Genomic DNA, 230,686 nt, shown 5'->3' with positions numbered 1-230,686 from the left:
TGACCCCGGCGCTCGTCCTCCCGGCGAAGCTGAACGTGCCGGGTATCGAGCCGCTGTGCCACGTGTTGAAGCCGCTCCCGCTCTTACGCACCCACCAGCCTCCGCCGTACCACGATCCGCTGCTCGTCGTCCCGGTCTCGGGCACGGCCAGCAGCCGGTTGATCGAGGTACCGTTGAGCACCGGCCCCGCCTTGTCGAAGATCATATCGAACTTCACCACGTCGACGGCGGAAGCCAGCCAGCCGCCGGTCGAGTCGTAGTTAGGCAGGTTGAACCCGCCGTAGGGATACGGCACCACCGCACCTGACGCGTCGACCACACTCTTGGCCGTATAGCGCGAGTGGTAGTCGACCTCGGTGGGCGCGGCCTGGCTCTTCAGGCTCTTACCAATGCGCATGCGGGTGATGCGCACCGGGGCGAAAAGCTTCTGCTTGACGTAGGACTCGTAGCTCATGCCGGAGACCTTCTCGATGATGCGCCCCAGCAGCAGGTAGCCGTAGTTGCTGTAGACCATCTTGGACCCCGGCGTGAAATCCAGCCGCCGAGCCGTCATATAACGCATGATCTGCGCATGGCCGATGGGCAGCGCCACCCCCAGCGACGACGCGATCGCGTGGTCGATCCAGAGGGGGTCCTTCGACACCCCCAAGTCCCAACCGCCCAGGTGCTGCATCAACCGCAGCACCGTCACCTGCTTCAACCGCGCATCCGCCGAAGCCGACAGCCCCAGCAGCGTCGTCACCGGAGCCGACAGCGAAAGCCTGCCCTCCTGCACCAACCGCATGATCGCCGCCGCCGTCACATGCTTGCTCAGACTCGCGATCCGGAACAGCGACGTCGGCTCCACCACCGCCTGCTGTTTCCCGTCCGCCCCCGTGGTGTAGGTGCCGTAGCTCCTCACCATGAGGATCTTGCCCTTACGCGCCACCGCGAGCTGCGCACCGCCGATCGAGCGTTCCCTCATGAACGTCCGCATCATGGTGTCGAAACCCTTGAGACCGGCCGGCACGGTCCCTCTCGACACCGGCATCGCCCTCGTGCCCGCGGGTGCCGGGCGATCCGCTAACGCTAACGCCGGAACGACCCCGGCCCCCACCTGCAGAACACGCCGACGTGTAATCCCCGTCTGACCGAACACCACAGCAACCCCCGTTGCCTCAAACGACACATGGAGTTACGTATCTTAGGGATCGCCGCGCTTCTGTGGGTATTTCCTGACTTCACCAACTTCGCCGGAGCCCCGAACCCCCTCGCCATGAGGCCCCCGGCTGTGGTCCGCGTGGCAGGCGGCGCACCGGCGGTGTGGAGGTCTCAGACCGGGTCACCCAAGGCCGAGGTGCAGCGGTGCCCTCGCAAGTGCTACCGCAGTTGTCGCTGGTGCTGCGCAGCAGACCGGCCACAGGCTGCGCGGCCTCGACCACACGCACGTCGAGGATGAACTCCTCTTCGAGCGCCCCAATGCCCGCTTGGCGTTGAGCCGTTGCCATGTGGATCACTCCTTCTCGATGAGGTAGTGCACAACGCCCTGACCTGCCGCCGCATGTGCGGAGGACCAGAGATGACGACCCGAACATGCCGTTTGGACACCACGCGTCCTTCCGGCAGGTGTTCATCGGCGGTGCTGGCCGGGTAGGCGGTGATACGCGGCCCCGGCCCTTCGCGATGGTCGCGGTTCCACACGCGAACCTCTTCAGCCAGTCATGCGAAGGCCTTGGCGTTCCACGCGGGTGCGATAGCGTGTGGCTGCTCGCAACATATCGCCGCAGCGGGGAGCACGGGTGTGGTCGAACCAGCCGAGACCTTTCGACCTCATGTGGGTGTGCACCTGACCCTCATCCAGGACGGCAAGGTTCTGCTGCTGTTGCGCGCGAACACCGGGTTCGCCGATGGTTCCTGGTCGGTGCCAGGTGGATGCGTTGACGCCGGCGAAACCCTCCCTGAGGGCGCGGCCCGCGAGGCTCGCGAAGAACTCGGCGCGTGGCAAGGGCCCATCCAACGGCCGTGTCTTCAGAGGAGATCTGTCTGACCAGGGTGGCAGCAGAGAGTCGATCAGGTCCGCTGAGTTCGCTGCCGTCACGCGGGGAGCGCACGAAGCTTGGGGCCGAGATGCCTAAGCCCCGTGCGCTCCTTTGTGGTCAGAAGTATTGCGGGGTGAGGTCGGTGGTGGGCCAGGTGGTTATCGAGCTCGCGGCCTGGCCGAGTGCGGCGTCGATCGCGCCGAAATCGGGGGCTGCGCCTTCCTGGCGGCGGTTGAAGATGGCGCAGTAGCTGATGCCGTTGTGGAGGCGGGCGATGAAGCTGTAGGTGCCGGGCATCGAGCCGTCGTGCCACGTGTTGCGGCCGGAGCCTTGGGGGCGGATGAACCAGCCTCCGCCATACCACCAGCCGCCGCTGGTGACGCCGGTTTCGGGGACGGCGAAGATGCGGTTGAGGGAGGTCTGGTCGAGGACGGGGCCGGGAGCGTCGAAGACGGTGGCGAATTTGATGAGGTCGACGGCTGAGCCGAGCCAGCCGCCGTTGGCGTCCTGGTTGGGCATGTTGAAGCCGCCGTAGGGGTACGGCACGACCGCGCCGGAGGCGTTGGCGACGCTGGTGTTGGTGTAGGTCGAGTCGTATTCGACTTCGGTGGCGGCGGCCTCGGTTTTGAGGCTGCGACCGAGCCGCATGCGGGAGACGCTGACGGGGGTCAGGAGGTTCTGCTGGACGTAAGCCTCGTAGCTGAGGCCGGAGACCTGCTCGATGATGCGCCCCAGCAGCATGTAGCCGTAGTTGCTGTAGACCATTTTCGACCCGGGGGTGAAGTCGAGGGGACGGTCGGTCGTGTAGCTGATGATGTCGGCGTGGTCGATGGGCAGGGGCACTCCAAGGTTCGCGGCGATGGTGTGGTCGTACCACAGGGGGTCGTAGGTGAGGTCTCTGTCCCAGCCGCCGAGGTGATGCATGAGGCGCATTACGGTGACCTGCGCGAGCCTGGGGTCTGCGGGGGTGGAGAGGCCGAGTGCGGTGGTGACGGGGGTATGAAGGTCGAGGTGGCCGTCTTGGACCAGGCGCATGACGGCTGCGGCGGTGATGTGCTTTCCCGCGCTCGCGATGCGGAACAGCGAGGTCGGCTGGACGAGGGTGGAAACGGCATAGGAGCCGTATCCGCGTGCGAGGAGGATTGTGCCGTGGCGCGCGACGGCGAGCTGTGCGCATCCGATGTTGCGTGGGGCGATGTAGTTTTTCATCGCGTCGTCGAATGCCTGGAGTTCGGGTGGCACGGTTCCGGTGACGGGTGGGGTTGACTGCGCCTGCGCGGGACGCACCCCGAGGGCCAGAGCGGGAATGGCTCCCACTCCTACTTGGAGCAGTCGACGGCGTGTAAGGCCGGGCGTACCGATTGCCACGAGCGCCCCCTAAAAGACTAATGGCGGAAGATCTGCATCTTACGGATCTTCCGCCCGACTACGCCGACTCTCGCGGGCGGGCTCTGATCGATTGGGACCTGTACCTGCCCGAAGACCCCTGGATCGCCGACGGGGAGCGGTGCGCGGCGGCGGAGATCCACTCCGGGGCGGGGTTCCGCACCAAGCCGCAACTGCTTCAGGCGATGATCGAACGCGCGATCGCCGCCGGTGTGCCGTTCGCGTGGGTCACCGCCGATGAGGCCTACGGCGATAACGGGCCATTGCTCCGTTTCTTGGAACAAACAGCTCGGCTACGCAAGGGGTTCGGACTACGCGGCCCTGCCGGACGGTGCCCACCGCATGCTCGGGCAAGGGCCACCGGCATGCCGGCAGCCTTCAGGCACTGTCGGCACCCGGCGGGCTCCCCTGTGGGTCGCCGACGTCGAGCCGGGCTCGGTCCACGACCTGGCGGGCATCTGCGTGCACACACCGATAAAGCAACCCGTGGGAAACCAGCCCCTCAGCCCGGACAACCGCACTTACAACCAATTCCTGCGCGGCCTGCGCAGTCTCGGCGAACGCGGGTTCTCCCTGCTCAAAGGCCATTGGAGGATCTTTCAGCACATCACGGCGAGTCCAAGCGCAATCGGCGACATCGCCGGCGCGGCTCTGGGCCTGACCCCATTTCGAGACAGCCGGCTACCAGAAACTCGCCGAGATCACCTCACTGTATCAATTCCATCCTGGGGGTACCGGTCCCTGTAGCACCGTAATGATTTGTTGGCGGATGCGATGAATGTTCACTCCTAGGCTCGTCAAGATATGTACTGCAGCGCTTTGACCTTCTCGGAGGAGGCCAAGTAGGAGGTGTTCGGTACCGACATAGCGGTGGCTAAGTTCGAATGCCTCGCGGCGTGATAGATGTAGTACATGCCTGGCGCTAGGCGTAAACATGATAACGCCTGTTGGCAAGCATTCGCCGTAGTCGATCTGCTGCTCCAATTGATTGGAGACGTCCTGCGACTGTACACCTAATGTGGCAAGTGCATGCAGAGCAACGCCTGCGTTCAATTGAGTCATACCCAGTAAAATATGCTCCGCAGAGGCGGAGTTATGGCGATGTGCCGCCGCCTCTTCTTTCGCTAGGCTGAGAACCTGGGTTGCGCGCTCGGTGAGTAGGCGCTCCAAGGGCTGGCGCAGGACTTTCTTTCTCCGCATGATGCAGCTCCCTGCAGACAGTACTCGACTGCTATCTGAATAGTAAGCCACTACACTTCATATGCGTATAATTCATATGAGGCCGAGCTGGTTTGGGCGCCGACGATATGCGCCGAAGAGGCATTGACGTGGGTAATTCCTGCGAGGCATTTCCGCATTGACCTAACCGACCACGGCGACGCCTCGATGGTCTGCCCATCGCATGGCCGCCTCGGACATCTCGACCAGCCACTCCGCACCGGGCCTGCGGTCGGCGGCACGCCGGTACATGCGCGCTGTGGCGACCGCGAATGCATCGACCGCTTTGCGGTCTGCCTTCTCCCAGGACGCGCAGCCGGCCGCCCATGATTCGGCCGATCGCGCGTTGTGCCCGGCGGCCACCAACTGCACAACGAGACAGGCCGGGTCGATCCACGCCGCCCCTCGGGTCGGCCACGACCAATCCACTGCCCACGCGTCCCGCCTTCCGATCAGCAGGTTGCCGGGATTGATATCGGTGTAAAGCAGCGCCCGCCCCTGGAACAGAGCGGCGGCCCCCAGGTCGGCGAAGCGGTCCCAGCGGGTCTCCGGCCAGCCCTCGACAACCTCAGGCAGGGGCAGGGCGCCAATCCGGTTGAGGATGCCGACGACCGCAGGCAGGTCCGGTGAGTCCGGTGCGAAGTCCGCCGGCCGCCCCTCAACGGCCTCGAACCCCAGCGCGATCCATGCGTTGTCCTCGACCTGCCACCGCACAGCCGGAGATAGAGGCACGGCGAATGGGTTGATCAGCGCCTCCCGGATCAGGGAGTCACGGCGCCCACCGGGCCGGTTCGGCACCGCCTTGACGAAAAACTGCCCCTTGTCGCACTCGACCAGGACCGTGGTTGCCGAGTTGTAGCCGCCAGCGGCGGGCCGCACATCGGTCACGTCCCCGGTGTGCGGGCGGATCAGCTCCATGAACTCCGGCACGCGAACGTCGTCCACAGGTCCCTCTCTTTACCTTCTGGGGCTGCATCCGCTGCCGGGGAAACCCGGACTGCACTCGTCGTCGTCGCCGTCCGACTCGTCCTCATCCGGCCCGCACGCGACCTGGATCGCCGAGTTTGCGCGGGCCATCTCGGCGCTGTGCAGGATATCGGCCAGCGAGGTGTCGCGGACGTCACCCACACGCATCCAGGTCGAGAACACGCACGGGGACACCTTGCCGTCCGGGCCGACCGAAGCCGCACCGGTACCGCATCGGCCGCACAGACGGGCGGCATCCGGGGACTGGCCCCCAGCAGCTCGCCCGAAGGGCCGCACCCGGCTGACATGGACGGCGGTTACACCAAGGGCCTCCATCTCCCGCCGCGCACTGCCTGTGCGCTGCCCCTCATGGACCGCCACGATTGCAACCCGAAGGACGATCCCAAGCTTTACGGCCTTGCCGATGTTCGCAAGCGTCCTCGCATGGCTGCGGCGACCTGTGATCGCGTCATGCTCGGCGGCATCGTCGGAGTAATAGGAGGTGGCGACGGAGACCCCGTCGCGTTGGAACAGCTCCCACCAGCCTGCGGCGACGTGGACCAGGTTGCTGAAGATCTCAGTCTGAAGCCCGAGGTCGAGCGCGTGGCTGACCAGTTCGGCGGCATCCGGGTGCATGGTCACCTCGCCTCCGATGAATCGGACCTCACCGACGCCGGAGGCCTTGGCCTGATCCAGGACACTGATCCAGTTCTGTCGGCTCATCGTGCCGTGGGTGCCCTCAGCCTTTGAATCGTTCAGGCAGTGGACGCAGTTGAGCTGGCACTTTCGGGTCAGGTCCACCCACAGGAGGCGCAGGGCGGTGTGTTCGGCCGGTTCGAGAACTGCGGTCACGACAACCTCCATTGAGCGGTTCTGTCCGGAAAGGACGTTGAGGGGCAGGGCCCGGCACCACGAGCAGCACACTAGTAATCGAGCTTCACTTCTGATCCAGAACTCGTCAAGGCCTCTAGTCAGGAGGTAGTCCAGCTATGGGCGAAGCAGATGTTCTGGAGACGTCGACGCTGTCGATGATGCGTACCCGCTGGGGGGTGACAAGGGGCGCACGGGATGGCACACATCGGAAGCGCTGTCGGCGACGACACTTCCAGTCGCAAAGCCCGGGCCTCCTACCCGAGGTCGAACTCGCCCTTCTTCACTCCGCCCACAAACGCTTTCCACTCGTCGGGGGAGAAAACCAGGACCGCTCCGCCGGGATTCTTGCTGTCACGGACAGCGACAACGCCGGAGATATTGCGGGCCACCTCGACACAGTTGCCACCGTTGTCTCCGCTGCGCGAGCTCTTCTGCCACTGGGCGCCAGAGAGATCCATATTCATCAGCTTCCGCCCTTCCATCGGCCCCGCGCTTCCTTGATCATCTTGACAGTCTCGCCTGGTCGGAGCGCCTCTGCCCGGATTTTGTCATACCTGGCCCAGATCTGCGAGACAAAGTCATGATCCGCAGATACTTCACCCTTTCCCGCAGAGTCCACAGAAACCGTTGTCGGCGAGTCCGGAATCTCGGCAATCACGAAGTTCGATACAAGACCGGCTGTGCATGGCGCATCGTGAGGCACGACCTGTACGTGAATGGTCGGACGTTCCACCAGGGAGAGGAGTTGTTGCATCTGGTCATGCATGACAGCACGCCCACCGACCGGCCTGCGCAGCACCCATTCGTCGATGAGCACCCACAGTGTGGGAGGCTTTTCACCGTCAAGGATGACCTGGCGTCTCAGTCTGGCGCTGACACCGTCCTCGACCTCTTTCGGAGACGAGCCCGCCAGGCCGTTCCTGAAGACGGCGCGAGCGTAGGGCTCGGTCTGCAGCAGGCCGGGGACGAGTAGCGGATCCCAGCTTCGCAGTATTCGTGAGTAGGGCTCGACCTCCTCAACCCACCGGATATACCAACTCGGGCCAGACGGAGCCGTGAGGCTGCGGCACAGGCGTTCGAGAAGACCCCCGGTCTTCAGCAGAGTGTCGCATCGAGGCGCGAGGTCGATCCTCAGACTCCGGCTTCCCGACTCGACATGGCTGATCAGGGACGGAGAAACTCCCAGGTGCCTGCCCAGCCGGGCTTGGGAAAGACCTGCCGCTTTTCGGGCGCGTGCCAGCTCTCGACCGATGCGCTGCTCAGGAGTCAAGCGCTTCCCCTCGCCGTCACCTGGCATTTCCAGCCCCTTACCTGCATTCGCGGGGCGGGAAGGTCACGGTGACGCTGGACCTGAACCGCGAGCGCGGCCGGGTGAGGCTGGATGTGATCGACCACGGCCCCACGGTGACCCTGGTGGTCGGCGACGGCGACATCGAGAGCGAGGGCGGCAGGGGACTGCTGCTGGTGGACAGGCTGTCGGACCGGTGGGGCTGGAACCGGCTTGAGCACGGCACGGGGGTGTGATTCGAGCTCGCCGGCGGAGCCGGGTGCGCGAGGCGGGCGGTGGGCGATGAGCGCGGGTGAGGGGAGGACGCTCACTGCGGACGCCGGGGCGGCCCCGGTGTTCAAGGACAGCAAGGGAAAGGCGTTCATCCCTCCGACCGGCATGGACGATCCCCGGCTGCTTCTCGCCGCCTACCGTCTCATGCCCGACGGGATGGTGTGGCGGCGGCTGTTCCCCAGTCGGGCGGACCAGGCGCGGCAGGCGCGGGAGCTGGTGCGCCCGCGACACGGTCCGGGCGGCCATCAACCTCCTCCGGGACAGTCGGCTTGTCCACACGCTGCCGAGGAGAGGGACGTTCGTCGCCGACTGACCCGGCAGGCACGAAGTCAGGCGGGCGGATGCTTGTGCAGGTGCTCTCGGAGGGCCTCTAGGCCTTCGTCGAAGCTGATCAGGGGGCTGTAGCCGAGGTCGCGGCGGGCGGCGGCGATGGTGAACCAGTGGGCGGTGGTGAATTGTTCGACGAGGAAACGGTTGAAGGGCGGGGCCGCGTGGGGGCCGCGGAGGCGGTAGGCGGCCTCGACGGCGGGGGCGAGGAGCCGGGCGAGGGAGACGGGTATGTGGCGGACGGTGGGCCGGACGCCTGCCGCTCCGAGCAGGTGTTTGATGGTCTCGCCGATGGGGCGCGGTTCGCCCTGGGTGATGAAGTAGGCCCGCCCGGCGATGGCGGAGCCGGGTTCGAGGCGTTCCAGGGCGAGCAGGTGGGCGTGGGCGGCGTTGTCGATGTAGACGTTGTCGATGAGCCAGGTTCCCGCGCCGAGCATGTTGAGGCGTCCGCCTTTGGCCATGGCGAGGAGGGCGGGGATGAAGTGGGGGTCGCCGGGTCCCCAGATGATGTGGGGGCGGAGGGCGACGGTGGCGAGGTCGTCGCCGTCGGCGGCGAGGACGAGCCGTTCGGCCTGGGCTTTGGTCTTGGGGTAGGCGGCGGTCCACCGGGTGGCGTAGGGGGCGGTCTCGTCGGCGCCCTCCAGGTGGCCGCCGTCGTGGACGACGGCGGGGCTTGAGGTGTGCACGAGGCGCGTTATGCCGGCGGCGCGGCAGGCGGCGAGGACGTTGAGGGTGCCGAGCACGTTGACGTCGTGGTATTCCGCGGCCGGGCCGTACGCTCCGGCTCTGCCGGCGCAGTGGACGACGGCGTCGTGGCCGCGTACGGCGGCGGTGACGTGGTCGCGGTTTCTGATGTCGCCGACCCGCTGGTCGACGTCCCAGGTGTCGAGCACGGCGTAATGCCGCCGGTTGACGGTGCTGACCTGGTGTCCGGCTTCGGCGAGCAGCCTGGTGACGGCCTGGCCGAGGAAGCCTCCGCCTCCGGTGACCAGCACTTTCATAGGGACTCCCGGTGGGTGGACAGGACGGGGACGGGGCGGGAGGAGCGTCGGGCGCGCAGGAAGCGCCCGGTTCGCCGGGCGGTGCCGTACCCGGGGGTGAATTCGCCGTCGCGGTAGACGAGTTCGCCGCCGACGAAGACGGCGGGCACGGCGGCGTCGTTGCGGTTGACCATGCGCCGCAGTCCGCCGAATTCCTCCATGGGCGCTTCGCGGTAGGCGGCGAGGGAGTCGTCGAGCCCGGCGGGGTCGACGATGAGGAGGTCGGCGCGGTCGCCTTCGCGGAGTTTGCCGGCGGCGAGGCCGAACCAGTCGGCCAGTTCGCCGGTGACGCGGTGGACGGCTCTCTCCATGCTGAGGAACGGCCTGCCGGCGAGGTGGGCGTCGTAGGCGCGTTTGATGAACCGCAGCGAGGCGTTGTAGAAGGCCATGTTGCGCAGGTGGGCGCCGGAGTCGGCGAAGCCCATGTGGACGCCGGGGTCGGCGGCGAGCATGTCCAGGACGGCGGGGCGGTGGTTGGCGATGGTGGTGCGCCATCGGATGGCGGTGCCGTACTCGACGATGAGGTCGAGGAAGGCGTCGACGGGGTGGACGCGCCGCCGGTCGGCGATGTGGCCGAAGGTCTGCCCGACGAGGGAGGGGTCGGGGCACTCGACGATCTCGGCGTCGTGGAGGTCGCGGTGCCAGCCTTTGGGCGGCAGGCGCCTGCGGTATTCGCGTTTGAACCAGCGGCGGTATTCGTCTTTCGACAGTAGCCGCACCCGGTCGGCCTGGTCCCTGAGGTGGAGTGCGGCGGCGGTGGCTCCGAACTCTTCGAAGATGACGAGTTCGATGCCGTCGGAGTAGACCTCGAACGGCACGGGCAGGTGCTGCCAGCGCAGGTCGCTGCCGAGCAGCCGGTTGGACAGCGTGGCGGCGCGGCCGATGGCCTTGGCCAGGGGCGGCGCGGATTTGGGGTCGATGGCGGTGAGCAGGGTGGTTTTGAGGGCCCGCCGCGTTCCCAGGCCGGCGCTGGCGAGGAAGAACAGCGCCATGTTGAGCGGCATGGCGGTGTTGGGGGCGCTCTGCAGGATGGCTCCCCTTCGTCTGAGCACGTGGTTCAGCACGCGGTATTCGCGCCAGGGCGCGAAGGTCGAGGGGAGCCTGGCGGAGCGGAAGCGTTCGCCGTCGAGGCGGGAGAAGGGGCTGGTCATGGTGGACAGGCCGAGGAGTCCGTGGTCGAGCGCGTCGGCGAGGAGCGCCGCCATGCGGCGGAGTTCGGCGTCGGTGGGGGCCTCCGTGGTGCTGACGGCCCGGCCGAGGCCCATGACGTGGGCGCGGAGGTCGGAGTGGCCGAGGAAGGCCGCGATGTTGGGCCCGAGGGCCCGGCTGCCCAGTTCGCTGACGTATTCCCTGGCGCCGGTCCACCCGCGGTGCTTCTCCAGTGCGGCGAGCACGTTCGCGTACGGCAGCGCCTCCACTCTGCTGAACAGGTCGGCGCAGTCCTCCGGCCCGGAGTAGACCGTGGACAGGGAGCAGTTGCCCATGACGACGGTGGTCACTCCGTGCCGGACGGACTCCGGCAGTCCGGGGTTGAGCAGGATCTCGGCGTCGTAGTGGGTGTGGATGTCGATGAAGCCGGGCAGCACCCACCGGTCCGACGCGTCGAGCACGGTCGGGCAGCCCTCCTCGGGCAGGGGAGCCGCCGAGACCGTCGCGACGCGGCCGTCTCGGATGCCCACATTGCGTACGGCCGAGGCGGCACCTGTGCCGTCGAACCAGCGGCCGTTCCGGATGATCACGTCGAGCACGGTACGTCTCTCCTTGGCTCGGGTTCGGGTTCGGGTTCGGGTTCGTCGAAAACCGGTCAGGGCTGTCGAAGAACCGATCAGGTCTTGGGGGTGCCGCCCCTGCCGAGCACGTTGTTGACGAGGAAGCGGCGGGCGGGCCGCAGCCGTACGGGCAGCGGGCGGAAGGTGAAGCGGTGGAGGGTGAGCCATCCTTCGGTGAACGCCTGGACGGCGGTGCCCATGCAGCGTTCGAAGGCCATGGCCTTCTTCCTGCCGATGAGTTCGGCGGCGTGTTCGCGGTCGTCGCGCAGGCGGTCCACCCACATCTGCGCGGTGCGCGCGTAGTGGTCGCGGTCGTTGCGGAGTTCCAGCACGTCGAACAGGCCGTCGCAGGCGTGCATGATCTCGGTGGCGAACGGCGGGTTACACTCGGGGTAGATGCTGGTGGCGAGGTACAGGTCGCTGAGGATCTGGATGTTGAGGGGGAACCTGTGCCCCCAGGTGATCGTCTGGACGGTCATCCTGCCGTCGGGCCGCAGCATGCGGTGGCACCGTTCGAAGAAGGTGCGGTAGCTGCGGATCTTGCTGCGTCCCGACAGTCCGGGCCGGGCGAAGTGCTCCATCGCCTCGACCGAGATGATCGCGTCGTACGGCGTGCGCGGCCGGTGGTCGACGTAGTTCTCCAGACGCACCTCGCACCGGGGCAGGTCCTGCTTGTGCAGGTAGTCGACGCCGGCCTCGCTGAGGGTGATGCCGACGGCCTCGGCGACCTGGTATTTCTCGACGAGGGTGCGCAGTTCGTAGCCGTAGCCGCAGCCGACGTCGAGCACGCGGGAGCCGGGCCGGACGTTCGCCTGCTCGATGAGGTAGGCGGTCTTCCTGGCCTGGGCGGCTTCGAGCGTGTCGTCGCCGTCCTCCCACATGGCGGCGGCGTAGTTCAGGTCGGGCCCCTGCCATATGCGGAAGAAGTCATCGGACACGTCGTAGTGCCGCTGGGCGGCGGCCTGCGACACGCCCTTGTAGCCCGCCGTCGCACGGGTTTTAGACATGCGTGGTCCTTTCCTCGGCTGGGATGCTCTCTGTCTCCCGCGCCCAGTTCGCGGCGGGCAGCAGACGGTTCAGGAAGTCGGGGATCCACCAGTTGGCTCTCTTGGCGATGCCCATGGCCGCCGGCACGAGCAGCATGCGCACGATGGTCGCGTCGATGACGACCGCGACGGCGAGCCCGAAGGCGAACTGCTTGAGTTCGAGGACGTCGGCGAGGAGCAGACTGCCGAAGACGGCGGCCATGATCGCCGCCGCGGCCGTGATCTGGCGGGCGGTGTGGCTGAGGGCGACGACGACGGCGCGGTCGTTGTCGCCGCTCCGTTCGTACTCTTCCTGGATACGGCTCACGAGGAACACCTCGTAGTCCATGGACAGCCCGAACAGCAGCGCGAACAGCGCCACGGGGAGATACGCCTGCAGTGTGCCCACGCTGGTAAAGCCGAGCAGCCAGTCGCCGTGGGAGAACTGGAACACGAAGACGGTCAGCCCCAGGGCGGCGGTGGTGGCGAGGATGTTGAGCACGACCGCCTTGAGCGGGATCAGCACGCTGCGGAAGACCAGCAGGAGGTAGACGAACGACAGCCCGAGCACGATCGCGATGACGAGCGGCAGCTTGGACGACGTCTCGTCGGACAGGTCGACGTATTGCGCGGTGAGCCCTCCGACGTGGACCTCGGCCCCGGTGCCGCGGAAGGCGTCCGGGGCGTGCTGGTCGCGCAGGTCGCGCACGAGGGCGCTGGCTTCGGGCGAGTCGACGGCCTGGTTGAGGATGATGCTGAGATAGGTGCACCGCCCGCCCCTGTCGAGGTCGACGATGCGGTTCAGCTCCCGCCTCGCCTCCGGTACGGCGGCGGCCCGGCGCAGGTGCGCCTCGGTGTGGCCGCCGAAGGCGCGGTCGAGCTCGGAGGTCACCGAGGTGACCGACTCCACGTGGGGGTGCCTTGCGAGCGTCGCGGTGAGGCTCGCCACCCTGTCGAGTTCGGGGGCGGCGATCGGGCGTGGTTTGCACGTGGTGACCTGCACCGGGCCGACGGCGCCGGCAGTGAACGACTGGGTGACGATCTGCTGGCCTTTGCCGGACCTGGTCTCGCTCAGCGCGGCGAGACCCCAGTCGATGCCCAGTTTGATGGAGGTGAGGGGCAGGGAGGCCAGGATGAGCAGGGCGAGCGCCGGCAGGCCGGTCAGCACGGGATGGCGCAGGACGAAGGCCGCCCACCTGCCCCAGAGGCCCACCGCGGCGGTGCCGTTCCCCGAGATGTCGGGGGGCCGCATGCGCCGGGGCAGCGCGCCGAAGTTCACCCGGTCGCCGAGCACGGCGAGCATCGCCGGCAGCAGCACCAGGGAGGTCAGCAGGCAGCAGGCCACGACGAGGCTGGTGGCGAGGGCGATCTCCATGAAGATGTGGCCGTTGATGACCAGCATCGAGCCGAGCGCCACGATCACGATCAGACCCGAGGTGATCACGGTCCGGCCCGAGGTGCGCAGGGCGAGGCCGATCGAGGTGTCGATGGCCTCCCGGCTCGCCCTCTTCCCGAACGGTGTGCGGGCGGCGAGCTCCTCGCGGAACCGGCTGACGACGAACAGCGCGTAGTCGATGCCGACGCCAATGCCGATGACGGTCGCCACCACCGTGACGAACCGGTCGAGATGCAGCGGGAAGGCCAGTGGCACCAGCAGCGCCGAACACAGCAGCACGGAGCTGAGGGCGACGAGGATGGGCAGCAGGGCCGCGGCGAGGGCGCCGAGGGCGAACAGCAGCACGACCAGGGCGAGCGGAATGCCGATGTTCTCGGCGGTCCGCTGGTCGCGCAGCTCGATGTCGGACAGATCGTTGGTGAGCGGCGACGGGCCCGTGAGGTACGCCTCGACCCCGGTGCCGGCGCTCTGGCGTTCGATGCGGTCCTGGAGGCGGGCGGCGACGAAGGCGCGCTGGGCCTCCGTGCCGCGCATCCCCAGGACGGCGAGGGCCACCCGGCGGTCGGCCGAGATCTGTTCGCCCCGGCCGTCGGCGTAGGGGCTTTCGACCTCGGTGACGCCCGAGCCGTTCTTGACGGTCTCGATGATCCGCTCGACGACTCTGCGGTATTCGGGTGAGGCCACGGTGTGGGTCGCCGAGCGGAAGACGACCACGTCCTGCTCGGCGCCGAGATCCCAGAAATGTTCGGTCAGCAGGCTCTGTGTCTTCGCCGACTCGGAGTTCCTGACGGTGTAGTCGGGGGCGCCGAGCCGCGACTCAAGGACGGGATACAGGATCCCGGCCACTGCCAGAACAGCCGCCCACAGCGCCAGGACCAGGTAGCGGCGTCGCGCCACCACCTGGCCCCAGCGTCCGAGGAGTGAAATAGAAGGTGGATGCTTCAACGAGGGTCAACTCTCTCCGGCGGCTCCGAGCTCGATCACACCGCTCAGCGGCATGGCCTGCTGCGACAGCAGCCGCCTGGTCTCCTGATATCGCTTCTTTCCGCTGGTCGTCCGGGGGATGACCCGTTTGCGGGCGAACAGCAGTTCGTCCAGGGGCACCTCCAGCGCGCGCAGCGCGGCGGCCTGCTCCGCGCTCACGCCCGCCTCTCCCCGGTGGTTCTCCACGAGCACGGCGACGGCGCCTGTGGGATCGTGGATGTCCCGCTCGAAGACGAGGGTCTCGTGGGCGGGATGGCCGAGAACCGCCGCGACGCGGTCCTCCAAGAGCGAGGCGAGGTAGTTCTGCCCGTTGCGGATGATCACGTTCTTGGTCCGCTCCAGGATGAACAGCTCACCGCGGTGGACGAAGCCGAGGTCCCCCGTCCGGTAACGCCCCTCCTCGAACGGCGCCGGCTCGCCCGTCGCGCCGTCCAGATAGCCCAGGCACACGCTGGGCCCGTGTAACTCGACCTCCCCGAGCACACCCTCCCCGTGTACGGCGGAGCCGTCCGACACGAGCCGCATCCCGATCCCCGACAGCGGACCGCCGCACGAGAACACCGCCACCCCCCGCTCCGGCGCGGGCGCGCCCGGCCCGGCGCGCCCCTCCCCGAGCAGGCGCACGGGCGAACCCGGCGAGGTGGACGCCGGGTCCACCAGGGCGTAGCGCGGCACGCTTCCCGGGGCCGCCATGGTGGTGGCGAGCGTCGACTCGGCCATGCCGTAGCTGCATGTCAGGGCGTCGTCGCGCAAGCCGTACTTGCCGAACCTGTCGTGGAAGCCCTGCACGGTGGCGAACCTGATGGGCTCGGCGCCGATGACGGCGCTGCGCAGGGACGACAGGTCGCAGCCGGCCAGGTCGCGTTCGGCGACCATGCGGGCGCTGTAGTCGTAGCCGAAGTTCGGCGCGGCGGTGATAGTGCACCGGAAGCGGCTGATGGCGTCGAGCCAGCGGAACGGCCGCATGACGAACTCCGACGGCTTCATGAGCGACAGCGGCCAGCCGTGGAAGAAGCTCAGCAGCACCGTGCCGACCAGCCCCATGTCGTGGTACAGCGGCAGCCACGTGGCCATCCGGTCGTCGCGGCCGGCGCCGAGGGCGGACCGCAGGGCCGTCAGGTTGGCGCAGGCGTTCGCGTGGGAGATCGCGACCACCTTCGCGTCGCCGGTCGACGCGCTGGTCATCTGGTAGAAGGCGACGTCGCCGCCGCCAGCGTCGCCGGGGGGCGGTGCCTCGGCGAGGGCGCCGTAGGCGTCGGGGGCGGCGGGCAGCGGCAGGACCGGCGCGTCCGGCAGGTCGAGATCCAGGGCCAGGAGCGCCTCCTCGACCGCGAGCACGCAGCGCCCGGGGAACCGGGCGGCCACCTGCCGCACCCGGTCCACCAGCGGCCCCGGGCCGCCCGCGGCCTTCAACCCGGGCAGCACGACCGGCCGGTCGCCCGCCCACAGCGCGGCGAAGAAGGCGAGCAGGGTGGGCATGGGGTCGTTCGCGATGATGATCAACGTGCGCGGGCGGCCGTCCGGGTCGCGGGGGACGCGCCGACCGAGCCAGGCGCTCATGTGGAGGAATCTCCGGTAGGAGATCACCACGTCGGGGGCGCCGAAACCGAGGAAGCGCACACCGGCGCGGGGGCCGGCCCCGGTCGCGGCGGCGTGGAAGGCGGCGGGCAGGCTCTGCGGGCCGGACGCGCTCACGCCGCCGCCGCGGTCTTGCGTTCGACGAGCTCGACCAGGGCCAGCGCGGAATCCGCCAGCATCACCTCAGTGTCGTTGATCGTGATGCCGTAGTCGTCTTCGAGCCGGGCGGCGACCTGGAGGACGGTGAGGGAGGTGACCCCGTGGTCCTTGAGCGGAGCGCCGTCCAGGGTGATGGCCGAGCCGTCGAGCTTGTCGTCGATCGCGCAGGCGGTCTCGACGATGGTGGCGAGGATCCGTTTCCTGTCCATGCTTCTTCCCCCAGTCAGGTTTTGAACGTGAATCTGGCCAGCGCCGTCGTCACCCCGGACGAGGCCATCAGCACCATCACCCCGTCGCCGTCCGCGAGGTCCCCGCTCGCCAGCGCGTCGGACATGGCCAGCGGGACGGAGGCCGAGACGGTGTTGCCGTACTTGTGGTGGGTGAAGCGGTAGCGCCCCGGGTCGATACCGCAGGAGTCCACGACGTAGCGGCTGGCCGCGTCGCTGGCCGAATGGCCGAAGACGATGTCGGGTTCGAACTTCTCGAACTCCGGTCTCTCCCGGTAGTGGTCGATGAGTTTGCGCGTGCCGAACTCCATGAGGCGCAGGCCGTACGACACGAACCGCATGGGCTCCCAGTCGTGTACGGCGGCGCGTTCGCGGCCCGCGTATCCCTCGAAGGTGGCCAGCGGCACGAAACACAGGTCCCACTTGCCGCCGAAGCTGCGGAAATCCGCGGCGAAATCATCGAAGCCGTCGCCTCCGGCGGAGACGATGGTGACGGTCGCCGCCTCCCCCACGGTGACCGTCGGGTGCCAGTGCGCGAACTCCTCCAGCGATCTCAGTTCGTAGCGGTAGCTGTCGCGGCCGGCGCATTCGGCGTTGAGGATCATGACGTTGCGGTAGTGCCCGTGCGCGACGGACATGTGGGCGAGTTGAAGCGCGCGCAGCCAGCTCGCGCAGGCGTCCATCACGTCGAACGAGGTCGCCCGGTGGAGCCCGAGCCGCTCCTGGTGCATGGCCGCGGTGGCGGGTTCGACGACCCCGCGGGCCACCCCCGCGTAGATCAGCAGGTCGATGTCCCCGGGGTCCAGGCCCGCCGACGCCAGGGCCCTCTCCCCCGCGTCGGCGGCGAGTTCCACCGCCGTCTCGCCCTCGTCGCGCACATAGCGCACGGTGGTGCCGGAGGAGGTGAAGCAGTCGCGGGTGAGCCGTTCGAGCCCGCCCAGCTCCTCGCGCGTGAGGTGCCGGGCGCTGGCCCGCAGCAGGTTGTCGATCACCTCATCGTTGGTGACCGGTCTGGACGGCAGACGATGCTCGATCGCTCGGAATCTCATATCAGTTCCTCAGGAGGTGAAGAAACCACTGGAGGCCATTTCGGCGACGCTGTTCCGGAAAGCCTGGGAAATGCATTTGAGGTCGGCGTCGGAATGAGCGTCGCTGAGCATCATCGTGTGGAGTTCCGGCATGTGGACCCCGTGTGCCCTCATGTAATAGGCGAGTGCGATGTTCGCCTCGATGCGTGTGCCTGCGAGCCGGTCGCGCACCAGCCTGGGAACCGCGTGGTCGAAGGTGATCGAGAATATCGAGTCACGTCCTTTGACCACGCACGGCACGCCCAGGTCGGCGGTGTGCGTCCTGAGTTCGTCGATCAGCCACGCGGTTTTGCGGCGTAGTCCGTCATAGATCTGGGGATTGTCGCGGAGGTGGGTGAGTACGGCGGTGCCCGCCGCCGCGGTGACCGAGTTCCCGCTCATCGTGCCGCCGACAAAAGCCCTGGTGTCGATGTCCAGGAACGGATCGCCGGTGGTCCTGGCGGTATCGACGACCTCCGCCCGCCCGACCACCGCCCCGCAGGGCAGACCACCTCCGATGATCTTGCCCAGGCAGGTGAGGTCGGGTTCGACACCCGCCAGATGCCGCACTCCCCCGTAGTGGACGCGAAAACCCGTCACGACCTCGTCGTGGACGACGAGGATTCCCTTTTCCGCGCACACCTCATGGAGCCGGCTGAGGAAATCGGCGTCGAAATCGGCCAGGGCCGCCGGCATCGGCTCCACGATGACGCAGGCGAGAGTGGACGCGTTGTCGAGCAGCCGGTCGAATGAGGCGCGTTCGCCGTACTGAAGGAGAAGGGTGTCGTCGACGACGGCGTCGTGGAAACCGGCGGAATTCGCGACCGGCTCGGGCGCCAGGCGGTCGCCGCGGTAACGGAACCACGAGCTGACCATGCCCTGGTCGGAGAATCCGTGGAAATGCCCTTCGAACTTGGCGACGCGCTGCCGCCCGGTGTGGGCGCGGGCGATGCGCAGCGCCATCTGCACGGCCTCGGTGCCGGAGTTGGACAGCACGACCTTGGCCCCGGGGCCGAACGCCTCGGCGATCAGCCTCGCCAGCGACAGCTCGCTCGGGCTGCCGATCGCGTTGACCGCGCCGTCCGTCACGGCCCCGCGCACCGCCTCCACCACGTCGGGGTGGGCATAGCCCAGGATGTGCGGGCCGTATCCGAGGGACAGGTCGATGTAGTCGTTTCCGTCGACGTCGCGGACCTTCGAGCCCGACGCCTGCGCCACGATCAGCGGGAAGGCACTCGGCATGGCGAAACGGTCGAGGTGCGTGGGCGCCACCAGGTAGCCGGCGGCCTCCCGCCGGGCGGCACGGGAGCCGGGCATGCGGGCGCCCAGTTCGCGTTCGAAGCGCTCACGCAGGTCGTCGCCGAGATACGGGGAGAAGCGGTCGGTGAAGCGCCGCGCGTTGCGCCAGATGTCGATGCCGGGGTCCACCATGGTCAGGTAGCCCTCGCCGGTGAGGAGCGACAGGGCGAGCAGGGTGAACCTGGTCGACATGCGGGTGCCGTACCGGTGCATCAGCCTGATGGTGTCGGTCAGGAAGCCCATCGTGGACCAGTTCGCCGACACCTCCTGGAAATGGCGCTGGAGGACGGCCGTGAAATCCCGCTCGTAGTCGGCGCGGCGGGCCGCCACCCGTTCGGGGTGCACGACGAAGGTGCGGGTGAAGCGCTCGGTGGCGAGGTCCCACTGGTGGCGTATGCACGCGTAGTAGAAGGCCGACAGCCCCCAGCGGTCCTCCTCGGTGAGCCGCCCGACCAGCCCGAAGTCGACCAGGATGATCTGGCCGTCGTCGCCGACCATGATGTTGCCCGGGTGGGGGTCGACGTGGAACAGCCCGTGGAAGTAGACCATGCAGTAGAAGACGTCCTGGAGCCTGGCCGCCAGGTCGGTCCGCGGGAAGGCGACCTGCTCCACGTTCTCGCCCCGGGTCGCCTCGACGTATTCCATGACGAGGACGTCGCGCGTGGACAGCTCTTCGTAGACCCGCGGCACCCGCAGGAACGGATGGTTGCGGAAGTTGCGCGCCACCTCGCTCTGCCGACTCGCCTCCTTGTGCATGTCGCACTGCTCCAGCAGGGCCGGCCGCAGCTCCTCCACGTGCCCGGGAAGCTCGTACTTCCGCAGCGGCGGCACCAGCGCGTGTACGGCTACCGCCAGCCGTGCCAGCACCCAGGACGCGGCGGCGAGCCGTTCCTGGACTCCGTCTTTCACGACCTTGACGGCGAGCCGCTCACCCTCGTGGGAGACGGCCGAGTGGATCTGCGCGACCGAGCCGACCGCGAACGGGACGCGGTCGAAATCGGCGAACACCTCCGTGACGGGCGCGGGGAGGCCCCTGCGCAGGACCGTCTCCAGCGCGGCGGGCCCCATCGGGGGCAGGTCCGAGAAGAAGTGGCGGAACTCCTCAGACGCCTGACCGGGCAGGATGCCGGACTGGGTGCCGAGCACCTGCCCGGCCTTGACATACATCGGCCCCATGCGCAGCAGGTAGCGGCGCAGCACGCCGGACAGCCGCGCGCGCCGGTCACCTCGGCCTCCCGCCGCGTAGACGGCGGCGTAGAAGGAGGTCCACCCGATGATGCGCACGCCCTCCCAGGCGGCCCGGCACGCCAGACGCACGCCGTAGAACATCACGCTCCCGTTCTGATCTGAACAAAGGAATGCGTTTTCCACGCGTTGACCGCTCCCCTCCGCGTCTCCACGGAGTCGTCTCCACGGAGTCGTCTCCACGGAGACGCGGGGGAGAAACGGTTTCGGCGCCTACAGGGAAATCCACGCCTTCGCCCCAGGGCGAGAAGCTCCGGGGGCGAAGGCGTGGATCACTCTGCTTTCAGTGGATCACTTGCTTTCAACCGCCGATTACTCGAAGTCGATCCCCGAGATGTCGAGCGAGGAGGACGAGGAGGAGGAGCTGCAGCCCTCTTCGACGCCGATGCTCTCCAGGCTGGCGACCTTCTCATCGACGATGGCGAATGTGACGTCCATGTCCACTCCTTTCGTGACTTGCGTTCCACCCCCATGAAGGGAAATCAGGGGGCCGTCCCACGAGCGGGGGACCCGAAAGCCCCTCCGGCCCCGGGGACTCACCGCCCCGGCTTCCCATGCCCCAGGTGAAATCGCGAGGACAACGATGCGAGAGTAGATTGGGCCGCATTTCGCCGACGACACGGATAACCGTAGTAAATCCTGGGAATTACTCAACGGCCGAGGCAGATGAGCGTTTTGTTCGGCCAAAGGCCAGGAGCACCACGGCCATCACCAGCGCGAAACCGGCCCCTGTCGCCGCAGCCCCGCCGAATCCGAAGGCGTCCATCGTCGCGCCCGCCGCGAGGGGCGCCACGGCGAGCCCCCCGGTGTAGGCCAGCGTGTAGAGCGCGTAGACCGCGCCGTAGTTGGGCGGCCTGCGCTGCTCGGCGAGGTCGGCCATGAGGGTCAGTGTGGGCGTGAGCACCAGGGACGCGCCCACGGTGACGACCGCGAGAGCGACCGTCGGCAGCACCACCCCGTCGAGCCGCGGCAGGACGAACAGGGCGCCGGCCGCGAGCACGCATCCGGCGAAGGCCATCGCACTGGCCGGGATGAAGCGCAGCGCGGATCCGGCGAGCCACGGCACCATCGAGGCGACCAGGGCCGCCACGCCGAACACCAGGCCCACCGCGCCCGGCCCCGCGTCCGCGGTGCTGAACAGGTGGAGCGGGAGGATCGGCTCCAGGAAGGCGATCAGAGCCGCGCCCACTATAGTGAGTGTGCCGACCAGCACCAGACCGCGCCTGTCGCGCAGCGGCACCCGCTCCTCCGGCGCGGCGACCGCGTGCTCCTTGGGGATGAACCTCCAGCGCACCAGGCCGTCGACCGCGGCCAGCACGAAGGCCAGGATGAAGGGGGCGCGCGGGTCGAACCAGTCGGTGAGCAGCCCGCCCACGGGCGGGCCCAGCAGGGTGCCGACGCCGAAGCACGACAGGGCGATGCCCATGGCCTTGCCCCGCTCGGCGGGCTCGTGGGTGGTCGCGATCAGGGCCAGCGCCGCGGTCCAGCCGAGGCCGGCGGACGCGCCCTGCAGGGCCCTGGCCGCGATCAGCAGGCCGGGATCCCGGAGGAACGCGAACAGTAGTGTCGAGGCCGCCAGGCCGAGCATGCCGATGATCATGGGCGCCCGGTTCCCCCGGCGGTCGATCCAGGCCCCGGCCAGCGGGGTGACCAGCACCAGCGCACCGGCGTAGACGGCGAACATCACGCCGACCCCCAGCGGCTGGGTGCCGTGTTCCACGGCGATCTTCGGTAGCACGGGGACGGCGATGCCGTAGACCATCGCGTCCGTCGCGAGCGCCACGCACGCAACAGTGAGCGCCAGACTCCGGGTATCCGTGCGTTGCTTGCTTCCCATAGTAGATTTATCTACCATAGTGAATATGAAGAAGCAACAAGCCCCCTCACGGCCGACCCGCGCCATGGGCGACCGCATGCGGGAGGCCCGCGAGACGCTCGACCTCTCCCTGCAGGCCGCGGCCGAGCGGGCGGACATATCTCCCGGCTACCTGTTCAAGCTGGAAAGCGGCTATGTCGGCACACCGTCACCGCGGATCCTGCACCGCCTCGCCGGTGTGCTCGATGTCGGCTACTGGGAGCTCATGAGCCTGGCCGACTATGTGGTGCCCGAGGGTGAGGAGCACCAACGCCGCCCGGAGGCCACTCCGCCCGCGCAGTCGAACCGTTCGCCGGACCGTTCGCCGGACCGTTCACTAGAGAGAGTGATCTATCTTCTGGAGGAAGTGGTGAGCGAGCTGCGGAGAATGCGCTCGCCCTGAGCCGCCCCACTCCCCCACCTCCAGTTCTCGGTCTGTTTCGCAGTCTGTGCAGTCTGTGCGGGAATCGGCGAGCCGGGCCGATCCCGCCTCAGGCGAGCCCCAGGGCCGTGGCGCGCTCCACGACCTCCAGACGGCTGCGCGCGCTGAACTTCGAGAGCAGATGCCGCATGTGGTATTCGACGGTGTTCACCGTCACATGCATGACATCGGCGATCTCCTTGTTTCTGAGCCCCTTTCTCAGAAGCTCCAGCACCTCTCTCTCACGTCTGGTGAGATGCGGCGCGGGGCCGGCGACCCGGTCGCACAGCATCCTGGAGAAGACGTGATCCATCACGTTGATGTCGAGCGTCTGGGCCGCCTTGATCGCCGCGATGGCCCTCGGCACGTCGATCGTGTGCTCCAGGTAGACGCGACACCCCCGCTTCAGCCAGCGTTCGCAGCGGCGCCAGTCGTGGCGCGGCCCGAGCAGGACCAGCCCCACGTCCTCGCGCATCGCCTTGGCCGCCATCACCACCCGCTGGATGTCGCTGTCGTCGTAGTCGTAGCCGACCATGATCCAGTTGGCCCTGCTGCAGTGGACCGCGGCGGCCAAGTCGCCCAGCCCGCGACAGCGGTGGATCATCACGTCGGCGTCATCGACGACCTGATCGGTTTGCATTGCCCGCCAGTGGCCGAGCACGACAACGCGATACTCCTTCATCTCGTAGATCGATTCCTCGTGCGAACGGTGCCCGAACCGCAGACCTCCCCGCGATAAGCCGGAGGCAGGTGTGGTTCCAGCAAGAATCCCTATCATTGCGCCGGACCTCTTTTTCAATGTCCAGGACCAGGTGACACCGTGCTCAGCGAGGCACCACGCCGGTTTCGGCGCTGCCCCCGCAGTGCCGACTCACAACCCCTTGGAGCGGTCCTTCTGTGATGCCGATAGCGTTCACGACATACGAAAGCCGCTTATAGGTGAAGGGACGATGAACTTCATGCGTCTGAACGCATCCACCCTTCTCCCCGTCAACGCCATGAGCCGTATCTCGCCCTCATTACTATCACATGGACATCAACCTCCGCTTTCCGGGCACTCGGGGCATTAATCATGATTTCGACCACGCCGATATCTCTCGCAACTATCACACCTACCCAATAATTCGGACATCGGACCCCAGAAATCGCGATGCGGCCTCCACGACCTGGGCGGCATGGACGCGCTCCAACCGTTCCGGATAATCGAGTATCCGACCTGCGGAAATACCGGCGATCTCGTAGCCGCACATCCGCTCGGTGAATCCACGCGCCGATTGCACGGCCTGCATCTGCCGAATGATCAGGCGTTCTTTGGCGGAATCCACCATCGCCGCAGTAGGTCCCGCGGAAGCGAGCCACTCCAGCGTCTCCTCGACGCGCTCGGTGACCACTTCCAGCGCATCGGCGCGGCATGCGCCATAGATCAGGCCATAGCCCCCCTCGGCGAACTCTCTGCTGAAGGCCGCCAGCGAATACGTGAGGGCGTCCTCATGGCGAAGCCGGCGATCAAGCTCGCCTTCCCGCCCACCCAGCACGGCCCAAGCGATGTGCAGCGCGAATTTCTCCTCATCTCCCAGGGCCACCCCTTTCGCGCCCACCAGATAGTGCCCTCGTGACGACGGGCCTGCCGCCGTCGAATCCGGTCCCTCGACGATGGGACCGGCCAGGGACGAGACGGAAGGTCCCTCCGAAAGCAGAGCGGAGGGCGGGACGGAAACCCCCTCCGAGGACAGGGCGGAACCCCCCTCGGAGGGCGGGACGGAAGGCCGGGTGGCGATGGCCGCGGAGAGCGCGGCGGCGCACTCGGCCGCCGTCCGCCCGTCCGCCGCCGACATCGCGAGCACCGGAGGGGCCGCCGCCAACTCCCCCATCGCGCGGAGGAGATCGCCGGTGCCGCAGGCACGCAGATAAGCGATCCGCTCGGCATGGCCGACGCCGTACCGGTGCCCGCCGAACAGGGCGGCGCGTATGCGGTCGGACCAGCGGCCCTCGTCCCTCTCGGCACGTTCCAGCGCCGTACGGCGTGCCCGGGTGACGGCGTCACCGGCGGGCAGGGCGGTGGGCAGGGCGGTGGGCGAGAACCAGTACGGCAGGCCGTGGACGTCCGCCCACCGCGCTCTGACCGCCTCCACCGTGACGCCGGCGAAATCCACCGCCGCGACCGGCGACACCGCCACCTCGGCTCCGGCCCGCATGGCGGCCTCGGCCACCGTGGCCGCCCAGAGGTCGGCCACCAGAGGCGCGGCCAGGACCGTCGACCGGCTGAGGCCGCGCAGCGGCACGACCAGGGTGGCGGCCACCACGGCCGTGGGCAGGTCCTCCGGGTCCAACGCCGCGACCACGACCCCGCTGGGAGCGCGTTCCCTGCTCATCATCCCGAAACCCCTCATCCCGAAACCCCCGATGGCGCCCCTGAAGCCCCCGAAACCCGCGATAGCTCCCCCGTCGCCCCCGACGCCCCCGAGGGCGCCGTCGCCGTCGCCGGCTCCGCCAGGCGCTCCGACCACGCCCCGATCAGGCGGGCGAGCGCCGACGTGTCGGGCGGTGCCGTACTCTGCTCCGGGAACGCGCCGAGGGCGGCGCTCACCGCGACGTCGTCCCTGCGCCGCAGCTCCGGGATCACGACCCGGGACCGCAGCCATTCCAGGCCGTCACCGGCGAGCAGCCTGTCCCGGGCGGCGAGACAGGCGGCGGTGACGGCCCGGTGGGCCGCCCGGGCGTCCCGCGCCCTCACCATCACCCACGTGCACACGTGGCCGCGCAGGTCGAGCCGGTGGACCTCAAGGCCGGTGGCCGCCCGTACGGCACGGCACGCCGCCGCGTGGTGCTCCCCCGCCTCCGCGGTCTCCTCGGCGAACGCAAAGCCCACCCACTCCCCCGCCTCGGACGCGCACACACCGCCCGGCGCCGGGGCGGGGAGCCCCTCGCCGACCGGGTTTCCGCACGAGACGGCGTCACCGCACGAGACGGCGTCACCGCACGAGACGGCGTCACCGCACGAGACGGCGTCACCGCACGAGACGGCGTCACCGCGCGCGGGGATGTCCAGACCGTCGCCAGCGACGGTGAGGTGAGCCAGATCGGGGCGGTAGCGGCGGGCGTGGAACTCGCTGACCTCGCCCGGGGTAAGGGCGGCCAGGGCCGAGGGGTCCCCGAGCACGGGATGAGCGTACGGCGTGCCGTGCCAGAGCGCGGCGAACAGCGCCTGCTGGAGCCGCCACGCCACGCTGCTCTCCCGGTGGGCGCGTTCTTCGGAGACGGCCGCCAGCTCGGCCGCGAGCACCGCTTCGCTTACGGCCAGGGGCTCGAAGGCCAGGGTGAGCACGTTGAGCGCCTCGGCGACGTCGCGCGGCCGTACAACGACCGTGTAAGCGGTGTGCTCCTTGCCGGTGGCGGCCCCCACCAAGGCTCCTCCGCCGCCCCCGCCGCCGACCCTGCCGCCGACCCTGCCGCCGCCCATCGCGCACCTGACGACGAGGTGTTCGAGCAGGTGCGCCATCCCACGCTCGGCGGGGCTCTCGTCCGCGCTCCCGACGCGCACGCACAGCCGCAGCGCGGCCAGTCGCGCACCTGGGTGCCGGACCCGGCGCACCTGCAACCCGGGAGGCGTCATCGTGGCCGGATGACGATGAGGGACTGGGCCAGGAACCGCTCCTGGTCGTCGACGGCGATGACCACCCACTCCCCCGGCGCGAGTCCGGCGTTGGCGTCGAGGGGGATGACCCGGTGGACCTCCGGTTCCTCCGGGGTGCAGACGAACTCCGTGCGGTCGATGATCCCGGTCGCCTGCAGGGCGATGACGATCTTCTCGGGTTCCTTCAGGTCGGAAAGACCCACGGTGAAACGCAGCATCTTGCGTCCGTCGTCGCTCTGGATCTCGTGCAGCTCCGCGCGGCCGAGGGTGAGGGGGGACACGTACTGCGAGGTGAACGGGTAGGCGCGGACCTTGCCCTCGTGGTTGAACACCACGGACTCCACGGCGAGCAGCCGTTCCTCCGCGTCGTAGACGGAGGCGTGGCAGTAGTCCCGGTCGGTGCCGTCGAGAAGGACCAGCACCTCCGACGTCGCGGACGGGTTCTCCGGGGTGATCCGGTGCACGCTGATGCGCGTCTCCTCCCTGTCGACGAAGACGAGCCGGTGCGTCACGGCGGCGGCGGAGTCGAGGCCGTCGATGTGACTGCTGAAGCGCAGTTTGACGCCCGTGCCGCAGGGCTCGGCGTCGATCGTGCAGCGCACGGGCCGGGTCCGGGCGGGCAGCAGGGAGCTGACGATGTGCTTGGCGAACGCCTCAGAGATCAGCGCGGTGTCGTCGAAATCTTCTTTGCGGACCATGGAGACGGCGTGGTGGACGGTGAAGCTGGGAGCCATCGGATCTCCAAGCAGTCGGGGAAGCAGTCGGGGAAGCGATCAGGGGAGCGGGTGCGGAAAGGGATTGTTGGGGACGGTGTCGTGTCCGAGGCCGGCGGCGACGGTGTGCAGGCGAGGGGTGCCGAGCATGCGGTAGCGATGCATACCCGACAGGTGCTGGAGGCCGGGGACCAGCACCCGCACGACGCGCACGCCGAGCTGCATCACATCGGGCGTCGTGACGTCCACGACGTAGACCGGGTATCCGGCGGCGTCGAGCTCCCGCACGAGGCCGTCGAGGTCGTCGAGGTCGTCGAGGTCGACGGGTTTCCCGGGGTCCTCGGGCCGGACGCGTTCGGACCGCCAGCGCTCCGGCTCCCCCGAAGGGTGCACCAGGTAGCCGGCGGCCTCCCGCAGGTGCGGATGCCTGGTGTAGAGGATGGCGTGCTTGTTGAACTCGTCCACGGTGTCGAAGTCCCCGCCCATGTCCCAGTCCTGGTATTGGCGGAGCAGCCGGCGCACATAGGTCAGGCCTTGGGTGGCTTCGAGGAACGCCTTCTCCAAGGCGGCCGTCGCCGTGACCCTGCAAGCGCTGCCGAAGGACATGACGTGGTCGCCGCCGCCGCGGTGGTCGATGACCGCGGCGACCACCACCGGGCTGTGCTCCAGCGACAGGTCGTAGAAGCGCACCCGGCAGTTTCCCGCCTTCCGCAGGTGGTAGGCGACCTCGGAGGACTCCTCGATCCGCTCCTGTGGCACCGGCCTGGGCGGCAGGCGATGCAGCCACGAGACGGCCAGGGCGTCCCGTTCGAGCACTTCGAGCAGCCCGCTCAGGACCGCCGCCCGGAAAGTCGGCGCGGCGGCGAGACCGGTGGAGATCGACGGGCCGATGACGGCCTCGCCGCGCGTCCGCCGGTAGTGCATGTACACCTGGGAGGCCGGCACCCACACCTGGGCTCCGTCGCTCCACCGCACGGCGCGGGTCCACCGTACGGGAGTGTCCGGGGTGAACGCCGTGAAGGCGAACCCTTCCGAGCGGTACTGCTCATCGCTGAACAGGCCGAACGCGTCCGGCGGCACCGCCTCCTCGGCCAGGTCCGCCCAGGTGGACAGGACGAGGTCCTCCTTGCGGTAGAGGGCCGCCGCGTAGCGTTCCAGGGACTCGCCGATGGTCGCGTTGACCGCGTCCTTCTTGCCGAACGCCGCACCGCCGTTCTTCGTCACCCTCATGGGCTGCTTGATCAGCGACAGGTCGGCCGAGGTGCTGCCGCTCAGGTAGATGGGCGGCCCGCTGTCGGCCTTGCGCACGCTCGCCGCGTGCACGATGCCGACCCGCTCGTCCTCGGCGTCCTTCAACTCGGCGATCGGCTCGCACGGGCGCTGGCTCGCCCGGCACACGCCGCAGGTGGGCACAGGGAACAGGTGCCGTCCGGCGGCCTTGCGGTAGTCCTCCTCCAGCCAGTCCAGCCGGTCCGCCGCGTCGCCCGCGGGGTCGGCCGCCCAGCCGGCCAACCGCTCCCCCACCACGCCGCTCAGCCCCGCCGCCGCCCACGCCGGCATCTCGTGAGGTACGGCACGGGCCTGCGTCTCCGCGAGGAAGTCGGTGTAGGAGCGGAACGTCTGCCCTTGGGGCAGGTTGGAGAAGACGCGGGTCCGCAGGCACTCGTAGCACGGGCCGACCCGGTCGGGGGTCCACAGCGGCCCGGCGAACGCGGTGCCCTTCCGCACCACGCCGAAGAACAGGCACGGCCTGCCGTTCTCGACGAACAGCCGGTTGACCCGGTTGGCCCAGGGGTCGAACAGCGAGGCCGTCGCCACCGCGGCGAGCGCGGCCGGCGACTCGACCAGGTCTTCGACCCGGTCGGGTTCGCCCACGTAGTGCGCGCTGACGGCCTCGGTGCGTTCCAGCGCCTTCACCAGGTGCCGGGCCAGGTGCTCGTCCCCGCACACCGCGACCCGCGCCGGCGGCGGGACCCCGGGAGCGGGGGCGGGCGTGTCGACGAGCAGCCCCTGGGAGCCGAGTCCCGCGAGCAGCTCGCGCGCGTCGGTCTCGGGCATGGCGCAGGCCAGCTCGGCGAGCAGCTCGCGCCCTCGCAGGGAGCCGTCGAGCCTGGGCAGCACGATGTCCTGGAGCACGCGCAGTCGGGTGCCGCGCAGCCGTACGACCGAGTCGGGCGTCTCCATGAAGCCGTTCTCGTCATCCACCACGTGGATGCGCACGCCGGGCGCCAGCCGTACGATCCCTTCCTCCGTGATCACGGCCTCTCCTTCGCCCTGCCGAGCAGAGTCAGATAGAGCACGGCGTCGTCGACGCCGTCCACGCCGACGAGCCGATTGAAGTAGTCGTCGGCGAAGGCCACCATCGGATGGGCCACCAGCCCCGACGCGTTGGCGGTGAGCACCACGCTGTGGGCGAGGTGCCCGCAGTCCAGCAGCACGGTGCGATAGCCGCGTTCCCAGTACTTCCACTGGTTGCGGCGGAACGACGCCACATACAGCACAATGGCGGCGGCCTGCCCCACCCTCGCCGCGTAACCGGAGTGGGCGAGCACGTCCTCAAGGTCGTAGTCCGTGGTCACCAGTTGGAGTTCCATACGCGACGGGTGGAAGTAGTACAGGCCTGGTTCGACCCCGTCGACACGGGTGACCAGGACGAACAGGTCGATCGGGTAAAGCCCGCCGGCCGAGGGCGTCGCCCGCAGGGGCACGGTGCTCGTGGGGCCGAGCCGCCCCGACCCGGTGGTGCCGTACGCCATGCGCAGCACACCGGCGAGTTCGGGCAGGCCGAGGGGCGTCGCCCCGATGGGCGCCCACGATCTTCTGCGGCTCACCGTCTCCTCCAGCGGCGCGAGCACGGGCCGTTCGAGGTCGGCGAGCCCGTAGACGCGCCGGGCGTGGGGGAAGTCGCGGTGCGCCCGCGCGAGGAGGCCCTGCACGGGGGCACCGGCCCGCGCGAGGTCCACTTTCGGCAGCGTGCCGTACCCGGCGCGGAGCTTCGAGTTCTCGTGGAAGGCACGCGACACCTCCACCCGGTCGCGCTCACAGGGCAGCGAAAGCTGGGCCGGGGCTACTGTGCCGCCGTGTCCCGGGCGCGGCGCGTCCCACAGCCCGGGCCCGCCGGGCAGCTGCTCGGCGGGCGGCGGCTCGGCGGAGATCTTGGCCCGCACCAGTACGGCCCCCGCCTCCTCGGCCAACCTCTGGGTACTCACCGGCATCGCGTGGCGTCGCAGCACGTCCCGCAGGTGGCCGATGCCGCCGGTGCGCTCCGATCCGTCGTCCAGCTCGGCCAGGCGCACCTGGTCCTTCTCCGCGAACTCCGCGAAGTCCGCGCCGGTCGGCCGCCCCGCCTCCAGCACGTGGCCGCGCAGCACGCCGTACACGGCCTTGTCCACGGCCCGGGTCACACTGAGGTCGCACGCCAGAACCCTGACCTCGGACGGCGATCCGGCCAGCCTCAGGACCGCCCCCACGCATGGGACGCCGGCCACCGGCTCCAGCAGGTGGCAGGCCAGCTCGCCGCCGATGTCGCGCGGGCTGCGCCACGGGTGCCGCACCGCGCTCTCCCAGCCCACGATGCGCCGGCCCTCGTCGCCGCCGCTTCCCGCCCGCACCCGCGCCAGCAGGTCGTACACCGCCGCGGCGGTGGCCTCGGCCTCGCAGGATCCCGCGCCCACGGTCTCCCACACCGACCCGCCGACGCCGCGCGCCTCAAGCCTGAGCGCCGCGGCGCCCGCGAGCAGGCGCCACAGCGCCGCCGCCCGGTCCGCGCCCGCCGCCACATCCAGCACCTCGACGGGGGCACCCGTCAGGTCGAGCCGCTCCCCCGCCGCCTCCTCCCGCAGCAGCGCCAGACACCACCCGTTCAGGTAGAGCGGCAGCGGCATGTCCCGTACGGCGAAGCCGAGCCCGGCCACCAGCTCCGCGGCGGCCTCCGCCCCGCTCACAACGCCGCCCACGTCAACGTGACGGGCGCCTCCTCGGCGCAGTCCCGGCAGTACGGGTCCCGCCACGCCCGCCGCGAAACCTGCTCGCACCGCGCTGCGTCCAGTGTCGTGACCCGCCCCCACGGATGCTCCCCGCCCATCGGCACGAAAGCCCGCAGAACCGTATAGGCGATCAATCCGCCCGCCCACGCCGCACACGCCGGTTGGTAGGTCAGCCAGCTCGACGGTACGGCTCCCGCCTCCGCCCGGCCTTCGGCCGCCGGGACCGCGCAGCAATAGCACGCGGATTCGCCGGGCATGGTCCACGGGCCGATGCGAATTCTGTCCGGGGTGAAAAGCACCGGCAGCCATGAGCGTTTCTGCGCGCAGAATCGGCGGTTGGCGAAAGTGAGCATGTCCTCGTCGGCCGCGGCCACGATCGTGAGCCCTGTCCGCCGGGCGTCGCCGCTTTCCCCGGGGGCGAACACGCCGAGGTCGGCCTGTCCGTGGTCGACAGCGGACAGCCCCTGCGCCGCGAGTGCCGACGTCCACGCCGCCGTCACCTCGGGCGGGCCCACCACCTGCACCCGCCTGGCCTTGACCGCGGCGAACATCTCGTCGGCACGGTCGGTCCTGCGGCTGATAAAGGTGAAGAGGCGGAGATCGGCGTCGCTGCCGACGGTGCCCGGCGTCGGGCACAGGAGCAGCCGCAGGGACATGAGCTGGTTCAGAAACGGCCGCAGAGCGACGATCTCCTTCTCGGAGATCTGCTCATGCAGCGGAACACTCCGGCGCAGCTTGGGCAGCGTCTCGGTAAGAACTCTGGACAATGCGCGGGTCCGGTCTCCGGGGACGGTGACGACATATCTGTGCGGGCCCGCGCACAGTTCCAGCTTGTCTTCCGCGATCGTCCTGAATTCCAGATCAGTGGCACCAACGAAAATCGGTGATGATGTATTTGTTTCAGCCACGTTCAGGACGATAGTCAGCGCGTCTCGACCGGACGACACCGAAAACACTAGTCCGGACCTAGGGTAATCGGTAGGTCGCGGGCGGCCCGCCGGCCGCCCGGCCGCTGAGCCGGGCTTTCAGACCGCATTTACCCGACGAATTCCAACCTCATACTGAACCGCTAAAGCCCGGCGGCTCCCCGGTTCAGCACTTCTCCAGGGCCGCGGCGAAGTCCGCCCACAGGTCCTCAATGTGCTCGATGCCGGTCGAGACGCGTATGGTGCCCGCGGCGACGCCGATACGGCGGAGCTCCTCGTCCGAGCCGAAGGCCCACACCCGGCGGTACACGTCGTCGTCGGCGAACACGGCGATCCCGCCCGTGGCCGGGAACAGACCAACTGCCCAGCTGGCCTGTTCCCGGATCTTTCAGGGTTAGACGTCGGTGATGCGGAGGCCCGCATGGGCCTTGTAGCGCCGGTTGATCGAGATCAGGTTCGCGGTCAGCGCCTCCACCTGGTGGGCGTTGCGCAGGCGACCGCCGTACACCCCCCGCGCACCCGGAATCCGGGCCGCGAGCGCCCGCACGATGTCGGTCGCCTCCCGGTCGTCACCGAGCACCAGCACGTCCAGCTCGATCCTGTCCACCCCGGGGTCGAGGAGCAGCACCGCCGACACGTGGTGGAAGGCCGCCACGACCCTGCTCTCACCGAGTACGGCAGCGGCCTGCTGAGCCGCGCTCCCCTCCTCGACCGGCAAGGCGTAGGCGCCCTGCTTGTCGAAGCCGAGAGGGTTCACACAGTCGACCACGATCTTGCCCGCGAGATCGCCCGCGAGCGACTCCAGCGTCGCCTTGTGCCCATCCCACGGCACCGCGACGATCACCACGTCGGCGTCCCTCGCCACCTGGGCGTTCTCCCCGCCGCGCACGGTCGGCGCCAAGGAGGCCGCGGCCTCCTGCGCCCTGCCGACGCTGCGGGAGCCGATCAGCACCTCATGCCCGGCCAACGCGAACCGCCGGGCGAGCCCCTTGCCCTGGTCACCGGTGCCGCCGAGGATTCCGATCGACAGGCCGCTGACGTCTGGAAGATCAGGCTGCGTCATCGCACAGTACTCCTACTGGATAAGGCGAGGCTCACTGTGCCCCGATGATGCCAGGTCGTCGTTCTAAGGACAGTACCGGGGGTACTGAGGCACGATAGATCACATGGACGCGGCGTCGGTGGATTTCCTGCGTGAGGTACTTGAATCGACTGGTCTGGTGGAACGCACCCGAGAACTCGGACTCGCCCTGCGCACCACACGCTCCCCCGGCGGACTCCTCGTGGTCGGCACACCCGACGACGAACCCTGGCATCTCACCGCCCACCTGACCGACGAGGCCCGCATGTCGGGCCTCCAGCAGCTCGTCCCCACCCTGGTGCGCTGGTCTCCTCCGCCGGACGCCCCCGCCCACCTGCGTGTCGGACTGACCCGAATCGAAGAGGCCAGACGGGGCGAGACCCTGTTCGTGGTGGCCGAGGCCAAGGCGCCCGAGCCGCTGCTCGAACGGCTCGACGACGCCCGGCGCACCGGCACCACGATCCTCGCGCTCGACGGGGGCGACCCCGAGCTGACCGGGCTCGCCCACGACTCGCTGGTCCTGCCGCCGGACGGCCTGCTGTCCTTCGACGGCGCCCAGCACCTCGTCAGCAGCGCCGCCGGCGAACTGCCGGGCCGCCACGGCCTGCGCGACCGCCTCGCGCGCCTCCTCGACCTCGTCAGCGGGCCGCGCGTCGCGGACTGAGGCCCGGCCCCCTCGCGCCGTGCCGTACGGCCACCGCCACGAACCCCCGGCGGCCCACATGGGCGCGGCTCACGTAGGCGCGGGCCCCGGGGGCGAGGGAGGTGACGGCGGAGGCGACGGCGGTGGCGGCGTCAGCGGCGGGCCGGGGCTCTGCGGGACGGCGATCGCGTGGGTCACCACCGGCGCGCCCTCGGCGAACGACCACGCCTGGTCCTGCCACGCCTGATCGGCCGCCGTCATGCGCACATTGTGCTGCGCCATGTGCTCCGACCACGACCTGACCTGGAACACCTCGATATACCTGCTCGGGTCGGCCCCGTCGACGAACAGGCCCCACGCATACGCGCCCGTGCGCCGCCGCGACTTCTCCACGTGGCGCATCGCCGCCATGAACTCCGGACCGTTGCCCTCCGGCACCCGGTATTCCAACGTCACCAGCACCGGCCGGTCCGTCGGCGGCTCCAGCACCAGATGCGGCTGAGGCCACGCGGTCGACACCGTCCGGTCGTACTCGTGCCCCGGCAGCGGCCACCGCTGCACCGACAGCGCGCCCACCAGCAGGAGTACGGCGGAGCCCGCCAGCGCGAGCGGCACACCCCACGCATCGGCCGCCAGCCCCCACAGCGGCGCGGAGACGGCCGAACCGCCCTGGAAGACGACCAGGTAGACCGCGAGCCCACGCGAGCGCACCCACGACGGCAGCAGCATCTGCAGCGCCGCGTTGAGCGTTGAGAGCACGGCTATCCAGGCCATGCCGTACAGAAGAAGCCCCACCATGACCAGGACCGGTTGCCTGACCGCGGCCGTCACCAGCACCCCCGCGGCGGCGGCCACGCCGCCGGCCGCCAGCAGGCCGCTGCGGCCGATCCACCCCCGCGCCTTCGGCAGGGTGAACGCTCCCACCACCGCGCCGACGCCGATCGCGCCGAGCAGGACGCCGTAGCCGTTCGCCCCCATCCCCAGATACCGCCCGGCGACGATCGGCAGCAGCGCCATCAGCGCCGTCGCCGCGGGGATGAACAGCACGACCCGCAGCAGAATGCGGATGACGCCCGGGGCATGCCGTACATATCTGGTCCCGGCGTGGAAAGCGGCGATGGCCCGCTCCCGCTCGGACTCGTCCGGCCGCTCGTCGGCGGGCCGATCCCACCGGACCAGCGCCAGCGTCACGGCGAGGAACGACAGCGCGTTGAGCGCGAACACCCAGCCCGGCCCCGCCCACGCCACCAGCAGCCCGCCCACCGCCGGGCCGATCGCGCGGGCGGAGTTCATGTTGACGCCGCCGAGCGCCGCCGCCGAGGACAGCTGGTCTCGCGGCACCAGCTCGGGCTGGATCGCCTGCCAGGCCGGGCCCATGACGGCGCTGCCGCAGCCGATCAGGAACGTCAGCGCCAGCAGCAGCGGCGGGTTCATCAGCCCGGCCAGCGTGAGCCCCGCCAGCACCGTCGCCACCACCAGCAGGGCCACCTGCGTCGCGATCAGCAGTCTTCTGCGGTCCGAAAGGTCGGCGAGCACCCCCGCGGGCAGCGCCAGCAGCATGACCGGCAGCATCGTCGCCGTCTGCACCAGCGACAGCACCGTCGGCCCCGCGTCGACGAGCAGCCACTGCGCGCCGACCATCTGCATCCAACTGCCGAGGTTCGAGACGAGCTGGGCGATCCACAGCGCCCGGAAGACCGGCAGCTTCAACGGCGCCCAGGCGGACTCGTGGACGGCCATCAGGCGGGACTCCCATCCGGACGCACTCGCACCATCTCCGGCATGCTCTCGCCCGCGACAGCAGCCGACACGGCCGTGATCGTGTTCACGCTATCACCGGGCCGCGCGCCGCCCCGGCCACGCCCCGCGCCCTCACATGCGGCGTCCCACCTGCTCGGCCACGCCGTCGGCGGCGGCCCGCAGCGCGTCGATCACCACCGCCTGCACCGGGTCGGGCTCCCCCGAGCGCGTACGGCTGACGCGCGTCACCGCGGCGAGCCGCCTCGCCCCCACCCCGGTGATCCCGGTGACCGTCACCTCGCCCGGCGGGACATGCAGCAAGGCGAGCGTCGGCACGATCGCCACCCCGTGGCCCGCCGACACCAGGTCCAGTACGGCGGGGAACTCCTCGATGACGTGAACCCTCCGGGGGGTGAAGCCGTGTGCCGCCGCCAGCCGTTCCAGCGCCTGACCGCACGCCTGGTCCGGCAGCCCCGCCACCCACGGCGCCGCCGCCAGCGCCGCCACGTCGCGCGGCGGGTCCGGCCGGTCCGGAGGTGTGACGATGCGGTATTCGTCGAGGTACAGCGGGTGTGTCGTCATGCTCTGCTGAGGGATGACGGGTCGGCTCATGTCCTGCTCGGTGAGCATCACGTCCACCCCGCCGAGCCGCAGCTCGCGCTGCGCCGCCGTGCCGTACAGCTCCCGGATGGACGGGACGATCTTCGGGTGGCGCTCGGCGAGGATCCGCAGCGCCGGCACCAGGAGATGGCGGATCACCGTGGGGAACGCCGCGATCGTCACCGGCCCGGCCAGGCGCTCGGTGAACCCCGTCAGCTCCTGTTTCGCCTCCGCCAGCTCCGCCTCCACCCGCTCGGCGTAGCCGGCGAGCACCCGGCCCGCCGGGGTGAGCGACACCCGGCGCTGCGACCGGTCGATCAGCGCCAGCCCCACCTCGCGCTCAAGCTGGGCGAGCTGCTGGGACACCGCCGACGCCGTCAGGTGCAGCGCCTCGGCCGCGCGCATCACCCCGCCCCGGCGCGCGACCTCATGGAGCACACGCAGTCGCCGGGGGTCGATATCCATGTAGCAGAGCTTACTAAGACCTTCAGAGATCCTTAATTGTGCTCAAGTGATGTGATTCTGAATCATGGGATCTATGCATTTGTCCCACCTGGAAGCCCGAGGCCGATGAACCTGCTGATCAACATCGTCGGATGGGGCGGCGCGGCCCTCATGCTCACCGCCTACGGGCTGGTGTCCGCGTCCAAACTGCCCGGCGACGGCCTCACCTACCAGACAATGAACCTCGTCGGTGCCATCGCCCTGATGATCAATACCGCTTACCTGTCGGCCTGGCCGTCCGCCATCCTCAACCTCGTCTGGATGGGCATCGGCATCGCCACCGTCAGCAGACTCGTCGGCGCACGCAAGAGACCGGAGCACATTTGAGCAGGCATCTGGTGGAGCTGAGCCACCCCATCGTCGAAGGCATGACCACCTACCCCGGCATCCCCGGGCCCGTCCTCAGCGTGCACCTCAGCCGCGAGGAGTCCCGCGAGCACTACGCCCCCGGCACCGAGTTCCACATCGGCACGATCACCCTCGCCGCCAACACCGGCACCTACCTCGACAGCCCCTACCACCGCTACCCCGACGGGGCCGACCTGTCCGGCCTGCCCCTGGAACGCCTCGCCGACCTCCCCGGACTCGTCGTCCGGGCGGGGGACTCCCCCGTCGTCGACCTCGGCCACATCGAGGGACGGGATGTCCGAGGCCGTGCCGTACTCCTCCACACCGGATGGGACCGCCACTTCGGAACCGACCGGTACTTCAGCGGGCACCCCTACCTCGCCCCCGACGCCGCCACCTGGCTCGTCGACCACGGCGCGGCGCTCGTCGGCATCGACTCCCTCAACATCGACGCCACCCCGCCCATGGGCGACCGCCCCGCCCACAGCGTCCTCCTCGCCGCGGGCATCCCGATCGTCGAACACCTCACCGGCCTCGGCGCTCTCCCCGAGACCGGCTTCCGCTTCCACGCCGCCCCGCCCCTCATCACCGGCCTCGGCACCTTCCCCGTCCGGGCCTACGCCGTCGTAGCCCCCTGACCAATGAGGGCCCCGCAAGGTGGCCCTCTCAGTCGCCCATTCGGCGGGCCGTACGGCAGGAGCCCGCCGTCAGTCGCGCGTCAGTCGTCGTCGTTCCAGTCCCGGTCGGCCTTCTCCCACTCGCGGTTGCGCTCAGCGGACCGCTTGAGGGCCCCGCGGGCCTCGTCCGCGGAGGTGTAGGGACCCATACGGTCCTTATTGGGGCAGCCTTTCTCGGGCTCGACCCGCATGTGCTTGAGACAGAACCACCATTCATCAGTCATATCGGGAATCTTGCCCAGTGACCCACGCAACTAGACTGGCGACATGACGACACTGCTCCAGCCCGGGCGGATCTCGCCCATGCGCAAGGTTCCCAGCCGCATCGAGCGGCCGGAGTACGTCGGGAAGAAAACGCCGCGCACAGGCGAGTCCGACGTCAAGAGCCCTGAGATCATCGAGCGCATGCGGGTGGCCGGGCGCATCGCCGCGCAGGCGCTGGTGGAGGTCGCCAAGCACATCGCCCCGGGCGTCACGACCGACGAACTCGACCGGATCGGGCACGAGTTCCTGATCGACCACGGGGCCTACCCGAGCACACTCGGCTACCGGGGTTACCCGAAGTCGCTGTGCACCTCGATCAACGAGGTCATCTGCCACGGCATCCCCGATGACACGGTGCTCCGCGACGGCGACATCGTGAACGTGGACATCACCGCCTACATCGGCGGCGTGCACGGCGACACGGACGCGACATACCTGGTCGGCGAGGTGGACGAGGAGTCGCGCCTGCTGGTGGACCGCACCCGGGAGGCGCTCGACCGGGCCATCAAGGCGGTGGCCCCGGGGCGGCAGCTCAACGTGGTGGGCCGGGTGATCGAGGCGTACGCGAAGCGCTTCGGCTACGGCGTGGTGCGCGACTTCACCGGCCACGGGATCGGGACGACGTTCCACTCCGGTCTGATGGTGCCGCACTACGACGACCCGTCGTTGTCGGTGCTGCTGGTGCCGGGCATGACGTTCACGATCGAGCCGATGCTGACGCTCGGCACGATCGACTACGAGATCTGGCCGGACAAGTGGACCGCCGTGACCAAGGACCGCAAGCGCACGGCCCAGTTCGAACACACCATCCTGGTCACCGAGACCGGCAGCGAGACCCTGACCCTTCCCTAGCTGAAGGCGACGAGGGCCGAGCGGCGGTCAGCGGCGGGGGGCGGAGGCGCTGATGGTGGTGCCTTCGCCGGGCACGCTGTTGACGGTGAGGGAGCCGCCGAGGTCGGTGAAGCGGCGCCTCATGCCGAGAACGCCGGGGCCCGGGAGGGTGGCGTCGAAGCCGATGCCGTTGTCGCTGATGGTGAGGCGCAGACCGCGGTCGCCGTAGGTCACGGCGACGGAGACGATGAGGGCGTGGCTGTGCCGTTCGACGTTGGCGAGGGCCTCGTCGAAGACGGCGAGCACGGCGTCGGCGAGGGGCGACGGCACGGGGCGGTCGGGCAGCGCCCAGGTCTCGACGCTGATCCCCGTGCTGCCCGACCACTCGGTCAGTCGGTCGTCCAGAGCCTCGGCGAGGCTCGCGTCCCAGCGCATGCGTATGTCCTCGAACACATCCCGGCCTTCCAGGTGCCCTTGTGTGGGCGCGTGCCGCTCCGCGATCGCAGGCGGGGACCCGGACGCTGTGAGAACGTCTCGGGAGGCGTGCGATGGGAGGTCCGCGCCCGATGTTCCCCTTGTTCCAGGCTAGCGATGTGTTTGCCGAGGCGGCTGGAGGATGCGAGAACCTATCCCAGCAGCGAATGCTCCCTTGACCAGATATTTGCTAAACGGGGCATTTAGTCCTTGGCCTGCTGTTTGTTCAACCGGTTGAGGTAATCGTTGTAGGCGTCGAGCTCGGCGTCCCCCGTGCCGCCGGTGCGGGCGGCGGCCGCGTCGGCGCGGCGGTCGGCCCGGCGGGCCTTGCGCTCGTCGTCCTGCCACCACTGGATGGCGAGGGCGATCAGCACGATCAGCGTGGGGATCTCGCCGAAGCCCCAGGCGATGGCCCCGCCGGCCTGCTGGTCGACGATGGAGGAGTCACCCCAGGTGCGGCCGAGCTGGTCATACCAGTCCGGGGCGAGGGCGGTGCCCATCGACATCAGGGCGATGCCGAAGAAGGCGTGGAACGGCATGGTGACGAACAGGACGAGCAGCCTGCCGATGTAGGGAAGCTTGTAAGGCGCCGGGTCGATGCCGATGACCACCCAGAAGAACAGGCAGCCGCTGGCCAGGAAGTGGATCGTCATGGCGATGTGCCCGAGATGCTCTTCCATGGCGGCGGCGAACAGCGGTGTGAAGTACAGGGCGTAGGTCGAGACGATGAAGATCGCGGTCGCGACGAGCGGGTGGCCGAGGAACTTGACCACCCGGCTGTGCAGGATGACCGTGAGCCATTCGCGCGGGCCCCGGTCACCGCGCCTTTTGGCGGGTTTGAGCGACCGCAGGGCCAGAGTGACGGGCCCGCCGAGCACGAGGAAGATCGGCACGAGCATCGACAGGGTCATGTGCTCGACCATGTGCACGCTGAACAGCACCTGGGCGTAGCGCGCCACGCCGCTCTGGGTGGCCAGCACGAGGATGCCCACGCCCGTGAACCACGCGAGGATGCGTCCGAGCGGCCAGGTGTCCCCTCTACGGCGCAACCTGATCACGCCTGCGGCGTACAGGCCGCCGAGAAGGGCGGCGACGAGCGCGAAGAACAGGTCGAACCGCCACAGGGTGGCGAGGCTCGCCAGCGTCATCGGCGGAGGCATCGGGTAGCCGAGCAGCTCGAAGGCCCGGTCGGGCGGGAGGGACACCGGTGGCGGCTCGGTGCGCGCGAGGGCCACGGCCAGGCCGACGGCCGCCAGCATGATCATGACCTCGCCGACGGCGAGACGCAGGAACCCTCCGGGTCGCCCCTGCTCGACCATGGGAACCGTGCGTTTGCGGTGCCACCAGCCGATCGCGCCGAGCCCGGCGAAGAGTACGGCTTTCGCCACCATGAGCAGGCCGTACGACGACGTGAAGACATCACCGATCGACGTCAACCGGGCCAGCGCCGCGAACAGCCCGGACAGCCCGAGGGCGATGAAGCACCACAGCGCCATGTCCGAGAACCGCGCGACGGCGGCCTCGATCTGCGGCTGCTTCCGCATCACGTGAACGGTGAGTACGGCAAGGCCGCCCACCCACAGCGCCATCGAGATCACGTGGATGGCGACGCTGCTGGTGGCGAGGTCGTGGTTCGGCGAGGAACTGGTGTGGCCGGTGAGGGCGGGCGGCAGCAGAGTGACGAGGCCGAGCAGCAGCAGGCCGCCCGACGCGCCCGCGGTGATGGCTCCGCGCGAGAACAGCGCGATCGCCACGGCGAACAGGACCACCAGGGTCAGACCGACGCCTCGGGAGTCCTGGCTCGCGTAGCTCGTGAGCTCGTTGCCGCCGAAGATCTCGACCACCGGCATGCCGAGCGTCTCCGACAGGGAGAAGACCATGGTCGAGGCCGCCGCGCCGGCCCAGATCAGCGCCGCCCAGGACGCCGCCTGCACGTAGCGGAGGGCGGTCTTGCCGAGAAGGCCCTTGTCCCCGGGGAGGAACGCGGTCGCGGTCAGCAGGAGTCCGACCGTGACCAGGCCCGCGGTGTCCATCGCCAGTTTGGACAGCGGCAGCGCCCACCGCGTGAGGGCGCCTTCGTCGGGCAGCCCGGGGATGATGCGCGGGAACGCGGCCCCTCCGGCGATCATGGCGATCACCAGGGCCAGGACGGCCGCCACCGCTCCCGCGAGCGCGAAACGCGCGGCTCTCGTCACTTCTTCTTGTTCCGCATGCTGAACAGCAGACCGATGCCGATGCCCGCGAGGCCGCCCACGACGATCCACGACCATGCGGGGATGCCCCCGGTGTCGCCGTCGGCCGCGGCGGGCGACGGCGCGACCGAGGCCGCCGGGGTCTCCGGCGCCGGCGCGGCCACCGCGGACTCGGAGGCCTGCGGCGTGGCGGCGGCCTCCGGGGCGGCGGCGGCCGGGCCGGGCTCGCCCTTCACCTTGAACGGGATCTCACCCTCGATGGGGTGACCGTCGGAGGAGACCACGCGGAAGGCGATCGTGTAGTCGCCGGGCGGCAGCGCGCCGTTGAGCCCCTGCACCACCGTGTCGCCGTCGGCCTTGGGCTTCCCCTGCTGGTATGCGGTGCCGTCGGCGGCGCGTACGATGACGACCTGGTGCGACGTCGTCGCGGTGAACTCAAGCGTGACCTTCTCCACACCCGACACCACGGAATCCTTGGCGGGATCGCTGCTCTTGAGCCGATCGTGGGCGAGCGCGGGCTGGGCGAGGGCCGCGACGAGGAGGAAGGCGGCGAGAAGCGCGGCGGCGAACGCGCGCGGGGAAGTCTTCATGGCTCTCCCAGGCTACCGACGTCAACACGCGGTCCTGACTTCGCTGCCGCCGTCCTTACGGTTCGGATCCCCCGCCCGTCCGAGCGGATCTTCCGAGCCCCTCCCGCGCTTCGATCTTCCAGCGGTTCGATCTTCCAGCGCTTCGGCCTTCCAGCGGTTCGGCCTTCCGTCCGGCGAGGCCGCGAACCGGCCGGCGACACCCGCGAAGGTGCCGCCGAACCGGCATGCGATGCCGTACGGCTAGAGCCCCGCGCAGGCCAGCGCCCGCCGGTAGGCGTCGACGCTGCCCTCATGATCGCCGAACGACTCCATGGTCTCCGCCGCGGCATACCACGTCTGGGCCGTCCTGCGGGACAGCGGAAGCTGCGTCAGCAGATCCCGCACCCCGCGCAGCTCGCCCGCCGCCTCGTCGCCCCGGCCCAGCGCGCTGTAGGCCCGGCCGAGCAGCAGGTGCGAGTCGGCCCCGAGGCTGCGATTCGCCTCGGTCAGCATGTGCTGCGCCGACTTCGCGTAGTCCGCCGCCCGGTCCGCCTGCCCGAGCCGCAGCTCCACCGAGGCCAGCTCAAGGGCGCACCGGGCCCGGTCGACCGTGCTGGCCGACGTCTGCGCCAGCTCGCGCTCGGCGCGAAGCATCAGACCGCGCACATCCTCCACGTTCTGCGAGGGGATGCGGGCCTGGAGCGAGGCGAAGGCGAGGCGCATCCGCGCGAGGTTGCGCGGCTCGCCGTTCTCGGACTGTACGGCAAGAGCCCGCTCGGCCAGCGCCAGCGAGTCCTCGGCCCGTCCCACGGCCTCGGCCACCAGGGCGGAGTTCCAGCTCGCCGCCACGACGGCCCGCGGGCTGCCCAGGGTCTCGGCGGCGGAGAGCAGCTCGGCGGAGAACTGCCGGGCGCGCAGCAGATCGCCGCGGGCGAGGTAGACCGACAGCAGGGTGGCGCCGAGCTCGACCAGTTCGTCGGTCCACGAGGGGCGCACCGCCCCGGTGAGGATGCGCTCACCCACCTCGACCGCCGCGGCCAGATCGCCCCGGTCTCGGTGGCAGCGGGAGAGGGCGATGGCCACGCCCACGTGGCGCTCCGGCGGCAGGTCGTCGGCCCGGAGCCGCTCCAGCACCGCGATGGACCCGGCCTGGTCGCCGCACGCCTCGATCGCAAGGGCCAGACCGTATTCCGCGTCCTGGCGGAGCCTCGCCAGCCCGGCGAGCGCCCCGCCGGAAAGGAGCTCGGCGAACCTGTTGCGGGCCTCGACGACCTCGCCGTTCTCCAGCGCGAGCCGGGCATAACCGAGGCCGAGCTCGATCTCCTGCATCTGCTCCGCGGTGACGCCGTTCACCAGGTAGGTGAGGGAGCAGTCGAGTTTCTGCGCGAGCAGTTCGAGAACCGCGGGGGTGGGGGTCCGCTTGCCGCTTTCGATGAGCGAGACATAACTGTCCGACAGTTCGGGGTGGGCTAGTTGGGCCTGGGAGAGCCCACGCTGGCGGCGGATCGCCTTGATTCGCTGGCCCACAAGTTCTTGACCGGTCACCGGCACCCCTCGAAGATGTAGTCCGACAATCGATCCAGCGATGGGAGTTCCCAATGCGCCGACGTCTTGCCCTGTCTGCACTGGCCTTCTTGTTCGCGGCCTCTGTGACCGCAGGAAGCAATGCTACGACCGTGGGAGCCGGTTCGTCTCCCTTTAAGAAGCTCGACATCATCGCGTGCTGCTGATTCTCGCCCCGCGCGAGAATACGACCGACTCGGTTATCGCCGACGCCTGGTTCCGGTCCGCCGAATACCGCTCGCTCGGCGGACGCGATACGGGACCCCGTCACAACAGGCAGGCATTCGTTCGGCCCACGTGTTCCACGACCGCGCCACGGTCGGGGTGGGCGTAGAGCGGACTGCGCAAGGTCAGACCGGCGCACATGCCGGCACCGAGCAGCAGCGGTGAAACGAGCCGCGTGCGGATCGGTCGGCGCACCTGCAAAGGCGCCGCCGAACCCGTAGCGCGCTCGTCGACTCTCCCATCGGTCACCACCCCGTCGTTTCGCGCCTCGTCGAGGCGCCAGTCGTGACCGACACCCTCTGTATCCCTCTGGGGTGGCAGACGTCTTCGTGAGCCTCGTCCCCTTGACGGACGCCAAAGCTCACGCGCGCCCGCCGCCGGCGCCGCCGCTTTCCCGGCGGCGACCGGCGGCGCGGCCCGTGCCGCTTCTGCCCCCCACCCACGGGGCGCCGCGCGCCGTAACGTTAGGGCCGTGCGTTAGGTCCGTGCGTTAGGGGTTCGTCAGCGTGACTCGGACGGCTCGCAGACCACGCCGTCGCCGTCGACGTCCCTGTAGAACTGGTATTCGGGGTGGACGCCCTTGTGATACGGCCCGTACCCGGCGGCGATCGCCTCCTTGCACGACCCGAACCGTTTGTCGGGCGCACGCCCGCGGCCGGCCCCCCGCGTGGTGGGCACGGTTCGGGGAGTCCTCGCCCCGGGGGTGCTCCCCGTACCGGTGCCGCCTCCCGCGCCATCGGCCGTACCGGTGCCGGTTCCCGCTCCTGAAGGCGAGTTCGACTGACCGGGCGCGGGTTGCCCGGGCGCGGGCTGGTCAGGCGCGGGTTGCCCGGGCGCAGGCTGACCAGGCGCAGGCTGACCAGGCGCAGGCTGACCAGACGCAGGCTGACCAGGCGCGGGTTGCCCGGGCGCAGGCTGACCCGGGGCGGCCGGTTGCTGTCCGGCCGGCGCGGGCTCGCCTTTCAGCTTGGCGACCAGGGCGTCGGCCTGCTCCTTGGTGAAGGAGCCGTCGATGGTCAGGCTGTCCTCGGTGATCGCCTGGGTGACCTTGGGCGCGGAGATGACCTTCTGGGCGACGACGATCACGATCTGCTGGTCCATCGTGTCCCGGGTCAGGTCGGCGAGCCGACTGCGGGAGGTGGGGCCGACCGCGATCCGGACCGCGTAGGTGCCGTCCTTTTCGGCCACTGCCTCGATGCGGTGAACGGCGGTGACGTCCACCCCCTTTTCGATCAGATAGCAGTTCTGGCCCGCCTCGTCGAGTACGGCCTGCGCCCCCGGGCAGGGTGCGCGCTGCACGGCGGTCACGGGGGCGAAGTGGATGGGGAGCGCGAGAGGGGCAGGCGGTCTCCCCCCGAGCGGCAGATCGGGGTTGCGCGTCATGAGGACCGCGATGGTGCCGAGAACTCCGGCGCTCACGACGACGAGAACCAGAGCGACGATCAGGATGACCGTGGTGGCCCGGCTGGCGCGGGGCACAGAGGGCTCTGAGGGCGCAGGGGGCACAGAGGACTCGCGGCCCGGCTGTCCCTGCTGCCCGGCTCCGGCGGCTCCAGCGGCTTCCCCGGCTCCTTTGGCCGGGCCGCCGCCCTTCTCAGCCCGCTTCCCCGCCCGCTTCCCCGCCCGCTCGTCCGTGCGTTCGGCTCGTCTTCCACGTTTCGCAGGCGTGCTCCCCTCGGCGACCGTTGAGGCGGCCTTGCCGGGAAGTGGCCCCGGCGACTCGGCCGGACCGGAATTCTTCTCCATCTCGTGACCCCAATATCACCGACGTCGCTCGCGCGAGCTTACCGAGGGCGTGGGACGGCCCGGGAGAACATCCACCGGCACCCCCCATCGCATCCGGTCGGGAAGCGGATCGCTCAAGCCGACCACATAAGAAAGGCCCGGTAAAGACCTTGTCGGGTCCGACCGGCCGCCGACCGTGCACACCAAATCGTCAGGAACGCTCTCCGATCTCTTACAGATTGCCCATAGCGTGCCGCCGCGGCGCGGCCAACAGTGGAGACGAGCCTTTTTCTCCGTCCGGTGCCCCCATACCGAGCCGCACCAGCGTCGCGCCTCGCGTCTCGGAGCAGCATAAAGAGCCGCCCGCGTTCACAAGGCGAAGAAGCCGTGAAGAACCCGCCACTGTGACGATCGCCATTCCGCCGACGCGGCTTCGGCAGGATGGAGGCACTGGAGAAGCGGCCTGATGCTCAAGCTCAAGGAGGAGCCGTGAGAATCGGAGTGCCCCGAGAAGTCAAAACCCATGAATACCGGGTGGCCCTCACACCCGCCGGCGCCCACGAGCTGGTCCGCCTCGGCCATCATGTCGTGGTCGAGCACGGAGCCGGTGCCGGATCGGCCATCCCCGACTCCTATTTCGAGGCGGCGGGCGCGGAAATCCTTCCCACCGCGGACGACGTCTGGGCCGAGGCCGACCTGATCCTCAAGGTCAAGGAGCCGGTGCCCGAGGAATACCACCGGATGCGCAAGGGCCAGGTCCTCTTCACCTACCTCCATTTGGCGGCTTCCGGCGACTGCACCCACGCCATGCTCCAGTCCGGCATCACCGGCATCGCCTATGAGACAGTGCAGTCGCCCTCTGGAGCGCTCCCCCTGCTGGCCCCCATGTCGGAGGTCGCGGGGCGGTTGGCCCCCCAGGTCGGGGCCTACCACCTGATGCGCCAGGGCGGAGGCCGAGGCGTGCTGATGGGCGGCGTGTCCGGAGTCCACGCGGCCAAGACCGTGGTGATCGGGGCGGGCGTGTCGGGCATGAACGCCGCGGCGATCGCTCTGGGCATGCAGGCCGAAGTGCTGCTTCTCGACAGGAACATCGACCGGTTGCGCCAGGCCGACCTCATCTACCAGGGGCACTGCCAGACCATCGCCTCCAACGCGCTGGAGATCGAGCTGGCGGTTCTCCAAGCCGATCTCGTCATCGGCGCGGTGCTGGTGCCGGGGGCAAGAGCCCCCAAGCTGGTGAGCAACGAGCTGGTGTCCCGGATGAAACCGGGGTCGGTGCTGGTCGACATCTCGATCGACCAGGGCGGCTGCTTCGAAGACTCGCGTCCGACCACGCACGCCGACCCGACCTATCAGGTGCACGACTCGCTCTTCTACTGCGTGGCCAATATGCCCGGTGCCGTACCTCACACCTCGACCTACGCGCTGACCAACGTCACGCTCCCCTATGTGATCGCGATCGCCGGTCGCGGATGGCGGGAGGCGTTGGGCGAGGATCCCTCGCTGGCGCTGGGACTTAACACCCATGAGGGACATTTGACGAACGAGGCCGTGGCCGAGGCACATGGCCTGACGGCGACGGCCGTGGCACGCATCTTGCGGGATTGACCGACCGCGCCCGCCGTACGCGCGAAACAGGGGCAGGACGTCGTCCTGCCCCTGTCACCCAGCCGCTGTCTCACAGACCCTGGCGGGTCCTCTCGGGTCGTCGCCGGTCAGGAGACGGGCGTGCCCACACCCTGCGAGCAGAGCGCACCCGGCTCAGGCGTGTCCGGCCCGTTCTTGTACTTCGCGATGAACCTCGGCAGGCGCGCGTCGTCGGCGCCATCAAGCTTGAGCTGGTTGCCCCACGTCGATGCCACCACCTTGGCCGGGAGGCCCTCGTAGGGGCTGAGCAGCATGTAGTCGCCCTGCGCCTTCACAATGCCGCGCAGTTTATCCACCTCGGCGGCCGGCAGGTTCGGCTGGTAGGTGATCCACACCGCACCGTGCTCAAGTGAATGCACGGCGTTCTCGTTGCCGATGGGCTTGTCGTAGATACCGCAGTTCTGCCACTCGCCTGGCGGACGGTGCGGGCCGCCGACCGGCGGGTTCTCCTTATAAGTGACCTTTTCGGAGGTGTGGTCGGCTCCGAGGTACTTGAACTTCTGCACCGCGTCCAGAGAGGAAGCGGAGCGTTCGACGACGAGGTAGTACCCCACAAGTCCGACCACGACGGCGATGACGAGACCGCCGACTCCCCACATGAGGAGGGCGCCCCGGCGGTCCTTGCGCTTTTGCTCGGCCCGCAGCCGGGCGAGCTGCTCACGCCTCGCCTGGGTCTTCTCCTTCGTCATCATTCCTCCATCAGCGCCGCAATCTCGGCTAACCCTATGCCCTCCCCCCCTATGCCGAGAATAAGGAACTGAAGCCGCACTCTGTCCCCGAGCATGACGATCACGGGTACTCTGGACCAACGATGGAAACCCCCGTTACAGGCGCACGAACCACATTTCGCCGCCTGACACCGGCACTCATCTTCGCTGCCGTGGCAGTCGCCTTCGCCGTCCTTTGGATCACCGGCAGGGTCGGCGCCCCGTCCGATTCGTCGGCCGAGGCGGGCTTCGCACGCGACATGGCGACCCACCATGCGCAGGCGGTGGAAATGTCGTTCACCGTACGCGACGCCACCACGGCCGAAGACGTCAGAGACCTCGCCGGCGACATCCTCACAGGTCAGGCGACCCAGCGCGGCATGTTCATGGGCTGGCTCCAGCAGTGGGGGCTCGATCAGGGCTCGATCCAACCCCGTATGGCGTGGATGGCCGGACACGGCCACGGGCAGCAGACCACCTCACCGGGCACCGCCGAGGCCTCCGGGCAGACGTTGATGCCCGGCATGCTCTCCGACGCGGATATGAAGCGGCTGGCGGACGCCAAAGCCAAGGACGCGGAGATCCTCTATCTGCAGCTCATGATCCGCCACCATGAGGGCGGCGTCGAGATGGCCGAAGCGGCCCTCAAACTCTCCGACGACACCCAGGTCACCGGCACGGCCCGCCACATCGTCAACAGTCAGACCGGCGAAATCAAGCTGATGACTGACATGTTGGCGAAACGCGGGGCGCAACCCCTGCCGACCGGCTCCTGAACCAGGTGAGAACGCGTCCGGTTTGGCCCGTTGGACAGGTGAGCGGCAGCATGGGAGAAGCAGCCTGACCAGAGGGGGAAACCGTGAACGACTCGCCGGAGAGCCGGCTTGAGCTGAGCATCTCCGCGGAAGTAGAAGCTGGGCAATACGCGAACTTCGCTTCTGTGTGGCATACCGAGGATGGGTTCGTTCTGGACTTCGCGGTGATCACCCGCCCGCCGCAACTCGCCAGCGACCCGGCGTCGGGCCAGAACTTCGTCAGCGTGCCCACCCGCATCGTCAGCCGCATCCGGCTCCCCCCCAACCAGGTGTTCGAACTGATGAAAGCGCTGGAACAGCAGCTCACCGCCTACGAGAAAGAGACCGGCCGCAAGGTCTGACCCCTTTCCCACGCCATGCCGTACGGCACCGCCCCCCGCGCGCGACGAGCCCGGCCATCCGGCCGGGCTCTTCCCTTATCGACTTCCTTATCGACGCCTACCTCACTCCTCCCCCGGCGGCCGGAAGAACACCCGATCGTCGAGGTAGCAGTCACACTGTCCACACCCTGGAAGCATCGCGCCCTCCCACGTCACGGTCATGGCTACGACCGTACGCCGCCCCTTCATCCCCTTTCCTCCCCCATATGGCCAGACTCACGTTCACTCTCCACCCGCCGCCTGTGTCGGGGCTGTGTCGGGGACCGTCCGACCGCCCGCGACGGGCATCCGCACGGCGACTTCGTCCGCGCTCTCTCCGTCCGCCTCACACCGGTCGCGTCGAGAATGCGGTAGAGAAGGGAACTTGTCCGCCCCCAAGGTCACGGTGAGGATGGTCGGCCCGCCGACAGGGCTGTTCAGCGTGAACAACCCGTCGTGCGCCTCGACCCGCCGGCGGATGCCGACGAGCCCGGAGCCGCTCTCGTTCGCCCCGCCCCGTCCGTCGTCCACCACCCGAAGCCACAGCCGGTCGTCCATGTGGCGGACGCTGACGACGGCGTACCGGGCCCGGCTGTGCTTGGCGATGTTGGCGAGCGCCTCGGCCACCACGAAGTAGGCGGTGGCCTCGACGGAGGCGGCGGCCCTGGCCGGAGGGCCGGCGTCTACGGTGCAGGGCACCGGGCAGGCCGCGGCCAGGTCGGCGAGCGCGTCGGCGAGGCTTTTGTCGGTCAGGACGGGCGGCAGGATGGCGCGCACCACGTCCCGGAGCTCACCGAGCGCCTGCTCGGCAGTGGTCTGTGCCCGTTCAAGTGACGCCATGGCGGTGGCCGGATCGCGCTCCAGCGCCCGCAGCGCCGCCTCGACCAGCATGTCGACGGCGACGAGCCGGTTCTGCGTCCCATCGTGCAGTGACCGCTCGATCCGGCGCAGTTCGGCGACGTGCGCGTCGAGTGCGGCAGCGCGGGTCGCGGTGAGCTGCGCTACGCGCAGGCTCAGGTCGACGTCGGGACCGGGCCGCAGGAGACGCCGGCCGAACCATGCCTGCAGCCGGGCCATGCGGGGTGTGAGGATCATGGTGAGTGCGATCTCGATCGGGACCAGCCCGGCGACAGCGACCGCACTGGGGAAGTCCTTGACCTCCCACATCCCGTAGGTCGCGGACGTGGCCTCCTCCGGAGGCAACAGCCACCACCACAACGCGAAGGTCGCGTCCTGGAGCACGTGAACCGGGAGGGTGAGGGCGAGCAGGCCCAGGAGAAGGCCGACGGATGCGTGCACGACCGCCCAGGCCAGCTCGCGCCACACCGTCGTATCGGCGAGGGCGGCGCGCAGCGCGGTCGGCGGCGGGGGCGCGGCGATGATCTCCTGTGTGCCCCAGCGTGAGAGCCGGGTCCGCTCCCGGTTGGCCACCGCGCGTAGCCCGCGCAGCGCGACCGGCACCAGCGACAACCCCGCACCGATCAGGCACGCCAGGGCGGTGACGGTCATCGAGAGGAGCGCGACCAGCGCCAGGATTCCCGTGCCCATGCCGCTGACGAGGTGTTCGAGCGCGTCCAGAGTGACACGGCCACGGGCGAACAAGTCCCACCGTCCCGGCCGCCACCGCAGGCGCGGCTGCCGCAGGGTCCGGCTCTCACCGACCGCCATGGAACGTACCTCCTCGGCCACTCACAAGCCGTTCGATGATCAGCACCGGAGGTACAGCAGGCTATGGCCGACCTATCACCGTGTCGGAGTTATTGTCATAAGGGACATTTCAAGCCCATGCCAGAGGCCATCGCCGTGCGCGGCCGGGCCGTACCGCTGACCAGGCGCGGTGGCGGAGAAGCTCAGGTTTCCTCTGTGATCAGAGGAATCACGCCGCCGGCGTCACGGCCCGCAGGGCAGGCTCACGGTCAGAACGGTGGGTCCGCCACGAGGGCTGTCCAGGGCGAACGTCCCGACGTGCGCTTCGACTCGGCTGCGGATACCGCGAAGCCCGGAGCCGTTGTGTTCGTCCGCCCCGCCCCGGCCATCGTCGACGATCTGGACATGAAGCCGGTCACCGACGCAGCGGACCTTGATGGCGATGTGCCGCGCATGGCCGTGCTTGGCGATATTGGTGAGTGCCTCGGCCACCAGGAAGTACACGGCGGCCTCGACGGACGCGGCAGCCTTGGCCGGAATATCCGCATCCATGGTGCAGGGCACCGGGCTGGTCGCGGCAAGGCCGCTCAGCGCGTCGGCGAGGCTCAGGTCGCTCAGTACGGGCGGCAGGATGCTTCGTACGACTTTCCGAAGCTCGGCGTGCGCCTGCTCGACGGCGTACTGTGCCCGCATGAGGGGCTCCCTGACGGTGGAAGGATCGCGTTCCAGCGCACGACGGGCCGCCCCGAGCAGCATGTTGACCGCGACGAGCCGATTCTGCGTCCCGTCGTGCAGCGACCGCTCGATCCGCCGCAACTCGGTGGCGTGCGCGTCGAGGGCCGCGGCTCGGATCGCGGTCGGGTCCGCCGCCCGCAAGGCCAGATCCACGTCGATGTCGGGGCCGATGCCGGGGTCTGGGTCGTGGCGCAGCAGCCGCAGCCCGGGCCACGCCTGCAGTCGTGCCAGGACGGGTGCGATGATCACGGTGATGGCGATCCACACCAAGATCAGCAGGGTGATGCCGAGAGCGCTGGGCACGTCCTCCATGGCCCACAGTCCCAAGGCCTTGGTCGCGGCCTCTTCCTCCAGCAGCCACCACCCCAGCGAGAAAGCGGCGCTGGTCAGGGCCTCAACGGGCAGCACGAGGGCGAGCGCTCCGAGCAGGGCCGTGGACCCGGCGTGGATCACCAGCCAGCCCAGCTCGCGGCGGACCGCGCGGTCGGCGACCGCGTCGCGCAGCCGGGACGGGGTCGTGCCCGGGCCGACGAGCCCCGGGCCCCAGCGCGAGAGCCGGGCGCGTTCGCGGTCGGCGACCGCCCGCAGCTCGCGCAGTGCGGCGGGTACCAGCAGCAGGCCTACGCCTATCAGGCACAGCAGCGCGGTGGCGGCCAGCAGCAGAAGCGCGATCATGGCGACGATCCCCGTACCGCACCCGCCGACGAGGCGTTCGAGCGCGTCAAGCGTGGCGCGGCCACGGGCGTAGACGTCCGAGCGCACGGCCGGGCGCCGACGGGTCCCGCGATCGTCGACCGCCATACACACTCCACGACTGAGAACCGGACGCCCCACGGTTGGAGCATGCGGCGCGCAACGGTATAGCAGGCTATATCTCGACTTGATCTTTTATCAGGGAATCGTATGAGGTTGAGAGGGTCGGCTGGGTTTCGTAGCCCGCCACGCGCGGGTCAGAGGGCGGGGAGGACATTGCGGGTTAACAGGCCGTGAAAGGCCACACGGTCAATCGCCTTTCACCACGGGAGCCCGGTCGACAAGTGAGACCTTCACAAGCGCGTTGGAGGTCAGGACACTTCCCACCGGTGCTTCGGCGAGCCTGGCGTCAACGACGGTCCTCCGGTTGCCGAGGAAACCGTAGGTCTTGCTGTCGAAGATGTACTCCTCGCGGACGCCGAGCCACGGATCGACCCTCGCCGCCGCGATGCCGGTGCGGCCCGCCGCGTCGACGGCCTTCCCAACGCCGACCACTCCGGGGATGGCCGCCGCCGCGCGGAACAGCGCGGCCCGCTGCGCCGCGGGAAGATAGGCACCGGCGAGCAGGCCACCGACCCGGTTCCAGGCTTCGAGGTCGGCTTCGGGGCCGGGCTTCAAACCCGTGTAGAGGTGCTGATACATCTTCGCGGGATCGGTGGGGAGGCGGCTCACGTAGGCGTAGTCGGTGCGCAGATACTCGGCCCTTTGATCGAAGTCGGCCGCCTTCTCAGGTCCGGTCCGCACGCCGACCCCTTCCCAGGCCCCTGGCGGGATGGGCCAGCCCGGGTACGGCCGGGGCTTCAAGGTCACTCCCTCACTGAACCCGTGAGTCGAGTCGCCTTCGAAAGGCATCCACACCTTGCTCCGCCCACGCACCAGGTAGCGGTGGTGGCCGTCGGCGTCGTTCGCTTCGACGGGCTCCATGGTCTGTGATTCGAAAACCAGGTATTGGCCGGGCCTAGGGCGCAACTCCGGGAACTCGTCCGCCTTCTCGGCGGCTCGGGTGAGGGTCTTCTCCGCGTTCATGGGCATGGTGTGGATGACCGCGGCGGGCTTCTGCTCGGCGTCGAGCAGGAACACCACGCCGCCTGCGGTCAGCGCGGCGGCGGCCAGACCGGCGGCGAGGCCGACGCGCAGGTGGACGGCGAAGCGGCGACGCGGGCGACCGTTCCCCTCGGGAAGGGGCGCCTCGGCCGCGATGGCCGACAGCAACCGCTCCTCCTGGCCGCGCAGAGCGTCCGAGTCGGGACGCGGAACCTCCTCGCGGAACCGCTCAAGCCTGATCATCTCACTCATGGACGGGCTCCTCTCCTACGGTGGCCATCGGATTGATCTCGCCGAGTTCCCGGCGGAGTTTGCGGCGGGCACGGTTGACGCGCGAACGTACGGTGCCGAGGCGCACGCCCAGCGCCTCCGCGACCTCGGGATAGCTCAGCCCCGCCCACGCCACCAGCAGCAGCGCGTCGCGGTGCCCCGCGGGAAGCGCCGCGAGCGCGCCGGCGAGGCGGCGGCGGGCGGCCTCGGCGCTGAGCCGTTCGTCGCTGCGTTCGGTGAACGGCTCGGTCACGGGGTCGACGCCCGTACGCTCGACGGCACGCAGGTGCCGCACCTCGGTGCGCACGTGCCGGCTCATCAGGTGGGTGGCGATGCCGTACAGCCATGGCCGGGCGTTGGGCCGCGCCGCGTCGTAGCCGCCACGCTGCCGGAACGCCGCGAGGAACGTCTCGGCCACGACATCGTCGGCCGCGTCCTGCCCCAGTTTGCGGGTGACGTAGCGGGTGAGGTCGGGGGCGTGGCGCCGGAAGAGCTCGGCGAATGCCTCCGGATCGCGCTTTGACCGTGCGATGACGGACGCATCATCGGCTCCGCTCATAATGTGGCCTCTCGGCTTCGAATCATCACACCTGTTGTTGCCACGTCGGCGGCGAGCGGTTCCCACGTTCGGGAAACTTCGGGAAAGAAAAAGGGCGGCCCGCCGTGGAAGGCGGGCCGCCCTGGCGCAGGCCGGGGTCAGCCGACGGCCATCTCCTCGGCGACGGCGGCGGCGAAGGCGTCGACGTCGGCCTCGGTGGTGTCGAAGGCGCACATCCAGCGCACCTCGCCGGTGGCCTCGTTCCACGTGTAGAACCGGAACCGCTTCTGCAGCCGGGCGGTGACCCCCTTGGGGAGTACGGCGAAGACCGCGTTGGCCTGGACCGGCCGGGGGATCTCGACGCCGGGGACGGCGCGGACGCGCTCGGCGAGCAGCGCTGCCATGCGGTTGGCCTGGCGGGCGTTGCGCAGCCACAGGTCGCCGCCGAGGAGGGCTTCGAACTGGGCGGAGACGAACCTCATCTTGGAGGACAGCTGCATGGAGGTCTTGCGGATGTACTCGACGCCGCGGACGGCGGTGGGGTTGAGGGCGACGACGGCTTCGCCGTACAGCAGGCCGGCCTTGGTGCCGCCGAAGGACAGCACGTCGACGCCGGCGTCGGTGGTGAGGGCGGCGAGGGGGACGCCGAGGGCGGCGGCGGCGTTGGTGATGCGCGCGCCGTCCATGTGGACGAGGAGGCCCAGGTCGTGGGCGTGGGCGCAGAGGGCGGCGACCTCGTCGACGGTGTAGAGCGTTCCAAGCTCGGTGGTGTTGGAGATCGACACCACCCGGGGCTGGGCCCGGTGCGGGTCGCCGAAGCCCCACGCCTGGCGGTCGATCAGGTCGGGGGTGAGCTTGCCGTCGGGGGTGGCGACGGTGTGGAGCTTGAGGCCTCCCGTGACCTCGGGGGCGCCGCCCTCGTCCACGTTGATGTGGGCGGTCTCCGGGCAGATCACCGCCTCCCAGGACGCGCACATGGAGCGCAGGGACACGACGTTGGCGCCGGTGCCGTTGAACACCGGCCACACCTGGGCGGACGGCCCGAAGTGCCGCGCGAAGATCTCGCGCAGCGCCTCGGTGTAGACGTCGTCGCCGTAGGCGACCTGGTGCCCCTCGTTGGCGAGGACGATCGCCTCAAGGATCTCCGGGTGGACTCCCGCGTAGTTGTCGCTGGCGAAGCCTTTGAGCGCGGGGTCGTGCCGGCGGAGGGCGTCGGTCACTGGGTGAGGTCCAATCTCTGTCCGTTGATGTCGTCGGCGGGCCGGTTGAACAGGCTCGCATACGCTTCTGCCAGCGTATGCACGTCGGTGAAGCCGGCGAACTTCGCCTCGGGCTTCTCGGCGCGCATCGCCTCGTGCACCAGGGCTTTGACGACCAGGATGGCGGCGGCCGAGCCGCTGCCCTTGAGGGCGTCGGCGAAGGACAGGGTCCAGGCCTCGGCGGCGGCCTTGGCCGCGCCGTACGCCGCGTTGCCCTGCGTGGGCGACTCCGCGGCCTTGGCGGAGACGATGGCGAAACGCCCGCTGCCGGAGGCCCGCAGGGCGGGCTCGAAGGCCAGGGTGACGTGCTGGAGGGTGCGGATCAGCAGGTCGGACAGGAGTCTCCAGTCGTCGAGGGAGGTCTCGGCGAAGGTCTTGGACCCGCGCCAACCGCCGACGACGTGGAAGACGCCGTCGACCCTGCCGTGTTCCGCCTGGATTCCGACGGCGAGATCGCGTACGGCCTCCTGGTCGAGCAGGTCGACGACCCGCCCGCCGGGGATGGGCCGGTTGTCCAGGGCGATCACCGTGTCGCCGCGCTTGGTGAAGTGCTCCACGGCCGCCTGGCCCGCCGGGCCGCCCGCTCCCGCAACAACGATGATCATGCGCGAATCCCCTTCGTCGAGTCGATCACGTCGGTGAGCTTACGACGGAGCGCCTCGAAGAACATGCTCAGGGGGAACTCGTCGGGCAGGACGGCGTCCACGACGGCCTTCGGGAAGCCTTCCACGGGAAGCGCCCCGATGCCCTGCCTCCACACGGACGCGGGGTGCGGCTCGACGTAAGCGGCGACCAGCTCGTGGGCAGCGAGCCAGTGGGCCAGCTTGGAACGGTCGATGCCGTCGCGGTAGAGCTTCTCGACCTCGGCACGCAGGTCGGCGACGCCGCCGGCGAGCCGCGACCAGTCGACCGACAGCCGGTTGTCGGTCCAGCGGACGATGTCGACCTTGTGCAGGTAGGCGAAGAGCAGCTGACCACCGAGGCCGTCGTAGTTGCGCACCCGGTCACCCGTGATCGGGAAGCGGAACATCCGATCGAACAGCACCGCGATCTGCACATAGCGCGCGTGCGGCACGCCTTCGGCCTCCAGCTTCACCGCTTCGCCGAACGCCGTCAGGTCGCAGCGCAGCTCCTCCAGCGAGTACAGCCAGTACGGCATGCGCTGCTTGATCATGAACGGGTCGAAGGGCAGGTCGCCGTGGCTGTGGGTGCGGTCGTGGATCAGATCCCACAGGACGAAGGTGTCCTGGGCGAGCTCCTGGCTCGCGAGCAGGCGCGCCGCATCCGGCGGCAGGTCGAGCTTGAGCGTGTCGGCCGCGGCCCGGCTCACGGCGCGGAAACGCGCGGCCTCGCGGTCGGCGAAGATCCCGCCCCAGGAGAACCTGGCCGGGGTCTGCCGTACGGCGACCGTCTCGGGGAAGAGCACGGCGGAGTTGGTGTCGTAGCCGGCGGTGAAGTCCTCGAAGGCGATCGGCACGAACATCGGGTTGTCGTAGCGGGAACGTTCCAGCTCGGCCAGCCAGTCCGGCCAGATCACCCGGATCCACACCGCCTCGATGTGGCGGTCGGGGTTGCCGTTCTGCGTGTACATCGGGAAGACGACCAGGTGCTCCAGGCCGTCCTCCCGCCGCTCGTCGGGGTGGAACGCGTTGAGGGAGTCCAGGAAGTCGGGCACGCCGAGGCCCTGCTCGACCCACTTGCTGAGGTCCGCGATCACGGCCGCGTGGTAGTCGGCGTCCTGCGGGAAGTACGGCGCCAGCCGTACGAGGTGTTCCACGATCGCGGAGATCAGACCGACCGCGCGGTCGCGGTCGCCGATGATGGAGCCGTCCTTGGCCTGCAGCGGGCGCAGCTCCTCGACCACGCTCTTCAGGCTCGCGAACAGGTCGCGCGCCTCCGGGGCGCGCTCCGCGCCGCCCGCGCCGGCCTGCGGCAGGCGGGCCGCCCAGGTGACGACGTTGCCCCACAGGCGCCGGTGGTCGAGATCGTCGAGGGAGTCATCGCCGAACAGGTCGGAGTCGGCGAAGACGACGACCCTGCCGAGGCCGTGCCGTACGGCGACCGCCAGCGGCCGGCCCGCCGGGTCGGCGGTGGGCGAGGTGGAGAACAGCACCGATGCGCCGTCCGGCGCGGTGAGGGTGCCGGCGCGGTAGAAGCAGGCGCGGGCGGCCCCCGTCAGGACGCCCTCGTCTTCCCCAGGCACGCCGAGCACCCACGTCGCCACCTCGCGGTAGGCGTTGCGCGGGTCCTGCACCGTGGTGTGCTCGACGCCGATGCCGAAGCGGGCGAGGAGCTCATCCAGGTTGCTGCCGTACTTCTCCTGCTCACACTCGGCGAGCACGATCAGCCCGCCGCCGTCGGCTACGTAGGACTCGATCGCGTCGAGCTCCTCCACGGGGAAGACGGGGCTGCCGAAACCGGTGGTGCGCTCCCACCGCTCGGCCGAGGGATGCGCGACGACGAACACGTCGTGGCCGTGCAGCACCGCCGGCGTGATCGGGCCCTCCACGTGCGCCGTGGCGGTGTGCCCCAGCCCGCGCAGCAGCCCGGCCGCCCGCGCGTAGCTGTTGTCGTCGGGGTGCGCCGGGTTCATCGTCTCGGCGAGCTCCCGCCGGATGGTCCACGACTCGCTGTGGGCCTCGTCAAACAGGACCCTCGGAAATGCCCGCACGAAAGATCTCCCGTCTCCAGTGTGGATTACAGGAAAATATTCACATATGACCAGGCTGTACGGCAACACGTAGCACCAGGCAGGCTCTCGGCCACGCAAAGAACCCGCCACCACGGGGGTGACGGGCTAGCGTTGAGAACGCTCTAGGAGGATCGCCGCGCGATCAGGACGGCCGGATCGAACTCCATCTCGAACGGGGCGAAGAACTTGGCCGGCTCACCCGCCTTGTGGGTCTGGGTGCGCACGTAGTCGCCCTCGACCAGTTCGTAGACGTGGATGCTCGGCCCCTCAGAAGGCTCGACGCGCCAGTAGACCGGGATGCCCGCGTCGGCGTAGGCGATGCGCTTCCAACAGCGGTCCTGGCTCCGGGTGTGGGGGCCCACCACTTCCACGATCAGGTGTATGTCACTCGGGTCGAACATCAACTCGGTGCGGACGACGGCCTCCGCTGCGACCAGCACCACATCCGGGATGAAGAACTCGTCCTCGTCGACCTTGAGGTTCACCCTCCCCAGCGGTTCCAGCCCCGCAGGCGCCACCGCGTCCAGCACCTGCTGCAGGCGGAAGAGCACAACTTGGTGCCGGGGTGTCGGAGAGGGACTCACCACGAGGCATCCGTTGGAGAGCTCGTAGCGGTTCCCGTCATCAGGGAACCTGAGGAGGTCGGCAACGGTGAAGGGCGCCCTGCCGGGAAGCGGTGTCCGTCTCATTGGCAGCCCCGCCGGAGCCTCGCAGGCGGCGGTCGCCGGGTTGCTCGTCGCCTTCGCCGTCACCCGACCAGTGTCCGCATTCGCCTTCTCGTCCGCGCGGCACTTCCCGGGAAAGACCACACTACGTGTCCGGCTGAGTACGGATTGCCCAGGCGTGGGCGCCGTGCCGTACGGCGGTGTGGACAGCGCGGGCGAGGCGGGCGCCCCAGGGAGAGCGGGGGCCACCGAAGAGTTCTTCGGGGCCGCCGGCGGGGGCGGCGACGCAGACGGCGTCGGAGGCCGTGCCGGTGCAGGGGAAGCCGGCTTCGAGCAGGGCCTGGGTCTTGGCCTCGGTGACGGTCATGACGGCGTTGACGAGGGCGGCGTCGGTCATGGCGACGGGGACGGCGGCGACGATGTTGATGGTGCCGGGCGTGGAAGCGGTGCCGGGCGTGGAAGCGGCGGGGGCGAGCCGCATGGGGGCGAGTTCGGGGTCGGGACGGCCTTCAGGCGCGGCGGCCCAGGTGGGCACGCGCAGGCCCACGGTGGCGACAGCGTGGACGCCGCCGTCCTCGCCGGTGGCGTAGCGCGCGACGGAGGCGGCGGTCAGCATACCGACGCCCGGGGGTTCGCCGGCGGGCCCGGCCCCCAGGCCGGCGGCCAGTTCGTGGAGGTGGTCGACGGGGTCCATACGGCTGTAGCCGCCGACGACCTGGGCGTTGAGCACCCATTCCCGGGGGCCGATCCCGCCCCCCAGCATGGCCGACGAGATCATGCGCCATCCGGGCCCGAACCGCCAGAAGAGCGAGGCCAGGCGGGCGCCGTCCTCGGTGCGGTGGCTGAGGCTCAGGTCGAGGGGGACGTCCTTCACCGGTCTCCTCCGGAGGGGCGGAGCAGTGTGACGACGGGCCTGCCGCCGCCGTCGGTGGTGACGGCGACGCGGGCGTGGAAATGGGTGCCGATGTGGGCCTCTGTCAGCACCTCGGCGGGAGTGCCGGAGGCGACGGCGCGGCCGGCCGACAGCAGGAGCATGGCGTCGGCGTAGCTCGCGGCGACGGTGAGGTCGTGCAGGGTGGTGACGACGGTGAGGCCGTCGGCGAGGCGGAGCCGGTCGACGAGTTCGAGCACCTGCTGCTGGTGGCCGAGGTCGAGCGCGGTGGTGGGCTCGTCGAGCAGCAGCACGCGCGCCCGCTGGACGAGGGCTCGCGCGAGGACGACGCGCTGCCGCTCCCCGCCGGAGAGGCGGCCGAGGGAGCGGCCCGCGAACGACGCGAGGTCCAGCCGTTCCAGCACCGACCCGGTGATGTCCCGGTCTCGCCTGCTCTCCCGCCCGAGGTACGGGATGTACGGCGTGCGCCCCAGCAGCGTGTAGTCGAACACGCTCATCTCGGCCGGGAGGGCGGGGTTCTGCGGAGCGTAGGCCATGAGGCGGGCGCGGCGGCGCGGCTGCATGTGCCGTACGGCGGTGCCGCCGACGGCGATCTCGCCGTCGTGGGGCAGGAGGCCGGCGAGGGCTCTGAGCAGGGTGGATTTGCCTGCGCCGTTGGGGCCGACGACGGCGAGCCATCTGCCGGCGGGCACGGCGAGGTCGACGCCGGTGAGGACGGGGGCGCGGTCAAGGGCGACGGAGAGGTCCTTGGCGGTGAGGTTCGCGGCAGTGAGGTCTGCGGCGGTGAGGTTCGCGGCGGTGAGGTCTGCGGCAGTGAGGTTCGCGGCGGTGAGGTCTGTGGGGGTGAGGGGGCTCATGTCTCGCTTCTCCGGGTGAGGCGCAGCACCACGATGAAGAACGGTGCCCCGACGAACGCGGTGACGACCCCGATGGGGAGTTCGGCGGGGGCCATGACGGTGCGGGCGGCGAGGTCGGCCAGCACGAGGAAGGCCCCTCCGCCGATGAGGGACAAGGGCAGGACCGAACGGTAGGACCCGCCGGCCAGCCGCCGTACGACGTGCGGCACGACGATGCCCACGAACCCGATGAGCCCGCTGACCGCCACCGCCGAGGCGGTGGCGAGAGAGGCGGCGAAAAGTACGGCGAAGCGCACCCGGACGGCGTTGACGCCGAGGCTGACGGCTTCGTCGTCGCCGACGGCGAGCACGTCGAGCAGCCTGCCGTACGCGAGCAGGAACCCCATGGACACCGCCGCATAAGGGGCGATCAGCAGGACCTGGCTCCAGCCTCCGCCGACGTCGCCGAGGATCCAGCCGTAGATGCGGCGCAGTTCCTCGACCTCAAGCTGCTGCAGGAAGGTCTGGACCGCCGCGAGGAACGAGGAGACCGCGACCCCGGCGAGCACCAGAGGCGCGATGCCGCCGGCGCGGCCCGCCACGCTGCCGAGCAGGTAGGCGAGCAGGACTCCGCCGACGGCCCCGGCGAAAGCGGCGACGGGGATGGCGATGGCGTCGGCGTCGCCCGCGAGAACGATGACCGCGGTGGCGCCGAGCCCTGCCCCCGCCGCGGCGCCGAGGAGGTAGGGGTCGGCCAGCGGGTTGCGGAACACCCCTTGGTATCCCGCGCCCGCGGCGGCGAGCAGGCCGCCGACGAGGGCGGCGAGCACGACTCTCGGAAGCCGGAGCTCCAGCAGGAGCCCCTGTTCGACGGGGGTCAGCCCGGAGTCGGCGGTGACGAGGGGCAGCTTGTCGGCGAGTTCGGCGAGTATCGCCCCGACGGGGATGCCCGCCGCACCGCTGAGCAGCGCGGCGAGCATGCTGACGGCGAGGATGACGAGGGAGAGCAGCAGCGGGATCGGCCGCAAGCCGGTGCGCCGCCGCCCCGCCTCCTTGATCGTGCTCAGCTGCCGGCCTTCGCCCCGGCCTTGTCGGCGTTCTTGTCGAGCGCCGCTTCGCGCGCCGCCGCGAGCGTCTTGGCGAGGTCGACGATGCGCGGGCCCCAGCGTGAGGCGATGTCGTCGTCGAGCGCGATGACGCTGTCGTTCTTCACGGCCGTGAGGTCACCCCAGCCCGGCCGCTTGGCGACGGTCTCGGCGGACTGGCCGCAGCACTTGACGTCGGCCAGGAAGATCAGGTCGGGGTCGGCGTCCGCGATGAACTCGGCGGACAGTTTGGGGTAGCCGCCGGAGGCGTCAGGCGCCTTGTCGGCGATGTTCTCCAGGCCGAACAGGGTGTAGATCTGGCCGATAAAGGTGTTGGAGGTCGTGGAGAAGAGGGACTTGTCGACCTCGTGGTAGAAGGTCAGCTTCTTCGTGCTCGCGGGGGCCGCAGCGGCAAGCCGTTCGATCTCGCCCTTGACGTCGGCGGCGAGCTTCCCCGCGGCGGCGGTGTTGCCGGTGGCGGCGCCGAGGTCGGTGATCTGGTCGTAGGCGTCGTCGAGTTTCAGCGCCGAGCCCTCCAGCAGCACCGGCACCTTGACCTTGGTCAGCTCCGCGACGATGTTGTCCATGTCATCGGAGAGCACCACGAGGTCGGGGCGCTGGGCGATGATCGCCTCGGCGTTGGGTTTGAAGCCCGACAGGTCGGTCTTCGGTGCCTGCGGCGGGTGGTTCGACTGGTCGTCGACCGCCACGACCTGCGGTCCGGCGCCGATGGCGAACAGGGTTTCGGTCGCCGTCGGCGACAGCGACACGACGCGTTCCGGCCTCTTGGGGATGGTGACGGCGCCGTTGCCTGCCGACACGGTGACGGGGAAGGTCCCTGCGGAGGCCGTCGGAGAGGGGGAGGCGGCACGGGCGCCGGTATCACCGTCGGCACCGCAGCCGGTGAGGAGGAGAGCGCCGAACAGCACACCGGCGAAGGCTTTGCGTAGAGGTCTCACGCGTGTCCTTTCTGTGCATGGGGGGTCGGGAACCGAGAGACCACTGACGGACCACCCTTTTCCACGAGGGATGAAGCGCCGCGCGGCGAACGGTCGACCTGGCTTCGGCCCCTACGGGGCCGTCACAGTTGCGGGACAGCGCCGGATTCACACCGGACTTCGCGCGCACGCCGCGCACACCCTGAGACGGTACCAATCAGCCTCAAGCGCGCACGGTCAGGGTCCGGAATGCGGCGGGCGGCACGGGGCATGATGCGGGGCATGGATGAGTTGATATTGCTTCGTCACGGTGAGACCGAGTGGAGCCGCGCGGGGCGGCACACGGGCCGCACCGACGTCCCTCTCACCGAACGAGGTGAGGAGGAGGCATTGGGCCTCGCTCCCCTGCTCAAGCGTCGCGATCTGGCCCTCGTCGTGGTGAGTCCGGCGCTTCGCGCACGCCGTACGGCGGAGCTGGCCGGGTTGACCGACTACGAGACCACGCCGGACCTGTGGGAATGGGATTACGGCGGCTACGAGGGCCGGACCACCCCGGAGATCCGCGAGGCGCGGCCGGGCTGGTATCTGTGGCGTGACGGCGTGCCCCCCGGGGACGCCGACCATCCGGGGGAAAGCGTCGAGGAGGTCGGCCGCCGCGTCGAACGGGTCGTCGCCCGGGTCAAAGGCGCGGCGGGCGACGTCGTCCTGGTCGCCCACGGCCATGTGCTGCGTGTGCTCACGGCCCGCTGGCTGGGGTTGCCGGCCGCCGACGGGCGGCTGTTCAGCCTCTACACCGGGACGTACAGCGTGCTCGGTTTCGAGCACGAGGAACAGGTGATCCGCCGCTGGAACGCCCCGGTCTAGCCCGGCTCCGGCTCCGCTCGGCTCCCGTTCAGCCCCGGTCCCGCTCCCGTTCGGCCCCGCTGCGGCCCCGGTCTACCGGGGGGCGGGCCTCAGGGTGATCTCGGTGACGTGGGCGTCGGGCGGTGCCATGATCGCCTGGCGCACCGCGCCCGCGACCGAATCGGCGTGCAGATAGAGGTCGGGCTTGTAGCCTCCGCCTTCCTGAGCGCGGATGGTGCGCTGCATGGGGGTGTCGACACGGCCGGGGTAGACGCTTGTCACGCGCACACCGTGCTCGTCCTCCTCCAGGCGGAGCGCGTCGGCGAAGGCGCGCAAGGCGAACTTGCTCGCGGCATACGCCGCCCACTCGGGGTTGGCGCGCAGCCCCGCACCCGAGTTGATCAGCACGACGTGCCCCTGGGCGGCGCGCAGCGCGGGGAGCAGAAGCCGGGTGAGCTCGGCCACGGCCACGACGTTGACCTCGTAGGTCTCGCGCCAGACGGAGGCGGCCAGGCCCTCGATCGCGCCGAGTCTGGCGATGCCCGCGCTGTGCACGAGCACGTCGAGGCGGTCGATGCCGGCGACGTCGCGCGCGCCGACCTCGGTCAGCTCGACCGGCCAGGGACGCGCCCCGGGCAGTTCGACGCCGAGGGCCGACAGGGCATCGGCGTCACGTCCGCCGAGGATCAGATCGTGCGTCGGCGCGAGTGCGCGCGCGATGGCCTCGCCCACGCCACTGGACGCTCCGGTGATCAACGCTAGGGGTCGCCCGTTCATGGGCCACCACACTAGTGGTGGGAAGGACGGGACCGGCGCAGGTCAGGCGCGGGTCGGACGCAGGTCGGACGTGGGTCAGGCCGCAGGCGCGCACGCCGGTTGGGGGCCTCGGCCGGTGAGCCACTCCAGGACCCGCCGGTGGCCGGTTCGGGCGTCCTCGTAGCCGACCCAGCGCCAGTAGCGGGGGTGGTCGCGGACCCCTGTCACCCACGTACGGTAGGTAACGCCGTTTTCGTGTGCCACGCCGTACGTGCGGATCACCACGCGGCCGCCCGGCGCGAGCAGCACGTCGTCCGCGACGGGATAGAGCATCATCTGGTCGAGCACGGTCATGGCGGTTGCCCCCTCACACAGATTCGGTGACGGATCCGACTCTGCACGAGCACGGGACCTGCCTGGTTACGCGCGCGGCCCGTACCTGTTAAGGCAGGTCGCCGCCGGTAAAAACAGTGTTACACGAACCAGGCGCTGCTTTCTCCGCATATCGCGTACTTGGGCCCCCAGGCGCCGGTACGGCTGCGCCACGCCGTGAAGCGGGCCCCGGGGGCATCCGGCGCACCGCCGTACCACGGGTGCGCCGGATGGTGACACGGCTAGACGAGCAGGCCGTCGAACTCGCCGTCCTTGACGCCAAGGACCAGCGCCCGCATCTCATCGCGGGTGTAGATCAGCGCGGGACCGTTCGGAAACCGAGAGTTCCGTACGGCGACGCCGCCGTCAGGCAGTTCGGCGAGTTCGACGCAGTTGCCCTGTGAGTTGCTGCGCCTGCTCTTACGCCACGCCACGTTGGTGAGTTCGTTGGCGGGCATGCCGTTATAGGTGTGCTCCATCTAAGTTCTCTCTGAGAAGTCCGCCGATGAGCTCCGCTGTGCCTCCTGGCGTGGTGCTTTCCACACATAGCTGTTCCATCGCCGTGAGATATGGATCAACATCCTCACGTTTATCCAGGTAGAGGGCACCCCAGAGCTGCTCGACATAAACGACGTCCGATAAATCGGACTCAGGAAACCGCAAAATGCTGAACGCGCCCCCCTCCGCGGCATGCATACCGAATCGGAAGGGCATCACCTGGATGGTGATGTTGGGGAGGGTCGCGACCTCCAGCAAGTGCTCCAACTGCTCGCGCACGATCTCTCGCCCTCCAATGGGACGGCGCAGTGCCGCCTCATCGATGACCGCCCACAATCGGGGACCGTCCTTGCGGGTGAAACGTTCCTGACGCTGCATGCGCATATGCACGCGGCGCTCGACCTCTTCACTGGGCGAGTCGGGATATCCGAGCCGGAAAACCGTCCGCGCATAGGCGGCGGTCTGCAGCAGGCCCGGGATGAACTGCACCTCGTAGGTGCGGATCATCTGGGCGGCCTCCTCAAGCCCCACATAGGTGGTGAACCATGAGGGGAGGAAGTCACCGAATTTGTGCCACCACCCGGGGGTGTTGGCCTCCCTGACCATCTCCAGCAGGCCACGACGTTCGGCGTCGTCGTGCACTCCGTAGAGCGTGAGCAGATCTTCGACATCACGCGTCTTGAAACCGACCCGTCCCAGCTCCATGCGGCTGATCTTGGACTCCGAGGCCCGGATGTGAAATCCAGCCACCTCACGGGTGAGTCCTCTATCCTCACGCAGACGGCGCAGACTGGCGCCGAGCATGATGCGCCGAACTGTGGAACCTGTCCCAGGCGGATCCATGGACACGTGCTGCTCCTTGGTCGTTGACTGATCGACAGTCTGTCATTCCGCGCCTAGAAATACCTCGCGCGGACAAGATCCCCTTTCGTCTAAGTTTGCCCCGATGGGGGGTAACCGTAGCGCCTGCATGAAGCGAATGCACGTGCATCCGCCCTTGCACCTGCACGCGAGTTTGCATCATCATGATCTAGTGCACTCTGCCTGTAGCACCACCCCCCTCGCCCGCGGTCCCAAACCCCACGCGCACGCCCACCCCTCGCCGACGCGCTCCCACACGCGACGAGGCGCGCACGACTGGTGGCCGCCCGCCGGCTGGTGGCCCGACCCGGCCCGCGATCTGCTCGGCACCGCGTCACACGTGTCCAGCGCGACATTCGTCCTACCTCCGCAGGCCGACGCCGTACACTCCTCCCGCAACGTCACGACCACCACCCTCGCCGGCTGGGGCATGGCGGAGCTGGCGGAAAGCATGGAGCTGGTCGTCTCCGAACTATCGACCAACGCCCTCCGGCACGGCCTCAACCACGACCCCGGCGACGGGCGCGCACCAAGCCGCCCCGCACACCGCACAAGCCCGGCGGCCGACACGGCCCCCTGCATCCGCCTGTCCCTCGTACGGCGCGGCCCCCTCGTCACCTGCGCCCTCATCGACCCCGGCCCCGGCTCCCCCGTGATGCGCTTCCCCGACGAACTCTCCCCCGGCGGCCTCGGACTCCACATCGTCGAGTCGCTCAGCCTCCGGTGGGGTTGGTCCCCGCTCACGCCATACGGCAAGATCGTGTGGGCCGTGCTCGCCGCTTAAGGCGACCGGTTTCACATGCTTTCTTCCAGGGGCGCCGCCTTTCCCCTCCCGGGCGCCCGGGCGGGCCCTTCCGGTCGTCCCTCCCCCCGGACACCGCGCGGGGCCCGCCCCCTTTGGTCGCTCAGACCACACGCACATCAGCTGATCACAGGCGTACCTCGCGGCGGCGCAAAGCGTTCCGCCTTTTGGCGAAGGTCTCCAACCAGGCGGTGTGATCTGCATTACGGTGGATGCTCACGGCTCACGGCTCACGGCGAGTGCCGCGCAACCCCTTGAGAGAGCTGAGATGGACGATCATCTGCTCGGCTGGCTGAACACACTCGACGAGGAGAGGCTCGCCCGCGTCCTCGCCCACCGACCCGACGCCCTCGCGCCTCCGTGGCCGCGGCGCATGAACACGTTGGCGCAGCGGCTCGGAAACGGCTTCGCCGTGTCGCGGGCGATGTTCGCGCTGCCGCTGCCGTGTCTGGAGATCGTCGAGGCGCGGCTCGTGGTGGGCGATCGGGCGACCCCGGCCGACCTTGCCGAGTTCCTCGGCACCGATGCGGAGCAGGTGTCCCGCTGGCTGGATGTGCTCTACGATCACGCGCTCGCCTGGCCGGACGACGAGGGGCGCGTCCGGCTCGCCGACGGCATGGCCCGTTCGTGGCCGACGCCCTGCGGGCTCGGGGAGCCGCTGTCGCGCTACCTCGATTCGTGGACGATGAGCGCCGACGCGCTCAAGCAGCTGGCGCTGCGGCTCGGACTGTCGCCTCGGGGGCCGAAACGGATGGCGGTGGCGCGGGTCGCCGCGGCGCTGGCCGACCCCGAGAGGGTGGCGAGGCTGCTCGACCACGGCCCCGAGGGCACGACGACGCTGGCGCGGCGTTTCGCCTGGGAGGGTCCCGCGCGTGAGGTGGAGGGCGGGCTTTTCGTCACGCCCGGCACCCCGGAGAAGTGGGCCGCCGACCACGGGCTGCTGTTCCGGCCGAGCTGGGACGTGGCGGAGATGCCGCGGGAGGTGGCTCTCGCCGTACGCGGGGCCGGTTACCGCGCGCCGTTCACGCCGGCCGCGCCCGAGGTGGCGGCGATTCCCGTCGACCCGGAGACGGTCGACCATCTGATGACGCTCGCCGCGCCGCACGCCGTCGAACGCGCCGCGGCGCTGCTGGACAATACGGCGAAGTCACCGCTGCCGCTGCTGAAGACCGGCGGGGTCGGGGTGCGTGAAATACGGAGGGTGGCCCGGGAGACCGGGTGCGACGAGGACGAGAGCCGGGTGTCGCTGGAGATCTGCGCCGTCGCGAGGCTGCTGGCCTTCGACCAGGAGGCCGGCGGGCTCGTCCCCACCGAGCGGTTCGACCGGTGGCGTCTGTCGGACGCCGCGACCAGGCTGCGGGTGCTGCTCGCCGCGTGGTGGCGCATGTCCCGCTCGTCGCTGCGCCGCGTCGACGGGCGCTACGTCACGGTGCTCGGCGACGACCCCGACGGCGCGACGCTCGCCCGGGCGCGCCACGCGCTGTTCGACGTGCTCGCCACACTCCCGGTCGGTACGGCTGTCGCCGACCGCGCGTCGCTCGTCCACTCCACCCGCTGGCGGGCGCCGCTGCTCGACCACGCGCTGCTGGCCGACTGCGCCCCGGCCGTGATGGAGGAGGCGCGGCTGCTCGGCCTGATCGCCCAGGACACGCTCACCGACCTCGGCCGCGCCCTCGCCGGCCTCGGCGAGCAGGCGGGCGACGAGCAGGACGAGTCGGTGCCCGACGTCGAACTCGACCCCGCGCTCGTCGAATGCTCGTCGCGGGCGCTGGCGAGCGTGCGCCGGAGCGCGCTGTTCGGGGCCGACCTCACCGCCGTCGTCACCGGGCCGCCCGCCCCCGAACTCGCCGAACTCCTCGACCGGGTGGCCGATCGCGAGTCGCGCGGCTCGGCCTCGGTGTGGCGTTTCTCCCACGCGAGCGTGCGCCGCGCCCTCGACGCCGGGCACACGGCCGAAGACCTGCTGTCCGACCTGTCGGAGGTCGGCACGGTGCCGCAGCCGCTCGACTACCTCGTGCGCGACGTGGCGCGGCGGCACGGCGAGGTCACGGTCACGAGCGTCGCGTGCATCGTGCAGGCCGCCGACCCGGTGCTGCTCGCCGAGATCGCCGCTCACCGGCGCCTCGCCGGGCTCGGCCTGCGCCTGCTGGCCCCCACCGTGCTCGCGAGCGCCGCCCCGGCCGACCGCACCCTGGCCGCTCTCCGTGAGAACGGCTACGCGCCGATGCCCGTCGAGGACACCGGGCAGATCCAGATCCGCCGGGCGCAGGTGGAGGCGCGGCGCGGCGGCACGCTGATCCTGCTGCCCGGCGGGCAGGTCGCCGAGCTTCCGGCTCCGCCGTACTCGATGGTCGAGCCGACGCCGGACCCGCGCGAACACGCGCGCCGCCTCGTCACCGCCCGCGACGGCGAGGCCCGCCCCACCGGGCGCACGTGGGCCGTCATCGGCCGCATGGCCACCCGGCTGCCCACCGCGCAGCAGTCTCTGCTCGGTTTCGTCGTCGACCGCGGTGTGCGCGCCGCCATCACGCTGGCCGACGGTGTCACCGCCACCGTCAGCCACGGCGAACTCACCGGCGCCGTGCTCGACGCGTGGTGCGAGGAGGCGGGCGACTACCTCGAATTCCCCCTGGCCGAGATCGTCGAGGTCCGCGGCTCCCCCGCCTGAGGGCCGCCTCGGGCGTCAGCCGGGAGTGACGTTCGCGGTCAGGTGGGCGGCCCACAGGTCGGCGAGGGACGTCGACAGGTCCAGGGACGGCTTCCAGCCGAGCGTATGGGCGGCGGCGGTCACGTCGGCGCACTGCCAGGTGACGGCTGCCGACTTGGCGTCGGGTTCGCCGTCGGCCACGACGCGGGTGTCGGGGGCCGCGATCGCGACCAGGCTCTCCACCAGGTCGCGTACGGCTGTCGCCCGGCCGCTGCCGATGTTGAGCACGGGGGGCAGTCCGCCGCGGACGGTGGCGGCGGCCACGACGGCGTCGGCCACGTCGCGGACGTCGACGAAGTCGCGGGAGTGGTGGAGTCCGGCGATGCGAACGTCGCCGCCTTCGCTCAGCCTGGCGACCAGCCGTCCGGCGAGGGTGCCGAGCGTGGCGCCGGGGCCGACGGGGTTGAAGACGCGCAGCGACACGGCGTCCATGCCGTCGCCCGCGGCGGCTCTGACCAGCTCGGTGCCCGCCAGCTTGGTCATGCCGTAGTGGCTGACCGGGTGGCATTCCACGGTCTCGTCGATGGGGAGCCCCTCGGGCACGGCGCCGTATTCGGCGGCGGAGCCGAGGTGCACGACGCGGGAGCGGGGCGCGGCTCTGGCGACAGCGGTCAGGAGGCGTCCCACGGCCACGACGTTGGCCTGGGTCATGGTCAGCGGGTCGCCCGTGGTCGCGCCGACGCAGTTGACGATGGCGGCGGGGGCCGTCTCGTAGAGCAGGTCGGTCAGCTGGCGCTGGCCCGCCGACGAGAGGTCCATGGTACGGCTCATCGTCTCCCGTGACACCACGACGACCTCGGCATCCCGGATCGCCGTCAGGCCGGCGCGCACGTGTTCACCGATGAACCCCGTGCCCCCGAAGAGCAGGTACCGCGACATCCCTATCCCCTTTGGCATCTGGATAATCCGCGTGCGGGTCCCGGCTCCCTACCCGCGGGTAAACTCCGAGAAATCTTCGCGAACACCGGGGAAATATACAGCGCCCCTGTCGATGACGTGTCGACTGTGACGGAATTGACAGGCCGCATTGCCGCGATCAGAAACGCCCACCTGGACTACCGGTCAGTAAGCCCTCCGCATTTCCCTGCCCTCTACCCGTCCCCCCATCCGGGCCCCACCTAGCCCGGACCAAACACCGCGAACCCATCCTAAGACGTGGCTCACACCACCACCAAAATGACCAAAAAGAATATTTCGTTAGCCCGAATGCATAGCCCAGCGAGACCCGAGAACGCCATGCGAGGACGGCAGCGGACGCTGCACGGATACGGCACGGACGCTGCACGGACGCTGCACGGACGCTGCACGGACGCGGCATCACCGCGGCACCGACGCGGCGCGCGGGGTGCCGGGGAGCGCTTCAGGGCAGCTTCAGAGCGGCTTCAAAACGTTTTCACAACGTCTTGAGAACGCTTCCCGAGCATGTTTCAGAGCACGCGTGACACCGGAACGGCGTCAGAGATAGAGCCCCGTGCCGTGGTCGGTGTGGGTCGTCGCGATCGCGTGCAGATCCCGCTCGCGCATGACGAGATAGATCTGCCCCTGCACGTCGACCTCGTATTGCTCCTCGGGGTTGAACAGCACCTTGTCGCCGACTTTGACGCTGCGCGCGCTGGCGCCGACCCCGCAGACCTCACCCCACACCAGGCGGTTGGCCAGCTTGACCGTCGCCGGGATGACGATGCCCGCCGTGCTGCGCCGCTCCTCGGTATCCTGCTCCGCACGGACCATGACGCGGTCATGCAGCATCTGGATCTCGAACTTCACGTCTGCCACATGGGCAGTCTAGGTCGAAACCAAGAGATGTTCGGCCCGCGGGAGGGCATCAGGGCCCATCCCGCGGGGACGAACCCACCTATTTGCGGGTAAAGCTCAGGTAGACCTTGTCCGTGCGGTAGGCGGAGGAGGAGATCTCGGCGAGCACCCGCACCGTCCTGCCCCGCAGGTCGCCGACCACCGCCTGGTAGCCGCCGTCCTTCGGCACCACGGCGATCACGTGGGACTCGTCCCACCAGCCCCAGAGCGATTCGGCCTTGGTGGGCACCCGGTTCTTGATCTGCCCGGTGGCGCGGTCGATCACGCACACCTTCTCCGCGTATCGGATCGGGCACCACGTCGTGAGCAGCCGACCCGACGGCGACAGCGCCTCTTCGCCGCCCGCGGGCGGCCCCACCTTGGCGATGTGGCGGACGACCCGCCCGTCGCCGGCGCGGTGGAAGCGCACGCCGTCCTTGTGCTCGACGATCAGATGCGTGCTGTCGGCGGCCCACCGGAACGTCCCCGCCGGGTCCACATCGGGCACGGGGATGTAGCGGCTGACACGGGCGGCGACGTCGACCACCGCGTAGCCCACGGTGCGCCACTTGCCGCCGGACTTCCGCTCGGCGGTCAAGGCGATCTTGCTTCCATCGCGCGACCAGAAGGCATAGGACGCGGTCAGCGGTTTGCGCACCGTGTTGATCATCATGCTCTTGCCGGTGCCACGTTCGAGGAGCACGAGCGTGTCGAATCCGGCGGAGGTGTAAGACGTCGACACCCCGGCCGCGCGCCCACCTCCCGGCGACACGGTGTATTCGGAGTAGTTGGCCTTCCTGGCGAAGGAGTCCCGGCTTCTGTCCCGGAGATATGTCCTGTTCCGCGAAAGGTTGTAGGACGTCACATGCAGACGGTCCGCGGAGTTCTCGAACAGCGTCACTCCGGTGCCGGGAAGGCTGATCTCCACCGGCTCGGCGGAGACCGCCGAAGCCGCCGGAACGGCTGGGGCGATGGCCAAGGCCGCGGCGAAAGAGACGACGCCGGCGGCCACGCGTGCGCGGAGGGAAAAGATCACCATGGAAGCCTAAAGCGAACCGGCCCGGTCACGGAGCGCTATAGCGGATCGGCATATAGATCATGGCTCACACTCCCCGCGGCGCCCGGCACGCCGGCCGGGCGCCTACAGGAACAGCCCCGGTTCGAGCGGCTGCGGGTTCGCCGCCCGGCTGAGGAAGGCGGCCACCGCGGGCGGGTCGACGGGGTCGGTGAACGGCGGGAGCCCGGGCAGGTCGCGCAGGACCGGCGGGTCGACCAGCAGCCTCGGCCCGTCGCCGTCCGCGAGCACCCGGGCGAGCAGGAGGTCCCCGGCCCGTACGGCATGAGCCAGTCCGCGCTTCCTCAGCCGCACCGGCCCCCCGCCGCCGGCGGGCGCGCCGTCCGGCGAGGCGCCCGGGGCGGGCGGGGCGCCGAGAAGGGCCCGCAGCAGCACCGTGCCGTGGGCCTGGTCGACCTCGGCCACCTCCCACAGGCGCAGCGGCTCCGGCAGCCACGACTCCACCAGCGCGGCCTCGTCGGCCTTCAGCAGTCCGCGGTATTCGGCCAGGAAGTCGGCGGCCATGCCGTACTCGAACACGGCCGTCTCGGCGAGGAAGGTCGCCGAGGCGGCGGGACCCGGCGCCACGGCGGCCTCGACGGCGGCCCGGTTGGCGGGCGCGGAGCCGTACTCGAGGATGAGCAGGTGGAGCAGCGGTGCCCGCCGCGGCAGGCCGTGCGCCTCGGCGGCCTGGTGGCACGCCTTGTATTTGCGGCCCGAGCCGCACGGGCAGGGCTGGTTGCGGGATGTCTGCCCGGCGGGGGCGCTCAGCAGGGGACGCAGGGCGGGCCTCAGCCCCTCGTCGGACTGCACGCCGCCGCGCCGCAGCAGATCGTCGGCCTTGGCGTAGTCGCCCCGGCAGGCGGCGTAGAACCCCGCGTCGCGCAGGGCGGAGGCGAGCCCGGGGGCGAGTTCGAGCACATGCTCGACGAGCGTGGCGGCCTCGGTGGGCTCACCGGCCTGCCGTGCGGCGAGGAAGGCGACGGCGGCCTCCTGTCGGGCGTCAGCCGCGGCCCGGAGAAGGGCTGCGAGCATGTCGGCGGGGAGCGGGCGGCGTGCGACGTCGTCGGCGAGGTGGCCGATCACGGCGTCGGAGACCGCGATGTGGCGCAGGGTGCCCGTGAGGTCGCTGTCGGGAGAGAGGATGGACAGGGCGTGGCGCACTTTGACGAGCCTGATGACGTCGTCCTCGCTCAGGCCCTGCACGTCGGCGGCGCGTTCGGGGGCTCCGCGCATGTGCGCGTGCCCGTCTCCGAGCACGAGCCCGCCTTCGGGGAGGAGCTCCGTCAGCGGCGGGTGCGGGAGGTCGAACGTGCCGGGGTAGTTGTGCAGGATGTCGGCGATCACGCCGTCGAGCGGCGCGACGGGCCGCACGCCGGGGTCGGTGTCGCGGAAGTGGGCGTAGACGGCGACGGCCAGCATCGCCTGGCCCACGCTCTCCTCGACGACCCTCGCCATCGCGCCGGGGCGGGCCGTCGCGCCGCCGGGGCGCAGCGGCGCCACCTCGAAGAGCCCGTGGGAGAGCCTGAGCCCGAGGACGTCGCCGTCGGAGAAGCCCGACAGCCAGCCGTCCGGGCCGCGCAGGCCGCCCCGGACGTCGGCCGTGAGCATGCCGCCGACGGCGAGCGGCCAGCCGCTCCCCACCGCGAAGCGCAGCCACAGCGAGAGGTCGTCGGCCCCGTCGAGCCTGTTCTCCGCGATCTCCCGCGCCGTGACCTGGTGGGTGAGGACCGCACCCTCGGCGAGATGGCGCAGGTGGACCCATCCGTCCTCGGTCTCGTGGAACAGCGGGCTGTCGGCCAGCTCGCCCTCCACGCTCTCGGCGTCGATGCCGAGTTCCTTGGCGAGGTCTTCCACCATCAGCGCGCCCGGCTGGTCGAAGGCGGCGAGAAGGTGCCCCCACCAGGGAGGCGGCATGGGCTGGTCTGCGTTCACCAATCCATTCTTACGGCATCGCCACCCGGTTGGCCGCGGCAGCGGCGACGGCACGCCGCAGGATTGTCGTGGAGCCTCCCGGAGTGCGCTATCCCCAATTGTGGGGAAGGCAGGGGAATGGGGGTGATGCGAGCATACGTAGGAGAATTCACGCGCCTAGTCCGACATATCAAGCTCTCTTGCCCACTTAAGGACGATGGCGCGCGGGCGAAGGTCACAATCAGGATGGAGGGCGACGTACTTCCGCTTGATCGACTCCATGTGGTCGGAGACCGTGTCGGTACTGATGTGGAGTACCTCCCCGATCCGGCGGGCGCTGAGGTCATCGCGGGCGATCAGCCGTACGATCTGCAGCTCGCGGGGGGACAGCCGGTACTTCCTCCGCCGCCGGCAGGCCGCCGTGAAGATCAGCCGCAGCCTGTCGAGGTAGGCGTCGCGGGTGAGACCGAGCGCGGCGACGGCCTCCTCCGAGGTCTTCCCGTCCGCGATCGTGCGGAGCAGCAGCCGCTCGGGCCGGCCGATCTCGTCCGCGTCGAGCGGTCTTCGCCCGGCGTCGGCCAGCAGGAAGCCCGCCAGCAGCGGCGACAGATAGCAGCCGTCGGCGAGTACGGCGGCGACCGCGCGAGCGTAGTCCTCGACCTCCTGGTTCTTGTTGATGAACCCGCAGGCGCCCGCCCCGACAGCGTCGAGCACCGCCTCGGTCTTGGCGACCCCGGAGGCCGACAGCACCCGGTATTCGCGGCGGATGAGGTATTCGACCGCCGCCGTGCCCGACCTGCCGTTGGGCAGGGAGTGGTCGCAGATGACGAGGTCGACTTCCTGCCCCGGGTCGAGCCGCTCCACGTTGGCGACGACGGCGGCGATCGTGTGGCCGGCCCGGGTGAGCTCGCGCATGAGCCAATCCCTGGCCAGGGGGTGGTCGTCCACGATGGCTATGCGGCCGTTCACGTGTCCGCACCCGCCGCGCCCGCCGCGCCGTCCCCGATGCCGCCGATGCCGCCGATGTCACGGACAGGCCGGGGCTCCCAGTGCAGAGTCACCGAGGTGCCCTCGCCGGGGGACGCGGTGATGAAGCATTCACCGCCGAGGGCGCGCACCTCCGCGTAGACGCCGGTGAACCCGAGCCCGGGCGCGACTTGCTCGGGGTCGAAGCCGTACCCGTCGTCGATGACGGTGATGTCCAGCCAGTCGGGGCCGGAGTCGGCCTGGACCTCCACGAGGACGGCCGGGCCGGCGTGGCGGCGGGCGTTGTTGAGGGCCTCGCCGACCGCTGTGGCGAACACCTCGGCGATCTCCGGCGGCGGATCGGCGGCGAGGAGAAAGCGTGTCCTGACGGTGAGGCCGAGCGCGGCGACGCCCTCCACGGCGTCCTTCAGCGTGGCCTCGAACGTGGGCGGCGGTCCGTGCCTGCGGTCGCCGAGGAACGCCCTGCCCAGGATCGCCGCCTTGCGTGCAGCTTTGGAGACGTTCTCACCGAGCTCGCCCCCTTGGGCGACACGTTCGATGATGGGCAGGAGCTTGTTGTGGATGGCACGTTCCGCCAGCATTTTCTGGCTGCGTTCGGCGCGGGCGGTGGCGATGTCGGCCTGGCGCGCGAGGTTCAGCATTTCGCGGCCGATGAGAAACGCCACGAGATACCACATGACAAATCCCAGCAGGTCAGAACCAAGCTTCTGCCCGTAGTCCGGATACAGCGAGATGACCCAGGTTGCCATCAGACCCGCGACCGCGAGGACCGGCGCCATGCTGCGCCGCGCGCTGAATCCCAGCACCGCCGACGTCACCAGGCTGTACGGCACCAGCGGCGTCATGAGCAGATTCCTCGCGAGGTCGGGGGCGGCGCGCGAACCGACCAGCATGAACACGACGGCCACGGCCACGTCGCTCCAGACGAGCACCGGGTCGCTCGGGGTCTTCACCCGCCGCGACCACCAGACGAACCACGCCGAGTGCAGGCTGGCGGCGATCGCCACCGCGAGGGCGAGCCAGGGGAGCGCCAGCCTGTTCCAACTGATCAACGGGACATAGACGAAACCCGCCGTTCCGGCCCGCACGAACGCGAGCATGCGCACCATGCGCAGCTCGGTTGCGGCCACGACGCCGCCGGACCCCACGGCGGGGTCACTCGCGAGCCATGACGGGGCGAGCGACCACCGGCTCAACACGCCTCCCTCTGAAGAAGCCGCAGGTCGGCTTCCCAGACGGGATTATCACAGCGCTTCCCTTGACTCAAGAGAAATCTATTGAATCGGGATACGTCGGTTATAGAGCTGGAAGTTCATGCCCTTGATGTGTGTTTTGGGGTGTCAAATCACGGTGTATCACACACATCGCAGTTATCCCTTGGGTGACCCCCTATCCCACGATCTGCTTGAGGGTCGCGATGTACTTGTCCGCCTGCTCCGACGTCAGCTCCGGCGAAAGACGGACGACAACGGTGCCCCACGAGAACACGTATTCCTTGCCCGTTATCTTGGCCACCTTCAAGAGCCGGTCGAGACGGGCACCCGCGGCGTCCTCGTTGGGGAAGACCTCCACATGTCCCCCCGCCACCACGTCACCCTGCTTCGACCCGAGCGCCTTCCGCGCAGCGCGCTCATCCGCGAAAGCCACCTTGCTCTCGTAACCACCGGACTGCCCCAGCAGCTTCTCGGGGTCGGTCTCAGCCGTGAAGGTGACCGTCGCCGTGGCCGGCAGCCCCTTCTTGGAGAACCCCTCCACGACGGCGGCGCCGTCGAGCGAGTCGGCTCCACAGGCCACCAAGCCGAACACCGCACCCACGGCGACCACAGCGACCACGGCCGAGCGCAGACCTCTCACGGGGGCTCCCATCCTTTTCTCTATTCCGGCCCGGGACACCCGGCAGGCTTGTCCGACGGCCTTTCCACGGCCTTTCTACGAATCGGCACGTTCCACCTGCACCGGCCCCATGCCGACACTGATGGCCCGCAGCCTAGCGGCAACCCCGCACGGTCTCCGGCCGGATAACGAGAAACAATTCCCTGGACTGCGGAAGTGGCCCTCCACCTCAAGAACGAGGGCTGCCGGCGTTCATCTGGAATTCCCCGACATAACCGCAGGCGAGAGCCACCGAACCCCTCCCCTGCCTGGGGGTTCGGCCGTAGGAACACCGAATCGCCGCAGCCCAGAAGGCATGCCCGGCGGTGTTGCGGGGTGTCGGCCACCGGGCGCCGGAGCCTGCGCCGAAAACCCCGCGGACGTCTTGCCCAACGGGAAACCACCATCTAATGTCAAGCGCACGATGGTTAAAAAAAGGAAGTCCGAAACAGTCATTGAGTTTCTGGGCACCCTCGAACCAGGACAGGTTCGTCAAGGGGTTGTGACCTCCATCGAGCGGTTCGGCGTGTTCGTGGACCTCGGCGGCGCCGACGGCCTGGTGAACGCGGCCGAGCTGACATGGCGCCATTTCGACGACTGGTCGGAAATCGTCGAAGTCGGCCAGGAAGTCGTCGTCATGGTCCTCGACGTCGACCTCGACCGTGAACGGTTGTCCCTGTCGCTGAAAGCTCTGCAGGCCGACCCGTTGGTGGAGATCGCGCGCACCCGTCTCGGCGATGTCGTGACCGGGCCCGTCACGAGGGTCGTTCCGTTCGGCGCCTTCGTGGCGGTGGCGGAAGGCGTCGAGGGGTTGATACACGTCTCCCATTTCCCCATGGGACGGCTGCCCGCCGAAGGCCGGAGCCTCACGTTCCGCATCCGCGAGATCAATCTCATCCACCGACGCGTCAGACTCGACCTCGTCCAGGTGAACGGCCAGAGGCACTGACCGGGCGCCGCCGCCCGGCCGTCAGCGGCCGGAACCCGGTGTGGGGACGTGCAAAGGCGGAAGATCCGGCGCGGTGGGGGTGGAAAAAGCGTCCGACAGCATCACCGACACCGTGTACAGGTGCCAGAAGGCGTCCATCCGCGACTCCGAGAGCCGCGCCACGCCGACCGCGATGCTCGACGCCGAGCGCCTCCGCGACCCGCCCGGCGAGCACCACGTCAGGGTCGTTGTCGTGCCCCGAGGTCGCCGCCACGAAGAGGATGCCGGCTTTGTTCAGCAGCGCGGCGAGCAGACGGCTGTCGCGGCCTCCGGTGAGCGACAGCCGTACCGGCTGGCCCCGCCACCCGGCCACCGCCCGAGCACAGCATCGGCAACCCGTGCCCCTCCGACTCATTGGACCAGGACAACAACGCCCTATCCCCCGCCGCCGACCGCTACTCCCCCGCCGTCACTCTCGGCCGACACCGGAAACGCCCGCCCGATCGCCTCCCGCGCCGCCTCGAACACCACCCCCCGCACCGGCACCCCTGCCCGCTTCGCCGCGACCACCAGATGAACGCGCAACCCGACCCCCCGCAAACCGATCCACCCGGCACATGACCCCAACCCCCGAGGTCTGGACGACAGGTGCCCCTTCAATGGCTGACACCCTTACTCTCCCGATGCCGCCATTTGCCTTCACGGGCTCGGCCGCCCGTCGGCACTCCTGCTGCCCCCAGGCCCAGAGCAGGAGATGCCACCACCTGCGAACTCGTCACGCCCACGGGCCGGTCGCCGCGAAGCCGTGGCCGCGGATCTGAAGGATCTTGTGGAAATCCCGCTGCCGACGGGAGAGCCCGTGGACCAGCATGACCTGGCGGGCGCCGACCTCGTCGGCGATCTCCAGCAGGCCTCGTTTGTCGGCGTGAGCGGACAGCCGCATCATGTCGATGCGCGCGTTAAGCGGGATGTTCCGTTCGATGCCGTGATCGTTCACGGTCAGGTGGGATGCCTGCTCTTTGACCAGGCGCAGGAGTTTCGCGCCCGCCGACTCCTCGTCCTGGTATCCCGACAGGAAGAGAGCGCTGTGCGGCTCCGGCAGGATTTCCGCCGCCCACTGGATCACCGGGCCTCCCGTGAGCATGCCGGATGTGGTGATCACCACCCCGGAGGTGAACGGCATCGGCTTGCGCATGTCCTGAGCGCGACTGACGTTTCCGCCGAAGATGCGTAGAGGTGACGGGTGCTGTGCGGTGATCCGCTCGAATGACGAGGCGATCGTGGCGGCCATGCCGTCGACCAGCACGGGGATGTGCGGCAGGTGCGTACGCATGATGAGGGCCAGTTCCTGGGCACGGCCCAGGGCGAAGGCCGGGATGAGCACTCTCCCGCCGCCCGCGTAGACCTCCTCCACCGCTCGGACCAGGTCGTTGACCCGTGTCTCCCTCGGGGCGTGGTCTTCGGCGCAGCAGGTGGACTCCATCACGAGGAGATCGGCCTCTCGGGCCGAGCGCGGGATGGCGTAGCCGTCCACGGTCTCCTGACGGAATCCCGAAATGTCGCCCGTCACAACGATCCGCTGACTGCCCGCACGGACCACCACGCCGGCAGCGCCGAGAATGTGGCCGGCGGGGAACAGCTCCACCGTGACATCGCCGATCAGGCACTCCACACCGTAGGGAAGTTCCTCGCACCGACGCGCGGCGGCCTCGACCGAGCCGCGCCGGTAGAGCGCTTCGCCGTACGAACCCCACTGGCGGTGGAGGCGTTCCCGCTCGCCCATGAGCTTCGCCGAGTCTGTCCACATCTGCGGCATCAGCAGCGCGGTCTCCGACGTGGCGATGACGCGTAACTCCGGATAGCGGTCGACCAGCGCAGGGACGTATCCGCAGTGATCGGTATGCGCGTGTGTCACCACCACGGCATGTATCGGTCCGGACAGCGCCTCGTCGATATCACGCGGAGGGAGTGCCGGGTCTCCGGGCCGCAGTCCCGCGTCGACGAGAAGACGGGTCCCGCCCGCCTCGACAAGCAGGCAGGAACCACCGATCTCACTGGCACCGCCCAGCGGGTGAACGCGCAGGCGCCGCTCCTGGACGACCGTCACCCGGGGCCGGGTGGGCCTGGGCGTGATGAGCGTCTGAAGCGCGGTGAGGAAACGCTCGGGGTCGATGCCGGCGGCATGTGCGGCGAGTGCGGCCAAAGGCGCGGGCCGGTCCTGCTGGCCGTGATTGCGCGGGTCCCTTGTCTCCGGACCCTCGTCGTGTTCCTGCGACGGCTGCTGGAGCAGTCCGAGCAGATTGGCGGCCAGGACCCGCGGATCGCGGAGCCGGTCCTGGAGTGCCGAGACCTGCGTGTCGAGCTCATCGACCCGCTTTTCCAACTCCGTGACCGCGTGGCGCGCGGTCTCCAGTGCCGCGGCGGCGTGCTGGTGGCGGCCTTTGGCCGTCTCCAGCCTGCTCTGCAGCTCGTGGACCTTGTTCTGGTACCGCTTGCGCAGAGTGTGCTGCGCGAGGCGCTCCCTGTCGAGTTGCTCGGCAAGCCGCAGGGCCGCACGAACGGTGGCATCGTCGGTTGAGAGGATCAGCGTGGCCAGGGCCTCCACATCCGACCGGTTTCGGGGTGTATGCAGGCGTTCCCGGATCCTGTCGCGCAGCGCGGGGAGCGTGGCCACCGCATCCAGGATCATCTGGCGCCGGTCCGAGACGAACCGGTCCCTGTCGTGCTCCTCCCCCGCCAGCGCCGGACGAGAGAGGAACACCTCCGCCGCTGCCTGGAGGATCGGGAGGAGCGGGTCAGTCATCGGCGAGCGGGCCCATCATCTGGGTGGCCTTCATGAGCACGGGCTCCGGCTGGAGTCTTCCGTCGCTCCGCACGCGCAGCGCCCCGAGGATCCGCAGCACTTCCACCAGGTCGGAGGTCGAGGTGTAGCCCTCCTCGTGGAGTCCGCTCTGCGACAGCGGGTGCGTTTCATCACCCGCGGCGGCCAGGTTCAACCACTCGGCAAGCCCCTCCGGCGTGTCGGATTCGTCGGTCTCGACCAGCGTGCGCCACGCCGTACGGATCACCGTGTCAGTGAGCACCCCGGTCGAGCGGACGAATTCCTCCGGCGCTTGGTCCACGTGCGCCTGGCACGCCTCAAGCGCGTGATCCCGGTCGGCGTTGCCGCCTCTGAGCGCGTGGATCACCTTGCTGATCAGCAGCGGCCACCCACCGGTGATGCGCAGCAGGGCCTCCTGGCTTGGTTCGTCCTGGAACCCGAGCTCCTCCTCGTGCATCCACTGCCGGACGGCCGCCTTGTTGAACGGCTGCAGCTCGATCAGTTCCGCCGTGCTGGTCCAATCTCCGACCTCTCCGGCATCCACGCGCCGACCGGTGGCGAGCCACTCGGACGCATGCTGGGGAGAGGCGATCAGCGTGACCGATAGCGTGCCCTTGGTCTGCATGGAGATGGCCTTCGCGGCGGCCCTGGCCATCATGGTGGCCTTCTTGTACGGCTGCCCGGCCAGGTCGATGATCAGGACATCGTGCTTGGAGCTCTGAACCGCCCGTTGCACCGCGCCTTCCATGGTGAGGCCGCCCGCGCCGACCCGGAGTGTCTGCGCCTGCTTGTGCTGCTCGGCCGCGTCTTCCAGAGCGGTGGCGACCCGATCGATCTGCAGAGCATACGAGCCGGCGACCAGATGCAGCGCGTTGCGCGGGCTGAGAAGCCGCGTGACCTGGCTGCCGGTGAGCGGGGAGCGTTCACCGTGGGTCTTGTAGGCGTAACGATAGGACTGGGCGTCGAAAGAGTCGGGTAGTTCGAAGGAGTCCGCCTGGTCCAGCATGGTCTGAACCTCCTCGGCCCCACCTAGAAGGTTGAGGATGTGGGGCGTGCGCAGGCGGTAGCGCTCACCGTCGGCCGCCAGCACTCCGAGGTTCACACACTCGTCGAGCAGGCTGCGGAAACCGTCGCTTGTGGAGTCGCCGAACCCCCGGGGCCACCACTCCTGGCATTCGCTGCGCAACTCTTTGGCCGTCAGGGTGACATCGGTTCCCATGTCGAGTGCGTGGAAGGCCACCGTGTAGGCGATGACCTTGTAACGCTTGTCCAGGTTCAGGGTCCACTCGAACCGGTCGCGGAACCCGCGGGCCAGCTTGTTGTCGCGCCACACGGCGTCCACGTCTTGGCGCGTGATCTCATAGGGAAGCTTCGCATGCGGCGTGGAGATCCTGCGCAGGCGCGTGAGCAGCGCCGCGGCGAACAACTGGATGAGGGCCGGCGCGTTGTTCGCCTCCGCGATGACCCGGGAGGCCACACGGGCGGGGAACCGGAACCCCAGCGCGGCCAAGGGCTCGGTGAGCAGGTCGTAGGCGTCCTGAGGGTCGAGCGGGCCTACGGCGATCGGCGTGCCCAGGTGGGCCAGCGGCTGGTTGGACAGGCTTTCGAACCGTACGGTCTGGTGCAGGCCGGCGAAGACGACCTTGACGCGATTGTTCGTCTCATTCATGAGGTTGCGCATGGTGATGACGTTGGCGAATGCCTCGTCCCGTGCGTCACGGTTGAGGAATTCGTCGGCCTCGTCGAGCAGGATCAGGAGCTGGCGAGCCGGGTCTCCGTCGATCCAGTCCCGGACCTCGCGGCAGATGTCCGCCGGATCCGATAGGGAGACCACGCTCGTAGGCAGCACACCCGCCTCGACAAGCCTCCCCGCCAGCATCGGCCACAACGCTGTGACCTTGGCGACTTTGCCGATGTTCTGAATGATCTCCGAGATCACCGTGCGGTGGGAATCCGTCTCCCGGACCTTCCGCTCGGCCTTGCGCAGCAATGCGGACTTGCCGAGCTGCCGCCCGCCGTACACGAACGACGACCCGGTGGGGCTGGTGACCTCGCGCAACTGGTCCTGCCGCCCGTAGAACATCTCCTCGGGGACCTCGCCGATCGGCGTATACGGGTTCGCCGCGGTGAACGGCGCCAGCAGCCTCTGCGTCGTCACCCAGTTGGCGTCCGGCACGCAGGCCAAGTACGTGATCGCGGCGTCGTCGAGCACCGCCGCGACCGGTGTCGGCCGTCTGCGGGCGAGCGCGGCCAGCTGGCGGCGCTGCTCGGCGGACAGCACTCCGAAGTAGAAGACGATGACGGTCTGGTCCTCCGGCTGGTCTTTCAGCCACTCCATGACCTGCTGCGGACCGGGCGGCTTCCACACCAGCAGCAACCGGAGCCGGTCACCCGCCGGGCTCATGCGGGAACCGAAGGCGGGCAGGATGGAGTCGCCGATTCTCTGCACCTGGTTCAGCGCGATCCACTGGCGCATCTGTTCGGGGTTGGCGGGCTCCTGGACCCCCTCCAGTCCGATCATTTGCAGGACCGCGGTGAGAGCACTCTTGAGATTCCCCGCGGCCTTCGGCCCCTGCGCCATGCTCTTCCAGTTGCGCAGACCATGCGAGGCCACCCCCCGACGGCCGCGCGGGATCTCGGAAACCGACAGCCCCGCCCCGAGCAGTAGCTCTCTGAGTGCGGGATCCGACACCTCGTTTCCGGTGTGGAGGGCGTCCTTCAGCTTCTGCAGCCACTCGTCGCCTTCGCGTCCGCGCTGACCTCCCTTCCACACGGCCGACATGTCTTCGAAAGCCTGGGGGAAGGCGGGAAAGAACCGTTCCAGGTGATCGACGGTGTCGGAGAGTTCCGGGAGTTCCTTGCCCGCCTTCGCCTGGGCCATGAATTCACGTGCTGTGGTCAGATCGCCGGCCTCGATATAGACCTTGATCCGCTCCTGGACGGCGGCGACGTTCGCATTCTCGGCGCTCAACGTGGTCAGCAGACCAAGCTCCGACGTCATTTCACCGTCGCGAACCTTCAGAGCCTCCCTCTCCAATCCCGCCAGACCATCCGCGATGACATCGAAATCATCCCGGTCGTCGCTGTCGAGCGCCTGGAGCCGGGTGACGAAGCGGGTGGCCATGACCTCCGGCAGCACGCCGTCCCTGCGCCATTCGGCGATGCGGTCATGGAGGTCTTCGACGCGGTCGCTGCGCTCGTGCCTGGCCGCGTCCACCAGTTTGTCGCGGCGGAGCCGCAGGTCCGAGGCCAGCGCGGAATCCTCATACGTCAGCACGGAGAGCAGAGCCCGAGTGCCTTCATGGTCCCCCAGTACGGCCCTCGCTTCGAAGGCGTCCCGCCAGTTCCTGCCGTCCGGCCTGCACAGCGGAGCCAGGTCGTCCAGCGAGGGCTTCACTGCGGGGATGAGAGTGTCGACCGTGAGCCGGACCACCGAAGACAGCAGAAGGTCGCCGTTGAGCACATGTGCGCTAGGCGACTCCGCCCGCTGCGGCCGTCCGCCCTCCAGGAGACGCAGCGTGTCGCCGATCAAAGCCGCCGCGGACGCGGCGGCTGCCGCGACGAGCGGATCGGTGGAGCCGGCCAGCCTCGCGAGCTCGTCATCGCTCCGGCGCCGATTCTGGTTGACGGTCGCACGCAGGTCGGTCAGATGTCTGACCACCCACGCGACGCCTGAGTCATCGACACGGGACGATTCCAGCTCGCGAACGGCCGACACCCACGCGGCGACGACATCCAGCGTCTTGTCGATCTTCGCGATCAACCTCGCCCTGGCCCCGGAGTGGATCCGGCTGCCTCCCCGCCTGGACGCACGTGCCTTGGCCTCCTCGTCGACCAGGCGGTCGATCACGCTCCCCGCCCGAAGTCTGTCCAGCTCCTGCCGTACGTCGTGGACGCGGGAGCCGTCGTCGGCGGCGGCAACGGCCAACAGCCGGCCCGGACCGGAGGAGTCGTTCTGCAGCAGGTTCTTCCACACATCGGTCGCCGGCGCGTATTTGATCGTCTGTGCGGGGCCTTCGCTGAGGACCCTGGAGGCGGCCTCCGACGCCTCGCGGCGCCTGTTCTCCGCCTTCGACGTGTCGTACATCCGGCCGGACAACCCAGGCATCAGATAGGCCCCCGCCTTGGCCAGTTTGCCGAAGCCGTCCCCGTACGCCGCCAATCCGGGATACGAAGAGAAGAACGGCGACAGCTCATCGAGCAATTGGGCCGCCTCAGACGTCGGGTGGACCAAGCACGCACGCAGCGCGGCCGCCCAGGCCAGTAGCTGCCCGGCCGTGTCGTCGCCCAGTGCCCTCATCGACAGGCCGGTGGCCGATTCCGCGAACGCCGCCGACAGCCGACCGGCGAATTCGCTCATCTCAGCGGCGATGGCCGCGCATCTCCGGGCGTTCACTTCGGCGGCCGAACCGCCGGCGGCGTCGCGCACCCAGGCCGCGAGCCCGAAGCGGCTGCTCCGAAGGGCGAAAGCCTCGGCTTCAAGAGCTCCCACAGTGTCGCCGCCGGTGTCGCCGCCGGTGTCGGTGGCAGTGTCGCCAGCGGTGTCGGGGGAAGATTCGGGAGCCGGCGGGGAGACCGGGACCGGGTCGTCTTCTTCGTCTTCCGGAAGGCCCCTTACCACAGGGGTGGGCTCTTCCGGGCGAGCGTGCTTCGCCGTCGGCGGCTCTTCAACGGCCGGTGCTGTGTTCTGCCCCTGCGTGGGCTGCGGGTGCAGTCTCCGCTCGATGAAAGAGTCAAGGTCTGCCAGCCCGTCGTCCAGCTTCGGGGAAGGCGCCGGCTCTGGTGGCCTGTTCACCGACGAGGAGGGCTCGACGGGGTCGTCGGCTGGGGCAGGAACGGTTACCGCGGCCATCGTGGGTTCAGCCGTACTCGGCTCGCGCACCGGCACCGGCACATCTTCGCCATCGATCACGATCAGCCGCCGATGCGCGGCGGTCGCCAACGGCAGCCACCTCTGCGGTGCCAGTTCGCGGAAGCGCTGCTCGGCCTCGTAAATCTGCAGGAAACCATCGGGATCGTCGGCCAATTCGATGAGATCCGCCAACGGTTCCAAGGAGGGTGACTCGGTGAGCGCGGCTTCACGGACTTCCTGGAGAAGCGCTTCAATGAAGGCAGGTCCGCTGATGCGCGCCAACGACCGGATCTTCCGGCGCCGGGAGTCGGCGAAGTCAAGCCGGTCGATAGCCCGCTGGAAGGCATCCACCGTCACGGCCGTCACCGTCACCGTATCCACAGCCACGGCATCCACAGCCACCGCATCCACAACCACGGTGTCCACTGCCACGTCGGAAATCGACTGCCGAGATTCCAGCCGGCCCCGCAGATCGTCGAAATCCCGGATTCCACACAACACGGTTTCGACATCCTGGTCGAGTGGTCGCTCACCGTCTTTCAGCGCCTGCCGGATGCGTCCGGCCGCCTCCGCCGCCGCCGGCAGCGTCGCACGTAACCGGTCGAGGTCCTCGCGCAGTTTCTCGATGGAAAGACGGCCGGTGCCGGTATCGGCTCCGCCGGCGTTCACCGCGGGTTCGTCATTCACGATGTCGTCGTCCGGTGCGGAAGGGGGCGACAATACGGCATCGCGCAACTCCTGCAGCGTGACCGGCAGCTCGGGAAGGCCCGGATACAGGTCGCGCAGTTCCCTCCAGCCCTCCCGCACAGCCGCTCCGGCCTCCGGGCCCATGCGTTCCGCGGACCCGACGAGCAGGGCGAGCGCCAGCGGAGAAAGAGCCAGGTCATGCTGGTAGATGTCGGCCAGTATGAGGTCGATGAAAGCCTCGTCGACATGAGCGGTGGCCACCAGCAACTGCGCCAGGAGATGCGTTCGAGGCAGCATGCCGGGGGCCTTGTCGCGGTGGAACAGCTTGATGCACTCTTCCGTGGACAGCCCATCGTGGTTTTCGAAGGCGGGCTTGAAGTACGAGCTCAGCGCGCAGATGAGCGAGGCCCTGCGCTTGCTGTCGTTCCCTTTGAGCACCCGTGCCAGTGCGGTCGCCGCTGAGCCGCTCACGGAGCGCGGGTTGGAAAGCCCGATATGACTCCAGATCACCTTGCGCAGCTCAGAGGGATATGTACGGACCGTAATGAGGTCGGCATCGGTCATTCTGGATATCGCATCCGATACGATCAGGGCCGCCTTCTGGAACGAGCCGAGACTGCGGACACGCCCCAGCGGCCCAGAACGCCCAGATTCACCCTTTTCCACGCGACGATGCGCCATTTGTCCACCCAGCCTTTCGCTCGCTGCCGCAGACAATAAGCCCCGAAAGCCTTGACTTCAGGGAAACACCCAATTGTTATCTACCTTCCAGCCTATTACCTGGAACGACGATGGACAATTAGCAATGAACGACCACACACGCATCAGAAGTGCCTTACAAACCCGCCCGGGGCAACCCATCCCCCTCCGGCGCGCCGACCGTCCTCAACGCCCCCGATAGGGCCGTCGTTTTCCAACGCGCCAGATCGATAAGGTACGCCGATGTGAAACGGCGTGGACGTGGATTAGAGACGTCCGCAATCGATGTCCTGGCGGTGACCCTCCCCGACAGAGAGCGCGTCCAGCCAGGAGTGACGGCCATCAGAGCCGCGGCCGACGCGACGACGACGCCCACCGACGGCGCGACCTGCGGCCAGGACGAGCCCGGCAGGCTGCCCAGCAGCCAGAACAGCACCGACTGCGTCGCATTCAGGTCGTCGGTGAAGAACACCAGGAAACTCGACACCGAGGGGAGACGCCGACACCTCGGCGTCGTCTTCCTGAGGCGGCGATACGATCCGGGTCACGCCAGGATCCGCAGTGGATGTTCGAGCAGCCCGGCGAGGGTGGCGAGGAACTGCGCGGCCAGGGCGCCATCGATGATCCGATGGTCGGCGTTGATCGTGTATCGCTCGAAGCGCTGCGCCGCCTGGGGCTCGATGGCGACGTGGCATCGAGTTGAGGTGCGGCCCCACCTCACGCGGCGAAGGCGGCCGTCGCGTTGATCCCACGGGCGTCCCGCGATGCATGAGTGAACCGAATGGTCTGCCAATGGTCTGCCATGACCTTGAAATCGGACGACTCGGCCATGGACGACCTGCTCGACGATCAAGGGATCGCCTGGTCTAACAGGGTAGGGCGGGTGGGACTTGAACCCACGACCGACGGATTATGAGTCCGCTGCTCTGACCGGCTGAGCTACCGCCCCTGGGGGTGTGCCTGGGCCACGGCTGTGTCACCGTGCATGACGGGAGCATAGTCGCCGTGAGGCGTGTCCCGCGCGTAGACGACAGGATAGATCACTTGAACGTGGCAGCCGACAGCCCGGCGGGTGCCGGGCGTGGATGGGCGCCGCCGCCCCGATGAAGGGCGGCGGCGCCGGGATGGGCTGGCCGTGGGGGGCTTACGGCCGGTTGATGCCCAGGGTGTAGGTGCCGGAGCCGCTGTAGGCGTGGACGCGGTAGCGGTATGTGCCGGGTGCGCCGTTGTAGCTGATGGTCTCGTCAGGGTTGGGGCTGTTGCTGGTGGCGACGGTGGTCCAAGTGTTGCCGTTGAGCCTCTGGAGGTAGAGGTCGAAGTCGACGCCGGCGGGACCGTCGAGGCAGGCGGCGTGGGTGCCGGAGACGGTGGTGGTATAGGAGCCGCCGGTCGGCTGGTAGACGTTCTGGTTGGCCGTCAGGGAGCCGTTGTACTGGTTCTGGTAGTTCGCGCAGCCCTGGGGCGGCGGGTTGCCGGTGTTGGTCACCAGGGTGAGGCCGTACACGCTGAGGATCTCGTTGACCGGCTGGAAGTAGGTGGTGCCGCCGACGGAGCAGTTGCCGGATCCGCCGGAGGTGACGCCCTGAGCCTGGTTGCCAGAGATGTAGGAGCCGCCGGAGTCGCCGCCTTCGGCGCAGGCGCTGGTGCGGGTGACGCCGGTGATGGTGCCTTCGGGGTAGGTCACGCTGGTGTTGCGCTGCTGGATGGTGCCGCAGCGCCACTGGGTGGTCGATCCGGACCGGCAGACGGAGGCGCCTTCGATCTGCTCCTGCGATCCGGCGACGGCGATCTCTCCGGCGCTGTAGCCGTTCACGACGCCGCGCGGGGTCCACTGCGAGTTGACGGAGACCCAGGCGTAGTCGTTGCCGGGGAAGGACGACCCTTCGAAGGTGCCCTGGGCGACCCGGTTGAAGCCTTGGGTGGTGTTGCCGACGTCGCCGCAGTGGCCGGCGGTCACGAAGCCGGGCGTGCTGCCGCGGGTGACGGAGAAGCCGACGGAGCAGCGGTAGGGGCCGATGTAGTAGGCGTCCCCGCCTCGGACGTCGTTGTACGCCTTCGGCTGCTCGTCGGACTTCACGACGCGTACGGCTGACGTGTCGACGCCGCTCGCCGCGACGAACGCGTCGCCCGCGGCGGTGTCTTGGGCGAGGACGACGACGCTGTTGCTCTGGACGTCGACGTACCACACGGGCGCCTCGACGCTGGCGTGTTCGGCCGCGGCGTCGAGACCTTCCTTGACCTTGGTGAGGTCGCGGAGGCTCCGCTGGACGACCTTGGCCTGCGCACCGGCCTTGGTGATGGTGGCGGTGTCGGCGGGGTCGACGGTGGCCACGACGAGGGTGCCGGTCTTGCCGGTCAGCCATGATCCGGCGAAGTCGCCTTTGATCTTCTTGCGGAGCGTGGGCTCGGTACGGCTTGCGCGTCCTTCGTTGAGCAGTCGCGTGGCGGCCTGCTCGGCGTTGAGGCCGAGGTCGCGCTGCATGGCGCTGATCACGCCGGGTGGGGGCTTGGCCGCGGCCGCCTGGGCGAGGGAGTCCGCCTGGGCGGCCGGGTCGGCCGGTGCGGCGGCGGCGGGGGTGGCCGCCAGGGCGAGGGCGGCGATCGCGGTGGTGATTCCCGCAACCATGGCGCGTCTGCGGAGCATGCTGTCTCCTCGCTATCGGGGGGTGCCGTCACCGTAACGGCGGCCCCCCGACGCGCGGAGCTATCATTTCGCCCCTATCGTCGCGTTATGGTGCTGTCCCAAATTCAGGATTACGGACAAGCCAATCCAGGTACCGGGGACTTCGCTGTACCGCGTCGTGGTGGGCGGCCTTGGCGTGTTCGGCGATCAGAGGAGCAGCGAGCGCTGCGCGCCCCTCCGGGTGGTAACCGAGGAGGTGGCGCCAGTGCAGCGGCGCTCCCACGAGCGGCAGCATGACGAGGCCGGGTGTGAGGGCGAAGGGCGCCTGGCAGAGTACGGCGGCGCGCCCGACCTGGGCGAGGTGAACACATGTCGCGACATCCGTCTCGTAGATGGTCTGCGGTGTGAAACCGGCCCGGGCGCAGGCCGCGGCGAAGCAGTCGGCGAAGCAGCCGTCCCCCGGTGTGAGGGCCCACTGCTCGTCCGCCAACTCCGACAGATCCACTTCCTTTCTCTCGGCCAGCGGATGCTCCTCCCCGAGCAGGACGAACACCGGGTCCACCGCGACGTTCATCCAGTTCACCGGGTCCCCCGCCGGCGGTCTGCTGTCGCCGCACGAGCCGACGAGCACGAAGTCGAGCCTGCCCGTGGCGACCATGGAGGTGAGGTCGACCGCGGACCATGACGTGTGGGTGCGCACCGGGGTGGCGGGGTGTGTATTGGCCAGGCGGTCGACGACGCCGCCCAGGATCGGGCCGTTGGTGGCCCCGAGTCTGTAGCTCGGCATGTCACCGACGGTGTTGGCGAATCGTACGGCTTCCTCCTGGAGTTCCCGCGCCGCGGGCAGCAGCACCCGCGCGCGGGTCAGGACAAGTTCTCCCAAAGGTGTGGGCCGCGCCCCGTTGCGGTCCCGTTCGAACAAGGAGCCCCCGAGTGTGCGCTCGATGCGCTTGAGCTGAGCGGTCAGCGCCGGTTGCGCAAGTCCGAGCAGGGTCGCCGCCTTACTGACGCTTCCGGCGTCGGCGACCGCGCTCACGATCTTGAGGTGGCGGAACTCCAGATCCATAAATGGACCGTAGGGTTCGCGTTGAGAGAGCCGCAATCCACTTGAGTCAGGAAATATAACGAGTACGGTTAGATCGTTCCTAGGTGCGGGTTTGGTCAACATCGATTGACCGCTTTGGGTCATCTGGGCATTAGAGTCGACCGTGTGCCGCAGACCAATGAGTTGACCGTCGGCGAACTCGCCGCCCGCAGCGGCGTGGCCGTGTCAGCCTTGCACTTCTACGAGGCCAAAGGCCTGATCAGCAGCCGCCGTACGGCGGGCAACCAGCGCCGCTACGCCCGGGACACCCTGCGCCGCGTCGCCTTCATCCGCGTGTCCCAGCGGGTGGGCATCCCCCTCAAAGCCATCGAAGCGGCCCTGGCCACCTTGCCCGAGGGCCGTACGCCCACCCGCAAAGACTGGGCCGTCCTCTCCGCCTCCTGGCGCACCGAGCTCGACGAACGCATCGACCAACTGCTCAGACTCCGCGACGACCTGGAAGACTGCATCGGCTGCGGCTGCCTCTCCCTCAGCCGCTGCGCCCTCGCCAACCCGCAGGACGTCTTGTCCACCGAAGGCCCCGGCCCCCGCCGCATCCTCACCCCCGCCGCCCGCGAATCCTCCTCCTGCCGCGGCGACTGCGACGCCTGACGAACGCGGGAACAAGGGAGCACGATAGGGCCTTCGCCATGGCCCTATCGTTCAAGGTGAACGGCAGGACCACGGACGGGAGCCGACGATGTACATCGCCGAGATCAAGATCTCGGGCGTACGCGGCTTTTACGGCGGACGCAGTGTGGATCTCCAGCTGACCCGACCGGAGGGCACCCAGGCCGGCTGGACAGTTCTCGCCGGTCGCAACGGGTCAGGCAAAAGCACGCTCCTCCGCGCCGCCGCATTGGCGGCGGCAGGGCCTTCCGTCGCCCGGAGCCTGGTGCCCGCGTTCGACGGCTGGCTCTCCCACGGCAGACAGCAAGGTTTCGTCGAAGCGGCCGTCGTGCCGGACAGGAAGTGGGACGAGTTCACCGGCCGCGGCCGCGTGTCGAAGGACAAGGCGTTCCCCGCTCGTCTGACGTGGACTCGCGAGCGTTTTGAAGACTCGGGAAGACACGCCCCTCATCCGAGCCTGCACAGTGAAGGGACCACCGCCGCCCGGGGCCCCTGGGCGGACAATCCGCAGGGGTGGTTCTTCGCGGGATACGGACCGTTCAGAAGATTGGTGGGCGGCTCCAGCGATGCCCAGCGCCTCATGCTGGCCGGCGGGCCCGTATCCCGCCTGGCCGGCCTGTTCCACGAGGACGCCTCCCTCGCCGAAAGCGTCACGTGGCTGATAGATCTGCACCTTCGGCGACTCGAAGGGAGGCCGGGAGCCGCCGAACTCCTGAGCTTCGTCATCGACCTTCTCAACGACGGCCTGCTTCCTGACGGTTTCCAGATCGAATGCGTTGACCGCGACGGCCTATGGGTCACTCGTGACGGGCAGACGATTTCCCTTCGCGAGATGAGCGACGGCTACCGCACCGTGACAGCTCTCGTCCTGGATCTGGTCCGGCAGCTCAACGAGACCTACACCTCCGTCTTCGGAGACTGGCCCACCGAAGGCAAGGCCCGGGTCTTCGCCCCGGGTGTGGTTCTGATCGATGAGATCGACGCTCATCTCCACGTGAGCTGGCAGAAGAAGATCGGAGGATGGCTCAAGGAGCACTTCCCCGCCATCCAGTTCATCGTGAGCTCCCACAGTCCTTATATCTGCCAGAGCGCCGATCCGGGCGGCCTGATCAGGCTGCCCGGCGTCGATGAGGAAACCCCACCCCGCGTCGTCGACGAGGACCTTTACGAGAGGGTCGTGTACGGAAGCGGTGACGACGCCTTGCTCAGCGATCTGTTCGGCGTGGATTCTCCGTACTCCGACCGCGCGGAAGATCTCCGCCGCCGACTCACGCGCCTAGAGCGCGCCGTCCTTCGAGGCCAGGCGACCGCCGAAGAACTGGCGGATTACAAGGGACTCCGTGACAAGCTCACAAGCTCCCTCTCCGCGCGGGTTGACGAAGTGACGGCGCGGATCGCCGATATCCCGTGATCCGCCTCAGCCGACCCGTGCTCCCCGAAGGACTTGGCCGACGACTCGGTGTCCACACCGACAGACTCCGCACCGCCCTGAGTGGATGTCCTGCGGACGGAACCGCCAAGGCACGTACCTCGTGGAAATCCGCGAAATCCACTCGCAAGGAACTGACCGGCGTTCTCTCCGGCATGGCCGCAGGCATCAGCCGCTGTATGTACTGCGGCGACAACCTCGGCACAGACATCGACCACTTCGAACCTCTCATAGAGGTTCCCCTCCGACTGGCCTAACCACCTGCTGGCAGGTTCGCACTGCAACAGCAACCACAAGCGAGAGCGGTTTCCTCGGGACCCGAACGGCCTTCCGCTGCTCATCGACCCCTCGGCCGAGGATCCCTACGATCACCTTGAACTTGTTCTGAGCACCGGGATCTACGAGCATCTCACCGCGAGAGGTGAGTGCACCATCGCGGTGTTCGGCCTCAACCGTTCGACCCTTGTACGCGGGCGGGCCCTTGCCTTTGTTCGCACGGTTTCCGTGCTCCGGGACTGGCGTCGTCTCGTGGAGTCCGGTGACGCCGCCCAAGCCGGAGAAGTCGCCCTAGCCCTCGCCGAACAGCCTTTCACGGACGTGCTTTCCGCCATGCGGCGCTACCGTGATCTTCCCAACGCGAGCGTGATCATGCGCGGTGCAGAGGTCGTCGAGGCCTTGGCCGACCCTCGGCTCGGATCCGGGTCGCGGACCAGGGTCACTGGGCGGAGGTGAGCCAGGCCAGGGGGTTGGTGTGGGTGATGGCGCGGACGGCGGCGTCGTCGGCGCCGGCGCGGCGGAGTGCGGGGAGGAGGTCGCGCAGGCAGTGGCCGTAGCCGGGGCCGTCGTATTTGCGGAGCTGGGCCACTCGGGAGAGGCCGGTGCTGACGAGCAGGCGGTCGGTGTGGCCTTCGTCCATGAGGGTGCAGGCGATGCGTACGGCGTGGTCCAGGGGAAGGTCGAGCGTGTTGAGGGTGATGTAGGCGCCGGTTCCGGCGATCTTGCGGAGGACGGCGGGGTCGGGGCCGGTCACGGCGACCGCGATGCGCCGGCCGGGGAGGTCTTCGCCGAGGAGGATTTCGAGGACGGTGAAGCCGCCGCCGCCACATGCGGAGACGGGCAGGCCGGTGGTGCGGGAGGCACGGGCCGCGGCGATGAGGGCGCGTTCTTCGGCGGGGGTGGGTTCGGCGCCCCAGGTGCCGACTTTGCCGATGACACCAGGGATGACGTTGGTGCCGTCGAGGCCGGAGAAGATCTCCGTGAGAAGGTGGTCGGTCAGGGCTCCGATGTCGGAGGTCTTGCACATCTCGCCGGTGAACGGCTCGGTGAACAGGCCGGTGGCGGCGACGACGGCGACGTGGGAGGCCGCGGCGACGCGGGTGAGGGAGATGGCGTCGCGTCCCATGCCGAGGCAGGTCTGTTCGACGACCAGGCCGAGGTTCTGGGTGTCGCGGAGCGTGCGGAGCTCGTCGGTGACGGCCTGTTCTTCGTCGAGCCACCGCGCGGGGTCGGACTCGACGCGCACTCCCCAGCGGAGGTCGACCCGCAGGTGCTCGTGCGGGAGGACGGTGCCGTTGATCCCGGAGGCGGGGACGGGACCGGCGACCGTGCGGATAAGGGGCTCACGCATGAACGGACATTAGCCGAGAATTACTGTGAAAGTGACACTAGAGCTTAAAATTTTGCCTTGTTAATACGCTGTGTCACCTTGCCGAGCCGGAATCGATGGCGTACGCAAAGACACCCCCGACGCCTTCGGTCGAGCGTCGATCGCGGCCCGGCCGCCTATCCTGGAAACCACATCGACAGCCAGGGGGACGCTTGTGTCCATTTCCAAGGGCGCACACGGCCCGGGGCGCCGCGACGAGGTCAGCGGCCGAAACACGCAGAGCGACGACGGCGCCGCCCTTGACGCGGGGAGCACCGCCGAGAGTGCGGACGGCGTGAGCCCGCCGGGCGAGCGCCCCGGCCAGAAGCCCGATCGCGAGCCCGCGCGGCAGGGCGTGACGTTCACGACCGGAGACGTCAAGGATCTCAAACACGAGGGCGTGCGGCGCACCGGCCTGCACGGGTGGCTCGACGGCATCCGCGCCACCCGCACGGGGCGGCTCACGCTCAAGATCGCGATCGGCACGATCGGCGCGATCCTCGTGATCGGCGGCCTGATCCTCGTCCCCTTCCCGGGTCCCGGGTGGCTGATCGTCTTCGCCGGGCTCGCCGTGCTGGCGACCGAGTTCCACTGGGCGCACAAGCTGCTCGACTTCGGCAAGAGGACCCTCGCCGCCTGGACGGAATGGCTCAAGCGGCAGGGCTGGGCGGTGCGCATCCTCGTGGTCGGGGTGACCCTGCTGGCGATGGGCGTCATCATCTGGACCGCGATCAAGCTAAGCACCGGCATCGACCTGCTGGTCGAGGGACGCAAGCTGCTGTTCGATTAGCGGGGCCCGAGCCGGAAATCAGCCGGGGATCAACTGGGGAAGGGCGCCCCGGTGACGACCGCGGCGATGCGGGTGCCCGGGCTGAAACGCCCCTCCCGCACCATGGCGAAGATCCCGGCCAGCATCTTGGCGACGTAGATCCGCTCGACCGGCACGCCGTGGCGCGCCTCGAAGTCCGCGGCGAACCCCTCAAGCTCGGCGGGACATCGGGCATACCCCCCGAAGTGGTAGTCGAGCTCGATCGTCCAGTCGTCCTTCACGCGGCCGATCGCCTCCCGCTGCAGGCGGGCCACCTCGTCCCGCAGGAAGGCGCCCCCCTTGAGTACGGCGAAGCCGACCGCGCGCCGCGCTCCCGTCAACCCGGCGGAGATGCCCGCGAGCGTGCCCCCGGTGCCGACGGGACAGCAGATGACGTCGGCCAGGTCGCCGATCTCCTCGGCGATCGCGGCGCAGCCGACGACGGCGGCGGCGTTGCCGGCGCCTTCGGGAAGCAGGTGGAAGGGCCCCCAGCGGGCCCGGAGGGCGTCGATCACCGGCTGGGTGTGCTTGAGGCGATACGTCGTCCGATCGAGATATGTCAGCCGCATCCCGCACGCCACGGCGTGAGCCAGGGTGGGGTTCAGCGGACGGTGCTCCTCCCCGCGGATCACGCCGATCGTCTCGAACCCCAGCAGGTGCCCCGCGGAGGCGACGGCGCGGATCAGGTTGGAGTGCGCCCCGCCGAAGGCCAGGACGCGTTCGTGCCCCAGGTTGCCGCTGAGCTTGCGCCACTTGTTGCCGGTCACCTGGGCGTGGATGAGGTCGTCCCGCTTCAGGAGCAGCCTCACGCCCGGAAGACGCCGGTCCTCGATCTCCATCAGGGGTGACGGCAGTCGGGGTTCCACTCCGGCAGGCTAACCTACCTGCGACCCAAGGAGTTCCGATGAGCATTGGCGAGGTCTTCCTCGCGACCTACGGTCGCGCCCACGAGCTGGCGTGGCGTGCCCCGGGCCGGGCCAACCTGATCGGCGAGCACACCGACCACAGCGGCGGCCTGGCGTTGCCGTTCGCGCTGCCCTGGGGCGTCACCGTGGCCGCGGCGCGCAACGCCGTCGGCACGGTGCGGCTGCGTTCGCTGCAGCGGGACGTCCCGACCGGCCCGCGCACACTGCGGGCCGACGACCAGGGCAGCGGCTGGGAGCGCTACGTCACGGGGGTGTTCTGGGCGCTGCGCGCGGCGGGCCACGAGGTGGGCGGAGCCGATCTGCTGATCGACGGCGATGTGCCCGCGGGCGCCGGGCTGGGGTCCAGCGCGGCCCTGGAGGTGGCCGTGGCGTGCGCCCTCAACGAGCTGTACGGCTTGGGCCTGGCCGATCGCGACCTGGTCGAGGTGGCCCGCGCCGCCGAGAACGAGGTGGCCGGGGTGCCGTGCGGGATGCTCGACCAGGCGGCCTCGACGCTCTGCCGCGAGGGCCACGCCCTGTTCCTCGACTGCGCGAGCGGCGGGGGCAGAAACGTTCCGCTGCGCCCCTCCGACCACGGCCTCACCCTGCTGATCATCGACACGGGGGTCCGCCGCGAGCTGAGCGACGGCCGTTACGCGCGGCGCAGGGCCGAGTGCGAGGACGCCGCCCGGCTGCTCGGCGTGGAGTCGCTGCGCGAGGTGGAGGACCTGGCGGGGTCTCTGGCGACGTTGAACGCGACCCTGGCGGCCCGCGTGCGCCACGTGGTGACGGAGAACCACCGGGTGGAGGCCGCTGTGGGCCTGCTGCGGGCGGGCGCGGTGGCCGATCTGGGGGCGCTGCTGAACGCCACGCACCTGTCGCTGCGCGACCAGTTCGAGGTGTCCTGCCCGGAGCTGGATGCCGCAGTGGAGGCCGCGGTCCGGGGCGGGGCGCGCGGGGCCCGCATGCTGGGCGGCGGCTTCGGCGGGTCGGCCTTGGCGCTGGTTCCGGACGACCGGGTGGCGACCGTACGGCAGGCCGTCGGCGCCGCGTTCGACGAACGCGGGTGGGGCACGCCGCGTTTCCTTCCGGCGGTGCCCTCGGCGGGCGCCCGCAAGGTGGACTAGCAGGGCGTGGAGTGAGCACGTGGTGCCCGCCCCACACGGAGGGCGGGCACCACGGCGGGATGCTCGGCCGGATCGCCTCCTCGCACCACCTCCTTTCTCCTCTCTTCGCGGCCGTCTCCTTGAGGGAGCCGGGGCGGTGCCCCCTCAAGGAGACGGGTTCATCTCGGGGAGAGCACGGGGGGCGCCGCGGCCAGCAGGGCCTCGGTGCGCCGGTGCCGGGGCAGGAAGAAAACGTCGTCCACGTCCCCCTCCTCGACGACGCGACCGCCGTCCATGACGAGCACGCGGTCGCTGACGTGGTGGACGACCCCCAGATCGTGGGAGATGAACATCAGCGCGGTCCCGTCGGCCGCCTGCGTCTCGGCGAGCAGGTCGAGGATCTCCGCCTTGCCCGAGGTGGGAAGCGCCGCCACCGGGTCATCGCAGACGATGAGGTCGGGTCGCGGTGCCAGGGCGCGGGCCACGGCGACGCGCTGCCGTTCACCTCGCGACAGCGCGCGCGGGCGCAGGCCCGCGACGGAGGCCGGCAGGCCGACACGGTCGAGCAGGTCGGCGACCCGCGCCCGCCGCGCGTAGCCGGGCAGCGCGCTCAAGGACTCACCGATGAGGCGTTCGACGGTGTGCCGGGGGCCTACGGATTCGAGAGGCTCCTGCGGGATCAACTGGATCATGGAGCGCCACGGCCGCCTGCTCCGCTCAGGCAGCCATGACCACGGCCTGCCGTGCAGATAGACCTCGCCGGCCGCGGGCCGCGTGCGGGCGGCCAGCAGCCTGCCGAGGGTCGACTTGCCCGCCCCCGACTCCCCGATGACGCCGAGCGTCTCCCCCCTGTGGATCCGGAAGGAGACGTCGGTCACGATCTCACCGGCCCTGCCGCGCGCGGTGAGGTGGACGGCGTCCACGACGACCGACCGGATGTCGATCCTCCGCGGAGGCAGCGCCGGGCGGAGCGCGACCCCGTCCCGGGTGACGGCGGCGAGGCGGGTGCCGCGTGACGCGCCGGACGCCGTGGCGGCGAGCAGCCTCCGCGTGCGGGGGTGGCGCGGGTCCGCGGTGACCGTCTGGGCCGGGCCCTCCTCCACGATGACGCCGTCGTGCATGACCAGCACCCGGTCGGCGACGGAGGCGAGCGCGGCGAGGTCGTGGCCGGTGACGAGCACCGCCGTCCCCGCGTCGCGGCGTTCGGCGAGCAGGCGCAGATGGCGGGTGCGGGCGACGGGGTCGAGGGTGGACAGGGGGTCGTCCAGAACGATCAACTCGGGGTGGGTGTCCAGCGCGGTGGCGATCTCGTCGCCGATCGCGCGCGGCCTGCCGTACGCCATGGGCGCGTCCGCCGTCACCAGACCGGTCAGCCGCTCGCGCAACCGCCGGAAATCGCGGGTGCGGAACGCGCGGGCGTCATGGCCGCCGATCTGAAGGCGGGAGGCGCGCACCGAGGCGCCGGCGCCGGCCAGTCCGACCAGGGAGCGCAGGGCGACGCTCTTTCCCGCACCCGACTCCCCCACGATGGCCACGCACTCGCCGCGGGACACGGTGAACGAGATCCCGCGCACGACCTCCGCCCGGCGAAACGCCACCCGCAGGTCGCGTACCCGGATGAGCGGCGGCGCCGCGGCGGACCCGCGTTCCCGCGGGTCCTCCTCGCTGCGGGGGACGGCCACCGGTTGCTCCCCTCTGGTGAATGTCCGGCTGTACGGCGAGCGCCGGGCGTGGCCACCCGGCGGCGGCCAGCCTCCGCCGCCGGGTGGCCGCCATCTGGACCGCACCGACCGCCTCGCGGACCTCACCATCCGCTAAGGACGATCACTGGGGTTCCCGTGCCCCGGCGGCCGTGCGTCGATCCAGACGTTCTGCGCTTCCCGATGCGCTAACCCATTTAAAAAGTAGGAAATACATGAATCTCTGTCAAGAGTACGCCCACACCTGAACAAAGAAGCTTCCGCCGTACCTCCGCGACAGCGGTACGGCGGAAGCCCTCTTCGTCACTTCACGCGATCAGCCGAGCCCAGCCGATCAGGAGCCGATCAGCCCAGCCGATCAGTTCACGAGCCGCCCGAGCCCCCGCTCGACCGCCTCCGGGTGCTGCACGAACGCCGGGGAGAGCTCCGCCTCGTCGTAGTAGCGGTGGAAGACCGGCGTGGCCGAGCCCGACATGGGTGGCACGATCCACGTCCAGTCCGCGGGGCAGACCCGCCCGGCCTTCTCCTCGCGCTCCACATGCTGGAGGAACCGACGCGACTCGGTGTGGTGGTCGCTAATGGTCACTCCCGCGGCCTCGAACGAGTGCAGCACTGCCACGTTCAACTCGACCAGGGCGTGATCGCGCCAGAGGGTCCGCTCGTGGCCGGTGTCCAGGCCGAGCCGTACGGCGACCGCCTCCAGCAGGTTGTACCGATCGGCGTCGCCCAGGTTGCGCGCCCCGATCTCGGTGCCCATGTACCACCCGTTGAACGGCGCGGCCGGGTAGCAGATCCCGCCGATCTCCAGGCACATGTTGGAGATCGCGGGTATGGCGTGCCAGCGCAGTCCGAACTCGGCGAACCACGGGTACGACGGGTGGACGAGGTCCACCTCCACCACGGCGTCCTCGGGCACCTCGAACATCTTCGGCGTGCCCTGCCCGGCGGAGATCACCAACGGGAGCACGTCGAAGGGCGTGCCCGCTCCCCCGCGCCACCCCCAACGGCGCACCATTTCCGTGAAATCCACGTATCGGGGGTCGCCGAGCACGGACCCGTCGGCCTCCCGGTAGCCCGCGTAGCGGATGAGCTGCTCATTCCATATCTTCGGTCCGGGCCTTCCCGGGCGGTCCGGCGCGAACACCGTGATCGTCGGCCGGATCCGCCCGCTCTGCTCGGCCTCGCGCAGGTGGCCGACGCACTCGTCCGCGACCTGCTCGGCCGTCTCCACATGGCGCCGGTCTCGCACCCGCATGGAACGCCAGTAGAGCCGGCCGATGCACCGTGCACTGTTGCGCCAGGCGACGCGGGCCCCGAAGGTCAACTCCTCGGAGGTATGGGTGTACGTCCCCGTCATGGATATCTCGGACATGACCTCCCGCAGCCGGTGCTCCACAGGACCGGCCGACGGATTCTCCGCGTGGAAGAGCCGGATGAACTCCTCGGCGGCCCCCTCGTCGGCGGCGAACTCCCGGGGAGGGGGGAAAGGGGCTTGCGCAGTACGCGGAGGATAGGAGTTGATCACCGGAAGTTGGGCACCATCGACTGACTCCAGCGCCTGGCGCTGGGACCTTCTCCAGGTCAGCACGTGTTAACCGCCACACTCTGCTCACGGGTGCCTTCGCCGTTCCGGGCGGCTCCGGTGCCCTTGGTGCAGTGGCCCTTCCCCACTGCAATCACGAATGGTCCGCGGCGCCTACGCCCCGCGGTTACCGGCAGTGAGCACGGCGATGCGGGACGCAGCAAGGATCATTTTCTGCGATTGACCGTGATTTGTCCCCCGATCTCGCACATGTCCTTGGAACTCGAAGGAGTCACGCCCGCGAGGCGACCTCGAGGGCGGGGACGGGCACCGGCGATCGCCGGGAACGGGAAGGAGAACCACAACGAAGAAGCCCCAGAAGGCTGGCCTTCTGGGGCTCAGTCGATGGCTCCCGCGATAGGACTCGAACCTATAACCTGCCGGTTAACAGCCGGACGCTCTGCCGATTGAGCTACGCGGGATCGACCTCGCGCCGTGAGCTCCAGGACCTTTCGGGCCTGTCCCTCCGGCGCGGAACTAGATTAGCGCACTCTGAGGGGTGCGTGTCGCATGCAATGGTGTGGGGTAGGTCGAAAACAAGCGGCCTACCCTACGTACGGGAGCGCGGGCGGAGCGACGGCCCCCCGGAGAAGCAAGGCGGAGGTGCAACGATGCGTTACCGGATCACGTTCGCGGCAGGCTTGGCGGTGGGTTACGTGCTGGGCAGCAAGGCGGGCCGCGAGCGCTACGAGCAGATCAAACGCACCGCGCAGCGCGTGGCGGACAACCCCTCCGTGCAGGAGGCCGCCGGACTGGTCGGGGCACAGGCGTCGCGCGTCGCGAGCCTCGCCAAGGCCAAGGTGGGCGACGCCGCGGGCCGACTGCCGTTCCTGCGTCAGGAGGAATACGAGAAGGACACCGGCACCGGCTGGCCCTACGAGGAGCAGGAGCCGACCAGGCACACGCCGACGCACCACTGAGAAGCCGCAACGCGCGCCTGCCGCGTCCCCCCAGTACCCCCTGTCCTCCGGGTCCTCCGGGTCCCCTCTTGCGTCCCCGGGTCACCCGCGTCCCCGTGTCACACGCCCATCGTGCGGCGCATGCCTTCCAGTGCCTGCTCGGCCAGCGCGCGCAGCCCGGGATCGTCGGGATCCATGCCGGGGTCGAAGGCGAACTCCCAGAGCAGTTCGCTCGTCCCCGGCCGGCGCCGGGCCACGATGCGCACCCCGCCGCCGCGCTCCTCCAAGGTGACGTATTTGCTCACCACGATGGAATGCATCACACGTTCGCGCACGACCTCGGGGAGTCGTCCCGGCTCCGCCGCCGGCACGCGGTGCGACGCCCCGCGCGTGGGCACGATGGTCAGCCCCTCCTCGTCCCAGGACGCCTTGTCGACCAGGTGCCACGGCAGGCGGGTGCCGTCGGGGAGGAACAGCGCCTGGTCGGTCGCCACCACATAGCCGTCCTCCCCCGACCGCGCGTGGGTCAGGACGCGTTCGCCCGGTTCGGTGGCGAGTGCCGTACGAACCGAGGCGGGCAGGCGCTGGGAACGAAACGAGAACCTCATGCCGGACACGCTATCCGCCCCGTGTCACCGGCACCGTCCGGCTCCCCCGTCCAGCACGCCGCCGTCGGCCAGCAGGTCCAGCGTCAGCGCCGCCGACCACGAGAAGTCCCGGCATCCCCGGCCGCTGCCGTCGAACGGGTCGTAGCACTCCCGGAATCCCGCCTGGCGCACCAGCCGCAGCGTGTCCGCGGCGAGCCCCTCCGCGAGGTCCCACAGGCCGTGTACGGCACAGGCCCGGCACAGCAGCCAGTTCATGTTGATCCACGACGGGCCGCGCCAGTAGCGCGCCCGGTCGAACTGCTCGGCGCGGACGTCGCAGCTCGGCACCGGATAGCCCGAGGCTCCCATGAAGCGCGCCGACGACAGCGTGCGCACCATGTCCTCCACGCGGTCGCCGGGCATGCCCGGGTCGAGCAGCGGCCCGAACCCGCCCACGGTGGCGAGGCGGAGCAGTCGTCCGGTGCGGAGGTCCCTGGCGTGGAAGCCGCCGTCCCACAGCCGGTCGAGCAGGGCCCGGCGGATGCGGGCGGCACGCTCCGCGTGGGGGCGGGAGTCGGCTCCGGCGACGGGGGCGAGCTCGGCGAGCGCCTCGCAGGCCGCCAGCCACATGCCGTTGAACATCGGGTCCTCGACCGCGAACGGGTGCTCCTGCCCGAGGTATTCCGGCCGGTAGCCCGAGTCGCGATAGCGCGTCGCCAGCCACACGAAATGGTCGGTGTAGCCGGCGGGGCCGGCGCCGTTCGGCGGCGCCCCGGGGAGGGCGGCCAGCGGCCGGTCCCAGGCGGGGCTGTCCTCCATGCCCGACTCCCAGGGGTGGACGATCGCCGCGAGCCCCGACCCGCCGAGGTCGCGGGTCGCGGCGAGGTAGTCGTGGTGGGCGGCGAGCCGGGGATAGGCCTCGCGCACGAACCCGACCGCCCGGTCGCCGTGGTGGCGCCAGATCCACCAGGCCGCGAGCGCGTGGAGCGGCGGGGCCGTCAGCCCTGAGGTGGGGAGGTCGGCCGGGGCGTCCTCGTGGTCCTGCGACCGCCAGACCGCGGGCCCGGGGAAGTACGCCTCCGCTGTGCGGAAGATCATATGGGGCACCATGCCGTCGCGCCACTGTCCGGCGAGGGCTCCCCGCAGCTCCGCCATGGCCCGCGACGGGTGCGATCGGGCCAGACCGATCGCCACGAAGGCGGAGTCCCAGCTCCACTGGTGCGGGTAGAGCCCGGGCGCCGGCATCGTCGCGCGGCCGGTCCAGTTGGCGTCGAGCACGGACAGCGCCTCGCGTGCCAGCGCGTCGTCGTCGACCGCAGGCCGGGACTCCATTGGTTCAGTGTCCACCCACCGGACGGTCCGGTCCATCGCATTACGGAACCCAGGCGCAAATTAAATGCCGATATTTACGGACATTGACCATGGCTCGTATCCCGGCGTAAGGTCGCGTTGATCAATGGATCATCTGCTCCGGGGAATCTCGGCGAGCGGCGCACGGGGACACGATTGCGCGCTGCCGAAACCGGCTCCGGATGAGTCCTGATGTTTCATGGCCGCACCTCCTGACCTCGTGCGGCTTCTTTCCACGGGCGGGGCACCCGTTGGACTTCGCCTCGCCTTGAGTCACTCAGCTCGGTCGAACACCAAGGGCCGCGGCGGCCTTCGCCGTGCCCGCATTCACCGAAGGGGACGCATGAAACGCACAGCAGGTCTCACGGCTTTAGCCCTGGCCTTCTCGGTCGGCGGCCTCAGCACCCAGGCCGCCGCACAGACCGGCCCGGCGAGCCCCGCTCCGAAGCCCTCCGCCAACCACCGTTCCGGGACGGTCACCCTCATCACCGGTGACAAGGTCACGCTGAGGTATGACCAGGCGGGCAAGCCGGTGGCGCGGATCGAACCGGCGGGGAACCGCGCAGTGCAGTTCTCCACGGTCCTGCACAAGGGCGCCCTCACGGTGATCCCTTCCGACGCCGAACCGCTGATCGCGAGCGGTCTGCTGGACAAGCGGCTGTTCGACGTCACCCAACTGCTGGCCTTCGGGTACGGCGACGCCGAACGAGGCGACATCCCCGTCATCACCGAATCCGCCAAGGGCGCGACTCCCACGCTCAAAGCGGCTCAGCAGGCCGAACCGATCCCCGCCCTCGGCTTCACCAGCTCGCGAGTACCGAAGAACAAGGCCGCCGAACTCTGGAAAGACCTCGCCGGGACCGGTGCGCAGGCGAAAACCATGGCGGGCGGCGTCGAAAAACTCTGGCTCGACGGCAAACGCCAGTTCAACCTCGACAAGAGCGTCGAACAGATCAAAGCCACCACCGCCTGGACCCAGGGACTCACCGGCAAAGGCATCACCGTCGCCGTCCTGGACAGCGGCTACGACGCCAACCACCCCGACCTGAAAGGCGTCGTCACCCAGGCACGCAACTTCTCCGACCAGACCACCGACACCCGCGACAACATCGGCCACGGCACCCACGTCGCCACCACCATCGCAGGATCAGGAGCCGCCTCCACCGGCAAATACAAAGGCGTCGCCCCCGACGCCAAACTCGCCATCGGAAAAATCGGCGACTTCTTCATCACCGACTCCGCCATCCTCGCCGGACTCGACTGGGCCGCCAACCACGTCAAAGCCAAAGTTGTCAACATGAGCTTCGGCGGCCCCGACACCCCCGACATCGACCCCATCGAACAAGCCGTCAACACCCTCAGCACCACCACCGGCACCCTGTTCGTCGTCGCAGCCGGCAACAGCGGCCCCCAGAGCATCGGCTCACCCGGCAGCGCCGACGAAGCCCTCACCGTCGGCGCCGTCGACAAGAACAACACCCTGGCCGGCTTCTCCAGCACCGGCCCCCGCGACCACGACAAGGGCCTCAAACCCGACGTCACCGCCCCCGGCGTCGGCATCACCGCCGCCGCAGCCGAAGGCACCGCCACCAGCCCCTACACAGCCATGAGCGGCACCTCCATGGCCACCCCCCACGTCGTCGGCGCAGCCGCCATCCTCGCCCAGCGCCACCCCACCTGGACCGGCAGGCAACTCAAAGCCGCCCTCACCGGCAGCGCCGTCAAACAAGGCACCAACACCCCCTTCGAACAAGGCGCAGGACGCATCGACGTCTCCCGCGCCATCACGCAAAGCGTCACCGCGGACCCCGGCACCCTCTCCGCCGAACTCCCCTGGCCCCACAGCGACACCCAGCAGACCACCAAAACCCTCACCTACACCAACCACGGCACCGCACCCGCCACCCTCGACCTCGCCGTCGAGAACAGCGGCGGAGCACTCCCCGCCGGACTCATCACCCTGTCCACCCCACAGGTCCAAGTGCCCGCGGGCGGAACCGCACCCGTCACCGTGACCATCGCCGCCAAGGGCGCCGCCACCGGCGCCTACAGCGCCGTCATCACCGCCACCGCCGGCGACACCACCGTCCGCACCCCCATCGGCGCACACATCGCACCCGAAACACACGAAGTGACCGTCAAGGTCATCGGCCGTGACGGGCAGGCCCCCGCCGAAAGGGTGTCGGCCTATGCCTACAACGTTGCCTCGGGCAAGTTCACCGACATTCCGGTAACCGCGGGAACGGGCACGGTGCGCCTGCCCCTCGGCGACTGGTTCGTCCGTGCCCTCATTCCTTCTCAGCAGGCGAGTACACTGGCTCACGCCCCCTTGAAGGTGGCGGCGGGCGCGGAACCGGTGGTGCTGGACGCGCGGCAGGGCAACCCCATCCGTTTCAGCCTCGACCGGCCCGACGCGACTCCCGACCAGGTGCTCTCGCAGATCGTGGTGCATCGGCAGGGACAGGCCTCGTTCGAGTTCGGGAACGTCGTGTTCGACGCCGACCCCAACGCGTCGGGCTACGTGATCCCCTCCCGCCTCCCCGGCGTGGACTACCTGGCCTCCACCGTCTGGCACAAGCAAGGTGCGCCGATCAGCCCCTACCGCTACGACCTGGCCCTGCACCACACAGGCGGCCTTCCCGACAATCCGGCCTACCACGGCAAGACAGCCGCCCTCGTGAAGGTCACGTCCAAGTACCACGCGCCCGGGGTCGCCGGCGAAGCCCAACTCCTCGTCGGGGCCGCCCCCGGTGACGGGGCGATGCTGTTCGGCGGCACGCGCGTTTCGCTACCGAGCACCCTGACGCAGTACCGGACCCCCTCACGTGCCCTCACGTGGTACTCCAGGGTGATCCACGGCAATGAATACGAGGTGTTCGACAGCGGGACGGTCCTCAAGGGGCGGACTCACCGCGAAACCTGGGGTGCCGCCGTGGCCGGCCCCGCGGCCGACCGGTACGGCAGCATGCGATACCAGAATGAGATGTGGGTGTCGGCCTCGTCCCTGTTCACCGACCCGGTGGCCGGCCGTACCAGCTTCGATTTGAAGACGAGCGGCACCATCAGCCTCTCCCTGGACGGCCGGGAACTCGGCAGGCAGGACTTCCCCCACTGCGAGGGTCCCGCCCCCTGCGAGCTGGCCGTCACCGTGCCCGAGTCCGCAGGCACGTACACCGCCACCGCGACGGTCAAACGCGACGTCCCCCGCACCGCCCTGTCCACCGCGGTCGAAAGCACCTGGACCTTCCCCTCGGCCCGCACGGCGGACTTCACAACGCTGCCCCTCCTTTCGGTCCGCTACGCCCCCAAGGGCCTGAACAACTTCAACCAGGCCAAGGCCGGCACCGCCGTACGCATCCCCCTCCAGGTCGAAACCCCCGCAGGCACCCCCAAGCCCAACGTCCAGGCCATCACCGTCGAGGCCTCCACCGACGACGGCACCACCTGGACCAAGGTCGAACTCCACCGCACCCACAAGGGCTGGAAAGTCCACATCCCCGCCACCCTCACCGGCAACTTCGTCTCCCTGCGCGCCACCGTCGACGCAGGAGACACCAAGGTCACCCAGACCATCAAACGGGCCTACGCCCTGATCCCGTAAGACCCGTAAGACCCGTGAGAACGGAAACGCCGCCCCCGGCCCGCCTGGCCGGGGGCGGCAGGCCCGTCAGTCCCGCCGGGTGAAGCGGAGTCCAACGGCCCGGGGATCCTTCACGGTGATGTCCGGCCCGCTGTGTTCAAGGACAAGAAGTCCCGACACATAGAACCCTTCGCCCGTCGGCGTCAGCTCCTCCGGCTCACGCCAGCCGCGGCGCAGCCGTACACCGCGCTCGTCGACCGTGATCCTGTAGACCGCGTCCAACTCGTCGCTGTAGTACGTGCCCGCCAATCCCGGGTCCGGTACGGCGGAGCCCTCGACCTGCCTCAGCGTGGCGTCGAGCATGTGGTGGACCTCCACGTGCAACGACCCGTCGGCCCGCACGGTCAGCGCCGCGTCCAGCCCGAAGCCGCCTATCCCGAACCGCTGCTGCCCGTCCTTGGGGCTCCCGGCCGGCTCCAGCGGAAGCACGTCGCCGAGCAGCCGGACGCCCGGCCCCTCGTCGGACACCAGCAGTTCGAGGAATGTCGTGCCTTCGGCGTCGCGATACCAGCCGACCTTGTCGGCGAGGTCCGGCGCCTCGGGCCGCTCCGCACGGCCGCCCGCCCCGCCGGAACCCGGCCCCGACAGGCCCAGCACACGCTCGGCCACGCCGTGCGCCACCGCGTTCGGATCGGTGGACGGGCAGTTCGCCAGCACGATCACCGTGAGCCGGTCGTCGGGGAACCGGAGGAACTGCGAACGGAACCCGCCCCACGACCCGCCGTGGTGCACCGTACGGCGACCGCCCCGCTCGTCGAGCATCAACCCGTAGGCGTAGCCCAGTTCGGTGCCGTCATTGAGCCGACCCCTGACCAGCAGCCGCCGGATCAGGTCGTCGCCGTCCGGCAGTGTGCTCCCGTAGAACTGCCGGTCCCACAGCGCCAGGTCGCCCACCGTCGTCTGTACGGCACCGTCCCCGACGACGTCGATCCACGGATTGTCGACGACCATTCCGCCGTCCGGCCCCGGCGTGTAGCCCGTGGCCCGGCGGTGAACGACCTCGCGGTAGTCGTCCCGAGCGAACGTGGAGTCCATCCCGAGCGGCCCGAAGATACGCGCGTGCAGGAACTCCCGGAAGGTGACCCCGCTCACCAGCCTGACCAGGCGGGCCATCAGCAGGTAGCCGGAGTTGCTGTAGCTGAAACGGCTGCCCGGCTCGAAGTCCAGGCCGCGCTGCCTGGCCAGCAGCTCGACCACCTCGTCCTCGGGGGACAGGTTCTCGATGTAGCGCCCGGCCATGCCCGCCAGCGCGATGTAGTCGCGGACGCCGCTCGTGTGGTGCACCAACTGCCCGACCGTGATCTTCGGGTAGTGCCTCGCGAGCTCCGGCATGTAGTCGCGGATGTCGTCGCCCGCCGACAGCTTGCCGTCCTGCTCAAGCAGCGCGATGCCCGCCGCCGTGAACTGCTTGCTGGTCGAGGCGATGTCGAACCGCGTCTCCGGCGTGATCGGCACGCCGAACTCCAGACTGGCCAGGCCGTACCCCTCGGCGAACACCACCTCGCCGTCCCTGATCACCGCGATCGCGAACCCGGGCCCGTCCGGCTTGATGTACGGCGCGCATACGTCCTTGACGATGCTCCCGATGCTCCCGCTGCTCCCCATGCTGTCAGCACTCATGAGGCCACTCTCGCCAGCTCCCCGGTGCCTGGCATTGGCCGCCCGGCTCAAACCGGCCGCCGAACTGTGGCCTGCGGAACAACCGCTGGAGAGGCGCCTGGGACTCTCAGTCGAGATAGTCCTTCAGCATTTGCGCTCGGGTGGGGTGGCGGAGTTTGGCGAGGGTCTTGGATTCGATCTGGCGGATGCGTTCGCGGGTGACGCCGAACTCGCGGCCGACCTCCTCCAAGGTGCGGGGGTGGCCGTCGGACAGGCCGAAGCGGAGCTGGATGATGCGCTGCTCGCGTTCGGAGAGGGTGGCGAGGATGTCGTCGAGCTGGTCTTGGAGCATGATGAACGCCGCTGCCTCCATGGGGACGACGGCGTCGGCGTCCTCGATGAAGTCACCGAGGTCGGAGTCCTCCTCGCCGATGGGCGACTGGAGGGAGACAGGCTCCTGTGCGATGCGCTGGATCTCGACCACCCGGTCCACCGGGAGGTCCATTTCGAGGGCGATCTCCTCAGGCACGGGTTCGCGCCCGAGATCCTGGTGCAACTGGCGCTGGACGCGCACGAGTTTGTTGATGGTCTCGACCATGTGGACGGGAATTCTTATCGTGCGCGCCTGATCGGCTATAGCCCGGGTGATGGCCTGGCGAATCCACCAGGTGGCGTACGTCGAGAACTTGTAGCCTTTGGTGTAGTCGAATTTCTCGACCGCTCTGATCAGACCGAGGTTGCCTTCCTGGATGAGATCGAGGAAGAGCATTCCCCGGCCCACATATCGCTTGGCGATGGAGACGACGAGCCTCAGGTTCGCCTCGATGAGGCGCTGCTTCGCCTGGTTGCCCTCCCAGACGAGTTCGTGGAGTTCGGGCAGGGTCAGACGCGCGACATCGCTGGTCAACTTGTCCTCGGCGAACAGGCCGGCCTCGATGGACTTGGCGAGCTCGACCTCCTCCTCGGCGGTGAGCAGCGGCACCCGCCCGATCTCTCTGAGGTAGATGCGGACCAGGTCGCTCGTCGGGGCCCGCTTGCCGAGGTCCTCGTCGTCGGTTCTGCCGGACTCGTCGTCGCCCACGGGCTCCAGCACTTCGACTCCGTGCTCGGCCAGCATCCGCACCACGCGTTCGAGCGCGTCCGTCGGGAGTTCCGACCGGTCGAGCGCGGCGGCCACGTCATCGACGGTGACGCTTCCTCGCTCTCTTCCCCTCGCGACGAGATCGGCCACCTGATCAACCGACGGTGGTCCGCTTGGCAGCACCGATGCACCCACAAAACATAGTCTGCTGGATTGGGTGCTGAAAATGGCAGACCTATTTTTGTCACCGAAGGTAAGGCGGCAACCATTACCGAATTGAGATCTATATAGGGTTTGGTCGAAGGATGATCAGGAAAGGTAAAGCGAATTAACCGGTCAACTTCCCGCTGCCCGGTCACGAAGCGTGCGCCGCTGCTGTTCGAGCGCCACAAGCTCCCCGAACAACCGGTTGTAGTCTTGCTGCTGCTCAACCGGGTTGAGTCGCTGCATCCGCCCCTTGACCTGCGCGATCGCCCGATCGACCGAGATCGCCTCCAGCGCGGCGAGCATCGCCGCCGCGTATCTCTCCTCGCTGTCCGACTCGGCGCGCAGGGCTTCGACGGCGAACCGCGTCACCGTCGAGCGGAGGATGTCGTCGGTCGCGGCCTCGATGAGCCGCTCCGTCCACTCCCTGCCGCCGTGACCCGCCGCCCCCATACCCCCGGCCGCCAGGACGAGGCCGTAGAAGGCCGCGTGCTCGGGACGGCTGAAACTCTCGTCGCCCAGGGCGTCGAAGCCCGGCCCGAGCAGCGCCGGCCGCTGCACGGCCAGCTTGAGCACCTCGACCTCGACCCGGACGTGCGGGCTCTCGGGCTCCTGCGGGCGCTCCTGCTGCCTGCCTCTACCGGAGCCGGGCGGGCCGGCGGCGGTGCGCCGAGCGACCTCCGCGACCCTCTCGATCACGAACTGCTCGTCGAGAATGCCGAGCCAGCGGTCCAGGTCGACGGCGTACATCCTGCGGAGAGCGCTGTCCTTGATGCCGGCCACGATCGGGGCCGCGGCGTCGAGCGCGGCGAGCCGCCCCTCGTTGGCCCGCAGGTCATAGCGGTTGATCACGCTGCGGATGGCGAAGGCGAACAGCGGCTCGCGACCGGCCACGAGATCGCGCACCGCCGCGTCCCCCTCCTTGACCCGCAGGTCGCAGGGGTCGAGACCGTCGGGCTGCACGGCGACGAAGGTCTGCGTCACGAACTTCTGGTCGTCGGCGAACGCGCGCAGCGCGGCCTTCTGACCTGCGGAGTCGCCGTCGAAGGTGAAGATGACCTCACCGCGGAACTCCGCCTGGTCGAGCATGAAACGACGGAGGATCTTGATGTGCTCCTCGCCGAACGAGGTGCCGCAGGTCGCCACGGCGGTCGGCACCCCGGCGAGGTGGCAGGCCATCACGTCGGTGTATCCCTCGACGATCACCGCCTGGGAACGCTTGGAGATCTCACGCTTCGCCAGATCAATGCCGTAAAGAACCGAGCTCTTCTTATAAATAGGACTTTCAGGAGTGTTCAAGTATTTTGGGCCGTCGTCGGTCTCAAGCAGCTTTCGCGCTCCGAATCCGATGACGTCTCCGGTCGCATCGCGAATCGGCCAGATCAGCCGCCCTCGGAAGCGATCGATCGGACCGCGGCGCCCCTCCTTGGCCAGCCCGCCCTTCACCAGCTCGGCGGTCGTGAAGCCGCGCCCCAGCAGATGGCGCGCCAGCGCCTCCCACTCGTTGGGCCCGTAGCCCACCCCGAAACGCTCGGCGTCGGCCCGCTCGAACCCCCGCTCGGCGAGGAAGCGCCTGCCCGGCGCCGCATCCGGCGCGGCGAGGCGCTCGGCGTAGAACTCGGCGGCGACCCGGTGGGCCTCGATCAGCCTGGCCCGCTCCCCCTGCTCGCGCTTCGGCACATAGCCGCCCTGCTCATAGCGGAGCTGGATGCCCGCCCTGACCGCGAGGCGTTCGACCGCCTCGCCGAAGGTCAGGTGCTCGATCATCTCGATGAACTTGATGACGTCGCCGCCCACGGCGCAGCCGAAACAGTAGAACAGCCCTCGATCAGGCGTCACATTGAACGAGGGGCCCTTCTCCTCATGGAAGGGGCACAACCCCTTCAGGTTGCCTCCGCCCGCGTTGCGCAACTGCACGTGCTCGCCCACCACGTCAGCGATCGGAGAGCGCTCACGCACGAGCGCGATGTCCTCATCACGGATCCGCCCTGCCACGTCGAGAGTCTACGGCGAGCCACCGACACTTCGCGCCCCCGCCTGGAGTGGGCTCCGCCGTACGGCACATGGCATCCTAGGTCGGACTTTCCCGAACATGCCATGACGGATGTGGGGGTCGGTTACAAATGTAGGCGAATATCCCGTTCAGACGACACACACAGGTGGGGATCATGCGATCGGGCCCTCTCTTGCGACTGGCGGCCATCAGTGGGGCGGCCGTGATGACGGGGGCGTGCGCCGGAGCGCCGGAAAGCCCGCCGACGCTGAAGGCCGCGCCCGTCAACGCGGTCTCGACGCCTTCGCCCGTCGTCACCGCCACGATCCCCGAGAAGCCTCCTTCGGGCGACAGCCCCGCCGTACCCAGGCCCATGGCGGACGAACCAGTACGGGTGCCCCCGCCGAAGGTGTCCAAGTACACATATACGTTTCCGGTCAAGGGCTGCCGCACGACCTATGCCCGCGAGCTACTGATGGTGGCGAAGAGCACGATCTGGGCGGATCGCGGATGCGCGTTCGTCTCGCCGGTCGACGGCGTGGTCGACGAGGTCCAGACCGTGAACCGCTGGAGCTCCTCCACCGACCGCGGACCGGACCGCGAGGGGCTCTTCGTGACCGTCATCGGCGCGGACGGCGTGCGCTACCTCGGCGGACACCTGGAGTCCGTGGCGCCGGGCATCCGGCCCGGCACCAAGGTGAAGGCAGGCCGGCAGCTCGGCCGCATCGGCAACTCGGGCAATGCGCAGTCCACGGCGAGCAACCTCTACTTCGCGATCTCCTGGAAGACCTCGCCGCACTACTGGTGGATACGGCGGGGCATGGTGAAACCCTGGGACTACCTGGACGCCTGGCGCTCGGGCAACCCCACGCTGTCGCCCCGGGAGGAGACCATGGCGCTGCGCAAGAGCGTCGGGGCCACGCTGCCGTGCTCGACGCTGTGCGGAAGGCAGCAGCAGCCGCCCGCCCCGACCCCGCCGAAGAAGAAGAGCAAGAAGCGCACCCCCGCGACGCCGCTGCCGCTGGACCTCGGCGCCGCCTCCCACGGCAGGCACTGACCTCAAGTCGGCTCACGCCGTACGGCGACACGCCCCGGACGCGGTCTCCCACCACGCGTCCGGGGCCGCCGCCGGCCCGAGCCCGGGACCGGGGCGTGCTGTGTCAGCGCTGTGTCAGCCCGCCAGGCCGTCGAGAGGACGGGACGGGTCGGCCAGCGCGTCGGGGTCGACCGGCCGGCCGGACCGGATGAGCGCCTGGATCGGCCCGGTCACATCCCAGATGTTGACGTTCATCCCGGCGAGGACATGGTTGTCACGCAGCCAGAAGGCGATGAACGACAGCTCCTCCACCGACCCCCGATAGACGACACGGTCATATCCCTGGATGTCCCCAGAGAACTCCATGCCGAGTTCGAACTGGTCGGTGTAGAAGTACGGCACGCGGTCATAGACGACCTCCTGCCCGAGCATCGCCCGGGCCGCGGCGGGGCCGCCGTTGAGCGCGTTGGCCCAGTGCTCGACCCGGATGTGGCGTCCGAGAAGCGGATTGAACGCCTCGGCCACGTCGCCCGCCGCGTAGACGTGCGGGTCTGAGGAGCGCAGGGAGGCGTCCACCACGATGCCGTCGTTGACGTCGAGCCCGGCCTCGACGGCGAGGCCGACGTTGGGGGCGGCGCCGATGCCCACGACCACGAGGTCGGCGGGGAGCCGCTCGCCTTCGGCCGTCACGACCTCGCGCACACGGTCGCCGCCGCCGATCTCGGCCACGCCGGTGCCGAAACGGAACTCGACGCCGTTCCGGCGGTGGACGCCCGCGTAGACCTCACCGAGCTCGCGCCCGAGGACACGGTGGAGCGGGGTGGGTTCGGGCTCGACGACCGTCACCTCGCACCCGGCGGCGCGAGCCGCCGCGGCGGTCTCCAGACCGATCCACCCCGCCCCGGCGATCACGACTCTGCCGCCCTTGGCGAACGCCTCGCGCAGCGCCTCGCTGTCGGGGATGGTGCGCAGGGTGCGCACGCCGGCGAGGTCGGCTCCGGGCACCTTCAGAGCCCGCGGCGTGGCCCCGGTGGCGATCAGCGCCTTGTCGTAGGCCACGGTCCCGCCACCGTCCAGCTCGACAACGCGGCGGTCGCGGTCGAGCGCCACGGCGGTCGCCCCCTGCCGGAGGTCCACCGAGTGCTCGGCATACCACTCGGGCGTGTGGACGAACACCTTCTCGCGCTCGGACCTGCCCTGCAGGTAGCCCTTGGACAGCGGCGGGCGCTCATAGGGGCGCTCGCTCTCCGCCCCGAGGAGCACGACGTCGCCGTCGAACCCTTCGTCTCTCAGCGTCTGCGCCGCCTTGGCTCCCGCAAGCCCGGCACCGATGATCACAAAGGTCGTCACGCGTTTGGCCTCTCTGCCGTCAATGAATCCGTTCCGGCGAACCGAGCCGGCCCGCCGGGCCGGGACACCCGCAGTATTTCGCGGTCACTGGGCGCAAGCGCGCCACTACCGCCGAACAATTCCCCGGAAAACGCGCGGCAGGTGAGGTCAGCGTGATCTGCGGGACAGGTGACGGTGCCAGGCGACGGCGGACGTGTCGGTCAAGGAGGCGATCTGGTCGATGACGACCCTGGTCCTCGCCGCGTCGCCGCCGGCCTGCTCGAACGCCGGGCGGAACGCGGGTTCGAGGGTGCCCGGCGCGCCGCGGGTGATGAGCGCGCCGAGCTCGGCGATGAGGTCGCGCTGCCTCGCCTGGTTGGCGTGATGCTCGTCGCGCGACATCACATAATGCGCGATGACGCCTTTGAGAAGGGCGCATTCGAGCCGGGTCGTCCTCGGCACGACGAGATCGGCGGACCTGCGGTCGGGGCGCGAGCCGTACGCCTCCCGGGTGGCGGTCTCGGCGGCGCGGCAGAAGCGGCCGATGAGGGTGCTGGTGAGCCCTTTGAGCCCGGCGACGTCGGCGAGGCCGCCGTCGAAGTGCCGCGGCCAGAGGGGTTCGGCGACGAAGCGGTCGAGGAGTTCGGCGAGCTCGGCCGGGTCGGCGTCGAGGCAGTCCCACTCGATGGCGCGTTTGACGATCTCGCGGCGCTGGCCGCGGTCGCGCAGGGCGTCGAGCGTGACGTGGCCGGAGTGCAGGGCGTCTTCGAGGTCGTGCACGGAGTAGGCGACGTCGTCGGCCCAGTCCATGATCTGGGCTTCGAAGGAGACCCTGCCGGGGGCGGTGCCCTCCCGGATCCACGTGAAGACCGGCGCGTCGTCAGGGTAGACGCCGTATTTCGGCCCGGCGTGAGCCGGCCTCGCCTGGCGGGTCCACGGGTATTTCAGTGCCGCGTTGAGCGAGGCCCGGGTGAGGTTGAGCCCCGCGCCCCGCCCGTCCTCGTGCAGCACCTTGGCCTCAAGCCGGGTGAGCAGCCGCAGGCTCTGAGCGTTGCCCTCGAAACCGCCGCAGCCTCCGGCGAGGGCGTCGAGCGCCACCTCGCCGTTGTGCCCGAACGGCGGATGCCCGAGATCGTGGGCGAGGCAGGCGGTCTCGACCAGGTCGGGGTCGACGCCGAGCGTCTCGCCCATCTCCCTGCCGACCTGCGCGCACTCCAGCGAGTGGGTCAGCCTGGTGCGGGGGATGTGCTGGCCGAGATCGTAGGTCTCGCCCGGCCCCACCACCTGGGTCTTGGCCGCGAGCCTGCGCAGAGCGGCACTGTGGAGCACCCTGGCGCGGTCGCGCTCGAAGGAGCCGCGCTCGGGATTGCCGGGTGGTTCAGGCACCCAGCGGGCTTGGTCATGCTGGTCGTAGTGCGCCATAAGAGCAGTGAGCATAGTCGCTCGACGGCAGCGGGGTACGGCATGCGCCTGCCGTACCCTGCTGCCGTGGTCACTCCGGTGTCACCGCGTGTCGGAGCCGTCCGAGGTCAGGGCCGCGCGGCCGGCCTCAAGGCGGGCCACGGGGATGCGGAACGGCGAGCAGGACACGTAGTCGAGCCCGGCCTCGTGGCAGAAGTGGACCGACTCGGGGTCGCCGCCGTGCTCGCCGCAGATGCCGAGCTTGAGGTCGGGCCTGGTCTTCCTGCCCTCCTCCACGGCGATGCGTACGAGGCGGCCGACACCGTCGCGGTCAAGGCTCTCGAACGGCGAAACCCCGAAGATACCGAGGTCCAGGTACTGCGAGAAGAAGGAGGCCTCGACGTCGTCGCGGGAGAAGCCCCACGTCATCTGGGTCAGGTCGTTGGTGCCGAACGAGAAGAACTGCGCGGCCTCGGCGATCTGCCCGGCGGTGAGCGCGGCGCGCGGCACCTCGATCATGGTGCCGATGAGCGCGTCGACCCCGATCTCGGCGAGGATGCCCTCGGCCTCCTCGCGGACGAGCTCCAGCTCCTGCACCGCGCCGACGAGCGGGATCATGATCTCGGCCCGGGCGTCGCCGCCCGCCTCGGCGCGTGCCCGCGCCGCCTCGGCGATGGCACGCACCTGCATGGCGAACAGGCCGGGCACGACCAGCCCGAGCCGCACACCGCGCAGACCGAGCATGGGGTTCTGCTCGTGCAGCCGCTTGACGCACTCCAGCAGAGTGCGGTCCTTGGCGGTGGCGGCGTCGCCGGCCAGGGCGACCTTGACCGACAGTTCGGTCAGGTCGGGCAGGAACTCGTGGAGCGGCGGGTCGATGAGCCGGATCGTGACGGGCAGGCCGTCCATCGCCTCGAAGATCTCGGCGTAGTCGGCGCGCTGCAGCGGTTCGAGCTTGGAGAGCGCGGCCTCGCGCTCCTCGTCGCCGGTCGCCAGGATAAGGTCCTCGACGAGCTGCCTGCGGTCCCCGAGGAACATGTGCTCCGTACGGCACAGCCCGATGCCCTCGGCCCCGAACCTGCGTGCCCTGGCCGCGTCCTCGGCGTTGTCGGCGTTGGCGCGTACGGCGAGGCGGCGGGAGGCGTCGGCGTGGACCATGAGGCGGTGCACGGCCCGTACGAGCTCGTCGTCGAGGTCGCCCTCGCCCTCGAAGTACTCGACCACCGGCGAGGGCACCACGGGCACCTCGCCAAGGTAGACCGCGCCGCTCGACCCGTCGATGGAGATGACGTCGCCCTCTTCGACCACGACGCCGCCGGGGGCGGTGAAGCGGCGCTCCTTGGTGGACACCTCAAGCTCCTCGGCGCCGCAGACACAGGTCTTGCCCATGCCGCGGGCGACGACGGCCGCGTGGGAGGTCTTGCCGCCGCGCGAGGTCAGCACGCCCCTGGCCGCGATCATGCCGCCCAGGTCGTCGGGGTTGGTCTCGCGCCGCACGAGGATGACAGCCTCGCCGCGGGCGGCGAGCTCCTCGGCGCGGTCGGAGGAGAACACCGCGCGCCCGACGGCGGCCCCGGGCGAGGCGTTCATGCCCTTGGTGATGAGCGTGGCGTCGGTGGCCTTGTCGAACCTGGGGAACATGAGCTGGGCGAGCTGGTCGCCGCTGACGCGGGTGACCGCCTCGTCGAGGTTGATGAGGCCCTGGTCGACGAGCTGGGTGGCGATGCGGAAGGCGGCGGCGGCCGTACGCTTGCCGACGCGAGTCTGGAGCATCCAGAGCTTGCCGCGCTCGATGGTGAATTCGATGTCGCAGAGGTCGCGGTAGTGGTTCTCCAGCTTCTCCATGATCTGCATGAGCTCGTCGTAGGACGCCTTGTCGATGCGTTCGAGCTCCTGGAGCGGCATGGTGTTGCGGATGCCGGCGACGACGTCCTCGCCCTGGGCGTTCTGCAGGTAGTCGCCGTAGACGCCCTGCTGGCCGCTGCCGGGGTCCCTGGTGAAGGCGACGCCGGTGCCGGACTCCATGCCGAGGTTGCCGAAGACCATGGCGACGATGTTGACGGCGGTGCCGAGGTCGGCGGGGATGCGCTCCTGGCGCCGGTAGAGCACGGCCCTCGGAGCGTTCCACGAGTGGAAGACGGCGAGTACGGCGAGGCGCATCTGCTCGCGCGGGTCGCTCGGGAACTCCTGCCCGGTCTGCTCGCGCACGATGTCCTTGAAGGTGCCGACGAGGGTGCGGAAGTCGGCGGCGGTGAGGTCGAGGTCGCCCTTGGCGCCGCACTCGGCCTTCAGCTCGTCCAGCGCCTCCTCGAAGTGCTCGCCGTCGATGCCGAGCACGGTCTTGCCGAACATCTGGATGAGGCGGCGGTAGGAGTCCCAGGCGAAGCGGTCGTTGCCGCCGGCCTGCTTGGCGAGACCCTGCACGGATTCGTCGTTGAGGCCGATGTTGAGAACGGTCTCCATCATGCCGGGCATGGAGAACTTGGCGCCGGACCGCACGCTGACGAGCAGCGGGTCGTCGCTCTGGCCAAGGCTGCGCCCCATCGCGTGCTCAAGGTCGCGGAGGTGCTGGTCGATCTCGTCCTCAAGTCCGGATGGGAACGCTCCCGCGGTGAGGTAGTGGCGGCACGCCTCGGTCGTGATCGTGAAGCCGGGAGGGACGGGGAGTCCGAGATTGGTCATCTCGGCGAGGTTGGCTCCCTTGCCTCCGAGCAGGTCCTTGAGATCTCTGTTGCCCTCGGTGAAGCCGTAAACAAATTTGGGCACGACAGCTCCTTCATGACCTCTAACGTGCAATCTGCCTCTCTTGCGGACTCTACAGATAGAAATCGGGAAGAAACGTCACCCTATGGCGCATGCGACATCTGTGCAGGTAGATACCCCAAGACAGGTCTAATCCAATTCAAGATCCGGCAAATTTCCGATCTCCTGTACTGGTATATACCAATTGGTGTAAACCAGTCCTCCAACCCATTTCCGCCATTCCCCGGCGTCCTCGAAACGCGAAAAGGGCCCGCGCCGGGCGTGGCGCGGGCCCCTCCGAAGCCGGGTCCGATCGGAGTCTCCGTCGTTACGGTCGTCCCAGTGTTTCGGTCAGTCTCAGTCGTTTCGGTCAGTCTCAGTCGTTGAGGTGCGACCGGAGGTAGGACTCGACCTGGTCGAGCGAGATCCGCTCCTGAGACATCGTGTCGCGCTCGCGCACCGTCACGGCGTGGTCGGTGAGGGAGTCGAAGTCGATCGTGACGCAGAACGGCGTGCCGATCTCGTCCTGGCGGCGGTAGCGGCGGCCGATCGCCCCCGCGTCGTCGAACTCGACATTCCACCGGCGGCGGAGCTGCGTGGCGAGGTCACGCGCCTTGGGCGACAGGTCGGCGTTGCGCGACAGCGGCAGCACCGCCACCTTGACCGGGGCGAGCCTGTGGTCGAGGCGCATCACCTTGCGGGTCTCCATGACGCCCTTGGCGTTGGGCGCCTCGTCCTCGGCATAGGCGTCGATCATGAAGGTCAGCGTGCATCGATCCACGCCGGCCGCGGGCTCGATGACGTAAGGCACGTAGCGCTCGCCGCTGTCCTGCTCGAAGAAGGACAGGTCCGCACCGGAGTGCTTGGAGTGCGTCGTCAGGTCGAAGTCGGTGCGGTTGGCGATGCCCTCGAGCTCGCCCCACTCCGACCCGGTGAAGTTGAAGCGGTACTCGATGTCGACGGTGCGCTTGCTGTAGTGCGACAGCTTCTCCTGCGGGTGCTCGTAGAGCCGGAGGTTGTCGCGGGTGATGCCCAGATCGACATACCACCCCAGGCGCTGGTCGATCCAGTATTGGTGCCACTCCTCATCCGTGCCGGGCTTGACGAAGAACTCCATCTCCATCTGCTCGAACTCGCGGGTGCGGAAGATGAAGTTGCCCGGAGTGATCTCGTTGCGGAACGACTTGCCGACCTGGCCGATGCCGAACGGGATCTTCCTGCGGGAGGACTGCTGGACGTTGAGATAGTTGATGAAGATGCCCTGCGCGGTCTCGGGCCGCAGGTAGGCGAGGCCCGACTCGTCCTCCACGGGGCCGAGGAAGGTCTTGAGCAGGCCGTTGAACATCTTGGGCTCGGTGAAGACGCCCTTGTTGCCGCAGTTGGGGCAGGTCAGGTCGGCCAGCCCGTGCTCGGGAGCCTTGCCGTGCTTCTCCTCGTATGCCTCGACGAGGTGGTCGGCGCGGTAGCGCTTGTGACACGACTGGCACTCGGTCAGCGGGTCCACGAACTCCTGGACGTGGCCGCTCGCCTCCCACACCTCGCGGGCGAGGATCACACACGAGTCGAGGCCGACGACGTCCTCACGGGCCTGGACGACGGCCTTCCACCACTCCCGCTTGACGTTGTTCTTCAGCTCGACACCGAGGGGCCCGTAGTCCCAGGAAGCCCGCAGCCCTCCGTAGATCTCGCTCGACGGGTAGACAAGACCGCGGCGCTTGGCGAGGCTGACAATGGTCTCCATGACGTCGTTGCGACGTGCCATGTGTGGAACTCCGTCCGGCTGGGTGTCGGCGTTGGTGACAAGAGAGATCGAGTGGGGGCTTCACCTGCTCGATTTCACCCAAGCTTAGGGGACGCACCGTCCCGCTCGCTCCGATAACAGGGCTCGAAGGCGCTCGGCTCGTTGATCATGAGCGTCATGAGTGGATACATCACCAGTCGTGCGGCCGACAGGGCGCGGCGGTAGAACCCCGCCCCCTCCCATTCGGTCACCAGCACCCACAACTCCTCCTCGTCGACCGAACGGGAGAGCTGGCCGGTCAGGAACCCCGGCTGGGCGGCGAACGTGTCCAGGATCTCGCGCGCCTGCCCCGCGAACTCCTCGCTCTGCGGGCCGGGCACGGAATAGCGGATGACTGCGAGCATCCGACCAGCATGGCACCCCCGAGGCCCGCCCCGGACGCCGAGGCCGCCTTCACGACGCGGACGCCGCTCTCCGCCGCACCCCAACCGGCAGGGTCAACCCGCGGGTCCCCCAGCGGCTGTTCTTCGACGCAGAACAACGGCCGACCAGTGTCTCCGCACACGCACAGCGCCCGCACAGCACACACGGCCGAAACCGCGAGCCCGTACGGCTTCCGCCATCGGGGACGGCGGAGCACACCCGTCAGTCCACTTGGAAGACCGGCCTGTCGATCTCACACAGTGAGCCGCGCTGAAAGTAAAGCCGGTCGGCCTCAAGCCAATGCGTGTCGTCGTCTGCGGGGGAAGGGATTCTCATGAGCGGAAGATCAAGCCTTCTCCGCCGACCCTGCGGGCCCACCCACTGAGTCGTAGGGATTCCAAGCGTCCTCGTCGGTATCGCCCTCGAACAGATCGTTGTCCTCTTCCACCGCCAGCGCCACGTTGACCCCGTCAACGACGGGGTCAACATCTGGAACCTGGACGATCGCACGGTGAAGCAGGTCCAGACGACGCCTGGTCATCAACTCAACAGGCGTCACTCCGCCGATGGGTGTGTTCAGCCACACCTTCGCCGCCGGAAGCCCCAGCTTTCGCACCAAGTCGGTTATCAGGGTGTGCAGATAGTTGAGCTGGCCGTGACGGAGGTCGCTGATCGCATGTCCGCTGATCCATCGAGAGTATTGCTCGCGGCTCACGCCAAGCGTCTCTCCCAGGACGCGAGCACCAAGACCTGTGCATTCACGCAACTCTCGGGCGAGCCGGGAGTGGACCTGCTCCACGGGCCGCGTGCTGTCTGAGCGCTCAGACCGAATCTCCTCCGGTTGGGCACCCCCCCGCGAGATCTCCTCGATCTCAAACACATGCCCCACCGAGGCCAGCCGCAAATTCGCGAGCTGCCCCAGAACCCGTGCCCACCTCGTGAGCGCGGCCGTGTCGCCCGCGGGGTGGAGGGTGATGCTCCGCAAGACATCCAGGATGCGCGCCAGGTCTTCAGGGTTGGCCGCCTCAGCACTTCCCCGGACAACGAGGGTGATGTCTTGACCGGCAGGCTCCCCCGTGCCTGTGCCGCTGAGCAGGCCGGTTGAGAACCGCTGCGCGAAACGATCGATGTCGTAGCCGGTGCCCGTCATGAGTGATGCACCGGGGTCGAACGATTCTCCAGACACCGTGCCTCCCAGTCAGTCGGGCCTCAACCGCCGTCACCCGTGGTCAACTGCTTCCGATGTGCTTCTGGAACACACCAGCAAAAGCAGCGATAACCGACGTCGTTCAACCGGTCGAAGTAACTCATGGTATCCGACATGGAGAATCCGACAGGCGCACTGTCGACGGAGTCGATGTCAATGAAAAAACCTACTCGACCATGAGACTGCTCATCGGCAAGCCCATAGCGGAGGAGCAACTGGGCCGTACCGTCCGTGGCCACGACCTGGCTGATCATCGTATCCACGCCCTGCTTCCACGCGGGTTCGGACGCAGGCCCCAGGAGCTCAGGTCTAATGCGATCCGTAAGCATCCCGTTCGCGTCGGATGCAACGTGGTTTACATAGCGAAGCCCGATCCGTTCACGGATGCGCAACTTCGTGATACTGCCCACGGCGGCCAGCGCCGCTTCGAGGCGCTCCCTTAGTACAGTCCACGATGAATATGCGTTCGTCTCCAATGTCACATGTTCAGAGCCCATGACCACTGACCATGATTGCTCTAGGTCGGTGAGGCGGAACTGTGGATGTGTCACTGTCGACACCCCGCCGGCAGAGGTCATGGTGAAAACCTGCTGCTGCTCGGTCAGCATGCGTGGATAGTCGTCGACAAGAACCTCATGGACACGTGCTGCCCCCTGATGCGTGCCAAGAGCGCTCTGACTCTCAAAGCGGACCTGGGCAATGACCTGCCGAAGAGGAGCCCGACGCAAGACCATGACCTCTGCAGCAGGGAGGAAATCAAACATCAGACACTCTCCAAAGAGGACTCACATCACAGGCTACATCACACTACCGAGGTCCCACCCAGGACCAGCGGGCAGGATCGGCAAAGACGTACCTCGAGATTCACATGAGGAGTGCTCGCCTCAATCGGATGCCGCTCCACGAGCGAGTATCCGTCTCAGGGCATCGATCAGCCCTTACGGCTCCTACCACCGTAAGGGCCGTCTTGGAGGTGGAGGCGTCAGTCGGCCAGGGCCGTACGGAGGGCCGCCACGGCGGCGGTCTCGGCCTCGTGGATCGCGGCCAGCCCCCTGCCGAGCGCAGCGCAGTGCTCCTCTTGGTCGAACGGCGGCGGCGCGGCGTCGGCGGCGCCGCGCAGCCGCCACAGCTCCGCCGCGGCGTCCAGGTCGATGGCGCCCTCGGTGAGTACGGCAAGGCGCACCGAAGCGGTCAACTCGCGCATGCGCGCGTAGTCCGGTATGTCCGCCGGGAAGGCGGCGTCGGCGAGCTCGCCCCACATATCGTGAATCTCACGGAAACCCGCTGCCAACCGCTCCAGCCTGGGCCGATCGAGCAGCGCCGCCGCCTCGGCAAGGCCGTCGGCGAACAGGTCGCGCAGGTCGCCGCCGTCCATGCCGTCGGGCCCCGCGGCCTCCCAGATCGACAGCAGCGCCCCCGCGAGCCCCCGGCCTCCCGCGAAGACCTTCGGCCAGCCCTTGGCGTTCCGCCGGTCGCCCGTCATCCTCGCCCACTTGCGCCAGGCGGGCAGGGCGAACGAGTCCGAGGACCCCGACAGGTGCTCCGCGCAGTCCCGCAACCCGTCGAGCACGGCGGCGGCCAGGCGTTCCTCCCCGATGGGGACGGGTTCGAGAACATGCGAGATGTTCTTGTAGGAGCCGACGCGGGCGCGGGCCGCGTCCATCCGCTCCTGCGGCACGTGGACGGGCACAAGACCCCGGTCGTCGACGAACACCCCGCTCGCGTCGCGCCGGTAGGCGACGACCGGATGCCCGCCGTGGCCGTCGAGATGCGCGGGAAGGCCCCAATATCCGATCTGGTAGCGGTCGGGCAGCACCACGCACGGGTGCCCGCCGTCCAGCTCGGCCGCGAGCACCGCCGCCGCCGACTTCGCCCCTCCGGTGCGGTGGGTGCGGCTCGGGACGCCGAGCCTGCCCAGCGCCTTGTCGAGGAACGAGTCGTGATACTGCCATCGGTTGCGGAAGCCGAGGACCAGATGCCGGCTGTCGTGCTCTTTGAACTCCCACAGGATGTAACCCGCCCCAATGCCCCCGCCCGCCAGGAACACGGCCGCCTCACTCACCTGAACCCCCGCGTTCACCAGGACCGAGGTGACCGAGGCGCTGTGGGAGTGGCGCCCGCCCAGGAAGCGCCAGCCGTGGTCGGCGAGGAGCTCGGCCGCAGAACCGCGGGCGGTCCCGGCCGTCTCGGAGACCGTCTCGGAGACCGTCTCGGAGGGCTCGGGGCGCGGGTCGTGGAGGGCCTCGGGATGCCGGACGAAATGCCGGAGGGCCACGGTGTAGCTCTCACCGGTCTTCGCCATGCGCTGCCTGACGCGGGCCTTGAACTGCTTTCTGCTGGTCATCACGGTGTGCTCCATCGCGGCGCGCACGGGGCAGCGGCCCACGCCCGCGGATCCGGCCGCCGCTCAATGGTCTTTCGCGCGTGACCCAACCGCGCTCTCAAGGCACATGTGTCCCCTTTGCCGTCCTGGACGGCGGGCAGCGTGGGTGCCCGCTGAAGACGGTTCGGCGCGAGAGCTCGCCACGGCCAAGTGTAGGTACGGCACCCGCCCCGCGCCACCAGCCCCCGCGCCATCAGCCCCCGCGCCACCCGCCGCGCGCACCCTGCCGCGCGCCACCTGCCGCGCGCGACCGCGTCCCCTGCCCCCGCGGGCGTGCCCGGCTTCGCCGTACGGGCCGACTCCCGCGGGCCCCGCGTCCTCGTGGCCGATCGGCCTTCGCGCGGCTAGGCTCAGCCCGTGGCCAGCAACGCGAAGCCAGGTGACAGCGGCGGAGCCGGTCGGCACCCGATGGCCAGGCGGCCGTCGGGCCGGCCGGGAGGGCGAGGGCGACCGGGCGCGGGCGGGCCCCGCCCGCGGCAGCGCCCCCTGCCCCGAGGCGAGCACTTCTTCACGCCGGGGGCCACCGGCCTTCGCGCGGCCGTCGAGAGACGGAGCGCCGCCCCTCTGGTCTTCCTGTTCCAGCTTCCCCGCTGGATCCTGCCCGTGGCCCTGGTCGCGCTCCTCCTGGTCGGCTTCGCCGTACCGTCCTTGTGGGGCGGCCTGGCGGTCCTTCCGGTGCTCTTGTTCGTGGGGTGGCTGGCCTATCTGTCCTGGCCGTCGCTGCGCCTCTGGGGAAGATTGATGAGGGTCGTGCTGTTGACGTTCCTGGTTCTGGTGGTCGCTGACCGTTTTGTTGCCTTTACCAGACTCCTTGGATGGTTTTGACAACCATTTTCAATCTGCCCATACTTAACTGTATGAAGTTCCACCCTCTCCGCACAGCCGGCCTGGTGACCGGTGCCGCACTGCTGACCGTCACCGGCGCCGCCTGCGGCGCGGGTTCGACCGGCAACGCCGCGAGCGGCGGCAAGCCGGAAATCCTCGCGGCCTTCTATCCGCTTCAGTGGCTGACCGAGCGGGTCGGCGGCACGGCCGCCCAGGTCACGGGGCTCACGAACCCCGGCGTCGAACCCCACGACGTGGAGCTGACACCGAAGCAGATCGCCGCGCTCACCGAGGCCAGGCTCACGGTCTACGTCAAGGGCATCCAGCCCGCCGTGGACGAGGCGGTGGAGCAGCACGCGAACGGCCGGGGGTTCGACGCGACCACCGCCGTCACCACGCTCCCGGCGACCTCCGGCGAGGTGGAGCCGCACGGGGACGACGCCCACCCCGAGGAAGGGCACTCCGAAGGCGACGGGCACGACCACTCCGCGGACGGCGAGCAGGGCCACGACCCGCACATCTGGCTCGACCCCAGCCGCCTCGCCACGGTCGCGGTCAAACTCGGCGACAAGCTCGCCGAGGTCGACCCTGCGGGCGCGCAGGGCTACCGCGAGCGGGCCGGCGCGGCCGCCAAGGAGCTGACCACACTGGACCAGGAGTTCACCAAGGGCCTCGCCACCTGCGGCAAGCGCACCATCGTCACCGCGCACGCGGCCTTCGCCTACCTCGCCGACCGCTACAAGTTCGAGCAGGTCGGCATCAGCGGCATCGACCCGGACTCCGAGCCCTCCCCCGCCCGCCTCGCCCAGGTGGCCGAGGTCGCCAAGCGCGAGAAGATCAACACCATCTTCACCGAGGCCCTCGTCAGCCCCAAGGTCGCCGACGTGCTCGCCCGCGAGGTCGGCGCCAAGACGGGCGTGCTCGATCCCGTGGAGAGCAAACCCGCTTCGGGCGACTATCTTTCAGCGATGCGGCAGAACCTCGCCGCTCTCCGCACCGCCATGGAGTGCACATGAAGTCTGAGACCGCGTTCGCGATGACCGGCGGCCACGTCGTCCTCGACGGGCGGCCGGTTCTGCGCGGCGTGGACGTGACGATCGCTCAGGGCGAGGTCGTCGCGATTCTCGGCACCAACGGATCGGGCAAGTCCACGCTCATCCGTGCGCTCCTCGGCCTGCTTCCCCTGTCCGCCGGCAGCACGCTGATCTACGGCGCGCCGCCGTCCCGGTTCCGCGAGTGGTGGCGCGTCGGATACGTGCCGCAGCGGCTCCAGGTCGGAGGCGGCGTGCCCGCCACGGTCAAGGAGGTCGTGTCGTCGGGGCGGGTGGCGCGCAGGCGGCGGCTGAGCCGCACGAGCTCGGCCGACCGGGTGGCGATCGACGCCGCCCTTTCGGCCGTCGGGATGAGCCACCGGGCGGGCGACCCCGTGAGCACCCTGTCGGGCGGGCAGCAGCAGCGGGTGCTCATCGCGCGGGCCCTCGCGGGCGAACCCGACCTGTTCGTCATGGACGAGCCCACCGCCGGCGTCGACGCCGAAAGCCAGCACGCCCTCGCCGGCACGCTCGCCGCGCAGGCGGCCCTGGGCAAGACGATCGTACTGGTGACCCACGAACTCGGCGCGGTGGAGTCGATCATCACCCGCAGCATCGTCGTCAAGAACGGCGTCATCGTCCACGACGGCGACTTGAGCGTACGGCCGGGCGGACGCCACGAATACGCGGGGGCCGACCTCGACAGGTCCGGCCTCGACCACGCCGGGCTCGGCGGCATCGGCCTCGGCACCGGCCCCCTCGGAACAGGGACCTGATGGAGCTCCTCAACTACGACTTCATGCAGCGGGCCATGATCGCCGCGCTGCTCGTCGGCCTGACCGCCCCCGCGGTCGGCACGTTCATCGTTCAGCGCCGACTGGCGCTGCTCGGCGACGGCATCGGCCATGTCGCCCTCACCGGCGTCGCGCTCGGCTTCCTCACCGGCACCACCCCCGTGGTCACCGCGGTGATCGTGTCGGTGCTCGGCGCGGTGGCCATCGAACTCGTCAGGGCCAGGGGGCGCACCAGCGGCGACGTCGCCCTCGCGCTGCTGTTCTACGGCGGCATCGCCGGCGGCGTCATGCTCATCGGCCTGTCGCCCGGCGGAAGCAACGCCACCCTCATGTCCGCGCTGTTCGGTTCGATCAGCAGCGTGACGGAGGAGGATGTGTGGATCACGGCGGCGCTGGCGGTCGCCGTTCTCGGCGTGGTCGTCTACTTCGGCCGCGAGCTCTTCCTGCTCTGCCAGGACGAGGACGTCGCGCGCACCAGCGGGCTGCCCGTGCGGTTCCTCAGCCTGCTGATCGCCGTCACCGCGGCGGTGACCGTGGTGATCGCCATGCGCGTGGTCGGTCTGCTGATGGTGAGCGCCTTGATGGTGGTGCCGGTGGCCACGAGCCAGCAGCTTTCCCGCAGTTTTCTCGCCACCATGCTGCTCGCCATGGGGTTCGGCGTGGTCGCCACCGTGGGCGGCCTGAGTTCGGCGTTCTACGCGGGGGTCGCGCCCGGGGCCACGATCGTCCTTCTGTCCCTCGCCGGGTTCGTGTTGGCCCTCGGGATCGGTAGATTCGTACGGCGAAGCCGAGCCCAGGAGTCCACCCCATGAGCAACCGCCGTGAGGCCGTCTACGACATCCTCCGCCACAGCGGAAGTTTCCGCAGCGCCCAGGATATTTACGCTGAGATGCGGGCGGAGGGCGCGAAGATCGGCTTGACCACCGTTTACCGTGCCCTGCAGGCACTCGCCGACGCCGGGCATGTCGACGTGCTGCGCACCGACGAAGGCGAGGCCGCCTACCGCGCCTGCGCGAGCAGCCAGCACCACCACCACCTCGTCTGCCGCCGTTGCGGCCGCACCATCGAGGTCGCCGGTCCCACCGTCGAACGCTGGGCCGAGGCCGTCGGCGCCGAGCACGGGTTCACCGACATCACGCACACCGTCGAGGTCTTCGGCACCTGCCCCGCCTGCGCGGCCACGTCCCGCTGAGCCCGGCGCGAGCCGTACGCCGGGCCGGGCGCCGCTGCCGCGGCCCCCGGCCCGCCGCCGGTGGCGGCGGCCGTGTAATGCCGGACGAGCTGATCCAGTCCGAAGCACGCCGCGGCGCCCCAGGCGGCCACTAGACTCCTAAAGCGGCATCGGCGTCGGCCTTCGCCGCTCAGGCCACGCCACTTGCAGCATCGGCCCCAGCGCGCATCCGCGTCGGAACGACGCGGATGTGTCCGGGGCCTCCTCCGCTTGGCGGACCGGCGGCGCCGAGGTCGCGATGACCGGCGTCCCCGCCTCGGAGACCGGCACGGTGCACAACGATCACGGGACCCACCGGGACACCCGTGGGAAGATACGCGTCCGAATGCTCAAACCAGGTCGCATCAGGAGGCAACATGCCATTCGGTCATGACATGGTGCACTCGCTCGGCACCGTCGTGGATCTGCTCAACACCTCCGCGGAAAGCGGCGGTGAGGAGACCCTGCGCGACCTGACCGACCTCGCCGAGTTCATACGGCACCGCCAGATCAGCGGCATCGACCACCTGGACACCGACGAACTCCGCCAGATCCGCACCTTGCGCGATGACTTCCACCAGATCCTCACGGCCCCCGACCAGCCCACCGCCGTCGTGCTTCTCAACGCGCTGCTGAGCGAGACCCGCATCACCCCGAGACTCACCGAGCACGACGGGCACCCACTCCACGTCCACTACTTCGCCCCCGGCAGCTCCCTCGCCGAGCACCTGGCCGCCGACTGCGGCGTCGCCCTCGCCCAACTCCTCATCACCGGCGAACGCGAACGCCTCCGCACCTGCTCCGCGCCCGGCTGCTCCCGCGTCTTCTTCGACGAGTCCCGCAACCGCTCCCGCGTCTACTGCGACAGCCGTACATGCGGCAACCGCATGCACGTCGCCGCCTACCGCGCCCGCCGCCGCGCCTGACCCCTCAGGCCCTCCGGGCTCACATCGCGGGCTTGCGCCGGCGGTGGCTCCGGGCCCACAGCAGCCCCGCCCCCGCGACGGTGACAAGTGCCGCGACGGCGAGGGCCAGTGCCGTGGGCGAATGGGTGTACGGCACCGCCCCGTGGGGCCGGCGTCAGACCTTGAGCTCATTCGGGATGGCTCCGCCGTACCGCCTGTCGCGTTTGGCGTAGAGCTCGCAGGCCTCCCAGAAGTCGCGCCTGTCGAAGTCCGGCCAGAGGCGGTCGAGGAAGACCATCTCTGCATAGGCCGACTGCCACAGGAGGAAGTTCGAGATGCGCTGCTCGCCGGAGGAGCGGACGAAGAGGTCGACGTCGGGGATCTCGGGCTCGTCTAGGTAGCGGGAGAAGAGCTTTTCGTTGACCTTGCCGGGCTTCACGCGCCCCGCGGCGATGTCGTCGGCGAGTTTGAGGGCGGCGTCGACGATCTCCGAACGTCCGCCGTAGTTGACGCAGAACTGGAGGGTCAGCCCCCGGTTGTGCTTGGTCATCTCCTCGGCGTCTTGGAGCTCGGAGATGACGCTCTTCCACAGCCGTCCCGGCCGCCCTGCCCAGCGGACCCGCACTCCCATGGCGTGCAGCTCGTCGCGGCGGCGCCGGATGACGTCGCGGTTGAATCCCATGAGGAAGCGCACTTCGTCAGGCGAGCGCTTCCAGTTCTCGGTGGAGAACGCGTAGGCGGAGAGGTACGGCACGCCGAGCTCGATGGCGCCCTCTATGACATCGAAGAGCGAAGACTCGCCCATCTTGTGGCCTTCGACACGCGGCAGGCCGCGGGACTTGGCCCACCTGCCGTTGCCGTCCATCACGATCGCCACGTGGCGCGGAATCAGATCACGCGGGATGGGGGGCGGTGTCGCTCCCGACGGATGCGGTGACGGGGGACGGACGTTCACCTTGAACCTGCTCCCTTTCGACATGTTTGAGGGACCGGATGCCGTGCTCCAGGTGCCACTGGAGGTAGGCGGCCACAAGGCCGCTGCACTCGGAACGGTGACGTGACTCCGAAGCGTCGGCCGTCGGCCAGTCGCCGCGCATGAGCGCGGTCATCAGTGCGATGGTCTCACCCGCTGGGACCGCGGCGCCCGGCGGCCGACAGGCCCCGCAGACCACGCCGCCCTCCACGATCGCGAACGCGCGTACGGCAGGAGCCCGACATTTAGCGCACGCCTCCAAGGCCGGGGCGTAGCCCGCGACGGCGAGAGAGCGCAGGAAGTAGGCGTCGAGCACAAGGCGTGCCTCGTGGCCCCTCTCCACGAGCGTGCGGAGGCCCCCGACCAGCAGCAGGAACTGCCGCAGCGCGGGCTCCTTCTCCGCGACCGTGAGCCGGTCGGCGGTCTCCAGCATGGCGCTGCCCGCGGTGTAGCGGGGGTAGTCGGCGACGAGGCTCTCGCCGTACGGCCTGATGGTCTCGGCCTGCGTGATCACATCGAGGGTGCGACCGGTGTGGAACTGCACGTCGACGTGGGTGAAGGGTTCGAGCCTCGCGCCGAACTTGGAGGTCGTGCGACGCACCCCTTTCGCCACCCCGCGCACCTTGCCAGTGCGTTTGGTGAGGATGGTGATGATGCGATCGGCCTCACCCAGCTTGTGGGTGCGAAGGACGATGCCCTCGTCCCGGTACAGACTCACTCGACCATTTTAGGGATGCTGGTCGCAGAAGAATCACAGGTAAAGCCGCAGTGCTCTTGCTTGACCGTAAGCTCATTAGACTTTGGACCTCTGGCGACCTCTGCCGCGCCACTGGTTTACCCGCCCCCTCATACGCCCCGAAACGCCTCGAAAGGGTGACATGACCCGCGTGGTCCTGCTGGGCTCATCGCCCGGCCCCCACTCATCCCCCACCGGCATCAAGCTGGCTTCGCTGCCCGGCTCGCCCACGGTGACCGAGCGCCTCCACAGCCAGCTCGCGTCGCTGGACCCGGACCCGATCACGATCACGCGCTCCGCCGCGGGCCACCCCGGCACCGTGGTCCAGACCCGTGATCTCGCCGGTGACCTCCGCGCCGTGGCCGACGCCGTGGAGCACAGCACTGAGAACCTTTTCATCATTCCCACCAACGCGCTGATCCACGACGAGCTGATCTACCAGATCAGCAAGTCCAAGCGCGGAGCGCAGGCCCTCATCGTGAAGATGCCGCGCCCCGACGAGGACAGCGTCGAGGAGGTGCCGGACCACATCCCGATCGGGGAGGCCGAGCCGGAGATCGGCGAGCAGGTCCTGGAGTCGCTGAAGGTGCGCGCCCGCGCCGGACGCTCCCGCATCGTGTCGGTCGGCACCGCGTCCCACAGGGTGACCCGCCCCAACGCCGTGCTGCTCGGCCCGCTGCACCTGCACCAGAAGCACGCCGTGACCCTCGCCGAGGTGGCGCGGGAGATGGCCGACATGGCCCACCTCTTCGGCCCCGACGACGACCTCGTGCAGCTTCTGGTCTTCGGGCTCGTACGGCGCGGCGTGTCCGTCGGCGTGCGCGGCCGGCGCGACCTGTTCTACGCCCGGCTCCACTCGCAGTCGGAGGCCGACGAGGCGGTCACCGCCATGCTGGAGATCAATGAGGACCGCGCCCGGCTCAACAACGCGGTCAAGGGCGCCGACGGCTTCTTCACGACCTACTTCGTGAGCACCTACTCACGCTTCATCGCCCGGTGGGCGGCGAGACGCGGCCTGACACCCAACCAGGTCACCCTGATCTCCATCGCGCTCGGCGTGGCGGCGGCCGTCTGCTTCGCGACCGGCACGCGGGGCGGCGCGATCGCCGGTGCGATCCTGATCTACTTCGCCTTCGTCTTCGACTGCGTGGACGGCCAGGTCGCCCGCTACGCCCGCAAGTTCGGCGTGCTCGGGGCCTGGTTGGACGCGACGTTCGACCGGTTCAAGGAATACGTGGTCATGGCGGGGCTGGCCGTGGGGTCCGTCGTCGCCGGCTACGGCGACGTGTGGACGCTCGCGCTCATCGCCCTCGGCGTGCAGTCCATCCGTCACCTGCTCGACTTCTCCTTCGGCGCGGCGAACCGCCGCAAGCCGCCGTCCCCCCTGCCGACGCTGCCCCTGACGGCGGAGTCCGACACGCCGCTGCGCCGGGCCCTTGAGGACCGCAGAGCGACCCGCAACACCGGCATCCGCGCGTTCCTGAAGATGTGGACGAAGGCCGGCCGCTTCCGCCTGGTCCACTGGGCCCGCAAGATGATCGTCTTCCCGATCGGCGAGCGCTTCGCCGCCATCGCGATCACCTCGGCCTTCTTCGAGCCCAGGGTGACCTTCCTCACGCTGGTGATCTGGGGTGGCATCGCGGCCGTCTACTCCCTGACGGGCCGGCTCATGAGGTCGCTCGCGTGAGAGCCGCTCGTCAGGCGCCGTGCCGTACATCACGCGTGTTCCTTTGCATATTTCATGACATGGTGGGCATTGCACCCGCCTTGCAGGTCTCCCACTCGCTCTCCGGTCGCCCCCAGAGGTCGTACGCATGATCACTCAGCCCCAGGCCGTCTCCGGTCAGATCCCCGACCCGGCCGAGGAGCGCCTACGCATCCAGACCGCGCGCCTGGTCGCCTACCGCGACGACGGCCCGCTGGCCACGCTGCTCAACGGCGCGCTGGGACGGGGACTCCCCCCGGTGCCCGCCACCATGGCGGCCCTCCTGGCGATCGTCGCGGTGGCCGTCGGCGGCCTGCTCGAACCCGGACCCACCCTGCTCATCCCCGTGCTGATCATGGTGGTGCTGGTGCTGCCCACAGCGCCGCGCAGCCACCTCGGCCGCTTCGACTGGCTGACGCCGCCGCTGATCAGGGCCACGGAGTTCACTGTCATCCTGCTCGTGGGCCTGACCGCGGACGCCCCCAAGTGGCTCCTGTTCGTGCTGATCTACGTGGTGGGCTACCACACGTACGACACGGTCTACCGGACCAGACAGAGCATCTGGCCGCCCGCGTGGGTGTTCCATGCCGGCCTCGGGTGGGAGGTACGGCTGCTCGTGATCGGCGTGGGCGCCGCACTCGACATGCTGACCCCCGTGCTGGTCGTGCTCACCGCCTACCTGTTGGTCCTGTTCGCCGTAGAAAGCGTGACAAGCTGGGTCCGGCTGGACAAGGCGTCGGCCCAGGCCGCCGCCGACCAGGACCTGGAGCAGTCGCCCGAGGAGGCCCTGGAGCAGGCCACGGGCGAGGCCGAGAGGGCCTGACGTACGGCACCGCCGTACACACCCATCGCTCGCACACGGCAGCCGAACACGGCAGCCTTATGCGGCAGTCGTACACCGTGGCACACGGTCGTCGCGAGGGGCCGCGCCTTGGGACGCGGCCCCTCAGCCCTTTTCAGCGCGGATGGCTGTATACAGGTCACCGTGGAGCTCGACCGGTTGGACCGTGACATCATCGGGGCACTCATCGCGGATGCCCGCACGACATATGCAGTGATTGGGCAACAGGTGGGTCTGTCGGCGTCCGCCGTGAAACGGCGGGTCGACCGGCTCCGGGAAGCCGGAGCGATCACCGGGTTCACCGCCCGGGTCGAACCCGCGGCCCTCGGATGGACCACTGAGGCATATGTCGAGCTGTACTGCCGGGGCAAAACCTCACCGGTCGAGATCGGTCGGGCCGTGGCGCGGCACCCAGAGATCGTCTCCGCCTGCACGGTCACCGGCGAGGCCGACGCCCTGCTCCACATCAGGGCGACCGACATGCGCCATGTGGAGCAGGTCATCGAGCGCATCGCCTCGGAGGCGTTCGTGGTGCGTACGAAGAGTTCTATCGTGCTTTCGCGCCTGCTCGACACCCCCCTCGTGATGGAGCGCAACGGATCACCGCGGATCGCCTGAAACACGCAACCGATCGACGGAGATACGCAATACCGCACTCTTGGCCTGCGGAAACATGGTTCTTAGGCTTCTGCTGTCCCCCCAATGACCCTGCTTCTTTTCGCATGGAGTGACACGTGACGCAGCAGAGGCACTACCTGATGTGCCGGCCCGAGTACTTCGCGGTGGAATACGCGATCAACCCCTGGATGGACCCCGGGGCCGGCGCCGACCGTGACCTCGCGGTCAGCCAGTGGGAGAGCCTCAAGACCGCCTACGAGCAGCTCGGCCACAAGGTGAGCCTGATCGACCCGATCGAGGGGCTGCCCGACATGGTGTTCGCCGCGAACGGCGCCCTCGTCGTGGGCGGGCGCGTGTACGGGGCCAAGTTCGCCCACAAGGAGCGCGCCGCCGAAGGCCCGGCGTACCTCGCGTGGTTCGAGGCCAACGGCTACCAGAAGCGCATGGCACCCACGTTCACCAACGAGGGCGAAGGCGATTTCCTCACCCTGGACGACTTCATCCTCGCCGGCACCGGGTTCCGCACCGACCCGACCGCCCACGCCGAGGCCCAGGAGTTCCTCGGCCGCCCGGTCATCACGCTCAAGCTGACCGACCCGCGCTTCTACCACCTCGACACCGCGCTGTTCCCCCTCGACGGGCGGAATATCGCCTACTACCCGGGAGCGTTCTCCCAAGGGAGCCAGGAGGTCCTGCGGCACCTGTTCCCCGACGCGGTGATCGCCACCGTGCAGGACGCCGAGGTGCTGGGCCTGAACGCGGTGAGCGACGGGACCAACGTGGTGGTCTCGGCACAGGCGGCCGACCTGTCGCTGGAGCTGAAGCGGAGGGGTTACGAGGTCGTTCCGGTGGATCTGTCCGAACTGCTCAAGGCCGGTGGCGGACCGAAGTGCTGCACCCTGGAGATCCGTGAATAATCCCCAGGTGGCTCCCAGCATGGGGCCATTCGGGCACGACACGACAGCGAATGGGGAACACGAGAGATGAGCACGACCGACAAGCTGATCGAACTCAGTGAGCGCCGCAGCGCCCACAACTATCACCCGCTTCCGGTCGTGATCCGAACAGCCCGCGGCGCCTGGGTCACCGACGTCGAGGGCAAGCGTTATCTCGACTGCCTCGCCGGATACTCCTCCCTGAACTTCGGCCACGGCAACGAGGAGATCCTCGCCGCGGCCAGGGAGCAGCTCGACCGGCTCACCCTCACCAGCCGGGCGTTCTTCCACGACCAGTTCGCCGAGTTCTGCGCGGGTCTTGCAGATCTCACCGGGAAAGACATGATCCTTCCCATGAACACGGGCGCCGAGGCAGTCGAGACCGCGATCAAGGTCGCCCGTAAGTGGGGCTACGAGGTCAAGGGGGTCGCACCCGACCAGGCCAACATCATCGTGATGGAGGACAACTTCCACGGGCGCACCACCACGATCATCAGCTTCTCCACCGACCCGGTCGCCCACGACAACTTCGGCCCCTACACGCCGGGCTTCCGTGTCGTGAAGTACGGCTCGGCCGACGCCATCGCACAGGCCATCGACGAGAACACCGTCGCCGTCCTCTTGGAGCCCATCCAGGGTGAGGCAGGCGTACTGCTGCCGCCGGACGGCTACCTGCGCCAGGTGCGGCAGCTGTGCAGCGAGCGCAACGTGCTGTTCATCGCCGACGAGATCCAATCCGGCCTCGGCCGGACCGGTGAAACCTTCGCCACCGACCACGAAGGCGTCGTCCCGGACATGTACATCCTGGGCAAGGCCCTCGGCGGCGGCGTCGTCCCCGTGTCGGCCGTCGCCGCCGACACCGACGTGCTCGGCGTCATCCAGCCCGGCCAGCACGGCTCCACATTCGGCGGCAACCCGCTCGCCTGCGCCGTCGGCAGCGCCGTCGTCAAGATGCTCGGCACCGGCGAATACCAGGCGCGGGCCAAGAGCCTCGGCGAAACGCTGCGCCGGCGGCTCACCGAACTCGTCGGCCACGGCGTCATCGCCGTACGCTGCCGCGGCCTGTGGGCCGGCATCGACATCGACCCGTCGATCGCCAACGGCCGCCAGGTCTGCGAGGCGCTCATGAGACGAGGTGTCCTCGCCAAGGACACCCACGGCTCCACGATCCGCCTCGCACCGCCGATCGTCATCAGCGAGGACGACCTCAACTGGGCCGTCGACCAGCTCGCCGAGGCCCTGCGGGAACTGTCCGCCTGACCCGACTCCTCCCGTTCACCCCAGGGTGTACGGCACAGCCCACCCAGGCTTGTGCCGTACACCCTTTTCCATGGGCACGCGACCACGCAGACGACTTCCGGAACTGACCGGCCATGAGATTGACCACTGAACTCCTCCTGCCCTGTGGCGCGATCGGCCCGGTGCTCTTCGTGGCCGTGTACTTCGTCGCCGGGGCAGCCCGTCCCGGCTCCCCCTAGCAGTCGGATCTTCAGGCTGAAAAGCGGCGACGGCCGGGCCAATGATCACGATGTCTCCCTCCCTCAGTGCCGCCCGGTGCGGTCGTGTTCGGCGGGCAGACCGCACAGTTCGGCCGCCGTGCGCCAGAGCTCGTTCTCGCGGTCGCGGTCGAAGGACTCGGCGGAAGAGTCGACCCTCGTGCTGCGGCTGATGTAGGTGCCGCTCTCGCCGGGGCGCGAGCCGCCGGCCGCGCGGGCGAGCCAGGTTCCGGCCGCCGACGGGGAGTGCGCGAGCGGGGTCAGAGCCAAGCCGCGCAGAACGGTGCGCGACAGGAGCCGGGCCACCGGGCCCGCGTCCCTCAAGAGGCCGGTGTCGGGCACGAAACCGGGAGCGAACGTATACACGTCCGTCCCGGTGGGCAGCCGCCGGGCCAATTCGTGGACCAGGTAGATGACCGCGAGCTTGCTGGTGGAGTAGGCCGTCCGGCCGACGGCGGTCGTCCGTGCCGCGTCGTCGTAGCGGGGGGCTGCGAGCAGGCGGGGGTCTTCCCAGTGCGGCGCGGGTATCACCCTGTTGTGGCGGCGGTCCCCGAAGTGCGTGTCGCTGCCGGTCAGCACGATCCGCGCGGGAGCGGTGAACTGGTCCCACAGCAGGCGCACGAGCAGGTAGTTCGCCAGGACGTTCACCGCGAAGGTCAGCTCGATGCCGTCGGCACTGACGTGGGTGCGACTGACCATCTGCAGCCCCGCGTTGCCGACGAAGCCGCGCAGTGGAGGCAGCGCGCCCGACTGCAGACTCTCCACGACCTCCCCGGCCGCCGCCCTGATCGAGGCCAGGGAAGCGAGGTCGCATGGGATCGCGGAGACGTTGGCATTCCCCGTGGCCCGGGCCAGTTCCGCGACCAGCTCATGTCCCCCCGCGCCGCGCACCATCAGCACGAGGTGCAGCTCTGGACGACTGTTCAGGATCTTCTCGGCCGCGATCCGGCCGATGCCCCTGCTCGCCCCGGTCATCAGCAGACTCCCTGTCGATCGCATCTCACACCTCTGACACTCGAAACCATGTGGTACTCAGTACCATAAGGGACCTAGTTCATAAACGCTACAATGGCGGGATGGACCAGGAAGCCCCGCTGCGCGAGCGGAAAAGACGGCGCGCGCAGGAAGCGATCATCGACGCGGCGTTCACCCTGTTCACCGAGCGCGGCTTCGCCGATGTGACGGTGGCGGAGATCGCGGATCGCGCCGAGGTGGGACGCACCACGTTCTTCCGCTACTTCAGAGACAAGCAGGAAGTGGTTTTCGCGAGGGAACAGCACCTCATAGAACAGCTGCGCGCCCTCGGCGCCGAACGCTCCGAACGCCCGCAGAAGGCGCCCACGTTCCGCGAGGCATTGGACCATACGCGTCGCGCCGTGGAGACGATAATCGCCGCAGTGACCGCCGACCTGGACCGGTACCGGTTACACGAGCGGCTCATCGCTGACAACGCGGAGCTGTACGACCGCAAGGAGCGCAAGCTGACACGCCTGACCGAGGTGGTAAGCGATGCGTTGCAGGCACAGGGCACGCCGCCGCTGGAGGCGGCGCTTGCGGCCCATATGGGCCTGGCCTGTTATCGCGCTGCCCGGGCCGCGGCAGGCCCGGACCCGGACAAGCTCAAGCCCGCGATCGACGCGGCATTCGATCTTCTTCTTCACAAGACCTGACGGACCTCCGGGACCTCGACTTCGGCCCCCTCCCCCCGCACGACAGCCACCATGACCTAGATCCCCTTTCTCCTTCCGGCTGGTGCCCTTCACTTCCCCAAGGCCACTCGATGCAGGGCCACAAGGCCGCTCGACTCCCCTTCCCCCGGCCCCTCCCACGTCACCACGGGTCGTCCCCGCAGATCGATCACGGCCACCGAGTTGTGGAACCACGGCCCATGGTCGATCCTCCACCGGTACGGCGGGCGCGGCACACGGGCGAGCCGCGCGAGCGACCAACCACCGACCGTGGCGAGACCGAATCCCGCCACGATGTTCGCCAGGCGCAGCACCCGGCCGAGGGGGTTGCGAATCGGCGAGCAGACGAGCTGGTAGACCGAGCCTGCCCGGAGCCGCGCCAGATAGGAGTAGTGGACATCGCCCGACAGCAGGAGCACTCTGGTGCCGCAGCGGGCGAGCATCCGGGTCAGTTCGTCGAAGGAGCGGCGGAATCCCGCCCAGTGCTCCAGGTCGAACGCCTGTCTGAACCTCTCCGACAACCGGGCCGCGGCCGCACCCCACGCGCCATCGCATAGCGCCTCGTTCCAGCTCTCGACGTGGTGGATGCCCTCGGGCAGCAGCACGGGGATCGAGGAGCCGATCAGCAGGTTCTCCATCGACCTGGCTCCGGCGACCTGCTCGGCGAACCATTCCCACTCCCCCGCGTCGACCATGCGCCGGTCGCCGGGTGTCAGGCTGCGGGCCGCCCGCGTGTCCAGCATGATCAACCGATGAGGTCCGAGGTCTCTGGCGTAGCTCCACCGCATGGACGATGGCTCTTCGTCGGCCCGCTTGGCGAATTCGTCGAGCAGAGCCGCCCCGTCCCCGGGCTCGGCCGTGAGTGCCGCATAAAGCTGGTCCTTCGCACGTTCGGCGGGAGCGAGGTTGCCGAGGTGCTGATAGATCCAGTACGCGCCGAGCCCGGCCACCACTCGGCGCGGCCACCAGGGCACCTTGGCCATCTCAGCGCGCCAGGTGGCGGAGGTGTTCCAATCGTCCCGCAGGTCGTGATCGTCGAAGATCATGGAGCTGGGCACGGTCGACAGAAACCAGCGAACGTCCGGATCAGTCCACGCCTGCCGATAGATCTCCGCATACTCCTCGAAGTCGGCGACCTCGTCCACCGGTTCCTCGCCAGGCCGTCGGCGCGACCGGATGAACTCCAGCACACCCGCCGTCGGCTCGTCGGCATACACCTGGTCGCCGAGCAGCAGAAGCAGATCCGGCCATTCCTCGACAGGCTGGTCCGCCATGCGCCTGCCGTAGGCCCGCAGCATGTCGATGCCGTGCGTCGCCGTGTGCGCCTCGTCGTGCGGCACGCTCGTACGGCATGAGCCGAACACCACCCGCCGCGGCCCCGCCTCCGGCATCGTGCGGATCACACCGGCCCGCCCGCCCGGCGGCGGCCACACCTCCTGCCCGTTCAGCGTCACCGTGTACGGCACCGCCCCCGCCGGCAGATCATGCAGATCGACCACGGCATAGTGATGGCCGTGCACAGTGAACGTCTCGGCCTCACCGCGCGTCCCGCCCGCATGCACATCGACGCGGGACGGCTCACTGGTCTCCACCCAGATCGACGCGCTGGCCGAGTCCACGTAGCGCAGCATCGGCCCTACAACCAGCTCAGACATCCGACACCCCATATCCATCCCATGCGCGCCCCAACCTGGGTCACGCCCGCGTCAACACCCTGATCACACCACGGTCCAGCAGGCCACCAACCGGTTTGCCGAAACGTCACTCTGGGTAACCGCCACCGTGGCCATTGTGATCAAGGGGGGCGTGTGTACAGGGCAATAGCAGTGACGACAGCCATGGCCTCCCTGATCGCAGCGAATCCTGCTCGGGCAACAGTCCCCCCGCAGACAATCGCCGACTTGAAGACAACATCCATCCCGACCCCCGACCCTTTCAGCCCGGCCGCTCATACGGCCACGCATGCCGGCCCTGACCACCCAGTGCTTCTCCCTACCGAGTTCGGTGGCGCCGTGAGGCACACCGTCACCGGCGACGAACGTTCGAACCTCTTCGAGATCTCCGCCCGCCTCGCCAAACACACCGATGCCCCCCAGGTGCCCACCGGCCCGGCTACGCTCTCCCTCCCCAAAGTGATCGGGCACCCCAACGCCCAGAACTCCGTTCTCCAACCACCCCACGGTCCAGAGCGGGCCACGGACTCCATCGGGGCGACACCCCCCCGAATGATCGGGAACCCGAACGCTCAGAATCCCGACATCCAACCACCCAATGCTCCAGAGCCCGCCGCGAACCCCATCGGGACGGCAACGCCCCCCATCGCCCCTACCAGCGTCGCCCGCGTAGCGGCCCACTCCTCTCCCGGGTTTGGGGCCTCAAGCCCAGCCACCCCCGCCGTCGCGTTCCGGCTCGATCCGTCGGCCTCCGCCCTACGAACGATCCCCTCTGCCAAAGTGCTCACCCCCGGTGGTGACCGCTACGGCTACGCCCCTGTTTCCCGTCCCTACACCCGCGCCGGCGCACAGCGCCTGACAGGGCTGCTCGTCAGCCATGACCCCACAACGGGTGAAGATCTCACCTGCGGAGCCGCCGTCATTCGATCTCGACGCAAGAACCTTGTCGCCACCGCCGCCCACTGCGTCTTCGCCAACCGAGACAATCAGCGGCATTGGCTCAAGCGCGTTGCCTTCATCCCCGCTTACAACAGCGCCGGTGACGGCACAGCCCCGCTGGGCATCTGGCCCGCCGTCCGCCTCTGGGTCCCCAAACGCTGGCGCACCCAGCCGTACTCCTTCGGACTCCTCCCGTATGACATCGCAGTTGTCGAAGTAGGCAAGGAGGGCAAACTTCTCGAAGAGGTCACAGGCCCCGGCCTCATACCTCGCACAAAACAGCGCTGGAAGGGCACCGCCGAAGTCGATATCTACGGCTACCCTGCCGACCTCCACTACTCCGGCGGCGACATGTACCGCTGCCATGCTCAAGCAACCAACTCCGGCACCCCCAGCGAAGGTCTCCTACTCACCACCAACTGCCAAATCGTCAACGGCGGCAGCGGCGGCCCCGTCGTCACCAGCAGCACCCTGGTAGGTATCGCTTCATCCTCTGGGCCCTACCGCGACCCTGTGGGGTTCTCCCTCATCACGACAACCGCCCACACCCCCTTTCGCAGCCTCCTCGCCTTGGCCGAACGCGCCGCTCCCACTCGCCGCCCCAACCGCTGACCATCCCCGCCAAGTGTGGAATCCAGCCGCCAACCCCGCGCCCGCGAACCTCGGCTGTCCACGCCGAACCCGAACCGCCCAGGAGTCATGCGCCCACGAGCCTCCACACGCCCCGGCCGTACAGCCTCAGCCCACTGAGCCATGCACTGGAACAGCTCCCACGGCTCTTCGAGGGCCGGGCGCGGAAGGAACGCATCGACAGGCCATCTAACGATTTACTCTCGAATCAGCAAGGACGGCTGTCACATTTCCCAAAAGGGGAACCTTACGCCCCATCTCCACAAGCCCCGCATGCAGTAATCCCTACGGGAAGCCGAGCCCGCCAGGACCACTCAGACTCATCCATGCCTCGCGACTTCTCTGAAGATATCCTCGCAAACCTTATGCGTGATCAATGCATCCTCGGCGTCCAGCAGACGCCCTTCCCGGATCTCGTTAATGAAGGCTCGACACGCGCCCTCGACACCCCGTTGCCTGGCCACCGAGGTCCAGTCCCCTCGGCGTGCCACCTTTTCCGAACCAGAATAATCAACGACTTCTGCGAGGTTTACCACTCGGCGCTTCAGACCGCCACCCGAAACCTCACAACTCTCTTCCGAGAGCCCACTATTTCGATTCATCATTCCGACGGCAACAAATCCGTCACCGGAGAGCTCGAGCACAAGGTGTTCAACGAGCCCGCCAGCTATTCTAGCGTGAATTCTCTGCCCGACGACCTGCCCGGGAGCCAGGAAGCGCAGGGTATCGACAACGTGGATAAAGTCATCGAATATCACCCGACGCGCACTGTCCGGATGCCTCTCACGATTCTTCTGCATCAAGATAAGGGGACGCGGCAGATCCTGCAACCCCGCGTATCCGGGAGCATATCTCCGATTGAATCCGACCATCAGGCTTAATCCGGCCGCCTGCGCACGCCGCACCAATCGCTCGGCGTCCCGAAAGTTATCGGCAAGCGGTTTATCTACATAAACATGCACACCAGCCGACAGAAGCTTCTCCACGATCTGCACGTGAGCCTCCGTCGCCGCGTGGACGAAGGCCGCGCGAATCCCCGATTGCACGACGTCGTCCACCGAGGTGTATCGCCCTCCGATGCGGTAGGCGTCTCCAAGGCGATCCAACGTCGCCCTGTCCCGTGTACACAGTCGGATGTCCAATCCAGGCGTGGCAGCCAGAACAGGGAGGTATGCCTTCGATGCGATGTCGCCAAGCCCGATAAGGGCCAGTGCCAGTTCACTCATACCGTGAGCGTACGTCTAAACGCCCAGGTGGCACTTTCCAGATGCCCGCATGAAGGAACCCCAGAAGTGGCCGTCTCCCCCATCTCTATCAAAGGGGTCTGATCGACCCCTCCGAGCGGGTGCTGCTACTCAAGAACGACGAGCGGGAAGAGTGGGAACTACCTGGTGGGAGACTCGAACGAAGCGAGACGCCCGAAGCCCCACGGCCGTGCGCGGGCTCGCAGAAGGAACCGGCTGGAAGGTCTCAGGTGGCCCACTCCTGGACACGTGGTGTACGAGGCCAACCCCGACAGACACGTGTTTATCGTGACGTACGGGTGTTCCCTGCTGGAGTCCCCCACGAACCCCGGCTCAGCGTCGAGCACACGGGGTCGGCCTGTTCAGCGAGGAGTAGGTGCCGGGCCTGGTCATGCCCGAGGGCTCCAAGAAGTCCATTGCCCCCTGGTATGAGAGGCGGCGACAGATGTGAGGGCCGCGGCCTGAGCCGCGGCCCTCACATCGTCAGTGCCCAGGCTGACGGCTTGCCCGGTTGACCGCCGAGATGATGGCCTTCAGCGAAGCGGTCGTGGTGTTGGCGTCGATGCCGACACCCCACAGCGTCTGCCCCTGTACATCGCATTCCACGTAGGAAGCGGCCTTCGCGTCGCTACCGGCGCTCAAAGCGTGCTCGGTGTAGTCGAGGACCCGCACCTGGATGCCGAGACGGCTGAGAGCATCGCAGAACGCCGAGATCGGCCCGGTGCCCACACCGGCGATCGCGCGGATCTCACCGTCCACCCGGATATCGGCGTTGATCTGATCGCGCTCGTCGACGGTGGATTCGCTGCGGTGCGCCAGCAGACCGAGACGCCCCCACGGGCTGGACGGATTGGGGAGATATTCGTCGGTGAACACATCCCACATCTCCGCCGCGGTCACCTCGCCCCCCTGTTCGTCCGTGCGGGCCTGGACGACACGTGAGAACTCGATCTGCAGGCGGCGCGGCAGATCGAGGCTGTGGTCGGCCTTCATGATGTAGGCGACGCCGCCCTTGCCGGACTGACTGTTGACCCGGATGACCGCCTCGTACGTGCGCCCAACGTCCTTCGGGTCGATGGGGAGGTAAGGCACCTCCCACGTGAAGTCATCGACAACGCGCCCGGCCGCAGCAGCATCGATGGCGAGGTGCTCGAAGCCCTTCTTGATCGCGTCCTGGTGGGATCCCGAGAACGCCGTATAAACGAGCTCGCCGCCGTAAGGGTGGCGCGGATGCACCGGCAATTGGTTGCAGTATTCGACAACCCTGCGAATCTCGTCGATCTCACTGAAGTCGATCTCTGGGTCAACGCCCTGCGAGAAAAGGTTCATGCCCAGCGTGACCAGGCATACGTTGCCCGTGCGCTCGCCGTTGCCGAACAGGCAGCCCTCGATGCGGTCTGCACCGGCCATATAGCCGAGCTCCGCGGCCGCCACCGCCGACCCCCGGTCGTTGTGCGGGTGCAGCGACAACACCACCGAGTCGCGGTAGGCGAGGTTTCGGTGCATCCACTCGATCTGGTCCGCGTAGACGTTGGGGGTGGACATCTCCACTGTCGCCGGGAGGTTGACAATGACCTTCCGGTCCGGGGTCGGCTGCCAGACGTCGTTGACGGCGTTGCACACCTCGACCGCGTATTCCAGCTCAGTGCCGGTGAAGGACTCCGGGGAATACTGGAAATAGATCTCCGTGTCCCCCATGTCGTCGGCGAGCTTCTTACACAGCTTCGCCCCCTCCACCGCGATCGCCGTGATGCCCTCGCGGTCCTGACCGAACACCACTCGCCGCTGCAGCGTCGAGGTGGAGTTGTAGAGATGGACGATCACTTGGGCCGCCCCGCGCACCGCCTCAAACGTCCGCTCGATCAGCTCGGGCCTGGCCTGAGTCAGAACCTGGATCACCACGTCGCTGGGGATGCGCCCCTCTTCGATGATCTGCCGTACGAAGTCATAATCAGTCTGCGACGCCGCAGGGAAACCGACTTCGATCTCCTTGTATCCCATGGAAACCAGGAGCTCGAACATCTTCAGCTTGCGGTCCGAGTCCATAGGGTCGATCAGCGCTTGATTACCGTCTCTCAGGTCCACCGCACACCATCGGGGCGCCTTCGCGATCACCTGGTCCGGCCACGTGCGGTCAGGCAGAGAGACAGGCGTAAAGGGGCGATAGCGGTGGAACGGCATCGGGCTGGGCTGCTGAGATTTGCCGGTAAACGTCTTGCTCATGAGATCTTGCTGCTCCTCGTCGGTTCCGAACCAGCGGCCGACGCGCATGACTCGCTCCGCGGCGAGGGAGCCGGCCTAGAGGCCCCCGCCGCGGCAGCTAAGGAGCAGCACACGCAGCATGCCAAGCACACTAGCAGACGCTCCCGAATGCATGAGACCACTCCGTTCACACTGTGAGATCACGAACGCTGTGCCGTACGACGGGGCCCACCCCCGGGTGATGGCTCCCCGTATCTCAACTCTGGTCCGCGGGATCCAGGCACGAGTGGACGACGGCAGCATTCAACGAGTAGAGGAAGACCTCGTCACCACGCCTGTGCACAATCTCCAGTGCCCGACTGCAGCGACAGCCCTGTCTCGGCGGACGCCCTACATCTCAAGACGAATCCACGGCCGTAAGACGAATCCATGGCCGTCAGGCAGCGTCAAGCACGGACGGACTCCTGGCTGCCGCCTTCGGGCAAACTCTCGCCGCCGGACAGATCACGGAGGACACCACCGTGGGACAGGCCGGTGCGGGCAATGCGGCCATCGCGGGAGCACACTTCGCCCGCCCACTCGGATTGCACTTCCTCGCGGTGGCGCCAGCCAGAACATGGCAGGCAGACCTTAGACGCAACTTTAGCGTTTCCCACTCACCGTCGATCACAGCGTAGAAATCCACTGATGTCAGCCGCGTGAGAGATTTATCAGTTCAAGCAGGTAGGCGACTTGGTCAGCTATCGCTGTTCGAGCCGCGCCGAGGTAAACACGAGGATCAACCTTGGCCGGCCTCTGTCTGATGTTCTCCGTTAACGCCTCGGTGAATACCTTGTTCAGATGGGTGGCAATATTAATCTTGGTCATCCCATGGCGTACCGCACTTTCCAGTCCTTCGTCTGGAACCCCGGACGACCCGTGCAGCACCAGAGGGACCTGCAGGGCGGCACGAAGTCGTGCGATGAGTTCGAAGTCGAGAGCGGCGTCGCGTGTGAGCATCGCGTGAGAGGAGCCGACAGCCACAGCGAGGGCGTCGACGCCGGTTGCCGCGACGTAAACCAACGCCTCCTCCGGATCGGTGCGTGCACCTGGTGCGTGAACGCCGTCCTTGCCTCGGACCTCACCAAGCTCAGCCTCCACAAACACCCCCTGACCCCGCGCTCGGGCCGCCACCTCGGCGGTCAGGGTCACGTTTTCCTCGTACGGCAGGGCGGAGGCGTCGAACATCACCGATCCGAACCCCAATGCCACCGATTCGTCCACCAGATCAGGATTCGTCGCGTGATCCAAATGAACGGCGACAGGTATGCGCGCCCTCTTGGCGATCTCCAAGGTTGCCGTGGCGATCGGAGACAATGCCCCGTGGTAGGCAACGGTGTTCTCGCTGATTTGAACGATCACTGGAAGTTGCGCCTTCTCAGCACCTGCGACAATGCCCTCCGCATGTTCGATCTGGATCACGTTGAAGGCACCCACCCCACGCCCCGCCTTCCAGGCTGCGGTGAGGAGATCACCCGTCGGTATCAGCGCCATAGCGCCAGCCTCCTTTCTTCAGTTCCAGTTCCTGGCATGTTGTCCTTCTGTGAAGATCCCGGCCATCAGCAAGCTCAGTCGCCCGTCCGGGTATCGACGACGTCCCCATCGCCCTGTATCAGCTTCATTTCGTTTCGAGGACCTCGTTCTGCCTGCGGGGGAAACTCCTCCAGGCGCATCTCGCGCCGAGTCGGTCGGGTGCCCCGGGAGGATGCTTATTCGTCCTTGCCCAGGGGGTGAGTTGGCGTCGGCGTGACAACGACCTGAGCGAGGTTGGCGCGATAGACCGCCGGGTCGACCTCTCCTGCGAGCGGTGCATGCACGGCGGCTGCCGATAATGCGGCGGCATGGGTCAGCATGTGCGGCCAGTTCCATGAGGACAGGTCGACCACCTGGCCTGCAGGGCTGCTGTGGTCCCAGACCCGTGCCAGGCCGAGAGCCAGCGCTGCGGCCACCGCGTCGCCGGCGCCGGTCGGGTTCCCAGACGGAACGTGCGGCGGGACGGCATGCCATTGGCCGCGTGGAGTGTCGGCCCACAATCCACGGGGTCCGTCGGAGGCGATGACAACGCCGGCCCCGGCGGTGCGGAGCTGAAAAGCAGCCGTTTGAAGCCAGCCGTTCTCGTTTCGATCAGCTAGATCTCTCTTTCGTTTAACTCCACTCTTTTCTTCCGTTTCGCTCCTATCGAGGGCAAGAACGCTTGGCCCTACCACGGAAGCGAGCTCTGCGGCGTTGGGTTTCACCAGGTCAGGACGCTCTTTCAGAGCTCTGCGCAGGGCCTCGCCACCCGCATCGACCACCACTGGAACCCCGAATCCGCGCGCAAGGCGCACGAGCACCGCGTAAGCGCCAGACGGGACCCCTGGTGGAAGACTGCCTGACAGCACAAGAACTGTTGCCCGAGGCATCAGTGCGCGCACCCGGTCACGCATCTCCCCCCACTCGTGCTCGTTGATCACGGGACCTGGTTCACTGAGTGACGTCACCGTTCCGTTCGCTGGGTCGACGAGTGCGAGGGTGCGTCGGGTCTCGCCCCGAGTCGTCACCAGATCGTGGGCAATCCCTCGGCGGCGAAGCATCTCTGTGAACAGTTCTCCCTGGTGTCCCCCCGCGAATGCCAGCACGGTCACCTCAGGCGCGTCGATGCCGTCCGCCAGCAGAGAATTGATAACGCCGGCGACGTTCACTCCTTTGCCACCCGGCCGCATGGCAACGGCACGCACCCTGTTCGTGGCATCGACGGCGAGACCGGGGACTGTGTAGGTGACATCGAGTGCGGGATTGAGCGTGACCGTGATAATCACCCTTACCTCCTCTCCGATAAACGCTTAAGTCAGCTCGACGGCGATGTTCCTGCTCGTCAACGTGCGGCGAACTCCTGAACGCCTTGTCCGCCAAGACCAACGCACTGCATCTCAGTTTTTGCATTGTGGATGGCAACGGACGGCGACGCCGTACGCCTTGCAGACGAGCAGGCCCGGCTCGGCTTCCCGCGTGGACGAGAAACGAGGCAAGAAGCCGCATGCCTATTGAGCTCCTTCCGAGGGGCCATGAGCGAAGGGATGCTTACGACGGGACTATCGGATATCAAGCCGCTCATATGCGGGGGATGACACCCACAGCATCTCTCTCGTAGAGAACCATTCCTGTGCCTGTGAAATCCCAACCGCGGAACCATGGCTGTGCGAGCATGTGTGAACGGTAAGTCCGTGTGTAGTTCACTGCTGTGTCCCCGACGGGGTATGGGACCTCATTCGACAATGACGGATCTGGACAGGTGTGCCGGTGTGTCGCAGTCGAGACCGCGAGCGCGAGCATGGGCGATGGCGAACTGATGCACTCGAACGAGTTCAGCCTGGGCGTCGGTGGAAGCGACACGTAAAGCCGCGCCGGTAGCTTCAACCGCCTCTATGACAGCGGGAGGAAGGGGAGCGAACGACCAGATGAGGCTGCGGGGTCCGGCACAGGCGATCGGGCCGTGAAGATATTCAAGCGCGGCATAGGACTCCGTCCATAGTCGGGCTGACTCCCGGCACTTGAGAGCCGCCTCACCTGCGAGCCCCAAGGTCCAACCGGTGCCGAGGAAGACCACATGGTCGTGGTCGGCGGGATCGGCGACCACGGGCTCCGCGAGAGCCGCACGCGCGGCGTCGGGCAGCCTCCCGACATCGTCGCCGACCGAGGCTCGAAGCAGCGTCAGCGCGGAGGTGGCGAACCTCGTCTGCACGACGGAACGCTCGTCGGCGAAGTCAAGAAGCACATGGCGATCCGTGGCGTTGGTGAGCGGTGAACCAGGGGTGCCCGTGATCGCGACTCTCTCCAAGCCGCCGACCAGACCGCCGGCTAGGCGGACCATGTCCGTGGTGGTGCCGGACCTGGACAGCATCACGGCCACGTCATAGGGGCCTCCATCGTGGAGATCTGATGGAAGAAGTTCTGTGGCGATTGCCGCGTGCGTGTGCCCCTGGCCGAGACTCTGCCTGAGGCGGGCATAGGAGTCGGCGATGTAGAAGGACGTGCCGCAGCCAAGCGCCAGCACACGTGTGCCCGGCTTGGGCATGAGCCCCATCACGTCCTGAGTCAGACCCAAGACTCTCTCCCAGACCTCTGGCTGACTTCTCACCTCTTTCTCGGTCTCGCGGCCAAGACCCCCCGAGGACGAATCTTCGCTGGATGGGTTCGCGACGGAGCCAGATGTGTGCGCCATGTGGTTCGACCTCCCGAGAACGCTCGATCAGAATCAATCAAAAACTCTCAGAACTTTCAGATCCGACCATAGAACGGCGGCACACCTCTGTCAATCCATGGCACAGACGCACACGAATGGGACAAATAGCAACAAACACGCTTTGACGAATGACAGAACTTGATGTTTTCTGAGTGCCCACGGAGATGAGATCCTCGTAGCCTTGGAGACAGGAGGGACGGCGTCCGATGCTGAGCGAGAAGCGCAGAAGCACACTGCTAAGCCATGTGCGTACCAACGGATCGGTCAGCGTTGACGATCTCGCCGACCTGCTCGGAGTGAGCGTCTCGACAGTTCGCCGGGATCTTGACGAGATGGATGAGCGTGGCCTCCTGCGCCGAGTGCACGGTGGCGCGATCGCACTGCCGAACGCCGAATCCTCCGAGGTCTCGCTCGTTGAACGGGCCATCCGCAACCTCAGTGAGAAGAGCCGGATCGCCGCCCGCGCGGTAGACCAGATCAAGCCTCACAGCACAGTGCTGCTCACCGGGGGGTCGACGTGCGCCCAAATGGTGCCTCATCTGGGACGGGTGCGAGACCTCACGGTGGTCACCAACTCCGTGGCGATCGCGCACGCGATCGGCACCTCCGGCGATCAGGTACAGGTGTTGGTGCTCGGCGGCCTGATGCGCAACACCGAGCTGTCACTGCTTGGACATCTGACCACTCAAGCGCTGGCCGATATCCACATCGACACCGCGTTCTTCAGCGCCTTCGGGCTAGACCCTGAGTACGGCATGCTCGGCGCCCACCTCGCGGAGGCCGAGACAGATCGCAACATGATCACGGTGGCCCGCGATCTCGTCGTGCTCGCCGACCACACCAAGTTCAGTCAGAGCAGTGCAGTTCGCATCGCGCCGGTGTCCCGCATCGGCACAGTGATCACGGACGACGCGACCTCAGATGGTGCGGTCAACCGATTGCGCGCCCAAGACGTCACTGTGATCATCGCCTGACCCGCTATGACGGTCGACCTCCTGCGAGATCTTGCCCGCTCCCCGACAACCACCCCCAAGCCCCAGCGGGCCAGGAAGCCCGACCAGTCCACCCAGGCCTCCCCCAGGGAACGCCCGAGAGCCGCAGTTCGGCGGATATGGTCGAACTAGCGACTGAGCCACAGGAGGCATCATGCGCGACCACGAGATTCTGGGCCGGATCAGTGACCTCGTCGCAGAAGAGCGCGAACTACGGCGTCGGCTCGCTCTGGGCGAAGTGACCTCGGAGGAAGAGAACCAGCGCATCAGATCTTTGGAGATGGCGCTCGACCAATGCTGGGACCTGCTACGGCAGCGTCGTGCCCAGCGCGAGTTCGGCGAAGATCCCGATTACGTGAATCCCCGTCCTGCGGACGAGATCGAGACTTACCAGCAATGAGAGGGCGAGGGGCCCACACTCGGCCACCAGGATTCCCACCTCCACAACTGCACTCGAGCCCGGCTCTGTAGGCTCCGGTGCCCCTCCACCCCCACAGCGACGATCGTGCCCTACGAGCGCTTCCAGCCCAGCAGGTCACGGTAGCCGTGGACGGTGGCCGGGAGCTCCCGGTCGGCCAGGTGCTGTCCGACCGTGTCGATCACCTGCGGTGTGGGTCAGGCCGCGAGTGTCGACTCGCCGGTGATCTGCGGGCTGTCGTGCGTCATGTCCGTCGTCGCGAGTCCGTTCCGGGGGCGGCAGCGCCGGTCAGGGGGTGGGCGGACGAGACCATGGCGGGGCTTCTGGACCGAGCTCCTATGAGGTCGCGAGCGCCTGTCCGGCCGCGTGCGTGGTGACACCCGGATTCCCCCGTCGCCTGAAGGCGACGGTCCCCTCGGGAGAATCTGATGGGGCAGGCCCACCTGCGGTGTCACCACGGACATCATCACTGTCAGTCGTAGAAGCCCAGGCGGCGGAGTTGTTTGGGGTCTCGCTGCCAGTCCTTGGCGACCTTGATGCGCAGGTCTAGGTAGACACGGGTGCCGAGGAGGGCTTCGATCTGGTGGCGGGCCCGGGTGCCGACTTCGCGAAGCCGTTCGCCCTTGCGGCCGATCACGATGGCTTTCTGGGATGGCCGTTCGACGTACATGAAGGCGTAGATGTCGAGGAGGTCGTCCCGCCCTTCGCGCAGGCCCATCTCCTCGACGACGACGGCGATGGAGTGCGGGAGCTCATCGCGTACGCCCTCTAGGGTGGCCTCTCTGATGAGTTCGGCGACGAGGACCTGTTCGGGCTCGTCTGTGAGTTCGCCGCCTTCGTAGAGCGGGGGGCTTTCGGGGAGCCGGTCGATGAGGAGGTCGGAGAGGATGCCGAGCTGGTCGCCGGATTTCGCGGAGACGGGAATGATCTCCGCGAAGGTGCCCAGGTTGGAGACGGCGAGGAGCTGTTCGGCGACTCGCTCGCGCCCGACGAGGTCGCACTTGGTGACGATCGCCAGGATGGGGGTGCGTTTGACAGCGGCGAGTTTGTCGGCGATGAACCGGTCGCCCTTGCCGATGGGTTCGTCGGCGGGGATGCAGAACCCGATGGCGTCGACTTCGCTCAGGGTGGACAGGACGAGGCTGTCCAGGCGCTCGCCGAGCAGAGTGCGGGGGCGGTGGAGGCCGGGGGTGTCGACGATCACCAGTTGGGCGTCGGGCCGATGGACGATGCCGCGGATCGCTCTGCGTGTGGTCTGGGGCTTGGACGAGGTGATGGCGACCTTGGTGCCCACGAGCGCGTTCATCAGCGTGGACTTGCCGACGTTGGGTCGGCCCACGAAGCAGGCGAAGCCTGCCTTGAATTCGTCGCTCATCGGCTCTGCCGTATGGTTCCGTCGGGGCCGGCGGTGATCAGGACCGGGGTGCCGAGGTCGGCGACAACGGCGCGGTCGGCGTCGCCGGGCTCGTCGGCGTCGGTGACCAGGGCCGCCGCTTCGAGTGATCGCGCTCCGCTCGACACCGCCATCGCCACCGCGACCTGGAGCGCCGTCAGCGTCAGCGAGGGCAGCGCCACGTCGGTCGCGACATAGGTGCGGCCGGTCTCGTCGCGCACGGCGGCGCCTTGAGCCGTGCCGTTGCGCGCTCTGGCCGACCGGGCCAGCACAATGATCTTATTGTCCTCGGGGTCGAGAGTCGTGTCAGTCACCCGACAAGGCTACTCAAAGCGCGGGTCAGGCCGATGCCACGCGGTCGGCCACGGCTCTGGCGAGCAGATGGGTGCGCGTGGGGTCGAGATCGGCGAACCCGGTGTGGATCACGCAGATCAGGGTCTCCCCGATGCGTACGAAGACGAGGTGGAGGCTGTACGGATATCCGTTGAGCCGTCCGGTCACCTTCGCGGTCAGCGCCTTGTGGCCGACGTCGGCAATGGAGAGCTCCCGCATCGTGAGTTTGGTGCTGTTGCCCGGATTCTTGGCGGTCAGCAGCTTCTGCGGCTTGGCCAGGCACCGGGCGAGAGCCGTACTCAGGTGGTCGAGGTGCCGTTGGGCGCCTCCAGGTGAGTAGCCGGCGAGGGCGACTCCGGCGACTTCGCCGACACCGTTGCCGGCGTAGGCCGCTTTGGCCTGGGCACGGAGGGAGCCGCTCGGCGGGCGGCCGGCGGCGGCGTCGAGTACGGCCCGGCAGTCGCGGCCGCGTGCCCGGAACGGGGAGATCCATCCGTCCAACGGCCTCGGCGAGAACCCGTCGGGGAGCCCACGTTGATCGTTGAGGACTCCTTGCATGCGGGTGAGTTCGGCGTGGTCCCGCACCTCAGGGGGGCGCTCTGTGCGTTTCGACCCGCACCCGCCGAGGGCTGCGGCGATCAGTCCGAGCGCCACCAGTATGGCGGCGACCACCCAGAACACCCGCATCCCCCGCGTCATGCCTTCTCCCGTTGTTCCCCGGTCACCCCGACGCTGATGTTCCCGCCGAGTAACTAGAACAATCTCCGAGAGTCCCCAATAGACGCTTAAGGGTGCTCTCACCGGCATATGCCAGGCAAGAGCACCCTTTAACGAGCGGCGTCCACGGCCGGCTAGCTGGCCGGGACGCGCTCACCCCCCGGAAAGCCCTTGCGCCGAACCCCTCCGAGCGGTCGGGCTTTCCCGTGTGGCCCCTGCAGCACCAGGCGCCACGAGAAAACTATGGCTCGCCCCGCTTGCAGATGACTTGTAGGGGACTTGCATAGAATCCGTAGCTTTGCCCGGAAAGGCTGCTATCGCCGTCCCGCTAGGCCGTCACAAAGTCCTGCTCGGACGGCAGCAGCCTCCTGACCAGCACCGTCCCGATGCGATTGCGGCGACCGGCGAGGCTTTCCGCGGTCAACCGCAACCCCTCGACCTCGACCTCGGACCCGGCGATCGGCACCCGGCCGAGTGCATGGGCGAGCAGCCCGCCGACGGTCTCGACCTCGTCGACCGCGATCTGAACGCTGAACAACTCGGCCAGTTCATCCACCGGAAGGCGGGCGGTCACCCTGACCGAACCGTCCTCCAAGGCTTCGACTCTGGGAAGTTCCTGGTCGTATTCGTCGGCGATCTCACCGACGATCTCCTCAAGCACGTCCTCGATCGTGACCAGGCCGGCCGTACCGCCGTATTCGTCGATGACGATGGCCAGATGGCTCTGACGGGCCTGCATCTCACGCATGAGTTCGTCGATCGGCTTGCTCTCCGGCACGTAGGTCGCCGGGCGCATCACGGCGTCCACCTTGACGCTGTGTCCGTTGTCCCCGGCCTCGTGCACGTGGCGCACGACGTCCTTGAGGTAGACGATGCCGATGACGTCGTCCTCGTTCTCGCCGACCACGGGAATGCGGGAGAACCCGCTGCGCAGGGCGAGGGACAGGGCCTGGTTGAGGGTCTTGCCGCGCTCGATGAACAACATGTCGGTGCGCGGCACCATGACCTCGCGCACCAAGGTGTCACCGAGCTCGAAGACCGAGTGGATCATCTCCCGCTCGTCGGGTTCGATGACCCTGCGCTCCTCCGCCAGGTCGACCAGGTCGCGCAGTTCGGCCTCAGAGGTGAACGGCCCGTCCCGGAAGCCCTTGCCGGGCGTCACCGCGTTGCCGAGAAGGATCAGGAGCTTGGGCAGCGGGCCGAAGATCCGGGTCAGACCGTAGACCACGGGCGCGGCGGCCAGGGCGATCGGCTCGGCGTGCTGGCGCCCCAGCGTGCGCGGGGACACTCCGACGATCACGTAGCTGACCACGATCATGACGGCCGCGGCGACGGCGTACGCCCAGCCCTGGTCTCCCAGAACGTCAATGAAGATCAATGTGGCTATCACCGTGGAGACGAGCTCGCAGCTCAACCTGAGCAGCAGGAGCAGGTTAAGGTAGCGCGGCGGGTCGGCCACGATGGCTCGCAGCCGTTCCGCGCCCCTGCGCCCCTCTCGCGTGAACTCGTCCGCGCGCACCCGTGAGATGCGCGTAAGAGCCGTCTCCGCGCTTGCGATCAGGCCGCCGACCACGACGAGTACGACGACCGTCACCAACCACCCGTTCGCGGCGTTCACCGCTGGGTGCGCACCTCCCGCCACGCCGTGAGAAGTTCGGCCTGCAAGCCGAACATCTCCTTGTGTTCCTCGGGCTCGGCGTGGTCGTAGCCCAGCAGGTGGAGGATGCCGTGCGTGCACAGCAGCTCCAACTCATCCTGGGCGGAGTGCCCGGCCTCGACGGCCTGCTTGGCCGCGACCTGCGGGCACAGCACCACGTCACCGAGGAGCGCCGGATCGGCGGGCCCCTCGTTGCCCTGCCGAGCGCCGGTCTGGCCCGGCCTCAGCTCGTCCATGGGAAAGGCCAGCACGTCCGTCGGACCTGGCTCTCCCATCCACTGCTCGTGCAATCCGGCCATCACATCCTCGTCCACGACAAGGATGGACAGCTCGGCCAGCGGGTTGACCTTCATGTGATCGAGCACATGCCCCGCCAGGGCCACGAGCGCCGTCTCGTCGACCTCGACACCGGACTCGTTGGCGACTTCGATGCTCATCGGCCTATCTCCTGCCCCGCTGCTTGATCTGCTTGGGCTCGACCAGCGTGGCGTCATATCGACCGTAGGCGTCGACGATGTCGCTGACAAGCCGGTGCCTGACCACGTCCGCGCTGCTCAGGCGGCAGAAGTAGATGTCCGGGATGCCGTCCAGGATCTCCTGCACGACCTTGAGCCCGCTCTGTGTTCCTCCGGGCAGGTCGATCTGGGTGACGTCGCCCGTCACCACGATCTTGGAGTTGAATCCGAGCCTGGTGAGGAACATCTTCATCTGCTCGGGCGAGGTGTTCTGGGCCTCGTCCAAGATGATGAAGGCGTCGTTGAGCGTACGGCCGCGCATGTAGGCCAGCGGGGCGACCTCGATCGTGCCCGCCGCCATCAGCCTGGGGATGGAGTCGGGGTCGACCATGTCGTGCAGCGCGTCGTACAGCGGGCGCAGATACGGGTCGATCTTCTCGTAGAGCGTGCCCGGCAGGAAGCCCAGCCGCTCCCCCGCCTCGACCGCGGGCCGGGTCAGGATGATGCGGTTGACCTCTTTGGCCTGCAGGGCCTTCACGGCCTTCGCCATGGCCAGGTAGGTCTTGCCCGTGCCGGCGGGTCCGATGCCGAAGACGACCGTGTGCTTGTCGATCGAGTCGACATAGCGCTTCTGGTTGACCGTCTTCGGGCGGATCGTGCGTCCGCGCGAGGACAGGATGTCGAGGGAGAGCACCTCGGCGGGGCGCCCTGCGGACATGCGCAGCATCGCGATGCTGCGCTCGACGGCATCCGTGGTGAGCTGCGTTCCGCCGCGCAGCAGCTCGACCAGCTCCTCGAAGAGGCGCACGACCGCGCCGCTCTCCTCGGGACTGCCGGTGACTGTGATCTCATTGCCCCGGACATGGATGTCGGCGCGGAACGCGCCTTCGATGACCCGCAGCAGCTCGTCTCCTGAGCCCAGCAGGCCGACCATGAGCTGGTCGTCCGGGATCACCACCTTCGCCTGGGTCCGGGTTGGACCGCTCGGTGGCGACTTACGGGAATCGTTTGGCTCGGACATGGGCAGGCCGACGGCCTGATCGCCTCCCGGATAGATACAACAGGACTGTCCACATGCTATCCGTGTCGGCCGTGGTCCGCTCCGCCCCGTGACCGGCCTCTCCGCCCTCGTGGCCAGGCCGTACGGCGGGAGCCCGGCCCCGGGCCGTACGGCGGGAGCCCGCCCTCGGCGGGCCGCGGGCCCCCGGTCAGCCGGGCGGCCAGGTGAGGCCGCGCCCGCCGAGCAGGTGGCCGTGCACGTGGAACACGGTCTGGCCGGCCCCCGGGCCGGTGTTGAACACGAGCCGGTAGCCGGTGTCGGCGATGCCTTCGGCGACGGCGATGGCGTGCGCGGTCTTGAAGACCTCGTCGGCGAGGCCGTCGTCGGCGAGGGCGAGTTCGGCCGCGTTGGCGAAGTGTCCCTTGGGGATCACCAGCACGTGGGTGGGGGCCTGCGGATTGATGTCGCGGAAAGCGAGCGTGCGCTCCGACTCTTGGACGATCTCCGCCGGGATCTCACCCTTGACAATCTTGCAGAACAAGCAGTCGATCACCAGGGCACTTTACCGGCTCCTGCCGTTGCCAATCGGTAACCCGGGCTCGGGTGCGCGGAAAGATCCCCGCAGATAGGGTGTGTGTGCCACACTTCAGTGAAATTCAGAACAACTCAGGGTCGGGCGAGGCCACCTGGCGAGGACACGACTGGGTCATGCCCCCTAATGAACCGGAAGAGCGTAAACCCTCTGGGAAGGCCGCGCGTCCCACTGATGTGACCACCGAGACCCTCGTGGCCGATAGGTCGCTCGGGGCGGTGCCTGTGGGATGGGACGCCGACACGGCCGTGACCGCGCTCTACAGCGCGCACTACCGGTCGCTCGTGCGTCTCGCCGTACTCCTGGTCCGCGACATCGCGACCGCGGAGGAGGTCGTCCAAGACGCGTTCGTGGCCATCCACGGCGCGTGGCGGCGACTTCGGGACCCCGACAAGGCGCTCGCCTACCTGCGGCAGTCGGTCGTCAACCGATCCCGGTCCGTGCTACGCCATCGCGCGGTCGTAGAGAAATACGCGCCCAAGGGTCTGCCCGACGCACCCAGCGCGGAATACGGCGCCATTGGCGAGCTGGAGCGAGGCGCGGTAATCGAAGCGCTGAGAAATCTTCCGACGCGCCAGCGCGAAGCACTCGTTCTGCGCTATTACGGTGATCTGTCGGAAGCAGAGATCGCTCACGCCATGGGCATCAGCAAGGGTGCGGTGAAGAGCCACACCGCCCGTGGCATGGCCGCCTTACGCAACGTCCTGGAGCAGTCGTCATGACCCAAGCCCCCGACGAGCACGGCGATTTCCTCCGCCGTGTCCTCCGCGCGGAGGCGGACACGGTTGTGCCCTCCCCCGACGCCCTGGAGATCATCCGTACGCGCATCGAGCGGCGCGGCATCCGGGGCCTGTTCTGGTGGCGCGCCGGTGCGTCGATCGCCGGGGCGGTGCTCGTGGCGGCGGCCGTCGTCATGGTCGTCCCGAGCCTGCGGCAGCAGGTGACGCAGGAGGACCGGCAGATCACCGAGGTCAAGCACGGCAGCAGGGAGCCGGAGGCCTCGGGCACGTCCCGTCCGGTCCCCCCGGGGACACCGCCGCCACCGCCCCAGCACGATCCGGCGGCTGTGGTGCCGCCGCCACCGGCGCGGCCCCCGGCCGCGACGCCGTCCGGCACGCCGTCGTCCCGCCAGACGAGCCAGACGAGCCCGACTCCCCGCAAGCCCTCGTCGTGCCCGTCGCAGCCCAATGAGGCGGACGCCGCCGGAAGGTGCCCCACGATCAAACCCAGCCCGTCGCCGTCGCCGAAGCCCTCGGCCACCGACAGCGAGGCGCCCTGCGCGGCCGAGGAGTGCCCGCCGACCGAGCCTGAGCCCACGACACCGGACCTGAGCACGCCGCCCGGCTGAGGGAGGTCTACCAGCGGCCGGTGCGCGTCTGCAGCACGGCCACCGCCGCGACGCCCGCGGTCGACGTGCGCAGCACGGTGGGCCCGAGAAGCGAGGGTACGGCTCCCGCCTCCCTGAACCTGTCGAGCTCGTCGTCGCTGACTCCGCCCTCCGGGCCGACCACGACCACCACGTCCCCGCTGTCGGGCAGCTCAAGCCCGGACAGCGGCACGGCGGCCTCCTCGTGTAGGACGACGGCACGCGCCGCGCCGGCCAGCATCGCCGCCACGTCGGCCGTGGTGGCCTGTTCCGCGACCTCCGGCATCCAGAAGCCGCGGGACTGCTTGGCGGCCTCCCTGGCAGCCGACCTCCACCGGGCGAGCCCCTTCGCCGCCCGATCGCCCTGCCACTTGGCGACGCACCGGGACGCCGCCCACGGCACGATCACGTCGACTCCGGCCTCGGTCATCATCTCGACGGCGAGTTCGCCCCGGTCGCCCTTCGGCAGCCCCTGGACCACGATCAGGCGCGGCTGCGGCGCGGGCACCTCGTAGCGGCGCAGCACCTCCACCGTGAGGGAGTCCTTGGCGACCGCGCCCACCGTGCATTCGGCGACAGCGCCCCGACCGTCGGTGAGGTCGAGGCGCTCCCCCACCCGGAGCCGCCGCACGGCGGCGGCGTGGCGTCCTTCGGGGCCGCCCAGCACGAAGGAGTTCTTGGCGAACTCGTCGCGCCCGGCCAGGAAGACCGGAGCGGTCATCGGCCGTTGAAGGCGTCGCGCAGCCTGGAGAAGAAGCCCTGCTGGCCGGGGGCGAACTTGCCGGGCGGGCGCTCCTCACCCCGCAGCTTGGCGAGCTCGCGCAGGAGCTCCTCCTGCGGCGGGTCGAGCTTGGCGGGGGTCTCGACGTTGACGTGGATCAGCAGGTCGCCCCGGCCGTTCTCGTTGAGGCGCTGCACGCCCCTGCCGTACAGCGGGATGACCTGGCCGGACTGCGTGGCGGGCCGTACGTCGATCTCCTCGTTGCCGTCGAGTGTCTCCACCGTGAGGATGGTGCCGAGCGCCGCGGCCGTCATCGGGATCTGGACGGTGCAGTGCAGGTCGTCACCGCGCCGTTCGAAGATCTCGTGCGGCTTCTCGGCGATCTCCAGGAACAGGTCGCCGGGCGGGCCGCCGCCGGGGCCGACCTCGCCCTCGCCGGCGAGCTGGATGTGCGTGCCGTCCTCCACGCCGGCCGGGATGCGCACCTTGATCGTGCGGCGGGTGCGCACGCGCCCGTCGCCCGAGCACTCCTGGCAGGGGTGACGGATGATCGTGCCGTAGCCGCCGCACTGGGGGCAGGGCCGCGACGTCATGACGTTGCCGAGGAACGAGCGGGTCACCTGGGAGACCTCGCCGCGACCGTGGCAGATGTCACAGGTGTCGGGGTGGGTGCCCGGGGCGCCGCCGGATCCGTGGCAGACCTCGCACAGCACGGCCGTGTCGACGACCAGCTCGCGGGTCGCGCCGAACGCCGACTCCTTGAGGTCGAGTTCGACCCGGATGGTGGCGTTGCGCCCACGCCGGGCACGCGACCTCGGGCCGCGGGTGGCCCCGGCGGAGCCGAAGAAGGCGTCCATGATGTCGCTGAACGGGAAGCCCGCGCCGAATCCGCCCGCGGCGGCGGCGGCGCCGCCGAAGGGGTCGCCTCCGAGGTCGTACATCTGGCGCTTGTTCGGATCGGACAGGACCTCGTAGGCCTGCGTGATCTCCTTGAAGCGCTCCTGCGTCTCGGGATCGGGATTCACATCCGGATGCAGCTCACGGGCCAGACGGCGATAAGCCTTCTTGATCTCTTCCGGAGTCGCGTCACGGCGCACCCCGAGGGTGCCGTAGTAATCGCTCTTAGCCACCTATAGCCCTCTTATGAAGCAGCCAGGATCTGGCTGACGTAGCGTGCCACTGCCCGCACCGCTCCCATCGTGACCGGATAGTCCATGCGCGTCGGCCCGAGAACGCCGAGGCGCGCGAGGGGTTTGTCGCCTGACCCGTATCCCGCGGCCACGATGGACGTGCCCTGCAGGTAAGGGTTCTCCGAGCCGATCCGCACGGTGATGGCAGCCATGTCCGAGGCGTCTCCCAGCAGGCGCATCAGGACCACCTGCTCCTCAAGCGCCTCCAGGACATCACGCAGACCGACCGTGAAATCGGGCGCCGCCAGGTTGGCGGCCCCGGCAAAGACAATCTTCTCATCATGTCTGTCGACGAGCGTCTCCAGCAAGACGGACAGAATGGTAGCCGCGGCCGGGCGGTCCTCCTCGGGGAGGCGCTCGGGCAGGTCCGCGACCATCTCGGGCACCCGGTTGAGGCCGCAACCGTCGAGGGCGGCGTTCAGCACGGCCCGGATGTGCGCCACACGGGCCTCGTCGACCACGTGCGGCAGCTCGATGACCCGCTGGTCCACCCGTCCGGTGTTGGTGATGAGCACCAGCATCACGCGGTGCTCGGAGAGCGGAACGATCTCGACGTGACGCACCGTCGAGCTGCTCATGGTGGGATATTGCACGACCGCGACCTGTCGGGTGAGCTGGGCGAGCAGCCGCACCGTGCGCATGACCACGTCGTCGAGGTCGACCGCACCCGCCAGGAACGTCTCGATCGCGCGGCGCTCGGCGCCCGACATCGGCTTGATCTGCGACAGCTTGTCAACGAACAGCCGATATCCCTTGTCGGTCGGCACACGCCCCGCACTGGTGTGCGGTTGCGTGATGTAACCCTGTTCCTCTAGCACGGCCATGTCGTTTCGGATGGTCGCGGGCGACACACCGAGATTGTGGCGGTCGACCAATGCCTTCGAACCCACCGGCTCGCCGGCGGAGACGTAGTCCTCGACAATGGCCCTGAGCACGGCCAGCTTGCGGTCGTCGACCAACGTGCTCACCTCCTTGCCTCGCGCCACACCGGGAAACGCGCTGCCTGGCACTCGGTGTTCCCGAGTGCCAAGTGTACGGCTCTCGCCCGCGGCGTGCGATAACACGTCGCTGAGTGGCCCCACTCAAGGGTGTGTCAGTCGCGCCGCTACCCGAGGGCGACGCCAAGGCGTCAGACTGCCGGACATGACAGACAGGAATGAGCCCGCGGACGAAGACACCACACGGGTGTCGCGGCCGGCTCCTCCAAGCCGACCCTACGACCCGGTGGGGCAAGCCCCCGCCTCGCCCTCCCCGTTCGTCTCTCCGTCCTCTTCGCCGTCCTCTTCTCCGTCTTCCTCTCCTTCAGCCTCAACAGGCCCGCCGCCCTCGGCGCCCTCTCAGGGGCCGTTCCCCGGCCCCGGGCCGCAGGGCGGCCATCCTCAAGGCCCTCCCATGGGTCCGCCGACCGGCCCACCGACCGGCCCGCCGACCGGCCCGCCGATGGGCCCGCCGTACGGCCCGCCGCCGCAGGGCGGCCACCCGTTCGGGGCTCCGCCGGGGCCGGGCTTCGCGGGCGGGCCGCCGCACGGCGGCGGCTTCGGGGCTCCGCCGTACGGCATGCCGGGTTACGGGCCGGGCTATGGCGGGCCTGTGCCGTACGACCGCAAGCTGATCCGGCCGAAGCGGCGCTGGATCGCGGTGGGCTGGATCTTCTTCCTGGTGACCGTGGTGGTCGGCCTGGTCACGTTCGCCTCCCGCGTTGAGACCGACTTCAGCGACATTCTGCCGACGACGCAGTTCCAGTCCGGGGAGACGCGCACGGTGACGCTGGATCCCGACCGGGGGCCGGCGATCTATGTGAGCGGCCCGCAGGGCGCCAGGTTCGACTGCGACATCAGCGGGGGGCCCGGGCCGGAGAAGCCGGCGCTGTTCAAGCCGACCGTGCCGCAGGCGTATCCCGACTGGGAGCTCGTCCTGGAGATCGGGGTGAAGCAGCCCGGGGACTACCAGATCAACTGCCGGTCGGACCAGGCCGCGAGCACGGTCTTCGGTGTGGGACGCACCATCACGACCCCGGGGGCGACCCAGAGCCTGGTGGAGGGCGGGCTGCTGCTGATCGGCCTTCCCAGCTTGGGGTTCATCGCGGCGGTCATCGTCACCATCGTCATCCTCGTACGGCGCAGCTTGTTCAAGAAGAGGCTGGCGGCAGGCTGGCATCCGGGTGGTTGATCGCTGCTTTTGCTAGCGTGCCGGGATATGTACGGGCGAGATGTCCTGTCAGGCGATTGGCGGCGGCCTAAGAAGGTCGCGATTCCCGAGGTTGCCGCCGACCCCGGCCTGGTGGTGGAAGACGCGGACGGCGGTTTCTGCGGCGCGGTGGTCGCCTGCGACAAGGAGGCCGTCACGTTGGAGGACCGCTTCGGGCGGCGGCGGCTGTTTCCCCTCGTACCCGCGGGTTTCCTGCTTGAGGGGAAGGCCGTGACTCTGGTGCGTCCCGCCGCGGTCCCGAAGGCCGCGGCGCGGCGCAGCGCCTCGGGGTCGATCGCCGTCCAGGGGCTACGTGCCCGTGTGGCCAAGGAGAGCCGCATTTATGTGGAAGGCGTGCACGATGCGGCCTTGGTGGAGAAGATCTGGGGTCACGACCTCCGCGTCGAGGGCGTGGTCGTGGAATACCTCGCGGGTGTGGACGATCTACCCGACGTCGTCGCCGAGTTCGAACCGGGCCCCGGTCGCAGGCTGGGTGTGCTGGTCGATCACCTGGTGCCCGGCTCCAAGGAGAGCCGTCTCGCCGCGCAGGTGGCGGCCTCCCCTCATGTGCTGATCGTCGGACATCCCTTCGTGGACATCTGGCAGGCCGTGAAGCCGTCCGTTCTGGGCTTTCCCGAATGGCCACACGTGCATAAAGGGATTCCCTGGAAGGAAGGGGTGATCCGGGCCCTCGGCTGGGGGATAGACCCAGCAGATGCCTGGCGTCGCATCCTCGGCTCGGTCTCGACCTACGCCGACCTGGAACCGACGCTTCTGGGCAGGGTCGAAGAGCTGATCGACTTCGTGACCGCCGGGGACGCCGGGGACATGGAGCGATAGCCCGCCACACAGGGGGACATCATGAGCCACTATCCACGGGAAGCCGGCAGCCCGCCTCCGCTTGGGGACTATCCGCGCGCCGCCCATCCTCCGCCGCCCAAAGCGGGGCGATACTCCGGCTACGGCCCTGCATACGGCTATGGAACGCCGGGGTACGGCATGCCGGTCGAACGCTACGCGCCGGGGCGTTATGGGCCCAGGCCCCGCAGCGACGACTCCACGATGGCGGTGTTGGCGCACCTCAGCGGCCTCGCCAACCTGATCCTGTGGCCGTTCGGCTTTGTCGGGGCACTCATCATCTACGTCACCAAGCGGGAGCACGCGCCCTATGCCAGAGACCAGGCCGCCGAATCCCTGAATTTCTGGATCACCATGTCGGTGCTCATCGTGGCGTCGATGTTCTTCGCCGTCACCATGCTTCTGATGGCCCTGTCGTGGACCCCATTCCTCCTCCCAGTGGTCCTCTGGATCTACGCGCTGGTGGTCGGCATCGTCGGTGCCGTGTCGGCGAGCAAGGGGCAGAATTTCCGCTACCCTCTCACCCTCCGCCTGGTCAGGTGAGTTCCTCCGCCGGAGGCCGCACTCCCGGAGGCCGCACTCCCGGAGGCCGCACTCCCGGAGGCCGCACTCCCGGAGGCCGCACTTTCGAAAGGCCGCGCCGCCGCAGGGGCGGCGCGGTGTCTTGCGCGATCGGCGGATCAGGTCAGGTCCCGGATCACGGCATCGGCCAGCAGTCGGCCCCGCAAGGTCAGCACTGCCAGGCCCTCGCCGTACGGCACGGGCTCCAGCAGCCCTTCCGCGAGCGCCCGGTCGGCCTCCGCGGGCCTGGCGACCTCCGCGAGCGGGAAACCCGAGGACAGCCGTAGTTCGAGCATGAGCCGCTCGATGGCGCGGTCGTCGGCGGACAGAACCTCCCTGGCGTGGGCCGGCGACGCCCCCTCGGCGAGACGTGCGGCGTAGGCCGCGGGATGTTTCACATTCCACCAACGGGTGCCGCCGACGTGACTGTGGGCACCTGGGCCGGCCCCCCACCAGTCGCCCCCGTGCCAGTAGAGCAGGTTGTGGCGGCAGCGCGCCTGCTCGCCCGTCGCCCAGTTGGAGATCTCGTACCAGGAGAAACCCGCCTTCTCCAGCAGTTCCTCGGCCATGAGGTAGCGGTCGGCCGCCACGTCGTCGTCGGGCATGGGCAGCTCGCCCCGGCGGATGCGGCTGGCGAGGCGGGTGCCCTCCTCCACGATCAGTGAATAGGCCGACACGTGGTCCGGCCCCGCTTCGACCGCCGTCTCCAGGGATGACCGCCAGTCGTCATCCGACTCCCCCGGCGTGCCGTAGATCAGATCCAGGTTGACGTGCCGAAACCCCGCGCGGCGGGCCTCGGCCACCGCCGCGACGGCCCTTCCGGGCGTGTGCTGCCGGTCGAGCAGCGCGAGCACGTGCGAGCGGGCGCTCTGCATGCCGAAGCTCATCCTGGTGAACCCGCCCTCCGCCAGCGCGGCGAGGTACGCCTCGTCGACGGACTCGGGGTTGGCCTCCGTGGTGACCTCGGCGCCGGGGGCCAGGCCGAACTCGGTGTCGATCACCTTGAGGATCGCGGCCAGGTCCGCTGCCGGGAGCAGAGTTGGGGTGCCTCCACCGAAGAACACCGTGTCGACCGGGAGGTCGGCGTCGCCGAGAACGCGCCGCGCCAGCCGTACCTCCCGCGCCACAGTGCTCGCGTAGTCGCGGTGGGAGGCGCCCGGTCCCAGCTCGGAGGCGGTGTAGGTGTTGAAGTCGCAGTAGCCGCAGCGGGTCACGCAGAACGGCACGTGGACATAGAAGCCGAAGGGACGCGCGCCGAGCGCCTCGGTCGCTTCTGCGGGCAGGGCGCCTGATGGGGGCACGGGGTCACCGTCGGGGAGTCTGGATGGCACGTATCAAGTCTGCACCTTTGCGGTGGATGCCATTGACGGGCCGATCACACCGCTCTACGATCCGGGGAAACTTAAAGGAAACTTTCCTATAAGTTAACTGCATTCGTGTGGTTTGGAGAGGCCCGTGAAGAGAGTTCTCCTGGCCGTTGCTCTCATGGTGGGATTAGTCGCGTCCGCGGCTCCCGCCCAGGCCCAGACATTCGACCGCGACGATGACGAGCGTTTCCGAAGAGTCGCCTACTTCATCAACTGGGGCGTCTACGGACGCAACTTCAATGTGAAGAACATGGACACCTCCGGTGCCGCCGCGAAGCTCACGCACATCAACTACGCCTTCAGCTTCGTCGACCAGGCCGGCAAGTGCTATGCGACCGACCCCTGGGCCGACTGGCAGCGGCCCATCCCAGCGGAGCTGTCCGTCGACGGCGTCGCCGACGGCGACACCGGGCTCCGGGGCAACCTCAACCAGCTCAAAAAGCTCAAGGCCAAGCATCCCGGCCTGAAGACCCTCATCTCCCTCGGCGGCTGGACCGGCTCCAAGTACTTCTCCGACGCGGTGCTCACCGCCGAGAGCCGCGCCGCCCTCGCCTCCTCCTGCATCGACCTGTGGATCAAGGGCAACGTCGACGGCCTTCCCCCCGGCGCCGCCGCGGGCGTCTTCGACGGCATCGACCTCGACTGGGAATGGCCCGGCTCCGACGGTGAGGTCGGCAACATCATCCGTCCCGAGGACAAGCGGAACTTCACGCTGTTCGTCGCCGAACTGCGCCGCCAGCTCGACGCCATCGACGACGACCTGCTGATCAGCGCCTACCTGCCGGCCGCGGCGGCCAAGATCGACGCGGGCTTCGAGGTACGCAAGGTCTTCTCACTGATGGACTACGCCACCATCCAGGGATACGACCTGCACGTCTCGGGTGAACGGCGAACCGGGCACAACGGCAACCTCTACACCGACCCCCGCGATCCCAACCCCATCCGCTACAGCGTCGACCAGACCGTCCGCGACTATCTGCGGCGCGGCGCCCCCGCCGAGAAGATCGTGGTCGGCATTCCGGCCTACGGCCAGGGCTGGACCGGCCTGTCCGGCGGCGGCGACGGCCTCTACAACACCGCCACCGAGCCCGCCCCCGCCACCTGGAGTCCCGGTAGCGACGACTACAAGAACCTCATCAAGCTGCCCGGCAAGCGCTTCCGCGACCACCGCACCGGCGCCCACTGGCTCTATGACGGCAGGGTGTTCTGGTCCTACGACGACGCGTCCACCGTACGGCAGAAGGCCCACTACATCAGGGACCGGAAGCTCGGCGGATACATGATGTGGTCGATCGATCAGGACGATGACCAGGCCACCCTCACCTCGACGCTTTACCGCGTCTTGAGGTAATCGACCGGGGCGGGAAGGTGGGTGTACTGGGTCGATACCCAGCTTTCCGCTCCGGCCACGGGCCCCTCCTGCCGGGGCCATGAGAAAAGCGGGGCCGGCCTCATCGGGGAAGCCGGCCCCGCTTCGTCATGCGGGCGTGCTGAGATCTTCTGGGCTTTCGGCATCACGGCGTCAGGACTCTTTGGGCAACCCGATCCCACCTGGAGGCGTGTCCGGGAAAGGCAAGAAGCTTGCGCAGGAGGTCTTTGTCCCCGTGATAGGCGAGGAAGGACTCCCGGATCGTCACACTGTCTGAAGGGACGGACAGGACCTTGATCTCGTCGCCCACGCCGAGGTCGCCCTCATCTACCACCTTGAAATACGCCCCCGTACGCCTCGCCTGCGTGAACCGCTTGACCCACGCCCGCTCGTCGAGCCAGTTGCGGAAGACGGCACACGGCACGCGCGGCCCGGTCGCCTCAAGGACCACAGAGCCGACACGCCAACACTCACCTAGCGTGACCGCGTTGAGGTCGACGCCGGAGGTGGTGAGGTTCTCCCCGAATCTTCCGTCGCGCAGCTCACGATCGAGCTCGCGCTCCCACCAGTCGTAATCCTCACGAGCGTAGGCATAGACCGCTTGATCGGGCGAGCCGTGTCTCTTCTGATCCGCCCGTTCGTCGCCCTCAAGGCCGTTCTCGCCCACGCAGACCCGGCCGAGCACCGCGGTCTTGTCGATGGCCGTCCGCTTGAGCTCGCCCGCCCAGTCCGCGTCGACCGCCTTCCCCACGTTCACGGAGCGTATATACATACCGACGACGCTAGCCCACCCATGACCGGTTTCACGCGCCGATATCCACCTTCCGACCAGAGTTCGACCAGGGCCGGGGCCGCCTCCGTGTACGGCACAGGCCCGCACCCCGGCCGCTCACCGATCTGGCGGAGCGGGCGGAGCCGGGCCTGTGCCGTACAGGGCGTTGAAGGGCGGTGCGGGGCTACTTCTTGGGCTTGTCGACGCTGGAGGTCTCGGTGGACAGCGCCGCCACGAACGCCTCCTGCGGCACCTCGACCCGACCGACCATCTTCATGCGCTTCTTGCCCTCCTTCTGCTTCTCCAGCAGCTTGCGCTTACGGCTGATGTCGCCGCCGTAGCACTTGGCGAGCACGTCCTTGCGGATGGCGCGGATGTTCTCACGGGCGATCACACGCGAGCCGATCGCGGCCTGGATCGGGACCTCGAACTGCTGCCTCGGGATCAGCTCCTTGAGCTTCTTGGCCATCTCGACGCCGTAGGAGTATGCCTTGTCCTTGTGGACGATCGCCGAGAAGGCGTCCACCGCGTCGCCGTGAAGGAGGATGTCCACCTTGACCAGGTCGGACTCCTGCTCTCCTGAGGGCTCGTAGTCCAGCGAGGCGTAACCGCGGGTGCGGGACTTCAACTGGTCGAAGAAGTCGAAGATGATCTCGCCGAGCGGGAGCGTGTAGCGGATCTCGACCCGGTCCTCCGACAGGTAGTCCATACCGAGAAGCGCGCCGCGCCGCCCCTGGCAGAGCTCCATGATCGCGCCGATGTGCTCGGAGGGCGAGAGCAACGTCGCCCTGACCACCGGCTCGAACACCGTGGCGATCTTGCCCGTGGGGAACTCCGAGGGGTTCGTCACCGTGTGCTCGGTGCCGTCCTCCATGATCACCCGGTAGATGACGTTGGGGGAGGTCGAGATCAGCGCGAGGTTGAACTCGCGCTCCAGACGCTCACGGACGATCTCCATGTGCAGGAGCCCGAGGAACCCGCAGCGGAAGCCGAACCCCAGCGCCGCCGACGTCTCCGGCTCGTAGACCAGGGCGGCGTCGTTGAGGCGAAGCTTGTCCAGCGCCTCCCTCAGCTCCGGATAGTCGTCGCCGTCGATCGGGTAGAGGCCGGAGTAGACCATCGGCTTGGGGTGCTCGTATCCGCTCAGCGGCTTCACGGCGGGCTTGACCGCCGAGGTCACCGTGTCACCGACACGCGACTGGCGGACGTCCTTGACCCCGGTGATCAGGTAGCCCACCTCGCCGACGCCGAGCCCGCGGTCGGCGGGCTTGGGCTCGGGGGAGATCACTCCGATCTCCAGGGTCTCGTGCTGGGCACCGGTCGACATCATCAGAAGCCGCTCGCGCTTGCCCATATGTCCGTCGATAACGCGGACATAGGTGACCACGCCCCGGTATGTGTCGTATACCGAGTCGAAGATCAGAGCACGGGCCGGCGCCGACGCGTCGCCCACCGGCGGGGGGACCTCCGCGACCACGTGGTCGAGCAGCTCGCGTACCCCCACCCCGGTCTTGCCGGAGACGCGCAGCACGTCCGACGGGTCGCAGCCGATCAGGCCCGCGAGCTCCTCGGCGTATTTCTCCGGTTGCGCCGCCGGAAGGTCGATCTTGTTGAGGACCGGGATGATGTGCAGGTCGGCGCTCATCGCCATATAGAGGTTCGCCAGCGTCTGCGCCTCGATCCCCTGCGCCGCGTCGACCAGCAGCACGGCGCCCTCACACGCCTCCAGCGAACGGGACACCTCATAGGAGAAGTCCACGTGGCCGGGAGTGTCGATCATGTTCAGCACGTGGTCGGTGTCGCCGACCCGCCACGGCAGCCGGACCGCCTGGGACTTGATCGTGATGCCGCGCTCACGCTCGATGTCCATGCGGTCGAGATACTGCGCGCGCATCGACCGGTCGTCGACCACCCCGGTGAGCTGAAGCATGCGGTCGGCAAGTGTGGACTTGCCGTGGTCGATATGCGCGATGATGCAGAAGTTGCGGATCACCGCGGGGTCGGTCTGGCCAGGCTGAGTGGGCACCGGGATCCGTTTCGGCTGAATTGTCGACAACAGGGCTGGGTGTAGCCAGCCTCTTCCATGGTGGCATGCCCGGATGCGTGCCCGGACATGAGCGTGGCGCGGCTCACACCACAGTGCCGCCGCGACCGCGACCGCCGAGTGTCCTGCCCGTGTGCGGGCGAGGCGGCCGCTGCTTTCCGCCGACAGTTTAGCGGTGTGTCGCCTCGGAAACCCATGTAGTCCGCGTGGACTACCCACCGTGCCGCCTCGTACCAGCTACACTGATCGAAGCGGCCGTGCGTCCCGTTCACGATTTGAGTGCGGAGCCGGCCAGTTGATAGCCTGTTCAACTGCGTGTGGCGTGCCCTCTCATCTTGCCCGCGCGCCCCATCCGCACCGACATTCATACCGAGGCTTCTTCGTGGCGAACATCAAGTCCCAGATCAAGCGTAACAAGCAGAACGAGAAGGCTCGCCTGCGCAACAAGGCCGTCAAGTCCTCTCTGAAGACCGCGGTCCGCAAGTTCCGCGAGGCTGCTGACCAGGGCAACCTCGACGAGGCCCTCGTGGCCCTGCGCTCCGCCTCCCGTCAGCTCGACAAGGCCGCGAGCAAGGGCGTGATCCACAAGAACCAGGCCGCCAACCGCAAGTCGGCGATCGCTCAGCGTCTCGCCGCCCTGCAGAACGCCGGCTGAGTTCAGCCCCATCGAAACGCCGCACCCAATGGGGTCGCGGCGTTTCTGCATGCCCGTACCCCGCTCATCATCGCGTGTAAGGCTCTTCATCACACGTGAGAGGCGGCACCCCGGCACGAGAACAGACCGGTCCCGGGAATCAGACCCGACTCGGGGCACAGGCCAGTCTGCGGTCCTGGGGAGACAGGTGCGTCAGCGGCCCGTACGGCTGGCGACGATCACCTGGACCGTGTGCTCCAACGCGTAAGCCGGATCCGCGCCGCCGCCCTTGACCTGCTCGTCGGCGGCGGCCACCGCCTGAAGAGCGAAGGAGAGGCCCTCAGGGCCCCAGCCGCCCAACTGGCGCTTGACCCGGTCGACCTTCCACGGAGGCATGCCCAGGTGGGAGGCGAGCTGGCCGCCCCGCAGGTTCCGCGGCGCGTCACCCACCTTCGCCAGCGAACGCAGGCCGCCGGCCAGCGCGCTGACGAGCAGCACCGGAGCCACGCCCGTGTTCAGCGCCCAACGCAGCTGCTCAAGGGCGTCCCGCAGCCGTCCCTCGATGGCCGCGTCCGCCACCGTGAACCCGCTGACCTCGGCCCTGCCCCGGTGGTAGCGGGCGACAGCGGCCTCGTCGATCGTCTTCTTGTCCGTCGGGGTGTCAAAGACGAGCTGGCTGCACGCCGCCGCGAGCTCCCGCAGATCCGTGCCGACGGCGTCGAGCAGCGCCTGCGCAGCCGCCGGTGCGATGGCGCGGCCCCCGCGCTTGACCTCAGTTTTGATGAAGTCGAGGCGTTCCCCTGCCTTGGTGAGCTTGGAGACGGTGACGACCTGGGCTTTCGCCTTCTTCACCCCCTCGACCAGCGCCTTGCCCTTCACCCCACCGGGATGCACCAGCACGAGCACGACATCGTCTGCGGGGTGGGCCGCATAGGAGACGATCTCGGCGATGACCTCCTTGGCGAGGTCCTGAGCCGACCGCACGACCACGATCGACTTATCCCCGAACAGCGAGGGCGACGTGAGCCGGGTGAGCTCACCCGTCTCCACTTTGGAGCCGACCAGCTCATGCACCTCCGCCGCGGAGTCACTCTCACGCGCGGCGGTCACGACCGAGCCGACCGCCCGGTCCACGAGCAACTCCTCGTCGCCGACCACCAAGGTGACACCCGCTGGATCCGCCATGCCATGCAGCATGCCACGCCCGGCATGTGATCACGAATCCTCCGTGGACCGGGTGCGCCGACGCGGGTTCCCCTGGTGTCAGGCGGCAGCGGGCCGCTCGGCGCCGCGCCGGGCCGTAGTCGGGCCGCAGTCGGGCCGGGCGGCTCCTACGGCGGGGTGCGGCCTCGGGTGACGACGGCGAGGCCGCCGTTGTGTTCGACGATGGCCAGGTCGCCGGAGAGATCCGTACGGAAAGTGCGGATGCCCAGCCAGTTGAGACGGGCGAGGGTCGCGGGGGCGGGGTGACCGTAGTCGTTGTCGGCCCCCGCGCTGATCAGCGCCGTGCGCGCCTTGAAGGCCGCCAGGAACGCGAAGTCCTGTGAGGCGGAGCCGTGGTGGGGCACCTTGAGGACGTCGGCTTGCGGTAAACCGGCGCGGAGCAGGTCGGCCTGGGCCTCGGTCTCGATGTCGCCGCTGAGGATCGCGGAGCCGGCCCGCCAGCGGACGTGGAGGACGACGCTCGTGTTGTTGACGGCGGTGCCGTCGCGGGGGCCGACGACGGGGGCGTCGTTCAGGGGGCCGAGGACCGTGAACTCCGAGGGGCCGGAGGTCCAGCGTGTGCCGGGCAGGGCGCTCCAGCGCCGCGTGGTGCGCAGGGCGGGGTCCTGAGACGGGCCCCGGTCCTCGGCGGGATCGTGCGACGGGCTGGTGAGCAGGCCGCCGACGCGGCGTCCTCGCGAAACGCCCGTCCATCCGCCGACGTGGTCGAGGTGCGGGTGGGTGAACACCACCAGGGGCACGTCATGAACTCCCAGCCTGCGCAGGCAGCGCGACACCGCGACCGGTTCGGGGCCGGTGTCGACGACGACCGCTCTTCCGGGGCCCGCCGCCACGGCCAGGGCATCTCCCTGGCCGACGTCGCAGGCCACGAGCAGCCACCGCCCGGGAGGCCACGGCGCGACGAGCGGTCTGATGGCGACGACGGCGATGAGAATCCCTGCCGTGGCCGCGACGGCTGCGCGTCTCAGCGCGGTGTGACGCAGGACGGCGACCGCCAGAGGAACACCGGCGAGAAGCAGCAGGACTCCGGGGAGCCCACCCGGCCAGGGCAGTGTGCCGAGGGGAAGGGCGGCGGCGTGATGCGCGACCGTGATGATCCAGCCGGTGGCGAGCCCGGCCGGCCATACGAGCCACCGGGCCACCTCCATCTGCAGCGGGGCGACCAACGCGGCGGCGAAGCCGAGAATCGTGGCCACGGGCACAGCCGGACCGGCGAGCAGATTGGCCGGGACCGCCACGGGGTTCAGGCCGCCGGCCATCAACACCAGGACCGGTGTCACCGCGAGTTGCGCCGCCGCGGGCACGGCTATCGCCTCGGCCGGCCACTGCGGCATGCGGGTGGCGAGCCGGCGCCGCCACGGCGGGGCGAACACGAGGATCCCTGCTGTCGCCGTGACCGAGAGGGCGAAGCCGTACGAGCGTGCGAGGGACGGCTCGAAAAGGATCAGCCCGAGTACGGCGACCGCCAACGCGGTCAAGCCGTGGCGCGGTCGGCCGGTGCCGAGCGCCGTCGCGGCGACGACCCCCATGACGAGGGCGCGCAGCACACTGGGGGAAGGCCGCGCCACGACGGCGAAGGCCACCATGGCGAGCACCGCGAAGGCGGCCCGCGGTGCGAGGGGCAGCCCCACCAGGCGGCTCAGGGCCAGCGCGGCTCCGGCGACATAGGCGAGGTTCGCCCCGGAGACGGCGGTGAGATGGCTGAGCCCCGCGTCGTCGAAGTCCTGCTCGACCTGCGCGTCCATGCGGGAGGTGTCTCCCACGACGAGCCCGGGCAGCAGGCCCCTCTGGTCGGAGGGCAGCACGTCCGACGCCTCTCTCAGCCCTGCTCGGAGCGCGCCGGCCGCCTGCTGCAGCGGGGACGCACCACCGACCACCTGGGGGCTTCCCCGGGCGAGCACGAGAGCGGCCAGGAGTTCTCCGCGATCGGCCGGGACAAGTCTTCCCTCAAGGCGGACGCGCTGGCTGGGCAGCAGGCCGTTCCATGCCCCTCCCGTGGCCAGCACGACCACCGGGACACGGACATGCGACCAGGCCCCCGCGTAGTGCAGGGTCTCGATCCTCCCATCGACGGCGAACCGCTCACGTTCGACCGGTCCGCCGGATGTCGGGAGCCTGCGGGGGTCGCCGGTGAGCACCAGCTCGATCTCGACCTCCGCGCGCATGCGGGCGGCCTCCGCCACCGGCCCCTCCGCTATCGCATGGCTCCTGAACGCCACGACGACGGACACCGCGCAGACCCCCACGGCCGCGGCGAGCCCGACCGTGGACCACGACGGGCGGCTGATCGCGTTTCCGCGCCGACGCACGCGAAACGCCAGCCCCAGACACGCCGCCGCGCTGACCGCGGCCATCCACACGCTGGTGGCCGCCGAGCAGCCGAGCAGGACAAGAGCCGTGACCCACACCGCGAGCGCGGGGACGCCGAGGTGGATGGCGTGGCCGTGGACCGCCGCGCCGCCGGGGCCCTCCTCGGAGACCGCTTGTTTCCGAGTGAGGCGCGCCCAGCGACGCGAGACTCCGTCGACCACGGCCTTCCCGTATCTCGAAGCCAGGGACCGGTGAGGCGGCGGACCGGGATCACTCGTCGTCGGTCTCATGCTCACACCCGGACCTTGTCCTTGAGGTCGGCGAACTTGGCTGGGCCGATGCCGGTGACCTCCTTGAGCTGATCGACGCTGCGAAATCCTCCTCGCGTATCGCGGAATTCGGCGATGCGCCCCGCCAGCACCTCTCCGACGCCGGGCAGTTGCTCCAGTTGATCGGTGGTGGCGGTGTTCAGATCCATGAGTTGGTCAGGGGCGAGGGGCGACGCCGACGATGAGGATGACGACGAGGACGACATCACGGCGCCCGGCGGCGCTGCGACGCCGACGAGGATCTGCTCTCCGTCCACAAGCCTGCGGGCCAGGTTGAGCGTCCCCGTGGCCGAGCCGCCTCGGGCACCGCCGGCCGCTTTCACGGCGTCGGCGACTCGGGCTCCGCCCGGCAGGGTGAACACGCCCGGGTCTCTGACCTTGCCCGCGACATGGACCATCACCTGCGGCGAGGGGGCACCGGCCGACGGACGCGGCGGTTGCATGCTCATCGCCACCGGAGGCTCGGGCAGCGGCTGGGCTTCGGGCTGCGACCGCCATGCGAAGACCCCGGCGGCCACCGCGGCCAGCACCCCCACCGGGACCAGCACCCGTAGCACCGAACGACCGGGATCGAGGTCCCCCGTCGGCGTCAGCAGCGACGAACGCAGTGCCTCCAGCCGGGGCGGCAGCGGCGGAACCGGCCCCTGAGCACGCGCCTCCGCCGGGTCCGCTCCCGGACCACGCTCCCCCACCGGAGCCGGCCGCGGGTCGAGCGAGCCCCCCGGGGATGCTCTCCGGCGGTGCTCAGCGGCACGGTGGAAGCTCTCCCATCCCTGCGGCACGGAAGGCCATGTCTCATGGCCTTCGAACCCGCTGCCCTGCCGGTCGAGCCAGTCGTCGTGAAGGCGAATGCCCCCTTCACCTTGGGTCTTTCCAGCGAGATCGGCGTCGGAGGACTCTGGCCGAACCCGGTCGACCTCATGGCCCCGGGCGTCGTCCGCCTCCGGTGGGCGCCGACCGACCTGAGTGGACCGTCCGGCCATCGGTCCACGCCCTTCGCCGGGAGCCGGGACGACAGGGCGGCCCGCAGTCCCCCGCGCTTCCCCGGTGGGCTGCCGCGCTGCGGGTCCGGGATGGACGATCGCATGCGGGGGCCACGGCCGGTCGAGGGCGTAGGGGGCCTTTCCCGTCGTGCCACTCGGTCGGCGGCTGCGGCTGGAGGACACGGCCGTGGCCGGGTCCCGGCTGCCCGGCCGACCGTCTCCCGCAGCGGGAGCACCGTCCACGATCCGAGCCGGCGCAGCGGCGACGGCGGCCGGGCGCGGATCGGACGGTGGAGTGGCATGGGGGGGCGTGCGGCCGAGCGTGCCTCCTGTGAGTGCCTGGAGGCGGGCTTGGGCCGCAGCCTGTTGGAGTTTTCGTTCGGTGCCGCGCACGCGGACCACGGTAGGGACGCAGCGCAGCCCTCATGCCGCCGAACGGCGTTCTGGGGATATCCGGGGAAACCCATGTTCCCTGTGGACGACCGCATCACCGGGGCACGGCCGGCACCCCGGACCACGGCGGGCACGCAGCCTGCAAGGATCACACCGGTGGTGTACGGCGGGGGCCGAGCGGGCTGTGCCGTACACCATGCGCGGCCTGCGAAGCAGGCCGGTCGCGGACCGGTGGAGCTCGGCGGCGAGAACCCTGTGCGGGGCGCCGGGGGTTACTGGACGGGGACGCCGCCGCGCCAGACGCGGCGGGGTTTGAGGCCGAAGGCCCAGGCGAAGGCGCCTTCGTGGTCGGCGTCCCATTGGACGATGTCGGCCAGGCGGCCGGGCGCGAGGACGCCGCGGTCGGGGGCTCCAAGGACGGTGGCGCCGCCGAGGGTGGCGGCGCGGAGGGCGTCGCCGACGCTCATGCCGAAGGCGGAGACGGCGAGGCTGATGACAAGTGACATCGAGGTGATGCCGCAGTGGCCTGGGTTGTGGTCGCTGCCGAGGGCGACGGTGACGCCTTGGGCGATCATGCGTCTGACGGGTGGGAGGTTTCCGCGCTGCATGGCGGTGGCGGGGCAGACGACGGCGGGGACGCCGTATCTCGCCATGACGGCCAGGTCTTCGTCGGAGGTGTAGTGGAGGAGGTCGGCGGACGCGCAGCCGAGTTCGGCGGCGAGTTGGACGGCTCCCCTGCGGCTGTAGGCGCCGGCGTGGATGCGGGGCAGGAGGCCGACGTTGCGGCCGGAGGCGAGCACCCAGCGGGCCTCATCTGTGGTGAAGTGGCCTTCGTCGCAGTAGACGTCGACGCTGTCGGCTCCGGCCGCGGCGGCGTCGGCGCACCAGGCCCCGACGGCTTCGATGTATTCGCGTTGGCGGCCGAAGTACTCGGGTGGCACGACGTGCGCGGCGAGGAAGGTGACGTGCACCCGGGGCATCATGGGCTCTTTCTCCAGTTCGCGGAGAAGGCGCACGTCGGCCAGCTCGCCGTCGCGGGTGAGGTGGTAGCCGGTTTTGGCCTCGACGGTGGTGGTGCCGCTGAGGAGCCAGCCGCGTAGGCGTTCGCGCACGCCATTGCACAGGGTCCACGGGTCGGTGCCGCGGGTGACGGTGACGGTGGAGCCGATGCCGCCGCCTGCGGCGGTGATGGCGGAGGGGGTCGATCCGCCGGAGCGCATGGCCATTTCGGCGTAGCGGTTGCCGGCGTAGACGGGGTGGGTGTGGGCGTCGATGAGGCCGGGGGTGACGAGTGCGCCGCCGAGGTTCTCGACGTGGTCGACGTCGACGATGTCGTCGACGACGCCGGGGACGCCTTGCGGCAGTTCGGCGGCCCGACCAACCCAGGCAATGCGGTCATTGTGCACCAAAATAGCCGCATTGCTACAGACATCGTTGCCTGTCCACAACCGGCCAATGTTGGTGAGTAGGCGAACTGTCATCGCATCACCGCCTCCACAGAAGGCAGCCCCCAGCCCGCGCCGGGCGCCACGCCCGCGAGGTCCGCTCCGAGTTCGGACGACATTGGGGGGTCTCCTGCTCTCATCCGCGAATACGTCGTGCGGTGACCGTATCGTCGGGATCAACGCCCGGCGATTTCAGTTCAGTTACGTTATTTCACAGGTCGGTCCGCTGTACAGGGCTATTGGGAAGAACGCTACCTGCTGCTGCCGCCACGTCGCGGAGCAGGGGCCGAGCCCTCCGCCTCGCACCTGAGCCGCCGCCGCAGGCCCTCGTCACATCCCCGGCCGCGGCTCTCGCTCGCACCAGCACTCACAGCAGCAACCATGTCGAAACCCGCGAAAGATTGTCTGGTTAGGATCGGCTTATCCTAGCAATCTCCACACGATACGACCACTGTCGCTTTTGCCCTAAATATGTCACGTCACTTGGCATCCTTTGGGCCCAGCCCGGATAGATGCGACCCGCTCCCGCCCCTCCCCGGGGGGAAGGGTACGGCAGGCGTGAGCACCCCTCACCATCAGCGGAAACCCGCGATGCCGACGCCGGCGGAACGGGTTCCCGCTCCCCCGCCGATGTCCGGACATATCGTTCTATCTGCGGGGCGACCCATCCATACCCACCGGGCGACCAATTCTTCATTCTTCATGCATGAAATACGTAGTTATTGAGTATTTCATCCGGAGCACATACGTCGGCGCCGAGCCCGATCCGGACCCGGCGCCGACGGCGGAACAGCCCCTAAACCGTTTCGACGGGCTTGCCCACCCGCTCCAGCTCGTGGTGAAGGCTGGGCAGCACCCGCGCGTGCAGGATGGTGCCCTCCTCGGTGTGCTCCACCGACATCACCTCGCCCTCCTGGTGGGCGCGGGAGACGAGATCGCCCCTGCCGTACGGCACGAGCATCCTCACCTCGTGATCGAGCCTGGGCAGCTCACGCTCGATGAGCGCGAGCAGCTCCGGGATGCCGACGCCCGTGCGGGCCGAGACGACGACGCAGTGCCGCTCACGCGCGGTCAACCTGGCCAGCGTCACCGGGTCGGCGGCGTCGGCCTTGTTGACGACCACGATCTCGGGGACGTCGGTCGCCTCGATGTCCGCCAGCACCTCGCGCACGGCGATGAGCTGGGACTCGGGGTCGGGGTGGGAGCCGTCGACCACATGGAGGATGAGGTCGGCGTCGGCCACCTCCTCCAGGGTGGAACGGAAGGCCTCGATGAGCTGGTGGGGCAGGTGGCGCACGAACCCGACGGTGTCGGCGATCGTGAACAGCCTGCCCTCCTGCGTGCGGGCCTTGCGGACGGTCGGGTCGAGGGTCGCGAACAGCGCATCCTCGACGAGCACACCCGCACCGGTGACGCGGTTGAGCAGCGAGGACTTGCCGGCGTTGGTGTAACCGGCGATGGCCACGGCGGGCACGCCGTAGCCTCGGCGCTGCGCGCGCATCGTGTCACGCGAGGTGGACATGCCGGAGATCTGGCGGCGGAGCTTGGCCATGCGCTCGCGGATGCGGCGCCGGTCCAGCTCGATCTTGGTCTCGCCGGGGCCTCGGCCTCCGATGCCGACGCCGCCGGCGGCACGGCCGCCGACCTGGCGCGACAGGTTGCCACCCCAGCCTCGAAGCCTCGGCAGCAGGTATTGCAGCTGCGCGAGCTCCACCTGAGCCTTGCCTTCGCGGCTCTTGGCGTGCTGGGCGAAGATGTCGAGGATCAGGGCCGTACGGTCGATGACCTTGACCTTGACGATCTCCTCAAGCTGCCTGAGCTGGCCGGGGGTGAGCTCACCGTCACAGATCACGGTGTCGGCGCCCTCGGCCTCGACGATGTCGCGCAGCTCGTTGGCCTTGCCGGACCCGATGTAGGTCGCGGGGTCGGGGCGCTGGCGGCGCTGGATCAGCCCGTCGAGCACCTCGGACCCGGCCGTCTCCGCCAGGGCCTTGAGTTCCATGAGCGAGATCTCGGCGTCCGTCACCGTGCCGGATGTCCAGACGCCGACGAGGACGACCCGCTCCAGCCTGAGCCGGCGGTACTCGACCTCGGTGACGTCTTGGAGCTCCGTGGACAGACCCGCCACGCGCCGCAGCGCCTGGCGGTCTTCGAGGTCGAGCTCACCGGGCATCGGCGCCTCGTCCAGATCTAGGTCATCCCACTGCCGCGCCGAGTCACGGGTGAATCGAGTACGAGAGTCGTTATGCATACCTGTCATCTCTGTGTGAACAACGTCCGAACACCTCAGTGTCTTCCCCGATGGTGACACGACACTCGGCACGCCCACACCTGCTTATCGCCCTCGCGCGGCATTCGCCGACCTCCGCGGCGGTGCTCAGGACTTCAACACCTTGACGTCGCCCACGCCGGAGCTGACCTTGATCTTGCGCGGGGAGCTTGGGTCCTTGTCGACCTTGACGGTCACGTCGCCGACTCCGGCGCCGGCTTCGACGTCGTAGGGGCCGCCGGGAACCTTGACCTCGACCTCGCCGGCGCCCGTGGTGGCCTCGACGCTGTCGGGTGGAGCCACGAACGCGAGTTCGACGGTACCCGCGCCCGTATCGGCCTTCAGGCGCTTGACGGCGAGGCCGACCGTACGGATGTCACCGGCGCCGGTGGCGACCTCGAGCTCGCCCGAGAGCTGCCGCAGCGTGATCACGCCCGCTCCTCCGTCGATCTTGACCCGGAGCCCCTTCGGGATCTCGACCTTGTAGTTGACGTTGCAGTGGGAGAGCGGGCCCTTTCCGCACATGTAGCGGAGGACGAGGGCCTTGCCCTCCACCGACCTCTCGGTCTCGGGCTTGGAGCTGCGCCATTGCAGGGTCTCGGTCACTTTCACACCGCTGCGGTCGGACTCGTTCACGATGACGTCGCCGGCGCCGATGTTCACCTGGAGCTCGGTCAGCGCGTCCGCGATCTCGTAGGTCTTGACGTCCTCGTGCCGCGACCCGAGGTCCATGTCCAGACCGCAGGCGGTGAGCAGCATCCCCACACCGACGGTGAGGGCCGCCGGCGCCATGCGCTTCATGAGATTCGACTCCGTTCGTCCGGGGGGTGGCGGATGGAGCCGACCCTCCCGGGCCGCCGGTCACGCTCCGCAACGCTGTTCGTCACATAGAGTGCCCGCCCTGCGCTTTCACGGCAATCGGGAGTCGCCCCGATGCATCCCGGAGGTAAGCCCTGAGTGCCACCCCGGGTAGCCGCGGACAACGCGGTCGAGTACGCTCGATTCCACAATTCAGAAGGAGTTTTCCGTATAGTGGAAAACTATGGAAAGGATGCGCATGGACGGCGTTGAGATCACCGGCCCTCTTCTTGATCGATTCGACGAGATCCTCACGCCCGAGGCGGTCGCGTTCGTGGCCGCGCTCCAGCGCGAGTTCGGCGCCCGCCGCCTTTCGCTCCTTGAGGCCAGGAAGGCCAAGCAGGAGGAGCTGTCCGCCGGAGGCACCCTCGATTTCCTCACCGAGACCAAGCACATCCGCGAGGACGACTCCTGGCGCGTCGCCGAGCCCGCTCCCGGGCTGGTGGACCGCCGGGTGGAGATCACCGGACCGGTCGACCGCAAAATGACCATCAACGCCCTCAATTCCGGTGCGAAGGTGTGGCTGGCCGACTTCGAGGACGCGAACTCCCCGCTGTGGGAGAACTGCGTCGCCGGGCAGCTCAACCTGAGGGACGCCCTTGACCGGACGATCGACTTCGAGGCATCCGGGAAGACCTATGCGCTGCGCCCCGACGGGGAACTGGCGACGGTGGTCGTGCGACCCCGGGGATGGCACCTGCCGGAGAAGCACCTGCTGGTGGACGGCGAGCCGGTGTCGGCGTCCTTGTTCGACTTCGGCCTCTATTTCTTCCACTGCGCGAAGCGGCAGCTCGCCAAGGGCAAGGGGCCGTACTTCTACCTGCCCAAGCTGGAGTCCCACCTTGAGGCCCGGCTCTGGAACGACGTGTTCGTCCGGGCGCAGGAGTCGCTCGGCCTTCCGCGAGGGACGATCCGGGCGACCGTACTGATCGAGACGTATCCCGCGGCCTTCGAGATGGAGGAGATCCTCTACGAGCTGCGCGAGCACTCGGCGGGGCTCAACGCCGGGCGGTGGGACTACCTGTTCAGCGTGATCAAGAAGTTCCGCACCCGGGGCGGCGAGTTCCTGCTGCCCGAGCGCAACGCGGTGACCATGACCGCGCCGTTCATGCGCGCCTATACCGAGCTGCTCGTCCGGACCTGCCACAAGCGCGGAGCACACGCCATCGGAGGTATGGCGGCGTTCATCCCGAGCCGCAGGGACCCGGCCGTCAACGAGATCGCGCTGGCGAAGGTGCGTGCCGACAAGACCAGGGAGTCCGGGGACGGATTCGACGGGTCGTGGGTCGCCCACCCCGACCTGGTGCCGGTCTGCCGCGAGGTCTTCGACGGCGTTCTCGGCGAGCGGCCCAACCAGCTCGACCGGACCCGCGAGGACGTCGAGGTCTCGGCCGCCGACCTGCTCGATGTGTCGAGCACCCCGGGAGAGATCACCGAAACCGGGCTGCGCAACAACGTGGAGGTGGCGCTGCGCTACCTGGCTGCCTGGATGGGTGGCAGCGGTGCCGTCGCCATCCACAACCTGATGGAGGACGCGGCCACGGCCGAGATCTCCAGGTCGCAGATCTGGCAGTGGGTCAACAACGACATCAGGCTCTCCGACACCGGCAAGCCTGTGACGCGCGAGCTGGTGGAGCAGATCATCGCCGAGGAGCTCGCCGCGATCCGGGAGGAGCCCGGCTACGACGACACGCTCTTCACACAGGCGTCCGCGCTGTTCGCGGAGGTCGCTCTGGACGAGGACTTCGCCGACTTCCTCACCCTGCCGGCCTACGCCCGTATGCCTTGAAATCCTGAAATGCACTGAAATCCTGAAGAAATGACGACAGCGCCCCTGAAGAAGTGACAACAGTGCCTAAGCCGCCAACGTCGCCTACACCGCCACCAGAGCCCACAAGGCCCGGCGACACGCTCTCCCACCTGGCGGCCCGCCTGCGCGGACCGCTGGGAGAGCCGTGGGTGATCACCGATCCGGTACGCCTGCGCACCTACGAGTGCGACGGCCTCACCTATCACCGGGCGACCCCGGGCCTGGTCGTGCTCCCGGAGACGGCCGAGCAGGTGGCGACCGTCGTCCGGGAATGCGCGCGGGCCGGGGTGCCGTTCGTGGCGCGCGGGGCGGGCACCGGACTGTCCGGCGGCGCGCTGCCCCGCACCGACGGGGTGCTGATCGTGACCTCGCGCATGCGCCGCATCCTGTCGATCGACCTGCCCAACCGGCTCGCCGTCGTCGAGCCGGGGGTCACGAACCTCGCCGTCACCGAGGCCGTGCGCGGCCACGGCTTCTACTACGCGCCCGACCCCTCAAGCCAGCAGGTCTGCTCGATCGGCGGCAACGTCGCCGAGAACTCCGGCGGCGCGCACTGCCTGAAATACGGTTTCACCGTCAACCACGTGCTGGCCTTGGAGATCGTCACGCCCGACGGTGAGATCGTGGAGCTGTCCACGCTCGACCCCGGCTACGACCTGCTCGGGGCGTTCGTCGGCTCCGAGGGCACGCTGGGGATCACGACCAAGATCACGGTACGGCTGACGCGAGCGCCCGAGACGGTCATCACCATGCTCGCCGCGTTCGACCGCGTGGAGAACGGAGGACGGGCCGTGTCGTCGATCATCGGCTCGGGCATAGTGCCCGCGGCGATCGAGATGATGGACGCGCTGGCGATCGAGGCGGCCGAGGCCGCTGTCGCGTGCGCCTACCCCGAGGGGGCCGGTGCCGTACTGATCGTGGAGCTCGACGGGCCGCGGGCCGAGGTGGCCGGGCATTTCGACCTGGTGACGGAGATCTGCCGGGAGGCGGGGGCGTTCGAGGTGCGTACGGCCGACGGGCCCGCCGAGCGGGCCGCGATCTGGAAAGGGCGCAAGTCGGCGTTCGCGGCGGTGGGGCGCATCAGCCCCGCGTACATCGTGCAGGACGGCGTCGTGCCCCGCACCGCGCTGCCCGAGGTGCTGGCCCGCATCGAGGAGCTGTCGGCGGAATACGGCATCCGCGTCGCCAACGTCTTCCACGCCGGCGACGGCAACCTGCACCCGCTGGTGCTGTTCGACGACGCCGAACCGGGCGCGGGCGAACGGGCCGAGATCGTGTCGGGCAGGATCCTCGACCTGTGCGTGGAGCACGGCGGATCGATCACCGGCGAGCACGGCGTCGGGGTGGACAAGGCGAAGCACATGCCGAAGATGTTCACCGAGCAGGACCTCGACACCATGCACCTGGTCCGCTGCGCGTTCGACCCGCGCGGGCTGTCCAATCCCGGCAAGGTGTTCCCCACGCCGCGCCTGTGCGGCGAGGTCCCAGGGGTGCGCAAAGGCGTCCATCCGCTGGTGGAGTCAGGGAAGGCGGAACAGTTCTGATGTCGGCGACCTCCCCCGATGACATTCTGCGGGCGACCGGGGTGCCCGTCAGGAAGGCCGGTGACGGTGACGGCGTCGCCGGTGTCGCGCCGCGCTGGGTCGCCATGCCGTCCGACGTGCGCGAGACCGCGGTCGTCATGCGCGCCGCCGCCTCGCTGGGCCTCGCGGTGGTGCCGCTGGGCGGGCGCACCAAGGCCCGCTGGGGGCACCCGCCCACCCGATGCGACCTGGTCGTCGACACGCGCGGCATGGACAGGGTGCTCGAACACGAGGCCGGAGACCTGGTCGTGCGCGTCGAAGCCGGAACCACCATGGACAAGCTGGCCGCCGCGCTCGCCGCCGCACACCAGGAGCTCGCCCTCGACGTCCCGCTGGACGGCGCCACCGTCGGCGGCACCCTCGCCACCGCCACCGCCGGCCCGCGCGCCCTCCGCTACGGCACAGCCCGCGACCTGCTCATCGGCGTCACCGTGGTGCTGGCCGACGGCACCATCGCCAAGTCGGGCGGCAAGGTGGTGAAGAACGTCGCGGGCTACGACCTCGGCAAACTGTTCACCGGTTCGTACGGCACGCTGGGGATCATCGCGGAGGCCGCGTTCCGGCTCCACCCGATCGCCTCCGAGCGGGTTTTCGTCACCTCGTCGCACCTCGTGCGCGACGACCTCGGCGCGCTGCTCCAGCGGATCACGGCGGCTCCGGAGGAGGTCTGCGCGGTCGAGGTCGACTGGCCCGACCCGCGCGAGGCGTTCACGCTCACCTGCATGATCGAGGGGGTGGGGGCGGTCGAGCGGGCTCATGCCGTACGGCGCCTGCTGGGGCGGGAGGCGCACGTCGGCGAGGAGCCGCCGAGCGGGTGGGGCCGCATGCCGGGCGACGAGTTCGTGGTCGAGGTGCGGGTGCGCCCCGACGACCTCTACGACGCCATGCTGGCGGTCGAGGGCACGATGCGTCTCACCGGCGTCGAAGCCGCCGTCCGAGGATGGGCCGCCCCCGTGGCGACGCTGCGCGTCGCGCTGCGGACCGATGGGGACTTCGCGCCCGGCGAGGCGGCGGGCGCGGCGTTCGTCACCTCGCTGCGCAGCGTTGTCGAACCCGCCGGCCGGGTCGTCGTCGTCACCGCGCCCGAGGAGATCGCGCGCCGCGTCGACCGCTTCGGGGCCACGGGGGCGCTGGCACTCATGCGGCGGGTCAAGGAGAGGTTCGACCCGGATCACCGCCTGTCGCCGGGCCGCTTCGTCGGAGGACTCTCATGGACCGCGAACTGATCAACGACTGCGTCCACTGCGGCTTCTGCCTGCCCACATGCCCGACATATGTGCTGTGGGGTGAGGAGATGGACTCCCCGCGTGGACGTATCCACCTGATGGGCCAGCACGTCGAGGGCGAGCCGCTGTCCCCCGCCATGGTGGAACACTTCGACGCCTGCCTCGGCTGCATGGCGTGCGTGACCGCGTGCCCCTCCGGCGTACAGTACGACCGGCTCATCGAGCAGACCCGCGCCGAGGTCGAACGCGCCCACCCCCGCACGGTCGCCCAACGCGGAATACGCGCCCTGGTGTTCGGCCTGTTCCCCTACCCGCGCAGACTGCGTGCCCTGCGGCTCCCCCTGCGCCTCGCCGCCCCACTCCGGGAACGCGCCGCACCCATGCTTCGCGCGCTCAACCCCTCGCTCGCCGCCATGGCCGAACTCGCGCCGCCCGTGCCCGCGCGCCGACCCCGGCTGCCGTCCCTCGTGCGCGCAGTCGGCCCCCACCGGGCCACCGTGGGTCTGCTCGCCGGATGCGTGCAAGGCGAGTTCTTCCCCGAGGTCAACGCGGCGACCGCCCGCGTGCTCGCCCTGGAGGGGTGCGACGTGGTCATCCCGCGCGGCCAGGGCTGCTGCGGCGCGCTGTCCCTGCACGCCGGGCGCGACCAAGAGGCCCGGCGCTTCGCCAAACGCACCGTCGCCGCCTTCGAACGTGCCGGGGTGGACACCATCGTCGTCAACGCCGCCGGGTGCGGCTCCACCATGAAGGAATACGCCGACGTGCTCGCCGACGAGCCCGCGTGGGCGGAGCGGGCGACCGCACTGCGGGTCCTCGACGTCACCGAGTTCCTCGTACGGCTCGGCCCGCGTGCCCGGCGCCACCCGCTCCCCCTCGCCGTCGCCTACCACGACGCCTGCCACCTCGCCCACGCCCAAGGCATCCGCGGCGAGCCCCGCGAACTGCTGCGCTCCATCCCCGGCCTCACGCTCAAAGAGGTCCCCGAACCTGAGATCTGCTGCGGCTCCGCCGGAACGTATAACCTTTTCCAGCCCGAAGCCGCCGCCGACCTGGGTGCGCGCAAAGCCGCCCACGTCCTGACCACCCAGCCCGACCTCCTCGTCTCCGCCAACCCCGGTTGCACCATGCAGATCACCGCCGCCCTACGCCGCCAAGGCCACGCCGGGCTCCCCCTCGCCCACACCGTCCAAGTGCTCGACGCCTCCCTGCGTGCCCTTTCCCCTACCTCCCTCACCGCCGGAGCCCCCTGATGCCCGCCCCAACCCCTCACCAGGTCAACAGCCCCCTCGCCGCGACACGCCGCCAGCTTGATGGGCCAACCTCCAGGTCCTCGGCCACCCCGGGAACGCGAGGGGGCGCCGGTGTCTGGACTGAGGAACGCAGGGAGCGAAGCGACCGGAGTGACGAGGGAAGACACCGGGTCAAGAGCCCCCTCGCCGCGACGCGAAGCGTCGCAATCAAACAGGCGCGACCATGAGCACGGTCCAGGCGGTCGACCGGGCGCTGGATGTGCTGGAGGCGCTTGCCGCGCACGGGGGTGAGGCCGGGCTTTCGGAGATCGCGGCCCGCACGGGCCTGCCGTACGGCACGATCCACCGCCTGCTGCGCACGCTGCTCGCACGCGGATATGTACGGCAGGAGTCCGACAAGCGTTACGCGTTGGGCAGCGCGCTGGTGCGGCTTGGCGGTACGGCGGAGCGCATGGTCGCGGTGTGGGCGCAGCCGTACCTCGCGCGCATGGTGGAGATGTCCGGAGAGACAGCGAACTTCGCGGTGCTTGAGGGGGATTTCGTGGTCTACGTCGCTCAGGTGCCTTCGCCGCGGCGGCTGCGCATGTTCGCCGAGGTGGGCCGCAGGGTACTGCCGCATTGCACCGCCGTGGGCAAGGTGCTGCTCGCGGACCGCACCGACGCCGAGGTCACAGCGCTGGTGGGGCGGACCGGCATGCCGCGCCGTACGGCCAACACCCTCACCGACCTGCCTGCTGTCCTGGCCGAGCTCACGGCCGTGCGAGGGCGGGGGTACGCGTTGGACCTCGGCGAGGAGGAGATCGGGGTGCACTGCATGGCGGTGCCGGTGCGCGACGGCGCGCGGGTCATCGGCGCGATGTCGGTGTCGGGTCCGGCTGAGCGTATCGATGTGCTGGACCGGGCGGATCTGGCCGAGAGCATGCGGGGCATCGCGGAGGAGTTCGGCAAGGAGCTCATGCCGAAGGCGTGAACCCGGTCAAGGCTTGAGGCGGGGCGTGCTCAGGCGGGAGGGTCGAGGCGCACCCCGGCGGGAAGGGCGAGGTCGCGTCGGCCGTGCCGGGTGAAGTCGAGCACGGCGGGGGCGGAGTGCGCGGTCAGCGCGGCCTCGAACCTGTGGAGCAGCCCGGTGCCGTCCACCCAGTAGCGGGTGCGCTGCTCGCCCGGTGCGACTGTGCGGGTGGCGGTGCGGACGGCGGGGCCGCGGTAGACCGCGACGCGCACCCCGCGCAGGGTGTCGTCGCGCAGGTGCGCGGCCTGGTTGCGCTGGAGGAGCTGGGGGTTGTCCGGCCGGGTGCCCGCGACGTCGAGCGCGGCGATGAGGACGCGGTCGAGGGGCTGCCGTGCGGGGTCGTAGGCGCGTGAGAGCCAGGAGCCCTCGGGTGTCTTGAGCGCGACCCCGTGCCGGGTCCAGGCGATGTCGGCCCCGCCGGGGGCCTGGTCGAACGACAGTCGGCCGCGGCCTGTGAAGCTGCGCCAGTCGACCTCGCCGTCGACCCTCGCCGTGCCGGCGGCGCCCGGAACGCCGACCCCGGAATCAGCCGCTCCCGAGTCGACCGCCCCCGGCGCGGCTTCCGGGCCGACGGCTCCTGGCTCGGCTCTCGACTCGGCTCCGGACGCGGCTCCTAACGCGGCTCCCGGGACGGCCCCTGGCGCGGCTCCCGGGCCGACGGCTCCCTGCACGGCACCTGACGCGGCTCCCGGAACGGTGAACGGCGCGGACGCCTCGACGTGCGCGCCGCCGACCTCGTAGGCCCGCACCCGCACCCCGGCGAGGGTCTCGGCCTGCGCCATCGTCACGACCTGTGGCCCCTCCCCCGCTCCGGCGCCGCAGCCCGCGGCCCAGCCGCCCGCCACCCAGACGAGCGCGCACCCCGCGAGGGCCGCGCGTCTGCGCGCGGTCATCGCTTGCCGTCCGCGGGAAGCCGCATGAGGCGCTCGTCGACCGTGGGCGGCTCCCCCTTCGGCGGGAGCACCGGCGCGGATGCCCCGCCGGGGAGGTCGGGCCGGCGGGGCGGCGCGGCGACCTCGCTGTAGGGGATGCCGGGCGGCGCCTTGGGCACGGTCGGCACGGGGACCGGGCGCGGAGCGGCGGCGCAGCCGGACGGCCGCCGGGCCAGGCAGTTGCCGGTGGCGCGTGCCGGGTCGGTGGGCGCGAAGACCAGGTCGTAGGAGCCGCGGGCGCCGCTCGGGCCGTTGCCGGTCGCGTGGTTGCCGACGATCCGGTTGTTCGTCGGCACATAGCCCTCGTGCTCGGTGACGAGGACGCCCGCGCGGCGGTTGCCGGTGATCAGGTTGTTCTCGACGCGGTTGCCGGTGCCTCCGCCGATGCCCACCCCCAGGCCGAACCCCCCGTCGGCCTGCTCGGGGGTGGCGCGCTCGTTGTTGTCGGCGATCACGTTGCCCATGATGGTGGAGCCGTGCTGCGGGGCGAGGGCCTCCAGCGGGTCGGAGCCGGTGGTGAGGCCGACCCGGTTGCGCCGGAAGACGTTGCCGACGACGTGCAGGGGGCCGCTGACGTTGGTCGCCTCATAGCCGACGGCGTTGCGCTCGGCGGTGTTGGAGCGCACGACGATGCTGCAGTCGCGGCACTGGCCGACGTAGATGCCCGCGTCGGCGTGCCCTGAGGTGTAGGTGTGCTCGATGACGCCGCTCCGGGCGTCGAAGGCGTAGACGCCGTAGAGCGCGTTGTTGTAGGCCGTGACGTAGGACACGCGGAAGCCGGTCAGCGGCGGATGCGTGTCGACGTCGAGGCGCTCGTAGCTCGCCGCCCCGCCCTCGGCGCGGTCCTCCGCCCCGGTGACGAGCACTCCGTTGAACTTGAACCGCCGAACGGTGAGGTTTTCCACCGCCACGCCCGGCGCGGTGACGACGATGCCGTTGCCGAGGGTGAACCCCCCGTCGACGATGACGCGGTCGCGGTCGGCCCCGCGGAGCACCATGCCCGGCCGGGTGATGCGCACGGTCTCGTGGTAGGTGCCCGGGGCGACCAGCACCATGTCGCCGGGGCGGGCCCGGTCGACCGCCTCCTGGATGGTCGCGGCCTGCTGAGGCACGCGGAGGACCTGCGGTCGATGCCCGTCGCCGGGACGGGCGCATCCGGAGAGCGCGCCCGTCAGGGCGCAGAGGACGGCGACCGCCCCGACGATCACATTGCGCAACACAGAGTAAGAATATCGTCACTCTCGGCAACCGGGCGCCGTGCCGCGCGCCGAGCCCCTCCCGCATCTGTCGCCCCTCCTCAAGGCAACGCTAAGGAACACCGATGAACGAGCACACCGCCCAGCCGTCCCGCCGCAGCGTCCTGCGCCTGCTCGGCGCCGCCGTCCCCGCGGCGCCGCTCGCGGCCGGGTGCGGCGCGGGGCGCGAGCCCGGCCCCGCCGTCTCCTCCGAGCGACCCCGCCCGAGGAACCCCGTGGCGCTGCAGGCCGGGGTGTTCACCCCGCAGCAGTCGGCGCTGACTCTGGCGGCCTTCGACGTGCTGCCGGGTCTGCGCCGCGATGCCGTACGGCGGAGCCTCGGCGAGCTCCTGCCGGCCTGGGTGGCGGCGGGCGCGGCGATGGCGGCGGGCGGGTCGGGGGAGCCGGAGGTCGCGGGTCTGGCGCCCGCTGGGCTGACGCTCACGGTGGGCGTGGGGGCGGGTCTGCCGTCGCGCGCCGGGGTGCGGGAGGTGCCCGGGCTCGGGGAGCTGCCGCCGTTCGAGGGGGACCGGCTTGAGCGCGCCTGGTCGGGCGGCGACCTGGTGGTGCAGCTCTGCGCGGATGATCCGCGGGTCACTGAGCGCGCGGCGACCGTGCTGTCGCGGCTCGGCACGCGGGTGGTCCGTCCCAGGTGGCGTCAGACGGGCTTCCTGCGCATGGAGGCGGACGGCGGGGCGCCGCGCAACCTGTTCGGTTTCAAGGACGGGATGGTCCAGCCGCCGCCGTCGGAGGCGGAGCGGCACGTGTGGACCGACGAGGGCGGCACGTTCATGGTCGTTCGCCGGATCAGCATGGATGTGGAGGGTTTCGCCAGGCTGCCGCTGGCCGCGCAGGAGGCCGCGGTGGGGCGCAGGCGGGATTCGGGCGCGCCTCTCGGGGGCGACGAGATCGACCTGTTCGCCAAGACTCCGACCGGGCGCTACGTCATCCCTGCGCAGGCGCATGTGCGCAGGGCGAACCCGCTGGCGGTGGGCGGCGCGCAGATGCTGCGCCGGGGCTACAACTACCGGGAGCGCGGCGATCAGGGCCTGGTGTTCGTGTCGTTCCAGAGGGCGCCGGAGACCTTCGTCGCGATCCAGCGGCGGCTGGCGGGCGACGCCATGATGGCGCACACCACCACGGTGGGGTCGGCCCTGTTCTATGTGCTTCCCGACGGGCGCGCGGACGAACCGCTCGGACGTGGCCTCCTCGGGAATCCCATCGACATTTCATGACTCTAAGGAATTAACCCCATGGGTACGTTGATCACCGTTCGCATGATCACATGCGTTTCATATATGGGGGTTTAGATGAGGAAAGCGGTCAACAGTGGGCGATGGGGCCCACTGACCGTGGGGGTCCTCGCCGTGGCGGCTGTGAGCGTAACCGCTCTACCCGCCGCGGCCGCCGAGGGGCCGATCAACGTCAAGGTCGTCCGGGACGTCAACTCCGACGGCACCTACCAGGCGTCCCTGGAGCTCGGGGTCGCCGGCATCACGGTGACAGCGTTCGACGCGGCGGGCAGATCGGCCACGGCGACGACGGACGCCTCCGGGACGGCCACGATCAGCACGGCGAACGGCGGGATAAGCGGTGGACAGTACCGCGTCGAGGCGGTCATCCCCGAATCGCTCGGCTACCTGAAGCCGGCGCCGGCCGGAGGCGTGGCCCCGGCACTCGCGCCGCTGGTGAGCTTCGTGAACACCTCCACCGGTCCGGCGAACCTCGTGATGGGCGTCCACAACCCCGCCGACTACGTGCAGGCCAACCCGCCGCTGGTCACAGCCGTCCACACCGACCAGGCGTTCGCCGCCGCCAACCCCGGCCACCAGGCCATGGTGAGCTGGCCGAGGGCGCAGCGCGGCCGCACCCCGGCCCCCGCCAAGGTCGCCGGCTACGGCGCGATCGGCACGACGTACGGCCACGCCTGGCAGCGCTCCAGCAAGACGATCTTCACGGGCGCGCTGGCCAAGCGGTACACGTCGTACGGCCCGCTCGGCCCCGGCGGCGTCTACGCCATCGGCGCGGACGGCGCGGTCGTCCCCTTCGCCACCGTGCCGGACGCCGGCACGACCCAGCACGGGGAGCCGACCCGCGACAAGGACTTCTGGGATGTGCCGGGCAAGGAGGGCCTGGGCGACCTCGACGTGTCCGGCGACGACCGGACGCTCTACGCGGTGAACCTCGCCGCGCGCGCCCTGGTCGCCTACGACATCGCCGACGGCCCCGGGAAGGGGAACGCCCGTCCCAAGGGCTCGTGGCCGATCCCCGACCCCGGATGCCCGGCCGCGGTGGACTGGCGTCCGTACGGCCTCGGCGTGAAGGACGGCAAGGTCTACGTCGGCGGGGTCTGCTCCGGCGAGAGCACGCAGCGCCGCGCGGACCTGTCCGCCCACGTCCTGTCGGTCCCCGAGGGCGGCGGTGAGTTCACCAAGGTCTACTCGCACACGCTCGACTTCAAGCGGGGCAAGGTCTGGGCCAGCACGCCGGCGTCGGACCGGTGGAACCCGTGGTCGCCGACCTGGAATCCGTCGAAGTTCTTCGTCGCGCGCAACTTCAACGGCTCCGGCATCGACGAGTGGAACTACCCGAGCCCGCTCCTGTCCGACGTCGAGTTCGACCGTGACGGCTCGATGATCCTGGGCTTCCGCGACCGCGCCGCCGACCAGGGCGGCCACCGGGCGCTGTCCCCGGAGACCACGGGCACCAGCAGGGATATCCGCTGGTCCTACGACGGCACGGGCGGCGACATCAACCGCGTCTGCCGCGTCGGCGACGCCTGGCGCTGGGAGGGAGAGGCCGGCTGCGCCAACAACGCCGCCGGACGCTCGCAGCCGCCGCAGGACGGCGACGTGGTCGAGTTCTACTCCGGTGACTACTGGGCGCCGTCCGGGCAGCGCACCGGGGTGCACGGCGAGGTGGCCCAGGGCGCGCTGAGCTTCGCCCCCCGTTTCGTCGAGACGGCCACGACGGTGCTGGACCCGGGGTCCACGATCTCCGCGGGCGTCGGCTACTTCGACAACATCAGCGGCGCCTACAACTCCGACCCGCAGCGCTACTACCGCCTGTTCCTCTCCCCCGCCGCGTGGGAGGACAACGGCGCGGGCGGCTGGATCAAGAACGTGCCCGGGCAGAACGGCACCTTCGGCAAGGCCAACGGCCTCGGCGACCTGGAGATGCTGGCCGACCCCGCGCCGCTGCAGCTCGGCGACCGCGTCTGGTTCGACGCGAACGGCGACGGCGTCCAGGACCCGGCCGAGCCCGGTCTGCCCGGCGTCCAGGTCATCCTTTCGTGCCCCGACCGCGCGCCCATCAAGACGACCACCGGGCTCAACGGGTGGTACGGCTTGCGCGACGTTCCCACCCACAGCACCTGCGGGGTCACCTTCAACGCCGCGAACGCCGACACCTCGGCGCTGCCGGGCAGGCCGCTGTCCAGCACGCTCACCCCGTCGCCGGCGCGGCAGGGCGGGGACTCCCGGTTGGACTCCAACGCCGATGAGACGGGCCACGCCACGGTGACGACCGGGGCTCCGGGCGAGAACGACCACACCATCGACGCGGGGTTCACCGTCAGGCAGCAGGTGCCGGTCAAGACCTCCGACCTGTCGATCAACGTCGAGGCGGTGGGGCAGCCCGCGTGCTACTGCGGCCCGGCCGACCTCCTGGTGAAGGTCGTCAACCGGGGCGACGGCGACGCGACCCACATCAAGCTCGCGGCGGCGCTGCCGAGCGGTGCGACGCTGCGGCCCGGCACGGCGTGGACCGCCTCCGGCGATGTCGCGCTGGCGACCTATGACGGCCCGCTCAAGCCCGGCCAGTCGCTTGAGCTGCCCTTGAAGGTGGACGTGCCGTGCGCCGACGCGAACCGGGCGGAGCTCGCGCTCTCGGTCTCGGTGTACGCCTTCGACGACGGCGAGGGTCTCCCGCTGAGCGACAGCAACGTGATGAACAACAGCGCCGAGCTGGTGCTGAAGCTCTGTGCCAAGCCCAACGCCCCGACGTACGACGTGACGGTGGACTTCCCGAAGGACACCGTGACCCAGTGCAAGGGCCGCTGGGTGTGCTCCGACCTGATCGTGCGCAACAACTCGGCGGAGCCGGTGCGCGATGTCAAGGTGGGCGTCCCGGTGCCCGACGGGCTGAAGTTCTGGCCGCAGCACAACAAGTCCTGGACCGCGGTGGACGGCAAGATCTGGACCACCGTCGCGGGGCCGATCGCGCCGGGTGAGTCGGTGAAGGTCAAGCTGGCCCTGCGCGTGGCGTGCGCGGCCGTGCCGGGCTCCAGCCATGTGCTGGTCGCCACGGTCGACTCGTTCACCGACGCCTCCGGGAGCATGGTGGCCGACGCCAATCCCGCCGACAACTCCGATTCGACCACGATCAAGATCGGCCGGGGGGCCGTTCCGAAGCCCTGCGGCTGATCCGCCTCAAGGCCGTACGGCCCGCGCTCGCTCACCGCGGCGCGGGCCGTACGCGTGTTCGGAGGCGGACCGTGAACTCATCGTGAACTCACCCCACCCTCCGGAAATATCGGATAGATGGAGATATTCTTATCCTTTACACGACTGCACGGTCGGCCGGCGCCGCGGGACGTGAGGAGAGTTCTTGGGGCAAAGGGGCCAGGCGAAATACCCCTCCTCCATCCCCGGGAGGGGACTCTTCATCGTCGGGGTGGACATAGCGCCGGGCGAATACGTCTGCGACGCCGCCAAAGGCGGCCACTATGTCCGTTATCCCGGCGGCGGCCGAGCCCCCATCCTGCGCCATCCCGGTGCCCGCACCCCCACCCGCATCACCATCGAATCCGACGACACCGCGTTCGAGAGCGCGATTCCGGGCACGTGGACACGGGTCAGCAGGGGCGAAAGCACCATCGAAGACTTCAAAACCGCGAACGGCACCGGCCCCGCGCTCGTGGTCGCCCCCGAGACCCCTGAGCACGTCGCCGCACTGCTGCACGACCACCGGCACGCCGTGCTGGACGAGCTCAGAGGCAAACGCGTCGCCCCGCGGACGCGCATGGAGATGGCGGCACGCATGGCGGCCGACTTCTCCCTGGCCCCGGTGTCCAGCCTCACCATCGCCGCCGGCATCATGTTGAACTCGGGTTTCGGCGCCGTACTCAGCATTATCGGCGGCGCGGGCGCCGCGATTGGGATGTCCCTTTTCATAGCGAAAGCCGGAAAATACGCTCCCCGGGCGTGGCGGGAAATCCGCGCCATCACCCTGGCGCGTACACATCGCCCGCATCTGCTGCTCGCCGAGGATTTCACCGCCGAATGCGCGGAGCTTCTGGCCCGCACCCAGCACGCCATCGAATCCGTCAGAAGCTCACGGGTCGCCCAAGCCGGACTTCTCGACACCCACGACACCCGGACGACCCTCGCCGACCAGGAATGGGAGATCGCCAAAGCCCTCGCCCAAGTGTCGACGCTGCAGCGCACGCAGACGGAGATCCTCGCCGCCGGCGCGACCCCCGAAGTGGTGGCCGCCATCGAGTCGGCCGCCACCACGCTCGACGCGGTGCTCTCCTCCGTGACAGGGCGGGTTGCGACCCTGGAACGCTACGCCGAGAGCGTGCACGGCGCCGACCACGCGTTCCGCGCCCACGAGCAGATCCGCGCCCTGAGCGAACAGGCCCACAAATACGAGGACCTGCTCGCCGCGACCGCGCGCGACGACGTCGCCATACCCACCATCGAACGCCTCAGCGGCCAGGCCACGGCGCTGCGCGAGGTGCTGAACGAAAGCCTGGACACCGTGGGCCGCCTCGGCTCCCACCTGCGGGGGCCTCACTCCTGACCGGTCCCGCCCCGGCGCGGCGCGGGCCGCGCGGTGGAAGACCGCACGACAAGGTCCGGGCTGACGGGCTTCAACACGCCCGGCTCGTCGCCGCGCAGCAGGGCCGCCACCGCGGACATGGCAAGTCGGCCGATCTCCTCGCCCTTCAGGTCCACCGTGGTGAGCCCGGGTGTGAACAGCTCGGCGGCGTCGATGTCGTCCATCCCGACGACGGAGATATCGTCAGGAATACGCAGCCCGAGTTCGGCCGCGGCGTGATAGACGCCGGCCGCGGCCGCGTCGTCGTCGCACATCACCGCGCTCGGGGGATCGTCCAGCCGCAGAAGCTCCAGCGCCGCCGCACGCGAGGCGTCCAGCCCCTCGCGGGGGGCGATCTCCCGTTCCGCAACGTCGAGGTGGGCGGTCGCCTCCTCGAACGCGCGTTGCCTGGCGCGGAAGGTATAGGCCTGCCGCCGGTAGCGCAGGCGGCCCACACGCCTGTGCCCCAGCTTCACGAGATGTTTCAGGGCCATCCGCATGCCGCCGGCCACATCCAGCTCCAGCACCTGCCGCCCCTCCCCCGTGAGCGCCGGGTCGGCGTCCACGAAGACGGCCGGGATGAATGCGGGCGGTTCCCCGACCTGCCGATCGAGGGGCGAGCACAGCAGCAGCCCGTCGAACTGGTTCATCGTCGTGGTGCGGGTCAGCATCTCGCTGCTCCAGTCGGAGCTGACCACGACGGTGAGCCCTTCCTTGGCGGCGGCCTCGTGCGCGCCGGCGAGCATCTTGGCGAAGAACTGCCCTCGAATGTTGGGAACCGCCAGCAGGATGAGATCGGTGCGCCCGAGGCGAAGCTGGCGCGCGGCGGCCTGAGGCTGGTAGCGCAGCCGCAGCGCGGCGAGGCGGACCCGCTGCTGGGTCGCCTTGGACACGCGTCGGTCGCCGGCACCGCTGAAGACGAGGGACACTGTGGCCTGGGAGACACCCGCGAGCTCGGCGACGTCCCTGCCCGTCGGGCGGCGGGACGGCGGACGCGCCACTCCAGCGTCGGGCCCGGAGTCCACATGATCGGACCCCGCGTGATCGGACCCCGCGTGATCGGCCCCCACACGATCGGAACTCCCACGATCGGAGCCAGGAGGGGGGCAAGGCGGAGAGGCTGGGGTATTCACTCTCAAACCATCCCAAGATCGTGAAGCTGCTGCGTGAGGGCACGCGCTTAACCATGACCGACCTGATCATACCTCGCGAGTATTGATCCGCCATAAATCAAGATATGGGAACTCCGCAGACCGCGGTTCACCGCGGCCGATGCTGACAGTCGGTGAATCCCCGAAACAGCGGGGGAGTATGCCGCGTCGCCGTCCCCAAGGTCGGAAATTCCCGAGAACGCGCACTGACCCGCCTCTGAACTGGCACGCGAGGAGGAAATCGGTACGGCGAAGCGGACGGCAGCGGGGTCCTCATTTCGGACCGCACGCAATCCTGGAATACGTCGGCCCACCTCCCCCATCTGCCCATATGTCCACCCTTTGGGTTTCCGCGCCTCCGAGGGTCCGCGAGAGGCTCGGACCGCCTCCAGATACCCAACGTCACCATGTCCAGAACCTCCGCCAAATGCCTGTTGACAATGGATCGTCATACGAATAACTATGTTGACTTGTGTTCACGTTGAATAGCCATCCGCACGGCCCTCCCGACATCCGGGGCCGCAGCAAGCTGATCTGGCTGAGGAAAGACGGAACCTGCCTTCAGGTCCTCGTGGACGATCACGTCGTAGCCGCGGACCAGCGCGTTCGCCGCCTTGTGCGCGCCGTCCAGGCGCTGACGCCGCACCCTGGCGTGCAGCGCGGCGTTGTACAGCTCCCGGTGGTCCTCCAGACAGGCGGCGAGCGCGACCACCGCAGACCTCAGTCGGAGTCGTACTCCCGGTCGTGCTCCACGGAATGCTTGGGCCGCCCGTCAGCGTCGCACGCGACGGTGACCTTGACGTCGAGATCGTATGACTCGAACTCCACCTGAACGCTGCGCGCGGGGCCCCTGGGGTCGTCGTCCAGGTGGAATCCCTGGTGGGGGAACAGGGAGCGCAGCGTGACCAGGCCGCCCGCGCACTGGGCGACGAAGGAGCCCCCGCGGGTGCTGATGGCTCGCTGGTTCCCACGCTGGTCGGGGCTTGTGGACGGGGGCGAGCCCGCCGATGCGGGGTCGGACGGCGCCGCCGGCGTGGCGGTCGGAGAGGGCGCGGCGGCCGATGGGGGAACAACCGCCGCGGCCGGGGTGCTCGTGGCGAGCTCCGCCCGGATCTGGTCGGCGGACATGGCCATACCGCTCTGACCGGTGAGTCCCTCTCCGACCAGGCCCACCACGGCGATGCCGCCGCTGGTGGCGGCCACCACCGCCACCAGCCAACCGGCGCCGGCCAGAAGCATTCTTCGCTTCACAGCAATCCCCCCACGGACGACTCGACCATCGAACGCTCCCCTCCGATCGCGGGATCTCTCCGGGCGCCGAGCCCCGCGGGTGAACTAGAGTCCTGCCAGGTCAGATGGAAGAAACTCACTATCACCCGAGTCATGCTAAAGCGTGGTTAAGGCATCGCTAACGTGGTTATGCGGTTCGTCATGCAGCGTCTACGGTGACACCAAATGGCCGAAGTCCTGCTGATTGAAGATGACGCGACGATCCGCACCGCCCTCACCCGCGGCCTCCGCGAACGGGGCCACGCGGTCACATCGTCCCCCACCGCCCTTGAGGGGCTGCGCCTGGCCGTCCAGGACCGCCCCGACCTGATCGTGCTCGATCTCGGTCTTCCCGACCTGGACGGCACGGAGATGCTCCGCATGCTGCGCGCTGTGAGCCGGATCCCCGTGATCGTGGCGACCGCCAGAGACGGCGACGCCGAAATGGTGCCCGTTCTCGACGCGGGCGCCGACGACTACGTGGTCAAACCGTTCACCGCCGCCCAACTCGACGCCCGCATCCGCGCGGTGCTGAGACGCAGCGGCGACAGCCGTACCGACGACACGGTCGCCGTCGGCGACCTGCGGATCGACCCGCGCGGACGGACGGCGGCGCTGGACGGCGCGGCGCTCGAACTGACCCCGCGCGAGTTCGACCTGCTCCACTATCTGGCCACCCGCGTGGGCGAGGTGGTGACCAAGCGGGAACTGCTCACGGAGGTGTGGCAGGTGCCGTACGGCGGAGCCGACAAGACCGTCGACGTACACCTGTCGTGGCTGCGGCGCAAACTCGGTGAGACCGCCGACCAGCCCCGCTACCTGCACACCGTCCGCGGGGTGGGCGTCAAATTGGTCGAGCCCTCATGAGGCGCCGCCTCGCCCTCCTCGTCGCGGCGACCACCTCCCTCGTTCTGATCTCGCTGCTGGTGCCGCTGGCGTTCCTCGTCCACCGGGTGGCGGAGAACCGCGCCTTCCACGAGGCGACCGGGGAGGCGGAGGCGATCGCCGTACAGGTGGGGACGATCGCCCCCGCCGAACTGGCCGGCACGGTCGAGCGTTCCGCGCAGATCAACGGGCATCCCGTCACGGTCTTCCTCAGCGACGGCACTCTGATCGGCAGCCCCGCTAACCGGTCGCCCGCGGTGGAGTTGGCCTCGCGCGGCCGGAGCGTCACCGCGCAGACGACCGGCGGGTGGGAGGTCCTCGTCGCGGTGAAGGACTCGCAGAACCGCCCGACCGTGGTCCGCGCGTTCCTCAGCGACGACGACCTGCGCCGAGGCGTCTACGGGGCGTGGACCGGGCTGCTGTTCCTGGGGCTGATCCTGATCGGGCTCGGCGTGGTGGTGGCCGACCGGCTGGCGCTCGCCCTCACCCGCCCTATGGACGCCATCGCCCGGGTGTCGCACCGGCTGGCCGCCGGAGATCTCACGGCCAGGACCGAGCCCGACGGGCCGCCCGAGATGCAGGCGGTCGGCGTGGCGCTGAACGGCCTCGCCGACAGGATCAATGATCTCCTCGCGCAGGAGCGGGAGAACGCCGCCGACCTGTCTCACCGGCTCCGTACCCCGCTCACCGGGCTGCGCCTGGACGCCGAGGCGCTGTGCGACGTCGAGGAGGCGGCCAAGATCAGCGCACGGGTGGACGCCCTCGAACGCGCCGTCACCGCCGTGATCACCGAGGCCCGGCAGCGCACCGGCGGCAAGCAGCGGTGCGACGCGGCGGCCGTGGTGCGCGAACGCGTGACGTTCTGGTCGGTGCTGGCCGAGGACCAGGCCCGAGAACTCACCGTGGACCTCGCCCCCGGCCCGCTGCATGTGGCCGTCAGCGCTGGCGAGCTCACCGCCTGCGTGGACGCCCTCCTCGGCAACGTGTTCGCGCACACGCCGGAAGGCGCGGCCTTCGCCGTACGGCTGACGCCGGCGGACCAGGGCGCCCTCCTCGAGGTCGCCGACCACGGGCCCGGATTCCGAAGAGTCGACCCGCTGGTCCGGGGCGAGAGCGGCGCGGGGTCGAGCGGCCTCGGCATGGACATCGTGCGGCGCACCGCCGAGTCGTCGGGAGGCTCCATCACCCTTGGCGCGACGCCCGGTGGCGGGGCGACCGTCTCGCTCGTTCTCGGCAGACCGGCCACACCTTAACGATCTCTTAGCATTGCCACAGCGCGCCTCTATCATCGGCCGCGCGACATTTGACCCATGAGACGCATAACGAAGGTCGGCCTCGCCGCAGCCACGACTCTGACCGCTCTTGCACTCACCGGCGGCGCCCTCGCCTCCGGCGCCTCCGCCGCGACGGCGGCCACCTCGTCCGGCACCACCGCCGCCTCGTGGGACGTGACGAAGCGCGAGGCGATCCGCATCGCCAAGAAGCGCGTCCCGGGCGCCCGGGTCACCGATGTGGACCGCGACCGCTGGCGGGGAGTGCGGGTGTGGGAGATCGAGCTGGAGAAGGGCCACTGGGACTACGAGATCTACATCTCGGCGAAGACCGGCAAGATCGTGAAGTTTGAGAAGGACCGGGACGACCGCGATGACCGCGATGACCGCGATGACCGCGATGACCGCGATGACCGGGACGACGACTGATCTACAGCGTCGGGGTGCATATCGGGAGCGGTACCCCCGCTAACCGAGCGTCCCCTGACCCTTCGGCCGAGTCGCGGACCGCGCCCCGTCCTCGACGAAGAACAGGAAACGCTCAAGAGGTGCTACAGCACCTCAAATGGTAAGAAAGTCTCCTTCCGCCTCTCCGGTGGGCCTCTCGGCACCCCGGGCCGGGTGCCATCCTGCGAGTCGGCTCACCGGAGGGGAGGGCACAGGGACTCTGCATTTTGATAGTCACCTTGGTGTACGGCCATGCACGGGCGTCGGTTCCACTCGGGGGGAACCGGCGCCCGTTGCCATGTCCGCCAATTCCCGCTCCCCACCCCCAGGAATACCATTTCAATGGATTAAAGTCGCAGATCAAGCTCTCTGTTCTGCGTTATGCCGCGATACGCGAATTTCAACGGAACCGACCTTGGAAAATCGTCTGGAAAACTTAACCGCACCGACCTTTTTGACGATGCGCGAGTTTTCTCGTCCGCACCACCGCCGCCGCACCCGCCCAGCACCCGGCAAGACCCGCATGATGTCCGAATCGGGCAAAGAATTCCGCTCGATCTACGCTTCCAATGCGGTCATCCATGAAACGGCATCACAGGTCGGGGAAATTCATCCGGAGATCGATCCAATCTCCGGCAACAGCCTAAGAACGCCCGGGAAAAGCCCATGTTCACCGAGAGGCCATAAAGGCCGTCCACTCCATCCATTCGGTAGTGGTTTGAGAAATCGGGAACGCGACATAAACAGCAATGTGCGATGCCGTCCGCCCGAACAACTAAGGCGGAAATTCTCGGGTTCTGGGCCCACACACCAGCCTGGAAACCGATAGCCGAGCGAAAACGGCTTTCCTTCCGACGGCGTTCTCTGCGTGGCCGCATCGCCATTCCCGAAAGCTCACCGACCCACTGGTCCGGAAGGCGGTCCCACCATGTCAGACGCAACTTGGGAACCACGCAGCGCGCGCAACCCCTTCAGTTTGGAAGGATGGCCGCGCCCGTATCGAACCTTCCGCGACCTAGACCCCGGTGAGACGTTCGTGGAATACGAGGGGTCCAGCATCTTCCTGCCCGTACACGCCGAGGTCGACGGGAAACAGGTCACCGAACGGGTGAAGCTGCGCGCGTTCATGCGTGCCGAACTGTGGCCCGCATACCTTGGGGGCCTGGGCACTCGCGAGTTCCAGTTCGTCATCCGCGACTGGGAGCTGTTCGGCGCGAGCCGGCTCCTCAGCAGGCTCTACTTCGGTGACTCTCGCGGCAGGTTGAAGAACGAGGACCACCCGGAGGCCGGACGCGAGCAGGTGGTGATGACCTGGACGCTCGCGCACCACTACGTGAAACAGGGAGATGACGGCGACAACAGCCTGGGCCCCGTGAGCGGACTGCGGATCGACGGCGTCACCGACCACAACACCGATCAAGGCGACCTCTACTGGCAGGTGACGGCGGGCTCCCGCTCGGGCGTCTGGAACGTTCGCTTCTTCCGGGAAGCCGAGGAGACGGTCGCCCCCGACGATGTCGTCGCCCATGCCGCCGAGGTCGAGGCGGGCGCGTCGTTCGTCGCCGAGAGCCCGGTCGAAGAGCCGCAGTTCTCCTACAAGCTTCCCTTCCGCCGTGAGTCGCACGGCCACGGCCTGAGCGTCTCGTGGACTCTGGGCCGCGATCCCAAGGACGGCGCCCGAGGGAAAGTGCGCATCAACGAGCAGCCCAAGAGCATCTGCATCGCGGACGATCCGCCGATCGAAGGGCTCGGGGCCGACTCCTCGGACTTCCCCGCGCACATCATCTACACGGCCAACTTCGAGGTCTGGGCGAACGGCACGCAGGTCGCCGGCGACCAGATGGGAATCGCGCACGCCAAGGCCGTGCGCGGGATTCCCCCACGCGATGTGAAGGTGGCCTTCGAAAAACCCATCCAAGGCGACGGCTTCTCCTTCGCCAGCGGCATGTGCCTCGGCATGCACGAGATAACCAGGGAGGAGTTCCTGGAGGGCGTCGAGGCAGCCAGAGCGGCCCGCTCGCGCGCGCTGTGAGGGTCCACGTCGTGAGGGGCCGTGTTAGGAGGGGCCATGTTAGGAGGGGCCATGTTAGGAGGGGCCATGCCGTGAGGGGCCGTGCTGTGAGCGGCCCGGGACGAGCCTCCGGCGAACGGCCTCGCCGGAGGCGGCCACTCCCAAGGCATGTGCCGCGCCCGTTCCTCCGGCCTGGTCGGAGGCTGCGGCCGGTGTTGCGGCTGGCCAGGATCTCGGGCTCGCTGGCCTGGCATCTTGTACGGCTGATCGCCCAGCTCGTGCTGAACCCGGCGATGCGCGGCAGGTCCGCGGCCGCGATCGCCGGAATGGGCGCCGCCGCATTCTGCGAATCCTGTGGAGCCACGTTCGTCAAGGTCGGGCAGATTCTCAGCATGCGCACGGACCTCATCCCCGCGGAAACCGCCGCCGAACTGTCTCGACTGAGAGACCGCATGCGCCCCGTCAATCGTTCGGCGGCGCTGCGTATCGTGGAAAAGCAACTCGGCTCCCCGGTCGACCGCCTTTTCCTCGATTTCGGCGAAAAGCCGGTGGCCAGCGCGGGAATCGCCAGCGTTTACCGGGCGCGTCTACCCGACGGACGGCTTGTCGCGGTCAAGGTGAGGAGGCCGGGTATCACGCGTGTCGTCTCCGACGACCTGATGCTCATGCGGGCCCTGGCAAGACATCTCAAGCGGATCCCGGGTTTCAGCGCATTTCCTCTGCTGGAAACGGCCGATGAGATCGGCGCCCTTGTGCAGGCACAACTCGACCTGCGCAAAGAGGCCGAAAATCTCCGGGCGCTCGGGCTCAATTTCGCCGACAACCCGCTCGTGCGCCTACCGGGCGTCGTCGAAGGCTATTGCGCTGAGGCCGTGCTCACCATGGAGTTCATCCAGCCGCCGGCGGCCACGGGCGATGGAACCCGGCGTGCGCTGGTCACCGCGTTGCGCTCGCTATATCGCATGATTTTCATCGACGGCCTGGTGCACTGCGATCTGCACCACGGCAATCTGCATCTCGGCGGCGACGGCAACGTCGTCATGTTCGACGCCGGCTTCGTCGTGCGGCTCAGCGACGCCGAACGGATAAGGTTCGCCAAGTTCTTCTACGGCGTTCTATCGAACTCCGGGGCCGACTGCGCGAGCATTATCCGGCAGACGGCAGTCGCACTTCCGGCGTCGTTCGACGAGAAGGCGTTCACCGGCGACGTGACCGCGCTCATCTCCACCGTCTCCGGCACGTCAGCCGATGCCTTCGACGTCATCGCCTTCGTCCTGAGCGTGTTCCGCCTGCAGCGACAGCACCGGCTGCACAGCTCCACCGCCTTCATCACACCGATCCTGGCGCTGCTGGTCATGGAGGGAGTCGTCAAACAGCTCGCGCCGGATCTGCGTTTCCAGGAGGAGGCCCGCCCCTACCTGGCGGCCTGTCTACTACCGAGTCTGCTGCGAAGCCGCCGCCGACCCTTCTAGAAGCGTCCGCGAAGTGGACCCGGCCTGGTTTAACGACTCCTTAGCGTTCCGACAGCGCGCTCCTATCGCACGTCAGGACACCCTGGGGTCATGCGAACAAGGACAAGGTTCACTCTCGCCGCCGCAGTCGCCGCCGCCATCGCCGCCATCGGCACCGGGGCCGCCATCGCGGGCACCGAGCCGGCGCCGCCGCAGGCCGTCGCCTCCTCCACCTCCATCTCTCCCCCGCCCTTCACCGCCCCCGCCGACGACACGGGCGCCGTGCCGCCGACCGGCGGCCAGGCCCCCGCGGTCGCCGAGGCCAAGGCCGTCGAGATCGCCCAGCAGCGTGTCCCCAGCGCGAAGGTCACCGAAGTCGAGCTGGACGACGACGACAACGGCGGCCCGGTCTGGGAGATCGAACTCCGCAACGGCGACCAGGAGTACGACGTGGACGTCTCCGCGGTCACCGGGGACATCACGAAGTTCGACCAGGAGACCGACCGGGACGACGATCGGGACGACCGCGATGATGACCGCGATGACGACCGGGACGACCAGGACGACCAGGACGACCAGGACGACCGGGACGACCAGGACGACGACTGGGACGACCGGCGCGACGACTAGCGCGGCAAGGGCAGCACGGCCCTGACGCGATGAGACGATCGGACGACCGCGCCGGCGGCCCGCGACAACGACGTCGGCGACCGGGACGACGGCACCACGCGCGGCGGTTCCGACGACGCGTACGGCACCAGCGCCCAACGTGGCGCCGTACACCTTCCTAGCCGAACCACGACGACACGGGCGCGTGCTCCCCCCACGCGCGCCGCCTCCCGGCTCGGCTACTTCCCGCAGGTGGACAGAACCCTGGTGATGGCGTCCTTCTCCGCCGCGGTGACCCACAGCTCGTACTTCACCTTCACCGCCACCTGCCGGGACACATAAGCGCACCGATAGGGCTTGTACGGCGGGAGCCAGGTGGCCGCGTCCGCCGCGCCCTTCTGGCTGTTGAGCGGGCCGTCCGCGGCCTGCAGGTTGAGGGGGTCGTTGGCGAACCGGCGGCGCTTGTCGTCGTCCCACCGGTGTGCGCCCTTCTGCCAGGCGTCGGCCAAGGCCACCAAGTGGTCGATCTGCACCTCGCTGCTGGTGCGCTGTCCTCGTGTGAACTCGATGGTGCGCCCGCTGTAGGGGTCTTCAAGGGTGCCGGTCAGCACCACGCATCCGCGCGATCCCTCTTTGAAGGTCTCGCCGGTGAGGTCGCGTTTGAGGATGTCGTTGCGCGTGTCGCAGCCGTTGCGGTCAACGTCCGCCCAGGCGGCTCCGAACTGGTCCCGGTCATATCCGGTCATCGGGGCTCGCCCTTTGACGTCGAGTGTGGCAAGGCCGCGGCGCGCGGCGTCCACATCCGCGGCGACGTGTGTTCCTTCGTCTGAGGCGTTGGACGTCTCCAAGACTCCGCATCCGGTCGACACGGCCATCACAGCGACCCCTAAGGCCACCCGGACTCCCCGCACAGCGCTCCCCCAGGTAAAGAACAGTCTTTCTTGGTAAGAGCAACTACCACGAAATTTCACTACGTGTGCCGTAGAGCCGGACGACACGCGAGAAGATACATAGAAGTGGACGTGTCGCCTACACAAAGTCGGACGTTTCACCCCCGAACGCATCCGGCGCGTCCCCGCAGCCCCCGGACCCGGCAACCACAGCCGGTCAACCGCCGTACAGCGGCTCCCGCGCCACCACCGCGGGCACCCTCCGGTCGAAGTAGTCCACCTCGACCTCCGTACCGGGCTCGGCCAGCGCCATGGGCAGCCACGCGTAGGCGATGGCCCGCTCCACCGTGTGCCCGTAGCCTGCGCTGGTCACATAGCCCACCACGTCATCGTTCGCCCGTACCGGCTCGGCCCCCATCACCACCCGGCCCGTGAGCAGCGGCACCAGCCGGCGCCGCGGCTCCGCGCGCAGGGCCGCCCGCCCGAGGAACTCCTTGTCCGTGCCTACGGCGAAGCCCAACCCCGCCTCGTACGGCGTGTGCTCGCTTGTCATGTCCACCCCCCAGACGCGCCGCCCCTCCTCCAGGCGCAGAGCGGTGTGCGCCGCCCACCCCGCCGCCGCCACACCGAGCCCCCGGCCCGCGCGCCACAAGGTGTCCCACAGGCGCGCCCCGAGGTCGGTGGTGGTGGAAAGCTCCCAGCGGGGTTCACCGGCGCGGGCGAACCTGACGGCCGTGACGGGCACTTCACCGGCATGGCCCGAACCGACCGTGGAAGCGGCGGAGCCGGGGGGCGGCAGGTCGAGATCTGTGCAACGTTCCAGCAGGTCCCGTGCGTGTGCGCCGCGCACACCGACAGCGCACGTTCCCTGCGTGAGGTCCCGCACGGCGACATCGCCCGGTGCGAGCCGGCGCAGCCACTCGACGTCTAGGGCGCTGTTGGCCCGGACGTGGAACACGTCGTCGGCGAGGCGCGCGACCGTGAGGTCGGACCTGATGCCGCCGGTGACGTCGAGCATCAAGGAATAAGTCACCGAACCCGGCGGCCCGGTGACGTCGTTCGTGGTCACCCACTGCAGGAACCGCATCGCGCCGCGCCCGGAGACCTCGACGCGTTTCCTCGCGGTCATGTCGAACAGCGCCACGCGCTCTCTGGCCGCACGGGACTCGGCGGCGGCGATCGGCGACCAGTGCCGCCGCGCCCAGCCGTCACGCAGGTGTTCGCCGGTCTGTCCCCGGTCGAGGCGTTCGTTGGCCTGATACCACTGTGGGCGCTCCCACCCCGCGCTCTCCAGGAACACCGCCCCGAGTTCCCGCTGGCGTGCGTGGAACGGGCCGACGCGCAGCGGCCGGGGCGGATTCAGCGGCCTGAGGGGATGGACGACGACGCGAGCTCCAGTGGAGTTCGCCCTGCCGCACGCCCGCACGTAAGCCGGTGACAGCTGCGCGGGTTCGAACCTGCCGATGTCACATCGATGCACATCGAAAGAGGGGCATCCGTCCACGAGCCATTCGGCGAGGGCCCGCGCCGCTCCCGCCGAGTGGGCGACCTGTACGCCTTCGGCCAGCCAGAACCCCTCCAGTTCCGGTGCCTCACCGAGCAGCGGAAACCCGTCTGGGGTGACGGAATGGACGTCGGTGAGGCCGTCACCGTAAACGGTCGCGGCGAGAGCGGGCAGCAGCGCCGACGCCTCACGCCAGACCGGGCCGAAGTCCTCGCCGGCGAACCCCGTCTCGCCGTCCTCCCGGTCCACTGGGAACGGCCGGTCGGCCGGTGCGCCGACGCCGATCCGGTCGCCGTGCCGTACGACGTTGAGTCCCTGCTCGTCGTGGCGGAGAACCGGCCACGGCCCGCTCGCGCCGGCGAGGCCCGCGAGGGGCCCCGACCGCGCGTACCGCCCGGCCACGGGAAGCAGCGGCACCGCCACCCCGGCCAGAGCGCCGACCGAGGGGCCGCGGAACCCCGCCGCGCACACCACGACATCGGCCGGGATTGCGACGGCGTCAGCCGTACGGCTCTCGCCTCCCGACCCGTTCGCCGCTGGTGTGACGCGCACCCCGGCGACGCGCCCGGCGCGCTGGTCGACGGCGACAACGCGGACGTTGGCCAGAAACCGGGCGCCCCTGGCGGCGGCGTGCCCGGCCTGGGCCTCGGCGCAGCCCGACACGTCGACCAGGCCGTCCCCCGGCACGTGATAGCCGCCGTGGACCATGTCGGGGTCGAGCATCGGCCACAGCTCCGCGCAGCGTTCGGGGCCGACGACCTCACCGTCGACGCCGCACGAGGCCGCCCATCCTCGCCTGCGGTACAGGTCGAGCAGGCGCTCGTGCGTGGTGGCCACGTCGAGTCCGCCCACCCTCCGGAAGTGGTCACCCAGCCCGCCGTACTTGCGCGCCGTGTAGGAGGCGAACCGGGTCATGGTGCGTACGGCGTCGGCCTGGAAGATGAGGCCGGGCGCCCGGGGTTCGGCTCCGCCGCCGCGGAACAGGGGGCCTTGGTCGACGACGATGAGATCATTCCAACCTCGTCTGCTCAATTCATCCGCCAACGCGCAACCCACAATGCCGGCACCAATGATCACTACGCGAGGCCGGCCTGTCATGCATCCTCCGGTTGCGTGCAAATGCATAACTATTCCCGGAACATAGATCCTCTTTTGAGTCCGACACAAGACGGAATTGAGCGTGTTTGATTGATTACCCAGAGCCACCAGGGCCCTGTTGAGGCCGGTGGGCAATGGGATGGGAAAACCTCTCACAGTCCGGGTTCCCGATCTCGGACTAACATCCGAATGAAGATCCCCTGCGCGACGCGGACGGCCCCCGCCCGATGGGCGGGGGCCGTCGCGGCGCTCCTGTCGCGGCTGCTGTCCCGGAGTTCCTGTCGCGGTGCTCAGACGCGGCCGTAGGCGTCCTCCAGCCGCTCGATGTCGTCCTCGTCGAAATGCCCGAAGGCGATCTCCAGAATGCGGGTCGCCGGCCCCGACGAACTCAGGCGGTGGGTCTGACCAGCGCGGATCAGGACCCTGTCGCCTACCTCCGGATGGAACCGCTCGCCGTCCACCTCGAAGACGGCCCCCGGGTCGAGCGCCACCCAGAGTTCGTCCCGGTGGACATGCCGCTGCAGGCTGAGCCGCTGTCCAGGCGCGACATGGATGATCTTCACCGTGGACGCCTCGTTGTGGGTGTAACGCTCGAAGCCCCCCCAGGGCCGCTCATCACGGACCACCGCAGCGATCCGATCGATCTCCAGCAAGGTGTTCTCCATTCCATCGGTGGAAGGAACATGCCGCACCGGCGGATCACCGTTCCTTCCCCGGAAACCCCCGAACCTCTAGGTAACCAGAATGCCACCGTCTACTGGCAATGCCACACCTGTCACATACGAAGCCGCGTCGCCGGCGAGAAAGACAGCGGCGGCGACGAGTTCGAATGGATCTCCGGTTCTCCCCGCGAGGACCCGCCGCGCCACCTCGCCCTCCAGATAACCGGGCGTGTATTGCGCGGTCATCTCCGATTCGAAGAAACCGGGCTCCAGGCAGTTGACCCGGATGCCGCGCCGTCCCGTCCACTGCTGGGCGAGGTCGCGTGTCAGGCCCACGACCGCCGCCTTGGAGGCGCTGTAGGCGGCCTGCGGCAGCCCCGCGGTGGTCTCGCCGAGCACGCTGCCGATGTTGACGATCGAGGACCCCGGCTTCATGACCCGGGCGCACTCCTGCGCCATCCAGTAGGTGCCCATGAGGTTGACGTCCACCACCCGGCGGAACTCCTCGGGTGTCTCCTTCAGCGCGGGCACCGCGCTTCCCAACCCGGCGTTGTTGATCAGGATGTCGACCCCGCCCAGCTCGGCGACCGTGGAGGCGACCAGGGCGCGGCAGTCGTCGGGATCGCTCACGTCGGTGACGCGCACATGGCACCGGCGGCCGGTCTCCTCGACCAGCCGCCGGGTCTTGTCCAGACGGTCGGCGCGCCGGGCGCCGATCGCGATGTCGGCCCCCGCCTCGGCGAATCCCCGGGCCAAGGCGACACCGAGACCTGAGGAGGCCCCGGTGACGATGGCCGTCTTACCGTCGAGTCGGAATCTGTCGAGCATGTGGTGGTCTCCCTCGGCCCGAAACGCCAAGCCGAGAACAGGACGGTGTTCTGGGCGGGGGCGATCCGAGACGACGCCTCTAGAGCCCGTATTCCTTGACGATGCGCTCGTGCCGCTCGACCTCGACGTCGACCTCGCGGGCGAGCTCGAGCCAGGCCAGCGGGTGCACCCAGCGCTCTGTGGCGTCGTCGAGCAGGGCGTCGACCTCGGCGGGGCCGACGTTGGGCGGCACCGCGACCCAGCCGAACACGCCGGGGAGGCGCTCACCGGTGCTCGGGTGCGTCACCGTGTAGTCGTCGTCGCTGTAGACCCACATCGGCCACCCGCGGTCGGCCAGGACCTCGTTGAACTCGGTCCAGTCCTCCTCGCTCGGGGCCGCGCCGTCGAAGAAGTAGCTCGTGTAGCCGCCCGGGCGCAGCATGCGCACCCCGGCGAACGGCGGCACGAACTCCTCCCTCTCCTTGGGGTCGTCCGGGATCGGCTCCAGGAGCTGCGGGTCGAAGACGACGACGTCTCCGGCGTTGTAATCCATGTTGCGGGGCTGCGGGACGGCCAGGCGGGCGGTTGCCGGGCCGGTGCGCAGGCTGAGGACCTGCCGCTGGCTGCCGTCGGGGGCGGGGAGGATGATGCGCACCAGGCCCATCTCCTCCTCGATCGGGCCCTCCGAGGAGCTGAGCGGCATGCCGAGCTTGGTGGTGCCAAGCCTGACCGTGTCCCATTCCTCGGCGGAGGTCGCCATGACGATCATCTTCCAGATGTCCTCTTGCTCGACGGTCTCGTCGTCGAGGACCTCGCGCAGGACGGCGGCGCCCTTGGCCGGGTCGTCGAGCTGCTGGGCCGCGGTCGCCCAGACCCGCCGCGCCTCAAGCGCCGACCCGGGGTCGGCCTGCACCGCCTGCTCCGCCTCGGCCGCGGCCTCGGCCCAGCGCTCACGCGCGCGGTGCAGACGGGCGAGCGCGAGGTGGCGGCCCTGGGGCGGAAGCTTCGCCGCGAGCTGCTCCAGCCGCTCGTCCTGCCTCGCCTCCATGAGCAGGCCGGTGAGGTAGGTGATGTCCTCCTCGTCGGCCTGCGCCGCCGCACCGGTGTCGACGAGCATGGCCCAGTAGATGTCGGCGCCCTGCGAGGGGTAGCCGAGGAATCCGAGGGTGGTCGTGTGCCTGCGGGTCGCCTCGATGTCCTGGCCGGACAGGGGCGAGAGCCACTCGACCCAGCGCTCGGGGTCGGCGTTGAAGCCGTCGGCGGCGTCGAAGTAGGCCACGCGCTCCTCGACGGGGCCGGGGGCCTCGTGCGGCGCGGTCCCGGCCGCCGCGGCGCGCAGGGCCTCGATGCGCTCGGGCAGCCCCTCCGTGGTCCTCAGCTCGCCGAGGCCCGACTCGGCGAGGTCGGCCAGCAGCCTGGCCTGCCAGACGGCCTTGCGCTCGATCGCGAGCTCACCGGCGACGAGGGCGAGCTCGACGCGGGCGCGGTAGCCGCCCATCATGGCGAAGTAGTCGATCCACTGCCGCAGCACCTTGCCGAGCTGCCAGCTATTGGAGATCTGCTCGGAGCCGACGAGGAGCCGGACCGCGCGCGACCAGTCGACCCAGTCGCGCGGGTGGTCGCCGACCACGTCGAGGTCGGGAAGCGCCTCCACGGCCTCGGAGATCAGGCCGAGGGTGGCGAGGATCCACGAGCGCAGCACCGCCTCGCTGTGCGGCTTGGAGACCGGGTCGTCGGCCGGGAACTCGGCCGCGGCGGCGAGGGCCGTGCGCGCGTCCTCGGCGCGCCCGGCGAGCAGCAGCGCTCGCGCGCTCATGGCGCCGAGTTCGAAGCTCGCCTCGCGGCCCGCGGCGCGCAGCCGCTCGACCGCGGACTCGGCGTAGGCCACGGCCTCCTCGACGCGCCCGGCGTCGAGGAGCGCCGCCACGTATTGCGCGGTGAGGGAGGAGAACGCGGGCGACTCGGGCTCGACGCCCGCGAGGACCGCGCCGAGCGCCGCCAGCCGGTCGGCGGCGTATCCCGGGCCGTCGGTGTTGGCCTGCGTGACGGCGAGCACCTCGTGGGCCGCCGCGACCGACGGGCACTCGCGCACGTCGTCGCGCGCGGCGAACTCCACCAGCTCCTGGGCGTCGCCGAGCGCCACCGCGCCCTGGGCCCTGTCGCCGATCCGGCCGAGCAGGTGCCAGTAGCGGGCGTAGAACTCAAGCCACGGCAGCTCCAGGGTCTCCCCATGCTGCGCGACCGCGGGTGCCATCACGTCAAGCTGGGAATAACGGCCCTCCAGTGCCAGCGCGGGCAGCTCGCCGAGCGCGATGGCCAGCCCGGCGTTGCCGGCCTGATGCAGTTGCCGCTGGGTGTCGCTCACCCAGGCCCAGATGTCCACGTCCATGGGCAGTCAGTCTGCCAGGTCGGCGACCCTGCCCCAAACCCCGCGAGGTTCTGTCTCTTGAACCCCTGCCCGGCCTGAAGGCCGGAGATCCTCCCGTCGCGTCGCGGTCGTGCCGCGCGGGGGGAGGGTCCGGTGCGGCGGGCCGCACCGGACCTCTGCGGGCGGGACGGCGCTCAGGGGGCGAGCGCCTGCTCCAGCAGCCCGATCAGCTCTCCGGCCTCGCCTTCGTCGAGGATTTCGAAGGCCGGCGCGATGAGGTCGTCGGTGATCTCCTCGGCCTTCGCACGAAGCTCGATCACCTCGGGGGTGATGTCGGGGAACGGCTCCGGCCAGGCGCTGAACCGCGCCTGCGCCTCGCCCTCCCTGCGCCCCATCGGGGTGTCGTGGTCGGCGGCGAGGGCCGCCTGGAGGGGGTGTATGCCCTGGCCGAGCACCGCCACGGCGTGCAGGCCGCCGCGCAGCTCGCGCAGGGTGTGCAGGAGCTGGGAGAGGCGCGCGGGGGCGTCCGCCGCGAGGGGCACCGCCCTCCATCCGGCGAACAGCGGCGCCCCGATGACATCGGCGTTGTCCACGACGAGTTCGGTGAGGGCGGCGAGCCTGGCGGTCCCGGCGAAGCCGCCGAACCGGCGCCTCCCCCACTCCTGGCACGCGTCCGCGAAGGCGGCCACCGCCTCGTCGACGGGCAGGCCCCTGCCGGCCTCCCAGTTGTCCCTGACGTATTCGGCGGGGAAGAACACCGTCGAAGCGGTCACCACGTCGGCGTCGACCTCGCCAAGGACACCGCAGCGCCCCCGGAAGTACGCCGTCCATCCCGGGAGGCCCGTGCGCTCAGTGAAGACCTTGGCCTCGCGCGACACCATGAAGCCGCCTCCGAGGATGCCGACCGGCCCCTTCACCGCTGCCGCGACGGCCCGTGGATCAGCCATGTCCGTTCCTTTCGCGTCTGTCGATCCGGCCACGCCGGCGGCCACCGGTCCCGCCGCGTCCACCTCCGGGCGGGCCCGTGCCGTACGGCGCCGCCCCCAGTGTGCCCGGCCGGGGCTCAGCTCTCGGCGGCGGCCACCGTGTCCAGCGCCCGGCGCAGGAGGTCGGGAGCACCGTAGGGCAGCCACACGACCCGCGGGTCGCGGCGGAACCACGATTCCTGCCTGCGGGCGAAGCGCCGGGTCGTCCTAATCGTCTCCTGTTTGGCCTCATCCTCGGTCCACTCCCCTGCGAGGAAGCGCAGCACCTGCGCGTAACCGAGGGCCCTGCTCGCGGTGCGCCCCTCGGCGAGTCCCCGGGCGGCGAGCGCCCGCACCTCCTCGACGAGGCCCGCCTCCCACATGCGTTCGACCCGCAGGGCGATGCGTTCGTCCAGTTCCGGTCTCGGCACGTCAAGCCCTATTTGCACGCTCGGATAGACCGCGTCGAAGGACGGCATGGTCGCCGAGAACGGGCGGCCGGACAGTTCGATGACCTCCAGCGCGCGCACGATGCGCCTGCCGTTGCTGGGGAGGATCACCTCGGCCGCCTTCGGGTCGAGCTCGCTGAGCCGCAGGTGGAGCGGCGCCGGGCCGACATCGGCGAGTTCCGCCTCAAGACGTGCCCTGATCTGCGAGTCGGTGCCGGGAAAGTCAAGGTCGTCCAGCGCGGCCCGGATGTAAAGGCCCGATCCGCCGACGAGGATCGGCACGACCCCGGACGCGCGCATGCCCTCGATGAGGGGCCTGGCCAGCCGCTGGTATTCCGCGACGCTGGCCGTGACGGTCACCTCCCAGATGTCGAGCAGGTGGTGCGGCACACCGCGGAACTCGTGCGGTTGAAGTTTCGCTGTACCGATGTCCATTCCTCGGTAAAGCTGCATTGAATCGGCATTGATGACCTCTCCGCCCAGCTGAAGCGCCAGATCTACTGCGAGATCGGACTTTCCTGCTGCGGTCGGACCCACGACGGCGATGACTGGCTGGTGACCCACAGGGATAAGTGTGTCAACCGCCTGGGTATGGAGAGGTGATGACGTATCGTCGCGTCGGATTGGGGGAGGTACAGATGTCGCTCATGGACAAGTTGCGGGGGCTGCTCGGCCAGCATGCGGACAAGGCCGAGAAGATCGCCAAGCAGGGCATCGACCGGGCCGCCGACCTGGCCAAACGGAGGACCGGGGGCAAGTACGATCAGCACATCGACTCCGCCGCCACCAAGGCCAGGGAGGCCGCCGAGCGCATCGACGACCGGCCGGGCGCCAGCGAGCGGGCACCCGGGCAGTCTGGACCCGGGCAGCCGGGCACCCCGCCCAGTGGGCACAACCCGCCTCCCGCGCCCTGACTCCACCGCCTCGGCCGGGCCCGGCCCGGCCGAGGCCGCCGCATTCCCCCTCAGAGCCCCAGGTCCAGCATCGGCGGGAGGTAGCCCTCCAAGGTCAGCAGCCGGCGCTTGGACTCCACCCCTTCCCCACCGCTGAACCCGCCGAGCCCTCCGCCCGCCACCACGCGGTGGCAGGGCACCACGATCGGCACCGGGTTCGCCCCCATGATCGAGCCGATGGCCCGCGCGGGCACCTTGGCACCGCTCCTGTCGGCCAACTCCCCATAGGTCACGGCCTTGCCGTACGGCACGAGCTCATAGAGCGCGCCGAGCACCTGGCGCTGGATCGGCGACATCAGCCGCCAGTCCACCGGCACGCCGAACACGCGGAGCTCTCCCGCGAAGTACGCGGCCATCTCGCGGCGGGCCCCCGCCGTGCGCTCCGGGTCGTCCACCTCGGTGATTCCCAGGCGCTCGCGGACCCGTGCCCGCGCCTCGTCCCCGTCGTGGAAGTCGGTCGCCACCAGCCCGTCCTCCGTCACGGCGACCATGATCCGCCCGAGCGGACTCGGCACCGCGCCGAACGCCACCGTCCCCGCGCTCACGCGCCGGTCTCCCAGAGGGCGACCGCGTAGCTCACGCCGTACGGCTCCGCCCGGTAAAGCAGCCGCCCGGTCATCGCGGAGCCTTCCTCCGTCGCCCCCGCCAGCACCTGGAACGCCGCCCGGCCCGCCACCCAGAGCTCCGCCGCCTCGGCGGGGTCCAGCGCGGCGAGGGTCTCCACGTCCGCCCCGGCGAGGGCCCCGGCGAGCATGTCGTCGTAGGGCCGGGCTCCGGGGTGCAGATAGCCGGGTGACTTCTCGGTCAGGCGGGCCGAACCGTCGCCCATGACCAGCAGCGCCACTCGCCGGAGCCCGCTGGCCAGCGCCTGTCCGAGGTCCAGGCAGACAGCGGGGTCGGCGTCGTGGGCCACCGCGTGGAAACTCTCGGGAGAGTCGAACCCCTCGCGCTCCAGGAGCCATCTGCCGATGGTGAGGGAGAGCGGCAGGACCGATTCACCACCGCCGACCCGCACGTCGGCCCCCCACGGCGCGAGGGTGCCTGAGGCGTCGGCGCCGTAGCGGCCCGGGCGGTCGGCGCCGCCCACGACGGCGACGAGGTCGGGCTCGGCGCCGAGCAGCGCGCGGATGGCCTTGCCGCAGGCCTCGCGCAACTCGTCGAGCTCTTGCGCCGCATTCCCCGCGAGCTCGGGGACCATCAGCGGCGGATGCGGGCACACAGCGGCTGCTACGAGCATCCCCACAGGCTACCGCTCAGGGGATCGATCGGCCTTCGCCACGGGGAGGAGGACTTAAGGGAGATAGGTGGCGTTGTCATCACGAGAAGACGGGCAGCGCACGTCCTATGGAGACGGATCAGCCACTGCCCTCAGATCAGACTGCACATGCGAAGAATCCCCGACATCATCGCATTTCTGACCACTATGACCTCAAAGTATCGATCTTTACGGCAAGTGGAATAATCCCGTCACATGGGAAGGTTTTACCCCCCTGTGAGGTTCTCCCCGGTGATCGTGTGGCTCTACGAGCGGCTGCACGTCGATCTGTGCCGCTTGAGCAGTCAGCTCTGTCGTTGATCACAGTTTCGGCCGTCCTGTTCCCCCTCACCTCGCATGTCCGTCGCGCTGTTCGGCATGCCTAAACCGGAGTCTCACGCATGAAGAGGTTCTCCTTCTCCCTGCAGTTGCTGCTGGGACTGGTCCTCGGCCTCATCCTCGGATTCATCGCCCGCATCGGTGACGTCACCTGGCTCACCACGACCCTCACGGAGATCGGCCGGATCTTCGTCCAGCTCCTCAAGCTGGCCGTACCGCCCCTGGTCTTCACCGCGATCATCGTCAGCGTGGCGAACCTCCGCAACGTCGTCGGAGCCGCCCGCCTGGCGAGCAAGACGCTGCTGTGGTTCCTGATCACGTCACTGATCGCCGTCGGCATCGGCATCGGCCTCGGCCTGATCCTCAATCCCGGCCTGGGAGTCACCATCTCCACCCAGGGCGCCAAGCCCGTCGACCTGGACGGTGCCGGGACCTGGGTCGACTTCCTGACCGGCATCATCCCCACCAACGTCGTCACCGCCTTCACCGAGCTCAACGTCCTCCAGATCGTCTTCCTCGGCGTCGTAACCGGTGCCGCCGCCCTCGCCCTCGGCGAGAAGGCGGAGCCGTTCCTGAACTTCAGCCGATCGCTGCTCGACCTCGTGCAGAAGGCCCTCTGGTGGGTCATCCGGCTCGCCCCCATCGGTACGGCCGGCCTCATCGGCAAGTCCGTGGCGAGCTACGGCTGGGACCTGCTCGCGCCGCTCGGCAAACTCACCGCGGGCGTCTACATCGGCTGCCTGCTCGTGCTCCTGCTGAGCTACCCGGCGCTGCTCGCGCTCGTCGGCAAGGTCAACCCCATCACCTTCTACCGCAACACCTGGCCCGCCTTGGAGCTCGCCTTCGTCTCCCGCTCGTCGGTCGGCACCATGCCGCTGACCCAGCGCGTCACCGTGGAGCGCCTCGGAGTGGACCGCGACTACGCCTCCTTCGCCGTGCCCTTCGGCGCGACCACGAAGATGGACGGCTGCGCCGCGATCTATCCCGCCCTGGCCGCGATCTTCGTGGCGCAGATCTTCAACGTGCCCCTCGGGGTGGGCGATTATCTGCTGATCGCGTTCGTCTCGGTGATCGGGTCCGCCGCCACCGCCGGGCTCACCGGCGCGATCGTCATGCTCACCCTCACCCTGAGCACACTCGGCCTGCCCCTGGAGGGCGTCGGCCTGCTGCTCGCCATCGACCCCATCCTCGACATGATCCGCACCGCCACCAACGTGGCCGGCCAGATGGTCGTGCCGGTGCTGGTCGGCAGGAGCGAAGGCCGTCTCGACACGGCCGTCTTCAACGCCCCGCCGCAGCCCCTCGACGAGACGCCGCCCACCAAGACCGCGGAAACTCCCGCGCCCGCACCGGCCTGACGCCGCCCCTCACGACGAAGCGGGCGGGAGCCGTACGGCTCCCGCCCGCTTTCGTCTGTCCCTGCCCGTCGCCCACTCTGCCCGTCGCCCAACGGCCACGGGACCCGCAGCCGCTCAGTAACCGCCTTCGGCGGGCTCGCCGGGGATCGTGCCGGCGGGACCGTCGGCGGGACCGTCGTCGGGCGAGGTCGCCGGCGAGGACGGCTTGGAGCCGCCACCCGAGCCGGGCGCACCGCCCCCGCCCGAGCCGGACGGACGGTCGCCGTCGCGGCTGGGGGCGTTGCCCGCCATCCCCTCGCCGGAACCGGTGTCCGCCCCGCCTCCGGCGCCGCCGCCGCTCTGCCCGGCTTCATCGGCCGCGGGGGGCTCGTCGCCGTTCGCGGCCTCGCCGCCCTCCCCTGCCTGGCCCGACCCTCCGGATTCGCCCGCGCTCTGCTCCTGGGTGGGCGCCGGGCGTGTCATCGAATCGCCCTTGTCGGAGGAGTTGTTCAGCACCGCGAACACCACGCCTCCACCGATGAGGACGCTGACGAGCGCCACGGCCAGGACGAGGAGGGTGTTTCCCCTTCCCTGCCTGCGCCGCGGCCCTGGGGGAGGAGGGGTCTCCGGTTGGCCCGTCGACGATTCAACGTGCCCGTGCATGTGAAACAACTCCCTGTGATCAGTGGGAAACCACCACGGCCTCCTCACGCGTGGACCACACTAACCCCAGTAACGGATTCGCCGCACATGCGTCACAAGCGAATAACGATTTATCCACCTAAACGTCACATCTCACTGAAAAGAACCTGGCAATGGGCCCAAAAGCCGCATTAGTGGCTGTAACCTCCGCGCTTGCGTTCGCCGCCGCCGGGACCGCGCTCCTCCTCCTGCCCGTCGGAACACCCGCCCGCAGACCCGCTGACTCCCCCGCCTCGCACCCGCCGCAGACACCCGCGCGCGGGGCGGCCGTCACCCAGGAGGCGCGCCTGCTGCCGCCCCCGGTCAACGGCCTGCCGGCCCGGCGGCTACCAGGGCTGGAACGCGTCACCCGGGCCGCCGTGCCCTCCCTCCGGCCCGCCGTACCGTCCTCCCGGAACATTCCGCGCCGAACACACGGCCCGGTGCCGGGCGTGCCCGCGGCGAGGCCCGAGCTCCCGCCGCCCGCCCCCTCCACGAAGGAGGCGCCCCGCGGGAAACCCGCACCGCGCGAGAGGACGGCTCCGGCGGCGCCACCGGCGCAGCGCCCCGAGGGGTCCGGTCCGGACTACTGCTCTCGTTATCCCTCACCTCGCCGCGAGGCGTGCCGAGCCCTACTCGACCACTACTTCAGCCGGTGACTTGCGAGGCGACATGAGGAAGGGGCCGTGTACGGCGCACGCCGTACACGGCCCCGTGGCTCAGGACGTCTCTGTGATGTCAGGACGTGAGCGAGCAGCCCGACGAAACCGGGGCCGGAGCCTGCGGAGGGCGGCCGATGCTCGGCATGCCGAGCAGCACGCCGGGCGAGGCGGGCGGAGCCGCGTGGCGCGCCTCCCAGGCGTCGCCCGCGCGGGTGCGGCGCACGCCGGTGGACGGGCCGTCGGCGACCAGGTGGTGCGGGGCGGCGTAGGTGACCTCGACGGTCGCCATGTCGCCCGGCCGCGGCACCTCGGCGCCCACGGCGAAGTGGACCAGGCGGTTGTCCGCGGCGCGGCCGGACATGCGGTGGGTCGCCTCGTCCTTACGGCCCTCGCCCTCCGCGACCAGCACGTCGAGCACCTTGCCGACCTGCTTCTTGTTCTCGTCCCAGGAGATCTCATTCTGGAGTGCGACAAGGCGCTCGTAACGCTCCTGGACGACCTCCTTCGGCACCTGGTCCGGCATGGTCGCGGCAGGCGTGCCGGGGCGGATGGAGTATTGGAAGGTGAAGGCGTTCGCGAAACGGGACTCGCGCACGACGCGGAGCGTCTCCTGGAAGTCCTCCTCGGTCTCGCCCGGGAAGCCCACGATGATGTCGGTGGAAATCGCGGCGTCGGGCATCGCCGCGCGGACGCGCTCGATGATGCCGAGGTAGCGCTCGGCCCGATAGGACCGGCGCATGGCCTTGAGGATCCGGTCGGAGCCCGACTGAAGCGGCATGTGGAGCTGGTGGACGACGTTGGGGGTCTCGGCCATGGCGGCGATGACGTCGTCGGTGAAGGCGGCGGGGTGCGGCGAGGTGAAGCGCACGCGCTCAAGTCCCTCGACGTCACCGCAGGCGCGCAGCAGCTTGCCGAACGCGAGCCGGTCGCCGAACTCCACGCCGTAGGTGTTGACGTTCTGCCCCAGGAGGGTGATCTCCAGGACGCCCTGGCCGACCAGGGTGCGGACCTCGCTGAGGATGTCGCCCGGCCGCCTGTCCTTCTCCTTGCCGCGCAAGGAGGGGACGATGCAGAAGGTGCAGGTGTTGTTGCATCCCACGGAGATGGCGACCCAGGCGGCGTAGGCGGACTCGCGCCTCGTGGGCAGCGTCGAGGGGAAGGTCTCCAGCGACTCCTTGATCTCGACCTGGGCCTCGTGCTCGATGCGCGCGCGCTCAAGCAGCACGGGCAGCGACCCGATGTTGTGGGTGCCGAAGACCACGTCGACCCATGGCGCCTTGCGCACGATCTCGCCCTGGTCCTTCTGGGCGAGGCAGCCGCCGACCGCGATCTGCATGTCGGGGTTGGCGATCTTGTGGGGGCGCAGGTGGCCGAGATTGCCGTAAAGGCGGTTGTCGGCGTTCTCCCGCACGGCGCACGTGTTGAACACCACGATGTCGGCGGTGACCCCTTCGAGGGCACGAACATATCCCGCGTCTTCCAGCAATCCGGACAGACGCTCGGAGTCATGCACGTTCATCTGGCACCCGTACGTGCGGACCTCGTAAGTGCGGGCGCTCTGCTCTGTGACAGTCATCTCACGCCCAAGCGTAAGCGCTTCCGGCACCCGGCCACCCCTCCACCCGTCACACCAACGCCCTTACAGGCAGTCAAGCCCGATGGTAGAGTCGGCCCCGCCCGCATCCGCCGGCAACGCGTGGGGCACATCCCCATTTCCCGGAGGCTTCCATGCCATCCCCGTCGCGGCCCCCTGCGACTCCTTGGCGCACCCCGGGTGTGCTGAGCGTCGACGAGTGGCTGGCGCTCAACGACCAGGCCCCCGACGGCAGCCGCTACGAGCTGATCGACGGCAGCCTGATCCTGTCCCCTCCGGCGGGCTTCGTCCACCAGTGGATCGGCGCCGGGCTGCACGCGACGCTGCGCGCCGCCGCACCCGCCGACCTGGTCGTCGTCAGCTCCGTCGGCCTGATGCTCGACGATTCGCCCGGCGCGCTGCCCGACCTGCTCGTGCTCGACAGAGACGCGTTCGCGCGCGCCCACCGCGCCGCCCGGGGCGGGAGAGGGGCGGACACGGCGCAGGTCGCCAGGCCGGAGTGGGTCAAACTGGCCGTCGAGGTCGTCTCGCCTCCCCACCAGGTCGTCGACCGCCTGCTCAAGCCCACCAAATACGCCGAGGCCGGCATCCCCGCCTTCTGGCGCGTCGAGACCCACCCCTTCCGGGGGCAGGGCGGAGACGAGCTCCCGGTGGTGTTCGCCTACACCCTCGACGGCGAGGTCTACCGGCTCACCCACCGGGCCGCCGCCGGGTCGCCGACCGAGGTGGCCCTCCCCTTCCCCTTCACCCTCGACCCGGGCAGCCTCAGCGCCACTTGAGCTTCTGCGCCACCTGAACTTCTGCGCCATACGAACTTCAGCGCCATACGAACTTCAGCGCCATACGAACTTCAGCGCCATACGAACTTCAGCGCCATACGAACTTCAGCGCCATACGAACTTCAGCGCCCGTTAGGTCCCAACCGTCTCAGGCCTGTTTCGGACACTTTCCAACAAGTCAACATGCTGTGACCTGATCGGTACCCCGGGGTTAGTGACCGGCAGCCTCCGGGCCCCTACGTTGTTGACCATGGCGGAGAACGGGGAAGCGGCTCCACTCGTCACATTGGCCCATGTCGACAAGTATTTCGGCGATGTGCACGTCCTGAAGGACATCAATCTGACCGTCTCCCGAGGCGAGGTCCTCGTGGTAATCGGGCCGTCCGGGGGTGGCAAGTCAACACTGTGCAGGACCATCAACAGACTGGAGACCATCGACGCCGGGAGCATCGTCTTCGACGGCAGGCCGCTGCCGGCGGAGGGGCGCGAGCTCGCCCGTCTGCGCTCGGAGGTCGGCATGGTCTTCCAGTCGTTCAACCTGTTCGCTCATAAGACGATCCTGGAGAACGTCGCTCTCGGCCCCGTCAAGGTGCGGAAGGTGCCACGGGCCCAGGCCGAAGAGCGCGCGCTGCAACTCTTGGAACGGGTCGGCATCGCCGCCCAGGCAGACAAGTATCCCGCGCAGCTCTCCGGGGGCCAGCAGCAGCGTACGGCTATCGCGCGGGCGCTGGCGATGGACCCCAAGATGATCCTGTTCGACGAGCCGACGTCAGCGCTGGATCCGGAGATGGTGCAAGAGGTCCTCGACGTGATGGTCGAACTGGCCCGCGAAGGCATGACGATGGTCGTCGTCACGCACGAGATGGGCTTCGCCCGCAGGGCCGCCAACCGCGTCGTCTTCATGGCCGACGGGCAGATCGTGGAGGAGAGCGCCCCCGAGGAGTTCTTCACCAACCCCGGGACCGAGCGGGCCAAGGACTTCCTGTCGAAGATCCTCACGCATTGACGCGCCCACCGGCGACCGGCCCTCGTCCCGGACGGCGGTCCTCAGGCGGCCGGTAGCGGGTAGGCAACGACCACACGTAGAAGCACCCCCGACCCATACATCTAAGCAAGAGCGGGCTGTGACCGCCCGCATACCAGCCGTGATAGTTCAGGGAAGAGGTAGCGATGCACCCACGTCGAGTCGGCGTACTTGTCACGGTCGCGGCTCTCACCGCGGGCCTGTCCGCCTGCGGCGGCGGCGAGAAGACCTACTCCAGCGTCGTCGAGAAGGCCAAGGAGACCAAGAAGCTGGTCATCGGCGTCAAGGTCGACCAACCCGCCCTCGGACTCAAGAAACCCGACGGGACGATGGAGGGCTTCGACGTCGATGTCGCGAGATACATCGCCAAGGAGCTGGGGGTCCCCGAGAGCGGCATCACCTGGAAGGAGACGATCTCCAAGAACCGCGAGCCGTTCATCCAGCAGGGCCAGGTGGACCTCGTCCTCGCCACCTACTCCATTCTGCCCGAGCGCAAGGAGAAGGTGACCTTCGGCGGGCCGTACGTCGTCGCCCACCAGGACATCATGGTGCGCGGCGACGACACGTCGATCACCAAGGTCGACGACATCAAGGGCAAGCGCATCTGCCAGGCGTCGGGCTCCAACTCCTACAAGCGCATCACCGATCCGCCGCCGAACGGCAGGGCGATCGAGACCCAGCTCGTGCCCGCGGGCTCCTACGGCGAATGTATGGAACGACTCAAGGGCAAGACCCTCGACGCGGTCACCACCGACGACCTCATCCTCGCCGGGTTCGCCGGACAGGGCGGCGGCACCTTCAAGATCCTGGGCGATCCGTTCACTGATGAGAAGTACGGCGTCGGCATGAAAAAGGGTGACACTGCCACCTGCAACGCGGTGAACGCGGCCATCGCCAAGATGTACCAGGACGGCACGGGGCAGACGCTCGCCAAGAAGTGGTTCGGCAGCGCCCAGGGCCTCACGCTCCCCACCGCCGCGCCTCCCGCCGAAGGCTGCTGACCCCGTCCGACGACGCTCCGGTGAGCCCCGCCGCGCATGGCCACGGGGCTCACCGGTGCTTCCCGACCATGTGAGGAGGCCGATGGAAACCCTGATCGCCAACCTCCCCGAGGTGTTCGCCGGGTTCTGGGCCACGATCCGCCTGACCGTGATGAGCGCGGTCTGCTCGCTGCTCCTGGGCCTGCTGCTCGCCGCGATGCGGGTGGCCCCCACCCCGGTGCTGCGCGGGGTCGCGACGTTCTACGTCACCACGCTGCGCAACACCCCGCTGACGATGGTGCTGCTCTTCTGCAGCCTCGGCATCAGCAACGTGCTCCACCTGAACTTCTCCGAAAACCCGCAGATGAACGGCTACTGGTTCGCCGTGCTGGGGCTGTCGGCCTACACCTCGGCCTTCGTCTGCGAGGCGATCAGGTCCGGCATCAACACCGTGCCCCTCGGGCAGGCCGAGGCCGCTCGGGCCATCGGCCTCACCTTCACCGCGTCGCTTCGACTGATCATCCTCCCGCAGGCGCTCCGGACCGTCGTCGGGCCGCTCGGCAGCGTGCTCGTGGCCCTGACCAAGAACACCACCGTAGTGATCGTCGCCGGCTACGCGGAGGCCGCCTTCATCATGAACGAACTGATCTACGAGGGCAGCGGCACCGTGGGGATCTTCCTCGGCTTCGCGCTCGGATTCGTGATCCTGACCCTGCCCACCGGGTTCTTCTTCACCTGGCTCGCCAAGCGGATGGCGGTGAGCCGGTGAAACCCCAGGCGTCCATCCTCTTCGACACCCCGGGGCCGCGGACCCGGCTGCGCAACAACGTGCTCACCGCCGTCGGCGCCGTGCTGATCCTGGGCATCGCCTACTTCGTCTGGGCGAGGTTCAACGAGGCCGGGCAGTTCGACCCCGAACTGTGGAAACCGTTCCTCGACCCGCAGGTGTGGCAGGGAATGATCCTCCCCGGCCTCGTCGGCACCCTGTCGGCCGCCGCGCTGTCGATCGTGCTCGCGCTCGTGTTCGCCGTCGTCTTCGGCCTCGGGCGGCTCTCCGACCACTGGTGGCTGCGCTGGCCCTCGGGCATGGTGGTGGAGTTCTTCCGCGCCATCCCCGTGCTGCTCATGATCTTCTTCGCGCAGGCGGGCGCATTCGAGCTGTTCGGCTACACGATGGACGCCTTCTACGCGGTGGTCATCGGTCTGACGCTCTACAACGGCTCGGTGCTCGCCGAGGTGTTCAAAGCCGGCGTCCTCGCCGTGCCGAAGGGCCAGTCGGAGGCGGCCTACGCCCTCGGGCTCCGCAAGAGCGGCGTGCTGCGCCTCATCCTGCTGCCGCAGGCGACCACGGCCATGATGCCGGCCCTCGTCAGCCAGATGGTGATCGCGCTCAAGGACTCGGCGCTCGGCTACATCATCGCCTACGAGGACCTGCTCAACACCGGCTTCCGCCAGCTCCCGGCGAGCTTCCACAACCTCGTGCCCGCGGCCATCGTCATCTCGCTGATCTACATCCTGCTCAACCTCGGCCTCGGCTACGTCGCCACCGTGCTCGAACGGCGGAGCCGCCGCAGCCGCAAGTCCAGCGCGCGCCCCGTCACCCTGGCGACCGTCGGCGGCGGGAGCGGCAGGGGAGAATAGGGGACAATAAGGAAAGGCACGATCCATGCGATCCATGTCCGCAAAGCCCATGAGAGGCGACACGGGGCACTGACTTCAGGCAGGATTCGAGTATGTCCCCTGACCGCACCGCTCTGCCGTACACCCAGTGGCCCTCCCCCATCACCAGCAGCGACGTGGCCAGAGCGGGCCTGCGGCTCACGTCACCGACCGTGATCGGCGAGGAGATGTGGTGGTGTGAGGACCGCCCCGCCGAAGGCGGGCGCACCACGATCGTCCACCGTGCGGCCGACGGCGGCCACAGCGACCTGCTCACCGCCCCATGGAGCGCGCGCTCGCGCGTGCACGAGGACGGCGGACGCCCCTACGTGGTGGTCCCCGACCTCGGAGTGGTCTTCAGCAACCACGCCGACCAGCGGCTCTATCTCCTGGTCCCCGGAGAGGAGCCGCAGGCGATCACACCCGTCCCGGAGCGCCCGGCGGGGCTGCGCTACGCCGAGCTCATGGTCCGCGACGGACTGCTCTGGTGCGTGCGGGAGACCCACCATGAGGACGGGAAGACGACGCGTGCGATCGTGTCGCTGCCGCTCGACGGGGTCGAGGAGCCCCGCGAGCGGGTCACCGGCAGCGATTTCTACGCGTCTCCGGCGCTCTCCCCCGACGGCAGGCACCTCGCATATGTGTGCTGGAACCACCCGCGCCTCCCGTGGACCGGCACAGACCTCCGCGTCACCCGCCTGGCGGACGGCAACTCCTGGACCGTCAGGGGAGGTCTCAGCGAGTCCGTCCTGTCCCCTCAATGGCAGGACAACAGCCACCTTCTCCTGGTCTCCGACTGGTCCGGCTGGTGGAACCTCTACCAGATCGGGATCTACGGCACGACCTCTCGCCCGCTCTACCCCGCCGAGGAGGAGTTCGCGGGCCCGCTGTGGCAACTCGGCCGCGCGCCCTACGTCGTTCTGGACGACGGGCGCCTCGCCGTACTGCACGGCAAGGGCGACCTGCGCCTCGGACTCCTCGACCCCGACAACGGCACGCTGACCGATGTCGATACGCCGTACTCCGGCTGGGTGCCCGGGCTCAGCACCGACGGCCGCGCCCTCGCCGGCGTGGCGTACGGCCCTGCCGCGCCTCCGGCCGTCGTACGGCTGGACACGGCCACCGGGCAGGTCGAAAGCCGGCGTCAGGACACCGGCGCGCTTCCCGACCCGGCCTACCTGCCCACCCCGCGCGCCGTCGAGATCCAGGTGCGTTCCGGGCGCAAGATCCACGCCTACGTCTACGCGCCCGCGAACGCCGGGGCCGAAGGCCCGGCCGACACGGCTCCGCCGTACGTCGTCTTCGCGCACGGCGGCCCTACCGCCCACGTGCTCTCGGCGTTCGACCTGGAGAAGGCGTTCTTCACCAGCCGGGGCATCGGCGTGATCGATGTGAACTACGGGGGTTCGACCGGATACGGCAGGATCTATCGGGACAGGCTGCGCGGCCTGTGGGGCATCGTGGATGTCGAAGACGTCACCGCCGCGGCCGAGTGGCTGGCGAGCGAGGGGCTCGCCGACCCGGCGCGGATCGCGATCAGAGGCGGCAGCGCGGGCGGCTGGACCACCATGGCCGCCTGCTGCTCCACCGACGCCTTCGCCGGAGGCGTGTCGTATTACGGCGTCAGCGCGCTCGCGCCATTCAACGCCCACACCCACGACTTCGAATCGCGCTACGTCGAATGGCTCGTCGGCCCCGAGGACTCCGCGCTCTACGCCGAGCGGGAACCCATCAGCAGGGCCGACGGCGTCACCTGCCCGATGCTGCTGCTCCAGGGGCTCGATGACCCGGTGGTGCCGCCGGAGCAGTCCGCCGGGTTCGCGGCGGCCCTCGCCGAACGAGGCGTGCCCTGCACCTACCTCACCTTCGAGGGCGAGTCCCACGGATTCCGGCGCGCCGAGACGCGCGTCGCCGCCCTCGCCGCCGAGCTCGCGTTCTACCAGCAGGTCCTCAGCGACTAGCCGCACTCGAGCTCGTGATGCTCAAGGCTCACGAGCCGGTGACGCTCAAGGCTCACACGCTCGTGATGCTCAGGGCGCTTGGGGCTCTCGGGGCGCTCGGGGTTCATCGTGCGAACTCCGTGGCCCGGGATTCGCGCACGACGGTGATCCGGATCTGGCCGGGGTAGGTCAGCTCCTCTTCGACCTGCTTGGCCACATCGCGCGCGATGACCTGCGCCTGGATGTCGTCAACGGCGTCCGGCCTGACCATGACCCGGATCTCGCGGCCCGCCTGCATGGCGAAGACCTTGTCCACACCCTCGTAGGACTGCGCGATCTCCTCCAGCCGCTCCAGCCGTTTGACATAGGCCTCAAGCGATTCACGCCGGGCACCGGGACGGCTGCCGCTGATCGCGTCGGCCGCCTGCGTCAGCACCGCCTCGACGGTGCGCACCTCCACCTCGTTGTGGTGCGCCTCGATGGCGTGGACGACGTCCTCGTGCTCGCCGTACCTGCGGGCGATCTCCGCCCCGATCAGCGCGTGGCTCCCCTCGACCTCGTGGGTCAGGGCCTTTCCGATGTCGTGCAGCAGCGCGCACCGTTTGACCAGGTCGCTGTTGAGGCGGAGCTCGGCGGCCATGATGCCCGCGATGTGGGCCGACTCGATGAGGTGCTTCAGGACGTTCTGACCGTAGGAAGTGCGATAGCGAAGCTGCCCGAGGAGCATGACGAGTTCAGGGTGCATATCGGTGATGCCCAGTTCGACCAGCGCGTCCTCGCCCGCCCGCCCGCACAACTCCTGGACCTCGGCCTTGCTGCGCTCGTAGGCCTCCTCGATCCGCTGAGGATGGATGCGTCCGTCCAGCACGAGCTTTTCCAGCGTCAGCCTCGCGGTTTCCCGGCGGACCGGATCGAAACATGACAGCAGCACCGCTTCGGGAGTGTCGTCGATGATGAGGTTGACCCCCGTCGTCGACTCGAACGCCCGGATATTGCGTCCCTCACGGCCGATGATGCGGCCTTTCATCTCGTCGCCGGGCAGGTGCAGCACCGACACGACCGACTCGGCCGTCTGCTCGGTCGCGACTCTCTGCACGGCCAGGGTCACGATCTTGCACGCGCGCTTCTCCCCCTCCCTGCGCGCCTCGCTCTCGATCTCCCGCACGATCAGCGCGGCCTCGCGTTTGGCCTGATTCTCGATCTCCTTGACCAGCTCGGCCTTGGCCTGGTCCGCGGTCAACCCGGCGACCCGCGAAAGGATCGCCATGCGCTCCTCCTCCACCTGGTCGAGCTCCACCCGCCGGTCGGCCAACTGCGTCTCGGTCTCCGCCAGTTTCCGCGCCCGCTCGACCTGCCTGCGCGCCTCTTCGTCGAGCCGCTGCTCACGCTCACTGAGGCGGCTCTCCCTGCGCTCAAGATCGGTGCGGTGTTCCTTGAGCTCGTTCTTGAGGACCTGCCCTTCCTCTTCGGTCTCCCGACGCAGCCGGGTCGCGCTCTCCGTCAACGCCTCGGAACGCCGCTGCTGCTCTCCCGCGTCCGCCTCCGCCTTGGCCCGGATCTCCGCCGCCTCCCGACGCGCCTGCTCAAGCTCGGCGTGCGCCTCGGCGATCTGTTCCGGACTCGGGGCGGATAGCCGCATCAACTGGCCGCCGGAACGCCGGACGACCACGACGAGGGCGGCGAGCGCCACCACTGCGAGAACGAGAACCGCCACAGTAAGCGCGACCGAAAGCGTCTCCATGAGCGCCCCGCCCTCCTCGCCTCGCAACCCTCGAAACCTTCAAGCGGCGAGGCGTCACGCGTGCGGCACAGATCACCCAAGCGTTGGCGCGACCAGGACAAATATCGAACCAAGACGGCAGGTTTGCACACCTGAGCCACCCAGGTCCCACCTGTCTCGGATTCTCAAGCTTGCTCGTCCGTCGTTCACCGTTATGGCAATCCGCGCTGCGCGGAGTAACTCCTCACTGCCGTCGAGGTTAAGTTGTCGAAGTGGTCACGGGCAAGCAAAGGAGGGTCGACGCGCGTGTTTTGCCAAAGCCTGGCCCTCCCACCTGCGTGTTCTGACTCAGACGCACTAACACTCCGTAATCGCGCGAGTCTTCCGCAATGCAGCAGCACGCCGACCTGAAGACCTCGAAGGCCGATTCAAAAAGCCAACCAAAGCCACATCTTCCCAGGTAACAGCACTGAAGCCCGATACCCCGATGAAACATCGGTATGCATAGTGAGTCACGTCATTCGGCTGTTATCGTCACTCACGGAGGTGCGGCATGGACGATTGGGACGTACGTCAACAAGTGTTCACAACGTTCGCAGAAGAGGGGAGAGCCCCATCTGTCGCGGAACTCGCCGTGCGCCAAGGCGTGGACGAGATCACAATCCGTGCCTGCCTCATGCGGCTCCACGAGGCGCACGCCCTCGTCCTCACCGAGTACGGCGACGCCATCCGCATGGCCCACCCCTTCTCCGCCGCCCCCATGGGCTTCGTCGTCACCGCCGACGGCCCCTATGAGCAACGGCTCTGGTGGGGCGGCTGCACCTGGGACTCCTTCGGTATCAGCGCGGCGCTCAAAATCGACGTCAGCGTCGAGACACGCTGCCCCGGCTGCCACACCCCCCTCCGCATGGACGTCGGCCCACACCAGCCGCCCGAGCCCGAGCTCACCGTCCATATCCCCCTTCCCGCCTCCCAATGGTGGGACGACGTCCTGCTCACCTGCTCCAACATCCGCATGTTCTGCTCGGAAGAGCACCTGGCCGCCTGGGCCGACCGCACCGACCGCCCCATAGGCCGGGCACTGGCCGCCACCACCCTCTGGAACCTCGCCCAACCGTGGTACGGCGATCGCCTCGACACCGGCTACCGGCCCCGCCCCACCGCCGACCTCCAACATCTCCTCACCGACAGCGGCCTCACCGGCCCCTTCTGGCAACTCCCCGACTAACCCGCCCCGCTTCGCCCCGCCGGAAGACCTTCCCCGGCCTCCCCGAGGCCGCCGACGCCGTGGCGGCAGCCCTCCCCAACACGACGCGCCGCATCCTGCCGGGCCAAGGCCACGGCCCGACCCCTGAGGCCATGGTCCCGGCGCTCCTGGACTTCCTCCGCAAGGCCCCCTAGGCCCGGAGAGAGCTGAGTCCAGCTCGCCTCGCCGCCCACTCTTCGCCGTCGGCCTTCTCCTCGGTCTCCTCGTCGGCCTTTGAGGCACCGCGCTCGTGGCACGCCGTACCCGGGTCGGTCGTAGTTCAGCTCCGAGGGAAAATCTCTGTCTCGGGGCGCTGCATGTATTCCATCGCCGCGGTGAACTTCGGGTCGCCGAAGCGTCGCTCCATTTCCTCAGGCGTCACGTCCTCGATGCGGGTCTGGATCCACCACACATTGCCGAACGGATCGCGCACCCGCCCGACCAGGTCGCCGAAGGCCAGGTGGGTGACCTCCGAGACGGAGACGCCTCCCGCCTCGACCGCCTGGCGGTGCACGGCGTGGGCGTCCTCGACGTACAGCCGGAGAAACGCGGGCGTCGCCGGCCAACTCGGGTCGCCGTCGAAAAGCATCACGATCGCATCCCCGATGCGGACCTCCGCATGCCCGATCACCCCGCGGGCGTCGATCACCCGGCCCAGTTCCTCGGCGCCGAACGCCTTCCGGATGTAGTCGATGACCGCGGCCGTGTCGCGGGAGATGATCCACGGCGTGACGCTCGTGTAGCCCTCGGGGATCGCCTTGACAGACATATCGGGTGGTTCCTTTGCATGCGGGAATGTGCCACCGACGCTAGCCCTCATGTAGGTCAGTTTCTGTCCTCCACGGCACGAAGTGTTCTGGCGGCCATCTCGCGCAGGTAGTCGACCAGTTCGGGCGGCCCGTGCACCTCGAACTCGCAGCCGAGCATGACCAGCCGGAATACGAGCCACTCCAGGCTGTCGCTCTGCCCGGACAGTCGGCAGGTGTCGGAGTCGATCGGCTCCAGCTTGTCCGCCGTGTCGCCGAGGCGGCTCGCCACCCACTCGACCTGAGCGTGCGGAAAGCATGGGCACCGTCCCAAGTCAGGCATGATGGCGCGCGGTTGATAGATATCGGGGAAGCGGGGCCGCGGGAATGCCGATATTGGCACCGATCCGCTCCAGGGAGTCGTCCTCATCTTAAAACAGGCGCGCTTAGTCGATCTTTTCGGCGGGGTGTGCGATAGGGCGGCCCACCCGCTTGCCCTTGGCTTCGGCCACACTGCGAACCTAGATCGCGCGCTCGGCTTCGAAAACTCCTCAACGAATGACAGAAATCGCCACCATCGGCTTATCCGTAATGCCCTGAACCAGCCTTACCGAGCCATCCCATCCAGCACGATCGGGGCCCAGCCCGAAAGGCACCAAAACCGGCTCGTCGTGTGACCGCCGTCGCCCGACCAGGTCAGATGGACGCGCCGTGACACCGACAGGCAGGGATGGAGGCCCGGTTCACCCTGCGAGCCGGATCCGACTCAGGGAAAATCTGCACCCCCAGGCAAACACATATGCATGCATTCATCGGTAGCGAAAGGTCTCTCTGGACCTTCAAATGACCATAGGATCCCCGCTTTGATTTCCTCGCGGCGTACCGCCGCGGCGGGGCGCCCTTCATGCGCAGAAGCCGAAAAATCGTTCTGCATACACAGTTCCCTGGGATCCCGCGTTCGAGATAGCGGCGCCGGTCCCCTCATCCGCGCAAGGAGCGGCACGGTGTGAAAATTAAGCCATGGTTATGGCGGCGGCAAGAGACCCAGCGAATCGACAACCGTACCGGGTAAATAATCGGCACCTTTACTCCGCCTACAAGACCGTATTCTCCTGCCGTACCGAGTTGAGACCATATTTGACCTGCCCGCGTATTCAGGTCTTCTGACGCCGGACCGGTCCGCCGGAGGGCAAGGCTATGACCACTCGCCGATGTAGGGCTCTTCTCCTGTCGTCTCGTCCGGAATGTTTTCGGCTTCCATGGCTTCACGTGCCACGCGGTATGCGAGGCCGGAAGAGTAACCCTTCCTGGCCAGCATGCCGACGACGCGGCGCATCCGGGCGTCGGGCGCGAGGCCGCGGGTCGCGGCCAGCTTCCTGGCCACAAGCCGCCGGGCGGTTTCGACCTCCTGGTCGGGGTCGAGCCGTTCAACGGCTTCCTTGACCGTGTCGTCCTCGACACCTCGTCGGCGCAGCTCGACCGCGAGGGCACGCCGGGCGAGGCCGCGGCCATGGTGGCGCGAATTCACCCAGGCTTCGGCGAACGCCTCATCGTTGATCAGCCCCACTTCGGAGAACCGCGACAGCACCGCCTCGGCCACGTCGTCGGGGATCTCGCGTTTGCGCAGAGCATCGGCGAGCTGGGCTCTGGTCTTGGGTGCCAGGGTCAGAAGCCTCAGACAGATCTCTCGGGCACGCGCATGCGGATCGCGCTCCAGAGCCGCCTTACGCTCCCGGCTGCCCTTACGCGACTCTTCATCGGAACCGAAGCCACCCCTGCCTGAGGCCCGCCGATCGTCGGCTCCCCGACCGTCGGCGGCGCCGGGATGAGCCCGACCTGGATCCAGGTCGCCTTGGTCACCCTCGGAGGGGGCACGGCGGGTGGCCTTGCCCCATGTGGACTTCCGGGGGGTGCCGCGGCGGAGCGGTCGGGCGTCTTCTTCGAAGGGGTCGGACGCCGACGTGCCGTGGCCAGGGTCGTCATGGGTGTCCGTGTGAGGATCGGCCTCGGACCCGCCGCGCCGCCACCCTTTGCGGCCTTGCCCCACCGGTCGGCTGCGGCGCAGTCGGCCGGTGGGCTCGGGCTGGTCGGCGTCCATCCACGCCCCCCAGTCCCGCGACCCCGGGGCGGGGTCGCGGGACGAGGCGTCGTGACCGCTCAGACGTCACCCGGCTTAGGGGCGGCGGCTGCCCTGGCCCGGGCCGAGGCGCCTGCGGCGCGGCCGGTCGGGGCGGCGGGGGCAGCGGTAGGGGCGGCCGGGGCGGCCGGCGGGGCGGTCTTGGCCGGCTCGGCGGCGGGGGCGTCGACGCGAGGACCGACCCCGAGCTTCTCCTTGATCTTCTTCTCGATCTCGTTGCC

The 230,686-nt window shown here is 69.0% G+C and carries 200 protein-coding genes, 2 tRNA genes, 2 pseudogenes and 1 riboswitch (2 of these 205 running past the window's edge); of the genes and pseudogenes, 71 read left to right on the top strand and 133 right to left on the bottom strand.

The genetic code is table 11. The annotated features are described in order from the left end of the window. Both BLQ73_RS03290 and BLQ73_RS03285 read right to left on the bottom strand, forming a co-directional pair. On the bottom strand, positions 1-1,030 hold the 5' portion of the coding sequence (locus BLQ73_RS03290; protein ID WP_245690757.1) for a serine hydrolase domain-containing protein. It extends 134 nt beyond the left edge of the window; 1,030 of the gene's 1,164 nt are visible here — the first part of the coding sequence; it begins with the start codon at positions 1,028-1,030; its stop codon lies off the left edge, out of view. A gap of 190 nt (positions 1,031-1,220) precedes the next feature. Then, positions 1,221-1,487 (bottom strand): FxLD family lanthipeptide, encoded by a 267-nt coding sequence (locus BLQ73_RS03285; protein WP_218125593.1) that lies wholly within the window; start codon positions 1,485-1,487, stop codon positions 1,221-1,223. Between the two features lie 149 nt (positions 1,488-1,636). Here BLQ73_RS03285 and BLQ73_RS34895 point away from each other — a divergent pair, with 149 nt between their 5' ends. Continuing rightward, positions 1,637-2,026: an NUDIX domain-containing protein gene (locus tag BLQ73_RS34895; protein ID WP_093168058.1), complete on the top strand. Its 390-nt coding sequence runs from the start codon at positions 1,637-1,639 to the stop codon at positions 2,024-2,026. A gap of 109 nt (positions 2,027-2,135) precedes the next feature. Here the strand turns inward: BLQ73_RS34895 and BLQ73_RS03275 are convergent, their stop codons facing one another. Next, positions 2,136-3,386 (bottom strand): serine hydrolase domain-containing protein, encoded by a 1,251-nt coding sequence (locus BLQ73_RS03275; RefSeq protein ID WP_093168056.1) that lies wholly within the window; start codon positions 3,384-3,386, stop codon positions 2,136-2,138. A gap of 74 nt (positions 3,387-3,460) precedes the next feature. Between BLQ73_RS03275 and BLQ73_RS03270 the strand changes: the two are divergent. Further along, a pseudogene (locus tag BLQ73_RS03270) lies at positions 3,461-3,733 on the top strand (transposase); the annotation flags it as partial. Continuing rightward, positions 3,642-4,151: a transposase family protein gene (locus tag BLQ73_RS33795; RefSeq protein ID WP_338056590.1), complete on the top strand. Its 510-nt coding sequence runs from the start codon at positions 3,642-3,644 to the stop codon at positions 4,149-4,151. The pseudogene BLQ73_RS03270 and the gene BLQ73_RS33795, both read left to right, overlap by 92 nt. Here BLQ73_RS33795 and BLQ73_RS03260 read toward each other — a convergent pair. The 5 genes from BLQ73_RS03260 to BLQ73_RS03240 form a co-directional block, all read right to left on the bottom strand. Continuing rightward, the gene (locus BLQ73_RS03260; RefSeq protein WP_093168054.1) at positions 4,119-4,604 is read right to left on the bottom strand and encodes a Clp protease N-terminal domain-containing protein; all 486 of its coding nucleotides are present in this window, start codon (positions 4,602-4,604) and stop codon (positions 4,119-4,121) included. The genes BLQ73_RS33795 and BLQ73_RS03260 overlap by 33 nt on opposite strands. A 162-nt stretch (positions 4,605-4,766) precedes the next feature. Further along, positions 4,767-5,567 (bottom strand): protein kinase, encoded by an 801-nt coding sequence (locus BLQ73_RS03255; protein WP_245690755.1) that lies wholly within the window; start codon positions 5,565-5,567, stop codon positions 4,767-4,769. Between the two features lie 12 nt (positions 5,568-5,579). Continuing rightward, positions 5,580-6,440 carry a radical SAM/SPASM domain-containing protein gene (locus BLQ73_RS03250; RefSeq protein WP_245690754.1) on the bottom strand — a complete coding sequence of 287 codons (861 nt, stop codon included), beginning with the start codon at positions 6,438-6,440 and terminating at the stop codon, positions 5,580-5,582. Between the two features lie 275 nt (positions 6,441-6,715). Further along, positions 6,716-6,919, bottom strand: coding sequence for a DUF397 domain-containing protein (locus BLQ73_RS03245; RefSeq protein WP_093168195.1), 204 nt, complete (start codon positions 6,917-6,919; stop codon positions 6,716-6,718). A gap of 5 nt (positions 6,920-6,924) precedes the next feature. Then, positions 6,925-7,758, bottom strand: a complete 834-nt coding sequence (locus BLQ73_RS03240; protein ID WP_093168049.1) for a helix-turn-helix domain-containing protein — start codon at positions 7,756-7,758, stop codon at positions 6,925-6,927. Positions 7,759-7,799: 41 nt separating this feature from the next. On the opposite strand from BLQ73_RS03240, the gene BLQ73_RS03235 reads away from it, so the two are divergent. Beyond that, the gene (locus BLQ73_RS03235; protein WP_093168048.1) at positions 7,800-7,985 is read left to right on the top strand and encodes an ATP-binding protein; all 186 of its coding nucleotides are present in this window, start codon (positions 7,800-7,802) and stop codon (positions 7,983-7,985) included. Positions 7,986-8,351: 366 nt separating this feature from the next. On the opposite strand, the gene BLQ73_RS03230 is transcribed toward BLQ73_RS03235, so the two are convergent. The 10 genes from BLQ73_RS03230 to BLQ73_RS03190 all read right to left on the bottom strand — a co-directional run bounded on the left by BLQ73_RS03230 (position 8,352) and on the right by BLQ73_RS03190 (position 21,921). Further along, positions 8,352-9,350, bottom strand: coding sequence for an NAD-dependent epimerase/dehydratase family protein (locus BLQ73_RS03230; protein WP_093168047.1), 999 nt, complete (start codon positions 9,348-9,350; stop codon positions 8,352-8,354). Next, the gene (locus tag BLQ73_RS03225) at positions 9,347-11,137 is read right to left on the bottom strand and encodes an N-acyl-D-amino-acid deacylase family protein (RefSeq protein ID WP_218125592.1); all 1,791 of its coding nucleotides are present in this window, start codon (positions 11,135-11,137) and stop codon (positions 9,347-9,349) included. Before BLQ73_RS03225 ends, BLQ73_RS03230 begins: the two co-directional genes overlap by 4 nt. A 77-nt stretch (positions 11,138-11,214) precedes the next feature. Further along, positions 11,215-12,165 (bottom strand): class I SAM-dependent methyltransferase, encoded by a 951-nt coding sequence (locus tag BLQ73_RS03220; RefSeq protein WP_093168043.1) that lies wholly within the window; start codon positions 12,163-12,165, stop codon positions 11,215-11,217. Then, positions 12,158-14,479 carry an MMPL family transporter gene (locus BLQ73_RS03215; RefSeq protein WP_176955244.1) on the bottom strand — a complete coding sequence of 774 codons (2,322 nt, stop codon included), beginning with the start codon at positions 14,477-14,479 and terminating at the stop codon, positions 12,158-12,160. The genes BLQ73_RS03220 and BLQ73_RS03215 overlap by 8 nt, the downstream gene beginning before the upstream one ends. A gap of 51 nt (positions 14,480-14,530) precedes the next feature. Further along, the gene (locus BLQ73_RS03210) at positions 14,531-16,258 is read right to left on the bottom strand and encodes an AMP-binding protein (RefSeq protein WP_093168040.1); all 1,728 of its coding nucleotides are present in this window, start codon (positions 16,256-16,258) and stop codon (positions 14,531-14,533) included. Continuing rightward, positions 16,255-16,509, bottom strand: a complete 255-nt coding sequence (locus BLQ73_RS03205; RefSeq protein WP_093168038.1) for an acyl carrier protein — start codon at positions 16,507-16,509, stop codon at positions 16,255-16,257. The genes BLQ73_RS03210 and BLQ73_RS03205 overlap by 4 nt, the downstream gene beginning before the upstream one ends. A gap of 14 nt (positions 16,510-16,523) precedes the next feature. After that, positions 16,524-17,576 carry a 3-oxoacyl-ACP synthase III family protein gene (locus tag BLQ73_RS03200; RefSeq protein WP_093168036.1) on the bottom strand — a complete coding sequence of 351 codons (1,053 nt, stop codon included), beginning with the start codon at positions 17,574-17,576 and terminating at the stop codon, positions 16,524-16,526. A 9-nt stretch (positions 17,577-17,585) separates the two neighbouring features. Next, positions 17,586-20,222, bottom strand: a complete 2,637-nt coding sequence (locus tag BLQ73_RS03195) for an aminotransferase class III-fold pyridoxal phosphate-dependent enzyme (RefSeq protein WP_143020100.1) — start codon at positions 20,220-20,222, stop codon at positions 17,586-17,588. 228 nt (positions 20,223-20,450) lie between these two features. Beyond that, a complete protein-coding gene (locus tag BLQ73_RS34455; RefSeq protein ID WP_275936257.1) occupies positions 20,451-20,576 on the bottom strand; it encodes a hypothetical protein in 126 nt (41 codons plus the stop codon). 208 nt (positions 20,577-20,784) lie between these two features. Further along, positions 20,785-21,921 carry an MFS transporter gene (locus BLQ73_RS03190; protein ID WP_176955243.1) on the bottom strand — a complete coding sequence of 379 codons (1,137 nt, stop codon included), beginning with the start codon at positions 21,919-21,921 and terminating at the stop codon, positions 20,785-20,787. A 79-nt stretch (positions 21,922-22,000) separates the two neighbouring features. Between BLQ73_RS03190 and BLQ73_RS03185 the strand changes: the two genes are divergently transcribed. Further along, on the top strand, positions 22,001-22,396 hold the full coding sequence (locus tag BLQ73_RS03185) for a helix-turn-helix domain-containing protein (protein ID WP_093168030.1): 396 nt from the start codon (positions 22,001-22,003) through the stop codon (positions 22,394-22,396). A gap of 88 nt (positions 22,397-22,484) precedes the next feature. On the opposite strand, the gene BLQ73_RS03180 is transcribed toward BLQ73_RS03185, so the two are convergent. The 9 genes from BLQ73_RS03180 to npdG all read right to left on the bottom strand — a co-directional run bounded on the left by BLQ73_RS03180 (position 22,485) and on the right by npdG (position 32,736). Continuing rightward, positions 22,485-23,096, bottom strand: a complete 612-nt coding sequence (locus BLQ73_RS03180) for a response regulator transcription factor (RefSeq protein WP_176955242.1) — start codon at positions 23,094-23,096, stop codon at positions 22,485-22,487. Between the two features lie 430 nt (positions 23,097-23,526). Continuing rightward, on the bottom strand, positions 23,527-24,804 hold the full coding sequence (locus BLQ73_RS03175) for a M16 family metallopeptidase (protein WP_143020099.1): 1,278 nt from the start codon (positions 24,802-24,804) through the stop codon (positions 23,527-23,529). Beyond that, entirely contained in the window at positions 24,801-26,027 is a 1,227-nt protein-coding gene (locus BLQ73_RS03170; protein WP_093168024.1) for a M16 family metallopeptidase, read from the bottom strand. Before BLQ73_RS03170 ends, BLQ73_RS03175 begins: the two co-directional genes overlap by 4 nt. Next, entirely contained in the window at positions 26,024-26,782 is a 759-nt protein-coding gene (locus tag BLQ73_RS03165) for a DUF5944 family protein (protein WP_093168022.1), read from the bottom strand. The genes BLQ73_RS03170 and BLQ73_RS03165 overlap by 4 nt, the downstream gene beginning before the upstream one ends. Before the next feature lie 39 nt (positions 26,783-26,821). Further along, complete coding sequence (locus tag BLQ73_RS03160) at positions 26,822-29,020, bottom strand: YcaO-like family protein (protein WP_093168020.1); 2,199 nt, start codon at positions 29,018-29,020, stop codon at positions 26,822-26,824. Next, the gene (locus BLQ73_RS03155) at positions 29,017-30,717 is read right to left on the bottom strand and encodes a SagB/ThcOx family dehydrogenase (RefSeq protein ID WP_093168018.1); all 1,701 of its coding nucleotides are present in this window, start codon (positions 30,715-30,717) and stop codon (positions 29,017-29,019) included. The genes BLQ73_RS03160 and BLQ73_RS03155 overlap by 4 nt, the downstream gene beginning before the upstream one ends. Then, on the bottom strand, positions 30,702-31,514 hold the full coding sequence (locus BLQ73_RS03150; RefSeq protein WP_093168015.1) for a hypothetical protein: 813 nt from the start codon (positions 31,512-31,514) through the stop codon (positions 30,702-30,704). Before BLQ73_RS03150 ends, BLQ73_RS03155 begins: the two co-directional genes overlap by 16 nt. A gap of 325 nt (positions 31,515-31,839) precedes the next feature. After that, positions 31,840-32,001, bottom strand: coding sequence for a PLP-dependent transferase (locus tag BLQ73_RS30915; protein WP_245690753.1), 162 nt, complete (start codon positions 31,999-32,001; stop codon positions 31,840-31,842). A 66-nt stretch (positions 32,002-32,067) separates the two neighbouring features. After that, complete coding sequence (gene npdG, locus BLQ73_RS03145; protein WP_093168013.1) at positions 32,068-32,736, bottom strand: NADPH-dependent F420 reductase; 669 nt, start codon at positions 32,734-32,736, stop codon at positions 32,068-32,070. A gap of 103 nt (positions 32,737-32,839) precedes the next feature. Between npdG and BLQ73_RS03140 the strand changes: the two genes are divergently transcribed. Continuing rightward, on the top strand, positions 32,840-33,418 hold the full coding sequence (locus BLQ73_RS03140; RefSeq protein WP_176955240.1) for a hypothetical protein: 579 nt from the start codon (positions 32,840-32,842) through the stop codon (positions 33,416-33,418). A 69-nt stretch (positions 33,419-33,487) separates the two neighbouring features. Here BLQ73_RS03140 and BLQ73_RS03135 read toward each other — a convergent pair whose 3' ends face one another. Together BLQ73_RS03135 and BLQ73_RS03130 are read right to left on the bottom strand one after the other, a co-directional pair. Further along, positions 33,488-35,137 carry an MFS transporter gene (locus BLQ73_RS03135; protein ID WP_093168009.1) on the bottom strand — a complete coding sequence of 550 codons (1,650 nt, stop codon included), beginning with the start codon at positions 35,135-35,137 and terminating at the stop codon, positions 33,488-33,490. A 132-nt stretch (positions 35,138-35,269) separates the two neighbouring features. Next, a complete protein-coding gene (locus BLQ73_RS03130) occupies positions 35,270-36,202 on the bottom strand; it encodes a LysR family transcriptional regulator (RefSeq protein WP_093168007.1) in 933 nt (310 codons plus the stop codon). A 105-nt stretch (positions 36,203-36,307) separates the two neighbouring features. On the opposite strand from BLQ73_RS03130, the gene BLQ73_RS33075 reads away from it, so the two are divergent. Continuing rightward, positions 36,308-36,568 carry a CBU_0592 family membrane protein gene (locus tag BLQ73_RS33075; protein ID WP_218125591.1) on the top strand — a complete coding sequence of 87 codons (261 nt, stop codon included), beginning with the start codon at positions 36,308-36,310 and terminating at the stop codon, positions 36,566-36,568. Then, positions 36,565-37,227: a cyclase family protein gene (locus tag BLQ73_RS03125; protein ID WP_218125590.1), complete on the top strand. Its 663-nt coding sequence runs from the start codon at positions 36,565-36,567 to the stop codon at positions 37,225-37,227. Before BLQ73_RS33075 ends, BLQ73_RS03125 begins: the two co-directional genes overlap by 4 nt. A gap of 80 nt (positions 37,228-37,307) precedes the next feature. Here BLQ73_RS03125 and BLQ73_RS03120 read toward each other — a convergent pair whose 3' ends face one another. Continuing rightward, a complete protein-coding gene (locus tag BLQ73_RS03120) occupies positions 37,308-37,490 on the bottom strand; it encodes a hypothetical protein (protein WP_093168004.1) in 183 nt (60 codons plus the stop codon). A 43-nt stretch (positions 37,491-37,533) separates the two neighbouring features. Here BLQ73_RS03120 and map point away from each other — a divergent pair, with 43 nt between their 5' ends. Next, positions 37,534-38,382 carry a type I methionyl aminopeptidase gene (gene map / locus BLQ73_RS03115; RefSeq protein ID WP_093168002.1) on the top strand — a complete coding sequence of 283 codons (849 nt, stop codon included), beginning with the start codon at positions 37,534-37,536 and terminating at the stop codon, positions 38,380-38,382. Positions 38,383-38,409: 27 nt separating this feature from the next. On the opposite strand, the gene BLQ73_RS03110 is transcribed toward map, so the two are convergent. The 5 genes from BLQ73_RS03110 to BLQ73_RS33070 form a co-directional block, all read right to left on the bottom strand. Further along, positions 38,410-38,796 (bottom strand): sensor histidine kinase, encoded by a 387-nt coding sequence (locus tag BLQ73_RS03110; protein WP_143020097.1) that lies wholly within the window; start codon positions 38,794-38,796, stop codon positions 38,410-38,412. Between the two features lie 242 nt (positions 38,797-39,038). Continuing rightward, complete coding sequence (locus BLQ73_RS03105; protein WP_176955239.1) at positions 39,039-41,030, bottom strand: bifunctional copper resistance protein CopD/cytochrome c oxidase assembly protein; 1,992 nt, start codon at positions 41,028-41,030, stop codon at positions 39,039-39,041. After that, the gene (locus BLQ73_RS03100; protein WP_093167996.1) at positions 41,027-41,617 is read right to left on the bottom strand and encodes a copper resistance CopC family protein; all 591 of its coding nucleotides are present in this window, start codon (positions 41,615-41,617) and stop codon (positions 41,027-41,029) included. The genes BLQ73_RS03105 and BLQ73_RS03100 overlap by 4 nt, the downstream gene beginning before the upstream one ends. A gap of 240 nt (positions 41,618-41,857) precedes the next feature. Next, a complete protein-coding gene (locus tag BLQ73_RS03095) occupies positions 41,858-43,141 on the bottom strand; it encodes a helix-turn-helix domain-containing protein (RefSeq protein WP_093168193.1) in 1,284 nt (427 codons plus the stop codon). A gap of 744 nt (positions 43,142-43,885) precedes the next feature. Next, positions 43,886-45,130, bottom strand: coding sequence for a SecDF P1 head subdomain-containing protein (locus tag BLQ73_RS33070; RefSeq protein WP_218125589.1), 1,245 nt, complete (start codon positions 45,128-45,130; stop codon positions 43,886-43,888). Positions 45,131-45,598: 468 nt separating this feature from the next. On the opposite strand from BLQ73_RS33070, the gene ald reads away from it, so the two are divergent. After that, positions 45,599-46,717, top strand: coding sequence for an alanine dehydrogenase (ald, locus tag BLQ73_RS03085; protein WP_093167995.1), 1,119 nt, complete (start codon positions 45,599-45,601; stop codon positions 46,715-46,717). Positions 46,718-46,824: 107 nt separating this feature from the next. Here ald and BLQ73_RS03080 read toward each other — a convergent pair whose 3' ends face one another. Continuing rightward, a complete protein-coding gene (locus BLQ73_RS03080; protein ID WP_093167993.1) occupies positions 46,825-47,445 on the bottom strand; it encodes a thioredoxin-like domain-containing protein in 621 nt (206 codons plus the stop codon). 191 nt (positions 47,446-47,636) lie between these two features. On the opposite strand from BLQ73_RS03080, the gene BLQ73_RS03075 reads away from it, so the two are divergent. Together BLQ73_RS03075 and BLQ73_RS03070 are read left to right on the top strand one after the other, a co-directional pair. After that, positions 47,637-48,239: a DUF305 domain-containing protein gene (locus tag BLQ73_RS03075; RefSeq protein WP_245690752.1), complete on the top strand. Its 603-nt coding sequence runs from the start codon at positions 47,637-47,639 to the stop codon at positions 48,237-48,239. Between the two features lie 83 nt (positions 48,240-48,322). After that, positions 48,323-48,619 carry a DUF3467 domain-containing protein gene (locus BLQ73_RS03070; RefSeq protein ID WP_093167989.1) on the top strand — a complete coding sequence of 99 codons (297 nt, stop codon included), beginning with the start codon at positions 48,323-48,325 and terminating at the stop codon, positions 48,617-48,619. A gap of 261 nt (positions 48,620-48,880) precedes the next feature. On the opposite strand, the gene BLQ73_RS03065 is transcribed toward BLQ73_RS03070, so the two are convergent. From BLQ73_RS03065 to BLQ73_RS03010, 12 genes are all read right to left on the bottom strand, one after another. After that, complete coding sequence (locus tag BLQ73_RS03065; protein ID WP_093167988.1) at positions 48,881-50,305, bottom strand: sensor histidine kinase; 1,425 nt, start codon at positions 50,303-50,305, stop codon at positions 48,881-48,883. 222 nt (positions 50,306-50,527) lie between these two features. Further along, positions 50,528-51,820 carry a sensor histidine kinase gene (locus tag BLQ73_RS03060; RefSeq protein WP_093167986.1) on the bottom strand — a complete coding sequence of 431 codons (1,293 nt, stop codon included), beginning with the start codon at positions 51,818-51,820 and terminating at the stop codon, positions 50,528-50,530. Between the two features lie 201 nt (positions 51,821-52,021). After that, complete coding sequence (locus BLQ73_RS03055; RefSeq protein WP_245690751.1) at positions 52,022-53,068, bottom strand: CU044_5270 family protein; 1,047 nt, start codon at positions 53,066-53,068, stop codon at positions 52,022-52,024. Then, a complete protein-coding gene (locus BLQ73_RS03050) occupies positions 53,061-53,645 on the bottom strand; it encodes an RNA polymerase sigma factor (protein ID WP_093167983.1) in 585 nt (194 codons plus the stop codon). Before BLQ73_RS03050 ends, BLQ73_RS03055 begins: the two co-directional genes overlap by 8 nt. Before the next feature lie 137 nt (positions 53,646-53,782). Then, on the bottom strand, positions 53,783-54,844 hold the full coding sequence (locus tag BLQ73_RS03045; protein WP_093167981.1) for a threonine aldolase family protein: 1,062 nt from the start codon (positions 54,842-54,844) through the stop codon (positions 53,783-53,785). After that, on the bottom strand, positions 54,841-55,488 hold the full coding sequence (locus BLQ73_RS03040) for an SDR family NAD(P)-dependent oxidoreductase (protein WP_093167979.1): 648 nt from the start codon (positions 55,486-55,488) through the stop codon (positions 54,841-54,843). The genes BLQ73_RS03045 and BLQ73_RS03040 overlap by 4 nt, the downstream gene beginning before the upstream one ends. After that, the gene (locus BLQ73_RS03035) at positions 55,485-57,554 is read right to left on the bottom strand and encodes a DUF6421 family protein (protein WP_093167977.1); all 2,070 of its coding nucleotides are present in this window, start codon (positions 57,552-57,554) and stop codon (positions 55,485-55,487) included. The genes BLQ73_RS03040 and BLQ73_RS03035 overlap by 4 nt, the downstream gene beginning before the upstream one ends. Before the next feature lie 143 nt (positions 57,555-57,697). After that, the gene (locus tag BLQ73_RS03030; RefSeq protein ID WP_093167975.1) at positions 57,698-58,327 is read right to left on the bottom strand and encodes a Uma2 family endonuclease; all 630 of its coding nucleotides are present in this window, start codon (positions 58,325-58,327) and stop codon (positions 57,698-57,700) included. A gap of 58 nt (positions 58,328-58,385) precedes the next feature. Next, entirely contained in the window at positions 58,386-59,114 is a 729-nt protein-coding gene (locus BLQ73_RS03025) for an adenosylcobinamide amidohydrolase (protein ID WP_245690750.1), read from the bottom strand. Further along, complete coding sequence (locus BLQ73_RS03020; RefSeq protein WP_093167973.1) at positions 59,111-59,989, bottom strand: ABC transporter ATP-binding protein; 879 nt, start codon at positions 59,987-59,989, stop codon at positions 59,111-59,113. The genes BLQ73_RS03025 and BLQ73_RS03020 overlap by 4 nt, the downstream gene beginning before the upstream one ends. After that, on the bottom strand, positions 59,986-60,948 hold the full coding sequence (locus BLQ73_RS03015; protein ID WP_093168188.1) for a FecCD family ABC transporter permease: 963 nt from the start codon (positions 60,946-60,948) through the stop codon (positions 59,986-59,988). The genes BLQ73_RS03020 and BLQ73_RS03015 overlap by 4 nt, the downstream gene beginning before the upstream one ends. Before the next feature lie 83 nt (positions 60,949-61,031). Then, positions 61,032-62,012, bottom strand: coding sequence for an ABC transporter substrate-binding protein (locus BLQ73_RS03010; protein WP_093167971.1), 981 nt, complete (start codon positions 62,010-62,012; stop codon positions 61,032-61,034). 43 nt (positions 62,013-62,055) lie between these two features. After that, a riboswitch (adenosylcobalamin (AdoCbl) riboswitch) is annotated at positions 62,056-62,201 on the bottom strand. 72 nt (positions 62,202-62,273) lie between these two features. Here BLQ73_RS03010 and BLQ73_RS03005 point away from each other — a divergent pair. After that, on the top strand, positions 62,274-62,855 hold the full coding sequence (locus BLQ73_RS03005) for a histidine phosphatase family protein (RefSeq protein ID WP_093167969.1): 582 nt from the start codon (positions 62,274-62,276) through the stop codon (positions 62,853-62,855). Between the two features lie 72 nt (positions 62,856-62,927). Here BLQ73_RS03005 and BLQ73_RS03000 read toward each other — a convergent pair whose 3' ends face one another. The 4 genes from BLQ73_RS03000 to BLQ73_RS02985 form a co-directional block, all read right to left on the bottom strand. After that, the gene (locus BLQ73_RS03000) at positions 62,928-63,611 is read right to left on the bottom strand and encodes an SDR family oxidoreductase (RefSeq protein WP_093167967.1); all 684 of its coding nucleotides are present in this window, start codon (positions 63,609-63,611) and stop codon (positions 62,928-62,930) included. Positions 63,612-63,686: 75 nt separating this feature from the next. Beyond that, positions 63,687-63,944 (bottom strand): hypothetical protein, encoded by a 258-nt coding sequence (locus BLQ73_RS02995; protein ID WP_245690749.1) that lies wholly within the window; start codon positions 63,942-63,944, stop codon positions 63,687-63,689. 260 nt (positions 63,945-64,204) lie between these two features. Next, positions 64,205-64,441, bottom strand: coding sequence for a DUF397 domain-containing protein (locus BLQ73_RS02990; protein ID WP_093167966.1), 237 nt, complete (start codon positions 64,439-64,441; stop codon positions 64,205-64,207). Further along, a complete protein-coding gene (locus BLQ73_RS02985; RefSeq protein WP_218125600.1) occupies positions 64,425-65,264 on the bottom strand; it encodes a helix-turn-helix domain-containing protein in 840 nt (279 codons plus the stop codon). The genes BLQ73_RS02990 and BLQ73_RS02985 overlap by 17 nt, the downstream gene beginning before the upstream one ends. A 229-nt stretch (positions 65,265-65,493) precedes the next feature. Between BLQ73_RS02985 and BLQ73_RS02980 the strand changes: the two genes are divergently transcribed. Then, positions 65,494-66,105, top strand: a complete 612-nt coding sequence (locus BLQ73_RS02980; RefSeq protein WP_245690748.1) for an ATP-binding protein — start codon at positions 65,494-65,496, stop codon at positions 66,103-66,105. Positions 66,106-66,391: 286 nt separating this feature from the next. Beyond that, positions 66,392-68,791 (top strand): helicase-associated domain-containing protein, encoded by a 2,400-nt coding sequence (locus BLQ73_RS02975; RefSeq protein WP_093167960.1) that lies wholly within the window; start codon positions 66,392-66,394, stop codon positions 68,789-68,791. Between the two features lie 15 nt (positions 68,792-68,806). On the opposite strand, the gene BLQ73_RS02970 is transcribed toward BLQ73_RS02975, so the two are convergent. From BLQ73_RS02970 to BLQ73_RS02940, 7 genes are all read right to left on the bottom strand, one after another. Continuing rightward, the gene (locus tag BLQ73_RS02970; RefSeq protein ID WP_176955238.1) at positions 68,807-69,709 is read right to left on the bottom strand and encodes an NAD-dependent epimerase/dehydratase family protein; all 903 of its coding nucleotides are present in this window, start codon (positions 69,707-69,709) and stop codon (positions 68,807-68,809) included. A gap of 576 nt (positions 69,710-70,285) precedes the next feature. Next, positions 70,286-70,606 (bottom strand): GroES family chaperonin, encoded by a 321-nt coding sequence (locus tag BLQ73_RS02965; protein WP_093167956.1) that lies wholly within the window; start codon positions 70,604-70,606, stop codon positions 70,286-70,288. Between the two features lie 79 nt (positions 70,607-70,685). Then, on the bottom strand, positions 70,686-71,663 hold the full coding sequence (locus tag BLQ73_RS02960; RefSeq protein ID WP_093167954.1) for a hypothetical protein: 978 nt from the start codon (positions 71,661-71,663) through the stop codon (positions 70,686-70,688). Positions 71,664-71,765: 102 nt separating this feature from the next. Further along, positions 71,766-73,613, bottom strand: coding sequence for an SEC-C domain-containing protein (locus tag BLQ73_RS02955; RefSeq protein ID WP_143020095.1), 1,848 nt, complete (start codon positions 73,611-73,613; stop codon positions 71,766-71,768). A gap of 156 nt (positions 73,614-73,769) precedes the next feature. Further along, entirely contained in the window at positions 73,770-74,561 is a 792-nt protein-coding gene (locus tag BLQ73_RS02950) for a response regulator (protein ID WP_093167950.1), read from the bottom strand. Continuing rightward, positions 74,558-75,775, bottom strand: a complete 1,218-nt coding sequence (locus tag BLQ73_RS02945; RefSeq protein WP_093167948.1) for a sensor histidine kinase — start codon at positions 75,773-75,775, stop codon at positions 74,558-74,560. Before BLQ73_RS02945 ends, BLQ73_RS02950 begins: the two co-directional genes overlap by 4 nt. Positions 75,776-75,968: 193 nt before the next feature. After that, positions 75,969-76,433, bottom strand: coding sequence for a hypothetical protein (locus tag BLQ73_RS02940; RefSeq protein ID WP_093167947.1), 465 nt, complete (start codon positions 76,431-76,433; stop codon positions 75,969-75,971). Between the two features lie 478 nt (positions 76,434-76,911). Between BLQ73_RS02940 and BLQ73_RS34890 the strand changes: the two are divergent. Together BLQ73_RS34890 and BLQ73_RS30910 are read left to right on the top strand one after the other, a co-directional pair. Beyond that, a pseudogene (locus tag BLQ73_RS34890) lies at positions 76,912-77,400 on the top strand (S1 RNA-binding domain-containing protein); the annotation flags it as partial. 79 nt (positions 77,401-77,479) lie between these two features. Further along, positions 77,480-77,956: a hypothetical protein gene (locus tag BLQ73_RS30910; protein WP_176955236.1), complete on the top strand. Its 477-nt coding sequence runs from the start codon at positions 77,480-77,482 to the stop codon at positions 77,954-77,956. Between the two features lie 198 nt (positions 77,957-78,154). On the opposite strand, the gene BLQ73_RS02930 is transcribed toward BLQ73_RS30910, so the two are convergent. The 7 genes from BLQ73_RS02930 to BLQ73_RS02900 all read right to left on the bottom strand — a co-directional run bounded on the left by BLQ73_RS02930 (position 78,155) and on the right by BLQ73_RS02900 (position 90,127). After that, on the bottom strand, positions 78,155-80,182 hold the full coding sequence (locus BLQ73_RS02930; protein WP_093167944.1) for an MBL fold metallo-hydrolase: 2,028 nt from the start codon (positions 80,180-80,182) through the stop codon (positions 78,155-78,157). Then, positions 80,175-86,303, bottom strand: a complete 6,129-nt coding sequence (locus BLQ73_RS02925; RefSeq protein WP_093167942.1) for an ATP-binding protein — start codon at positions 86,301-86,303, stop codon at positions 80,175-80,177. Before BLQ73_RS02925 ends, BLQ73_RS02930 begins: the two co-directional genes overlap by 8 nt. Positions 86,304-86,574: 271 nt before the next feature. Continuing rightward, positions 86,575-86,910: a hypothetical protein gene (locus tag BLQ73_RS32045; protein WP_176955235.1), complete on the bottom strand. Its 336-nt coding sequence runs from the start codon at positions 86,908-86,910 to the stop codon at positions 86,575-86,577. Positions 86,911-86,982: 72 nt separating this feature from the next. Further along, positions 86,983-87,159 carry a 2-oxo acid dehydrogenase subunit E2 gene (locus BLQ73_RS33065; RefSeq protein WP_218125588.1) on the bottom strand — a complete coding sequence of 59 codons (177 nt, stop codon included), beginning with the start codon at positions 87,157-87,159 and terminating at the stop codon, positions 86,983-86,985. A 154-nt stretch (positions 87,160-87,313) separates the two neighbouring features. Further along, positions 87,314-87,387 (bottom strand) — tRNA-Ile (locus tag BLQ73_RS02910). Positions 87,388-87,582: 195 nt separating this feature from the next. Next, entirely contained in the window at positions 87,583-89,082 is a 1,500-nt protein-coding gene (locus tag BLQ73_RS02905; protein ID WP_093167939.1) for a S1 family peptidase, read from the bottom strand. A gap of 85 nt (positions 89,083-89,167) precedes the next feature. Then, a complete protein-coding gene (locus BLQ73_RS02900) occupies positions 89,168-90,127 on the bottom strand; it encodes a LysR family transcriptional regulator (RefSeq protein ID WP_093167937.1) in 960 nt (319 codons plus the stop codon). A gap of 144 nt (positions 90,128-90,271) precedes the next feature. Here BLQ73_RS02900 and soxR point away from each other — a divergent pair, with 144 nt between their 5' ends. Together soxR and BLQ73_RS02890 are read left to right on the top strand one after the other, a co-directional pair. After that, positions 90,272-90,757, top strand: a complete 486-nt coding sequence (gene soxR, locus BLQ73_RS02895) for a redox-sensitive transcriptional activator SoxR (protein WP_093167935.1) — start codon at positions 90,272-90,274, stop codon at positions 90,755-90,757. A gap of 88 nt (positions 90,758-90,845) precedes the next feature. Then, positions 90,846-92,186, top strand: coding sequence for an AAA family ATPase (locus BLQ73_RS02890; protein WP_093167933.1), 1,341 nt, complete (start codon positions 90,846-90,848; stop codon positions 92,184-92,186). Positions 92,187-92,919: 733 nt separating this feature from the next. Here BLQ73_RS02890 and BLQ73_RS02880 read toward each other — a convergent pair. Further along, complete coding sequence (locus tag BLQ73_RS02880) at positions 92,920-93,831, bottom strand: phosphotriesterase family protein (protein WP_093167931.1); 912 nt, start codon at positions 93,829-93,831, stop codon at positions 92,920-92,922. A gap of 193 nt (positions 93,832-94,024) precedes the next feature. Here BLQ73_RS02880 and BLQ73_RS02875 point away from each other — a divergent pair, with 193 nt between their 5' ends. Next, positions 94,025-94,639, top strand: a complete 615-nt coding sequence (locus tag BLQ73_RS02875) for a TIGR02611 family protein (RefSeq protein WP_245690747.1) — start codon at positions 94,025-94,027, stop codon at positions 94,637-94,639. Between the two features lie 29 nt (positions 94,640-94,668). Here the strand turns inward: BLQ73_RS02875 and BLQ73_RS02870 are convergent, their stop codons facing one another. Next, positions 94,669-95,523 carry a 1-aminocyclopropane-1-carboxylate deaminase/D-cysteine desulfhydrase gene (locus BLQ73_RS02870; protein ID WP_245690746.1) on the bottom strand — a complete coding sequence of 285 codons (855 nt, stop codon included), beginning with the start codon at positions 95,521-95,523 and terminating at the stop codon, positions 94,669-94,671. A 38-nt stretch (positions 95,524-95,561) separates the two neighbouring features. On the opposite strand from BLQ73_RS02870, the gene galK reads away from it, so the two are divergent. Continuing rightward, positions 95,562-96,689, top strand: a complete 1,128-nt coding sequence (galK, locus tag BLQ73_RS02865) for a galactokinase (RefSeq protein WP_093167927.1) — start codon at positions 95,562-95,564, stop codon at positions 96,687-96,689. 158 nt (positions 96,690-96,847) lie between these two features. Here galK and BLQ73_RS02860 read toward each other — a convergent pair whose 3' ends face one another. The 3 genes from BLQ73_RS02860 to BLQ73_RS02850 form a co-directional block, all read right to left on the bottom strand. Beyond that, positions 96,848-98,350, bottom strand: a complete 1,503-nt coding sequence (locus BLQ73_RS02860; RefSeq protein WP_245690745.1) for an ABC transporter ATP-binding protein — start codon at positions 98,348-98,350, stop codon at positions 96,848-96,850. A 376-nt stretch (positions 98,351-98,726) separates the two neighbouring features. After that, positions 98,727-99,893 (bottom strand): nitric oxide synthase oxygenase, encoded by a 1,167-nt coding sequence (locus BLQ73_RS02855; RefSeq protein ID WP_176955234.1) that lies wholly within the window; start codon positions 99,891-99,893, stop codon positions 98,727-98,729. Between the two features lie 403 nt (positions 99,894-100,296). Then, positions 100,297-100,372: transfer RNA gene (locus BLQ73_RS02850), tRNA-Asn, on the bottom strand. A gap of 189 nt (positions 100,373-100,561) precedes the next feature. On the opposite strand from BLQ73_RS02850, the gene BLQ73_RS02845 reads away from it, so the two are divergent. Further along, positions 100,562-100,870: a YtxH domain-containing protein gene (locus BLQ73_RS02845; protein WP_093167923.1), complete on the top strand. Its 309-nt coding sequence runs from the start codon at positions 100,562-100,564 to the stop codon at positions 100,868-100,870. 98 nt (positions 100,871-100,968) lie between these two features. Here BLQ73_RS02845 and BLQ73_RS02840 read toward each other — a convergent pair whose 3' ends face one another. Together BLQ73_RS02840 and BLQ73_RS02835 are read right to left on the bottom strand one after the other, a co-directional pair. Continuing rightward, positions 100,969-101,457, bottom strand: coding sequence for a hypothetical protein (locus tag BLQ73_RS02840; protein WP_093167921.1), 489 nt, complete (start codon positions 101,455-101,457; stop codon positions 100,969-100,971). Between the two features lie 24 nt (positions 101,458-101,481). Further along, complete coding sequence (locus BLQ73_RS02835) at positions 101,482-102,783, bottom strand: MGH1-like glycoside hydrolase domain-containing protein (RefSeq protein WP_245690744.1); 1,302 nt, start codon at positions 102,781-102,783, stop codon at positions 101,482-101,484. Positions 102,784-103,129: 346 nt separating this feature from the next. Here BLQ73_RS02835 and BLQ73_RS34450 point away from each other — a divergent pair, with 346 nt between their 5' ends. Further along, positions 103,130-106,387, top strand: a complete 3,258-nt coding sequence (locus BLQ73_RS34450; protein WP_176955233.1) for a S8 family peptidase — start codon at positions 103,130-103,132, stop codon at positions 106,385-106,387. A 66-nt stretch (positions 106,388-106,453) separates the two neighbouring features. On the opposite strand, the gene BLQ73_RS02825 is transcribed toward BLQ73_RS34450, so the two are convergent. The 3 genes from BLQ73_RS02825 to dnaG form a co-directional block, all read right to left on the bottom strand. Beyond that, positions 106,454-108,046, bottom strand: coding sequence for a serine hydrolase domain-containing protein (locus BLQ73_RS02825; RefSeq protein WP_093167915.1), 1,593 nt, complete (start codon positions 108,044-108,046; stop codon positions 106,454-106,456). A gap of 106 nt (positions 108,047-108,152) precedes the next feature. Next, positions 108,153-109,256 carry an RNA polymerase sigma factor RpoD gene (rpoD, locus tag BLQ73_RS02820; protein ID WP_245690743.1) on the bottom strand — a complete coding sequence of 368 codons (1,104 nt, stop codon included), beginning with the start codon at positions 109,254-109,256 and terminating at the stop codon, positions 108,153-108,155. 186 nt (positions 109,257-109,442) lie between these two features. Next, entirely contained in the window at positions 109,443-111,305 is a 1,863-nt protein-coding gene (gene dnaG, locus BLQ73_RS02815; RefSeq protein WP_093167911.1) for a DNA primase, read from the bottom strand. 173 nt (positions 111,306-111,478) lie between these two features. On the opposite strand from dnaG, the gene BLQ73_RS02810 reads away from it, so the two are divergent. Further along, entirely contained in the window at positions 111,479-112,360 is an 882-nt protein-coding gene (locus BLQ73_RS02810) for a M23 family metallopeptidase (protein WP_093168180.1), read from the top strand. Positions 112,361-112,474: 114 nt separating this feature from the next. Here BLQ73_RS02810 and BLQ73_RS02805 read toward each other — a convergent pair whose 3' ends face one another. The 8 genes from BLQ73_RS02805 to BLQ73_RS02770 all read right to left on the bottom strand — a co-directional run bounded on the left by BLQ73_RS02805 (position 112,475) and on the right by BLQ73_RS02770 (position 123,526). Then, positions 112,475-113,689 carry an NAD(P)/FAD-dependent oxidoreductase gene (locus BLQ73_RS02805; protein WP_245690742.1) on the bottom strand — a complete coding sequence of 405 codons (1,215 nt, stop codon included), beginning with the start codon at positions 113,687-113,689 and terminating at the stop codon, positions 112,475-112,477. A gap of 147 nt (positions 113,690-113,836) precedes the next feature. Continuing rightward, on the bottom strand, positions 113,837-115,090 hold the full coding sequence (locus BLQ73_RS02800; RefSeq protein ID WP_093167909.1) for a deoxyguanosinetriphosphate triphosphohydrolase: 1,254 nt from the start codon (positions 115,088-115,090) through the stop codon (positions 113,837-113,839). Positions 115,091-115,171: 81 nt separating this feature from the next. Then, complete coding sequence (ppdK, locus tag BLQ73_RS02795; RefSeq protein WP_093167907.1) at positions 115,172-117,835, bottom strand: pyruvate, phosphate dikinase; 2,664 nt, start codon at positions 117,833-117,835, stop codon at positions 115,172-115,174. 352 nt (positions 117,836-118,187) lie between these two features. Then, positions 118,188-119,552, bottom strand: coding sequence for a glycine--tRNA ligase (locus tag BLQ73_RS02790; RefSeq protein ID WP_420819988.1), 1,365 nt, complete (start codon positions 119,550-119,552; stop codon positions 118,188-118,190). Positions 119,553-119,647: 95 nt separating this feature from the next. Continuing rightward, entirely contained in the window at positions 119,648-119,956 is a 309-nt protein-coding gene (locus BLQ73_RS02785) for an antibiotic biosynthesis monooxygenase family protein (protein WP_093167903.1), read from the bottom strand. A gap of 365 nt (positions 119,957-120,321) precedes the next feature. Further along, the gene (locus BLQ73_RS02780) at positions 120,322-121,161 is read right to left on the bottom strand and encodes a hypothetical protein (RefSeq protein ID WP_143020093.1); all 840 of its coding nucleotides are present in this window, start codon (positions 121,159-121,161) and stop codon (positions 120,322-120,324) included. A gap of 23 nt (positions 121,162-121,184) precedes the next feature. After that, positions 121,185-121,946, bottom strand: coding sequence for a TIGR04255 family protein (locus BLQ73_RS02775; protein WP_093167899.1), 762 nt, complete (start codon positions 121,944-121,946; stop codon positions 121,185-121,187). Between the two features lie 218 nt (positions 121,947-122,164). Then, the gene (locus BLQ73_RS02770) at positions 122,165-123,526 is read right to left on the bottom strand and encodes a BtrH N-terminal domain-containing protein (protein ID WP_245690764.1); all 1,362 of its coding nucleotides are present in this window, start codon (positions 123,524-123,526) and stop codon (positions 122,165-122,167) included. 396 nt (positions 123,527-123,922) lie between these two features. Between BLQ73_RS02770 and BLQ73_RS02765 the strand changes: the two genes are divergently transcribed. The 6 genes from BLQ73_RS02765 (at position 123,923) to BLQ73_RS02740 (ending at position 128,351) form a co-directional block, all read left to right on the top strand. Further along, a complete protein-coding gene (locus tag BLQ73_RS02765) occupies positions 123,923-124,390 on the top strand; it encodes a DUF6703 family protein (protein ID WP_245690740.1) in 468 nt (155 codons plus the stop codon). Between the two features lie 32 nt (positions 124,391-124,422). Further along, on the top strand, positions 124,423-125,406 hold the full coding sequence (locus BLQ73_RS02760; protein ID WP_093167896.1) for a metal ABC transporter substrate-binding protein: 984 nt from the start codon (positions 124,423-124,425) through the stop codon (positions 125,404-125,406). After that, positions 125,403-126,197 (top strand): metal ABC transporter ATP-binding protein, encoded by a 795-nt coding sequence (locus tag BLQ73_RS02755; RefSeq protein WP_338056587.1) that lies wholly within the window; start codon positions 125,403-125,405, stop codon positions 126,195-126,197. The genes BLQ73_RS02760 and BLQ73_RS02755 overlap by 4 nt, the downstream gene beginning before the upstream one ends. Beyond that, on the top strand, positions 126,194-127,027 hold the full coding sequence (locus tag BLQ73_RS02750; protein ID WP_093168173.1) for a metal ABC transporter permease: 834 nt from the start codon (positions 126,194-126,196) through the stop codon (positions 127,025-127,027). Before BLQ73_RS02755 ends, BLQ73_RS02750 begins: the two co-directional genes overlap by 4 nt. Continuing rightward, positions 127,024-127,407, top strand: coding sequence for a Fur family transcriptional regulator (locus BLQ73_RS02745; protein ID WP_093167894.1), 384 nt, complete (start codon positions 127,024-127,026; stop codon positions 127,405-127,407). The genes BLQ73_RS02750 and BLQ73_RS02745 overlap by 4 nt, the downstream gene beginning before the upstream one ends. A 395-nt stretch (positions 127,408-127,802) precedes the next feature. Beyond that, positions 127,803-128,351: a CGNR zinc finger domain-containing protein gene (locus BLQ73_RS02740; protein ID WP_093167892.1), complete on the top strand. Its 549-nt coding sequence runs from the start codon at positions 127,803-127,805 to the stop codon at positions 128,349-128,351. 154 nt (positions 128,352-128,505) lie between these two features. Here the strand turns inward: BLQ73_RS02740 and BLQ73_RS02735 are convergent, their stop codons facing one another. Together BLQ73_RS02735 and recO are read right to left on the bottom strand one after the other, a co-directional pair. Then, positions 128,506-129,309, bottom strand: a complete 804-nt coding sequence (locus BLQ73_RS02735) for an isoprenyl transferase (protein ID WP_093167890.1) — start codon at positions 129,307-129,309, stop codon at positions 128,506-128,508. Next, positions 129,224-130,021: a DNA repair protein RecO gene (gene recO / locus BLQ73_RS02730; RefSeq protein WP_093168171.1), complete on the bottom strand. Its 798-nt coding sequence runs from the start codon at positions 130,019-130,021 to the stop codon at positions 129,224-129,226. The genes BLQ73_RS02735 and recO overlap by 86 nt, the downstream gene beginning before the upstream one ends. Positions 130,022-130,181: 160 nt before the next feature. On the opposite strand from recO, the gene BLQ73_RS02725 reads away from it, so the two are divergent. The 5 genes from BLQ73_RS02725 to rocD all read left to right on the top strand — a co-directional run bounded on the left by BLQ73_RS02725 (position 130,182) and on the right by rocD (position 135,398). Further along, a complete protein-coding gene (locus tag BLQ73_RS02725) occupies positions 130,182-131,726 on the top strand; it encodes a CDP-alcohol phosphatidyltransferase family protein (protein ID WP_093167888.1) in 1,545 nt (514 codons plus the stop codon). Positions 131,727-131,853: 127 nt separating this feature from the next. After that, on the top strand, positions 131,854-132,567 hold the full coding sequence (locus tag BLQ73_RS02720; RefSeq protein ID WP_093167886.1) for a DUF5941 domain-containing protein: 714 nt from the start codon (positions 131,854-131,856) through the stop codon (positions 132,565-132,567). A gap of 162 nt (positions 132,568-132,729) precedes the next feature. Further along, positions 132,730-133,203: an Lrp/AsnC family transcriptional regulator gene (locus BLQ73_RS02715; RefSeq protein ID WP_093167884.1), complete on the top strand. Its 474-nt coding sequence runs from the start codon at positions 132,730-132,732 to the stop codon at positions 133,201-133,203. A 116-nt stretch (positions 133,204-133,319) separates the two neighbouring features. After that, on the top strand, positions 133,320-134,120 hold the full coding sequence (ddaH, locus tag BLQ73_RS02710; protein ID WP_338056586.1) for a dimethylargininase: 801 nt from the start codon (positions 133,320-133,322) through the stop codon (positions 134,118-134,120). 66 nt (positions 134,121-134,186) lie between these two features. After that, complete coding sequence (gene rocD / locus BLQ73_RS02705; RefSeq protein WP_093167882.1) at positions 134,187-135,398, top strand: ornithine--oxo-acid transaminase; 1,212 nt, start codon at positions 134,187-134,189, stop codon at positions 135,396-135,398. A gap of 281 nt (positions 135,399-135,679) precedes the next feature. On the opposite strand, the gene BLQ73_RS02700 is transcribed toward rocD, so the two are convergent. After that, entirely contained in the window at positions 135,680-136,609 is a 930-nt protein-coding gene (locus BLQ73_RS02700; RefSeq protein ID WP_218125587.1) for an SDR family NAD(P)-dependent oxidoreductase, read from the bottom strand. Between the two features lie 101 nt (positions 136,610-136,710). Between BLQ73_RS02700 and BLQ73_RS02695 the strand changes: the two genes are divergently transcribed. Further along, positions 136,711-137,304, top strand: coding sequence for a TetR/AcrR family transcriptional regulator (locus BLQ73_RS02695; protein ID WP_093167878.1), 594 nt, complete (start codon positions 136,711-136,713; stop codon positions 137,302-137,304). Positions 137,305-137,393: 89 nt separating this feature from the next. On the opposite strand, the gene BLQ73_RS02690 is transcribed toward BLQ73_RS02695, so the two are convergent. Then, positions 137,394-138,977 carry an alkaline phosphatase D family protein gene (locus tag BLQ73_RS02690; protein ID WP_093167875.1) on the bottom strand — a complete coding sequence of 528 codons (1,584 nt, stop codon included), beginning with the start codon at positions 138,975-138,977 and terminating at the stop codon, positions 137,394-137,396. A gap of 357 nt (positions 138,978-139,334) precedes the next feature. On the opposite strand from BLQ73_RS02690, the gene BLQ73_RS02685 reads away from it, so the two are divergent. Then, a complete protein-coding gene (locus BLQ73_RS02685) occupies positions 139,335-140,546 on the top strand; it encodes a trypsin-like serine peptidase (RefSeq protein ID WP_176955231.1) in 1,212 nt (403 codons plus the stop codon). 338 nt (positions 140,547-140,884) lie between these two features. Here BLQ73_RS02685 and BLQ73_RS02680 read toward each other — a convergent pair whose 3' ends face one another. From BLQ73_RS02680 to BLQ73_RS02655, 5 genes are all read right to left on the bottom strand, one after another. Continuing rightward, the gene (locus BLQ73_RS02680) at positions 140,885-141,790 is read right to left on the bottom strand and encodes a Gfo/Idh/MocA family protein (RefSeq protein WP_245690739.1); all 906 of its coding nucleotides are present in this window, start codon (positions 141,788-141,790) and stop codon (positions 140,885-140,887) included. A 501-nt stretch (positions 141,791-142,291) separates the two neighbouring features. After that, complete coding sequence (gene leuA / locus BLQ73_RS02670) at positions 142,292-144,031, bottom strand: 2-isopropylmalate synthase (RefSeq protein WP_245690737.1); 1,740 nt, start codon at positions 144,029-144,031, stop codon at positions 142,292-142,294. Between the two features lie 669 nt (positions 144,032-144,700). Continuing rightward, positions 144,701-145,543, bottom strand: coding sequence for a class II fructose-bisphosphate aldolase (locus BLQ73_RS02665; RefSeq protein ID WP_093167871.1), 843 nt, complete (start codon positions 145,541-145,543; stop codon positions 144,701-144,703). Between the two features lie 215 nt (positions 145,544-145,758). Beyond that, positions 145,759-146,847, bottom strand: a complete 1,089-nt coding sequence (locus BLQ73_RS02660) for a 1-phosphofructokinase family hexose kinase (RefSeq protein ID WP_093167869.1) — start codon at positions 146,845-146,847, stop codon at positions 145,759-145,761. Positions 146,848-147,293: 446 nt separating this feature from the next. After that, a complete protein-coding gene (locus BLQ73_RS02655; RefSeq protein ID WP_218125586.1) occupies positions 147,294-148,133 on the bottom strand; it encodes an SIS domain-containing protein in 840 nt (279 codons plus the stop codon). 344 nt (positions 148,134-148,477) lie between these two features. On the opposite strand from BLQ73_RS02655, the gene BLQ73_RS02650 reads away from it, so the two are divergent. Together BLQ73_RS02650 and BLQ73_RS02645 are read left to right on the top strand one after the other, a co-directional pair. Continuing rightward, positions 148,478-149,245 carry a DeoR/GlpR family DNA-binding transcription regulator gene (locus BLQ73_RS02650; protein ID WP_093167865.1) on the top strand — a complete coding sequence of 256 codons (768 nt, stop codon included), beginning with the start codon at positions 148,478-148,480 and terminating at the stop codon, positions 149,243-149,245. A 172-nt stretch (positions 149,246-149,417) separates the two neighbouring features. Beyond that, positions 149,418-149,663, top strand: a complete 246-nt coding sequence (locus tag BLQ73_RS02645; protein WP_093167863.1) for a DUF2630 family protein — start codon at positions 149,418-149,420, stop codon at positions 149,661-149,663. 490 nt (positions 149,664-150,153) lie between these two features. On the opposite strand, the gene era is transcribed toward BLQ73_RS02645, so the two are convergent. From era to BLQ73_RS02610, 7 genes are all read right to left on the bottom strand, one after another. Beyond that, positions 150,154-151,056 (bottom strand): GTPase Era, encoded by a 903-nt coding sequence (gene era / locus BLQ73_RS02640; RefSeq protein WP_093167861.1) that lies wholly within the window; start codon positions 151,054-151,056, stop codon positions 150,154-150,156. Continuing rightward, positions 151,053-151,388, bottom strand: a complete 336-nt coding sequence (locus BLQ73_RS02635) for a cytidine/deoxycytidylate deaminase family protein (RefSeq protein ID WP_093167859.1) — start codon at positions 151,386-151,388, stop codon at positions 151,053-151,055. The genes era and BLQ73_RS02635 overlap by 4 nt, the downstream gene beginning before the upstream one ends. A gap of 25 nt (positions 151,389-151,413) precedes the next feature. Continuing rightward, positions 151,414-152,106: a hypothetical protein gene (locus tag BLQ73_RS02630; protein WP_093167857.1), complete on the bottom strand. Its 693-nt coding sequence runs from the start codon at positions 152,104-152,106 to the stop codon at positions 151,414-151,416. 346 nt (positions 152,107-152,452) lie between these two features. Further along, entirely contained in the window at positions 152,453-153,742 is a 1,290-nt protein-coding gene (locus BLQ73_RS02625; RefSeq protein WP_093168163.1) for a hemolysin family protein, read from the bottom strand. Further along, complete coding sequence (gene ybeY, locus BLQ73_RS02620) at positions 153,739-154,218, bottom strand: rRNA maturation RNase YbeY (protein ID WP_093167855.1); 480 nt, start codon at positions 154,216-154,218, stop codon at positions 153,739-153,741. Before ybeY ends, BLQ73_RS02625 begins: the two co-directional genes overlap by 4 nt. 4 nt (positions 154,219-154,222) lie before the next feature. After that, the gene (locus BLQ73_RS02615) at positions 154,223-155,257 is read right to left on the bottom strand and encodes a PhoH family protein (RefSeq protein ID WP_093167853.1); all 1,035 of its coding nucleotides are present in this window, start codon (positions 155,255-155,257) and stop codon (positions 154,223-154,225) included. A 187-nt stretch (positions 155,258-155,444) separates the two neighbouring features. Then, positions 155,445-155,789 carry a histidine triad nucleotide-binding protein gene (locus tag BLQ73_RS02610; RefSeq protein WP_093167852.1) on the bottom strand — a complete coding sequence of 115 codons (345 nt, stop codon included), beginning with the start codon at positions 155,787-155,789 and terminating at the stop codon, positions 155,445-155,447. Between the two features lie 155 nt (positions 155,790-155,944). On the opposite strand from BLQ73_RS02610, the gene BLQ73_RS02605 reads away from it, so the two are divergent. Continuing rightward, positions 155,945-156,550, top strand: coding sequence for a SigE family RNA polymerase sigma factor (locus BLQ73_RS02605; RefSeq protein ID WP_245690735.1), 606 nt, complete (start codon positions 155,945-155,947; stop codon positions 156,548-156,550). Further along, the gene (locus BLQ73_RS02600; RefSeq protein WP_093167850.1) at positions 156,547-157,176 is read left to right on the top strand and encodes a hypothetical protein; all 630 of its coding nucleotides are present in this window, start codon (positions 156,547-156,549) and stop codon (positions 157,174-157,176) included. Before BLQ73_RS02605 ends, BLQ73_RS02600 begins: the two co-directional genes overlap by 4 nt. 7 nt (positions 157,177-157,183) lie before the next feature. Here BLQ73_RS02600 and BLQ73_RS02595 read toward each other — a convergent pair whose 3' ends face one another. Genes BLQ73_RS02595 through hrcA form a run of 3 tightly spaced genes read right to left on the bottom strand, consistent with a single transcriptional unit; the run spans position 157,184 to position 160,064 of the window. Beyond that, the gene (locus tag BLQ73_RS02595; protein WP_093167847.1) at positions 157,184-157,915 is read right to left on the bottom strand and encodes a 16S rRNA (uracil(1498)-N(3))-methyltransferase; all 732 of its coding nucleotides are present in this window, start codon (positions 157,913-157,915) and stop codon (positions 157,184-157,186) included. Then, a complete protein-coding gene (dnaJ, locus tag BLQ73_RS02590; protein ID WP_093167845.1) occupies positions 157,912-159,045 on the bottom strand; it encodes a molecular chaperone DnaJ in 1,134 nt (377 codons plus the stop codon). Before dnaJ ends, BLQ73_RS02595 begins: the two co-directional genes overlap by 4 nt. Before the next feature lie 11 nt (positions 159,046-159,056). After that, on the bottom strand, positions 159,057-160,064 hold the full coding sequence (gene hrcA, locus BLQ73_RS02585; RefSeq protein ID WP_093168159.1) for a heat-inducible transcriptional repressor HrcA: 1,008 nt from the start codon (positions 160,062-160,064) through the stop codon (positions 159,057-159,059). 433 nt (positions 160,065-160,497) lie between these two features. On the opposite strand from hrcA, the gene BLQ73_RS02580 reads away from it, so the two are divergent. From BLQ73_RS02580 to BLQ73_RS02570, 3 genes are read left to right on the top strand one after another with little or no spacing between them, the layout of a single operon-like run. Further along, the gene (locus BLQ73_RS02580) at positions 160,498-161,274 is read left to right on the top strand and encodes a hypothetical protein (RefSeq protein ID WP_176955229.1); all 777 of its coding nucleotides are present in this window, start codon (positions 160,498-160,500) and stop codon (positions 161,272-161,274) included. Between the two features lie 27 nt (positions 161,275-161,301). Next, positions 161,302-162,132 (top strand): DUF3097 domain-containing protein, encoded by an 831-nt coding sequence (locus BLQ73_RS02575; RefSeq protein WP_093167841.1) that lies wholly within the window; start codon positions 161,302-161,304, stop codon positions 162,130-162,132. Positions 162,133-162,153: 21 nt separating this feature from the next. After that, positions 162,154-162,693 carry a DUF4870 domain-containing protein gene (locus tag BLQ73_RS02570; protein ID WP_093167839.1) on the top strand — a complete coding sequence of 180 codons (540 nt, stop codon included), beginning with the start codon at positions 162,154-162,156 and terminating at the stop codon, positions 162,691-162,693. Positions 162,694-162,830: 137 nt separating this feature from the next. Here the strand turns inward: BLQ73_RS02570 and hemW are convergent, their stop codons facing one another. Further along, positions 162,831-164,042 (bottom strand): radical SAM family heme chaperone HemW, encoded by a 1,212-nt coding sequence (hemW, locus tag BLQ73_RS02565; protein WP_093167837.1) that lies wholly within the window; start codon positions 164,040-164,042, stop codon positions 162,831-162,833. A gap of 124 nt (positions 164,043-164,166) precedes the next feature. Here hemW and BLQ73_RS02560 point away from each other — a divergent pair, with 124 nt between their 5' ends. After that, on the top strand, positions 164,167-165,429 hold the full coding sequence (locus tag BLQ73_RS02560) for a glycoside hydrolase family 18 protein (protein WP_245690733.1): 1,263 nt from the start codon (positions 164,167-164,169) through the stop codon (positions 165,427-165,429). Positions 165,430-165,592: 163 nt separating this feature from the next. On the opposite strand, the gene BLQ73_RS02555 is transcribed toward BLQ73_RS02560, so the two are convergent. Both BLQ73_RS02555 and lepA read right to left on the bottom strand, forming a co-directional pair. Continuing rightward, positions 165,593-166,204 (bottom strand): MOSC domain-containing protein, encoded by a 612-nt coding sequence (locus BLQ73_RS02555; protein WP_338056585.1) that lies wholly within the window; start codon positions 166,202-166,204, stop codon positions 165,593-165,595. 199 nt (positions 166,205-166,403) lie between these two features. Next, the gene (lepA, locus tag BLQ73_RS02550; protein ID WP_176955228.1) at positions 166,404-168,245 is read right to left on the bottom strand and encodes a translation elongation factor 4; all 1,842 of its coding nucleotides are present in this window, start codon (positions 168,243-168,245) and stop codon (positions 166,404-166,406) included. A 400-nt stretch (positions 168,246-168,645) separates the two neighbouring features. Between lepA and rpsT the strand changes: the two genes are divergently transcribed. Next, the gene (gene rpsT / locus BLQ73_RS02545) at positions 168,646-168,918 is read left to right on the top strand and encodes a 30S ribosomal protein S20 (RefSeq protein ID WP_093167833.1); all 273 of its coding nucleotides are present in this window, start codon (positions 168,646-168,648) and stop codon (positions 168,916-168,918) included. A 192-nt stretch (positions 168,919-169,110) separates the two neighbouring features. Here the strand turns inward: rpsT and holA are convergent, their stop codons facing one another. From holA to BLQ73_RS02515, 6 genes are all read right to left on the bottom strand, one after another. Further along, the gene (gene holA / locus BLQ73_RS02540; RefSeq protein ID WP_218125585.1) at positions 169,111-170,082 is read right to left on the bottom strand and encodes a DNA polymerase III subunit delta; all 972 of its coding nucleotides are present in this window, start codon (positions 170,080-170,082) and stop codon (positions 169,111-169,113) included. A gap of 146 nt (positions 170,083-170,228) precedes the next feature. After that, a complete protein-coding gene (locus BLQ73_RS02535) occupies positions 170,229-172,652 on the bottom strand; it encodes a ComEC/Rec2 family competence protein (RefSeq protein WP_245690732.1) in 2,424 nt (807 codons plus the stop codon). A gap of 71 nt (positions 172,653-172,723) precedes the next feature. After that, positions 172,724-173,743: a helix-hairpin-helix domain-containing protein gene (locus BLQ73_RS33785; protein ID WP_093167827.1), complete on the bottom strand. Its 1,020-nt coding sequence runs from the start codon at positions 173,741-173,743 to the stop codon at positions 172,724-172,726. A 665-nt stretch (positions 173,744-174,408) separates the two neighbouring features. Beyond that, positions 174,409-175,617 (bottom strand): imidazolonepropionase, encoded by a 1,209-nt coding sequence (gene hutI, locus BLQ73_RS02525; protein ID WP_093167825.1) that lies wholly within the window; start codon positions 175,615-175,617, stop codon positions 174,409-174,411. A gap of 760 nt (positions 175,618-176,377) precedes the next feature. Further along, on the bottom strand, positions 176,378-177,754 hold the full coding sequence (gene hflX / locus BLQ73_RS02520) for a GTPase HflX (RefSeq protein WP_245690763.1): 1,377 nt from the start codon (positions 177,752-177,754) through the stop codon (positions 176,378-176,380). A gap of 204 nt (positions 177,755-177,958) precedes the next feature. Next, on the bottom strand, positions 177,959-178,651 hold the full coding sequence (locus BLQ73_RS02515) for a DUF4097 family beta strand repeat-containing protein (protein WP_093167821.1): 693 nt from the start codon (positions 178,649-178,651) through the stop codon (positions 177,959-177,961). 256 nt (positions 178,652-178,907) lie between these two features. On the opposite strand from BLQ73_RS02515, the gene aceB reads away from it, so the two are divergent. From aceB to BLQ73_RS02490, 5 genes are all read left to right on the top strand, one after another. Beyond that, entirely contained in the window at positions 178,908-180,497 is a 1,590-nt protein-coding gene (gene aceB / locus BLQ73_RS02510) for a malate synthase A (RefSeq protein ID WP_176955227.1), read from the top strand. A gap of 62 nt (positions 180,498-180,559) precedes the next feature. After that, the gene (locus BLQ73_RS02505; protein WP_093167819.1) at positions 180,560-182,062 is read left to right on the top strand and encodes an FAD-linked oxidase C-terminal domain-containing protein; all 1,503 of its coding nucleotides are present in this window, start codon (positions 180,560-180,562) and stop codon (positions 182,060-182,062) included. Next, complete coding sequence (locus BLQ73_RS02500) at positions 182,062-183,327, top strand: FAD-binding oxidoreductase (RefSeq protein WP_093167817.1); 1,266 nt, start codon at positions 182,062-182,064, stop codon at positions 183,325-183,327. Before BLQ73_RS02505 ends, BLQ73_RS02500 begins: the two co-directional genes overlap by 1 nt. Then, a complete protein-coding gene (locus tag BLQ73_RS02495; protein WP_093167815.1) occupies positions 183,312-184,577 on the top strand; it encodes a (Fe-S)-binding protein in 1,266 nt (421 codons plus the stop codon). Before BLQ73_RS02500 ends, BLQ73_RS02495 begins: the two co-directional genes overlap by 16 nt. A 223-nt stretch (positions 184,578-184,800) precedes the next feature. Further along, positions 184,801-185,547 carry an IclR family transcriptional regulator gene (locus BLQ73_RS02490; protein WP_093167813.1) on the top strand — a complete coding sequence of 249 codons (747 nt, stop codon included), beginning with the start codon at positions 184,801-184,803 and terminating at the stop codon, positions 185,545-185,547. 29 nt (positions 185,548-185,576) lie between these two features. Here BLQ73_RS02490 and BLQ73_RS32040 read toward each other — a convergent pair whose 3' ends face one another. Together BLQ73_RS32040 and BLQ73_RS02480 are read right to left on the bottom strand one after the other, a co-directional pair. Next, positions 185,577-186,479, bottom strand: a complete 903-nt coding sequence (locus tag BLQ73_RS32040; RefSeq protein ID WP_093167811.1) for a hypothetical protein — start codon at positions 186,477-186,479, stop codon at positions 185,577-185,579. Beyond that, positions 186,476-187,738: a right-handed parallel beta-helix repeat-containing protein gene (locus tag BLQ73_RS02480; protein ID WP_218125583.1), complete on the bottom strand. Its 1,263-nt coding sequence runs from the start codon at positions 187,736-187,738 to the stop codon at positions 186,476-186,478. Before BLQ73_RS02480 ends, BLQ73_RS32040 begins: the two co-directional genes overlap by 4 nt. Before the next feature lie 101 nt (positions 187,739-187,839). Here BLQ73_RS02480 and BLQ73_RS02475 point away from each other — a divergent pair, with 101 nt between their 5' ends. From BLQ73_RS02475 to BLQ73_RS02465, 3 genes are all read left to right on the top strand, one after another. Further along, positions 187,840-188,988, top strand: coding sequence for a Dyp-type peroxidase (locus tag BLQ73_RS02475; RefSeq protein WP_093167809.1), 1,149 nt, complete (start codon positions 187,840-187,842; stop codon positions 188,986-188,988). 141 nt (positions 188,989-189,129) lie between these two features. Next, complete coding sequence (locus BLQ73_RS02470; protein WP_143020088.1) at positions 189,130-192,177, top strand: SdrD B-like domain-containing protein; 3,048 nt, start codon at positions 189,130-189,132, stop codon at positions 192,175-192,177. A gap of 184 nt (positions 192,178-192,361) precedes the next feature. Continuing rightward, positions 192,362-193,558, top strand: coding sequence for an Rv1352/Rv1906c domain-containing protein (locus tag BLQ73_RS02465; protein ID WP_093167805.1), 1,197 nt, complete (start codon positions 192,362-192,364; stop codon positions 193,556-193,558). Here BLQ73_RS02465 and BLQ73_RS02460 read toward each other — a convergent pair. From BLQ73_RS02460 to BLQ73_RS02450, 3 genes are all read right to left on the bottom strand, one after another. Next, a complete protein-coding gene (locus BLQ73_RS02460) occupies positions 193,549-194,601 on the bottom strand; it encodes a LacI family DNA-binding transcriptional regulator (protein WP_176955226.1) in 1,053 nt (350 codons plus the stop codon). The genes BLQ73_RS02465 and BLQ73_RS02460 overlap by 10 nt on opposite strands. 586 nt (positions 194,602-195,187) lie before the next feature. Continuing rightward, positions 195,188-195,439 (bottom strand): hypothetical protein, encoded by a 252-nt coding sequence (locus BLQ73_RS33780; RefSeq protein WP_093167799.1) that lies wholly within the window; start codon positions 195,437-195,439, stop codon positions 195,188-195,190. Positions 195,440-195,447: 8 nt separating this feature from the next. Beyond that, positions 195,448-195,978 (bottom strand): SRPBCC family protein, encoded by a 531-nt coding sequence (locus BLQ73_RS02450; RefSeq protein WP_143020087.1) that lies wholly within the window; start codon positions 195,976-195,978, stop codon positions 195,448-195,450. A 204-nt stretch (positions 195,979-196,182) separates the two neighbouring features. Between BLQ73_RS02450 and BLQ73_RS02445 the strand changes: the two genes are divergently transcribed. The 6 genes from BLQ73_RS02445 to BLQ73_RS02420 all read left to right on the top strand — a co-directional run bounded on the left by BLQ73_RS02445 (position 196,183) and on the right by BLQ73_RS02420 (position 202,691). Next, on the top strand, positions 196,183-196,863 hold the full coding sequence (locus tag BLQ73_RS02445) for a response regulator transcription factor (protein WP_093167795.1): 681 nt from the start codon (positions 196,183-196,185) through the stop codon (positions 196,861-196,863). Beyond that, positions 196,860-198,134: a sensor histidine kinase gene (locus BLQ73_RS02440; RefSeq protein ID WP_093167793.1), complete on the top strand. Its 1,275-nt coding sequence runs from the start codon at positions 196,860-196,862 to the stop codon at positions 198,132-198,134. Before BLQ73_RS02445 ends, BLQ73_RS02440 begins: the two co-directional genes overlap by 4 nt. A 57-nt stretch (positions 198,135-198,191) precedes the next feature. Next, positions 198,192-198,581 (top strand): PepSY domain-containing protein, encoded by a 390-nt coding sequence (locus tag BLQ73_RS02435; protein ID WP_093167791.1) that lies wholly within the window; start codon positions 198,192-198,194, stop codon positions 198,579-198,581. A gap of 1,054 nt (positions 198,582-199,635) precedes the next feature. Next, positions 199,636-200,631, top strand: a complete 996-nt coding sequence (locus tag BLQ73_RS02430; RefSeq protein ID WP_093167789.1) for a hypothetical protein — start codon at positions 199,636-199,638, stop codon at positions 200,629-200,631. Between the two features lie 191 nt (positions 200,632-200,822). After that, a complete protein-coding gene (locus BLQ73_RS02425) occupies positions 200,823-202,082 on the top strand; it encodes an ABC1 kinase family protein (RefSeq protein WP_093167786.1) in 1,260 nt (419 codons plus the stop codon). A 90-nt stretch (positions 202,083-202,172) separates the two neighbouring features. After that, on the top strand, positions 202,173-202,691 hold the full coding sequence (locus BLQ73_RS02420) for a PepSY domain-containing protein (RefSeq protein WP_093167784.1): 519 nt from the start codon (positions 202,173-202,175) through the stop codon (positions 202,689-202,691). Positions 202,692-202,909: 218 nt separating this feature from the next. Here the strand turns inward: BLQ73_RS02420 and BLQ73_RS02415 are convergent, their stop codons facing one another. From BLQ73_RS02415 to miaA, 7 genes are all read right to left on the bottom strand, one after another. Beyond that, positions 202,910-203,545 carry an HNH endonuclease family protein gene (locus tag BLQ73_RS02415; protein ID WP_093167782.1) on the bottom strand — a complete coding sequence of 212 codons (636 nt, stop codon included), beginning with the start codon at positions 203,543-203,545 and terminating at the stop codon, positions 202,910-202,912. Between the two features lie 232 nt (positions 203,546-203,777). Next, a complete protein-coding gene (locus BLQ73_RS02410) occupies positions 203,778-206,162 on the bottom strand; it encodes an FAD-dependent oxidoreductase (RefSeq protein ID WP_093167780.1) in 2,385 nt (794 codons plus the stop codon). 290 nt (positions 206,163-206,452) lie between these two features. Beyond that, positions 206,453-206,815, bottom strand: coding sequence for a phosphomannose isomerase type II C-terminal cupin domain (locus BLQ73_RS02405; protein ID WP_245690730.1), 363 nt, complete (start codon positions 206,813-206,815; stop codon positions 206,453-206,455). Between the two features lie 78 nt (positions 206,816-206,893). Continuing rightward, positions 206,894-207,652 carry an SDR family NAD(P)-dependent oxidoreductase gene (locus BLQ73_RS02400; RefSeq protein WP_093167775.1) on the bottom strand — a complete coding sequence of 253 codons (759 nt, stop codon included), beginning with the start codon at positions 207,650-207,652 and terminating at the stop codon, positions 206,894-206,896. 79 nt (positions 207,653-207,731) lie between these two features. Beyond that, on the bottom strand, positions 207,732-210,020 hold the full coding sequence (locus tag BLQ73_RS02395) for a hypothetical protein (protein ID WP_093167773.1): 2,289 nt from the start codon (positions 210,018-210,020) through the stop codon (positions 207,732-207,734). 173 nt (positions 210,021-210,193) lie between these two features. Continuing rightward, positions 210,194-210,946 (bottom strand): SCO6745 family protein, encoded by a 753-nt coding sequence (locus tag BLQ73_RS02390; RefSeq protein ID WP_245690728.1) that lies wholly within the window; start codon positions 210,944-210,946, stop codon positions 210,194-210,196. A 116-nt stretch (positions 210,947-211,062) separates the two neighbouring features. Further along, positions 211,063-211,977 carry a tRNA (adenosine(37)-N6)-dimethylallyltransferase MiaA gene (gene miaA / locus BLQ73_RS02385; RefSeq protein WP_093167771.1) on the bottom strand — a complete coding sequence of 305 codons (915 nt, stop codon included), beginning with the start codon at positions 211,975-211,977 and terminating at the stop codon, positions 211,063-211,065. Positions 211,978-212,015: 38 nt separating this feature from the next. On the opposite strand from miaA, the gene BLQ73_RS02380 reads away from it, so the two are divergent. Beyond that, complete coding sequence (locus tag BLQ73_RS02380) at positions 212,016-212,327, top strand: antitoxin (RefSeq protein ID WP_093167769.1); 312 nt, start codon at positions 212,016-212,018, stop codon at positions 212,325-212,327. Between the two features lie 50 nt (positions 212,328-212,377). Here BLQ73_RS02380 and BLQ73_RS02375 read toward each other — a convergent pair whose 3' ends face one another. Together BLQ73_RS02375 and BLQ73_RS02370 are read right to left on the bottom strand one after the other, a co-directional pair. Then, complete coding sequence (locus BLQ73_RS02375; RefSeq protein WP_245690726.1) at positions 212,378-212,911, bottom strand: methylated-DNA--[protein]-cysteine S-methyltransferase; 534 nt, start codon at positions 212,909-212,911, stop codon at positions 212,378-212,380. After that, positions 212,908-213,603, bottom strand: a complete 696-nt coding sequence (locus BLQ73_RS02370; RefSeq protein ID WP_093168145.1) for a class III extradiol dioxygenase subunit B-like domain-containing protein — start codon at positions 213,601-213,603, stop codon at positions 212,908-212,910. Before BLQ73_RS02370 ends, BLQ73_RS02375 begins: the two co-directional genes overlap by 4 nt. 234 nt (positions 213,604-213,837) lie before the next feature. Here BLQ73_RS02370 and BLQ73_RS34885 point away from each other — a divergent pair, with 234 nt between their 5' ends. Together BLQ73_RS34885 and BLQ73_RS02365 are read left to right on the top strand one after the other, a co-directional pair. Beyond that, entirely contained in the window at positions 213,838-213,942 is a 105-nt protein-coding gene (locus BLQ73_RS34885; RefSeq protein ID WP_420819987.1) for a putative leader peptide, read from the top strand. Positions 213,943-214,022: 80 nt separating this feature from the next. Beyond that, positions 214,023-215,318: a dicarboxylate/amino acid:cation symporter gene (locus BLQ73_RS02365; RefSeq protein ID WP_093167767.1), complete on the top strand. Its 1,296-nt coding sequence runs from the start codon at positions 214,023-214,025 to the stop codon at positions 215,316-215,318. A gap of 114 nt (positions 215,319-215,432) precedes the next feature. On the opposite strand, the gene BLQ73_RS02360 is transcribed toward BLQ73_RS02365, so the two are convergent. After that, a complete protein-coding gene (locus BLQ73_RS02360; protein ID WP_143020086.1) occupies positions 215,433-215,960 on the bottom strand; it encodes a hypothetical protein in 528 nt (175 codons plus the stop codon). A 173-nt stretch (positions 215,961-216,133) separates the two neighbouring features. Between BLQ73_RS02360 and BLQ73_RS30885 the strand changes: the two genes are divergently transcribed. Then, on the top strand, positions 216,134-216,637 hold the full coding sequence (locus BLQ73_RS30885; protein ID WP_143020085.1) for a hypothetical protein: 504 nt from the start codon (positions 216,134-216,136) through the stop codon (positions 216,635-216,637). A 79-nt stretch (positions 216,638-216,716) separates the two neighbouring features. Here BLQ73_RS30885 and miaB read toward each other — a convergent pair whose 3' ends face one another. Beyond that, positions 216,717-218,216, bottom strand: a complete 1,500-nt coding sequence (miaB, locus tag BLQ73_RS02355) for a tRNA (N6-isopentenyl adenosine(37)-C2)-methylthiotransferase MiaB (protein ID WP_093167763.1) — start codon at positions 218,214-218,216, stop codon at positions 216,717-216,719. Between the two features lie 152 nt (positions 218,217-218,368). Here miaB and BLQ73_RS02350 point away from each other — a divergent pair, with 152 nt between their 5' ends. From BLQ73_RS02350 to BLQ73_RS02325, 6 genes are all read left to right on the top strand, one after another. Beyond that, positions 218,369-219,013, top strand: coding sequence for a Uma2 family endonuclease (locus tag BLQ73_RS02350; protein WP_093167761.1), 645 nt, complete (start codon positions 218,369-218,371; stop codon positions 219,011-219,013). 250 nt (positions 219,014-219,263) lie between these two features. Further along, positions 219,264-220,019, top strand: coding sequence for an amino acid ABC transporter ATP-binding protein (locus tag BLQ73_RS02345; protein ID WP_093167759.1), 756 nt, complete (start codon positions 219,264-219,266; stop codon positions 220,017-220,019). A 164-nt stretch (positions 220,020-220,183) separates the two neighbouring features. Continuing rightward, on the top strand, positions 220,184-221,038 hold the full coding sequence (locus BLQ73_RS02340) for a glutamate ABC transporter substrate-binding protein (RefSeq protein ID WP_093167757.1): 855 nt from the start codon (positions 220,184-220,186) through the stop codon (positions 221,036-221,038). 82 nt (positions 221,039-221,120) lie between these two features. After that, entirely contained in the window at positions 221,121-221,786 is a 666-nt protein-coding gene (locus tag BLQ73_RS02335; RefSeq protein WP_093167755.1) for an amino acid ABC transporter permease, read from the top strand. Next, positions 221,783-222,658, top strand: coding sequence for an amino acid ABC transporter permease (locus BLQ73_RS02330; RefSeq protein WP_093167753.1), 876 nt, complete (start codon positions 221,783-221,785; stop codon positions 222,656-222,658). The genes BLQ73_RS02335 and BLQ73_RS02330 overlap by 4 nt, the downstream gene beginning before the upstream one ends. 92 nt (positions 222,659-222,750) lie before the next feature. After that, positions 222,751-224,637, top strand: a complete 1,887-nt coding sequence (locus tag BLQ73_RS02325) for a S9 family peptidase (protein ID WP_093167751.1) — start codon at positions 222,751-222,753, stop codon at positions 224,635-224,637. 103 nt (positions 224,638-224,740) lie between these two features. On the opposite strand, the gene rny is transcribed toward BLQ73_RS02325, so the two are convergent. Beyond that, positions 224,741-226,357, bottom strand: a complete 1,617-nt coding sequence (gene rny, locus BLQ73_RS02320; protein WP_093167749.1) for a ribonuclease Y — start codon at positions 226,355-226,357, stop codon at positions 224,741-224,743. A 532-nt stretch (positions 226,358-226,889) separates the two neighbouring features. On the opposite strand from rny, the gene BLQ73_RS02315 reads away from it, so the two are divergent. Further along, positions 226,890-227,564 carry an alkylmercury lyase family protein gene (locus tag BLQ73_RS02315; RefSeq protein WP_093167747.1) on the top strand — a complete coding sequence of 225 codons (675 nt, stop codon included), beginning with the start codon at positions 226,890-226,892 and terminating at the stop codon, positions 227,562-227,564. Positions 227,565-227,862: 298 nt separating this feature from the next. Here BLQ73_RS02315 and BLQ73_RS02310 read toward each other — a convergent pair whose 3' ends face one another. The 4 genes from BLQ73_RS02310 to recA form a co-directional block, all read right to left on the bottom strand. Next, entirely contained in the window at positions 227,863-228,351 is a 489-nt protein-coding gene (locus tag BLQ73_RS02310) for a VOC family protein (RefSeq protein ID WP_093167745.1), read from the bottom strand. A 56-nt stretch (positions 228,352-228,407) separates the two neighbouring features. Continuing rightward, positions 228,408-228,620 (bottom strand): WCX domain-containing protein, encoded by a 213-nt coding sequence (locus tag BLQ73_RS33775; RefSeq protein WP_093167743.1) that lies wholly within the window; start codon positions 228,618-228,620, stop codon positions 228,408-228,410. A gap of 903 nt (positions 228,621-229,523) precedes the next feature. Then, a complete protein-coding gene (gene recX, locus BLQ73_RS02300; RefSeq protein WP_093167741.1) occupies positions 229,524-230,426 on the bottom strand; it encodes a recombination regulator RecX in 903 nt (300 codons plus the stop codon). A 59-nt stretch (positions 230,427-230,485) separates the two neighbouring features. Beyond that, positions 230,486-230,686: the 3' end of a recombinase RecA gene (gene recA / locus BLQ73_RS02295; RefSeq protein WP_093167739.1), read on the bottom strand. The gene runs 945 nt beyond the window's last position; the window shows 201 of its 1,146 coding nt (coding positions 946-1,146); the start codon falls outside the window, past its right edge — the gene reads right to left on this strand; its stop codon occupies positions 230,486-230,488.

It is taken from the genome of Sinosporangium album, assembly GCF_900100605.1.
Lineage (GTDB): Bacteria > Actinomycetota > Actinomycetes > Streptosporangiales > Streptosporangiaceae > Sinosporangium > Sinosporangium album.
This window is presented reverse-complemented; position numbering and strand designations above follow the sequence as displayed.

Bases quoted from the DNA above. Each gene is read 5' to 3' on its own strand.
- BLQ73_RS03285 (WP_218125593.1), bottom strand. From the start codon at position 1,487: ATGGCAACGGCTCAACGCCAAGCGGGCATTGGGGCGCTCGAAGAGGAG.
- BLQ73_RS33795 (WP_338056590.1), top strand. From the start codon at position 3,642: ATGAGGCCTACGGCGATAACGGGCCATTGCTCCGTTTCTTGGAACAAA.
- BLQ73_RS03260 (WP_093168054.1), bottom strand. From the start codon at position 4,604: ATGCGGAGAAAGAAAGTCCTGCGCCAGCCCTTGGAGCGCCTACTCACC.
- BLQ73_RS03245 (WP_093168195.1), bottom strand. From the start codon at position 6,919: ATGGATCTCTCTGGCGCCCAGTGGCAGAAGAGCTCGCGCAGCGGAGAC.
- BLQ73_RS03240 (WP_093168049.1), bottom strand. From the start codon at position 7,758: ATGCCAGGTGACGGCGAGGGGAAGCGCTTGACTCCTGAGCAGCGCATC.
- BLQ73_RS03230 (WP_093168047.1), bottom strand. From the start codon at position 9,350: ATGAAAGTGCTGGTCACCGGAGGCGGAGGCTTCCTCGGCCAGGCCGTC.
- BLQ73_RS03220 (WP_093168043.1), bottom strand. From the start codon at position 12,165: ATGTCTAAAACCCGTGCGACGGCGGGCTACAAGGGCGTGTCGCAGGCC.
- BLQ73_RS03205 (WP_093168038.1), bottom strand. From the start codon at position 16,509: ATGGACAGGAAACGGATCCTCGCCACCATCGTCGAGACCGCCTGCGCG.
- BLQ73_RS03200 (WP_093168036.1), bottom strand. From the start codon at position 17,576: ATGAGATTCCGAGCGATCGAGCATCGTCTGCCGTCCAGACCGGTCACC.
- BLQ73_RS03195 (WP_143020100.1), bottom strand. From the start codon at position 20,222: ATGTTCTACGGCGTGCGTCTGGCGTGCCGGGCCGCCTGGGAGGGCGTG.
- BLQ73_RS34455 (WP_275936257.1), bottom strand. From the start codon at position 20,576: ATGGACGTCACATTCGCCATCGTCGATGAGAAGGTCGCCAGCCTGGAG.
- BLQ73_RS03185 (WP_093168030.1), top strand. From the start codon at position 22,001: ATGAAGAAGCAACAAGCCCCCTCACGGCCGACCCGCGCCATGGGCGAC.
- BLQ73_RS03180 (WP_176955242.1), bottom strand. From the start codon at position 23,096: ATGAAGGAGTATCGCGTTGTCGTGCTCGGCCACTGGCGGGCAATGCAA.
- BLQ73_RS03175 (WP_143020099.1), bottom strand. From the start codon at position 24,804: ATGAGGGGTTTCGGGATGATGAGCAGGGAACGCGCTCCCAGCGGGGTC.
- BLQ73_RS03170 (WP_093168024.1), bottom strand. From the start codon at position 26,027: ATGACGCCTCCCGGGTTGCAGGTGCGCCGGGTCCGGCACCCAGGTGCG.
- BLQ73_RS03165 (WP_093168022.1), bottom strand. From the start codon at position 26,782: ATGGCTCCCAGCTTCACCGTCCACCACGCCGTCTCCATGGTCCGCAAA.
- npdG (WP_093168013.1), bottom strand. From the start codon at position 32,736: ATGACGCAGCCTGATCTTCCAGACGTCAGCGGCCTGTCGATCGGAATC.
- BLQ73_RS03140 (WP_176955240.1), top strand. From the start codon at position 32,840: ATGGACGCGGCGTCGGTGGATTTCCTGCGTGAGGTACTTGAATCGACT.
- BLQ73_RS03135 (WP_093168009.1), bottom strand. From the start codon at position 35,137: ATGGCCGTCCACGAGTCCGCCTGGGCGCCGTTGAAGCTGCCGGTCTTC.
- BLQ73_RS03130 (WP_093168007.1), bottom strand. From the start codon at position 36,202: ATGGATATCGACCCCCGGCGACTGCGTGTGCTCCATGAGGTCGCGCGC.
- BLQ73_RS33075 (WP_218125591.1), top strand. From the start codon at position 36,308: ATGAACCTGCTGATCAACATCGTCGGATGGGGCGGCGCGGCCCTCATG.
- BLQ73_RS03120 (WP_093168004.1), bottom strand. From the start codon at position 37,490: ATGACTGATGAATGGTGGTTCTGTCTCAAGCACATGCGGGTCGAGCCC.
- map (WP_093168002.1), top strand. From the start codon at position 37,534: ATGACGACACTGCTCCAGCCCGGGCGGATCTCGCCCATGCGCAAGGTT.
- BLQ73_RS03110 (WP_143020097.1), bottom strand. From the start codon at position 38,796: ATGCGCTGGGACGCGAGCCTCGCCGAGGCTCTGGACGACCGACTGACC.
- BLQ73_RS03100 (WP_093167996.1), bottom strand. From the start codon at position 41,617: ATGAAGACTTCCCCGCGCGCGTTCGCCGCCGCGCTTCTCGCCGCCTTC.
- BLQ73_RS33070 (WP_218125589.1), bottom strand. From the start codon at position 45,130: ATGGAGAAGAATTCCGGTCCGGCCGAGTCGCCGGGGCCACTTCCCGGC.
- BLQ73_RS03080 (WP_093167993.1), bottom strand. From the start codon at position 47,445: ATGACGAAGGAGAAGACCCAGGCGAGGCGTGAGCAGCTCGCCCGGCTG.
- BLQ73_RS03065 (WP_093167988.1), bottom strand. From the start codon at position 50,305: ATGGCGGTCGGTGAGAGCCGGACCCTGCGGCAGCCGCGCCTGCGGTGG.
- BLQ73_RS03060 (WP_093167986.1), bottom strand. From the start codon at position 51,820: ATGGCGGTCGACGATCGCGGGACCCGTCGGCGCCCGGCCGTGCGCTCG.
- BLQ73_RS03055 (WP_245690751.1), bottom strand. From the start codon at position 53,068: ATGAGTGAGATGATCAGGCTTGAGCGGTTCCGCGAGGAGGTTCCGCGT.
- BLQ73_RS03050 (WP_093167983.1), bottom strand. From the start codon at position 53,645: ATGAGCGGAGCCGATGATGCGTCCGTCATCGCACGGTCAAAGCGCGAT.
- BLQ73_RS03040 (WP_093167979.1), bottom strand. From the start codon at position 55,488: ATGATCATCGTTGTTGCGGGAGCGGGCGGCCCGGCGGGCCAGGCGGCC.
- BLQ73_RS03020 (WP_093167973.1), bottom strand. From the start codon at position 59,989: ATGAGCCCCCTCACCCCCACAGACCTCACCGCCGCGAACCTCACTGCC.
- BLQ73_RS03015 (WP_093168188.1), bottom strand. From the start codon at position 60,948: ATGCTCGCCGCGCTGCTCAGCGGTGCGGCGGGCATCCCCGTCGGGGCG.
- BLQ73_RS03005 (WP_093167969.1), top strand. From the start codon at position 62,274: ATGGATGAGTTGATATTGCTTCGTCACGGTGAGACCGAGTGGAGCCGC.
- BLQ73_RS03000 (WP_093167967.1), bottom strand. From the start codon at position 63,611: ATGAACGGGCGACCCCTAGCGTTGATCACCGGAGCGTCCAGTGGCGTG.
- BLQ73_RS02995 (WP_245690749.1), bottom strand. From the start codon at position 63,944: ATGACCGTGCTCGACCAGATGATGCTCTATCCCGTCGCGGACGACGTG.
- BLQ73_RS02990 (WP_093167966.1), bottom strand. From the start codon at position 64,441: ATGGAGCACACCTATAACGGCATGCCCGCCAACGAACTCACCAACGTG.
- BLQ73_RS02985 (WP_218125600.1), bottom strand. From the start codon at position 65,264: ATGCTCGGCGCCAGTCTGCGCCGTCTGCGTGAGGATAGAGGACTCACC.
- BLQ73_RS02975 (WP_093167960.1), top strand. From the start codon at position 66,392: ATGGACGATCATCTGCTCGGCTGGCTGAACACACTCGACGAGGAGAGG.
- BLQ73_RS02970 (WP_176955238.1), bottom strand. From the start codon at position 69,709: ATGTCGCGGTACCTGCTCTTCGGGGGCACGGGGTTCATCGGTGAACAC.
- BLQ73_RS02960 (WP_093167954.1), bottom strand. From the start codon at position 71,663: ATGGTGATCTTTTCCCTCCGCGCACGCGTGGCCGCCGGCGTCGTCTCT.
- BLQ73_RS02930 (WP_093167944.1), bottom strand. From the start codon at position 80,182: ATGACTGACCCGCTCCTCCCGATCCTCCAGGCAGCGGCGGAGGTGTTC.
- BLQ73_RS02925 (WP_093167942.1), bottom strand. From the start codon at position 86,303: ATGACCGATGCCGACCTCATTACGGTCCGTACATATCCCTCTGAGCTG.
- BLQ73_RS02905 (WP_093167939.1), bottom strand. From the start codon at position 89,082: ATGCTCCGCAGACGCGCCATGGTTGCGGGAATCACCACCGCGATCGCC.
- BLQ73_RS02900 (WP_093167937.1), bottom strand. From the start codon at position 90,127: ATGGATCTGGAGTTCCGCCACCTCAAGATCGTGAGCGCGGTCGCCGAC.
- BLQ73_RS02890 (WP_093167933.1), top strand. From the start codon at position 90,846: ATGTACATCGCCGAGATCAAGATCTCGGGCGTACGCGGCTTTTACGGC.
- BLQ73_RS02880 (WP_093167931.1), bottom strand. From the start codon at position 93,831: ATGCGTGAGCCCCTTATCCGCACGGTCGCCGGTCCCGTCCCCGCCTCC.
- galK (WP_093167927.1), top strand. From the start codon at position 95,562: ATGAGCATTGGCGAGGTCTTCCTCGCGACCTACGGTCGCGCCCACGAG.
- BLQ73_RS02845 (WP_093167923.1), top strand. From the start codon at position 100,562: ATGCGTTACCGGATCACGTTCGCGGCAGGCTTGGCGGTGGGTTACGTG.
- BLQ73_RS02840 (WP_093167921.1), bottom strand. From the start codon at position 101,457: ATGAGGTTCTCGTTTCGTTCCCAGCGCCTGCCCGCCTCGGTTCGTACG.
- BLQ73_RS34450 (WP_176955233.1), top strand. From the start codon at position 103,130: ATGAAACGCACAGCAGGTCTCACGGCTTTAGCCCTGGCCTTCTCGGTC.
- BLQ73_RS02825 (WP_093167915.1), bottom strand. From the start codon at position 108,046: ATGAGTGCTGACAGCATGGGGAGCAGCGGGAGCATCGGGAGCATCGTC.
- BLQ73_RS02810 (WP_093168180.1), top strand. From the start codon at position 111,479: ATGCGATCGGGCCCTCTCTTGCGACTGGCGGCCATCAGTGGGGCGGCC.
- BLQ73_RS02800 (WP_093167909.1), bottom strand. From the start codon at position 115,090: ATGGCGCACTACGACCAGCATGACCAAGCCCGCTGGGTGCCTGAACCA.
- BLQ73_RS02790 (WP_420819988.1), bottom strand. From the start codon at position 119,552: ATGGAGACCATTGTCAGCCTCGCCAAGCGCCGCGGTCTTGTCTACCCG.
- BLQ73_RS02785 (WP_093167903.1), bottom strand. From the start codon at position 119,956: ATGCTCGCAGTCATCCGCTATTCCGTGCCCGGCCCGCAGAGCGAGGAG.
- BLQ73_RS02775 (WP_093167899.1), bottom strand. From the start codon at position 121,946: ATGTTTGATTTCCTCCCTGCTGCAGAGGTCATGGTCTTGCGTCGGGCT.
- BLQ73_RS02770 (WP_245690764.1), bottom strand. From the start codon at position 123,526: ATGACCAGCAGAAAGCAGTTCAAGGCCCGCGTCAGGCAGCGCATGGCG.
- BLQ73_RS02760 (WP_093167896.1), top strand. From the start codon at position 124,423: ATGAAGTTCCACCCTCTCCGCACAGCCGGCCTGGTGACCGGTGCCGCA.
- BLQ73_RS02755 (WP_338056587.1), top strand. From the start codon at position 125,403: ATGAAGTCTGAGACCGCGTTCGCGATGACCGGCGGCCACGTCGTCCTC.
- BLQ73_RS02745 (WP_093167894.1), top strand. From the start codon at position 127,024: ATGAGCAACCGCCGTGAGGCCGTCTACGACATCCTCCGCCACAGCGGA.
- BLQ73_RS02740 (WP_093167892.1), top strand. From the start codon at position 127,803: ATGCCATTCGGTCATGACATGGTGCACTCGCTCGGCACCGTCGTGGAT.
- BLQ73_RS02735 (WP_093167890.1), bottom strand. From the start codon at position 129,309: ATGTCGAAAGGGAGCAGGTTCAAGGTGAACGTCCGTCCCCCGTCACCG.
- BLQ73_RS02725 (WP_093167888.1), top strand. From the start codon at position 130,182: ATGACCCGCGTGGTCCTGCTGGGCTCATCGCCCGGCCCCCACTCATCC.
- BLQ73_RS02720 (WP_093167886.1), top strand. From the start codon at position 131,854: ATGATCACTCAGCCCCAGGCCGTCTCCGGTCAGATCCCCGACCCGGCC.
- rocD (WP_093167882.1), top strand. From the start codon at position 134,187: ATGAGCACGACCGACAAGCTGATCGAACTCAGTGAGCGCCGCAGCGCC.
- BLQ73_RS02700 (WP_218125587.1), bottom strand. From the start codon at position 136,609: ATGACCGGGGCGAGCAGGGGCATCGGCCGGATCGCGGCCGAGAAGATC.
- BLQ73_RS02695 (WP_093167878.1), top strand. From the start codon at position 136,711: ATGGACCAGGAAGCCCCGCTGCGCGAGCGGAAAAGACGGCGCGCGCAG.
- BLQ73_RS02690 (WP_093167875.1), bottom strand. From the start codon at position 138,977: ATGTCTGAGCTGGTTGTAGGGCCGATGCTGCGCTACGTGGACTCGGCC.
- BLQ73_RS02680 (WP_245690739.1), bottom strand. From the start codon at position 141,790: ATGAGTGAACTGGCACTGGCCCTTATCGGGCTTGGCGACATCGCATCG.
- leuA (WP_245690737.1), bottom strand. From the start codon at position 144,031: ATGAGCAAGACGTTTACCGGCAAATCTCAGCAGCCCAGCCCGATGCCG.
- BLQ73_RS02665 (WP_093167871.1), bottom strand. From the start codon at position 145,543: ATGGCGCTGATACCGACGGGTGATCTCCTCACCGCAGCCTGGAAGGCG.
- BLQ73_RS02650 (WP_093167865.1), top strand. From the start codon at position 148,478: ATGCTGAGCGAGAAGCGCAGAAGCACACTGCTAAGCCATGTGCGTACC.
- BLQ73_RS02645 (WP_093167863.1), top strand. From the start codon at position 149,418: ATGCGCGACCACGAGATTCTGGGCCGGATCAGTGACCTCGTCGCAGAA.
- era (WP_093167861.1), bottom strand. From the start codon at position 151,056: ATGAGCGACGAATTCAAGGCAGGCTTCGCCTGCTTCGTGGGCCGACCC.
- BLQ73_RS02630 (WP_093167857.1), bottom strand. From the start codon at position 152,106: ATGACGCGGGGGATGCGGGTGTTCTGGGTGGTCGCCGCCATACTGGTG.
- ybeY (WP_093167855.1), bottom strand. From the start codon at position 154,218: ATGAGCATCGAAGTCGCCAACGAGTCCGGTGTCGAGGTCGACGAGACG.
- BLQ73_RS02615 (WP_093167853.1), bottom strand. From the start codon at position 155,257: ATGTCCGAGCCAAACGATTCCCGTAAGTCGCCACCGAGCGGTCCAACC.
- BLQ73_RS02605 (WP_245690735.1), top strand. From the start codon at position 155,945: ATGCCCCCTAATGAACCGGAAGAGCGTAAACCCTCTGGGAAGGCCGCG.
- BLQ73_RS02600 (WP_093167850.1), top strand. From the start codon at position 156,547: ATGACCCAAGCCCCCGACGAGCACGGCGATTTCCTCCGCCGTGTCCTC.
- BLQ73_RS02595 (WP_093167847.1), bottom strand. From the start codon at position 157,915: ATGACCGCTCCGGTCTTCCTGGCCGGGCGCGACGAGTTCGCCAAGAAC.
- BLQ73_RS02580 (WP_176955229.1), top strand. From the start codon at position 160,498: ATGGGTCCGCCGACCGGCCCACCGACCGGCCCGCCGACCGGCCCGCCG.
- BLQ73_RS02575 (WP_093167841.1), top strand. From the start codon at position 161,302: ATGTACGGGCGAGATGTCCTGTCAGGCGATTGGCGGCGGCCTAAGAAG.
- BLQ73_RS02570 (WP_093167839.1), top strand. From the start codon at position 162,154: ATGAGCCACTATCCACGGGAAGCCGGCAGCCCGCCTCCGCTTGGGGAC.
- holA (WP_218125585.1), bottom strand. From the start codon at position 170,082: ATGGCGGATCCAGCGGGTGTCACCTTGGTGGTCGGCGACGAGGAGTTG.
- BLQ73_RS33785 (WP_093167827.1), bottom strand. From the start codon at position 173,743: ATGGCCGGACGGTCCACTCAGGTCGGTCGGCGCCCACCGGAGGCGGAC.
- hutI (WP_093167825.1), bottom strand. From the start codon at position 175,617: ATGACAGTTCGCCTACTCACCAACATTGGCCGGTTGTGGACAGGCAAC.
- hflX (WP_245690763.1), bottom strand. From the start codon at position 177,754: ATGCCCGGTGAGCTCGACCTCGAAGACCGCCAGGCGCTGCGGCGCGTG.
- BLQ73_RS02515 (WP_093167821.1), bottom strand. From the start codon at position 178,651: ATGAAGCGCATGGCGCCGGCGGCCCTCACCGTCGGTGTGGGGATGCTG.
- aceB (WP_176955227.1), top strand. From the start codon at position 178,908: ATGGACGGCGTTGAGATCACCGGCCCTCTTCTTGATCGATTCGACGAG.
- BLQ73_RS02500 (WP_093167817.1), top strand. From the start codon at position 182,062: ATGTCGGCGACCTCCCCCGATGACATTCTGCGGGCGACCGGGGTGCCC.
- BLQ73_RS02495 (WP_093167815.1), top strand. From the start codon at position 183,312: ATGGACCGCGAACTGATCAACGACTGCGTCCACTGCGGCTTCTGCCTG.
- BLQ73_RS02490 (WP_093167813.1), top strand. From the start codon at position 184,801: ATGAGCACGGTCCAGGCGGTCGACCGGGCGCTGGATGTGCTGGAGGCG.
- BLQ73_RS32040 (WP_093167811.1), bottom strand. From the start codon at position 186,479: ATGACCGCGCGCAGACGCGCGGCCCTCGCGGGGTGCGCGCTCGTCTGG.
- BLQ73_RS02475 (WP_093167809.1), top strand. From the start codon at position 187,840: ATGAACGAGCACACCGCCCAGCCGTCCCGCCGCAGCGTCCTGCGCCTG.
- BLQ73_RS02445 (WP_093167795.1), top strand. From the start codon at position 196,183: ATGGCCGAAGTCCTGCTGATTGAAGATGACGCGACGATCCGCACCGCC.
- BLQ73_RS02440 (WP_093167793.1), top strand. From the start codon at position 196,860: ATGAGGCGCCGCCTCGCCCTCCTCGTCGCGGCGACCACCTCCCTCGTT.
- BLQ73_RS02435 (WP_093167791.1), top strand. From the start codon at position 198,192: ATGAGACGCATAACGAAGGTCGGCCTCGCCGCAGCCACGACTCTGACC.
- BLQ73_RS02420 (WP_093167784.1), top strand. From the start codon at position 202,173: ATGCGAACAAGGACAAGGTTCACTCTCGCCGCCGCAGTCGCCGCCGCC.
- BLQ73_RS02415 (WP_093167782.1), bottom strand. From the start codon at position 203,545: ATGGCCGTGTCGACCGGATGCGGAGTCTTGGAGACGTCCAACGCCTCA.
- BLQ73_RS02410 (WP_093167780.1), bottom strand. From the start codon at position 206,162: ATGACAGGCCGGCCTCGCGTAGTGATCATTGGTGCCGGCATTGTGGGT.
- BLQ73_RS02400 (WP_093167775.1), bottom strand. From the start codon at position 207,652: ATGCTCGACAGATTCCGACTCGACGGTAAGACGGCCATCGTCACCGGG.
- BLQ73_RS02395 (WP_093167773.1), bottom strand. From the start codon at position 210,020: ATGGACGTGGACATCTGGGCCTGGGTGAGCGACACCCAGCGGCAACTG.
- BLQ73_RS02390 (WP_245690728.1), bottom strand. From the start codon at position 210,946: ATGGCTGATCCACGGGCCGTCGCGGCAGCGGTGAAGGGGCCGGTCGGC.
- BLQ73_RS02380 (WP_093167769.1), top strand. From the start codon at position 212,016: ATGACGTATCGTCGCGTCGGATTGGGGGAGGTACAGATGTCGCTCATG.
- BLQ73_RS02370 (WP_093168145.1), bottom strand. From the start codon at position 213,603: ATGCTCGTAGCAGCCGCTGTGTGCCCGCATCCGCCGCTGATGGTCCCC.
- BLQ73_RS34885 (WP_420819987.1), top strand. From the start codon at position 213,838: ATGGGAAGGTTTTACCCCCCTGTGAGGTTCTCCCCGGTGATCGTGTGG.
- BLQ73_RS02365 (WP_093167767.1), top strand. From the start codon at position 214,023: ATGAAGAGGTTCTCCTTCTCCCTGCAGTTGCTGCTGGGACTGGTCCTC.
- BLQ73_RS02360 (WP_143020086.1), bottom strand. From the start codon at position 215,960: ATGCACGGGCACGTTGAATCGTCGACGGGCCAACCGGAGACCCCTCCT.
- miaB (WP_093167763.1), bottom strand. From the start codon at position 218,216: ATGACTGTCACAGAGCAGAGCGCCCGCACTTACGAGGTCCGCACGTAC.
- BLQ73_RS02350 (WP_093167761.1), top strand. From the start codon at position 218,369: ATGCCATCCCCGTCGCGGCCCCCTGCGACTCCTTGGCGCACCCCGGGT.
- BLQ73_RS02345 (WP_093167759.1), top strand. From the start codon at position 219,264: ATGGCGGAGAACGGGGAAGCGGCTCCACTCGTCACATTGGCCCATGTC.
- BLQ73_RS02340 (WP_093167757.1), top strand. From the start codon at position 220,184: ATGCACCCACGTCGAGTCGGCGTACTTGTCACGGTCGCGGCTCTCACC.
- BLQ73_RS02335 (WP_093167755.1), top strand. From the start codon at position 221,121: ATGGAAACCCTGATCGCCAACCTCCCCGAGGTGTTCGCCGGGTTCTGG.
- BLQ73_RS02325 (WP_093167751.1), top strand. From the start codon at position 222,751: ATGTCCCCTGACCGCACCGCTCTGCCGTACACCCAGTGGCCCTCCCCC.
- rny (WP_093167749.1), bottom strand. From the start codon at position 226,357: ATGGAGACGCTTTCGGTCGCGCTTACTGTGGCGGTTCTCGTTCTCGCA.
- BLQ73_RS02315 (WP_093167747.1), top strand. From the start codon at position 226,890: ATGGACGATTGGGACGTACGTCAACAAGTGTTCACAACGTTCGCAGAA.
- BLQ73_RS02310 (WP_093167745.1), bottom strand. From the start codon at position 228,351: ATGTCTGTCAAGGCGATCCCCGAGGGCTACACGAGCGTCACGCCGTGG.
- recX (WP_093167741.1), bottom strand. From the start codon at position 230,426: ATGGACGCCGACCAGCCCGAGCCCACCGGCCGACTGCGCCGCAGCCGA.